Raw genomic sequence first — 161,538 nt, 5'->3', positions numbered from 1 at the left:
TGGCGGAGCGGACGGGACTCGAACCCGCGACCCCCGGCGTGACAGGCCGGTATTCTAACCAACTGAACTACCGCTCCAGCAAATACAGGTACAGCATCACTGTTACTGCGCTTGGTTTGACTGGTGGGCGCTGAGAGGCTCGAACTCCCGACCTAAGCCTTGTAAGGGCTCCGCTCTACCAACTGAGCTAAGCGCCCAATCAAACCGCTCCAGTGAGCCAGCGGCTCACCGAAGTCCGTTAGTTTACTGCATCCTTCAAAGCTTTGCCAGCTTTAAATTTAGGAACTTTGGCTGCTTCGATCACGATTTCTTCTTTCGTGCGCGGATTGCGGCCGGTGCGGGCAGCGCGTTCGCTCACGGAGAAAGTGCCAAAGCCGACCAGGGTGACGCTGTCGTTCTTGGCCAGAGTAGTAGTTACGCCATCGATCACCGCATCCAGTGCGCGCGCAGCAGCCGCTTTCGAGATGTCAGCGGAAGTGGCAATATGGTCGATCAATTCAGTCTTGTTCACAAGCTTCCCCGTCACAAAGGTTTATATCGTTTATACCGTTTTTACACGGCAGAGAAAATCTCAGGCCGTATTAAACAAGCCGTGCAACGTTGTGTCAAGGGAAACACAGTACAAAACCACAGCAAAAGTTAAAACAGGCGCTTAAAAAGCGCCTGTTTGTGGTTGAAGGGACAATTAATGCGAGCTGTCCCGGCGGATGGGCTTAGTGTTTGACCACTTCGCCTTGTCCGTCAACTTTGGCCGCCGCAGCCGCCACCGCCTCTACCGGCGGGGTTTCCACGATGGCTTGCGGCTGGCGCTCGAGTGCGATTTCCAGCACTTTGTCGATCCAGCGCACCGGCACGATTTCCAGCTTGTTTTTCACATTGTCCGGAATTTCGGCCAGGTCTTTCACGTTCTGCTCGGGGATCAGCACCGTCTTGATGCCGCCGCGATGCGCCGCCAGCAGCTTCTCTTTCAGGCCGCCGATCGGCAGCACTTCGCCGCGCAGCGTGATCTCGCCCGTCATCGCCACGTCTGCGCGCACCGGGATGCCGGTGAACACGGACACCAGCGCGGTCGTCATCGCGATGCCGGCCGAAGGACCGTCTTTCGGCGTGGCGCCTTCAGGAACGTGGATGTGGATATCGCTCTTTTCAAACACCTCGGATTTGATGCCGAGGCGGTTGGCGCGGCTGCGCACGACGGTGCGCGCCGCTTCGATCGATTCCTTCATCACGTCGCCCAGGGTGCCGGTGCGGATTACGCCGCCCTTGCCCGGCATGGTCACGGCTTCGATGGTCAGCAGATCGCCGCCCACTTCGGTCCATGCCAGACCGACCACCTGGCCCACCTGGTTTTCCTTCTCGGCCACACCGAAGTCGTAGCGGCGCACGCCCAGGAACTTGTCCAGGTTTTTCGGCGTCACGGCGACCTTTTTCTCGGTCTTCTTCAGCAGCAGCATCTTCACCACCTTGCGGCAGATCTTGGACACTTCGCGTTCCAGCGAACGCACGCCGGCTTCGCGGGTGTAGTAGCGGATGATGTCGCGCAGCGCGGCTTCCGATACCGAGATCTCTTCTTCCTTCAGACCGTTGTTCTTGATCTGCTTCGGCAGCAGGTAGCGCTGCGAGATATTGGTTTTCTCGTCTTCCGTGTAACCCGACAGGCGTATCACTTCCATGCGGTCCAGCAGGGCCGGCGGGATGTTGTACGAGTTCGAAGTCGCCACGAACATCACGTCGCTCAGGTCGAAGTCCACTTCGATGTAGTGGTCCGAGAAGGTGTGGTTCTGTTCAGGATCCAGCACCTCCAGCAGAGCCGACGACGGATCGCCGCGGAAGTCCGCGCCCATCTTGTCGATTTCGTCCAGCAGGAACAGCGGATTGCGCACGCCCACTTTCGCCAGCGACTGCAGCACCTTGCCCGGCATGGAGCCGATGTAGGTACGGCGGTGGCCACGGATCTCGGCTTCGTCGCGCACGCCGCCCAGGGCCATGCGCACGAACTTGCGGTTCGTGGCGCGGGCGATGGACTGGCCCAGCGAGGTCTTGCCGACGCCCGGAGGACCCACGAAGCACAGGATAGGCGCCTTCAGCTTGTCGACGCGCTGCTGCACCGCGAGGTATTCCAGGATGCGTTCCTTGACCTTGTCCAGGCCATAGTGGTCGCCCTCGAGCACTTTCTCGGCGTTCGCCAGGTCGTTGTTGACCTTGGATTTTTTCTTCCACGGCAGGCCGACCAGGGTGTCGATGTAGTTGCGCACCACGGTGGCTTCGGCCGACATCGGCGACATCAGCTTGAGCTTTTTCAGCTCGGCGTTGGCCTTGTCCAGCGCCTCTTTCGGCATCTTGGCGGCAGCCACTTTCTTTTCCAGCTCGTCCAGGTCCGCGCCGTCTTCGCCCTCGCCCAGTTCCTTCTGGATGGCCTTGACCTGCTCGTTCAGGTAGTACTCGCGCTGCGACTTCTCCATCTGGCGCTTGACGCGGCCACGGATGCGCTTTTCCACCTGCAGGATGTCGAGCTCGCCTTCCAGCTGGCCGAGCAGGTGCTCCAGGCGCTTGGCGACGTTGAAGATCTCCAGGATGACCTGCTTCTGCTCCAGCTTGAGCGGCAGATGGGCAGCCACGGTGTCGGCCAGGCGGCCGGCGTCGTCGATGCCGGACAGCGAAGCCAGGATTTCCGGTGGAATCTTTTTGTTCAGTTTGACGTACTGGTCGAACTGCTGGACGATGGCGCGGCGCATCGCTTCGATTTCCGAATCGTCGCCCACCTCGGAATCGAGCGGGGTCAGATCGGCCACGAAGTGCGTCGGCGCGTCGGTGATTTTGTTGATGCGGGCGCGCTGGGCGCCCTCGACCAGCACCTTGACGGTGCCGTCCGGCAGTTTCAGCATCTGCAGGATATTGGCCACGCAACCGATTTCATAGATGTCGGAGGCGGAAGGTTCGTCCTTGGCGGCAGCTTTCTGGGCGGCGAGCATGATGCTCTTGCCCTGCTCCATCGCGGCTTCCAGCGCCTTGATCGACTTGGGGCGACCTACAAACAGCGGTATCACCATATGCGGGAAAACTACAACATCCCGCAGCGGCAATAACGGCAGTTGAGTTTGCTCAGTTAATTTGGAAGTTGTCATGGCGTACCTTATGTGAAAGCGTGTTGCAGATATTGGCGCAAAGATGCCAAATCACAAGACCCGGCAGATAATAATTCTCTGAAATACTGTGTATTGCTTAACAGAGAGACTGCCGTGCTATAAAAATATGCAAACTCAAATAAAAAAGCCACGCGCGACGCAGGCATCGCGTGTGGCTTTCCGAATGAAGCCTGCATTCTCTTATTGATTTAAATTGTACCGCCTTGCCCCATGGATGCAAAACGAATTTTGCGCATGTGTGCAGTACTTATTTAATTTTCACCAGAGGCTTTTGGGGTTTCCTGATAAATGAGCAAGGGTTTCGCGCCGCTGGTGATGGTATTTTCATCAATCACCACTTTGCTCACATTCTGCTCATTTGGCAGTTCATACATCACGTCCAGCAATGCGTGTTCCAGGATGGAGCGCAGGCCGCGCGCGCCGGTCTTGCGGGCCAGCGCCTTCTTGGCGATGGCGTGCAATGCGGCCGGGCGGATCTCCAGCTCGGAGCCTTCCATGTCCAGCAGCTTGGCGTACTGCTTGACCAGGGCGTTCTTCGGTTCGACCAGGATCTGGATCAGCGCTTCCTCGGTCAGTTCGGCCAGGGTGGCGATCACCGGCAGACGGCCCACCAGTTCCGGGATCAGGCCGAACTTCACCAGGTCGTCCGGCTCCGCCTGCAGCAGCACGTCCGACAGCGCGCGCTGCTCCTTGCTCTTGACCGAGGCCGAGAAGCCGATGCCGCTCTTCTCCGAACGGTTGGAGATGATCTTGGCCAGCCCGTCGAAGGCGCCACCGCAGATGAACATGATGTTGGTGGTGTCGATCTGCACGAAGTCCTGATTCGGGTGCTTGCGGCCGCCCTGCGGCGGCACCGAGGCCATGGTGCCCTCGATCAGCTTGAGCAGCGCCTGCTGCACGCCCTCGCCCGACACGTCGCGCGTGATGGACGGGTTGTCGGACTTGCGCGAAATCTTGTCGATCTCGTCGATGTAGACGATGCCGCGCTGCGCCTTCTCCACATCGTAGTTGCAGCTTTGCAGCAGCTTCTGGATGATGTTCTCGACGTCTTCGCCCACGTAGCCGGCTTCGGTCAGGGTGGTGGCGTCGGCGATCACGAACGGCACGTTGAGCATGCGGGCCAGGGTCTGCGCCAGCAGGGTCTTGCCCGAGCCGGTGGGACCGACCAGCAAGATGTTGCTCTTGGCCAGTTCGATGTCATCCTTCTTGCCCAGGTGCTTCAGACGCTTGTAGTGGTTGTACACCGCAACCGACAGGATGCGCTTGGCGGTCTGCTGGCCGATGACGTACTGGTCCAGCAATTCCTTGATTTCGTGCGGGGTCGGCAGGTCGGACTTGGCGCCGGTGACCGACTCGATGCTGGACGTCTCGTCGCGGATGATGTCGTTGCACAAGTCGATGCATTCGTCGCAGATGAAGACGGACGGGCCGGCGATCAGCTTCTTGACCTCGTGCTGGCTCTTGCCGCAGAACGAGCAGTAGAGGAGTTTTTCGCCGCTGGAGGATTTTTTCTCGGACATGGGACTTGTTTAAGTAGTTGCAATATTGGTGCGGGTACACGCCGCGAAGCAAGCTGTGCGGCGGCGTACATAGCACATGCTACCTGAAATAAAAAAGAAACGCCCGGAACGTTGTAGCGTCCGGGCGTCTTTTTTGGTTCTCAGCGCTGAGGACGCATTAGCCGCGGCTGGTCAACACTTTGTCGATCAGGCCGTATTCGGTGGCCTCCTCGGCGGACAGGAATCGGTCGCGGTCGGTGTCCTTGGCGATCTGTTCCACCGTCTGGCCGGTACGTTCGGCCATGATCGAGTTCAGGCGATGGCGCAGGTAGAGGATTTCCTTGGCCTGGATTTCGATGTCCGAAGCCATGCCCTGCGAGCCGCCCGACGGCTGGTGAATCATGATGCGCGAGTTCGGCAGCGAGAAACGCTTGCCCTTCGCACCTGCCGCCAGCAGGAAGGCGCCCATCGACGCCGCCATGCCGGTGCACAGGGTGGACACGTCCGGCTTGATGAACTGCATCGTGTCGTAGATCGCCAGGCCGGCCGAAACCGAACCGCCAGGAGAGTTGATGTAGAGCGAGATATCCTTGTCCGGATTTTCGCTCTCCAGGAACAGCAGCTGGGCCACGATCAGATTGGCCATCTGGTCGTTGACTGGACCCACCATGAAAATCACACGCTCCTTCAACAGGCGCGAATAGATATCATAGGAGCGCTCGCCGCGGCCGCTTTGTTCAATCACCATCGGCACCAGGCCGAGCATTTCGGTGTCGAGTGCCGGATTACGGTTCATCATGCATTTTCCTTGTGATGCAGCTTCTTTAAGCTGGATTACGCTTGCGCGTTGCTTCCCATCAGCTCGTCGAAGGCTACCGCTTTCGACGTGGTTTTCGACAGGCCCAGAACGAAGTTAACGACGTTTTCTTCTAATACAAGGGCTTCGACTTCAGCCAGACGGCGGCGGTCGCTGTAGTAGTACTTCAGCACTTCGCGCGGATCTTCGTAGCTTTGGGCGAAATCTTCCACTTGCGCTTTGACTTGCTCAGGCAGCGCTTGCAGCTTGTTCTCGTTGACCAGCTGCGACAGGATCAGGCCCAGGCGCACGCGGCGCTCGGCCTTGTCGGCGAACAGTTCTGGCGGGAATGGCACGTCTTTGACGTTCATGCCGCGCTGAGCCATGTCCTGGCGGGTCATTTCGGCCAGGCGCTCGGTGTCCTGGGCGATCAGGGCTTGCGGCACGTCCAGGGTGGCGGACTTGACCAGCGCATCCATCACGGCTTCCTTGTTGCGTGCTTTCACACGGCCGGTCACTTCGCGTTCCAGGTTGACCTTGATGTCTTCGCGCATTTTGGCCAGGTCGCCGTCGGCTACGCCCAGCGATTTGGCGAATTCAGCATCGACTTCCGGCAGGTGCGCCCATTCCAGCTGTTTCAGGGTGATGGTGAACTGGGCGGTTTTGCCGGCCACGTCCTTGCCATGGTAGTCCTCTGGGAAAGCCAGATCGAAGGTCTTGGATTCGCCGACTTTCAGGCCCACGGTGGCGGCTTCGAATTCCGGCAGCATGCGGCCTTCGCCCAGCACGAACGGGTAGTCTTCAGCTTTGCCGCCTGGGAATTCCACGCCGTCGATCGAGCCGACGAAGTCCACGGTCACTTTGTCGCCATTGGCGGCGATAGGAGCACCGCCGTCGCCGTGTTCACCGGCTTCGCCCTTGGTGTGGAAGTGCACGCGCTGCTTGCGCAGGATTTCGATGGTCTTGTCGATTTCCGCGTCCGACACTTCGGCTTTCACGGTTTCGATTTCAACGGTGGACAGGTCGCCGATGACGACTTCCGGATACACTTCGAACGTAGCGTCGAAAGCCAGCTGGCCTTCAGGCGAATCGTTCTTCGGTTCGATGCGCGGGTAGCCTGCTACGCGCAGTTCCGCTGCGTTGGCGGCGTCGTTGAACGCGCGGCCGACCTTATCGTTCAGCACTTCGGTTTCGATCTGATAACCGAATTGTGCGGCGACCATTTTCATGGGCACTTTGCCAGGACGGAAGCCTGGTGCCTTAGCCGATTTGGCTTGCACTTTCAGGCGCTTCTCAACTTCCGTGCGGACTTCGCTCAGCGGGAAGGAGATCGTGATACGACGTTCGAGTTTGCCCAGGGTTTCGACTGCAGTTGCCATGTAAAAATCGTCCAAAAAATATAAAGAATACTGTGGTGCGAGGAGGGGGACTCGAACCCCCACACCATTGCTGGCGTCAGGACCTAAACCTGGTGCGTCTACCAATTTCGCCATCCTCGCGGCGTATTTGTACAAAAGCAAAGGGCGGGCCGTTTTCAATAAAGGTCCATTGAAAAGGGGCCGCCCCACCCCGCCTCAGCAGGGGCTTTCAACTTCAACGCGGTATTTTACTGTTTTTTTCCGAGTACGGAAGGGTTTTTTAACTCAAACACAACATTAAAAATGTAATGCCTTGATTCCTCTGCAATTTACCCTTGCGCCGCTCACGTTTGCACCGGTTTTTTGACGCGGAACCATGCCGCGTACAGCGCCGGCAGGAACAGCAGCGTGAGCGCCGTGGCCAGTATCAGCCCGCCCATGATGGCCACCGCCATCGGCCCCCAGAACACGGAACGCGACAGCGGTATCATGGCCAGCGCCGCCGCGGCCGCCGTCAGGATGATGGGGCGGCAGCGCCGCACCGCCGATTCCACGATGGCGTCCCACGGCGCCACGCCGGACTTGATGTCCTGCTCGATCTGGTCCACCAGGATCACAGAATTACGGATAATCATGCCGAACAGCGCAATAATGCCCAGATTCGCCACAAAGCCCAGCGGACGCCCCAGCAGCAGCAAGGCCGCCGCCGCGCCGGCCACGCCCAGCGGGCCGGTGAGGAACACCAGCAGCGCGCGCGAGAAACTGTGCAGCTGCAGCATCAGCAGCGTGAAGATGATAAAGATCGCCAGCGGCAGGTTGGCCGAAATCGACGCCTCCGCCTCGCTGCTGTCGGACGCCGCGCCCTTGACGTCGATGCGGTAGCCGGCCGGCAGGTTCTTGCGCAGCTCGGCCAGTTTGGGATCGATCTGCCCCGTCACGGTGGGGCCTTGTATGCCTTCCACCACATCGGACTGCACGGTAATCGCCCATTCGCGGCCTTCACGCCACACCACGCCCGGCTCCCACACGAAATGCACGCGCGCCAGCTGGCCTATGGTGACCGACTTGCCGCTAGGCGTAGGAATATTGGTGTCGTTCAAGATGGAGATGGTGCTGCGCTCCTCCAGCGGCTGGCGCACCTGGATGTCGATCAGCTTGATGCCGTCGCGGAACTGGCCCACCGTGGTGCCTGACAGGATGGTGTTCGCGGCCCGCATCACCGTTTGCGTGGTCACGCCCAGCGCGCGCATCTTGTCCTGGTCCAGGTCCATGCGCAGCACTTTCACGGACTCGTTCCAGTTGTCGTTCACGCCCAGCGTGTTCGGATTGGCGCGCATGATGTCCTTCACCTGGTCGGCGATGGCGCGCACCTTCTCCACCTCGCCGCCGGTCACGCGGAACTGCACCGGATACGGCACGGGCGGACCGTTCGGCAGCAGCTTCACACGGCCGCGCACTTCGGGGAAGTCCACCTTGAACAGATCGGTGATCTTCTGGCGCAGTGCTTCGCGCGCCTTCAGGTCCTTGGGCAGCACCACGAATTGCGACACGTTCGTCTGCGGGAAAATCTGGTCCAGCGGCAGGTAGAAGCGCGGGCTGCCGGTGCCGACGTAGCTGGTCACACTGACCACGCCTTCCTGCTTCTGGATATAGGCTTCGAATTTCTTGACCTGCTTTTCATTGGCGGCGAAGGAAGTCCCTTCCGGCATCCAGATTTCCACCATCAGTTCCGGGCGGCTGGAGTCCGGGAAGAACTGCTTCTCGATAAAGCCGAAGCCGTACACGCCGAGGAAGAAGACGGCCAGCGTGGCGGCGATGGTGGTCTTGCGCCATTCAACGCACCAGTTCACCACAGCGCGGAATTTGCGGTAGCCGGGGGTGTCGAACAGTTCGTGGTGCCCGTCGCCATGGGGCTGCACTTTCAGCAGCAGGTAGCCGATGTAGGGCGTGAAAATCACCGCCACGAACCACGAAATGATCAGCGCAAGCGCGTTCACCGAGAACAGCGTGAAGGTGTACTCGCCCGCCGCCGACTTGGCCAGGCCGATGGGCAGGAAGCCCGCCACGGTAATCAGCGTACCGGTCAGCATGGGCAGCGCGGTGGACGTGTAGGCGAAGGTGGCGGCGTCGAAGCGCGAGAAGCCCTCCTCCATTTTGCGCACCATCATTTCCACGGCGATGATGGCGTCATCCACTAGCAGGCCGAGGGCGATAATCAGCGCGCCCAGCGAAATCTTGTGCAGGTCGATGGAGAGCATGCGCATGAACAGGAAGGTCACGGCCAGCACCAGCGGGATGGTCAGCGCCACCACCAGGCCGGGACGCGCATCCAGGCGGAACTTGGGCTTGGTGTGCATGCCCAGCGAGACGAAGCTCACCGCCAGCACGATCAGCACCGCCTCGATCAGCGTGTGCACGAACTCGCCCACCGAGGCCTTGACGGCTTCAGGCTGGTCCGACACGCGCTGCAGCTCGATACCGACCGGCAGCTTGGCTTTCATCTCGGCCACGGTCTTCTCCATGCTCTGGCCCATCTTGATGATGTTGCCGCCCTTCTCCATCGACACGCCCAGGCCTATCACTTCCTTGCCGTTGAAGCGCATCTTCTCGGTCGGAGGATCTTCGTATTCGCGCTTGATGGTGGCGAAGTCGCCCAGGCGGAAAGTGGTGCCGTTGGCGCGCAGCTCCAGCTCCTCGAGCTCCTTGACGGACTTGAAGGCGCCGCTGACGCGCACTTGCAGGTTGTCGGTCGGCGTCACCAGCACGCCGGACGATTCCACCGTGTTCTGCGTGGCGATCTGGCTGACGATGGACTCGAACGGTATGCCCAGCTGGGCAAACTTCTTGTGCGAGAACTCGATATTGACCTTTTCGTCCTGCACGCCGAACAGCTCGACCTTGGACACCTGCGACACGCCCAGCAGCTGCTGGCGCACGAAGTCCGCGTAGTCCTTCATTTCGGCGTAGGTGAAGCCGTCGCCGGACAGCGCGAAGATGGAACCGTAGGTATCGCCGAATTCGTCGTTGAAGAACGGCCCCTGCACGCCTTGCGGCAGCGTGCCCTTGATGTCGCCTATCTTCTTGCGCACCTGGTACCAGGCCTCGGCCGTCTCGCTCGGCGGCGCGGACTCGCGCAGCTTGACCATGATCAGCGTTTCGCCGGGCTTGGAATAACTGCTGATTTCGTCGATGTGCGGCGTTTCCTGGAGCTTCTTCTCCAGCTTGTCGGTCACCTGCTGCGCCATCTGCAGGGAGGTGGCGCCCGGCCAGAAGGCGCGCACCACCATCACGCGGAAGGTGAACGGCGGGTCCTCGTCCTGGCCAAGATTGGCGTAGCTCAGCATGCCGCCGAGCAGCAGCACAGCCATCAGGTAGCGCGTCAGCGGGATATGCTCAAGCGCCCAGCGTGAGAGATTGAAGCCGTCCTTCATTTGGCGGCTCCGGCAACCGCCTTGGCCGCTGCGGGTTTATTCAGCTCCGGTTTGCTCAGTTCATCGCCCAGTATCCGGACCTTCTGGCCCGGCTTGAGCACGTTCACGCCAGCGGTCACCACGGTCTGGCCGGCCTTCACGCCGGAAGCCAGCACGATGTCATTGCCCGCCACGCCGGCAGGCACCACCGGCACCAGCTTCACCGCGCCGTTTTCAACCACCCACACCGAAGTGGTGGCTTTTTCATAATGCAGCGCCGTCAGCGGCACCTTGATCTGCGGCTGCGCGGTCTTGGAAGCGAATTGCACCACGGCCGTCATGCCCAGCTTGGCCTCGCCCAGGCTGGGCGGAATGGTGACCTTCACGGCATAGGTGCGCGTGGCCGGGTCGGCCGCAGGGGAAATCTCGCGGATTTTGCCGGGAACGGCGTGCTGCGGGCTGGCCCACAGGCGCACCTGCACGTCCGAAATGGTTTTCAGCGCATCGACCTTGTCTTCGGGGATGCCGATGACGATTTCCTTGTCGCCGGACTTGGCCACGCGCACCACCGGCGTACCGGCCGCCACCACCTGGCCGGCTTCCGCGTCCACCGCGGTCACCACGCCATCCACATCGGACACCAGCGCAGCGTAGCCGGCCTGGTTGGCCTGCGCGCGGTAGCCCGCCTGGGCCGCGTCCACATTGGCCTGGGCCGATTTATAGGCCGAGTCCTTGCCGTCCAAAATGGTCTGGGCGACGAAATTCTGCGCCTTCAGGTCCTGGTAGCGCTTCAGTTCCGCCTTGGCGAAGTCGCGCGAGGTTTCCGCCGCCCGCAGCGCGGCCAGCGCCTGCGCCTGCGACAGTTTCAGGTCCTGCGGGTCCAGCTGCATCAGCTGCTGGCCTTTTTTCACCACCGAGCCCACGTCCACGCTGCGCGACACGATTTTGCCCGGCACGCGGAAGCCCAGGCGCGACTCCACGCGCGCCCTCACCTCGCCCGAGAACTCGGCGTTCACATCGACGTCGCTGCTTTGCAGCACAATGGCGCGTACCGGGCGGATGTCTTCGGTCTTTTCGGCCGGCTTGCTGCAGCCCGCCAGCAGGACGGCGGCGGCGCAGATTGTCAGCCCGCCGATGGCGTGGGAAGGACGCAATTTTTTCAGGGAGTACACAATAATTCCTTTTGCTGTGGATTGCGGTGATAACACTTTGCCACTATGATGGTTCCGGCCAGAAAGTAAATGACTTTCCGTTAATTAAAAATTATAAGCTGTGACACAATCTTTGCAAATGACTTTTGCGTCATTTACTTGAATATCCCTATATGTCAGTAGACCATTACGAGAACTTCCCCGTTGCCTCCATCCTGCTGCCGCGCCGCCTGGCGCCGGCGGTGGAGGCGATTTACGCCTTCGCGCGCAGCGCCGACGACATCGCCGACGAAGGCGACGCCACGCCCGAACAGCGCCTGGCCGCGCTGGACGCCTATGAGCAGGCGTTGGACCGGATCGAGGCCGGGGAGCTCAATGCCGACCCGATATTCGTCCGCCTGGCCGCCACCATCGCGCAGCACGACCTGCCACTGCGGCCTTTCCGCGACCTGCTTTCCGCCTTCAAGCAGGACGTGAGCGTCACCCGCTATGCCACTTACGACAGCCTGCTGGACTACTGCGCCCGCTCGGCCAACCCGGTCGGGCTGCTGATGCTGTCGCTGTACGGCGAGGCGGACGAGGACAACGTGCGCGATTCGAACGCGATTTGTTCTGCATTACAGATTATCAACTTTTTGCAGGATGTGGCCATCGATCTGCATAAAGAGCGTATCTATTTGCCGATGGAGGACCTGGCCCGCTACGCGGTGTCGCCTGCGGCGCTGGACCACCCCGGCGGCACCGCCAAGTGGCGCGCCCTGATGAAGTTCGAAGTAACGCGCGCCCGCGCCCTGATGCTGTCCGGCGCGCCGCTGGCCGTGCGCCTGCGTGGACGGATAGGCCTGGAGCTGCGCATGGTGGTGCAAGGCGGCTTGCGCATCCTGGAGTCGATCGAGGAAGTGGACTACGACGTGTTCCGCCGCCGTCCCAAGCTCACCCGCAAGGACTGGATGAAGGTGATCTGGCGCGGCCTGAGGATGAAGGCGCGCATGAAAGCAGGCATGAAAAGCCCCCCGGCTGCGGCGCTTCCCTTAGAATAGCGGCTTCGATCGCCTCACCCTTGCTTTTTTGACCATGTCACCAGACGAATACTGCCAGCAAAAAGCCGCCGCCAGCGGGTCCAGTTTCTACTACAGCTTCCTGTTCCTGCCACAGGAACGGCGCCGCGCCATCATGGCGCTGTACGCCTTCTGCCGCGAAGTGGACGATACGGTGGACGAATGCACCGACGAATCCGTGGCGCGCGTGAAGCTGGCGTGGTGGCGCAAGGAGATCTCCGGCATGTACGAGGGCAAGCAGGCGCACCCTGTCACGCAGGCGCTGCAGCCGCACCTGGCCACCTACAATCTGAAACAGGAGCATCTGCAGGCCATTATCGACGGCATGGAAATGGACCTGAACCAGACCCGCTACCTCGATTACGTGGGCATGTCCAAGTACTGCTGGCACGTCGCCAGCGTGGTGGGCATCCTGTCGGCCAGCATCTTCGGCATGAGCAATCCGCAAACCTTGCAGTTCGCCGAGAAGCTGGGCCACGCCTTCCAGCTGACCAATATCATCCGCGACGTGGGCGAAGACGCGCGCAAGGGCCGCATCTACCTGCCCGTGAACGAGCTGCAGCAGTTCAACGTCACCGCCGCCGATCTGCTCAATGCGCGCCACAGCGAGAACTTCGAGAACCTGATGAAGTTCCAGATCGCCCGCGCGCAAAAGGCCTACGACGAGGCGTTCGCCCTGCTGCCGAAGGAAGACCGCCGCGCCCAGCGCCCCGGCCTGATGATGGCGGCCATCTACCGCACCCTGCTGACGGAGATCGAGAACGACGGCTACCACGTGCTGACCCAGCGCATTTCGCTGACGCCGCTGCGCAAGCTGTGGCTGGCCTGGAAAACCTACATCCGTGGGTAAAAAGTGAACGCGCGCAGGGTTGCCGTCGCCGGCGGCGGCTGGGCTGGATGCGCAGCGGCCGTGGAGCTGGCGCGCGCCGGCTGCGAGGTGACGCTGCTGGAGTCCGCCCGCACCCTGGGCGGCCGCGCGCGCCGCGTGGATCTCGATGGGCGGCAAGTGGACAACGGCCAGCACATCATGCTGGGCGCGTATTCCGAATCGCTGCGGGTGATGAAACTGGCGGGCGTGGACATCCAGTCCGCCATGCTGTCCTTGCCGCTGCAGATGCGCTACCCGCCGGGCGCCGGCGGCATGGACTTCCTGGCGCCGCGCCTGCCCGCCCCGCTGCATCTCCTTGGCGCCCTGCTGCGAGCAAGCGGCCTGGCGCGCGAGGACAAAATGGCGCTGGCGCGCTTTTCCACCACGGCGCGCTGGATGGACTGGCGCCTGGACACCGATTGCAGCGTGGACGAACTGCTGGCGCGCTTCGACCAGACGCCGCGCCTGATCCAGCTGATGTGGCGCCCGCTGTGCCTCGCCGCGCTGAACACCCCCACCGAACGCGCCTCGGCGCAGGTGTTCCTGAACGTGCTGCGCGACAGCCTGGGCGCGCGCCGCAAAGCGTCCGACATGCTGATACCCCGCGCCGACCTGAGCGCCCTGTTCCCCGACGCCGCCGCCGCCTACATTGGCCGCCACGGCGGCGCGGTGCACACCGGCGCCAAAGTCACCGGCCTGGCCCCCCTGCCCGGCCGGCGCTGGCAGCTCGCCGCCACCGGCAGCGCGCTAGGCGATGCGCCCTGGACCGCAGAATTCGACGCCGTCGTCCTGGCCCATGGCGCCCCGGCCACCGCTGCCCTGCTGCGCAGCTTGCAGCTGGACGTGCAGGGAGAGCAGCTGGCAACCCAGCTGGAAGCGTTCACCCCGGAAGCCATCACCACCTGCTACCTGCAGTACGGCGCCGATGTGCGGCTCGGCCTTCCTTTCCACGCCCTGCTGGACAATCCGGCCAGCGGCCACTGGGGCCAGTTCGTCTTTGACCGTGGCCAGCTGGACACCGCGCAGGCGGGCCTGCTGGCGGTCGTTATCAGCGCCTCCGGTGCGGCGGCGGAGCTGGGCCAGGCCGCACTGGTCGCCGCCATCGCCGCACAACTGGCCGCCGTGCTGCGCCGCCCGGAACTGGCGCAGCCGTCCTGGAGCCGCGTCATCACCGAAAAGCGCGCCACCTATGCCTGCCGCCCCGGCCTGGACCGCCCGGCCAACGCCCCGCCCGCCCAGGGCAGCCTGGATGGCCTGTGCCTGGCGGGCGACTACACCGCCGGCGACTACCCCGCCACGCTGGAGAGCGCCGTGCGCAGCGGTGTGGCGGCCGCAAAAACCTTGCTTTCCAGCAAACATGCCTGACTTGAAGCCAGTCCCCGGCTATCCCCGCATTGCGTCGTCTGCCCCGTCATTTATGCATCCTGTCGCACGCCAGTGGTCTGTACAAGTTCGTTTGCGTACAGTTGCATCATCGGTAGTGACTCAATATGGAGCAGGAAATGACAATCGGACTGACTTTGAAAACCCTGGCAATCGTGGCGCTGGTCGCCGCAAGCACGGTCGTCATCGTGCTGAACGAACATGCCGGCACGGCAATTTCCATCGCGCAACACGCAGCGTTTTAACTGCAGGAGTTTTTAATGGATAAGCAGGCATACCTGGACGCGCTGCACAAGGCCCTGGCGGGACTGCCGCCGGAGACGATCGCCAAGACGCTGGCCTACTACGAGCAGCGTTTTGTCGACGGCGTGATGAGCGGGCGCACCGAGCAGGAGATTGCCTCCGAGCTGGGCGAGCCGCGCAAAATCGCCATGACGCTGCGCGCCAACGTCCACATGTCCGCCTTCGAGCAAAAGAAAACCCCGGTCAATGCGGCGCGGATGGCCGTGTCGCTGGTCGGCCTGGCCATCTTCAACCTGTTCATGGTGGTGCCGGCCATGGTGTACGCCGCGCTGCTGGGCACCATCTACGTGTGCGCCTTCGCTTTCTACCTGAGCGGCATCGTAGTCACCGCCAGCGGCCTGTCGGGCACCAATGAACTGGTGCTGGACGGTCCGCTGCGCGAAATGATCCAGTTCGATAACGACGACCACGACGGCCAGCGGATGCAGACCAAGGTCGCCATCGGCCACGACGGCATCCAGGTCTACCAGGAGCCGCTGGATGGCTACAAGGCCGCGCCTGCAGCCGACAACGACGGCGAAGACCAGGACGGCGGCGACGGTTCCAGCAGCCGCTCCGGCAAGATTATCGAAAAGGCCGAGCGCATGGCCAGCAGCGCGGTGCATATCACCACGGAGCTGGACGGCGAGTCGCGCACCACGCAGTCGGTGCTGGGCATGACACTGGTTATCGTCGGCATCCTGCTAAGCCTGATCAGCCTGGTGGTCACCAAATACACCATCATGGGCATCAAGCGCTATGTCCAGATGAACTTTTCCCTGTTGCGGGGCCGCTAAGGCGGACGGGAGCGAAACATGAAAGCCTTGTTCAAAGTCGGTATCAGCATGTTCCTGATGGCGTGCGTGCTGATCGCCATTTCCTACAGCATGCTGCGGGCGCACGGCGCCACCAACCCCTCCAGCGCGCAAGGCCGCGCGCCGGCCAGCGAAACCCGCGACATCGGCAATGGCATCACGTCGGTGGAGCTGAGCGGGCCAATCGACCTGACCCTGCGCCAGGGCGACAAGCCCTCCCTCAAGGTGCGCGGCGAGCAGCGCCTGCTGGGCAACGTCGAGACCGAGCAGGATGGCGACACGCTGCACATCGGCACCAAGGGCATGCTGTTCCACCATCGCCGCCCTTTGCAGGTGGAACTGGTGCTGCCTTCGCTGTCCGGCATCGAGATACACGGCAGCGGCGACAGCACGGTGAATGGCTTTAGCGGCGAGAAGCTGTCGGTGCAGATCCACGGGCCGGGCAACCTGAACTTCAACGGCCGCTTCAAGAAAGTCGATGCCGGGGTGCACGGCAGCGGCGACCTGACCCTGAATACCGGCGCCAGCGAAATTGTGACGCTGGAGATGGTGGGCTCGGGCCAGATCCGGACCAGCGGCAGCTGCAAGACCCTGAACGCCGAGCTGTCCGGTTCGGGCGACCTGGATGCGCAGCATCTGGCGTCGGATCAGGTGGTGGTGAGTTTGCGCGGTTCGGGCACCACCAATGTGTTCGCCCGCAAATCGGCCGAGCTCACGCTGAACGGCAGCGGCGACATCCGCGTGTTCGGCAACCCGGACAGCCGCAACGTGAGCCGCACCGGATCAGGCGAAGTAAGCTGGGATCATTGAGGCGGCCGGGCGAGCCAGCGCAGCACGTCCTCGCCCGCTTCCTGCCCGCTCGCCAGGCAAGCCGTCAGCAAGTATCCGCCGGTGGGCGCCTCCCAGTCCACCATCTCCCCCGCCACAAAGACCCCCGGCTTCGCCGCCAGCATCATCCCCTGCATCGATTCAAACCGCACGCCGCCGCCGGTGCTGATCGCCTCGTCCACCGGCCTGGTTGCGCGCAAGCGCACCGGCAGCATCTTCAGCACCTCCGCCAGGCGCGCCGGGTCCGCATACTCCTCCGCACTCGCGCACTCGCGCAGCAATCCCGCCTTCACGCCCTTGATACCCAGACGGCTTTGCAAATGGCTGGCCATGGAGCGCGAGCCGCGCGGGCGGCTGATCTCGTCCAGCACCCGCTCGGCGCCCAGGTCCGGCAGCAGATCCAGATAAATCACTGCGCTGCCATCCGCCGCGATCTGGTCGCGCAAGGCCGCCGACAGCGCATAAATCAAGCTGCCCTCAACGCCACTCGCCGTCACCACGAACTGCCCCTGCTTGCGGAACGGCAGTCCGTCCGCGCCGGTGGAAGTAATGGCCACGGTAGTCAGCGGCTCGCCCGCATACTTCGCGCTGAAATGCGCGCTCCAGTCCACGTCGAATCCGCAATTGGCGGCCACCAGCGGCGCCACTTCCACGCCCTGCTTCTCCAGCACCGGCACCCAGGCGCCGTCCGAACCCAGGCGCGCCCAGCTGGCCCCGCCCAGCGCCAGGATGGTGGCGTCGGCCTGCACGGCCAGCTCGCCGTCAGGCGTGTCGAGCAGCAGCGCGCCGTCCGCCCGCCAGCCGGTCCAGCGGTGGCGCTGGTGGAACTGCACGCCCAGCTCGCGCAGGCGGTGCAGCCAGGCGCGCAGCAGCGGCGCAGCCTTCATTTCGGTCGGGAACACGCGGCCCGAGGTGCCGACAAAGGTTTCTATGCCCAGGCCATGCACCCAGTCGCGCACATGCTGCGGGCCGAACGCGTCCAGCATGGGCCGCAGCTCGGCGGCGCGCTTGCCGTAGCGCGTAACAAATGTCTCATACGCTTCGGCATGGGTAATGTTCATGCCGCCGCGCCCGGCCAGCAGGAATTTGCGGCCCACCGAAGGCATGGCGTCGTACACATCGACCTGTACGGTAGAGCCGGGGGCGGTGCGCTGGGCCAGCGTCTGCGCGGCCATCAGGCCGGCCGGTCCGCCGCCGATGACGGCGACGCGGAAGCTATTTTTATTCTGAGACTGCATGGGGAAATCCGGGTGAAATATTGAGGCAATCCGGCATTCTAGGGCATACTGGCACGCATAGACCAATTTGGGAGGCAGTCATGGGCGCAGCATTCTGGATCAAGCGGTATTTGCTGGCGGCGGTGCCGCTGTTCGCCATCCTGGCGATCGTGGAATACGTGAAGGGGTCGACCGCTGCGGCGGACTTTCTGAGCGCCGCCTTGTGGGCCGCGATTGCGGCCGGGATCTTTGTGTTTACGCAGTACCGGCGCTACCGTAAAGGCATGGAATGCGCGGCCTGCGATGCGGTGGGCAAAAGCACCAAGCAGCCCTGAGTCCTCAGCCGCCGGTCACCGGCGGAAAGAACGCCACTTCCGCGCCATCCTGCACCGCAGTCTCCGGCTGGCACATCACCTGATTGCAGGCCATGCGCAAGGCGCGGCCTTCGCCCAGCGCCTGCGCCCACGCGCCGCCGCGTGCGACCAGCAGCGCGCGTATCGCCGCCACCGTATCCACGCCTGCCGGCAGTTCCAGCACTTCGGTGGACGTGCCCACCGCTTCCCGCACACTGGCGAAGAATTTCAGCGTTACATTCATATCGTCAAACCAATTCGGAAAACGGAATAAAGCGCACGACGTCGCCAGCCTGGATGGCCTGGCCTGGCGGATTGTCTATCAGCCCGTCGCCCCAGACGGTGGACGTCAGCACGCCCGAACTCTGGTTGCTGAACAGCTCCAGCCCGCCCTGCTGGTTCAGGCGCGCGCGCAGGAATTCATTGCGGCGGTCGGCCTTCGGCCAGTTGAAGTCGGCGCGCAGCTGATAGGCCTTGGGCGCCAGCGCGGCCGGGTCGCTCACCCCTTGCAGGCGCAGGATAAACGGCCGCACAAACAGCAGGAAGGTGACGAAGCTCGACACCGGATTGCCCGGCAGCCCAAGGAAGAAGGCGTCCTTCACTTCGCCGAAGGCCAGCGGCTTGCCCGGCTTGACGGCGATCTGCCACATATTCAGCTTGCCCTCCGCTTCCACCGCAGGCTTGATATGGTCCTCCTCGCCAACGGACACGCCGCCGGAGGTGATGATCAGGTCATTGCCTTCAGCGGCCTGGCGCAGCACGGAACGGGTAGCCTCCAGCGAATCCGGCACGATGCCGAAGTCGCTGATTTCGCAGCCCAGGTTTTCCAGCAGCGCGCGTATCGTGAAACGGTTGGAGTTGTAGATGGCGCCCGGCGCCAGCGGCTCGCCCGGCATCGCCAGCTCGTCGCCGGTGAAAAACACCGCCACGCGCAGCCTGCGCCGCACCGGCAGTTCGGCCAGGCCGACCGACGCGGCCAGGCCCAGTTCCTGGCTGCGCAAGCGCGTGCCGGCCGGCAGGATCACGCTGCCGTTGGTAATGTCCTCGCCCGCGCGGCGTATCCACTCGCCCGGCTTGGGCGCGTGCCTGACGGTGACGACGGCGCCCACCAGTTCGCACTGCTCCTGCATCACCACCGCGTCCGCGCCCTCGGGGATCAGCGCGCCGGTGAAGATGCGCGCCGCCGTGCCGGGCAGCAGCGGCTGGCCGACATGGCCGGCCGGAATCCGCTGCGACACCGTCAGCGTGGCCGCGCCGCTGGCGCAGTCGGCCGCGCGCACTGCGTAACCGTCCATCTGGGTGTTGTCGTGCGTGGGCACGTTCATGCCGGACACCTGCGCCTGCGCCAGCACGCGGCCGTTGGCCGCCAGCGTGGACAGCGTTTCAACCTCCGCCACGGGGCGCGCGGCGGCCAGCATGAAGTCCAGCGCCTCGCGCACCGGCATGAGAGGTTTCATTGCTTACAGTCCCGTGTTGGTGGAGATGTAGTCCTTCATCTTCGCCACGTCGGCCGGCATGACGACGAAACGCTGCGGCAGCGCCTCAATGTTCTCGAAACCGGCCGGACGCTCGGCGTCCTCGCCCAGCGCTTCCAGGATGGTTTCGTTGAACTTGGCCGCCAGCGCGGTTTCCAGCACGATCATGGTCACGCCCGGCTCCAGGTTCTCGCGCGCCACCTTGATGCCGTCGGCGGTGTGGGTGTCGATCACGATGCCGTAATCGTCGGCCACGTCGCGGATGGTGTCGAGGCGGTCCTGGTGGGTGGACTTGCCGGACTTGAAGCCGTACTGCGCCACCTTGGTGAACTCGTCGCCGTCGCTGCCGGGGTAGCCGGACAGGTCGAAGCCGCCGTGGGTTTCCACCTTGGTGAACAGGGCGCGGGTGCGCTCGGCGTCGCGGCCCACCAGGTCGTAGATGAAGCGCTCGAAGTTGGAGGCCTTGGAGATGTCCATCGACGGGCTGCTGGTGTGGTAGGTCTCGGCGGACTTGCGCACGCGGTACACGCCGGTGCGGAAGAATTCGTCCAGCACGTCGTTTTCATTGGTGGCGGCCACCAGCTTGGCGATAGGCAGGCCCATCATGCGGGCGATATGGCCGGCGCAGATATTGCCGAAATTGCCGGACGGGACGGTGAACGACACTTTCTGGTCGTTGCTGGTGGTGGCGGCCAGGTAGCCGCGGAAGTAGTACACCACCTGCGCCACGACGCGCGCCCAGTTGATGGAGTTGACGGTGCCGATCTTCTGCTTGGCCTTGAACGGCAGGTCGTTGGAGACGGCTTTGACCATGTCCTGGCAGTCGTCGAACACGCCTTCGACGGCGATGTTGTAGATGTTCGGGTCCTGCAGGCTGAACATCTGAGCGCTCTGGAAGGCGCTCATCTTCTTGTGCGGCGACAGCATGAAGACGCGGATGCCCTTCTTGCCGCGCATGGCGTATTCGGCGGCGCTGCCGGTGTCGCCCGAGGTGGCGCCGAAGATGTTCAGCTCAGCGTCCTTCTTGGCCAGCGCGTATTCGAACAGGTTGCCCAGCAATTGCATGGCCATGTCCTTGAACGCCAGCGTGGGGCCGTTCGACAGCGCCTGCAGCACCAGCTTCTTGCCCTTGGATTCTTCCAGCACGCGCAGCGGCGTGATCTCGGCAGCGGCTTCGCCTTCGCGCGCGTTGCGGTACACATCGGCGGTGTAGGTCTTGGCGGTGAGCGCCTTCAGGTCTGCTTCCGGAATGTCGGTGGCGAACTTCTTCAGGATCTCGAAAGCCAGTTCTGCGTAGGACAGCTTGCGCCATGCGTCCAGCTCGGCGCCCGTCACTTGCGGGTATTCGGTGGGCAGATACAGGCCGCCGTCCGGGGCGAGGCCGCCCAGCAGGATATCGGAGAACTGTTGCGGAGACTGCGATGCGGCCGACGCTGCGGCGCGGGTAGACACATATTGCATAGATGAGAAAGTCCGGTTGGCGTGCGAAATCGAGCGTCTATTATAGTGCGGCTCGGGTATCGGTGTTATATCGCATTGTTTTATGTATATTTCGAATATGGCCGCCACGCCGCGCGCTTGGCAAAAAGACCATCTGCTATGATCGGCTTTTTGCAGCCGAATGCAGCGAAATCCCATGAACCAGCGCGCACCCCTGGCCACCTTCGCCGGAGATTTCCACCCCGCCGTGGCGGCGTGGTTCGGCGCGGCCTTCCCCGCCGCCACCGAGGCGCAGCTGCGCGCCTGGCCGCTGATACAGTCCGGCCGCCCGACGCTGGTGGCCGCGCCCACCGGCTCCGGCAAGACCCTGACAGCTTTCCTGGCCGCCATCGACGCGCTGGTTCGCGAAAGCAGCACGGCACCGCTGCCGGACGAGACCCGGGTGCTCTACGTGTCGCCGCTCAAGGCGCTGTCGAACGATATCCGCCTGAACCTGGAAGCGCCGCTGGAAGGCATAGGCGCGCAGCTGGAGGCGATGGGCATGCCGCCGCACGGCATCCGCGCGGCCGTGCGCACCGGCGACACCACGCAGGCCGAGCGCAACGCCATGCGCAGGCGGGCGCCGCATATCCTCGTTACCACGCCCGAGTCGCTATACGTGCTGCTGGGCTCCGACAGCGGGCGCGCCATGCTGGCCAGTGTGCGCACCGTGATCGTCGACGAGATCCACGCGGTGGCAGGCGGCAAGCGCGGCAGCCATCTCGCCCTCAGCCTGGAGCGGCTGGACGCCTTGTGCGCGCAGCGGCCGGTGCGGGTGGGCTTGTCGGCTACGCAGAAACCCTTGTCCGCCGTTGCGGATTTCCTGGTCGGGGCCGGCGGCGAGTGCGCGGTGGTGGACGTGGGCCATGTGCGGGCGCGCGACCTGGCCCTGGAACTGCCGCCCGTGCCGCTGGAAGCCGTGATGGCGAACGAGGTATGGGACCGTGTCTACGACCGCATGGCCGAACTGGTGGTGCTGCACAGGACCACCCTCATTTTCGTCAACACGCGGCGCCTGTCGGAGCGCATTGCGCGCCATCTGGGCGAGCGGCTCGGCGCCGAGCATGTGGCGGCGCACCACGGCAGCCTGGCCAAGGAGTACAGGCTGGCCGCCGAGCAGCGCCTCAAGAACGGCCAGCTTCGTGTGCTGATCGCCACCGCCTCGCTGGAACTGGGCATAGACATAGGCGACGTGGACCTGGTATGCCAGGTGGGCTCGCCGCGCAATATCGCGGCGCTGCTGCAGCGCGTAGGGCGCTCGGGCCACCACGTGGGCGGCGTACCCAAGGGCCGTTTGTTCCCCACCTCGCGCGACGACCTGATTGAATGCGCCGCCTTGCTCGACTGCGTGCGGCGCGGCGAGCTCGATGCGCTGCGTATACCGGTGGCGCCGCTTGACGTGCTGGCCCAGCAGATCGTGGCCGAAGTGGCGAGCCGGGAATGGGGCGAGGACGAGCTGTTCGAGCTGATTCGTCGTGCGCAGCCCTACTCGCAGCTGGAGCGCAGCCGCTACGATGAGGTGCTGCGCATGCTGGCCGAGGGCTATACCACGCGCAACGGGGTGCGCGGCTCGTATCTGCACCGCGACGCGGCCAGCCGCTCTTTGCGCGGGCGGCGCGGCGGCAAGCTGGCCGCCGTCACGTCGGGCGGGACGATACCGGACAACGCGGACTACACGGTGCTGCTGGAGCCGCAAGGCCAATCCGTGGGCACCGTGAATGAGGACTTCGCGGTCGAGAGCCTGGCGGGGGACGTTTTCCAGCTTGGAAACACCTCCTACCGCATTATCAGGATCGACGCGGGCAAGGTGCGCGTGGAGGACGCGCATGGCGCGGCGCCCAATATTCCGTTCTGGCTGGGCGAGGCGCCCGGCCGCAGCGACGAATTGTCCGCCGGCGTGGCGCGGCTGCGCGGCGAGATAGGCCGCCAGCTGGCAGGGCCGGCCACGGCGGTTGGCGCCCATGGCGATGCCGGCGGGACCGGGGCTGGCGCCGCCGCGCTGGACCGCGCCGTGGCCTGGCTCGAAGAGCATCTCGGCATGAACGACGCCGCCGCGCGCCAGATTGTGGACTACCTGGCCGTGGCGCGCGCCGCGCTGGGCGAGCTGCCGACGCAGGACACGCTGATAATGGAGCGCTTCTTCGACGAATCGGGCGGCATGCAGCTGGTCATCCACGCGCCCTACGGCAGCCGCGTGAACCGCGCCTGGGGCCTGGCGCTGCGCAAGCGCCTCTGCCGCACCTTCAATTTTGAGCTCCAGGCGGCAGCCACCGAAGACGCCATCATCCTCTCGCTCTCGACCAGCCACAGCTTCCCTCTGGACGAGGTATGGCGCTACCTGCGCTCGGCCACCGCCGAAGGCATACTGGTGCAAGCCTTGCTCGACGCGCCGCTGTTCAACGTGCGCTGGCGCTGGAACGCCACCACTGCGCTGGCCCTGCCGCGCTTCACCGGCGGACGCAAAGTCGCGCCGCAGCTGCAGCGCATGAAAAGCGACGACCTGCTGGCGTCCGTATTCCCTGACCAGGCGGCGTGCCTGGAAAATATTGTCGGCGAGCGTGAGCTGCCCAACCACCCGCTGGTGGACCAGACCCTGGACGACTGCCTGCACGAGGCCATGGACAGCGAAGGCTGGCTGGCGCTGCTGCGGCGCATGGAGGCCGGCGAAGTAAAGCTCATCGAGCGCGACCTGCCCGCGCCCTCCCCGCTTGCGATGGAGATCCTCAACGCGCGCCCCTACGCCTTCCTGGACGACGCGCCGCTGGAGGAACGCCGCACGCAGGCGGTGATGGCGCGCCGCTGGACCGACCCTGCCTCCGCCGGCGACCTGGGAGCGCTGGACGCGGACGCCATCGCCGGCGTGGCGGAGGAAGCCTGGCCGCTGGCGCGCAACGAGGACGAAATGCAGGAAGCGCTGGTCGCCCTGGCGTGCCTGAGCAACGACGAAGCGCTACGGCAGGACGGCTGGCCCGCCATGCTCGCCGCGCTGGCCAGGCAAGGCCGCGCCACCCGCTTGCGTGACGGGTGCGTCGACATCTGGGTTGCGCTGGAGCGCCTGGACTGCCTGCAAGCGGCCTACCCCGGCGCGACCGCATCCCCCGTCCTCGCTATCCCCGACAGCCATCGCGGCAACGGCTCCGAAGACTGGACGCGCGACACTGCGCTGACCGAACTGCTGCGCGCCCGCCTCACCGGCTTCGGCCCGCAACCACTGGCCGCCATAGCCCAACCGCTGGCGCTGCCCGAAAGCACCGCCGCCATCGCCCTGTCCCAGCTGGAGAGCGAAGGCTACGTCATGCGCGGCCACTTCACGCCCGGCGTGGCGGTCGAAGAATGGTGCGAACGCCACTTGCTGGCCCGCATCCACCGCTACACCATCAAACGCCTGCGGCGCGAAATCGAGCCCGTGGAGCAGCAAGACTTCATGCGCTTCCTGTTCGACTGGCAGCACCTCACGGAAGACACGCAGCTGCAAGGCCAGGACGCGCTGCCGCAAGTCCTGGCGCAGCTCGAAGGCTACGAGGCCGCCGCCGGAGCATGGGAAAGCGACCTGCTTGCGCTGCGGATGCGCGACTACTCCATCCTGTGGCTGGACGACCTGTGCCGCGCCGGCAAAACGGTATGGACCCGCATCGGCGCGCCACGCTCGGCGGCCAGCGGCCCTGTGCGCAGCACGCCCATCGTGCTGCTGCCGCGCAGGCAGACCGCGCTATGGCACGAGCTGGCCCCCGACGCGGGCGCACCCGAAATCTCCCCGCGCGCCACCGACGTGCTGGCGCTGCTGCAACGCCACGGCGCCATGTTCTTCGACGAATTGCAGCACGACGTGCGCATGCTGCCGGTGGAACTGGAGAACGCGCTGGGCGAGCTGGTGGCCACAGGACTGGTCAACGCGGACAGCTTCGCAGGCATGCGCGCCATGCTGCTGCCCGCGTCCAAGCGCGCCAGCAACGACAAGCGCCGCCGCCGGGGCGCAGGCCCCAGCATGGAGGAAGCTGGACGATGGGCGCTGGTGCGGCGCAGCGGTTCGGAAGTAGCCAGCACGCCCGCCCCCGCGCCCGCCCCAGGCAAACCAGCGCGCAAGCCGCGCACCGATCCCGCCACGCTGGAGCACGTGGCCATGACGCTGCTGCGCCGCTACGGGGTGATGTTCTGGCGTTTACTGGAGCGGGAAGCGGCATGGCTGCCGTCGTGGCGGGAACTGCTGCCGGTCTACCACCGGCTCGAAGCCCGGGGCGATATACGCGGCGGGCGCTTCGTGGCTGGCTATTCAGGCGAACAGTTCGCCCTGCCCGAAGCCATCCCGCTGCTGCGCGAGGTGCGGCGGCGGGCGCACGACGGAGGCCTGGTGTGCCTGTCCGGCGTGGACCCGCTCAACCTCAGCGGCACCCTGCTGCCGGGCGAGAAAGTCCCCGCACTGCCCGGCAACCGCATCCTGTTCCGTGACGGGCTGCCGGTGGCAACCGTCATTGCAGGGAAAATCGCCTACCTGTCACCGCCGGGTGCGGAACGCGAGCTGCTGCACGCGCATCTGGTTCGCCGGAGCTGAGATCAGCAGGCGGCGTGGTTGACGGTAACCACGTGGATGGCCAAGCCGCCCAGTGAAGTTTCCTTGTATTTGGCCTGCATGTCCGCGCCGGTCTGGCGCATGGTTTCGATCACCTCGTCCAGGCTGACGAAATGGGTGCCGTCGCCCTTCAGCGCCAGCGATGCGGCGGTAATGGCCTTGACCGCGCCCATGCCGTTGCGCTCGATGCACGGAATCTGCACCAGGCCGCCGATAGGATCGCAAGTCATGCCCAGGTGGTGCTCGATGCCGATTTCCGCCGCGTTCTCGATCTGCAGATTGCTGCCGCCCAGCGCAGCCACCAGGCCCGCCGCCGCCATGGCGCAGGCCACGCCCACTTCGCCCTGGCAGCCGATTTCAGCTCCCGAGATGGATGCGTTGCGCTTGCACAGCATGCCGATTGCGGCCGCCGTCAGCATGAACTCGCGCACGCCCTTCAACGGGTCGCTGGGATGGCAATCCTCGGCGTAGTAGCGCAGCACAGCGGGGATGATGCCCGCCGCGCCGTTGGTCGGCGCCGTCACCACGCGGCCGCCGGCGGCGTTTTCCTCATTGACCGCCATCGCATACAGGCTCACCTGGTGCAAGGCGTCGTGCGGCAATTCGTTGCTGCGGTCGCCGCCCTTGGCCTGGCGCCACAGGTCGGCCGCGCGGCGCTTAACTTTCAGGCCGCCCGGCAGCTGGCCCGACGTTTCAAGGCCATGGTTGATGCAGTCGCGCATGACCTGCCAGATGCGGTCCACGCCTTCGTTCAGCTCCTGCTCGGATACGCGCATCAGCTCATTTGCGCGCAGCATTTGCGGGATAGTGAGGCCGGTGCGCTTGCCGTGCTCCAGCAGCTGCGCCATCGTATCGAAAGGATACGGCAGTTCCACCGGCGTCTTGCCGGCGATGCCGCCGGTCTCGCCTTCTTCGCGGATAAAGCCGCCGCCGATGGAGTAATACACTTTGCTGAAGGTACTGCCGTCGGCGCGCTTGAGCGTAAAGCGCATGCCGTTCGGGTGCTCGGGCAGCGTTTCGCTTTTGAAGAACAGCAGATTGGCGGCGGCGGTGAACGGCACGGCGCGCTCGCCGAGCAGTTTCAGTTCCTTCTTGTCCTCGGCCGCAGCCAGCATGGCGTCCACCTGGGTGGGCGCCACATGCTGCGGCGTTTCGCCCATCAGGCCCAGGATCACCGCCTTGTCGGTGGCGTGGCCTACGCCGGTCAGCGCCAGCGAACCATACAGCGCGGCCTCCACGCCCACCACGTCATCCAGCGGACCGGCGTCGACCAGGAAACGGCGAGCCGCCACCATCGGTCCCACCGTGTGGGAACTGGATGGCCCTATGCCGATTTTAAACAGGTCGAAAACGCTCATGTCCATTGGATGTCTCTTTCTTTTTTATAGTGGCGCAGGCTTGTGGCCTGTTTATAGTGGCCTGCTCATTGGCAGCTTATGCTGCCTGGCCCAGACTGACGTCGATGTTCGCCAGCATGTCCTTGACCATTTCCTCGGTGCTGATGCGTGCACGCCAGCCCCAATCGGCCGTCGCGTGGCAGTCGTCCAGGCTGTGCGGCCAGGTGTCGGCAATCGCCTGGCGGCTGTCCGGCTTGTACTCAATTTTAAAGCCCGGTACGGCGCGCGCAATCGCTTCCGCCAGTTGCTCGGGGTTGAACGACACGCCCGCCACATTGTACGAGGAACGCACCTTGATCTGCGCCGCAGGCGCTTCCATCAGTTCCACGGTCGCGCGGATGGCGTCCGGCATGTAGATCATCGGCAGCGTGCTCTTCGGGCCGAGGAAGCATTGGTAGGTCTCGCCGCGCAGCGCAGCGTGGAAGATGGCGATGGCGTAGTCGGTGGTGCCGCCGCCCGGAGGCGACTTGTAGCTGATGATGCCGGGGTAGCGGATGCTGCGCACGTCCACGCCGTATTTCAGGAAGTAGTACTCGCACAGGCGCTCGCCGGCCAGCTTGCTGATGCCGTAGATGGTGGTCGGGTCCATGATGGTCAGCTGCGGCGTGTCGTGCGACGGCGTGTTGGGCCCGAAGGCAGCAATCGACGACGGCCAGAACACGCGCAGCGGCTTGCCTTCCTCGCCGCGCACGCGCGCCACTTCGAGAATGTTCAGCAGGCCGTCCATGTTCAGCGTCCAGGCTTTCAGCGGCGCCGCTTCGCCGGTGGCCGACAACATGGCGGCCAGCTGGTACACCTGGGTGATGTTTTCGGAAGCCACCAGGGTCTCCAGGGCTTCCTTGTCCAATACGTTGAGCACCTGGTAGCGTGCCGCGTTGTAGACGTTGTTGGCGCCGATGTCGGTGGCGATGACGTTCTGGGCGCCGTGTTTCTGCGCCAGCGCGTCCACCAGTTCACTGCCGATCTGGCCGTTGGCGCCGATTACTAAGATGCGTTCCATGCTGTTCTTTCTGTTCTTTGATTTAGTTCTTCAGCAAGCCGAGTTCACGGCCTGCCTGCTCGAATGCTGCGAGTACGGTGTCCAGCTGTTCGCGGGTATGGGCGGCGGAGAGCTGCACACGGACGCGGGCCTGGCCCATCGGTACTACCGGGTAGAAGAAGCCGCTGAGCAAAACGCCCAGCTCATACATTCGTGCAGCGAACTTCTGCGCCACGGGCGCTTCGAACAGCATGACCGGCACCACAGGGTGGGTGCCCGGCTTGATGGTGAAACCAATGCGCTCGATCTCCTTGCGGAAATGGGCGGTGTTTTCGTGCAGGCGGTCGCGCAGCTCGGTGGAGGCGGACAGGCGCTTGAGCACTTCCAGCGACGCGCCGGCAATCGACGGCGCCAGCGTGTTGGAGAACAGGTAAGGACGCGACTTCTGGCGCAGCGTGTCGATCACTTCCTTGCGGCCGGAGGTGAAGCCGCCCATGGCGCCGCCCAGGGCCTTGCCCAGCGTGCCGGTGATGATGTCGATCTTGCCCACCACGTTGTGATGCTCGTGCGTGCCGCGGCCGGTCTTGCCCATGAAGCCGGAGGCGTGGCATTCATCGATCATCACCAGCGCGCCGTACTGCTCGGCCAGCGCCACGATCTTGTCCAGCTGGGCGATGGTGCCGTCCATGGAAAACACGCCGTCGGTCACGATGATCTTGTTGCGCTTGCCGGATGCGTCCTGCAGCTGCTTTTCCAGGTCGGCCATGTCGTTGTGGGCGTAGCGGAAGCGCGCGGCCTTGCACAGGCGGATGCCGTCGATGATGGAGGCGTGGTTCAGCGCATCGGAAATGATGGCGTCGTTCTCGTCGAACAGCGGCTCGAACACGCCGCCGTTGGCGTCGAAGGCGGCCGCGTACAAGATTGTGTCTTCGGTGCCGAGGAAGGCGGAAATGGCCTGCTCCAGCTCCTTGTGCACCGTTTGCGTGCCGCAGATGAAACGCACCGAGGACAAGCCGTAGCCGTATTTTTCGGTCGCGTCGATGGAAGCCTGGGCCACCCACTCTTCGCCGGACAGGCCCAGATAATTGTTGGCGCACATATTAATCAGCGTGCGGCCGTCCTGCGCCACCACCTCGGCGCCCTGGCGGGAAGCAATCACGCGCTCCGGCTTGTACAGGCCCTGCTCGCGCAGGCTGTCCAGATTCTGCTGCAGGCCGGTGTAGAAAGCGTTTTTTGCTTGGTCGCTCATGATCTTCCTCTTTTGGTGGTGTGGGGTTATGCTGTGAGTGTCTTGGAGTTTACTCCACTTTTTTCACCGCACTCCTCGAATCCGCTATTTCGAACTCAAGTTCAATATATCGAATCCTACCGGACTCCATTGAACATTGCAACACTTTGCACTATATCGAAGAATGAAAAACGCATGAAAGCAGCCTCCACGAATAACGCCCCGCCGGAAGTCGGCGCCGCCCTGCAACGCCTGCGCCTGGCGCGCGGGCTGACACTGGAAGACCTGTCGCGCATAGCGGGCGTGTCCAAGTCCATGCTGTCGCAGATCGAGCGCGAAAAGGCCAATCCCACCATCGCCATCACCTGGCGCCTGGCCAATGCGCTGGGCGTGCCGATCGGCGAGCTATTGGACGAACCGGGGAAAATTGTCGAAACCATACGCGTGCTGGACGCGCACGAAACCCCCACCCTGCCCGGTGCGCACGCCGGCTACACGATGCGCATCCTGGGTCCGATGGAACTGGCGGGAAAATACGAGTGGTATGAACTGACGCTGGCGCCGGGCGGCGAGCTGGTGTCCCAAGCCCATGACCCCGGCACCACCGAGCATTTGACGGTGCTGCACGGCTCCATGGAGCTGGAAGTGGGCGGCACCAAGAAGAAGGTCAAGCTGGGCGGCACCGCCCGCTACCCCGGCGACCTCGATCATGCCATCCGCAACGCGGGCAAGACCGAGGCCAAGGCATTGCTGGTCGTGATCCACCGCTAAGTGGCAGCAAGGCTATGCGCTGGCGCGCATAGCCGCCGGAATCACCAGTTCGACTCGCGCTCCGGGGTGGAAGTGATGCGGTGCACCGACAGGTCGGCGCCCTGGAATTCCTGCTCGGGGTCCAGGCGCAGGCCCATGGTGGCTTTCAGCGCGCCGTAGATGGCGAAACCGGAGGCGCCGGCGATGGCCACGCCCAGCAAAGTGCCCAGCAGCTGCGGCACGAAGGCCACGCCGCCCATGCCGCCCAGCCCTTTCAGCCCGAAAATGCCCGCCGCGATTCCGCCCCAGGCGCCGCACAAGCCATGCAGGGGCCACACGCCGAGCACATCGTCGATCTTCCATTTATTCTGCGCCAGCGTGAACATCCACACGAAGATGGCGCCGGCGATGCCGCCGGTGACCAGCGCGCCCAGCGGATGCATCAGGTCGGAACCCGCGCACACCGCCACCAGGCCGGCCAGCGGGCCGTTGTAGGCGAAGCCGGGGTCGTTCTTGCCCATCAGCACGGCCACCAGGGTGCCGCCCACCATCGCCATCAGCGAGTTCACGGCCACCAGGCCGTTCATCTTGTCCAGCGCCTGCGCGCTCATCACGTTAAAGCCGAACCAGCCCACGGTCAGTATCCACGCGCCCAGCGCCAGGAAAGGGATCGACGAAGGCGGATGCGCCGCGATGGCGCCGTTCTTCATGTAGCGGCCACGGCGCGCGCCCAGCAGCAGCACGGCGGGCAGCGCAACCCAGCCGCCCATCGCGTGCACCACCACGGAACCGGCGAAGTCATGGAACTCGGCGCCAAAGCTGTGCAGCAGCCAGTCCTGGAAGCCGAAGCGGTGGTTCCACACCATGCCTTCAAAGAAGGGATAGACAAAGCCCACCAACAGCGCGGTGGCGATCAGCTGCGGATGGAAGCGCGCCCGTTCGGCGATGCCGCCGGAGATGATGGCGGGGATGGCGGCGGCGAACGTTAGCAGGAAGAAGAATTTCACCAGCTCGTAGCCGTTTCTGGCCGCCAGCACGTCCGCGCTGGAGAAAAAGTGCACGCCGTAAGCGATGCCGTAGCCGATAAAGAAATAGGCGATGGTGGACACCGCGAAGTCGACCAGGATTTTCACCAGCGCGTTGACCTGATTCTTCTTGCGCACCGTGCCTAGCTCGAGAAACGCAAACCCCGCATGCATCGCCAAAATCATGATGGCGCCAAGCAGGATAAACAGCGCGTCCGCACCAGAATTGTTACCAGCCATACAGCCACTCCCCAAAAAGATGCATGATTAAATAAAGACTATGCATTTAAGCAAAAGTCGTACCAATTTGGTGCGGATTGCTAAGCGTTTGATTTCAAGGGGTTTCCGGTTTGCACCAAGCGCCATGGAACGGTGCGGGCGCACCACGACAGGGCGCTTTCATGGTGCGCAATAGCTGGTGACGGCGCGGCAGAGACGGGGCATACTTGGCGCTCTGCAATGAAATGGAGCATCTCGCCGCCATGGGTCCTCTCGCTTACTCGCTGTGCCAGAAATCCGTCATCGGCGTCGGCATGTTTATCACCGGCCTATGCGCGTTCTCGCCGCTGATACCGGACACGCCGCTGCCCCTGTCCACGGCGGCGCCCACGGTCACGGTGCCATTTACGGTGCCGGTGGACAAAAGCTACGAGTTCGACCTGCGCTTCGTCCCGCAAGCGAAGGAAGACCTGCAGCGCATAGGCCAGGTGGCCGGTACCCGCTACGACGGCGACTATTGCGAGGGCAAAACCAGCTACGCGGACATACCGCTGGCGCGGCGCGAAGGGCTGGGCCAGCCCATACCGGTGCGTGTGGTGGTGCGGAGCCGGCCGGGCGGCGCGGTGGTGGTCGACCAGACCTTCGTCTCGCTATGCAAATTCGCCGCCGGCGGGGCGGACATGGCGGTGCTGCGGAGGATAGGCCGGATCGACCTGGTGCGCGGCGACTACAGCGCCGAGGTGTCCAGCCCCGGCGCGCTGCCGGAGCTGGCCGGCATCAAGACCTCATTCATGCTGGTGTCCGGGCACGCCAAATAATCAGATCGGCGCGCCGGGCGGAACCGCCGGCATGGCGCGCAGCTTCACGCTGCGGGGATCGGTCAGATAGGCGCGCACCAGTTCCATCGCCTGTTTGCGGCTGCTGGCCGTCGCGCCCTGGCCCGGGTTCTTTGCCAGCCAGGCGGCAAACTCGCCCGCCACGCCGCGCAGTTCGGCTTGCACGCCTGCGTGCAGCTTGCCGGCTTCGAGCAGATTCAGCATGCCGTCCAGCAGCACCCAGTTGGCGGCGATCTGCACCGTTTCGCCGCCAACGATAGCGGCAGGCACGGGCTCGCGCTTCCAGCTGCGCTGCAGCAGCAGGCCGACCGTCTCGGCCGCACCGGGTAGCTGCGCATCGCGCGCATGCTGCCAGGACAGGCGGTTCATGCGCGCCGCGTCCAGCAGGAAGCCAACGCTTTGCGCGGCGCCCGCCTCCGCTGCCGACAACGCGTCGAACACGCTGTCCATCCGGGTCTGGAAATATTCCCGGTTGCGTTCGAAGCCTTGCGCGGGCGGCGTGAGCAGGTCTAGCACGTTGGCCGGCAACGCCAGGTATTCGGCGCGCAGCGTGTCCGCCAGGCGGGACAAGGCCTGGCGCTGCGTGCCCGCGGGGACGACGCGCACGCCGCCTTTCGCCAGGCCGGATTTGATGTCGCCGCTGGTGGTGTATTCAAAATCGCCGCCGCCAAGCAGGCGCGCCAGCGCTTCGCCCTGGTAGCGCTGCAGCAGGTAGACCGGCACCAGCCGCGCTTCCAGCTCGCCGGCCTGGCGCTCATTGGGCAGCACGTCGAAGGAAAACTGCTCCAGCGCGCGGCGGCGCACGGCGCTCAATCCGTCCCAGGTCTTGATGGAATCCGGGCCGAAGTCCCACAGCAGGCCTTGCGGATGCACGGAACCGGCCGAGCGGGCGTCGCTGTCGCTGGTGTATTCGAGGCCTGCGGCCCGTGCTTCCGCTCGCAGCTTGGCCAGTGCAGCCTGTTCGTCGCCGGGGAACTGGCCGTAGATGTGCTTGACGATGTAGTCGTCCCAGGGGCCGACGCCGACACCGTAGGCATCCTGCAGGTCGATCCCGCCCTGGGCATCGAGCTTGAGGATGGGATGCGGATAGTCCATCACCGAGCCGTTGGCGTGGCGGCTGGCCGAGAAGTTGTGCGCGAAGCCCAGTGTGTGGCCCACTTCGTGCGCGGACAGTTGGCGCAGGCGCGCCAGGGCCATGGCTTCGGCCAGCTTCTGCTTGTCGGCGCCGCCGGTCTTTCCATAGGGCGCCAGCAGGCTTTCGGCGATGAGGATGTCCTGCCGCACGCGCTGCGAGCCGAGGTTGACCGCGCCCCGGATGATCTGGCCCGTGCGCGGATCGGCCAGCGCATTGCCGTAGGACCAGCCGCGCGTGGCGCGATGGGTCCAGGTGATGACGTTGTAGCGCACGTCCATCGCATCGGCACCCTCTGGCAGCAGTTCGACGCGGTAAGCGTCCTTGAAGCCGGCCTTCTCGAAGGCGCTGGCCCACCAGCGCGCGCCGTCCAGCAAAGCGCTGCGCACCGGCTCGGGCGCGCCCCGGTCCACGTAGTAGACGATGGGTTTTTTCACTGAGGAGGGCGCGCCGGCCGCCACTGCGGCGGGGTCGGACTTCTCCAGCCGGTGGCGCACTTGCCAGCGCACGTCCAGGCTCTTGGCCAGCGGCGTGGCAAAGTCGTAGTAGCCGGTGTCGAAGCCGCCGGAGGCCGGATGGTAGCTGCGCGGGCTGTAGGCGGCAGCGTCGGGCAGGCGCACCAGGCTGATGTGCTGGCGCAGGGACAGGCTGGCCGGATCGGCCGCCACCTGCTTGACGAAGTCGCCCTGGCCCGGTCCCTGGAAAGTGAGCAAGGCCTCCAGTTCGGTGTTGTCAGGGAAGCTCTTGGCCAGCGCGGGCAGCACGGCGCTACGCTTCGCATCCACGCCGTAGGCGCCCTGCTTCGCGCCAGCAAGGCGGCTGGCCACGCCGTGCTGGTCGGCCAGCAGGAAGCTGGAGAAATCCACCAGGTGCTTGCCGCCGTCGCTGGCAAGGATATCGCCAGCCCACAGTACGGCGCCGGCGAAGGACTCCGCGACGGCGGCGCGCTCATCGGCATCGCGCGAGTTGGCGACGAAGCGCGTGTTGTCCTGCACCAGGAACAAGCGGCTGCCGTGCTTCTGGAAGCGCACCATCTTCACCTCGCCGGGCTGGCCCCGGTCCAGGCCCACATCGTTCGAGCCCAGCGCGTATGGCAGCGAGCTCACCAGCAAAAAAGGCTGGTCCAGCGCGGCCACGGAGAGCAGCACCCTGCCCTTGTCGCCATCGCGCCAAACGTCGATAAATCCGGGCGCCGCCTGCAGGCCCCGGGTATGGTCCGCCAGCGTCCTCGGCGCCTCGGCGGCAAACGAAGGAGCGGCAATCAGCAATTGCGCAGAAAACAAGGAAACAAGCAGCGAAACGGGCAGCGAGGCAGGCTTGGTCATGAGCGTCATCCGTAGATAGTAAAACGCGCCCCGAAAGGCGCGGCTTGCTGCAAAGATAAACTAACCCTGACCCCTTTTTGCTTACAAGCAAAAAGGGGTCAGGGTTGGTATTGCCTTATTGCATGGCGCCGGCGACGGGGGCTGCGGGGGCGCCCATGTTCAGGGCGCGGGTCAGGAAGCCCCAGCGGTCGGCCACTTCTTCGATCTGTTTCGCAGTCGGCTTGCCGGCGCCGTGGCCGGCTTTGGTTTCGATGCGGATCAGGATGGGGTTGGCGCCCGCTTGCGCGGCTTGCGCTGCGGCGGCGAACTTGAAGCTGTGCGCCGGCACCACGCGGTCGTCATGGTCGGCGGTGGTGACCATGGTGGCCGGGTAGCAGCCGCCCGACTTCAGGTTGTGCAGCGGCGAGTACTTGACCAGGGCCTTGAACTCTTCCGCGTTGTCCGACGAGCCGTAGTCCGAGGTCCAGGCCCAGCCGATGGTGAACTTCTGGAAGCGCAGCATGTCCATCACGCCCACCGCCGGCAGGGCCGCCGCGAACAGGTCCGGACGCTGCGTCATCGCCGCACCCACAAGCAGGCCGCCGTTGCTGCCGCCGCCTATCGAGAGCTTGGCAGGCGAAGTGACTTTGTTGGCCACCAGCCATTCGGCCGCGCCGATGAAGTCGTCGAATACGTTCTGCTTCTGCAGCTTGGTGCCGGCCTTGTGCCAGGCTTCGCCGTATTCGCCGCCGCCGCGCAGATTGGCCATGACGTACACCCCGCCCATTTCCAGCCACGCCAGGTTGGCCACCGAGAACGCCGGCGTCATGGAGATGTTGAAACCGCCGTAGCCGTACAGATAGGTCGGGTTGCTGCCGTCCAGCTTGATGCCCTTCTTGGCCACGATGAACATCGGCACCTTGGTGCCGTCGCGGCTGGTGTAGAACTGCTGGCGCGTCTCATACGCGGCCGGGTCGAAGTCCACTTTCGGCTGGCGGTAGACGCTGCTCTTGCCGGACTTCATGTCATAGCGGTAGATGGTGGCCGGGGTGGTGAAACTGGTGTAGGAGTAGAAAGTCTCGGCGTCCTTGGCCTTGCCCAGGAAGCCGCTGGCCGAACCAATGCCCGGCAGGTCCAGCGTGCGCACCGGCTTGCCCTTCATGTCGAAAATCTTCACGGCGCTGTGCGCGTCGGTCAGGTAGTTCAACACCAGCTGCTTGTTGATGATGTTGGCGGACGTCAGCGTTTCCGCCGCTTCCGGCACCAGTTCCTTCCACTGCTCCTGCGCAGGCTTGCGGATGTCGATGGCGATCACGCGCGACTTGGGCGCGTTCTTGTCGGTGCGGAAGTAGAACACCGGGCCATCGTTGGCGATGAAGTCGTAGGCCGCGTCGAACTGCTCCAGCAGGCCGACCACCTTGGCGTCCTTGCTGGCCAGGTCCTTGACGAAAACGCGGTTCTTGCGCGCGGTGCCCTGGCTGCTGCTGATGATCAGGTAGCGGCCATCGTCGGTCACTTCAGCGCCGAAGCCCCATTCCTTCTGGTCGGGACGCTCGTACACCAGCGTGTCGGCGCTTTGCGGCGTACCGATCTTGTGGAAGTACAGCTTCTGGAAGTAGTTCACGCCGGCCAGCTTGGTCGCTTCGGTCGGCTCGTCGTAGCGGCTGTAGTAGAAGCCGCTGCCGTCGTGGTTCCAGGCGGTGCGGGAGAACTTCACCCACTTGATGTGATCTTCGGTGTCCGTGCCGCTGTCGATGCCGCGCACTTTGATTTCGTTCCAGTCCGAGCCGGAGGCGGCGGTGCTGTAGGCCAGCAGCTTGCCGTTCGGGCTGACGGCCGCGCCGGCCAGGGCCACGGTGCCGTCGGACGACAGGGTGTTCGGATCCAGCAGCACGCGCGGCGTGTCGCCCAGCGTCTTCATGGTGTACAGCACGGACTGGTTCTGCAGGCCGTCGTTGCGGCTGTAGAAGTAGCGGCCGCCTTCCTTGTAAGGCACGCCGTAGCGTTCGAAGTTCCACAGCTTGGTGAGGCGGGCCTTGATGGCCTCGCGCGCCGGGATCTGGCCCAGATAGCTTTGCGTCAGCTTGTTCTGCGCATCCACCCATTCCTTGGTTTCGGCGCTGTTGGCGTCTTCCAGCCAGCGGTAAGGATCGGCCACCGTGGTGCCGTGGTAGTTGTCCTGCTGGTCGACCTTTTTGCTGAGCGGGTAGCTCACTACCGCGCCATTGCCGGGGCAGGTTTGCGCCAGCGCGGCGCCGCTGAATGCGGCGGCCAGTGCGAAGATCAGGGAAGCACGTCGTAATTGCATAGATTCGTCTCGTCCGGTTATTTGGGAATGGCGCAGCCCAGCCGCGCTGCCGACGATCATAGCGTGGAATATGACAAATATGAAATGTTCTGAAGCGCGCGGCGTCGCTTTTTATTCGGCCAGCGTGCTCTCGGCCACCGCCATGGCGGCGCCCGGCGGCCGCCATTTCTCCAGCCAGCCGGCCAGCTGGTCGGCCGGCATGGGCCGGCTCATGAAGTAGCCCTGGCCCTGGTCGCAGCCCATGCGCGCCAGCAGCCGCCATACGGCTTCGCTTTCTATGCCCTCCGCCACCACGCGCAGGCCCATGTTGTGGCCCAGGTCTATGGTGGAGCGCACGATCTTGCTGTCGCCGATGTCGTTCTCCATGTTCAGCACGAAGGACTTGTCGATCTTCAGCTCGTCCACCGGCAGCCGCTTCAGATAGGCCAGCGAGGAGTAGCCGGTACCGAAGTCGTCGATGGACAGTTCCATGCCCATGCCGTGCAGGCGCTCCAGCGTGTTCTGGGCGCGCACCGGGTCGTCCATGATGGCGCTTTCGGTAATCTCCAGGCAGAAGGCGGACGGCTCGAGTTCATGCCGCGCCAGCAGCTCGGCGAATTTCACCGGCAGGTCCTGGTCCATCAGGTCGCGGGTGGACAGGTTGACGGAAATCTTCAGCTTGATGCCCTGCGCGGCCAGCTGGCGGCACAGCACAGCCGATTGTTCCATCACCCAGCGCGTGAGCACGCGGATAAAACCGGTCTGCTCGGCGAAGGGAATGAACTGGTCCGGGAAGACATTGCCGCGCTCGGGATGCACCCAGCGCACCAGCGCCTCGGCGCCCACCGCCTCGCCGCTGCCCAGCATGATCTTGGGCTGCACGAACAGGCGGAATTCGTTGCGCTCGACCGCGTTGCGCAACTCGGTCAGCAGCGACAGGCTTTGCTCGCTGCTCTTGTCGATGGCGGCGTCGTACACCACGGCGCCGTCGTTGCGCTGCTTGGCGGTGTACATGGCCACCTCGGCCGCGCTCAGCAGGGATTCGGCGTTATCGCCATGCATGGGGTAGCCTGCAATGCCCAGGCCGGCGCCGATGTCCACCATCTGCTCGTCCAGCGACAGCGGCGTTTCCAGCGCGGCCAGCACTTCGCGCGCGATCACCTGCGCCTGCTCCAGCGTGGTGTCCGGCAGCAGCACCACGAATTCGTCGCCGCCCAGCCGCGCCACCTGGGCCGAGGTGTTGCGCCGGTTGGCCAGCTGCACCTGCAAGCGCCCCGCCACCTGGCGCAGCAGCGCGTCGCCGAAGCTGTGGCCCATCACGTCGTTCACGTGCTTGAAGCGGTCCAGGTCCATCATCAGCACGAACACCGGCGTTTCGCGCTTGCGCGCTTCGGCGATGGAGTCGTTCAGGTGCAGCACGAACTGGGCGCGGTTGGGCAGGCCGGTCAGGGTGTCCCAATACGCCAGGCGGCGGATTTCCTGCTCGCGCTTGGCGATACCGTCGCGCATGCTGTCGAAGGCCTGCGCCAGCGCGCCGATCTCGTCCTCGCGCTTGAATTCGATCTGGCCCTTGTAGTCGCCGCGCTCCAGGCGCTTGGCGGTGTCGGCCAGCAGGGTCAGCGGCTGGGCGATGCGCTTGGCGGTAAACACGCTGGCGGCGGCCGAGATCAGGATGCCCGCAACGGCCAGGCCCAGCAGCCAGCGCTCCAGGCGCGCATATTCGGCGATGGCCTCGTCGATGGAGCGCACCAGCAGCACGCTCACGGCCTGGCCGGCGTCCTCGCCCAGCTGCAGTTGGCGCACGCTGTAGCGCGCGTCCTGCACCGACACATCGAAAGGCGCATCCAGCCGTGCCGGCATGGCTTCGATGCTGTGCGTCAGTGCGGCGATCACCGGCGCCGGCAACGTGGAGGCCACCGGCAGCAGGCCGCCCTGCCGGTCGCGCGTCAGGATGGATGTGTGCAGCCCGCTCACGCTCTGCATTTCGCCGGCCAGCTGGCTGTCGATCGGGAAGGTCATGACGATGTAGCCGATGACGATAGGCGCTTTCACCGGCATCACCACCACCTGGTAGGGGTAGCGGTCCACCAGGGCGATGCCGTTGGCGCCGTCCGAGGCTTCGGCCTGGTCCAGCATGCTCATGACCAGCTTTTCCAGGCCGGCCGACTGGCTTTCGCTGGTGGTGGCGGTGATCTTGCGCTCGGCCGACACCAGCATGGAGGCGGTGGCCTTGATGCGGCGGCCGCTGTTGGCCAGCGCGGATTCGATGGTGGCGCGGTCGGATTCGTCGTTGTTGCCGATAGCGGCCACGAAGGCGGTGTCGCGCGCCAGCAGGCGGGCGCCAAAGCGCAGGCTCTGCGCGTTCTGTTCGAGCAGGCGGCGGAACACCTTGGCGCCGTTGCCCAGCTCCACGCCGATGGAGGCACGCGCATTGCTGTCGATGCCGCGCTGGATCAGCAGCAGCCCGGCCACCTGCACGGCGATAATCAGCAGCAGGAACAACGTGACGATGCGGCTCTCCAGGCTGCGGAAATGGAAGCGCATGCGGGCTCCTACAGCGCGTCGCCGCTGACGGGCGGCTTCATGGGCAGGCGGAAGCTGGCCGTGCCGAGCGCGTCGCCGGCCTTGACCACCACCGCCTGCTCGGCGGGCTGCCCGCCGGCCATATTGAAATGCCAGACCTTGAGCACGTATTTGCCGGCCGGCGCGTCGATGCGGCCCACGCCGGCCGCGTCGCCCTTCACAAAGTAAGGCGTGTCGACGATGCGCACATAGGCCACCATCTTGTCGTGGATATTGCACCCCAGTACCACAATGCCGGGCTTGTCGAAGATCTGCGGCGTGGCCGTGGTGCCCGAATACAGCTTCTGGTCGAACTTGTGCGCCGGCGAGAAAGAGTAGATGTGGTGGCGCACCTTGTCGTTGTTCGGAAAATCGATGCGGGTGCCGGTCTGCACCACCGTCACCAGCGGCATGAATTTCAGGCCCTTCTGCTCGATCTCGGCCGCTTTCAAGGTCCCCTTGGACACGGCCTGCCCGGCCTCGGCCTCCAGCCAGGCCACGGCGTCGGCCAGCGGGGCACCGGCGCTGTCGGCCACCGCCACGGCGACACCGGACGCGCGGGCGCCAGCCGCCAGCAAACAGAGGGTAGCGGCGGCGGCCAGGCGGGCGAACGGTTTCGGCATCGGTGCGGGCATGAGTGCTGATAGAGGAAATCCTATTGTAGCGCCAGCGGCGATGAGCGTTAAGTAGTTTCCTGAATTCATCAACCTGTCACATTCCCTGCTTACCATCACACACTTGCTACTTCTTGCCTGCTTACCATGAACAATGTGGCCTACCTGCGCCCCGCCCCCGACGACGACGCCTTGCTGCGCATGCAACTGAACGACATCATCGAGCGCCGCCAGCTGAGCGCCCTGTTCCAGCCCATCGCGCGCATGCAGGACGGCGACATCATCGCCTACGAAGGGCTTATACGGGGGCCGTCCGACAGCCCCCTGCACTCGCCGCTGAACCTGTTCAAGGCGGCGCGCGTGTGCGGGCGCACGGTGGAGGTGGAGCATCTGTGCCGGCGCGTGGTGCTGGAGCGCTTCGCCGAACTCAAGCTGCCGGGCAAGCTCTTCCTCAACGTCAGCCCCGAATGCCTGTTGCTGCAGCCGGACGGCACGCGCGGCGAAACCTTGCAATACATACAACAGCTGGGCATCAATCCGGAGCGCGTGATTATCGAGCTGACCGAAAACCAGCCCACCTATGATTACGAACTGATGCGCGAAGCGGTGCTGCATTATCGCAACATGGGCTTCCAGATCGCCATCGACGACCTGGGCGAAGGCTTCTCCAGCCTGCGCCTGTGGTCGGAGCTGCGGCCCGAGTATGTCAAGATCGACATGCATTTCATCCAGGGCATCAACCACGATCCGGTGAAGCTGCAGTTCGTGCGCTCCATCCAGGAGATCGCCGACAAGTCCGACACGCTGGTCATCGCCGAGGGCATAGAAACCCAGGCCGAGCTGCTGGTGCTGCGCGATATCGGCGTGGCCTACGGCCAGGGCTACCACCTGGGCCGGCCGCACAACGCGCCGGCGCGCGCCCTGCCGGCCGAAGTGGCCAAGGCGCTGAGCCGCAACGGCGTGGCCGTGTATCCGCAGCGCGGCGCCGAGAAGCAGGCCGCCAGCATCGCCAAGCTGCTGCACGAGGTGGCGGCGGTGCCGCCGTCCATGAGCAACAACGAGGTGTACGAGATCTTCATGGCCGAACCCAAGCTGATGATTATCCCGGTGGTGGACGGCGGCGAGCCGCTCGGCCTGATCAGCCGCTTCGACATGATCGACCACTTTGCACGCCCCTACCAGCGCGAGCTGTACGGCAAAAAGTCCTGCAAGGTCTTCATGGACCCCAAGCCGCTGATCGCCGACAAGGATACCAGCCTGCAGGACCTGTCCTACCGCATGGTGGAGTCGGCCGCGCACCACCTGTTCAACGGCTTCATCATCACCGAGCACGGGCGCTACCTGGGCATGGGCACCGGCCACGACCTGATGCGCGAAATCACGCAGATGCAGATCCACGCGGCGCGCTACGCCAACCCGCTGACCCAGCTGCCGGGCAACGTGCCCATCAACGAGCATATCGACCGCCTGCTCGAAAGCGGCACGCGCTTCTGGGTCTGCTATTGCGACCTGGACCACTTCAAGCCCTTCAACGACGTGTACGGCTACCGCCGGGGCGACGACGTGATCCAGATGACGGCCCGCATCCTCAGCGGCCACTGCGACCCCGACCGCGACTTCATCGGCCATATCGGCGGCGACGACTTCATGCTGCTGTTCCAGAGCGAGGACTGGGAAACGCGCTGCCGCGCCATCCTGGCCGACTTCGAGAGCAGCGTGCTGGACTTCTACAGCCTGGAGGACCGCGACCGGGGCGGCTATATCAGCGAGGACAGGCAGGGCAAGAAAGTGTTCTATTCGCTGATGAGTCTATCGCTGGGCACGATACGGGTGGAGCCGCACCAGTACTATTCCCACCACCAGATCGCCACCCAGGCTTCGGACGCCAAGAAGCAGGCCAAGAAGATCCACGGCAACAGCCTGTTCGTAGACCGCCGCCAGCAGGTACAGCCAGCCTAGGCGCCCGCCTGCTGGCAGGCCGGCTGTTCGCCGCCGGCGGCGGGAAACTGCTCGGCCAGCGCGCACGCGGCGGCCAGCGCGCCGGCCAGCTCGGCCTCGCTCAGCTTGCCGCGCATCTGCTCGCGCTGCGCGGCCGCGCTGGCGTTGCCGCCGGCGGCCGACACGGCGATCCAGATATACGCCTGCACCGGATCGCGCGCCACGCCGCGCCCGCTGTGATACATGCCGCCCAGGTTGTACTGCGCCAGCACATGGCCCTTGCCCGCCGCCTGGCGGTAGCAGGCCACCGCCGCCTCGTCGTCGCGCGCCACGCCCTGGCCGTTGGCGTACATCACCCCCAGATTGTTCAGCGCGCTGGTGTCGCCCTGGGCGGCCGCCGCCTGGTACCAGGCCACGGCGCGCGCCTCGTCGCGCTCCACCCCATGGCCGTTGGCATACATGACGGCGGCGTTGAACTGGGCGCTGGCCACGCCTTGCTCGGCGGCCTGGCAATACCACTCCAGCGCGCGCGCCGCGTCGGCCGCCACGCCGCGCCCCTGCGCATACATGGCGGCCAGCCTGGATTGCGCCTGCGCGTGGCCGGACTCGGCGGCGCGGCGGTACCAGATCAGGGCCTCCGGCTCGTCGCGCTCCACGCCGTAGCCATTGGCCAACAGCACGGCCAGGCTGAACTGGGCCTCGACGTCGTCCTGCGCGGCGGCCCGGGCCAGCCAGCTGTAGGCGCGGCGCTGGTCGGGCGCCACCCCGCGCCCCTCGGCGTAGGCGATGCCGACCAGGCGCTGCGCCACGGCGTGGCCCTGGGCGGCGGCCTGCCGGAACCAGGCCAGCGCCGCCGCATCGCTGGGCGGCACGCCTTGGCCGCGCTGGTACATCCGGCCCAGGTTGAGCTGGGCGTCCGCATCGCCCTGCAGGGCCGCCTTGCGCAGCCAGGCCAGCGCCAGGGGATCGCTGCGCCGCGTGCCCAGGCCGAGCAGATAGGCTTCGCCCACCAGCGCCTGCGCGCTCGCCACGCCCTGCGCGGCGGCGCGGCTGAACCAGGCCAGCGCGGTTTCGTCGCAGCGGGCCACGCCGCGCCCCTTGCGGTACATCTGGCCCAGGTTCTGCTGGGCGGACGCTTCGCCCTGCTCGGCGGCCAGGCGGAACCAGAAGACGGCCTCGGCGTCGCGGCAGGCTGTGCCGCGTCCGTTGTAGTACATGGCGCCAAGGTGGTTTTGTGCGAACGCCAGGCCCTGCAGCGCGGCCAGGCGCATCCAGACGAAGGCCTTTTCCTCGTCGCGGCGCACGCCCTGGCCCTTCTTGTACAGCAGGGCCAGGTTGAACTGGGCATAGGGATTGCCGCGCGCGGCGGCGTCGCGGTACCACGAAAAGATGGTGCTATCGGCGGGGGAATAGCGATGGTCCATGATGACTCTTTGCGACGCGTGTGCACAAAGTTTAGTCAGTCAGGCCAGCATGCCTTTGATCACGCTCAATCGTGGTTGCGAATTGATAGCCAGGTGGAAATTTGCGCCTACTTGCCGGTTTGCTTGAGCAGATAGGCATGCACCTTGGCTGCCGCCAGCTTGTTTACCGACAGCAGCAGTTCCGGCTCAACCTGGGCCAGGCCGTAGGTGTCGCCCAGGTGGCGGGCGATGTGCAGCAGCACCTGCGCCGCCACTTCCGCGTCCGACTCGGCCCGGTGGGCCGCGCTCTTGAAGCGGATGCCGAGCTGGCCGGACAGCTGGCCCAGCTTGTAGCTGCCCAGCGCGGGAAACACGCGCCGCGCCAGTTTCAGCGAGCAGACCGTGCCCTGGTGCGCCGGCGCCAGGCCGAAACGGCCCGCTTCCGCGCGCAGAAACTTCTCGTCGAAACTGGCGTTGTGCGCGGCCAGCGCGTCCGAACCGATGAAGTCCAGCAGCGCAGGCACCACCTCGTCCACCGGCGGCGCGCTGTCCACCATCTGCTGGGTAATGCCGGTGAGCCCGGTGATAAAGCTGGGAATGCGCACGCCGCAATTAATCAGCGACACATAACGGTCGGTGATGCGGCCGTCCTCAATGCGCAGCGCCGCCACTTCGGTGATGCGGTCGCCCATGTCCGGCGACAGCCCCGTGGTCTCGAAGTCGATCATCACGATGGGCTTGCTGTACACCGCACCGCTGTGGGCCACCATTACGCGCCCCCGAACTTGCGCACCGCGTCCAGCGCCAGGCCGGCGCCGATGCTGCCGAACAGGTCGCCCTCCACCTTGCGCGCGGCAGGCAGCACCGCGCCGATGCGTTCGCGCAGCGACAGCACGCCGCTGGAGCCGCCGGTGAAGAACACCGTGTCCACCTGCTCCGGCTTGACACCCGCGTCCGCCAGCATCTTCTGCACGGTCTGCTCGACCGAGCCGACCAGGTGGCCGATGGCGCTGTCGAAGCTGCTGCGGCTCAGGTCCAGCGTGACGGCGGGCGACAGGCGGTCCAGCTCCAGCGCCACGTGTTCCGCGCCGGACAGGGCAATCTTGCCCTCCTCCACCTTCATCGCCAGCCAGTGGCCGGCGCGCTGGTCGATCAGCTTCTGCAGACGGGTCAGCTTGTCCTGCTCGCGCGCGTCGCGCACCAGTTCGGACAGCTGCGACCACATCTTCTTGGTGTAGGCCAGGTTGATGGTGTGCCAGGTGGCCAGATTGAAGAAATAGCTGGACGGCACTTCGCTATTGTTGTTCAGCTGCGTGCCGTAGCCCAGCAGCGGCATCACCGCCGACAGGCTCAGGTATTTATCGAAGTCCGTTCCGCCGATGTGCACGCCGCCGGTGGCCAGGATGTCATCGCGGCGCTCGGCCTTTTTGGCGCGCTCGGGCGACAGGCGCACCAGCGAGAAGTCGGACGTACCGCCGCCGATATCGGCGATCAGCACCAGTTCTTCCCGGTCGATCTGGGACTCGTAGTCGAACGCGGCGGCGATGGGCTCGAACTGGAAAGCGATGTCCTTGAAGCCGACCGAACGGGCGATCTCGGCCAGCGTATCCTCGGCCAACTGGTCGTTGGCGGCGCTGTCGTCGATAAAGTGCACCGGGCGCCCGAACACGGCCGACGTGAACTGGCGGCCGGAGGCCTGCTCGGCGCGCTTCTTGACTTCGCCGATGAAGTTGGCCAGCAGCATGCGGAACGGCAGCGCGCGCCCGCCCACTTCGGTCTGGCCGTCGATCAGGCTGGTGCCCAGCAGGCTTTTCAGCGAACGCATCAGCCGGCCCTCATAGCCGGCCAGGTATTCGCTCAGCGCGGCGCGGCCGAAGGTGACTTCCTCGTCTTCGGCGTTGTAGAACACCACCGAGGGCAAGGTGGTTTTGCCGTCCTCCAGGGCCAGCATGGTGCCGTGGCCGGGACGCACCCAGCCCACCGTGGAATTGGACGTGCCAAAATCGACTCCGCAAGCTATGGCCATGTCTATCTTCCAGTAAATTCTAAGGGGCGGTAGTTTAGCAGAAACGGCCCGCCCTGCGCCTATTTAACGACAGTTGCCGGCATTATTATCGCAGACTATTGCCATGCGGTAAGACAATAAGATATTCTTGGGAAATAACTATAAACATGCAATGCCTGGCCCAACAGAGATGAGACCTACGAAAAACGCGCCGGCACCCAACGCTGCGGAACACAAGGCAGCCATACTGCGCGACAACCGGCGCGTGACGTCCTACGACGTGGCGCTGGTGGCGGGCGTGTCGCAATCTGCCGTGTCGCGCTGCTTCAAGCCGGGCGCCAGCGTGTCCAAGGACACATTCAAGCGCGTGATGGAAGCGGCCAGCAGCCTGGAGTACATTCCCAATGCAGCGGCGCGCAGCCTGATTACGCGGCGCAGCAATATGGTGGCGGTCATCATCTCCAACGCGGCCAATCTCTACTATCCCGAAGCACTGTCCGAACTGAGCAAGCAAGTGGCGCGGCGCGGCAAGCGCGTGCTGCTGTTTACGCTGACCCGAGAAAGCGAGCTGGACGGAGTGATGAACGACGTCTGGCAATACCAGGTGGACGGCGTGATCGCCGCCGCCACGCTGAGCGAGGCGCAAGTGGCCGAATTCGAGCGCCGCCGGGTGCCGCTGGTGGTCTTCAACCGCAACCTGCGCGGCCAGGCCGCCAACACCGTGGCCTGCGACCAGTACGAAGCCGGCCGCGCGCTGGCTTCGCGGCTGGCTGCGGCCGGGCACCGCGTGTTCGGCATCATCGACGGCGCGCAGGACAACGCAGTGGCCAGCGAACGCCGGCGCGGCGTCTGCGAGCGGCTGGCCGAGCTGATGCTGCCTGAGCCGCTTATCGTGCGCGGCAATTTCGACTACACCAGCGGCAAGCTGGGCCTGCGCGAAATCATCGCGCGCAGCAACGGCCGGGTGCCGGACGCCGTCATCTGCGGCACCGACGTCATGGCCATCGGTTGCCTGGACTGCGCGCGCCACGAACTGGGGCTGAACGTGCCGGAACAGCTGTCTGTGGCCGGTTTTGACGCGGTCGAGGCGTCCGAGTGGCTCAGCTACAACCTGACCACCCTGCGCCACCCCATGCAGCAAATGGCGGCGGCGGCGGCCGACCTGCTGCACAACCTGATAGAGAACCCGGGCGGCGCCGCCGAAAAGCGCATGTTCGCCCCCCACTTCATCGAAGGCGCCACCGCCCGCCTCGCTCCGCTGGCATCCGTCTCACTCGCGGCTTGACCTTGAGCGCTCAGGCCTGGTTGACAGGGCCACTACCGCAGCGCCAGCCATCAATATCAGCGCATCCTCGATCAGTCCGCTGCGGGTCTGCCCCATCTGCGCCATAGCCCGCTTCCGGGCGGCGAGCGTTACATAGGCAAGAGGCACTGCAGTTGCCACCGCGACTGCCGCGCCGGCCGGTTCCCGGCCCTTAGGCGCCAAAGCCGCACCAGCAATCCCGGCGCTCAACACGCGCGCCAACAACCCAAGAAAGACGGTCCGGTCTGGCGCGGTCTTCATCTTGTCGCCGGCCAGCTCTCCGAGCCCCATAGCCAGCGCACCGTACTTGAACACAGGCCGGTCCAGCAGGACCAGCTCTCCGCTAGTGCGGCGCTGGGCGAGACGCGCCGCCGCGAGCGTGGCCATCGGCGTCATGGACCGCGCGCTAGCAACCGCGCCGATCAGAGCGGAGGAAATCAGGCTGCGAGTATTCATCTGTGTTACCCCTTATGCGAGTGGATGTTCCCTGGCCGCCAACCGAACCTGGCGAACGAGATGCCACCTTAGGGGAAATTTCGCATTCCATCTGTTAGATAGGGCATACAAGCCCTAGCCTAGCCCAGCTCAGCTCAGCCAGCCGGGCGCGGACAAGGTCCTTCACCAGGGCTTCATCGACAGGCCAGTCAACCGGGATTTGAAAGCAATTCTTAAAGACAACAAAATCACCAAGCCTTGGCTTGAAGGCCTCCATGACCGAGGCACTCCAAGGAGCAAATGTCAGATGGTTTTTGTAAGCGGCCAGGCCGGCCACATAACTGCCGTTCCGGTGGATATGCGGCACATTCCAGGCCATCTTCACCTCCAACTCAGGAAACTCGCTGAGAACAAAAGTAATGATGGCGCGTAGCGTCCTCGCCTTCACCGCCTGCACTGAGGCAAGATATTCATCTACCGATGCAAACTTTTGCGTACCCATTCTGCGTTTTCCGTCGTTTTATATACACGCTCGCTTGTCTTTGGGGAGATATAGTGAAATATGCAAAGTCCAATTTCGCCCCAAAGCGAACGGTCACTTGGAACTAGTACGAGTCTTTTGAAATCGCGGGGCCGCACGAATGACCCCACAGTAAACGAAGCATCAGCTCTCCGAAATTTTGCGGGCCTCGGTATAGTTGACCGTCAGGATCGGTAAATACATAAAAAGTCCCATTAGTGCCGACTGACAAAATCATGTGGTCATGATGAGCTGAGGCAAATGCAACAACCTCACCAATTTGTTCAGCCCAAGCTTGAAAAAGATCGCCGAACTCCGGGCGAAGACTTTCGTAAAAGCGCACATCGCTCGATGCCATTTCTGTTCCTACGCCACATGTCCCTACAGTCAACCCTCCGAACTCATCAACTATTCGATTGGCGATGGCAAAGGCGGACGTTGACATCTTGCCTGGCGGGGCGTTGCTCTTCGGCCCCTTCCAGCCTGCTTCTCTAAAGACGGGCTCTATTAGCTTCGGTATTTCCAACATAGTCAGTTTAAAAAGGGCGTCGATTAAATGGCTGTTCTGGGCTGTTAGACATCAAGACAAGTAATCGACCTCGGCGCCCAGTTCAGCGTACCCAAGAACTCGAAAGCCAGTTTCAGTGAACTCTCCTGGAACGTGGACCTTGGCCAGCTCAGTCAATACAGCCTGCCGTTGTGCGGAAGATTCGATAGCGATTTCCACCCATTTAATGAATTTATATCCGCCATTCCGGAAGTGGTAAAACCATTCTCTATCCCACTCTGAGAGGTATCCATTTTCTACGTCCAATGTACGCCATTTTGGTGAGAGCGGTCCAAGCTCATACATCGCCAGTCTCAACTCATCCCACTTTGTATCGTTCATCAATGATAACATATAGTTGTTATTTCCATATCACCAGCTCCGCTTTTAGCCGCCAGATGTTTAGCTAACTTAACTCTGTAACCACCTGCCTAAGCCAAATCCGGATTTCAACTGGCGAACCGGCCCAATAATCGCATCCGAGCTCTTGTATCAGCCGGCAACGCGTTTCATCAGGCGCCGAATCCGATAGGAGATGTTCTATTCCCGCCCAACCAGCGTCGATCGGTTGAATCCGCAACTGCATACGGCCTCAGGGAAATAATAGCAGCATCTTAGAGCTAGAATACTGCACCTTCACTTGAGCTAATTCCACAGACAGTTTTTGACGAAAAGTCAATCCTTCCGCGTCTAATTTGTCAACCTCGCCCAAACTTAATATGCCCCAAAATGTGTTAGTTCATATCGTTGCTGCCAGGATGAAATTGCATTGATCAGGTCTTCAGAAATGCCGATGGCGGATACGGTTAGATACCCGCCCTCAACCGCGTCCCTGATACCAGTTCCAGAGAGCCCCCCATCAACCACTAAATAGCGTGCTTGGTTGTACATATCTATGAAGCATTCGTGCACGTCTACAACTGGCCGTTAGTGTGCTGTGGCTGAAACGCCTCGGACTTGAAGAATCAACTGCGAAGCAATTTCCCAGTAGACATTCAGGTCGTTGACGGCTAAGTTCGCAACTTCGTCTTTCCCAGAAAGAAATAGCGGCCGCAAGTATCCTATGCATTGGCTGTATGATGGAGCTGGGCCTCCTTGAGATAGCCAGTTTTCATGAAACTCGGCTGCAAGCGCAGCATCGCGATATTCAATCAATTCTTGATCGTGAAAAGATGAGATATGACAAGGTATTTCAAGGGCTTCCCCCGTACCAGGTTCTAGCATCACAACTCCTGGCAGGCCACCAACGAGCCGTCCGGGGTCGAGTGCGAATATACGGCCTAACCAGTCATAAGCAAAGCAGGAGAGCCGGTTCCCAAAATCTGGAAAAGCTTTTGAGGCGGTCAAATCCCATTCATATTTTTCACTTTCAAGAATTATACGATATAGCCCTCGCGAAAATGATGAACCGCCAAGCAACTGAATGAGAGCCATGACGCTTGGTTCAACTGAAAATACCTGGTGGGTTCCAGCAGCTCCATCACGAATATAGTGTTTTGAAAAAACCTCTAACATCTGTTCCTCATATTTTATTTTCACCATACGCCGCTTTTGGCCGCCTACAGCCGGGCTTGTAGTTCATAAGGCCAACGCGAGCGATAATCAGCGCCGGCCAGCACCGTTTTAGCATGTACCTTGCGTTTTTCATGTGCCAGAATTGAGTGAGCAATTTCGTCTTGTATCATCAAGCATGTTTGGATAGCATTTTACGGTGTGTGTATGGCAGCTTCTGGCTGCGGACCTTCGCTCAGTCTGCCAATGAAGGATTTTTTTCATATTTACTTATCCAGAACAACGAGTGTTCAGTCAAATATCTTGGTTTCGTATTTATTTCTCAAGGCAATCGGCATCTCAAACCAAATCCATTGGTCGTGAATCGAAAGAGGCTTTTGATCAGCTCCAAGTACTTTTGTTCGCGTCAGGTATGCAGTTCTATTATGAATTCCCTCAAACCTTGGGGATTGCACCACCACTTCACCGTTCTTTGCTACCACATTCGTTATGACGAACGGTGACTCAGGTAGATTGGGGTTTTCAAATTCAACTCGAATTGTTGATCCATCAGGCAAAGGCTTTTTCGTTGCAAGAGTCAGTGCGAAAATAGCAGTCGACTCCTGACGTGCAACCAGAACCATCGCAAGCTGCGATGTAAAGAACTCGGACTGCGCCGGCTTGGAGGGACCGGATGGGCGTGTCTCTTGGGCAGATACCGTGGTGAAGATCGCCGCAATAAAAGTAGAGGCGAGTAATTTCTCAAATGATTTCATCGTTGCGTCTTTCTAATGTCCGCTGCTGGCAGGTCAAGGCCAACAAGTCCTTCATACTTTCATCTCGTCAACAGGACATTGAGCCAGTAACCGAGCGACCTCTACTGAGAACGCAGCTGAATCGAAACTCTTCGGCTTTCGCTTCATCTCAGATACGCGCCCAATTGCGCTCAACAAGATTTCAGCGAATCTTTGAAATTGTTCTTCCGCTGGAAGGTCTTTCACGTCAGGCCAATTGAGTTGCCCCACAGAGACCACCAACTTCATCTTTGGGCGGTAACTCGTGTAGCCGCTCATCGATGTGAAAAAATTGCCCCATCCCTCCAAATCTCCAATTTCAAAACCAAGGACGAACGTTTCAATCGACTCTCCAAAGGAGAAAATTTTCAAAGCCGCATGGAAGTAATCTTCAACTTTCGCTATGCTCAGCTTCCATATTCCAGTTTCCGGAGGCGGACCTCCGTAGTAAACCGGCCCGCTTTGAGATGCACCGGCCCATTTCACTTCGCCGCCACAAGTTACCTTTATTTTCAACTGCACTAACGAGCACTCCTAACTGAGCGAAAAGACACATCAATTCCCAAGGTCGGCTGTTGGCGGACACCGAGGTTAATGCTAGTAGAGGTGGAGCTCTGATAAACTGCTCCCCTCCCTCTTGAGAGGGGCTTCATTTATCGGAGAAAATGTAATAGTCCTCAAGCGCGGCCAACTAACACAGTCTGAAACGGCCTCGTCAAATATAAGTCTTTCGTCTCGCCATACTTTCGCAGTCGCAAAGGTGAGGCTTCCACATTCCCCGTTTAGATTCCAATTTGCGGGTTCGCCAGTAATCTTAATTCGGTAACGAACTCCACCGAGTTTGCATCCTCGCACAACGCTTAGCACCCTTACAACAGCATCACCACTTGCATTATTTTTCTTAAGGTCAAATGTGTCCCATAAATCCATATTTTTTTTAGGGACGTTGTATGCATCGAAAAAACCTAACTGAAGAATATTGTTTCGCTTATTGCATTCCAGCCCAACAATGAGCGTACCATCAGACTTCTGCGACTCCCTATTATATTGCACCACTTCGCCAGCAAAGCTTTCACTGCCAATAAATAGAGATAATGAAACTATAATGGCATAGTGCATCAGACAAACCTTTATTCCCATAAATATATGATCAACACTCAAAGTTTAACTTTCGCCGGATGCCGACCTTAGCTCAGCTGCACTGAGGTCGACATACTCAGCACTGCGGACACATATTTCATCTTTCGTGCCTTAATTTCTAAATTGCGATAAGTCTGCGAAGGTCCGGTTCTGGCCGAAGACGGCCGAGCCTCCGTGGGACCACCAGTGCGTTCATGGCTCGCCGGCTCGGTCTTTACGCTCACGAATCATTCCAGCGTTCGCCCATTCGGCAATGCTTGTATATATGGTTGTGATGTGCCAACGCCATCAGCAGCCTTCAAATTTAATGTACTCAACAGGCACCGAGTCAGTTAGCCAAACACCATTTTCAGACAAATAAAATGCGATGCCATCTCGACGCATTTGTTCAGCATTGATAAGCAATACTAGAGGCTTCCCATGACGCGCGCCTACAGTGGTGGCAACTTCAAACGAGGAAGATAGATGCACATATTGGCGAGAGCCTGGCCGCAGCCCTCCCTTACGAATGGACGCCTCAAAGCGCGTTGCCGTTCCATGGAACAGTTGAGATGGTGGCACCTGCGAGTTAAGCTTCAGGTCAACTGGAACCGAGTGCCCTTGGTTTGCACGAATTTTCGTACCGCTGTCGTTGAAGGCAAAGCGCTGCTTATCATTATTGGTAACAACCTCTATTAACAGCTCTAGTGAGAGATCATGGCCTTTAGCGTTGGCAGAGGAAATCAGTTCCTCTACTTCTGCCCAGCCTTCGTTGTCCAGTCTCAACCCAATGGCCTCTGGACTATGGCGGAGGACCAAGCTCAAAAACTTACTAGTTCGCTCAAAGTGTTTCGACATTAAAAAATCCTGCTGATATTGTTGATTCAAATAACGCCAGCTCTAGATTGATGTTCACGCCATCGTGACTGGATTTCCCGACTGACCGCAAATGGCCGCAAGTTAATTAACCGCTATTGTTTACAGCACCATTTAAGCCCGTCGGCTTGACCAGCGTTGCAACGTCCCGCATAGTTGCATAGTTAACAACCACAAGTTGACGCACGTTGAGATTCGGCAACAAATTCGCTCCACAAAGCATCGAGAGGCTTGCCGCAGACTTTTTCAAACGGTTGAGGTGTGAATTTCCCTTCCTCAAACGTAACACTGATTTCCCTGACGATGTGGCTGCCTTTGTGCTGTTCCAGCCAATATAAAAAAGTAGAGGCGACCGTATAACGGTTTTCATACCCTTGATGGCGCAGGTCAACTTTTTGTTGCTGCAAATCATATAAATATATATCTTTGGGCGCGTAGTTTACTAAGCGGCCATCGGCAGATAAGTTAAGAGCAGGCTGAATATCTTTTGCGAAGTGCTTATGCCTTAAATAATCGGCCACACCCTCAACTACCCAGCCATTCTCTCCTACACCTTTCCCGTGCTGATTGATGTGCGTAAGTTCATGAATTACCATACCTTCAAAATCTTCTTCCTCCTGCCCCTCAATATATTTAGCCCACAAATAGATGGTGTCGTCTTCAGTGTACGCAGGAACACCGGAATATTTTTGTACGTCTTCGACCTTTATACACGGCCGTGGGTAAGGCAGAGGGTGTCTTTAATCAAAAAGAAGAATATTGATTTTCGGATACCAATCATTTACCAAGCGTTGTGCCGTAGCAAGACGTTCTTGCTGAATGGAGGTGTAGGATGGTGGTTCAGTGAAATCCATAAGTTTTCTCTTTACAGCGGCCGCATCCGGCCGGTTATTGCCGAGCTGCACCTGGCCGTTAGTACGCCGCAATGTACAAGCGAATACTAGCTAACTCGCCGAACATACTTCCTCAACAGGAATAGCGCAGTTCCAAACAAGACTGAAAAGCAAACCGTGCGAACCAGATGGTAGTCATTGGGGTCGCCTATGGTATTGACGTAAACCGCATTTCCAACGAAACATCCCAACGCAGCTAAGGCGAAATCGGACAAAACTCTCTTCATATCTTCCTCTATTCTTGCTATCCCCGGAGGCATTCAGGATAACATCTTGCCCAAGGGGAAAAATCACCAATTGTCACGAGGGCCGCTGAATTAGCGCGGATATGCTGCGCAGCCGTTGATCTCTACGAGGAAACCTTCAGCAAGGTAGCGCGGGATCTTGTCGAATTCGCTGAGCACGCGGGCGCGGAATTCTTCGTGCTCGTGCCAGCGCTCGGCGGGCACGCCGAAATAGTTGACGGGGCTAAGGGACATGCTCAATCCGGGCCAGTGTTTTTGCAAGGTCATCAGATAGCGGCGGCTTGAGCATATTTTCCCGATGACGACGACACTTTGAATCGCGGCAGGGTCCATCACCTCAGCCACCCTGGCGCGGCCGAAGCGGACGTTTTCGCCGGTATTCGTGGCGGCGGTTTCCAGTATGAGAATGGATTCGGGTATGCCCAGCGCGATCAGCCGTTCTGCGATCACGTCCGCCTCCGCTATCGGCGATGATCCGGTGCAGCCCCCGGATATCAGCAAGCGCTTGAACATGCCTTTCTGCCACAACTCGTGCGCCGCTTCGCAGAACTCTGGCACACCGTGGCGGGTGCCGAAAAGGAATCCCAGGTCCGAAACCCGCACGGGGAATGACGGCATTACGTAGTCGGCAATGCGTTGCAGATCGTCTTGTGTCATGGGGAAGCCGTTCAAGCTGCCAGCGCAGCCAGGCGCTTGGGCTTGCTCAGGGCGGAGAGCGCTTTGTCGTAGGACCATTGCAGCAGTTCGGCCAGGTAGTCTGCAGGGAAGTGCTGGACGTTGACGATGGTGACCCAGTGGAAGCGGCCCATGTAGCGGGCGGGTTTGACGCCGGGGACGCCGGTCAGTTCCACAAAGCGATCGGGCGAGGCGCGGAAGCTGAAGCGCCAGCGCTCGGGCTCGCTGGTCTTGAAGTAGGCGAAGGTCTTGCCGCCTACCGCGTACACCAGGATGTTGCTGGGGGCACCGTGCATGGTCTCGGTGGCGCCGGGGAATTGGGCGCAGTGGGCCTTGAGCTGTTTGGTGTCCAATTGTTTGTTCTCCGACGGAGCTGGCGGGTTACGGGGTCCACAAAAAATAAAACCCGCAGTGTGCGGGTCTTATCGGGTGCTGCCAGACTTAGGCTTCGGCTACGCGTTTGGCGATGTGGGCCAGGGATTCTTCCACCTGGTCTACCAGCACCAAGCACAAATCTCCTGGCTGCAAGCGCGCCAGCGCTTTGTCGATGGCGATGAACTCGCCGTTGATTTCGTCGATGTGGCTGGTGCGCGGCGCGCCGGTCAGGCCTTGGCGCAGCAAGGCTACCACTTCGCCGTCGGCACGGCCGCGCTGGCACTGGTCCTGGTACAGCAGCACGTCGTCGAACGCTTTGCCGAGGATCTCGGTCTGCTGGCGGATGTCTTCGTCGCGGCGGTCGCCGGCGCCGGAAATCACCACCGAGCGGCGCTTGCCCGGCAGCGCGTCCACCGCCTGCACCAGCGCCAGCATGGCGTCCGGGTTGTGGCCGTAGTCGGCGATCACGGTGGCGCCTTTGTAGTTGAACATATTGAAGCGGCCCGGCGCGTTGTCGCTGTCGTTGGCGAAGGTGGCCAGGCCCTTGCGGATGGCTTCCCACGAAATGCCCGCGCCCCATGCTGCAGCCACGGCGGCCATCACGTTTTCGACCTGGAAGCCGATGGCGCCGTTGCGCGTGATCGGCACTTCGGACAGCGCCACCGCTTCGGCGTGCTTGCCTTCGGCGGCGATCAGCTGGCCGTCTTCGATGTAGACGGTGCGGCGGCCTTGCGCCAGGTGCGTGGCGATAACCGGATGCTCGCGGTCGGCGCCGAAGAAGGTGACCTTGCCTTTGCAGGACGCGGCCATGCCGGCCACGATAGGGTCCATGGCGTTCAGCACGGCCACGCCGTTCTTGTCCACGTTCTGCACGATGACGCGCTTGAGCACCGCCAGGTCTTCCACGGTGGTGATGTAGTTCAGGCCCAGGTGGTCGCCGGCGCCGATATTGGTCACCACCGCCACTTTGCAGCGGTCGAAGGCCAGGCCTTCGCGCAGCACGCCGCCGCGCGCGGTTTCAAACACGGCCGCGTCCACGTCCGGATGCTGCAGCACGTTGCGCGCGCTGCGCGGGCCGGAGCAGTCGCCGCTGTCGGTGCGGCGGCCGTTGATGTAGACGCCGTCGGTATTGGTCATGCCCACGCGCAGGCCGCTGGAGGCCATCAGGTGCGCGATCAGGCGCACGGTGGTGGTCTTTCCGTTGGTGCCGGTCACCGCCACCACGGGAATGCGGCCGTCGTCGCCTTCGGGGAACATGGCGGAGATGATGGCTTCGCCCACCGGACGGCCCTTGCCGTAGGATGGCGTCAAATGCATGCGCAGGCCGGGCGCGGCGTTCACTTCCACCACGCCGCCCGCCTGGGCTTCGATAGGCTGCAGCAGGCTGTCGCACACCACGTCCACGCCGCAGATGTCCAGACCGATCATCTGCGCCGCTTCCACCGCGCGCGCCGCCACTTCCGGGTGCACGTCGTCGGTCACGTCGGTGGCGCTGCCGCCGGTCGACAGGTTGGCGTTGTTGCGCAGGGTGACGCGCTGGCCTTTGGGCGGCACGGAGTCGGCCTCGTAGCCTTGCAGCGCCAGGCGGCCCAGTGCGATATCGTCAAAGCGGATCTTGGTCAGCGAGGTGGCGTGGCCGGAGCCGCGGCGCGGGTCGGCGTTCACCAGGTCCACCAGTTCGCGCACCGAGTGCACGCCGTCGCCAACCACGTGCGGCGGGTCGCGGCGCGCAGCGGCGATCAGCTTGTTGCCGATCACCAGCAGGCGGAAGTCGTGGCCGGGCAGGAAGCGTTCGACCAGGATGTCGTCGCGGAATTCGCGCGCGGCGTTGAAGGCCTTGGTCATCTGCTCCTGGGTGGTGACGTTGACCGTCACGCCTTTGCCCTGGTTGCCGTCCTTCGGCTTGACCACCACCGGCAGGCCCACTTCGTTGGCGGCGGCCCAGGCGTCGTCCGCGTCCACCACGGTGCGGCCGTGCGGCACCGGCACGCCGGCGGCGTCCAGCAGTTTCTTGGTCAGTTCCTTATCCTGCGCAATGGTCTCGGCGATGGCGCCGGTGGAGTCCATTTCGGCAGCCTGGATGCGGCGCTGGCGCGAGCCCCAGCCGAACATCACCATGGAACCTTTGGTCATGCGCTTGAACGGGATGTTGCGCACCACCGCCGCTTGCACGATGGCGCCGGTGCTTGGACCGAGGCGCACGTCTTCGTCCAGGTCGCGCAGCTGGGCCAGCGCGCCGGGCAGGTCGAACGGCGTGTCGTCCAGCGCGGACTTCAGCAGCTGCTCGGCCAGTTCCACCGCCAGGCGGCCCACTTCTTCTTCGGTGTATTCCACCACCATCTGGTAGATGCCGGTTTCCAGCGTTGCCGTGGTGCGGCTGAAGGTCACCGGGCAGCCGGCTTCGGCCTGCAGCGCCAGCGTTGCCACTTCCAGCACATGCGCCATCGGAATCGCGTCGTTGTGGCCGATGGGCTGCAGCGCCGCAATCCCCGGGAAGCGCGCACGCAGGCGCACTTCGAAGCCGGGCAGCTTGTCGATGTTTTCCTCGTCGGGCGTGCAGGAGACGATGGCTTCAACCGCCGTGTGGTGGCTCCAAAGATTGGGACCGCGCAGCGCGCGGATGCGTATAACTTCCATTACCTGTGTCCTGTATGGTGGTCTGCGTGGTACGTGTTGTTTTAGTTGGCCTTGAAGGTGCGCAGCGCGGCGGCGATCAGGCCAGGCTCGAGCTCAAGCGCCCAGCCTGCCGCGATCGCGGCCAATACTGCTTCTTCGTTGCCCGCCTGGCCGGCCGGCATGCAGGACAGCGGCAGCATCGCCACCTCGTTGGCGCCGGCCGCCAGCACAAAGCCGGTGGGCCGCAGGAACACTGCGCGCTCGCCGTCCTGGCGGTGCTCGACGATGGCGGGCAGCTGCTCGTCCAGGCCGTAGAAGATCACGGCGCCGTCGCACAGCTCGGCCATTTCCACCACTTGCGGCTCGGCCGCATTGAGCACGGCGGCGCCTTCCGGCAGCACCACGTCCACCTGGGTGCGCAGCACGCCGTACATGTCTTCTTCGTCGCGGATGTAGAACTCGCCCAGTTCGCCGTGGCCGCCGGTATCGGTGACGATGCCCACCGAGCACTTGTCGTAGGCCAGGCCTTCGCTCAGTATCATGCGGCTGCCGTTATGGAACACGGCCGCTTCCACGTTGCGGTTCAGCAGTAGGCGCTGGCCCGAGTCCCAGGCCGACAGCGGCCCGCGCGGCACCTTGCGGCCGTTCAGGTATATGCCTTCTTCGCAGCTCAGGCCGACCGACTTGCCGCTCACTTGCAGCAGCCAGGCGGTCAGATTGGCGATCAGCGCGCTGTGGCGCTCGCCCGCCACGCCCACCACCGGAATGCGGCCGGTGTCGTGCTCGGCGAACAACTGGTCCACGATGGCCGCGCCCACCGGGCGGGGCTGGCCGCCTTCGGCAGGCTTCAGGTGGGCCAGCAGGCCGGGGCTGGCGTTGACTTCAATGATGGCGCCGCCCTGCTCTTCCAGCGGGCGCGAAATATCCTGCGCCACCAGGTCGATGCCGGCGATGTCCAGGCCGATCACGCGCGCAGCCAGGGTGGCCATTTCGGCGGTATCCGGATGCACCAGGTCGGTCACGTCCACCGCCACGTTGCCGTTCGGCTGGATCAGCACCTTGTGGTTGGCCGCCGGCACGGATTCGTGCGTCATGTTCTGGCGCTTGAGCTCCAGGATGATCTCGGCCGCGACGTCCGGCTTGATCAGGCCCAGCGGGGAGCCTTCGGTTTCGCCGCGGCGCGGATCGATATTGATGTGCATATCGCACAGCTGCTTGATGGTGTGCTGGCCGTCGCCGGTAATCCACAGCGACTCGCCCTTGGCGGCGGCGATCAGCTTCTTGCCCACCACCAGCAGGCGGTGTTCGTCGCCGGCGATGAAGCGCTCGACGATGACGCTCTTGCTGCCGCCCTTGCGCGCGGCCAGCTCGTAGGCGGCGGCCACGTCGGCTTCGGTGGTCAGGTTCAGCGTCACGCCCCGGCCGTGGTTGCCGTCATAGGGCTTGACCACCACAGGGAGGCCGATGTCTTCGGCCGCTTCCCAGGCTTCTTCGGCGCTGCGCACCAGTTCGCCTTCCGGCACCGGCACGCCGGCCGAAGCCAGCAAGCTCTTGGTCAGGTCCTTGTCGCTGGCGATGCCTTCGGCGATGGCGCTGGTGGCGTCGGTCTCGGCAGTCCAGATGCGGCGCTGGCGCGAACCGTGGCCCAGCTGCACCAGGTTGCCGTCGGTCAGGCGGATGGAAGGAATCTTGCGGTCGGTGGCGGCGTCCACGATGTTGGCCGTGCTCGGTCCCAGGCACAGGGACTCGACCATGTCGGTCAGCTCGGCCACGGTGGCGGCGAGATCGTAGGGACGGTCCTCGATGGCGGCCATCAGCAGCTCGCGGCCGGCGGCCAGCGCTGCGCGGCCTACCTGCTCCTGGCGCGTGCGGAAGGCCATTTTGTAGGTCACGCCGTGGTCCGAGGTCTGGCGGGTTTTGCCGAAACCGGTGCGCATGCCGGCCAGGTTTTGCAGCTCCAGCACCACGTGCTCAAGGATATGGCCGGCATAGGTGCCGTCGCGCAGGCGCTCGTTGAAGCCGCCGCGCTCGCCCACGCCGCAGCGATGTTCGACCAGGTGCGGCAGCAGCGCGGTCAACCGTTCGTACAGGCCGGGGATTTTATCGGAGGGGAAATTTTCGAGCTCGCCAATATCCAGCCATGCCTCGATTACCGGGCGGTAGGTCCAGATATTAGGTCCGCGCAAGTGTGTTACACGGAGAAATTCAATGTCTTTCTTCTTTGTCATGTTTTTGCTCTTGTACCTCTTGCGGTATACTCCGCAAAAGCGAACCGCCGGCGGCGGTCACCCCTCTTTTATTTCGTCAAATGATGAATAACTGACAGAATACCGTAAATCGCCGCCAAGACGCGTTTCACGCTTGGCCTTGCTAACGACGATACTATCCGCTATTTTCCCACTGTTTCAATTTCCTTGCCACTTGGCAAAGCCCGCACTGGAGTATGTTGCACAATGATAACAAAACAGCTTTCTTCGGAACTCAGCCATACAGAACTACCAGAAGTATGGCGTGCCGAGGTGCAACAACAACTTTCCAACGGGGAAAACGTTTCAAGTGCGCTTGAGGTTGACCTCGACGCGCGCTTACATTTTTCCAAGGGCCTCGTGCTCGTCACCGAGCGCCGCATTATGGCACGCGCGCCGGGGGAAACGGTATGGCAATCTTGGCCTTACGGACAGGATTTAACGCTAAAACTGCACGACCATGCGGGCGTCGGCCACCTGGAGTTATTTAACCAACAAGGCCGCCTGGCCAACTGGCGCTTCACTCTGGGGCAGAACCTGCTGGCCATCCGTTTATCCGAGAAGTTCGCCGCGCTGCGCGAGAGCTTTGTGAGCGGCCAGCCGCTGGTGCAGGGCGAGGAGCACATCTGCCCCTCCTGCAAGGCGCCGCTGGAGCCGGACCAGGACGAATGCCCGATCTGCACCAAGGTGGTGTACACGCCGCCGTCCACCTGGACTCTGTTCCGCCTGTGGCGCTTTGCCGCGCCCTACAAATGGCCGCTGCTGGCCGGTTTCCTGCTGATGCTGGCCTCGACCGCCGCCCACATGATTCCGCCCTACCTGACCATCCCGCTGATGGACAATGTGCTGATTCCGTACCAGAACGGCGCGCCGGTCGACAGCGACAAGGTGACGCTGTACATGACCGGCCTGCTGGGTTCGGCCGTGCTGGCGTGGATACTGGGCTGGGGCAAGACATATGTGCTGGCCCTGGTGTCGGAGCGCATCGGCGCGGACTTGCGCACCACCACCTATGACCACCTGCTGCGCCTGTCGCTGGAATATTTCGGCGGCAAGCGCACCGGCGACCTGATGTCGCGCATCGGCAGCGAGTCGGACCGTATCTGCGTGTTCCTGTCGCTGCACCTGCTGGACTTCGCGTCCGACGTGCTGATGATTATCATGACCGGCGTCATCCTGGTCTCCATCGACCCGTGGCTGGCCGCCGCCACCCTGCTGCCGCTGCCGCTGATCGCCTGGCTGATCCATGTGGTGCGCGACCGCCTGCGCACCGGCTTCGAGAAGATCGACCGCGTGTGGGGCGAAGTGACCAATGTGCTGGCCGACACCATCCCCGGCATCCGCGTGGTGAAAGCCTTCGCCCAGGAGTCGCGCGAGGCGGGCCGCTTCCGCTTGGCCAACAAGCACAACCTGGCCGTGAACGACAAGCTGAACAAGGTGTGGTCGCTGTTCTCGCCCACCGTGTCCTTCCTCACCGAGCTGGGCCTGCTGGTGATCTGGGTGTTCGGCATCCACCAGGTATCGAAAAGCCACATCACGGTAGGCGTGCTGACCGCCTTCATCACCTATTCGAGCCGCTTCTACGGCCGCCTGGATTCGATGAGCCGCATCGTCTCGGTCACCCACAAGTCGGCCTCGGCCGCCAAGCGCATCTTCGACATCCTGGACCACGTGTCCAGCGTGCCCGAGCCGCAGAATCCGGTGAAAATCGGCAAGGTCAAAGGCGACATCACGCTGCGCGAAGTAGGCTTCCGCTACGGCAACCGCGCCGTCAACCGCGACATCTCGATCAACATCAAGGCCGGCGAAATGGTGGGCCTGGTGGGCCACTCCGGTTCCGGCAAGAGCACGCTGGTCAACCTGATCTGCCGCTTCTACGACGTGACCGAGGGCGCAATCATGCTGGACGGCGTGGACATCCGCGCGCTGGGCGTGTCGGACTACCGCCGCAACATCGGCCTGGTGCTGCAGGAGCCCTTCCTGTTCTTCGGCACCATCGCCGAGAACATCGCCTACGGCAAGCCGGACGCCACCCGCGAGCAGATCATCGCCGCCGCGCGCGCCGCGCATGCGCACGAATTCATCCTGCGCCTGGCGCAGGGCTACGACTCCATGGTGGGCGAACGCGGCCAGGGCCTGTCCGGCGGCGAGCGCCAGCGCATCTCGATTGCGCGCGCGCTGCTGATCGATCCGCCCATCCTGATACTGGACGAGGCCACCGCCTCGGTGGACTCGGAAACAGAGAAGGAAATCCAGAAAGCGCTGGACAACCTGGTGACCGGCCGCACCACCATCGCCATCGCGCACCGCCTGTCCACGCTGCAAAAGGCGGACCGCCTGGTGGTGCTGGACCGTGGCCGCGTGGTGGAAGAAGGCGGGCACGACGAACTGATGGCCGCCGAAGGCGCCTATTACCGCCTCTACATGGCGCAAGCGCGCAACGTCGATACCGACCTTGACGATTCTCCGGGAAAACGACATGACGACTAATCTCACCCTGAACACCAGCTTCACCCTGTCGCGCGACGCCTTCGGCCGCCTGAACCTGACCGACGCCGCCGGCGCGCTGCACGAAAACGTGTCGCCGGTGCGCGCCTTCCCCATCCAGGCGCCCGAACAGGGCATCTCGCTGGTGAGCACGGACGGCAAGGAAATCGCCTGGATAGAAAACCTGGACGAGCTGTCCGCCGCCAACGCGGCGCTGGTGCGCGAGGAACTGCAGGGACGCGAGTTCATGCCGGAAATCGCCCGCATCCTGTCCGTCACCAGCTATGCAACGCCCTGCACCTGGAGCGTGGACACCAACCGCGGCGCCACCGAGTTCGTGCTGCGCGGCGAGGAAGACATCCGCCGCATCGGCAGCGACACGCTGCTGGTGTCGGACAACCACGGCATCCACTTCCTGATCCGCAACCAGTACGAACTGGACAAGCACAGCAAGAAGATCCTGGACCGCTTCCTGTAATGAAGCAGAAATCGCTCTCGGCCGGCGCGGTGATCCTGCATGGCAGCGGCGCAAACCGCCGCTACCTGCTGATGCGCTGCTTCCAGTACTGGGACTTCCCGAAGGGGATGGTGGAGCCGGGCGAGTCGCCCTTCCTGGCCGCGCAGCGGGAGATCTACGAGGAAGCAACGCTGCAGGACCTGGCCTTCCCCTGGGGCGAGCAATTCACGGAAACCGCGCCCTACGGCGACGGCAAGGTGGCCCGCTACTACCTGGCCGTGAGCCCCACGCGCGACGTGGTGCTGGGCGTGAGCGAGGAGCTGGGCTTCCCCGAACACGACGAATTCCGCTGGGTGGACGTGGATGAAGCGCGCTCCCTGCTGGGCGCGCGGGTGCGCGCCGTGCTGGAGTGGGCGCACCAGCTCAGCTCTACTTCTCCTGCAGCCCCTTCCGCCTGAAAGCACGGCGAAAGTAGCCAAAAAGCAACATCCCTTGCGCGCTTGGGCAGCATTGGAAGCTGCTTTTTGTTTACATTGGTTTCCTGCGGGTCTAGCATCGTGAGCATAGGCAATTTCCCTTGCTTATGATGAAACCACGCCGGAGACCGCCATGAGCCGCACCCCACTTGTCCGCCAACTTAGCCTGCTGCTGGCAGCGGGCTGGCTGGCAGCGGTGGCGCCGCAAGCCTGGGCGAGCGACGCCACACTCCCGTCACTCCCGCCCTTGTCTGCCGCAGCCCTCGCCCAGCCCACCGCCGCGTCCACACTTAATGCGATCGAAGAGCCGGACCCGCTGTCGCTGTCGGCCGCCAACAGCTTTACCCACGTCTATCTGACGCCCGCCAGCTTCTCGCGCGTGCCCGCCAATGATAGCAACGTCAGCCGCCTGCATCTGCCACGCCAGGACCCGGACCTGGACGCCATCGATCCCTACGGCGGCTCGCGCTACACGGTCAGGCCGGACGACGAAATCAGCCCTACCGCGCTGTGGATTTCCGGACTGGGGCTGCTCACCGCCGCCATTTCTGGCATTCTGCTCTACGCGCGCAACCCCATTTCGCGCAAGCGCAAGTACCGCAACCGCCCCGGCGAGCCGCGCCGCAGGTAGTGGCACGCGCTCTTACATGCCTTTGAACCGGTGCTGGAAGCGCTGGCTCACCGGCAGCCTTGCCGCGTGGCCGCGCAGTGACAGCCACAGCGCCCCATCCCCATCCCTGACCGCCGCCGCGATGCGCTTGACCGCCACCACGTGGCTGCGGTGAACTTGCCAGTAGCCCGCCTCGTCCAGCATGCCGGCCAGCTCCTTGAGCGGCGTGCGGATGTGGGCTTCCAGCTTGTCCGTCACCACCCGCGTGTACTTTGCCTCCGCCGAAAAATAGACCACGTCCGCCAGGTCGATAAAATGGATGGTCTGGCCGACGGAAGCCTGCAGCCAGGATGGCGCGGGCGGTTTCGGCTGCAGTTGCGCCATCAAACGGGTCAAATCCGGCGGCGGCTGCTTCAGGCGCCCGCGCACGCGCTCGACGCAGCGCGCCAGCCGGGCCGGGTCGGCTGGCTTGAGCACATAGTCCACCGCCCCCTCGTCGAAGGCCGCCACGGCGTGTTCATGGAAGGCCGTCACGAACACCACATGCGTGCGCATGCCGAAGGTGCGCGCCAGTTCCAGCCCGCTAAGCCCCGGCATGCGGATATCGAGAAACGCCACGTCAGGCGCCAGTTCCTGCGCCATGCGCAGCGCCTGGTAGCCATCCTCAGCCTCGCCCACCAGCTCGGCCTCGGGCCACAGCTGGCGCAGCGCTTCGGCCAGTTCAGCCCGCAGCAAAGGCTCGTCGTCCGCTATCATCACACGCGGACGCGCCGTCAAAAAATCATTCATTCCGCCGTCTCCATCTGTCCCGCCGCCGCGCCGGCCCATGACAGGGGCAGCCGCAGCTCGGCTTCCGTCCTGCCCGTGCCGCCGGTCCGCAATTCAAATCCCGCGCTGCCGCCGAACTGCGCCGCCAGCCGCTCGCGCACATTGCGCAAGCCCACGCCGCTGCCGAACACCGTTTGCGCCAGCCCGGCGCCGCTGTCGGCCACCACCACATGCAATGCTCCGCCCACGAGCGCCGCGCCGACGCTCACGTGCACCTCTCCCGGCTTGCCCTCGACGCCGTGCCGCACCGCGTTTTCCACCAGCGACATCAGCATCAGCGGCGGCATGGCGGCCAGTTCCAGCCCGGCCGGGCAACTTACGTCAAACGACATCCTTTCGCCGAACCGTATCGCCATCAGCGCCAGATAGTGCTCGGCCAGCTCGCACTCGCGTCCCAGCGTGGACGAGGGCGTGCGCATATCGGGCAGCGCGGTGTGCAGATAGGCGATCAGGTGGTCCAGCATGCGCACAGCCTTTTCCGGCTCATGGCGCGCCAGATAGCGCGTGTTCGCAAGCGTGTTGTACAGGAAGTGCGGCTCGACCTGCGCCTGCAAGGACTTGAGCTCGGCCGCCAGCGCCGCCTGCCGCAAAGCAGCCAGGTGCAGCGCCCGCGACTGCCGCTGCATATGCATCAGCGGGATCGCCAGCAGCAAGGCCGCAAAAGCCAGCGCGCTCCCAAACACCTGCTTGCCGTTCAGGCCGCGCAGTCCCAGCGCGGATTCCAATGCGTCGTATGCCAGTACCGCACAGCCGGCGCCGGCCGCCAGCGCCACGCCCATGCCGGCCCAGGCGGCCAGCCAGCCGCGCTCCGGCCTGGATGATGCACCGGCGCTTGTACGCGCCAGCACGCGTGTCAACAGCAACAGCGCGGCTCCAGCGCCCACCGCCAGCAGCAAGGCGCAAAACAGCGCCAGCCACGCAAACGCGCGTAATTGCCACGCTGCCAGCGCCAGTCCCAGCGCGATGGCAAGGCCAAGCGCGCCCTGGCGGCGGCTGCAAGCGGCCACCCGCAGCAAAGCCTCGGATGGCCCCAGCATGGCTGCGTCCTTCGTCACAGGCGGGGCGCCGCTGGCAGTGCCAGGTCGCGCAGCATCACGTTCACGGGAACGTCGTCGCCCACCACTTCCACGTTCAGATCATCAATCCAGGTCTCGCCGCTTCCCGCGCTGATAACGCCCAGCGAGATGCGGGCGGCATCGGCCGGCACGTCCAGTACCACGCTGCGCCGCTCCCACACCTGCGTGCCCTTCATAGGCTGGTCGTAGCTGTTATAGAAGGCCGCATTGTGCTTGGCGTAAGTGTCCACGCTCATCCAGATCCCGGCCCATTTGCTCACGTCGTGCGTCATCACATTCGCCGTAAACCGCACGCGCTTGCCGCGATAAGCCTTGGCTGCGAATGACTGCATCAGCGTGGCCCAGCTATTGCCATCACCCTTTACCTGGCGCAGATACTTGGCGCCTTTGGTGCCACTGGCCACGCCGTCCTGGTCCACGCCCGCCTCATACATCCGGGGCGACTCACCCTTCATCTCCCAGGGCTCAGGCAAGGTCATCGCAGGCTGCGCCAGCGCCAGCAAAGAAAAGGCCGCAAGCGCGGCCGAGATAACAAAATGAGGTTTCATATGGCATTCTCCCATGGCATGACCGAATTGTCATGCCAGCCACTTTGCCAAAACAGGAAGGGTTTGGGGCCGCCGTGCGACAAGCGCGCCCCGGCGCGGACCAGCGCACGCAAAGCGCGACGAATGCGTTACATTAGTGTTTTTTCAATTAACTAAAAAGCCATGCCAACCATTCCAGCCGGACGCTCCCTGCTTGCCGCCTTACTTTGCCTGCCGCTGCTCGCGCGCGCAGCCTGCACCTCGCCCACGCAGCCCCTGAACGAGGAAGGCTACGTCAAGATAGGCGGCATCGAGCAATGGGTAACGATCAAGGGCAGCAGTTGCGCCAACCCGGTGGTGCTGATCGTGCACGGCGGCCCCGGCAACCCCATGAGCCCCTACTCCGCCAAGCTGTACGGCCCCTGGGAGAAGGACTACACCCTGGTGCAGTGGGACCAGCGCGGCGCAGGCCGCACCTACGCCAAGAGCCCGCCGGCGGAAGGCGAAACGCTGACGCTGGAACGCCTGGCCAGCGACGGCAACGAAGTGGCCGGCTACGTCTCCCGCCGCCTCGGCAAACAAAAGCTCATCCTCATGGGCAGCTCCTGGGGCTCCATCCTCAGCGTGCACATGCTCAAAGGGAGCCCGGCCCAATATGCGGCTTACGTCGGCACCGCCCAGGTGGTGAACGGCACCGGCACGCAGGTCAGCAGCTATGCCGCCACCATGGCGATAGCGCGCGCCACGCAAGACCAGGACGTGATTGGCAAGCTGGAAGCCCTGGGCGCCCCGCCCTGGACCAACCCGCGCAACTTCGGCGTGCTGCGCCGCGCGGTGCGGAAGTATGAAGGCCAGCGCACCGAGCCCGCGCCGAAAGAGTGGTGGCAGCCGGAACCGCAATACGCAACGCCCCAGGCCCTAGCGGACTACGAGGCGGGCGAAGACTACTCCTTCGTGCAGTTCGTCGGCATGAAAGGCGACGGCATGGCCTCCAAAGTGAACCTGCCCGCGCTGGGTGCAAGCTTCCCCATGCCGGTCTTTATGGTGCAGGGCGCCGACGACTTGCTGACGCTCCCGCACGACACGCGCCGCTATTTCGACAGCATCAATGCGCCGCAAAAGGAGTACATCACCGTTCCCCGCACCGGCCACGATCCCAACCGGCCCATGCTGGACGCGCAGTTCAAGCTGCTGCAGGAGCGCGTGCGCAAGCTGGCGCTGTAGGCCCGCTTACCAGTTGCGCTCCAGGCCCACCCGCAGCGTTGGCGATGCTGCGGTGCGGGTCAGCAGCCGCTGCACGCCTTCCGCCACAGCGGCGCTGTCCCAGCCCGTCATATCCCGCCGCAGCAAGTTCAGCGCGCCAACGCGCAGCCGCATTGCGCCGTCCAGCTGCCACACCGCGTACAGATCCAGCTTCCGCACACTACCCGCCGCCGACGCCTCCGTGGCCGACAACTGCGTGCGCGCGCCGCGCTCGTAGTTGAAGTCCGCGCCCATCTTCAGGGACGGCAAGGTCTGCCAGTCCGCGCCCGCGTTCAAGCTGAACGGCGCCTGCCGGTCCAGGCGATTGTCCGGCCCCGGCACGCCAGCCACGCGCGACCAGTTGCGCGCCAGGTTCCCCCGCAGCGACCACGCATCCGACAAAGCCGCCTTGGCCTCCAGCGCCACGCCGCGCGCATCCGCCCGCCCCGCATTCGACGGCATCCGTATCCAGCGCCCGCCTTCCCTGAACAGCAGCGGCAGGGTTACGCCGTCTATCCTGCGCGCGTAGGCACTGGCGCTGAACAGGCCGTCCTTGCCGAAGTAGTGGTCATAGCCCGCGTCCAGCCCCCAGGCCAGCTCCGGCCGCAGCCGGGGATTGCCTTGCGTGTCCGGGTTGGTGGCGCTGTTATTGTTGTCCGTTGTGTAGCGGCGCGGTATCAGTTCCGCCATCGTGGGCGCCTTGTAGGTGCGCGCCAGGCCAAGGCGGAACTGGCGCTGCGCTGACAGCTTGTAGAGCGATTGCAGCACAGGACTGAGCACCGGCGAACGCTGCACGACGGCGTCCGCAGGCTGCAGAGCGGACGCCGTCGCCACCGCCGTCTCCAGCGCCTCCCAGCGCACGCCGGCGGACAGCGACCAGCCGCGCCCCAGCTCCCAGTCGTCCTGCGCGTACAGCGCCACCCGCTTCACCACGCCGCGATGGCGCTCGTCGTAGGCCATCCCGCTTGTGTAGTCCTGCTCCTCGCGGGTTTGCGTGCGGCGCGTGCGCCCGCTGTCCCAGCCGGCAGCCAACGCGTGCCCGCCGCCCAGCGGCAACTGGTACTTGCCGCTGAAGGTCGCGGCCAGCTCGCCGATATCCGCGTGCACCACCTTCAATTCCGGCGAACGCACGCCGCCCGCCAGGGTATGGAACTCAAAGTCCGAACTGCGCGGGTTGACCGTGAAGCCCAGCTTCGCCTCCCAGCGCGCGCCCGATTCCAGCGCCCGCTGCCAGCTCAGATCCGTGCGCAGCAACGCGCCGCGCAGCACCACGAGGCGGCCGTTGTCCGGGAACTGGCTGGGTGGGCCAGCCAACACGGTTTCGTGGGCTTCCACGCCCATGCTGCGCTCGTACAGGTTCAAAAAGGATTGCACGCTGACCGTGTCATCGCCCTGCTTCCAGCTTACGCGCGGCGCTACGCTGGCCGCGCGCGACACGTTGCTGTCCCGCTGAGGACTGATGCGCGACAGCGCCAGCGCGCCATCGGGCGCCGTCAGGGTTTCGTATTCCACGCGCGACACGGGCGCCGCCGTGCGATTCGCCGTGGCCGCCACCGTGTAGCTGTAGCCGTCGCCTTTGTCCGCCGCCTGCCAGGACAGATTCGGCGACAGATTCGGATGCAGCCCGCCAGCCAGCGCGTCCAGCCCCAGCTTGCCCTCCTGCCGTGCGCGCGGCGCGCTCCTGCGCAGGATGATGTTGATGGTTCCCGCAATCGCCTGCGTTCCCAGTTCGGCGGACGCGCTGCGCAGTATCTCCACCTTTTCAATCAGCTCCGGCGCCAAGCTTTCCACGGCAAAGCCCTGCGGCGCGGCCACGCCGTTCAGCAGTATCTGCGTGTAGCCGTTGCCCAGCCCGCGCATGCGGATCTCGCTGCCCTTCCCGGCTCCAGCGCCGATGCTGATCCCGGCAACGCGCTGCAGCACATCGGCCAGCGTGCGGTCGCCCTGGCGCTGCAAGTCCTGCCCGGAAAGGACGATGCTGGCCGCAGTCTCCTCGCGGCGCTGGTCCACCTTTGCGCCGGTCACTTCTATCTTCTGCATCTCCTGCGCTGCTGCCGGAAAGGCAAATGCAGCGGAAATGGCAGTGGCTAGCGCATGGGCGCAAATGCGTGGTTTCATGGTTGTCCTTGAAAGCTGTGGGCGTGCGAAGTCCTGCCGCGCAGGCATGGACTTCGTACAAACTGTGGGAATCAGTTGGCCAGTGCGGCCGAACGGGCGCGTAGCGCCGAGGGGAAGGCCTTGGCGTCCAGATTGGCGATGAGCTGCGCCGGGTCGATATGCCCGCCGTCGCGCAGCACTTCCAGATGCAGATGCGGACCGCTCACGCGCCCGCTGGCGCCGGAAAGTCCAATCGCCTGGCCGGCCGCCACCTTGTCGCCAGCGCGCACGGAGCGCCGGTCCAAGTGCGCATACATGGAACGCAGGCCATTGCCATGATCGATCACGATCACCTGGCCGTACTTCGGCTGCCCGTCATACAGCCCGGTCGACTCCGCCACCGTCCCGGCCGCAGGCGCCAGGACCGCCGTGCCGCGCTTCGCCGCGAAATCTATGCCGCGATGGAAGCCGCTGCTCGAGGGCAGCGGCTTCTTGCGCGCGCCGTAGAAACTGCTTACCCGCGCCGATTCCAGCGGTGCGCGCCATTGCGGCAGGCCGGCATCGTCCAATTGCATCCGCGCGGGCGGCACATCCCCTGCCCGCCACGCGAATGCGGGCTGCAGCAACACGCTCGCGGCCAGCAGCGCCATCATGCCGGCGCCAAGCAAAGCCTTGCCCGCAACGCCCAGTGCGCCGGCCCCGCCATCCCGAATCAGCTTGATGCGGTCGCCCAGCCCCGCCATCCCCCTTCCGCCAAATGCCGGCGTTGCATAGCCACCGGCCACCATCGCCTGCTGCAATTTCAGCTGCGCCACCAGCGCTGCCGCGTAGCTCTGCCGCTGCTGCGCAGGACGTCCGGCCAGAACCTGCTGATCGCAAGCCAGCTCCAGCGCCCAGTTCATCTTGATGCGCATCGAGCGCATCACGGGATTGAACCAGAACAGGGTTTCCAGCAGCAGGCTTGCGTGCAGCCATACGTGGTCGCGGCGGCGCCAGTGCGTCAGCTCGTGCGCCACGATCAGCTGCTGTTGCTGCGCATCGAACTGCGCCAGATGGCTGGGCAGCAGCAGGCGCGGCGCCACCAGGCCAACCAGCATGGGCGACACCGGCGCCGGCGTCTCCAGGACCGGCGGCCCGCGATAAGGCGACGCCACGCCAAAGCCGTCAAACCCGGCATGCGCCCGCAAGGCCGCGCCGCTGATACGGTCCGCCGTGCGCAGCAAGGCTCGCAGCGCGCGCTGCGCACGGGCCCAGCGCAGCAGTGCATACAGCAAGCCCGCCGCGTAGCAAGCCAGCCAGGCCAGCGACACGAACAGCAGCCAGCGCGGCACAGCAGCCGCCTCCGCATGCGCGGCGTTCTCCGCAAGCCCGGCGCCAGCCGTGGCCTCCGCGCCGGTCACCACGGCCCCTGCGGGCCATGCTGCGGCCACTGCGCCTGCCTGCCCCGCTTCCTCCTGGGCGCCATACTCCGGCTCCGCCAGCACAATCGCCGGCAGCACGCTGGTCTGCTCGCTGCGCGGCAGCAGCGCCAGCAAGAACGACAGCGCGACGACCAGCTGCGCCAACAGCCAGACCGCGCGCTGCGCAGCGATCTCCGGCCACACCCGCTCCGCCAGCTTCAGCAGCATCCAGGCCAGCGCACCCGCCACCAGGCAGCTTGCACTCGCCAATAAAAACAGGGCAACAGCGGGCATGCTCACTCCTTCTCCGCAGGCCAGTCTTGCAGCAGCTGGTCCAGCGCGGCCAGCTCCTGCTGATCCACCAGCTTGCTGCCGGTGAACATATTGACCGGCAGCGGCGCATCCATCTCCATCACGCGCTTGCCGAAGTCATGAGCGAAAGCGGCCAGCGTGGCCACCTTCTCCAGCGCCGCCGTGTACACGTTCACGCCATGCACGGCCTGCTGCGCCACCATCTGCTTCTCCAGCATGCGGTCCAGCGTCTTGCGGGTGGACGAGTACGACCACTCCAGCTCGTCCACGACCCGCTCATGGATCTCGCGCGCGCTCAGCGGCTGCTCCTTCCACAAACACTTCAACAAACTCAATTCCGTTACCGATGGCGTAGACATGGCGTCCCCTCTGTGACTAGAGACGCCATCATACGACAACTGTCGCACACCCACAATGATTTTATGCGACAGCTGTCGCACGGTTCATGCGGATGCGGCAATTGGGTGAAGTGGCGCACCGAACCACGGCGCATGCTGCATCAAACTGGCCCTGCTTTAATTCACTCACCAGCCTGAGGAGGCCAGCATGCGTACCGATAAATCCCCATCCAAAGCCGTTGCCAAACGTATTCCCACCGAGTCCGGCCCCAGCGACGCCATCAGCCTGCTGGTGGAAGACCACGAGCACGTGAAAGACTTGTTTGAGCAGTTTGAAAGCATGACCGACCGCGCCGTGGTCAGCAAAAAGAAGCTGGCCGACGAGATCTGCGCCGAGCTGACCAAGCACGCCACCGTGGAGGAGGAAATCTTCTACCCGGCCGTGCGCGCCGCAGGCAAGGAGTTTGAGGACTTGATAGACGAGGCCGTTGTGGAACATGGCTCGGCCAAGCAGCTGATCGCCGACATCGAAGCGGCGGACCCGGGCGACGACCTGTATGACGCGAAGGTGAAAGTACTGTCCGAACTGATCGAACACCACGTCGAGGAAGAAGAAGGCGAGATGTTCCCCAAAGTGCGGAAAGCCAAGCTGGACCTGGTGGCGCTGGGCCAGCAAATGGCCGAGCGCAAGGCGGAACTTTAAGCTGTCGGCAGGCCGGGCGTGGCTTATGCGGCCGGCCGCGCCGTCGGCAGCCGCAGCAAATAGACGGTCACGCCGCAGGCGATCAGGAACAGCATCACCTTCAGCCCGATGTAGGGCACGCGGTACATCGAGTAAGCCATCGAAGGCCACATCATCCCCAGCGCCAGCACCTTGCCGCGCAAGGGTATCCCCCGGCCGTCCTCAAAATCCGACAGATAACGCCCCAGCGCGCCATGGTTGCGCAGCCAACGGTGCAGCCGGTCCGAGCTGCGCGCAAAGCACGCCGACGCCAGCAGCAGGAAGGGCGTGGTCGGCAACAAGGGCAAAAACACCCCCAGCACTGCGAGCGCAAGGAAGATGCAGCCTAGGGCAATAAGGATGAGTTTCATTGTGGACACAGTATAAACCGCGCCATCCGGAGCGGCGCCGTCGTATTTCATCCACTGTTACATTTGGCGATAATCCGGCCTGAATTTTGAGAGCAAAATGACAATTACTGTAAGAGTACTCCTGCGACATTAGGAAAAGGAGAAGGCGATGGCGATCTGTCCGTTTGCAATCTGGCGAGTGATTAGCGGCCCATCCGGCGCCCATATCGGCGGACCGTTCAAGATCGTCCACCACACCACGGAAGGCAGCAGCGCGGACGGCGCGTTCAGCGCCTTCAAGCAGAACCGCTCCGACCCGCACTTCACGGTCGACGCCAAAAACATCTACCAGCACATCGACACCAGCCAGGGCGCCCGCGCGCTGCGCAATGCGCCCGGCGGCACCGAAACCAACCGCGATTCCGCCGTCCAGATCGAACTGGTGGGTTTCGCGCAGCAGGCCAAGAATCCCAAGGCGCTGCAGAACCTGGCGCGCCTGTGCCGCTGGATAGAGTCGGTCCACGGCATTCCCAGGGTGTGGCCAGCCGGCCTGCCCAAGCCGGCCAAGAACGGCAAGGACCCGGGCGGCCATAACCGCGACTTCCACCTCTGGGATACCCAGTCCGGACACTATGGACACAGCCAGGTTCCCGAAAACACGCATTGGGACCCGGCCTATAGCGCCGCGGAGGCCAACTTCGTCCTGCAGGCGGAATTCGACGCCAATGGCAATCTGACCTCGGGCAGCCTGCCGGCGATGGCCGCCAAGCCGGACACGGCGAGCAAGAGCTTGAAGTCGGCCATGCCCGATCATCACCATGTCGAATCGGACCAGGATGCACCGGACAAGCCCATGCCGCCCAAGCCCCGCTCCGTGCAAGCGGCCACCGGCCGCAAATTCAAGACGCGCCGCGACACGCTGGATTTCCGCGACCGCATGTTTGTGCCCACGCTGGTGGAAGTGCCGTCAAATATTCCGCTGTCCGACTATCTGAAATTCAAGGTGCCGGTGCTGGACCAGGGCGTCGAAGGCAGCTGCACCGGCTTTGGGCTGGCCACCGTGGCCAACTACCTGCTGATGCGCCGCCAGCAGGTGCCCGACAGCACACAGGTCAGCGCGCGCATGTTCTACGAGCTGGCGCGGCGCTACGACGAATGGCCGGGCGAACAATATTCCGGTTCGAGCGCGCGCGGCGCCATGAAGGGCTGGCAGAAGCACGGCGTTTGCTCGCGGGAGGACTGGGAATACAACAGCAATGACGCCGTCACCTACGCCGACTTCACCCAGGCGCGCATGGAGGCGGCGCGGCAGCGTCCGCTGGGCGCTTATTTCAGGGTCAACCACAAAGACCTGATCGCCATGCATGCAGCCATCGCCGAGGTGGGCGTGCTGTACGCAACCGCCACCGTGCATGCAGGATGGCAGACCGTGGGCGAGAACGGCATCATCTATCCATCCGATGAAATTCTCGGCGGCCATGCTTTTGCGATTGTCGGCTATGACCGGTACGGCTTCTGGCTGCAGAATTCATGGGGCGAAGATTGGGGCCGGGGCGGCATGGCCAGGGTTTCCTACGACGACTGGCTAAGCAACGCCACCGACGTATGGGTCGCGCGCCTGGGCGCGCCGGTGGTCCTCAACGACCCGGCTTCCTATGCGGCGGCGCACGCCAGCACCTCCGGCCAGTCGGCCACCTATTCCTACATCGACATCCGGCCGCACCTCATCAGCGTCGGCAATGACGGCGTGCTCGATTCGGGCGGCGACTACGGAACCTCCGCCAGCGAGGTCGCAAACATCTTCGCCCAGGACATCCCGGCCTTCTTCGCCAGCTCGAAGCAGCCGCAGCGTGTGCTGCTGTACTTCCATGGCGGCCTGGTGGCCGCGGAGGCGGCAGTGCAGCGGGTGGCGGAATACCGGCCGGCTCTGGTTGCGGCCGGCATTTATCCGCTGGCCTTCATCTGGCATTCCGACTACTGGAGCACCATCACCAACATCCTGCAGGACGCGGTCCGGCGGCGCAGGCCGGAAGGGGTGCTCGACAAGGCGAAGGACTTCATGCTGGACCGCTTCGATGATGCGCTCGAGCCGCTGGCCCGCCAGCTGACCGGCAAGGCGAGCTGGGATGAGATGAAGGAAAACGCGCTGCGCGCCAGCGGCAAGGGCGGCGCGGCGCGCCTGGTGGTGGACCACCTCCAAAAATTGGCCAAAGCCTATCCCAGGCTGGAGGTGCACGTCGTCAACCACAGCGCGGGGTCTATCTTCTTCGCGCCCATGTTAGCCTTGCTGGGCAAGGCGGGCATTTCGGTCACCAGCTGCACCATGTGGGCGCCCGCCTGCACCGCCGCGCTATTCAAGCAAACCTATCTGCCCGCCATAGAGTCCGGGCAGATCAAGCGCTTTGCACTGTACTGCCTGACCGACAAGGCGGAACAGGACGACAACTGCGCCAGGATCTACAATAAGTCGCTGCTGTATCTGGTTTCCAATGCGTTCGAGGACAAAGCCCATATTCCAGGCTACCAAAATGGGATAGCCATCGTGGGGATGCAAAAGACGATAAAGGAAGATCCCGCGCTTAAGAAACTGTTCGGCAAAAAAAACGCCGAACTGGTGCTGTGCCCGAATAATGAGCCCGATGATTCCGCCAGCGCCTCCAAGGCGGAACACCATGGCGACTTCGACGACGATCACCTCACCGTCAAATCCACCTTCGCGCGCATCGCCGCCAAGGCCGAAGTGCCGTCGCTGACGTTCGCGCCATCCGCCAGTTCGCTCACGCGCAAGCGCATGGACATTGACTTGCAGACCAGGAAATAGGCGGTCAAGGGGATTATCTTAATATTCCGGTTTCCCTGAAAAGGTCCAGCGTGTCATTCCCCAGAAGGTCGCCGGTTTCGTCTTTGCAACGAACGGAAGCAATTTGCCGTCCGTCCTTTTCGACCAGAATCGAAGGCAAGCCGCGCATATCCGCAGCAATCGAATAATTGAAACCCGAATTCTTGAATTCGAGGCTGCCGCCGTGCGGCCCCATGTCGAAATTAAACCGTCCAAAAGGATGTTCGCGGGTGACGGGAAACGCAAACTCCAACTTACTCCGGCTTCCTACCCTGTATTGCATATAGCCTGCGTCCTTGGAGAGCCTGGATGATGAGCAGACCGAATAGGTCTTCTTCGCCGCGTGGCAGGACCAAACAAGCTTTTCCGCCGCTTCGCACAAGGTATCTTCCGCAGCCCACGAAGGTGTGGCCAGAATAAACAAGGAAAGCGCTGCCAGGCGAGTTTTTATCATGTCGAATGAATCTGTCTGTTTATCAATGGAATACCCTGCCCGACTATAACGAACTTTCGGGACCAGTGCCACCGCCGTCCCGTGCCAGGCGGTACACACTTTTTTATTCCGGCTACATGCCGCGGCTGCCATTGCAAAGCCTTCTATGCGATACTCGCCAGCGCTCCAGCAGGCAAACTTAACAACAAGTGCAAAACAATAATTTCACGGAATTCACATGAAGATAGCTTTCGAGTGCCCAGTTTGCCATTCTTGCAACTACAGTAAGAACTTCGGCTTCGTCAATCCCTTCATTGCTCACAAAGTACTCGACTACCCGGTTAGCAATATCACCTATTTTGGTGCGGAGTTTGCGCCCACGCTGTTCACCAATTCGATCCGCTGCAACGACTGCGAATTCATCTTCTCGCAGGTGCGCTACGATGATGAGGAAATGGGCCGCATCTATAAAGACTACCGCAGCGAGGCCTACAACCAGCTGCGCGACATCTACGAGCCGGGCTACGCCGCAACGGCCGCCTCCACCGGCACGCACTCCACCGAAATCGCCAACCGCAAACTGGCGCTGCAGGACTTCCTGCACGGCCTGGTGGACGTGGGCACCATCGATTCGGTGCTGGACTTCGGCGGCGACCGTGGCCAGAACATCCCCGAGTTCCTGGGCGCTTCCCGCAAGTACGTGTATGACGTTTCCGGCGCCGGCACGGCCGAAGGCGTGCAGCGCGTCCACGACGTGCGCACCGTGGGCAAAGTCGATTTCGTGATGAACGCCCACGTGCTGGAACATATCCCCTACCCGTCCTCCGTCATCGACCAGATGAAGCCGCTGTTCCACAAGGACAGCCTGCTGTTCGTGGACGTGCCTTCCGAGCTGACCGAGCACAATCCTTACCCCAACCACTTCCACGAGCACATCAACTTTTTCAACAAGAGCTCGATCCAGGCCCTGCTGCGCGCCAACGGCTTCGAGGTGCTGAAGGTGGAAGACCGGCTGCTCGACTTCGGCTGGGCCACGTCCGCCAGCATTTACGTGCTGGCGCGTCCGCTCTGGTTCAAATAAGGCACGCCATGCTCAAACGCCACCAACTGGCGCTGTGCGCCCTGCTGCTGCCGGCCCTGGCGGCCGCGCAGTCCTTTGATATCGCCATCACCGTGGACGACATGCCGGTGCACGGCCAGCTGCCGCGCGGCATGAGCTGGCTGGGCATTGCGCAAACCCATCTGCAAGTGTTCAAGGCCAACGGCGTGCCGGAGGCCTTCGGCTTCGTCAACGCCGCCAAGATCGCGGCCACGGCCGACGGCGATGCGGTGCTCGACGCCTGGCGCGCCGCCGGCTACCCACTGGGCAACCACACCTACAGCCACATGAACCTGTCGCGCGCGCCCACGCTGGACGCCTGGTATGCGGACGTGGTGGCCGGCGAACCGCCCGTCGCGGCGCGCATGGCGGGCGCGGACTGGCGCTATCTGCGCTTTCCCAACCTGAGCACGGGCGGCGAGCGCCAGCAGGAAGCGCTGGCCTATCTGCAGGCGCGCGGCTACAAGGTCGCCGACGTCAGCCTGGCCTTCAGCGACTGGGTCTACACGGACGCCTACGCCCGCTGCGTGGCCAGGGAAGACAGCGCCGCCATCGCGGCCATGAAGACGGAGTACCTGGCCAATGTGGACAGCGCCATAGTCCGCATGAAGGACCAGTCGCAGCGCGTGTACGGCCGCGTGATTCCGCAAGTGCTGCTGACGCACATGGGCGGCTGGAGCGCCGTCATGCTGCCGGACGTGATGTCCCGCCTGAATGCGGCGGGCGCCCGCTACGTCACGCTGGCGCAGGCCCAGTCCGACCCGGCCTACGGCTTGCCCGGCGGCGGTTCGCTCATTTCCCGCACCGCCAGCCAGAAGGGCATCCGCCTGCCGGACAGCAAACCGGCGACGCCGCCGCTGGAAGTCGACAAGCTGTGCCGCTAATGGGCGGTGCGCCCGCGCGGGTGAAATAGTCATCCGCGTGAGCAGACGGGGCGGTTTTCCCGCCCACCTGCCATGCTAATATTTCAGTGCCCCATTTTTCGGCCATTCCATGCTGACACTGAAATCCCTGCGGTACCCCTTGCTGACCTGCGCCATGCTGAGCACAGTGCTGGGCGCGCAGCCTTCCCATGCCGCGAGCGTGCGCCTGGCCGGGCCGGAGGGCGTGGCTGGCGTGCTGGCCGAGGACAGCACCACCATGACCCTGGCGGCCGACCTGCTGCGGCGGGACGTGCAGTCGGTCAGCGGCCAGGCGCCCCGGCGTGTGCTCACGCTGGATGAATGCCCGCGCGTGTGCGTGGTGATCGGGCGTCATGACAGCCCCCTGCTGCGCCAGCTCGCGCAGCGCGAACATCTGGACTTCTCCCCGCTGGCCGGCCAGTGGGAACGCTATATCCGCGTCAGCCAGCCGTCGCGCAGCAAGCCTGGCACACAGCTGCTGCTGATCGCCGGCTCGGACGCGCGCGGCGCGGTGTATGGCGCGGTGGACCTGTCGCGCGAAATCGGTGTATCGGCCTGGGAATGGTGGGCGGACGTCCGGCCAGCCACGCGCAGCGCCGTCGACGTGCGCGCCGAACGCATCGTCTCCGAACGGCCCTCGGTGCAGTACCGGGGCGTATTCCTGAACGACGAAGACTGGGGCTTGCAGCCCTGGGCCGCCAAGACCTACGACAGCAGCGGCGACATCGGCCCGGCCACGTATGCGCGCATCTTCGAACTATTGTGGCGGCTGAAGGCCAACCTGATCTGGCCCGCCATGCACGACTCCACCAAGCCCTTCTACCAGATGGCGGGCAACGCCCAGGTGGCGAACGACTACGCCATCGTAGTGGGCACCTCGCACGCCGAACCCATGATGCGCAACAACGTGCGCGAATGGAAAAAGAGCGACGGCGCCTTCAACTTCTTCAGCAACCGCGACGCGCTGGCCCGCTACTGGCAGCAGCGCGTGGATGAAGTCAAAGGATACGAGAACTTCTACTCCATGGGCATCCGTGGCGTGCACGACTCGGCCATGGAAGGCGCCTCCACGCTGGCCGAAGCGCGGGACGGCGTGTCCGCCGTGATCGCCATGCAGCGCGCCATGCTCGCCAAGGCGCAGGGCCAGCCCCTGCCCCGCATTCCGCAAGCGCTCACCGTCTACAAGGAAGTGCTGGACATCTACAACAGCGGCCTGCAGGTGCCGGACGACATCACGCTGATCTGGCCGGACGATAACTATGGCTATCTGCACCAGCTCAGCACCGCCAGCGAAGCGGGCCGCAGCGGCGGCGCGGGCCTGTACTACCACATCTCCTACTGGGGCCGCCCGCACGACTACCTGTGGCTGGGCACCACCCACCCCGGCCTGATACGGGACCAGCTGCAGCGCGCTGTCAGCACCGGCGCGGAGAAGGTCTGGGTGGTCAACGTGGGCGACATCAAGCCCGGCGAATACCTCACGCAGTACTTCCTCGACCTGGCTTTCGACCAGCGCCTGCTGGAGCGCGGCGCCGGCGAGCATCTGCAAGCCTGGCTGGCGGCGCAGTTCGGCGCCGCGCAGGCGCCCGCCATCGCAGCCGTCATGCAGGAGTACTACGGCCTGGCGTGGGAACGGCGGCCGGAATTCATGGGCTTCAGCCAGACCGAACCCACCACGCCCACGCGGCAGAGCGACTACATCCAGTCCGGCGGCGAAGAAGCCGAGCAGCGGCTGGCGCGCTATCAGGCGCTGGTGCTGCGCGCCCAGGCCCTGGGCGCCGCCCTTCCCGCCGCCAGCCAGGACGCTTATTTCCAGCTGGTGCTGTATCCGGTGCGCTCCAGCGCCAACCTGAATGCGCGCATCCTCAAGCTGGACCTGGCGGCGCAATATGCGCGCGCTGGCCGACCGTCGGCGCAGCTTTACGCGCAGCAGGCGCAAGCGGCGCAGGCCGCCATCGTGGCCGACACGGCGCGCTACAACGCGCTCGGCGGCGGAAAATGGCGCGGCATGATGGACGCAGCGCCGCGCCGCCTGCCGGTGTTCGCCGCGCCATCCTTCCCCACTTATGGCAGCGCGGGCCGCAGCGGCTGCGCGCTGGCGTATCCAACGCCGCTGTCGGCGCAAGGCGGCTCGCTGGCCTTCACGCGCGGCAGGCCGGAGACCAAAACCATCACCCTGGTCCAATACGGCGCACAGCAGCAGCCGTGGTCCGCCGCTTCCGTTCCGGCGGGCCTGCGCCTGTCTGCGGACAAGGGCGCGCTGAACGAGGCCAACGGCTACGAACAGCGCGTCGACGTGAGCTATGACGGCGGCAAGGACGGCGCCAAGGCCCCGCTGCGCTTCGCCTGTGGCGGCGAGCAGCTGCAAGCCAAATTGCAGATGGCGCCGGGCGCGGAGGACGGCGTGCCGACCGAGCATGAACGCATCATCACCATTTCCGCTGCGGCGGGCCAGACGGCCAACGCCGGCTGGTCCGTGGCCGACCTGGGCAGCCTCGGCGCCAGCATGCGCTCCAGCTTCTCCCTGCCCTCGCGCGACCCGGCGCAAGCGGCTGCCGCGCCGGCGCTGGACTACCGCTTCCATAGCCACAGCCCGGGCGTGGCGCAGTTGAAGATCATCGCCGTGCCGGTGCACCCGCTCACGTCCGCCAACAAGCTGCGCATCGCCGTCAGCCTGGATGGCCAGGCGCCAACCGCGCTGGATTTCGCCACGCAAGGCCGCAGCGACGAGTGGAAGAACAACGTCCTGACCAATACCGCCGTGCGCACCATACAGCTGGCCGAGCTGGCGCCCGGACCGCACACGCTGAAGGTCCACGCGCTGGACCCCGGCTTCATCCTGGACCGCATCGAGATTTCCTTCGACGGCGCGCCCAAATACTATTCCCGCCTTCCCCAATCAACAACAGGATCACGATGAACCTCCGCCTGATACCGCTTGCCCTGATCGCCGCCGGCCTGATGCAGCCGGCGCACGCCGAACGCCAGTCCTACAACTTCAACCCGAACTGGAAGCTGGCGGTGGCGGATCCGGCGGACGCCGCGCAGCGGGCCTTTGACGACAGCGCATGGAAAGCCGTCACGCTGCCGCGCGCCTGGAACGAGGACGACGCGTTCAGCAAGGACATCGTGGACCTCACCACCGGCGTGGCCTGGTACCGCAAGCACTTCACGCTGCCCGCCAGCGCTGCAGGCCAGAAGGTGTTCATTGAATTCGAGGGCGCACGCCAGGCGGCGGAGGTGTACGTCAACGGCAAGCGCATCGGCCTGCACGAGAACGGCATCAACGCCTTCGGCTACGACATCACCGCCGCGCTGCAGCCGGGCGACAACGTGGTGGCGGTCCGCACCGACAACAGCTGGGACTACCGCGAAAAAGCCACCAACCAGCGCTACCAGTGGTCCGACAAGAACTTCAACGCCAACTACGGCGGCCTGCCGAAGAACGTGCGTCTGCATGTGACGGACAAGCTGTACCAGACCTTGCCGCTGTATTCCACGCTGGGCACCACCGGCGTCTACGTCTACGCCCGCGAGTTCGACATTCCGGGCCGCCGCGCCACCATCGCCGCCGAATCCGAAGTGCGCAACGAATATCCGGAAGCGCGCACATTCACCTACGAGGTCCAGGTCAAGGACCGTGACGGCAAGCAGGTGGCGCAGTTCTCCTCGCCCGCGCAGACCGTGGCGGCGGGCGCCACGGCCGTGGTCAAGGCCAGCGCGCCGATGCAGGGGCTGAACTTCTGGAGCTGGGGCTACGGCTATCTGTACGACGTGGTCACCACGCTGAAGGTGGACGGCAAGGCGGTGGACAGCGTTACCACGCGCACCGGCTTCCGCAAGACCGAATTCGGCAGCGGCATGGTCAAGCTGAACGACCGCGTGATCCAGATGAAGGGCTACGCGCAGCGCACTTCCAACGAATGGCCCGCCGTGGGCATGTCGGTGCCGGCCTGGCTGAGCGACTACAGCAACGGCCTGGCCGTGGCCAGCAACGCCAACCTGGTGCGCTGGATGCACATCACGCCCTGGAAGCAGGACGTGGAATCGCTGGACCGCGTGGGCATGATGCAGGCCATGCCGGCCGGCGACTCGGAAGCCGACGTGACCGGCCGCCGCTGGGAACAGCGCATCGACGCCATGCGCGACGCCATCATCTACAACCGCAACAGCCCGTCCATCGTGTTCTACGAAAGCGGCAACCGCGGCGTGAGCGAAGCGCACATGCTGGAAATGAAGGCGCTGCGCGACCAGTTCGACCCGCACGGCGGACGCGCGTCCGGCAGCCGCGAAATGCTGAGCACCAAGCTGCAGCAGGTGGCCGAGTACGGCGGCGAAATGCTGTACATAAACAAGAGCGCGCGCATCCCGATGTGGGCCATGGAGTATTCGCGCGACGAAGGCGCCCGCATCTACTGGGACGAGTACACCGCGCCTTTCCACAAGAACGGCGACGGCCCGCCGCACAAGGGCCAACCCGCGCCCACCTACAACCACAACCAGGACTCGCACGCCATCGAGAACGTGAAGCGCTGGTATGACTACTGGGAACAGCGTCCGGGCACCGGCACGCGCGTGTCCAGCGGCGGCGTGAACATCATCTTCTCGGACTCGAACACCCACCATCGCGGCGCCAACAACTACCGCCGCAGCGGCGAGGTGGACGCCATGCGCATACCGAAGGACGGCTTCTACGCCCACCAGGTGATGTGGGACGGCTGGGTGGACGTGGAGCGGCCGCGCGCCCATATTATCGGCCACTGGAACTATGCGCCCGGCACGGTCAAGCCGGTGAGCGTGGTGTCCAGCGCGGAGCGCGTGGAGCTGTTCCTGAACGGGAAAAAGATAGGCCAGGGACTGCAGAGCGAGCGCTTCCTGTTCACCTTCGACGACGTCGCGTTCAAGCCGGGCGAGCTGAAAGCGGTGGGCTACGACGCCAAGGGCAAGGCTGTCTGCACTTCGGTGCTGGCCACCGCCGGCGCGCCGGCCAGGCTGCGCCTGACGTCCATCGCTTCGCCCAAGGGTTTGCAGGCCGACGGCGCCGACCTGGCGCTGGTGCAGGTGGAAGTGGTGGACGCCAAGGGCCGCCGCAATCCGGTGGCGCTGAACAAGGTGGAGTTCGAGCTGCAAGGGCCGGCCGAATGGCGCGGCGGGATTGCGCAGGGACCGGACAACCATGTGCTGTCGCGCGCGCTGCCGGTTGAAGGCGGCGTGAACCGGGTGCTGCTGCGCAGCGCCACGCAGGCCGGCAAGATCACCTTGCGCGCCAAATCGGAGGGACTGGCTTCGGCCGAGCTGACGCTGGTGTCCAAGCCGGTGGCGGTCAAGGACGGTTTGTCGGCGCAGTTCCCGGCGGACGGTTTGCCGCTGCATCTGGAGCGCGGCGCAACGCCGGCCACGCCGTCGTTCAAGGTGTCGCGCGTGGCGGTGCCGGTGGCTTCGGTTGAAGCGGCCAGCAACGCGGCGGATGCGGGCTTTACGGTGGATGACGATGAGACCACCAAGTGGTCCAGCAAGCCGGGCGAAGGGGTGATTACCTTTAAGCTGGCGCGCACCGCCAAGCTGAGTTCCGTGGTGCTGAAACTGGCGGGCTGGCGCGAGCGCAGCTATCCGCTGCAGATCCAGGTCGACGGCAAGCAGGTTTACGAGGGCATGACGCCGAAGGGGCTGGGCTATGTCACCTTGCCGCTGGCGGGGACCGCAGGGCAGACCGTGCGCATTGCGCTGAATGGCATGGCCGATGAGACCAATGCCATCAAGCTGACCGAGGTGGCCAACCAGGCTATCGCCGATACCGGTGCGAACCAGACGCCGAAAGGAGTGCTGTCGATCGTGGAGGCGGAGTTTTACGAATTGCCTTAAAGGGGCATGAAGGCCGGGTATTTGAGCTTGAGCTGGTCAAGCTCGGATAGCGTGCCGGAGAGGTGCTGGCGGACGCAGCCCTGCGCCGCCGCCGCGTCGCCTGCGCCGATGGCGCGGGCGATGGCGCTGTGCTCTTCCAGTATCGACTGCGCCTTGCCGTTGAGCGGCAGGTGCAGGCGCCGCAGGCGGTCCAGGTTGCCGCTGCCGCTGCGCATCACATGCCATAGCTGCTCGAGCTGCGCGGCCTGGTAGAGCTGCTGGTGAAAGGCCAGGTCGATCTGGGTGAAGTTCTTCAGGTCGCCCGCTTCGAGGCAGGCGCGCTGGCGCTCCACCAGCTGCAGCAGGGTCTGCGCCAGCGCGGGGTCCGGTTTCTGCGACAAGGTGCGCACAATTTCCAGTTCCACCGACAGACGCAGGAACTGCGCTTGCCGCGCGGACGCCAGGTCCACGCTGCGCACGCGCGTAACGTGCTGGGGGAAGATGTCCACCAGGCCTTCGTCGCCCAGGCGCGTCAAAGCGTCGCGGATAGGCGTGGCGGACAGGTTGAAGTAGCGCGTGAGCTCGTTACGCGGCAGTACGGCGCCCGGTTCGAGCGCCAGCGTGACGATCAGTTCGCGCAAATGCTCGAATACCTGCACCGTGGCGTTGCGGGACCGGTCCAGCTGGAAGGTCCCCGGGATAACTGCTGTTTCCATAGTGCCGCGCATGCTGATCTAAAGCTAACATATTAGCATGGCAGCGCATGGGTTTAGTAGCCTGCGCCTGGTCCAGGACCGGGGCCCTCGCCGCGCGGGCCGCCCGGTCCCTGGCCCGGACGCGGTCCCTGGAACTGCTCGCCCCTGCCCTCGCCCGCGCTCGACGCGCCGCCGATGCGGTAGGACAGGCCGATGTAGAACACGCGGCTGTCAAAGCGGCGCGACGTGGTTTCCTTCAGCAGCGGCGTGTCGATTACGGTCGACATTTTGGCCGAGGCCAGCACGTCGGTCATATTCATCACCAGGCTGAGCTGCGGCGTCAGCGCGTGGCGCATGCTGAGGTTGAGCATATGGCTGGGCTCGCGGTAGCCCTGGCCCGTCAGCGTCTTGCCCTGCATTTGCAGCATGGCTTGCAGCTGGGTGGCGCTGTCGTACTGGTAGTTCAGGCGCGCACGGCCGCTCAGCGAGCTGGCGTTGCGGGTGATGTCCGCGCCGCTCAGGTCGCGCGAGGTCAGTTCGCTGCGCGCCAGGTTGCCGCTGGTGTTCAGGGTCAGCGTCGGCGTCAGCTTGCCGCTCACGGTGAACTCCAGGCCGCTCGAGTGGCTGGCGCCACCGTTTTCGCGCGTGGTCAGCAGCACGTTGTTGCCGATATAGCTGCTGCGCTCGATGATGGTGTCCGATTCGTCGCGGAAGTAGGCGCGCAGATTGGTTTCCAGGCCGGCGATCTTGGTTTCGTAGCCCACTTCAAACGAATCGGTCTTGGCCGGCTTGAGCATGGGGTTGCCGGACGAGACGTTGAATTCGTCACGGTACACCACGTAGGGATTGAGGTCGTTCGGCATCGGACGGCGGATGCGGTGCGCGTAGCTGAAGCGCATATTCGCCGTCTCGTTCACTTTGTAGGTGGCGAAGAAGCTGGGGATGTAGCTGGTGTAGCTGTTCCTGGCCGAGATGTTGCTGGTGATCTGGTCCAGGTCCATTTCGGTGTGCTCGACCCGCATGCCGGCCAGCGCGCCCCAGTTGTCGTTCAGGCGCATCTGGTAGGAGCCGTACAGCGCCAGCGTGGTCTCGTCCAGGTTGAAGCGGTTGGTGCGCGCGGGGTTGATGGTTTCGGCCAGCGTGGCGGGGTTGATGTCGGCATACAGCACGTCGAAGCTGCTCTTGGTCTCGGCCGCCTTGTAGCCCAGCTTGGCCGAGCCGCCGCCGATATTGCGTTCGTAGTCGCCGGTGAAATCGACAATGCGGGTGCCGGTGTCGCTGGACTGGCGGCTGCGCTCGGCCAGCGCGTTGATTGGACGCACCGTGTACATATTGCTGTAGGCGCTATCGTTGTCGTTATCCGTGTGGGAAACGCGCAGGTCCGTCTTCATGCTCTCGCCCGGCGCCTCGCCCTTGTGGTCCCAGCGCGCGCCCCAGCTGTAGCTCCTGGTGTCGCCCTCGCGCTGCGTGGTGCGCAGGTAGTCGCTGATGGTGGCGGCGCCAGCTGCGGTCGCATAGTGCTCGCTGACCTTCTGGTCGTTGCCGCGCGCGGTGTAGTTGGCACTCGCGGTCAGCGTGTCCTTCGCGCCGAGGTTGTAGCTGACGGTGCCGTTCAGGCCCACCGAATCGTTCAGGCCGTGCTGCGCGCTGTCCTGGGTGCTGTGCTCGACCGCGCCGGTAAGGGGGTTGGTGCGGTCGCGCACGGTATCGCTGACCGAATTGCGGCCGTCGTGGCGCACATTGATGCCGCCCTGGTAGCCCCATGCACCTTCGTTGTAGCTGCCGGACACGGCACTGTTGTAGCGCCCGTCCTTGCCGGCATTGGCGTTGACGGTGGCGAAGCCGCCCGGTTTGCGGTTGCGGCGCATCACCAGGTTCAGGATGGGGCCGCCGCCGCCCTCGTTGCCGAACTGCGCGCCTGGATTGTTGATGACCTCCACCGATTCGATGTCCTCGGCCGCCATGGCGTTCAGCGTGGCGGCGCGGTTATCGCCCTGCATCATGGCGGACGGCTTGCCGTCGACCAGGATCTGCACATTGCTGCTGCCGCGCAAGGTGACGGCGCCGTCCGGATCCACCGCCACGGACGGCACGTTGTTCAGCGCGTCCGCCGCCGTGCCATTGGAGCTGCCGACGTCGGATTTCACGTCGTACACCTGGCGGTCGATGCGGTTGGTGGGGCGCTCGCCCGCCACCGTCACGGACGGCACCGGCACGCCGGTTTCGGTCGATTTTTCGACGGGCTTGGGCTCTTTCTTGAGCGCGGCGCCCTTCACCACCACTTCCGGCGCGGCGGCCTGGGTTTGCGCGAGGGCGGCGCCGTCGACGTACATGACGGCGGTGCTGGCAACGCAGCAGGTCAGCAGGATTTTTTGCATTGGACAAGGCCTTTATAGGATGGACGCATTCTATCCGCCAGCCGCTTGCAAGACTATTGTCATTACGCAATTTTACATAGGCTAAACTTTACAGAAACATTTGCCGTTAATGCAGCATGACTTCCATCTCCACACTCTCCAACTGGCAGCCGGTCACCCCGCGCGCGCCAGCCCCAAGCAGCCCCGCCGCCAAAGCCGCCACCCCGGCAGCGGACTGGGCCGCGCCCTCCACCGTCGTTAAACTGAGCCCGGCCGGCCTGGCCGCCGCCAGGCAGGGCGAAGCGGAGGAATCCGCCCTTCCGCCCACCACCGCCATGCGCTTCAAGGACCTGGGCGCCGCCATGCTGGGCCAGTTCAAAACCGGCGCCGCCATTCCGGTCGAGCAGGCCGCCCTGCCGGACGCGGTGGACAACAAGTTCAACCTCAGCATCACCACCCGCAGCGGCGTGAAGGTGGACCTCACGCTGGCCAGCCTGGACGACGGCATGGCCTTGCAGGTGAGCGCCAGCGGCGAGCTGAGCGACGACGAGCGCAATGCGCTGTCCGGGCTGGCGGCAGGCTTCCAGGCCGCCATCGACGGCATGGCGCTGGACGACCCGCAGATACGGCTGGGCGCGCTCGCCGGCTTCGACAGCAAGTATCTGCAATCGGTGGACTTCCACGCGACCGTCAAGCAGAGCACCCTGCCCCCGAGCACGCAGACGCTGGACTTCCATGCGGACGGCACGCAGCGCAAGGTGAGCATAGGCGGCGCGTCCGGCAAGGCCGAAGTCAGCATCGACACCAGCAAGCTGGAGAGCCTGGGCACGAAGGAGCAGCAGAACAAGGCCATCAGCAGCTATTTGAAGCAATTCGACCAGGCCACCGCGCGCGGCCATGGCGACGCCAAGCTGATGACCATGTTCAAGGACGCGTTCTCGGACATGAGCCGCACCTCCACCCGCGAGGCGGAGCAGGACCGTGGCCTGTCGCTGCCCGGCAAGTGGACGCTGGCGGCCGAGGACCATGCCGCGCTGACCGGCCTGGCCGACTTCAGCGCCTCGGTCACCCAGGCGCCGGCATGGAGCAATCCGCTGCGGCTGGGCGAGAAGGACAGCTTCAGCTACGAAGTGTCGCAGGACACCCGCACCGAAGGCGAACGCCGCGACGACCGCACCATCGCGCAGAGCCAGCAGTCGCACCTGAGCGCGCAGTTCCATGAGCCGCTGAAAAAAGGCGGCGCGCTGAAGCTGGACACCACGCCGCAGTCGCAGAACTACGAGTACCACGTGATCGACGACACGGCCAGCAGCAATGTCGAGTTGGGCTACAAGGACGGCAAGCTGGTCAAGGCCAGCCTGCTGCAGACCGCCAGCCAGTCCGAGCAGGTGCTGAAATTTATGATGGGCAAGCTCGCTTCGGACAAGACCACGCCGAGCAGCCACACGCTGGCGCGCGACCTGATGGACTCGCTGGCCCTGTACCAGTCCGGCGCTTCCACCCGCAGCGCGGACGAGACCAGCGAGGCGCGCGACGAGCGCCGCAAGCAAAGCCTGTCTGCGCTGAGCGGCAACATGTTCCTGCTCGCCACCCCCAGCGAACTGGCCGCCCGCGACCGCCTTTGACTGGCCTCAACAGCCAACCGGCGTGTGATTGACAGTGGCAAGCCGGAAGCCGATCATGCTTCCATGAGCGCTGCCACTGACAAAGACTATATCGACGCCAAGGTCCAGGCCGCCACGGCCAGGATGGAAAGTGGCGCTCAAAACACGAATGCCGAGCTGATTGCCACGCTAAAGGACTATCAGACGGAGTTCAGGCAGGCGAACGCAGCATCCAACGCCCGCATGGACATTATAGTTGCCCAATTCGAAGCCAATCTGCAGCGTGCACTGAGCGAAACGGTTAAATGGGTTGCCGGCACCGTCATTGCAGGCGTGGCGGTTTCGACCTCGGTGACGGCGTTCTTAATCAGTAACTCTGGGCAGAAGCCGGCGCCATTGCAGCCTATCGTTATCTACGCGGCCCCGGCCGCACCGGCGCCGCCTGCCATCAGCAGCGCGCCCAAGTAAGGCCCTACTCCTTCAGCACCATGTCGATGCACATCACCGCCGCCACGATCAGCAGGCGCACCGGGTCGTTGGCGGGAACGGCTGCGCCTATGCTCAGCATGTAGTTGTCGGCGGAGGTGAACAGCTCCTTGCCCAGGCCGGCCCACTTCTTGGAAACGGCCGCCATCTCGCGTTCGCCCTGCACAAAGCGGAAGTCCCATCCGGTCCACTTGCCTTGCAGCGTGCACAACTGGCGTTCCTGCGCGTCCATCACGTCGAACTTGCCGCCGATGGAGAAGAACCGTTGCCTGAACTTGCCGATCAGCTTGTCATGCTCGTCCAGCACTTCCACCTCGGATACAAAGAAGGACACGCCGCGCCTGACCGTCATCAGCTTGGCGCCTTCCGGCGTGCGCAGTTCCAGATGGAAGGGCGTCATGCGCTTGTAGTCGCTGAAGCGCAGTATCTTGGTGAACAGGCCCAGGTTCGGCTCCCGGCATTCGATGACGATTTGATTGCTCTCGGGATGGTAGATGTCGAAGTTGTTGGCGGCCTTGAAGATGCCGGTGTGTTCTTTGACGAAAAAGAGATTCTGGCTGAAAACTGCGTGCATGGACTTCCTTGTGCTGGTTGGAACACGCATTCTCGCCGATTTGCACCCTGGCAATGTTCACACAATGTCACACCACCAGCGTCTGGCGCGGCACGAGCCGGAACGACGCCACCAGCCGCGTCAGCACCTCGGCCTGGCCGCGCATATTCCCGGCGGCGCAAGCGGCCTGCTCAACCAGCGCGGCGTTCTGCTGCGTGGTCGCGTCGATCAGGCTGATGGCGTGGTTCAGCTGGTCGATGCCGGCGCGCTGCTCCTGGCTGGCGGTGCTGATGCCGGCCATCAAGGCGGTGGCCTGCTGCACCGAGTCCACCAGGGCAGACATGGTTTGCCCCGCGCCGTCCGCCAGGCGGTTGCCGGTGGCGGCCTGCTCGACCGCGCTGCCGATCAGCGCCTTGATTTCCCGCGCCGCCACCGCCGAGCGCTGCGCCAGTTGCCGCACCTCGGAGGCCACCACCGCGAAGCCGCGTCCCTGCTCCCCCGCCCGCGCCGCTTCCACCGCCGCATTGAGCGCCAGGATGTTGGTCTGGAAAGCGATGCCGTCGATCACGCTGATAATGTCCGCAATGCGCCGCGAACCCGCTTCAATGGCGGCCATGGTCGCCACCACTTCCTGCACGGCCTGGCCGCCTGCCTGCGCGGCGCCGGCCGCAGCGCCAACCAGGCGGTGCGCCTCGTGCGCGTTGTCCGCATTCCGGCGCACCGTGGCGGCCAGCTGGGACATGGACGAAGCGGTCTCGCCCAGCGCGCTGGCCTGCGCCTCGGTGCGCGCAGACAGGTCCGCGTTGCCGCTGGCAATCTCCGCCGCGCCGCTGTTGACCACGCCGGTCACTTCCTTGATCTGGCCGACCAGCAGCTTGATATTGGTCTGCAGCACGCGCAGCCCTTCCGGCACCGCCGCCACTTCGCCGCCGCCGCGCGCGTCGATGCGCGCGCTCAGGTCGCCTGCGCTCATGTGCGAGATCGCGTCCTGCATGGCGCCCAGCCGCTGCGCCAGCATCCGGTGCAGCAGCACGGCGCCCGCGCCGCCGACACCAGCCGACAGCGCGCCGAACAGCGTGCAGGCGGCCATGCTGCCGGCGTAGGCCGCGCCCACCGCCAGCGCCGTCAGCAGCGCGCTGGCGCCGGCCGTGGCTCCCAGGCGCGCGCCGAGCGGCAAGTCCAGCCGCCGCACCAGCGTAGCGAGCGCGCGCTGCGGCACCACGGCGCCGTCGCGCACCGCCAGCCCCACGCCGCCGGAGCGTATGGCGCAGTAGGCTGCGTCCGCCGCCTCTACCTTGGCGCGCGTGGGCTTTACCCGGATCGACGTGTAGCCCACCACCCGGCCGCCTTCGATCAACGGCGCGGCGTTCGCCTCCACCCAATAGAAATCGCCGTTCTTGCAGCGGTTCTTCACCAAGCCGGTCCACGCCTTGCCGGCGCGGATGGTGCGCCACAGATCCGCAAACGCTTCCTTCGGCATGTCCGGATGCCGCACGATGCTCTGCGGCGCGCCGAGCAGCTCCTCCTCAGCGAAGCCGCTGATCCTGCAGAAGTCCAGGTTCACATAGGTGATATTGCCACGCAGGTCGGTCTTGGAGACGATCGTTTCGTCATCGCGCAAAACGTACTCGCGGCTGCCGCCAGGCTGAAGGTCAGGCATACGATTCCTCATGAAAAGAAGCAACGAAATTATCTGGGCGACAATTTTGACTGTGAAGTATCAATTCGGGTTTATTTAACCTAAATCAAAAAATTGAGAAATTGTGTGGCGCGCAAAAAACAGAAGGGGAAAACGCTATACTCGGCGGGATGAACCGACGCCACCTCCTAGCCGCGCTTGCCCTCTCGCTGCCACTATGGACACCCGCCCTGGCGCTGGCAGCGGACGCCGCGCCGCCGCTCCCGCGCGTGATCGTCTCCACCGACATAGGCGGCACGGACTTCGACGATTTCCAGTCGCTGGTGCACCTGCTGCTCTACAGCGACCGCGTGGACCTGGAGGGCCTGATCGCCTCCCCCTGGGGCGAGGGCCGCAACCGAAAGCGTCATCTGCTGACCCTCATTTCCGTCTACGAGCAGGACTACGCAAAGCTGCGCGCCGCGTCGGCGCGCTATCCCACGCCGGAACGCCTGCGCAGCATTTCCAAGCAAGGCGGCACCGACCTGGCCAGCCCGCGCGGCTGGGACCAGCCCACCGAGGGCTCCAACTGGATCATCGCCAGCGCCCGGCGCGACGACCCGCGCCCGCTGTGGGTGCTGCTGTGGGGCGGCTTCGAAGACCTGGCCCAGGCGCTGCACGACGCGCCCGACATCAAGAGCAAGCTGCGCGTCTACATGATAGGCGGGCCAAACAAGAAGTGGTCGCTCGCGGCATACGACTACATCGCCCGCGAGCACCCGGACCTGTGGGTCATCGAAAACAACTCCACTTATCGCGGCTGGTTTGTCGGCGGCCAGCAGTCCGGGGATCTAGGCAACGCGGGCTTCGTCGAGCGCCACGTCAAGGGCGCGGGCGCGCTGGGCGCCTATTTCAACGGCATCGCCCCGCAGATCAAGATGGGCGACACGCCTTCGCTGACCTACGTGCTGGGCGCCAGCCCGGAACAGCCCGGCGCGGGCGGCTGGGGCGGACGCTTCGTGCGCGCCTGGGACCGGCCGCGCGCCACCTTCACCAAGCCCCCAACGGCGGCGGACGTGGTGGAGACCTTCGCCGTGATGGAGCTGGTCTACCACCCGGAAGGCGCGGCGCCGGCCAAGGCCGAAGCCAGCCTGCTGGTGGACAAGCAGGAGTTCCCCGGCCACCTGGGCAGCGACGGCGCCTGGCACTTCCTGTTCTCGCCCAAGGAAGCCAAGACCTGGAGCTACCGCATCCGCAGCAGCCATCCGGGCCTGGACGGCCAGAGCGGCGGCTTCACCTCGCGCATGCCCGCGCCGGAACTGGCCCGCCAGCCCTCCGCGCGCTACCCGAACTGGTGGACCGACGATCCCGATCCCCAGTGGAGAGAAGGTCCGCACCAGGGCGCAAAGAGCATCAGCCGCTGGCGCGGGGACTTTCTGCGCGACTTCGCGGCCCGGCTCGCGCCGCTGCGCGCAGACTAGCTGGGCTCTCCCTTTTGGTCGGCAGCACGTTTTTGTGTCCACCTATATCATAGGAAGACACAAACCAACACTTGCTTAAAAAATGACCGCACAACTTGCCGCCGCAGTGGCGCCGGAATACTCCATGAGGGAGCCCAATTCGGAACAGGAGCGCGTGGCCGCGCTCGAGCGCCTGGGCATACTGGACAGCCAGACCAATGAGTACTTCGACGGCGTAACGCGGCTGGCCATGACGATATTCGGCCTGCCTGGCGCCTTCATCTCCCTCATCGACCGCGACCGCCAGTGGCTCAAGGCCAGCACCGGCTTCTGCACCCCGGGCGACTCGCGCGAGCACTCCTTCTGCACCCACACCATCCAGGCCTCCGAGGTGCTGGTGATCGAAGACACGCACCAGGATCCGCGCTTCCGCGACAACCCCATGGTCACCGGGCCGGACCGGATCCGCTTCTACGCCGGCGCGCCCATGCTCACGCGAGACGGCTTCGCCATTGGCGCCTTTTGCATCATCGACCAAGAGCCGCGCCAGCTGGACCAGTCGCAGCGCCGCAAGCTGCAAGGGCTGGCCGCGCTGGTGATGTCGCACATCGAACTGCGGCGCGCCGTCGGCCACGTGGACGCGGTCAGCGGCATCGCCAACAAATTCCAGCTGGAGGTGGACCTGACCGAGCAATGCGGCGTGGCCGAAGGCGAACAACGGGTGCTGGTCTATATCGACATGCCGGATGCGGCCAAGGCCTTCGAAATCGCCAGCGTGCTAGGCATCGCCGTGTACGACGACGTGGTGCGCAGCGTCGCGGGCAGATTGTCCACCTTGTTCCGAGACCGCGCCACGCTGTACCACGTGACCGACACGCGCTTCGCCCTGCTCTCGAAAGACGGCGACACGGCGGCGTTCATCGCCTTCCTGGACAGCCTGGACGCGGCCCTGCAGGAGCCGCTGCTGGGCCTTAACCTGCCGCTCAACCTGGACAGTTTTGGCGGCATCGTCCAGTTCAAGCTCTGCCCGCAATCATCCACCGACGCGCCGCGCAAGGCCTCGGCGGCCGTGAACCAGGCGCTGATCGGCCGCCAGCGCTGGAGCGCCTACGATTCGCAGCTGGACGCCAGCCAGCAGCGCGCCTTCCGCCTGCTCAACAGCGTGCAGCAAAGCCTGGCCGACGACGCCTTCCACCTGGTCTACCAGCCCAAGCATGACGTGCGCACCGGCGCCTGCCACGCGGCCGAAGCGCTGCTGCGCTGGCAGCATCCGGAACTGGGCTTCGTGTCGCCGGCGGAGTTCATCCCCCTGATAGAAAAGACCGCGCTGATCGGCCCCCTCACGCGCTGGATCATGCGCACGGCAATCAAGCAAACGGCCGCTTGGCACCGGCAGGGCCACGCCATCAAGATCGCCATCAATCTGTCGGCCTACAATTTCGAGGAAGTGGACATCTGCGAGCGCCTGCTCGCCACCTGCCTGGAATTCGGGCTGGCGCCGCGCTATGTTGAAATCGAATGCACGGAAGGGACATGGATGGAAAGCCCGGCCATCCTGAAAGCCATGCACGACATCCGCACCAGCGGCATGAGCCTTGCGCTGGACGACTTCGGCACCGGCTACAGCAATTTCTCCTACCTGCAGAACGTGCCCGCCACCGTGGTCAAGGTGGACCAGTCGCTGATACGCAATGTGCACAACAGCGAACGCGACCAGCGCATCGTCCGCTCGCTGATCGCCCTCGCCGCCGAGCTCCAGTACGAGGTGGTGGCCGAAGGCGTGGAGACGGCGGAATCGCTGGCGCTGATACGGAGCTGGGGCTGCCAGGTGGCACAGGGCTACTACTTCGCCAAACCGCTGGCGGCGGACGCGTTTGTCGGGCATGTGGCGCAGCACGCCAATTGATGACAACTTCGTACAGCCGTCTTTTTTTTCAGAGTTTTCCACGATTTTTAAGCAGGCTGTTGCCGTACACTCGTCATATTGCAGTCATAAACATTCGCTAGCATCACGGTTTCCAATCACACCCGAGGAAATCCATGAACTACCGCTTGATGATGACTGCAGGACTGGCCTTGTGCGCCAGCCCGGCATTTGCCCTGAACATCGTGCTCACCAACGACGACGGCCTGACCAGCAACCTGAAGGCCCTGTACGACGAGCTGAAAGCGGCCGGGCATTCGGTCATTGTTTCGGTGCCCTGCTCCGGACAAAGCGGCCGCAGCTCGGCCATCGTCATGTACAGCACCACCACCATCGTGCCCGACAACGACAAGACGCAGATCGAAGCCGAAGGCGGCTGCCACAACGGCGCCGCGCCGCTGGGCGCGCCCGCAGTGGGTCCCTTCACCAAGACCGGCTACACCGGCGGCGACTTCAACTACGTGCACGGCACCCCGGTCATGTCCGCCATGTACGGCCTGGACGTGCTGGCCCCAGCGCGCTGGGGCAAGGCGCCGGACCTGGTGCTGTCCGGCCCCAACGAGGGCCAGAACGTGGGCAAACTGGTGATCAATTCGGGCACCATAGGCAACGCGCAGTTCGCAGCGGGCCGTGGCATTCCGGCCATCGCGCTGAGCGCGGGCGCCAACACCACCGATAACGCAACCTTGGCCAGCCCCATCTCCCGCACCGTGGCGCAGCTCACCACCAAGCTGATCTCCGCGCTGCAGGCCAAGGCCGGCGCGTCGCCGCTGCTGCCGGCAGGCGTTGCGCTGAACGTCAACTTCCCCGATGCGCCAAGCACCACCACACCGTGGGCCTTCTCGCGCCAGGGCACTTACGACACCTACAACCTGAAGTTCAGCAGCGCGGCGCCGTGGGGATTGAGCGGATCGGCTCCAGGCGCGGCGACCGCCGAGCAGGCCGAGGACGAAGCGCTGGTCTACAAGACCAAGGTCTCCGTCACCGCCATGCAGGTAGGCTACGAGCAGCGCCCGGCCGGCCAGCAGTGGCTGCGCCTGCGCCTGCGTGACCTGTTTGCACAATGAGGCGCGCTATGATGCACAAGACTTCCACCCGCGCCGCCTTCCTGCTGCCGCTGCTGCCACTGCTGCTGCCACTGACGCTGGCCGCCTGCAGCAGCGGCGGCGATGACGCGCCCATCGTGAAGGTGACCGAGCTGCCGGCCGGCGTGTACGCGGTCAGCGCCGGCGACGCCGCCAGCCCGGCTGCGGGCAAATACTACGCCGCTGCGGACGGCAGCCGCCTGCTGGTCCTGAATGCTGGCACACAGCTGGCAACGGCCATGTACCAGCGCGAGACGGACGGCAAATGGAAAATGACGCCGGCCGCCACCAGCGATACGGCGCTGGATCTGCTGAACAGCAGCGCCGTTCCGTCGACTGCGCTCAACGCCACGGCCATCGCGCGGAGCTACACGGTGCGCCTGGCGGCAGGCGGCGTTGCGGCGTTCTCGGTGAACGCCAGCGGCGATATCGTTGCGGGCGCCACCAGCTGCAAGCTGTCCGGCAAGCTCGCCGCCAGCACGCTGCCGCAAACGCTCAAGCTTACCCTCAGCACCGCCGGCTGCGGCGACCTGCCCGCGCAGTCCGAAGGCTTCCTGGTGGCCGACGGCGACTACGCGCCGGCGGCATTCCGCCTGCTTACTTCCGGCGCTGCGGCGCCGCTTGATCTGTGGGCCTACCCGGAATAGGCTGGCCTGCTCCGGCTTGCAGCCACTTCGCGGTGGCTGCAAAGGCCGAGGCGACCGATTGCTCGGACGCCTCGCCCGGCGGCTCCAGATTTGTCAAGCCGGTCAGCCCCATCGAGATCACCTGCGCGCACAAGCCGTCGATGCCGCGCGCGCCAGGCATGTACTGTTCAAACACCTTCACCAGGTTGTTGCCGCGCCGGCTGCGCAAGCTGGCCGTGTAGTCTTTCAGCTCGGGCATGCGCGCGGCGGCAATGGCCACCGCGAAGTTGGCGCGCGCCAGGTCCAGCTTCTTGCCGTCGCCCGCTATCCGCAAGCGCTGCAACTCCGTCAGGTTCCCTGCATCCACCGCCAGCAGGATGTGCGCGGCGATGGACTCCAGGCCCGCTGTCACCAGGTCGTACTGGGTGGGGAAGCGATAGCTCAGCGTCGTGTGCGGCACGCCGATTTCCGCCGCGATGGCGCGGTGCGTAAGCCCGCTGGCGCCCTGCTCGGCCAGCCGTATGCCGCAGGCGCGCGCGGCCCGCGCCATCCATTCCGGCGCATGGCCCGTGCCGGATTCGGCAGCCAGGCTATCCGCTCCCCGCTGCATCTGTTCGGCCAACAGCGCGAACAGCGTAGCGCCCGCATCGTCCGGCGCGGCAGCGCCGCCGCCTGCGAACAGCCGTTGCAGGCACACGCGCCTCAGCATGCGGTAGGACGAGACGGCGTTCAGCGCCACGCTGTAGGCCAGTTCCGCCACTACATAACCCTGCCACCACCCGCACTCCAGCAAAGCGCCAGCCAGCCCGGCCCTCTGTGCAAACTCGTGCCAGAACGCTCGCCGCTGCGCGGCCCAAGGCTCGAAAGCGGGAGCCAGCGCCGCGTCCCAGGTGCAGGCGTGCAGTGTTTCCAGGTAGAGCACGGAGATGGTGCGCTGTTCCGTGGCCAGGTCGTCGAGTATGGCTTCCGCCATGTCGGCGGCGATGGCAGGCTGCAGGCGGCCCAAGCCCGCCAGCAGCCTGCGCCAGTGGTCCAGGCGCTGCGCGTCATGCTCGCGCGCCGCTCGGCAAATTGCGGCGATAATGTCCGCACGCGCACCGTAATGATTGCTGAGCACCGTCACCGATACGCCCAGCGCTTCGGCCAGGGGCCGCAAGGTCAGGCCGGCCAGCCCTTCCGCAGCGACAATGCGGCAGGCCGCAGCCAGCAAGGCATCTGCCTGCGGCGCTTTTCTGGACCTTTTTTCAACGGCGGGGTCGGACAATGGGAGCTCGGGGTGGGATGAGGAAATCAGGCCGATTGTAAAACATTTGTCCTGAATCGTGGCAACTCAAACCGGTGGAGGCAGGCAATGGAAAACGTCCGGCTGAAAAGGAAGATGGCGCTGGCGGACGCGTTCAGCGCGCTGGGCCTGGGCTGCGTGGCGCAAATGGAAGCAAATATGGCCGGCGTGCAGGCCAGCGATGCAGAAAGCTTGCACCAGATGCGGCTTGGGCTGCGCCGCCTGCGCGCGCTGCTGAAGATGTTCGAACCGCTTGTCGCGGCGCCGCAAAATATCCGGAAGGACCTGGACTGGCTGGCCATGGAACTGGGGCCTGTGCGCGATTGGGATGTGCTGGCCGGCTCCACCCTCAAGCGGGTGCACGGCGCCGATACGTCCGCGCTCAGCGAAGCGGCCCACGCAAGAGCCGCCAAACTGCACCGCGCCATGCTGCGGGCGCTGAACTCACCCCGCTTCAAGAAGCTGATGCTGCGCCTGAACAGCTGGATACAGGAAAGACAGTGGCGGGACGACCTAAGCAAGGCTGGCCGCGCGGCCATGAAAAAACAGGCTGCGCACAGCGCCATGCCGCTGCTGAAAAAGGCGGAAAAGCGGCTGCGCAAACGCATCGCGGCCCTGCGGCCTCGCGAAGCGCCGGCGCTACACCGCGTGCGCATCGCTGCCAAAAAAGCGCGCTACGGCGCCGAGTTCTTCCGCGACCTCCTGGACAAGGAAAAAGCAACCCAATACATCGACAGCCTGTCTGCGCTGCAGGACAGGCTAGGCGCGTTGAACGACGCGGCGGTGGCCGCGCGGCTGCTGGCGGAACTGCGGCATGAACGCGCGCAGCTGGCGCAAGCGGCGACGTTTGCGCTCGGCTACCTGGCTGCGGAGGCCGAGGCCAATCTGGCGCAGTTGGGAAAGCCGCTCAAGGCCGCCGCGAAGCTACGCATGGCCTGATTCCAGCCTGAGCGCAAACGCATGCAAGTCGTCGTGGCAGGTGATGTATTTTCGCGGCAGGCGGAAGCGGTCCGCTTCGCCGGCAATGGCGCGGTCCCCGTCGGTGCTGTAGGCGTAGCGATAGCCGGCGCTCTCGGCCTGCCGCATTATGCTGGCGTCGTGCCGGCCGTGCGGGTAGGCGAATGCGGCGACGGCGCGGCCCAGAACATCCTCCAGCAGCGCTTTGCTGTCGCGCAGTTCGCGCGCCGCCTCCGTGTGCGGCAACTCCGTGAGCTTGCGGTGGCTTAGCGAATGGGAGCCCACATCTATGCCATGCGCGGCGAGCGATTGCAGCTGGCTGGCCGTCATCAGGGGAATGGCATTGCGCGGGTCTTTTACCCAGCCGGCGTTTGAACCAAGCTGCCCGGCCACCGCAAAGACCGTCGCCGGAAATCCAAACTCGGCGAGTATGGGCAAGGCGTGTTCCAGGAAGCCGGTGTCGCCATCGTCAAACGTCAGCACGGCGGCATTGGCGGCCAGGCGGCCGCCCTGAAGCAGCAGCTCGCATGCGCTGTCCGCAGGCAGGACGGGAATGTCCCGCTCCTTCAGATACAGCATCTGTTCGCGGAAGCGCTCGCGCGTGCAAAAGCAGTCGAGGTTGGACGTGGGCCTTGGCTGCGGGCCGATCTCGTGGTACAGCAGGACCGAAAGCTGCGCCGCTGGTTCAGGTATGGCTGTCATGCGGCTGCCCTAATATGGAATGCCGCCGCCTATCGTCACGCGTTTCAGCACGCGGCGGACGTCGGCATGGAAGGCGGGACGGTAATGCACCGTGGCCTGGTTGTCCCACATAACGAGGTCGCCGTTCTTCCAGGCGTGCTCGTAGCGCGGAGGCACAGCCGCGATATGCGCAAGCAGCACGTCGATCAGCGCCTTGCCTTCAGCGTAGCCCAGTCCCTCCAGTTCCATTTCATAGGCTGCGTGCAGGTACAGTATCCGCTCGCCGCTAGCCGGATGGGTGCGCACCAAAGGATGCGGATACACGCTGCCCGGCACCTGCTCATTGCGGCTGTCGACATAGCGCGCCTGCACGGAGCCAAAGGGACGGTGGAAGGGATTGTAGGTAATCAGCTTGAGATGCTGGATCCGCTGCTTCATTGCGTCGTCCAGCGAGGCATAGGCTGCGGCCATGTCTATCCACATGGTCGGCGACGATCCGGGCGCGATATCGATGGCGTACAGCAGCGATGCGGCGGACGGGCAGCGCAGCCATTGGTGGTCCGAATGCGGCAACACCTCCTGGTGCCCCAGGAAGGCCTGGTCGAATTCATCGGCGCGGTTCCCGACGACGACCACGCTGGACGCTTGCCCCGCTCCGCCCAGCACGGGGTTCTCCGACGGCGGCGCGAACGGCGGGCCAAAGCGGTGCACGAAGCCGCACAGTGCGGCGTCGTCCAGCACCTGGCCTTCGAAAATCACCAGCCGATATTGATGCAGCAGTTGCTGAACCTGGCGCGTTGCGACTGCCGTCATCGGCACGGCAAGATCAAGCCCGTGGATACGGACGCCGACGGAGCCGGGGTTGGGGGTGAATTGCAAAGTGCTCATGCGGCGCGGCGATACGAGGCGATGATGCGGCAGGCATTGGCCGCCCCGTCGAAATCAAATGCGGATGCGTCCACCGGCGGCTCGGCAAAGTGCGAGCGCATGGCTGGCGCGAGCGCGGCGGGCTCCAGCTCCTGCTGCTCTATGGTCCTGACCAGCCCCGATTGCGCAAAGAATCCGGCGCGCAAAGCCTGCTCGCGATTGGTGCCGAGGAACTGGCGTTTGTACACCAGCACCGGCAGCTTCATCGACAAGGACTCGATCACCGAGTTGTATCCGCCAAGGCAAATAACGCCCGAAGCGCGGGCCAGCGCCCGGCGGTAGGCGGTCCGGTCGAAGGGCTGGATTTGCAGGCCGGGCGCGCCGGCGGCGGCATCGGCTGCGCCACCGCCTCCCTCGAATGCGCCGCGGAACAGCAGCAGCTCATGCGGCCATTCCGGCGCCAGGCGGCGATGCGCGGCCACCAGTGCGGACAGCAGCTCCTGCCCTACCCGGCCGCCCCCTATCGATCCGACCAGCAGCGGCGGGCCGCTTTGCGGGCGGCGTGGTTCGGCCGGTTCCACAACATAGCCGGTGTAGACATGAGGCACCGTCACCAGATCGATCAAGGGGAAGCTGGCCCGCAACGGAATAACCCGCTCCACGCCGTGCACCAGAATGAGATCAAACCAGGCATTGAGCAGCGCGCAAGTGCGCTCGTCGCTGCCGCTGCCCTGCGCAGACTCGATCACATCCCGAACACTGCACACGAACATCGCTTCAGGCTTGGCCAGGCGCGCGCGGCGCAGCAGTTCCACCACTTCCTTCTCGAACAGCAGCCCGAATGGAAAGTGCTCCGTGACGACAACGTCCGGCGGACAGGCCTGCACGATCTGCGCCAGCATCTGCGCGCGCAGTGCCAGGCAGGCGTCGATATCCAGCGCCGGATCGGTGCTGACCAGGCGCCCGCTCGCCTCGTCCTTGTAGACGGGCGGCAGCTGGGTCACCCGGATACCGGCGGGAATCGCGAAGTTGGGAACGGGCTCGCCCCCGGTCACAAGGTGGACGTCGAACTCCTCGCGCAAGCTCCGCGCGAGTTCAATCGCACGGACGAAATGGCCAATGCCGTACACATACTGGCAATGGATTAACAGGGAGCGATTTTTCTTCATCGTGCTAAAACGCGGAACTGGTTATTGGGCGCACTCATGGCGCCCGGGATGGCTCATGCCGCCGGACAGGGGAAGCGGCGCGGCGCCGAAAGGCATCCTGACCACGCAGTCTATCCCGCGCTGCCTCAGCACATGCGAGCGATAGAGCGCGCTCATGATCTGCACCGGCGTGCGGTGGTCTTCTATCTGCGACGGCAGCGCGGCCTTGGGCGTGGCGCCGGCCAGGTAGCTGACAAACTGCGCGGTGATCTCGTGCTTGGCCGCCTCGCTGGCCAGCAGCGTGCTGTGGGACTGCGCCATCTCCGCCAGCACATCGGCCCACTTGTAGATTTGCAGCGCAGGCCGGCCCGCCGCCACCATGGGGTTGCGGTAGACGTGCACGTCGAAATGGTTGTTGCCGCCCGTTTCATGCTGCTCCGCGCCGGTGTCGTGATGCTTGTCGCTGGCCTGGTATGAATGAATCTGGATATTCTGGAACGGCCCCTGCTGAATGTTGTGCTGCTCATGCTTCACGCGGCCGTTGCCTTTGTACAGATCGTCCCCGGGCATGAGCCATGTGCGCTGGGCATAGCCGTTGTGCAGCAAGTTCACGCTAAGGTTGGCGATGGCAACGTCCTGATGCTTCAGCGTGACGACGCCCGAGACATCGATTTCGCCATAGTCCGGGTACAGCGCCTGCAACTCCTGGTCGCTCCAGCGCCTGGTGCTGTCGTATTCCGGTCCAAACAGGGCCTGGTAGTCGGCCTCGGTGAGCTGCTTGATAAAGCCCGCCGGCTGCACGAAGGAGCTGACGACCTCCATCGCATCCGGACGCTTGGCGCTGACGCCGCTCGCCATGAACAGGCGGTACATCATGTCGAAAATATGATAGCCGCTGTGCGAGGCCTTGCCGTAGCCCTGGCAATACGGATGATAGGTCTGCGTGACGATCTCGCCCGGCAGCCGCCACTGGCCGTCGCAATGATAGGACTGCAGCGACGTGACCGGGCAATTGGTCTGCCGCCCCACCTCCGCAAGCAGCTTCTCGGCGAACAGGAAGCCCGCATGTACGCGGCGCTGGGCGTTGACCATGAAGACCTTCTCCCCGTGCTGCTGGCGGCGCAAATGCATGCGCAGCAAATCGTCGAAGTCTTCCAGGATGCCGTCCGCGCTGGCCAGGCTGGAGACGGCGTCGGCACGCGCCGTCACCGGCTTGTCGATCAGGATATGCAGGCCGCATTCCATGGCCCACTCGGCATACGCCTTATGCACCAGCGGCTCGGTGGCGATGATCACGCCCTGTATGCCTTTGCGCGCGGCGATTTCCGCCAGCTGCCTGCCGAGCTGCTCCGGCAAGGCCCCGCTGAACGGCTCAAGCAGCACGGTCTCCGGCGCAAAGCCTGTTCCGGCCAGCGCCGCCGCCACCGCGCCGCGCTCCGACGCCAGTTCGACGACCAGCTCCAGCTCGATGCGATGGCGGCTGCACAAGGCCCGCAACGCTGGCAGATAGATGCGGCGCGCGTGCGGACCGCAACCGATGAGGGCGAGTTTTACGCTGTTCATGTCAATGCGGCCGATCGCCTGGCGTGCGGCGCAGCGGCAAGCCGAAAGGCATAGCGCCGTCCGCGCCGTCGCCGCCCTGCCCGCTGCTGCCGGCCCACGCCCGCTCCGCAATAGCGCAGAAGTGCCGCGCCCGCGCCGCCTGCCCCGCCCGATGGGCGCGCGCAGCCTTGTGCGCCGCGATCAGCACGGCATACAGGCAGAGCATCTGCAGATCGGCGCTGCCGTAGCGGCGCAGCACCAGCTCGAACTGGTCCCCGGACAGGTAGCTGCCCAAATACGCCAGATCGTATTCCGCAGGACCGGCAAACGCCTCGCCGGCGTCAATCACGCCGGTAACGCGGCCCTGGCTGGCGTAGATGTGGTCCGGCCCGAAGTCGCCGTGGTTCAGCACCGCGGAGTGCTGGTGCGCCGCTATCCTTCCGCCGAGCTGTGCGGCGGCGGCATCGCCCAGGCCACGCAGCAGGCCGTGGGTGCGCAGGTAGGCGATGGAGCCTGGATGATCGTGGCAGGCGGTAATGAAAGCGGCCCAGCTGGCGTATGCCGCGCCGCTATGCGCCGGCAGAAACGCACCGAGGCCGTAACGCGCGCCGGGCAGCGGAACCGAATGGATACGGCGCAGCAGCTCGCCAACCTCGCCATACAACTGGACCGTTGCGGCTTCGTCCAGCTGCTGGCGATACAGCGGCTCTCCGCCGATTTTGGACAGGACCAGGCAAGGTATTCCCAATTGCGGCAACCGCGCGCGGTAGTACAGCACTTCCGGCGCAGGCACGCCCTGCTCGCGCAACGCGCGATAAACCCACGCCTCCACCGGATAACTGTTACGCGCAGCCGCCAGCTTGATGATAAGCGGACCGGCGTTCGCCTGGTCCGCCTGATAGACCATGCTGCGCCGCCCCTGCTGCCCGGCCAGCGTGGGCAAAGCCAGCCTTGCGCGCAGCGCCCGCGTCAGCACCTGCCGCAGGATGGCCGGCAGCCGGCGGTTATGTCCGCGCACCGGCAAATCAGGCTTTCTGCACAATGGGGATGCGCTTGAGCACACGGTCGCGCGGGTGGGCCTCGATAGGGTAAGTCGCGATGTCGCTCTTGCTGGTCTTGTAGCAGGAGTCCGCGCAGTAGGTCTGCAAGAACGCCTTCGGCAAGGTGGTGCGCCAGTTGCGCAAGGTCTCTTTCAGGTCCGGGTTGTGCACCGTCCATCCAGCCTGGATGAGCTCGTTCATCATGGTTTCCGAGTTCAGCGAATTCATCAGCGCCCAGGTATTGCAGCACGGCAGAACCACGGGCGGCAGCAGCGTCAGCGTCGCCAGCAGATGGTCGCAGGCCAGCGCCTCCTCGATGGTGCCCTGGCCGTGATGGACCACGGCGCGCAGGTCGCGGTGCTCCAGCGTCTGCTCGGGAATCAGGGTGCCGTGAAAATGCCGGTCCAGATACTCGCGGCTGGCGTCAATCGCCTCCTGGTTCACGCCATGCGAGTTCAGGAAGATACGGTCCAGCAGGCCCAGTTTCTCCGGGCTGATGCCGCGCACGTTGTAGCCGTTGGTGCGCATGCCGATTTTGCGGCCATAACGCTGAAGCACGTCGATATAGCCGTTGATCGTAGAAATGGGCAAGGCCGTGATTTCGCCGCCGGTCAGCAGGTGCGGCTCGTCTTCCCCCACGCCCGCCATTAATTCGCAGAACCGCTCGATATCCGCCGCCTCGGCCACCAGCGCCTTGCTGCGGTAAATCAGCTCGCCATGGCGCGCAATCGGCAGGTGCGCATCATTGTCGCAATGGGTGCAGTGGATATTGCAGATATTCGTTGCGTTGATGCGCACGGTGACATTGTGCTGGATGCCAAAAAACTCGCGGAACGACAAGCTGGACATGGAGAATGGAATCCGTTGTTTCTGTAATACAATTATCGTTTTATTTACAAGTGCTGTCAATTGACGGCCCGGACAGCAATGAACGACTGCCATACACCTGCGCTGCCGCAGGAGCCGCACCTGGAACCCGAGGCGCTGACCGTGTTCGACCAGCATGTGGGCGGCGCCGCCTGCTACCTGGAATACGGCTCGGGCGGCAGCACGGTGCGCGCGGCGCAAATCGGCGCGCAGCACATTATCGCGGTGGACTCGTGCAGCGACTGGATAGCTGCGGTCCGCGCCGGGACTGGCGCGGACCGCAATGTCCACCTGCTTTACTGCGATATCGGTGCAGTGGGCGCATGGGGCCGGCCGGTGGATACGCAGGGCATCCATGCTTATCACCGTTATATGGCCATGCCCTGGGAACTGGCGCGGCAGAACTCGCTGGACCCGGCCGTGATTCTGATCGACGGCCGGTTCCGGGTGGCCTGCTTTCTATTCAGCCTGCTGAACGCGTCCGAAGGCAGCGTTATCCTGTTCGACGATTATGTCAACCGCGAGCATTACCACGTGGTCGAAGCGTTTTGCCGGCCAAGCGCCCGGCACGGCAGAATGGCCGTATTCGAAGTCCATAAGCAGTTTTCACTGCCGGACATCGTGGCGCGGATCGCTGAATATTCCATTATTCCGGACTAGAACACCACCGACAGCTAGTTAGCAGCCAATGCGCTAGAATACCCGGTGCCCTCAACGACGTAAAACCGATGAACGATGAAAATGCTGACGCTCGTCGTCCTATAGCCGACAGCGCGATATGGGCACATCGCCCTACCAGGCTGGCTGCGGCGTCGCTGCTGCTGCTGGTGTTGAATGCCGGGGCTGCGTTTGCGGAAGTAGCAAAGCCACCGGAAGCGCCGTCCTCAGCGGCCATGGACGCCACGGATGCCAGGCCAGACACCGTCACGGTGCAGCGCGGCGACCTGCTGCAGACAGTCGACGCCATCGGGAAATTGCAGCTCCATCGTTATTCTGACGTCAATGTCCAGGTCGCGGGGCAACTGAAGGCCGTGCTGTTTTCCGTCGGGGACGTGGTGCAGGAAGGCGCCGTGGTGATGGAGATGTCGCCGGCGGTCCAGGCCATCCAGGTGGAAAGCAACCGTGCACAAATGGCGCGGCTGCAGGCCGAACTGGCTGACCAGCAGGCCCAGGCCGACTTCGCCGAGCTGCAGTTCAAGCGCCAGACCCAGCTCAAGGCGCAAAATGCCACCCGAGAGGAAAGCGTCGAGTCGAGCCGCATGAATCTGTCCTCGGCCCGCGCGCGGATGGACTCCATCAAAGCGCAGATCCAGCAGCTCCAGGCAACGCTCAAATTCGACGAAGAAAGCCGCCAGCATACGCAGATAGTGGCGCCGATCTCCGGCACCGTCGTGGCGGTGAATGCGCGCCCCGGACAAGCAGTCAGCATAGGCCAGGCGGGCTTGCCATTGCTGCGCATTGCGGACCTGTCGCAAATGACGGTCCAGGCGCGCGTTGCGGAAGCCGATGTAACGCGGCTGCGGCGCGGCATGGCGGCCAATTTTAGTACACCAGGTTATCCCGGCCGCACTTGGTCGGGCAAGCTGCGCCAGGTGATTCCCTTGCCTGCGGAAGGGACCGGCGAACAGGGCAAGCCGACTTTTTACAACGTCCTGTTCGAGGTCGACAATCCGGAACAGGAGCTGATGAGCGGCATGACGGCCCAGGTGCAGTTCATCGTCGCGCAGGCCAAGGATGCGGTGCTGCTGCCGGTCCACTTGCTGGGCAAGCGCGATGCGGCGGGGATGTATGAGGTCCGCGTTGTGAACGCCAACCGGCAGATCGTGGCGCGCACACTGAAAATCGGCGTGCGCAATCAGCAGCAGGCACAGGTGCTGTCCGGCCTGGACGCAGGCGAGCAAGTGCTGGCCGGCCCCGTGCCGCCTGCGGCGCCCCGGCCAAAGCAGACTGCGCGGGCGGGAATGCCATGAAGCCACCCTTTCGGCTCTTCGGGTTAACTCCGGCCGGCCTGCAGCGCACGCGCGTGCCGGCTCTGTGCCTCGCCGGTGCGCTGCTGACGGGCTGCGCGCAAACGATCCCGGTTGCGGAGCCATTGCCGACGGTCGAGCTGCCCGCCGGCTGGTCGCAGGCCGGGAAGCCGGGTGCCCAGGAATGGCCGGACACCAACTGGTGGCAGCGCTTTGGCAGCGCCGAGCTGAGCCAGCTGGTGCGCGAGGGGCAAGAGAACAACCTGGAACTGGCCGGCGCGCTGTCGCGGCTGCGCCAGGCGGAATCCCAGGCGCGCATTGCCGGCGTCGCCCTGCTGCCTTCCGTAGACGCGGTGGCGGGCGCCAGCCGGGATTTACCGCTCGGAGGAAGTCACGGCGCCAGTATTTCATCGAGCGGACTGCTGCAGGTGTCCTACGAAGTCGATTTCTGGGGCAAGAACAAGGCCGGTGTCGCCGCTGCCGAAGCGTCGCTCAGGGCGAATGCGTATGACCGGCAGACCGTCGCCCTTACCGTGACGAGCGGCATCGTGGCGACTTATCTGCGCGTGCTGTCGCTGCGCGACCGTCTCGACGTAGCGCGCGAGAACGCGAAGAACGCCGAGCATGTGCTGTCGCTGGTCGAAGCCCAGAGCAGCGTCGGCGCCGCCACGCCGGTCGATCTGGCGCGCCAGCGCTCCGCTGTCGCCAGCCAGCACGCCGCCGTCCCCGATTTGCAGCAACAGGAACGCGAGGCGCAATCGGCATTGGCCATTTTGCTCGGCCGCTCGCCGCAGACCTTCCGTATCCACGATAGCGGACTCAATACCATCCAGCTGCCCGAGGTAACGCCCGGCATGCCGTCCGAACTGCTGTCGCGGCGGCCCGACATTCGCCGTTCGGAAGCGATCCTGGCGGCCGCCAGCGCCAACGTCGAAGCGGCGCGCGCGGCGTTGTTTCCCAGCATACGCCTGACCGGAACGACGGGCACGCAAAGCAGCGCCTTGCTGTCGCTGCTCAATGGCCAAAATTTGTTCGCCAACGTCGGCGCCTCGCTGGTGGCGCCTATCTTCGATGGCGGGCGTCTGCGGACACAGCGCGACCTGGCCATCGAACAGAAACAGGAACTGGTGCAGGCATACCGCTCGACGGTACTCGCGGCGTTGGCGGAAGTGGACACCGTGCTGGGCCAGATCAAAAGTCTTGACGAACAGCGCCGGCTAAAAATGGTCGAGCTGGAACAGACGCGTTTGGCATTCAATTTATCGGAGATCCGCTACAAGGCCGGGGCAGAAGACTTGATGACCGTGCTCGATACCCAGCGCAGCCTGTCCGACGTGCAAAATGAGTTGGGGATACTGAAACTCAAACGGCTGCAGGCCACAGTATCACTGTACAAAGCGCTCGGTGGTGGGTGGCAGGCCGGCTGACCGAAGTTTTAAGCACGGTTGCTTGCAAAGCCCTGCTGGGTGGCGGTAACCCTGTGCGGCGTATATAGTTCCTGGCGGTAAATTTTAGTGATATGCTAACGGAAAACTAAACCTCCCGGAGAGCCGATGTGGCTGGAATCGCTGGTCTGATCGCACGCCATCCCCGCCGCGCCTGGGCAGCGGTTGCCGCCTGCACGCTGGCCGCAGCCCTGGCGGCGGCCGCCATCAGCCATACGGCCCAGCAGCGGGAACGCCAGGACCTGCTGGACATAAACATCGCCGGCACCGCGATCGAGGCCATGTCGCTCACGCTGGACAGCAAACTGATGGGCGCGGTGTCGCTGATGGGCCTGGCCGATCCGACCGTCAAGCTGGAAAGCCGCTTGCAGGCCGCGCCCAATAGTCCCGCTCTGCTGGCCCTGATCAGCACGGTCGCCCCTTCGTTCGACGCGCAAGGCCTGTTCATTGTGGGACAGGACGGCAAGGTCAAGACCTCCTGGGACGACACCGGCATTTCCGCCACCGGCACCGAGGTCGGCTTCCGGCCCTATTTCAAGCGCGCCATGCAAGGCCGCGACAGCGTTTACGCGGCCGTTAGCCTGTCGCGCAAAGAGCGCGCGCTGTATTTCGGCGCCCCCGTTTATGCCAGCGCGGCGCCGGACAGCCATCCGATAGGCGCGGTGGTGGCGCGCACCGGGCTGGACAAGCTGGACAAACTGCTCGCCGGCGCCGGCCACGCCGCCATGCTGTTGTCGCCGGACGGCGTGGTGTTTGCCAGCAGCCGCCCGGCCTGGCTGGGCCGGCTGGCGGCCGACGCCGCGCCGGAGCGCGCGGCCGCGCTGGAGGCGCAGCGCCAGTTCCCCGGCATGTTCGATGCCGCCCACCCGCGCCGCCTGCCCTTCTCCGCCGCGTCCGGCATCACCACGCTGGATGGGCAGCCGCACGCGGTGGCCGTGGCCGGCGTGGACTGGAACGATCCGGCCGGCGACTGGCGCCTGGTCGTGCTGGAGGACTTGTCGCGCACCGTGGCGTGGTCCGCCGCGCTGCCGGCCGCGCTGACCGCCGCCTTCGCCACGCTGCTGGTGGGCGCCCTGCTGCTGCGGCTGGCCGGCAGCCAGGCCGCGCAGCGCGCGGCGGGGGCCGAAGTGGCGCGCATGGCGGCCGACGCGGCGCAACGCGCCGAGCGCAAGATGGAGTTGGCGCAGATGGCGCTGCGCATGCAGCAGGCCGGCGGCCGCGACGCCATCATCCAGTCCTTCCTGAGCGACTGCCACCGCCTGCTGGGCGCCTTGCAGGGCGTGGTCTACGTGGATGCGCCGGACGGCACGCTGCGCCTGGCCGGCAGCTTTGCCTGCAGCGAACCGCCCGCGCGCATCGCCGCTGGCGACGGCCTGCTGGGCCAATGCGCCAGCGAGCGCAAGCCGCGCTTGATCACGGCCGGCCAGCACGGCGCCGCCTGGACCATCAGCTCGGCGCTGGGCGCGATGGCGCCGGCCGCGCTGCTGCTGGCGCCGTTGCTGCTGCAGGACCGCCTGCTCGGCGTGGCTGAGCTGGCGCTGCCGCAGCGGCCTGGCACGCCAGACTACGAACAATTCCTGGCCGCCGTTGATCTGCTGGCCATCAACCTGGAAACCGCCCGCCGCCACACAGGCGCGCCGGCCGAGGAGTACCCGTGTTCCGAACCATGCTGACCCTGGAAAGACTGAATCTGAGCGTGAAGCTGGCCCTGGGGTTCGGCGGCAGCCTGCTGATCACGCTGTGCTTCGCGCTGCACTATATCCACACCCAGGCGGCACTGAGCGACACCATGCTGGCGGTGTACCGCAACGACCTGCTCGGCATCTCGCGCAGCAAGGACGCGCTGGTGGCCATGTCGCAGCGCGGGCGCGCCGTGCGCGCCGCCATCCTGGCGCCGGACCGCGCCAGCCGCACGGTCGCGATCAAGCTGGTGGCCGACGGCGAGGCGGCGCTCACCGCCGCCATGGCGGAACTGCGGCCGCGCATCCTTAAAAGCGAGAACGTGAAGAACCTGGCGGACTTCGACGAAGCCTATGCGCTGTACAAGGGGCAGCTGGAACAGGCCCTGCTGGCGCTGCGCGAAGGCGATGTGGAGTTGGCCCGCACCATCGTGGCCGACCCCGGCTTTCAGGCGAACGGCTTGCGAGCCACCGACGCGCTGCGCGCGGTAGCGGCCATCAAGGAGGACAGCGCACGCCGCCAGACCGAGGAGATCCAGGCCCAGGCCCAAGCCGAAAACCGGCTGGCCTACGCCATCCTGGCCTTCAGCCTGGGCATGGGCATCCTGTTCAGCCTGCTGATCGCACGCTCGGTGCGCATGCCGGCCGAGCGCCTGCGGCGCGCGGTGGTGCAGCTGGCCGAGGGCGACCTCACGCACGCCTTGCCGCTGACCGACTACCCGAACGAGATCGGCCAGCTGGCGCGCTCGGTGCAGGTGCTGCAGCAGGAGGCACTGAAGGTGGACGCGCGGCGCTGGCTGAAGACCAACCTGGCCGCGATTTCCAACGAACTGCAGTCGGCCAACGGCATGGAAGCGCTGGCCGAGCGCACCCTGGTGCTGCTGGCGCCGCTGCTCGGCCTGGGCCGCGCGGCCTTCTACCGCCACGACGCGGCCGCGCTGCGCCTGGAGTTCCTGGCCGGCTACGCCTACCAGCCCGAAGACGGCCAGCGCCACATCGAGCTCGGTTCCGGCCTGCTGGGCCAGTGCGCGCGCGAACGGCAGCCCATCATCCTGCGCCAGGCGCCGTCGGGCTACCTGCGCATCGCTTCCGCGCTGGGCGCGGCCGAACCGGCCAGCGTGGCCATCCTGCCGGTGCTGCGCAACGCCCGCCTGCTGGGCGTGATCGAGCTGGCCACCATGGAGCCCTTCGGCGAACGCGCGCAGCAGCTGATGGACGGCGCCATGGTGGTGATCGCGCTCAATATGGAGATCATCGAGCGCAACCTGCGCACCGCCGCCCTGCTGGACGCGCTGACGGCGGCCGAGGAGCGCAGCCGCCTGGTGCTGGCCTCGGTCAGCGACGGCATCATCGGCATGGACCTGGACGGCCTGGTCACCTTCGTCAACCCGGCCGCGCCCGCCATGCTGGGCTATACCGACCAGGAACTGGTGGGCAGCGACCTGCACGCCGCCGTGCACCACCGCGCGCCCGACGGCAGCCCCTACGCGGACGGCGCCGGGCGCATGCACCTGACCACGGTGGACGGCCAGGCGCGCGCGGCCGACAACGAGGTGCTGTGGCGGCGCGACGGCAGCAGCTTCCCGGTCGAATACACCACCACGCCCATGTACAAGGACGGCGACCTGATCGGCTCGGTGGTGGTGTTCCGCGACATCAGCGCGCGCCAGCGCATGGAACAGGAGCTCAAGCGCACCGGCTTCCTGACCGACATTGCGCTCGAGCTCACCGGCAGCGGGTACTGGATGGTGGACTACAGCGACCCGGACTACTACTTCCAGTCCGAGCGCGCGGCGCGCCTGCTGGGCGAAGCGCCCAAGCCGGACGGCCGCTACCACCTGCAGACCGAGTGGTTCGACCGCCTGCTGGAGGCGAACCCGGAGACCGCCGCCGCCACCAGCGAGCGCTACCAGGGCGCGCTGGACGGCCGCTACGACCGCTACGAATCGGTGTACGCCTACCGCCGCCCGGAAGACGGCCGCGTGGTCTGGGTGCACGCCATCGGCAAGGTGGTGCGCGACGAGCACTCCCATGAGGTGCGCTATATGTACGGCGCCTACCGCGACATCACCGCCCAGCGCGCGGCCGAGGACGAGCTGCGCGTGGCCAAGGAACAGGCGCTGGCCGCCACCCGCGCCAAGAGCGACTTCCTGGCCAATATGAGCCACGAAATCCGCACCCCGATGAACGCCATCATCGGCATGAGCCATCTGGCGCTGCAGACGGGCCTCGACAAGCGGCAGCGCAACTACATCGAAAAAGTGCAGCGCGCCGGCGAGAACCTGCTGGGCATCATCAACGACATCCTGGACTTCTCCAAGATCGAGGCGGGCAAGCTGACGCTGGAGCGCGCCGAGTTCGACCTGGGCGACGTGCTCGACAACCTGGCCAATCTGATCGGCTTCAAGTCCGAGGGCAAGGGACTGGAGCTGCTGTTCGAGATTGCGCCCGAGGTGCCGACCGACCTGGTGGGCGACCCGCTGCGGCTGGGCCAGATCCTGGTCAACCTGGGCAACAACGCCGTGAAATTCACCGAACGGGGCGAGATCATCGTCGGCGTCGAGCTGGCGGAGCTGCGCGAGGACGGCGTGGAACTGCATTTCTGGGTGCGCGACTCCGGCATCGGCATGAGCGAGGAACAGCGCGACAAGCTGTTCCAGTCCTTCAGCCAGGCCGACGCCTCCACCACCCGCAAATACGGCGGCAGCGGCCTGGGACTGGTGATCTGCAAAAACCTGCTGGCGCTGATGCAGGGCCGCATCTGGGTCGACAGCACGCCGGGCCAGGGTTCCACCTTCCACTTCCGCGCCTGCTTCGGTGTGTCGCAGGCGGTGCGGCCGCGCCGCATGTTCCGCGCCGACGAGCTGACCGGCCTGCGCGTGCTGGTGGTGGACGACAACGCCGCCGCGCGCGAGATCCTGTCCGGCATGGCGCGCACCTTCGGCCTGGAGGTGGACCTGGCCTGGGACGGCCGCCAGGCGCTCGGCATGGTGGCGCGCGCCCCGCTGCCCTACGACGTCATCCTGATGGACTGGAAAATGCCCGGCCTGGACGGCCTGGAAACCGTGCAGCAGCTGCAGGCCGAGCAGGAGCAACTGGCGCAGCCCCTGCCCGCCATCATCATGGTGACCGCCTACGGCCGCGACGAGGTGCTGGCCAGCGCGGCCGGCATGGGCGTGCAGCTGACCTCCATCCTGAACAAGCCGGTCACGCCGTCCACCCTGCTGGAGGCGGTGGGCCGCGCGCTGCACAAGGGCGAGCTGGTGGAGACCCCGCGCGCCGAGGAAAAGTCCATGCAGTACCAGGATGCCATGGCCGCGCTGAACGGCGCCCGCCTGCTGCTGGTGGAGGACAACGAGATGAACCAGGAGCTGGCCACCGAATTGCTGCAGCGCGCCGGCATCGAAGTGGTGCTGGCCGAGCATGGCCAGCAGGCGCTCGACGTGCTGGCGCGCGACCGCCGCTTCGACGGCGTGCTGATGGACTGCCAGATGCCGGTGATGGACGGCTACGCCGCCACTCGCGCGCTGCGCACCGACAGCGAATACGACACGCTGCCTGTGATCGCCATGACCGCCAACGCCATGATGGGCGACCGCGAGAAGGTGCTGGCCGCCGGCATGCAGGACCATATCGCCAAACCCATCAACGTGGCCGAGATGTTCCAGACGCTGGCGCGCTGGATCCGTCCCGCCGTCCCCGGCGCGGCGGCTGCGGCGGCGCAGGTGCCGGTGATGGAGGCGGGACCGCTGCCGCCGCTGCCGGGCATCGACACGGCCGCCGGCATGGCCACCGCCATGGGCAACGGCGCGCTGTACCGGCGCCTGCTGCTGCGCTTCCGCGACAGCCAGGGAGATTTTGCCAGCGCCTTCGCCGCCGCGCGCGCGGACGCCGACGCCACGGCCGCCACACGCTCCGCGCACACGCTCAAGGGCATGGCGGGCAATATCGGCGCGCGCGTCCTGGCGGCGGCGACGCAGGAACTGGAATCGGCCTGCGCCGGCGGCGCGCCGCCCGACCGCATCGACCTGCTGCTGGCGGACGTGGCCCTGCAGCTGGCGCCGGTGCTGGCCGGACTGAGGCAGCTGGACGGCGGCGTGCCGCCCATTCCTGCGCCCGGCGCGCCCGGCACGGTGGCCGCCCAACCTGCGCTCGACCGGCAGCATCTGCAGCAGCGGAGCGCCGAGTTGAAGGAGCTGCTCAGCGACAGCGACTCGGAAGCGGTCGACCTGTGGCAGCGCCAGGCCGACCTGTTCAAGGCCGGCTACCCGCGCCACTGGCGCCGCATCGAAGCCGGCCTGTCCGACCTCGACCTGGACGGCGCGCTGGCGGCGCTGGAAGAAGCCATGCAGGCCTGAACCACCCTACCCCACATCTCAACTGGAGCCACCATGGCCAGCAACGACAACCCGGCACCGCTACTGACCCGCAAAACCGTCCTGCTGGTGGACGACGCGCCCGACAACCTGGTGCTGGTCAACGACCTGCTGAAGGACTATTACAAGATCAAGATCGCCAACAGCGGCGAGCGCGCGCTGCGCATTGCGCAGACCGTGCCCGGCCCGGACCTGATCCTGCTCGACATCATGATGCCGGAGATGGACGGCTACGAAGTGTGCCGCCGCCTGAAGGCCAATCCGGCCACGCGCCACATCCCCATCATCTTCCTGACCGCCAAGACCGACGCGGACGCCGAGCGCCAGGGCCTGGACCTGGGCGCGGTGGACTACATCACCAAGCCGATCAGCCCCGCCATCGCGATGGCGCGGGTACGCAACCACCTGCTGCTCAAGGACAGCGCGGACTTCCTGCGCGACCAGAACGAATTCCTGGAGCGGGAAATCGCCAGCCGCACGCAGGAGGTGATGGCCATCCAGGACGTGACCATCCTGGCCATGGCCTCGATGGCGGAAACGCGCGACTCCGAGACCGGCAACCATATCCGCCGCACGCAGCACTACGTGAAGGCGCTGGCGCAGCGGCTGCAGGACCATCCTCGCTTCGCCGCCACGCTGACCGACCAGTTCATCGGCCTGCTGTACAAATCGGCGCCGCTGCACGACATCGGCAAGGTGGGCATCCCGGACCGCATCCTGCTCAAGCCGGGCCGCTTCGAGCCGCACGAGATGGAAATCATGAAGACCCACACCACGCTGGGACGCGACGCCATCGAGCACGCCGAGCGCGCGCTGGGCATGACCATGCCCTTCCTCTCGCTGGCCAAGGAAATCGCCTATTCGCACCAGGAGAAGTGGGACGGCTCGGGCTATCCGCTGGGCCTGGCGGGCGAAGCGATTCCCGTCTCGGCGCGCCTGATGGCGGTGGCCGACGTGTACGACGCGCTGATCAGCCGCCGCGTGTACAAGGAGGGCATGCCGCACGAGCAGGCGGTGCAGATCATCCTGGACGGCAAAGGCAAGCACTTCGATCCGGACATGGTGGACGCCTTCGCCGGCCTGCTGGACGAGTTCCGCGCCATCGCCGCGCGCTTCCACGACAGCGACGCCGACATGGCGGAGAAGAAGGAGCAGACCGAGCGCTTGCTGGGAAGCCAGCCATGAGCAACCCCATCAGCATTTTTTCCAAGCCAGCTGGCCGCGCTGCGGCCAGTGCCGCGCAGCTGCGCATCCTGGTGGTGGACGATTTCGAGCCGATGCGCAAAGTGACCGCCAACCAGCTGCGCCAGTTCAACATCGCCGACACCGTGACGCAGGCCGACAACGGCCAGGCCGCGCTGCGCCTGATGGAGAACCAGCAGTTCGACATGATACTGTCGGACTGGAACATGCCGGTGCTGGACGGCCTGCAGTTCCTGCAGCGCGTGCGCGCCGACCCGCGCTGGAGCCACCTGCCCTTCGTCATGATCACGGCCGAGGCGGAGCGCGAGCGCGTGCAGCTGGCGGTGGAGGCCGGCGTCAGCGACATGCTGCTCAAGCCCTACACGGCGGACCGGCTGCTGGAGCGGGTGCAGCGGGCGCTCCGGTGGAAGCCCGTGCGGCCCGCCGCTTCCGAGCCGGAGCCAGAGCCTGAGGCGGCGCCCCCCGAGGCCAATGCGGCGGCGCCCGCGGACGCCGCGCCGCCGGTCCCGCCCGCCGCGCCAGGTGCAGCGCCGGCCACGGCGCCGCTTGCAGCGCTTCCCGCCAAGCCGCGTTCGGCCATGCCCACCGTGCTGGTGGTGGACGACACGCCCGACAACCTGCAGCTGATCTCCCAACTGTTCAAGGACAAGTACCGCGTCAGGCTGGCCCACAACGGCGCGCGCGCCATCGCCATGTGCCAGTCCGACAACCCGCCCGACCTGGTGCTGCTCGACGTCATGATGCCGGACATGGACGGATTCCAGGTGGCGGCCACCCTGCGCGAGCACCCCGCGTCGGAAACCATCCCCATCATCTTCGTCACCGCGCTGACCGACGCCGCCAGCCGCCAGCGCGGCATGGGGCTGGGCGCGGTGGACTTCGTCACCAAGCCGATCGACCCGCCCATGCTGCAGGTGAAGGTCGAGAACTTCATGCGCTACGTGCAGCTGCACAAAAACCTGCAGGACGACTACGACCTGATGGTGTCCAACGCCCGCCTGCGCGAGCAGGTGGAGCAGATCACGCGACACGACTTGAAAGGGCCGCTGGCGGGCATTTTGGGCCTGCTGCACGCCATGCCGGACGCCTCGCCGGCCGACCGCTCCGAGCAGCTGCGCATGATAGAGGAGACCACGCTGCACCTGCTCGACATGGTCAACCTGTCGGCCGAGCTGTACAAGATCGAGACCGGGCGCTTCGCGCTGCACCAGCAGCCGCTGGACATCGCCACCATCCTCGGCCGCGTGGTCGCGCTGACCGGCAAGGCCTTCGCCGCCAAGGGCCTGGACCTGGTGCTGCAGGACCCCGGCCCGCCGCAGGGCGAAGTTGCCGCGCTGGGCGACGCCACGCTGTGCCATTCGCTGTTCCAGAACCTGGTCAAGAACGCCTGCGAAGCATCGCCCGAATGGTGCCGCGTCGATATCGAGCTGGTGTACGACACCGAACTGCTGGTGCGCATCACCAATCGGGGCGCCGTGCCGCAGGCGCTGCGCGAGCGCTTCTGGGAAAAATTCGCCACCCAGGGCAAAGCCCACGGCACCGGCCTTGGCACCTATTCCGCGCGCCTGCTGGCCGAGGCCCAGCACGGCCACGTCGAGATGCGCACCGACGACGTGCAGAACCGCACCAGCATCGAGGTCTGGCTGCCGCGCGCGCCGCAGCAGCCGGGGGATTGATATGCAGGCCAGCATCGGCATACTGGCCGCGCCACCGCCTAAGTTTAGTGTCGGCCACATAAGGGCAGCTCTAAAAACCCCGCCATCAGCAACGCTGGTTCGGTGAAATTCTGACATCGAACCAGCCCAGCGTGTATCGCCATGATGAAACCCCGGATCAGCCTGTTTGCCGAACAAGAGCGCGAAGATAAGCGCGCCAAACTGGGCGATCCGTTGGTGGGCCTGGCCAAACATGTCGATTTCGACGCGCTGGCGGCCAGTATCGATGCCGCCGCACCTCGTCCGTCCCGAGTTAAAGGCGGCCGTCCACCGTTCCCAACGGTCCTGATGGTCAAAATCCTGGTGCTGCAGCAGCTCTACAACTTGGCCGACGACGCGCTGGAATATCAATTGCTCGACCGCCGCAGCTTCTTGCGCTTCCTGGACCTGACTGAAAGCAGCAATATCCCCGATGCCAAGACGATCTGGCTGTTCCGCGACCGCCTTGCCCAAGTTGGCGTTGGCCATCAAGTATTCGAACAGCTCCAGCAGCAACTGCTCTCGCAAGGCTATCTGGCGCGCTGCGGCCAGATCGTCGATGCCTCGCTGGTGCAGGCGCCAATCCAGCGCAACAAGCGCGAGGAAGCAGAAATGGGGAAACCGACACCACGGTCTTCGAGCAATTGCTCGACCCCGGCAACACCTACCCGCCGGAAATCCGCAAGGTGATTTACACCACGAACGCAATTGAATCGATTAATATGAAGACCGGGTGCCGCAGGCTTAAACGACAACCCGTTTACACAGAATCCAGTACACCCCCGCCAGCGCGGCTGTCTGCCGTCATCAACTGACAGGGAGACCCGACCTCCCAACGATCACAGTTCGTGTACCACTGCCGGGGACGCTATCTTCTTCGGTCAATATCTGGCCGATGCATTGCTCTTTGCTGCGTGATTGCGGAATAGGATGCAGGCCAATATTCCTTTCCAACTGCTCGATCAACACGCACCGATAGTCTCATTGGCGTTTTAAGAACAATGTCCGCACTATTTGCTTTAGGAAGATGCTGCACTATTTCTCATCCACGCCAACAAAATCGAGCGCATGGCCGAGAACAACGACCTCATCTTCGACATCGAGGCCGCTGTGGGCGACCTCTTGGATCACTTGCAAGCATCCGACCTGCCGCAGCGCCCATTGGAGCGCTCTAGAACGATCTCGGCTTGGCGAGATGCTTCTGCACCTCGAGTCGCTCCTCGACGATGTCGAGCACTCGATCCCGAATCACGGGGTTGATCGTTTCAGATCCAAATGAACGAGCCTTCGTGTGAATGCCAACGTTGATCATGACTACCACGCCCACATCGATGCCGACACTCACGGCCACGTTGGCAACCGGTCCGAGTGGATCGAATTTTTGCAATTCCGAAATCGTACGGCTTTCGACTTGCCTGGCGATGTCATCGCGAAGGTCAAATCCGGACTCTGTCAGCACCTGAAGCGGCAATCGTTCCATTCGCTCGCTGAAGTCCTTGTCAGTAATGACGCGCTCGAGCATTTTGGCGAATCGCTTGCGATCGAATTCGTAGGGGGGGCTCGGATTTGATGGGTCAGAGTGACTGGGTTCGCAGTTCATGAAATCCTCCGTTTTCGAGTTAACGCTGTGGGATGCCGACAGGAACAGACGGGCGAGACAATTCCCTTAGTCGAATAATGCCGGTGTCAGGCTCAGGCTTTGGAATCGTTGCCCGTGGAAAGAACTCTGAAATCGGCGATGGGAATCCGTTCTCAATCATGCTTCGCTCGGGGACGGCGAGCGAAGCCAGCCATTGAAGTCGAAGGATACGGTCCTCGATGTCCCAGATTTCCTTCGGAGTGAGCTGTACGCCAGATCGGAACAGATACAGATTCCGGAAGAAGCCGAAGTCGTTGTACAGCGCCTCACCGACTACGCCCTTGGACCGATCCGCTTCCCACAGTCGCGAACCAGGGATTTGGCAATACCACTGGAGCAAGACACGCACGCCGTATTCTCCGAACAGGCGAGCCGCGAAAGCGACCGTCTTTTGAACATCCGCGGCAGTTTCCCAAGGAAGTCCGAGGACAAACGAGAAGTCGGCCCGCGTGCTGATACCGTGCCGAAAAAGGGTCTTTGCGGCGCTCTCAAGCTTTTCGCAGGTCGTGCCTTTCCCGATCTTGAGCAGCCCCTCGTCGTAGCCGCATTCGGCACCGACAAGGAATTGATGAGTTAGGTCGGCAATATTCTCGACGAAACCTGGATACAACAAATCGTTGGCGCGCGAGTCGTAGACCAGCCGTGGGTTGAGATTGCGCAATCGGATCTCCTCTGCGATTGCAATGGCTCGCTTCGGATTCATCGAGAATTCGTCGTCGATGATATGCGTCGTACCGATGACGCCCTTATGCGTGTACTGCTGGAGCGACTCCAGCCTGTCGACAAATCTGGCAGACTCCATTCCCCGCCATGATTTTCGGTATGAGGTGCTGCAGAAGGAGCAGTCGAATGCGCATCCTCGGGATGATTCCAGTGAAATTCCCTTGTATACGCCCGCCGGGAGTGCCTCGTAGTCCGGAAGCGGATAGTCGGACAACTGCTCCTCTCTGATCTTCGGCCCCGCAGGATTGCGAACTACTGAACCGTGCCTATCCTTCCAGGAAAGATTGGGCACCTTTGACAGATCCAGTCGTCCCTCGATTGCGCGGCAGAGGGCCGGCAGCGCCTCCTCCCCTTCGCCGCGCACAACATAGTCCACAGGGAATTCCGACAGAAGGTATGCGTCAAACATCGACGCATGGATGCCGCCAAGTACGATCGGCACCTCCGCGCTTTGTGATCGAATCTGACGGATCACCGTCAGAGCCGCCGGCCAACTCAGCGACGTTGTTCCGATGCCGACAAGGTCAGCATCAGCAATCTTGTCGCGAAATCCCGCCATGTCGTTTGTTTGCTCGGCGATGAGATCAATGACAAGGCATTCATAGCTGGCGTGCTTCAAGACGTTGCTGAGCAGATAGATGCCATAGGGTGGCGACTCTCGACTTTCATCTTGGGCGATGGGGACCAGAGTTCGATTTCGGAAGTCCATCACCGGGGGAGAAATCAAAACTACACGCATTGCGACACCTTCCTTTCATTGCAGTGGCCAAGGGCACGCGCAGGCAGGTCGCCTCGGGACAATCGCTACTCGATCTTCTTTCTCATCCGCTGCACATGATTGTCGAGGAGGTCTGCTGCTTCAGTTTGAAACCGGCGAGTGAAATTTGCGTCGCTCAGTCCAGCTGTCAGCTGGGCGATGGTGAGGGCAACGAGAACATCTCGTATTGCAGTCTCGCCTGACACTCCAGGTTGAGCCGCGCTCATGAACCCTACGGCGCCGAGCGTGCCCAGAATGGTGTTTCCGATGAATAGGTCCTGATCGGTGAGGTAGGGTTCAGGGCCATCGCCTCCCTTCGGCCTTGGCCCTTTCCCCATGTAATACGCGACGAGGGCCGCTTCGAGTTTTGCCGCCTCAAGTCGAAGCTGGGCATAAGATTTCCCCAGCAGGCTTGCGGCATCGTCGTCCAGTGACGGGACTACTATGTTCGCCATAAGTCACTCCCTACGGATTATCGGTATCGAGGCAAAGACTTGATCTACGTTCAAGGCAAGTTGCCGCGTAACGCAGGATCAAGGCATGGTGCCGCCATGGCCGGCTAGGACAGTTTAGAACAGCAGGTCAAAGATAATAGTTTAATCATATTGATATAGATCAAAGGGTTTGTTTGGCGATGCTAACCTATACAGGCTGTTCAGCGGGGGATGGAGTCTGGAAATGGCAGCAGCGTATCGAGCTGGCTGTTGGGGCACGTCGGGAGACGTTCCAGCACCTTGGACAGCTAGCACAGCGGATCGAGTCCGTTCAGCTTGGCGGTGGCGAACAAGCTTTGGATAGCGGCGGCGCGGCGACCGGCCCGTTCCGAACCGGTGAACAGCCAGTTCTTCTTGCCGATGGCAATCGGGCGGATGGTGTTCTCGACCGGATTATTGTCGATCGGCAGACTGCCCGAGTCGGCATAGCGGATCAGCGCCGGCCAGCGCTTGAGCGCGTGGTCGATGGCCTTCGCCGTGCTGCTGCCGGCGGCGACGGTACGTTGAGTCGCCAGCAACCAGGCGTGCAGCTCGCCCAGCGAAGGCACGGCCAGGCGCTGGCGCAACGCCAGCCGTTGCGGCGGATCGAGTCCGGCGCCTTGCTGCTCAATCGCGTACAGCGCCGCGATGCGGCGCAGCGCCTCCTCGACATAGTCGTCCACCATCAGGTGGCCGTGCCAGCCATGCAGGAAGGCGCGCGCGTGCGCGCCGGCCCAGCTGGTCTGGTAGTCGAACACGACGATGGGCGGGCCGGCGTCGTGCACGCCGAAGCGGTAGGCCCACAGGTAGGCGTGCCGGGTCTTGCCGCTGCCGGGGTCGAGTTGGCGCAACGGTGTCTCGTCGGCATGCAGGCACGCCTGTTGCCGCAGCAGCTCGGCGAGCAGGTCGGCCAGCGGCTGCAGCGCCACGCCGATGCGGCCGATCCACTCGGCCGGGATCGGCGCTGCCGTCACCGTCTCGCAGGGATGGCAGGCATATTGGGGACGGATGTGGCGATGCACGAAAAAGCGCGCCGGTTCCACGTCCAGTTGTTCGCTGACGTCCTCGCCGATCTTGACCAGGCCGGCGCCGCACCGGCCGCACCGGCACGATGCGGGCTCATGGCGGTGCTCGATGCGCGCCAGCTCAGGCGCAACGGCTGCCGGCCAGCGCGCTTGCGCTGCCGCTTGGCCGGCGCTCGCCCCTCGAGCTCCTCCTCGATGGCCGCCAAGTCCATGTCGACCGTTTCCTCGAACAACAAGCGCTGCTCGCCGACGAGCGCCTCGCTGGCCTTGCCGAAGCGGATACGCCGGTAGTAGGCCAGTTCGTGCGTCAGCGCGGTGATCTTGAACTCCCTCTCGGCCAGCAGGGCATCGCGCCGTGCCAGGGCATTGGGAAGGTGATCTGCTGTTTGGCAGCCACAACAGCCAGATTGCTACGCTGGTCGAGCGTCAGACGCGTTATGTCATGCTCGTAAAAGTCGCCGGCAAGGACACTGAGACAGTGGTCAACGCACTGATCGACAATGCCCGCAGGTTACCGCACGAGCTTTACAAATCGCTGACCTGGGATCGAGGGAAAGAGATGGCCGGGCACAAGCGTTTCACCTTGGCCACAGATGTCCAGGTCTACTTTTGCGATCCGCAGAACCCGTGGCAGCGAGGCTCGAATGAAAATACAAACGGGCTATTACGCCAGTATTTTCCGAAGGGTCTGGACCTTTCCACCTACTCGCAGGACAATCTCGATGAGGTGGCTAGAAGGCTGAACGAACGTCCCAGGAAGACGCTACACTACCGAACGCCGGCTCAACAATTTGAAAGGTGTGTTGCGACCACCGATTGAATCCGCAAGCGAAAGCAGCCAGAGTTGCTGCTGGTGCCGCCAGCAGCTTAATCGGTGGCATCGCTCAAATGGCAAAGGAATCGATGAATGACCGTATCACGAACACGGTCGGCGGCAGGCTCGCGAGTACCATTCTCGCTAGCATCGACGGGGACAAAGCTGACGGCGGTGGGAACTCTCTCTCGGCTGGCAAGCAAAGCAAATTCGATCCGCAAGCGGAAGTCGCTGCGTTCCGCGACCGTGACAAGAAAGATGGCGACGATTCTGAACCGCCGAGAATGTAGGCACCGAACCAAGGCGAAGCCATGACTCCCGCCGACTTTCCAGCACAGCTTCACGACAGCGTGTCCTGCAGCATAGCGGCGGCCGCCCGCTACGGCATTCCCGCCAGTTGAATCTCCACGATTCTCCTAGACACCCGCGAGCCGTTCAAAATACGTGCGTGGCACGGGTGGTTATAAAAAAACTAGAGTCGATGCCTCGTGCTTTTCGTTTCAGACCGCATTTTTCACTGGCGTGACAATTGGTGAGTTTCCTTGGAGAAAAATACTTTAAAATTGCCCTACGGAAATTTCCGCACGCATTTTAGGTATCTACATGTATATCCCAGATTTTCGCGCAGTATGCAAGACTTTTCATACAGCCTGCTTTCTCGCTGCTCTCGCTGCCGTCACTACCTTTACGGCCCAGTCGGCAGAAATGCCAATACGGGAATATGTCAAGCCGCAAAAACTCTACCACGACACTCAAAATTCTGAGCCAGGAAATTCCCTGCATCTCCCACAATCAGCCGAACTTACCGCACGAATTTGTCTGAGGCTCGGCGCCAAGTGCTCAGTCATTTATGGTGAAGAATTCTATCAAATAGCAGATGCTACATGGAAATATCGTTTCATCCGTTCGCATTGGGTCAAACCTCAGGATCAACCAGAGTATGAAATTGTTGTCAGTTCAACTGGCCCCATCTATTTCAATTGCCCCAGTGGCAATGGATGGCGAATCAACATCGCTACGCCCATATGCTATCGAGACAACGAATCTGAGCCCGATTGCGAGGAATGCAAAGCTAACCGCCCGCCTCCTGCCCAAGCACCAAAAATAGGAAACCCCATTTTTCCTTCCAATTTAACAAAACAGGAAGTTCGTACCGACTATCAAAACACAAAGGGATCGCTCCGCTTTGTCTGGACTTATCGAAGCGATCTTAGCAAGTGGGCGCACAATTATGAGATATCGGTTTCCGATATGAATGCGCCCAACTACGGGAATGGCCCCGAAGGCGCCTGCTTTCTAGAGCCAAAGCGCTACTATGGCCAAACATCTCCCATCAAGCCATATTGCTATCCATATGCTGCAAATGGTACGAGCAAGGACATCGCCCTTCGAAGAGGGAATGGCCGCGTGCACTATTTTAGTTCGGGGCAAAACTTTGCAGGCGCTCCCGATGTCAAAGATCAGCTGGCCCCCATCTCGGATGGGTCCGGTACCAAGATCGGCTGGCAAGTAAAGAATGGAAAGACCAATGCCACTGAAACCTACGACGCTTCTGGCCGGTTAATTATTTCCAAAGAGCTAAATGGACAGGAAACCACTTTTAGCTATAGCGACAGCACCACGCCGCCCGAGGTGGCGCCGCGTGTTGGTCTGCTTATACGTGTTGCAGACTCGTTTGGAGCCGCGCTGACCTTCAGCTACGACCTGGACGGCAGACTGGCGACCATGCGCGATCCCGCCAATGAACAGTACATCTATTCCTACGACGCCAAAGGCAATTTGGCATCGGTAACCTATCCCGACAACAAAAAAATCAGCTACTTGTACAACGAGACGGGCAAAGTCACCATCGCCGCCGAGAGCCAGCTCACTGGCATTGTCGATGAAAATAATTCCCGCTACGCCACTTACACTTATTCCGAGTACAAGGCCACGGCCACCGAACACGCAGGCGGCGTCAACAAATATATGCTGAAGGAATCTGCCTCCAATTGGACTACCGTGACCGATCCCCTGGGAACGGCGCGTGACTACACCTATTACACCATCATCAGCGGCATCAAACAATTCACCGGCATCTATCAACCAGCCCCTGGCGGTTCGGGCGTCAACAACACCTATGTTTACTACGATGCGAATGGCAATGTCACGTCTTTCTTGGATTTCAATGGCAAAAAGACGGTCTACACATACGACCTCACCCGCAATCTTGAAACCAGGCGCGTGGAAGCAAGCGGTACTGCGTTGGCAACGACAATTTCGACAGAGTGGCACGCCACTTTAGACCTACCGACCCGGATCGTCGAACCCAAGCGTCTGACCACCAACACCTACGACAACAACGGCAATCTGTTAACGCAAACCGTACAAGCCACAACGGACACGACCGGCGCCACTGGCTTTGGCGCTGTAGTGACAGGCCTACCGCAAACACGCACTTATACATACAACGCGCTGGGCCAGCGCCTTACCGCCAAAGGCCCACGTACCGATGTGAACGATGAGACTACCTACGTCTACGACAACGCAGGCAACCTGACCAGCATCACCAACGCAGCGGGCCATGTCACCACGCTCTCGAACTATGACGCCCACGGCCGCGCTGGCCGTATCACCGCCCCCAACGGTCTACATACCGATTTCAGCTATACCGTACGCGGCTGGCTGTCAGCCGTCTCCAAAGGCAGCGAAACCACCAGCTATGAGTATGACGGTATCGGCCAGTTGACCAAAGCCACGCTGCCGGATGACTCCAGCATCAGCTACACATATGACGCCGCACACCGCCTTACCGGCATCGCCGACAACGCCGGGAATTCGGTCGCCTATACATTGGACAGTATTGGCAACCGCACCGGCGAGCAGGTCAAAGATGCCAATGGCGTACTCGTCCGCAAAATCAGCCGCACCTACGACGCACTCAACCGCCTTAAGCAAATCACCGGAGCTCTGTAATGAGGTTAGGAATGAACGAGTTAGGATTGAAATTGGAAAAACTGCTTTTCACCGCATTATGCCAGCTTTTGCTTGTGACCTTAGGGTGCCTTTCGGTAATCCAGATGGCATCAGCACAGACCTACTGGGAATACGTTAAGGCCAAGAAGTACTGGAACCCTGGCTATCAAAACTACCAGCCCGCTTCAGCAGAGTTAAAATCCGCGTTGATCGATAATTGCATGAGAAGCGGTGGAACAATTAGTTGCACAATTGAATTTGGCAATGAAACATGGGTCGAGAGTGACAATGTGTGGGATAAGTGGCATTTCTCATTTACTCAAACTCGTGTCGCTACTAGCGGTCCGGGGTACCCTCCTTATACCACGGTCACCGCTGGGGGCGGGTATGTCATGCATTATTGCCCTGCGGACGGCGGCTGGACGTTAGGTCCCAAAGAGGAGCTTTGTTATCGAATGGCATCCGTCAATCCGGATTGTGAAGAATGTAAAGCTAACATACCGAAAATTGCCTTGCCTCCGCACGTCGGCAATCCAATTTTCCCTTCTACTTTAAGCAAACAGGAAGTTCGGACAGATTATGAAAATGCCCAAGGTACGCTTCGTTTCATTCGCACATATAGAAGCGATCTTAACCGATGGTCGCACAATTATGAGTTGTCGGTGATCGATTTGAACGCAAAGAATGATGATCTGCCATACGAGGCTTGCTATTTGGAAGCTGAAAAGCAGATGCTGGACCGTCGCTGCTACCCGTACGCGGCGAACGGCAAGACCAGAGATATAGCAGTTAGGCGAGGAAGTGGCCGAATTTTATATTTTGGCTCAGGGATTGCCTATGCAGGCGCCGTGGACGTAAAGGATAGTCTTATTCCAGTTTTTGGTAACGACGGAATTAGAACTGGATGGCAAGTTAAAAATGGTCAAACGCAAGCTAAAGAAACATACGATGTCACAGGTCGCATCTTGGTGTCACAGGAATTGAACGGCCAAGAAACCAGGTTCACATATAGCGATGCAACCACTTTGCCTGAGGTAGCTCCTCGCCGTGGTTTTTTGATTGGCGTTACAGACGCCTTTGGTGCATCGCTGAATTTTACTTATGACTCAACAGGCAGGCTATCGTCCATGCAAGACCCCGCTGGTGGTACATATACATATTCGTACGATCAAAATAGTAATTTATCCTCAGTTACATACCCGGACAGTAGACAAATAAGTTATTTATACAATGAGACGGGACGGACAAACATTTCACGCGCAACGCTTCTTACTGGAATTATTGACGAGAATTCCAATCGCTATGCAACGTTTACATATAAAGACTACAAAGCGGTATCGACCGAACATGCTGGGTCCGTACAGAAATACTCAGTTGTGGCAAATAATGACACCCTGAGTTCCGTGACCGATCCACTCGGAACTCAGCGCTTATACGAATACAGCACCTTAGTGAACGGGATTAAAAAGATTACCCGTATTAGCCAGCCAATTTTAGGTAGTACCGCCATCAACAACAGAACTATCGCCTATGACTCTAAGGGCAATGTTGCTTCGACCAGTGATTTCGACGGTCAACAGACTGTCTATACCTACGATTTGGCTCGCAACCTGCCTACTAAGCGCGTGGAGGGCAGCGGTACGAACCTGGCGCGCACCATCTCGACCGAATGGCACGCCACTTTAGACCTACCGACCCGGATCGCCGAACCCAAGCGTCTGACCACCAACACCTACGACAACAACGGCAATCTGTTAACGCAAACCGTACAAGCCACAACGGACACGACCGGCGCCACTGGCTTTGGCGCTGTAGTGACAGGCCTACCGCAAACACGCACTTATACATACAACGCGCTGGGCCAGCGCCTTACCGCCAAAGGCCCACGTACCGATGTGAACGATCAGACTACTTACGTCTACGACAACGCAGGCAACCTGACCAGCATCACCAACGCAGCGGGCCATGTCACCACGCTCTCGAACTATGACGCCCACGGCCGCGCTGGCCGTATCACCGACCCCAACGGTCTACATACCGATTTCAGCTATACCGTACGTGGCTGGCTGTCAGCCGTCTCCAAAGGCAGCGAAACCACCAGCTATGAATATGACGGTATCGGCCAGTTGACCAAAGCCACGCTGCCGGATGACTCCAGCATCAGCTACACCTACGACACCGCACATCGCCTTACCGGCATCGCCGACACCTCCGGGAATTCAGTCGCCTATTCCTTGGACAATATGGGCAACCGCACCGGCGAGCAGGTCAAGGATGCCGATGGCGCACTCGTCCGCAAAATCAGCCGCGCCTACGACGCACTCAACCGCCTCAAGCAAATTACCGGAGCCCTGCAATGACGCGCCCTCTTCCAACATGCATCGCCGCCGCCTTCGCCGTTTTGGCTGCGAGCGCAAACGCGCAAACGCAAAACACCACCACCAGCTACGTCTATGATGCCATCGGCAACCTGACCCAGATCACAGACCCGCTAAACCGCATCACCAAGCAGGAGTACGACATCCTGCGCCGCCGCACGAAAGTCACCGACGCCAAGAATGGCGTCACTCAGTTCATCTACGATGGCCAGGACCAGTTGACCCAAGTAACCGACGCGCGCAACCTGGCTACCGTCTACACCATTGATGGATTGGGCAACCTCACAAAGACCGCCTCACCGGACACTGGCGCGACCACCAGTACCTACGACGAAGCCGGCAATCTAAAAACCCGCACCGACGCCAAGGGCCAGCTGACCAGCTACACTTACGACGTGCTGAACCGTGTTACCGCCGTCAGCTACAGCGACGGCACCAGTGCTGCTTACGTCTACGACACGGGCGACAACGCGATTGGCCGGCTCAGCAAAGTGACCGACGTCAGCGGCACCACCGAGTACAGTTACGACCTGCACGGCCGCGTACTAACTGAAACACGCACCATCGGCGGCACCGCCTATGCAACCTCCTACCGCTACAGCTCAGGACTTTTGTCAGGGCTGACCTACCCCAGTGGCCGCACCGTCGACTATCTGCGCGACAGCACCGGGCGCATCAGCAGCATCAGCAGTACCAAGGACGGCAGCACGGCCACACTGGTGAGCGATGCCACCTACCAGCCGTTCGGCGCCTTGAAGTCGCTCACGTTCGGCAACGGCCAACTGTACACGCGCACCTACGATCTGGACGGGCGCATGACCAGCTACACGCTGAACGGCCAAGTGCAATCCCTCAGTTATGACGCCGCCAGCCGCATCACCGGCGTCACTGACGCGGGCAACGCGGCCAATACGCGCACCTATGGCTACGATCAGCTGGACCGCATCACCAGCGAGCAGAAAGGCAGCAGCAGCCTGGGCTACAGCTACGACGCGGTCGGCAACCGCACCCAGTACACCAATGGCGCGGCCATCACCAACTACACCTATGCCACGGCCAGTAATCGCCTGACGCAAGTGGCTGGCGGACAGACCAACACCATTGCCACAGACCTGAACGGCAGCACGACCAACAACGGCAACAGCCAGTTCAACTACGACGCGCGCGGACGCATGATGTCGGCCACCACGGCCATCGGCTTGGTGAGCTACAAGATTAACGTGCTTGGCCAGCGTGTGCAAAAGGTCACGCCGCAGGCCACAACGGTGTTCCATTACGACGCCAACGGCAAGCTGATCGCCGAGACGACTGGCGATGCCACTACCGAATATGTCTACCTGGACGATGTGCCGGTAGCTGTGCTCAAGTAAGGGAATGCAGATGAAGAACCACAACAAAGGAACCAGCGTGTTCAAGAACTTCCTCATTACCGCCTGGCTGGCGTTCGCGTCACTTGCAGCGACCAATGCATCGGCGGCGACTTCGATCACCGCCTTGGCCACGCCATCCACCGCAACGGTGCCTGCCAGCGTGATCTTGTCTATCTCCGTCAACGCGGATCCGGACCCGGTGATAATTACCAAGGTCGAATACTTCAATGGCATATCACCACTTGGTGAATCGACCACCGCACCTTTCAGCCTGGCACTCGGCAATGTCGCGGCAGGCACCTACAACATCGTAGCGAAGGCAACCGTAGCCAACCCGGAGAATCCGGTTCTCCTCTCCAATCCAGCCGCACTGGTGGTAGCCAGCGGATCGACAGGTGGCTCGAACGTGTACTATGTCCAGACGGATCAACTGAACACGCCGAGAGCGATTACCGATCAGAGCAACGCCCTGGTTTGGAAATGGGACAGCGATCCGTACGGATCAACACCCCCAAACGAGAAGCCTGGCTCAGCGGCAAGTTTCACCTACAATCAGCGGTTTCCGGGGCAGTTCTTTGATAAGGAGACAAATTTTCATTACAACTACTTTAGGGACTACGATCCGCAAACCGGGCGGTACGTACAGAGCGATCCGATTGGGCTTGCTGGTGGCATCAACACGTACAGCTACTCGCTCGGCAATCCAGTCAAATACACAGATCCAACGGGTCAGTTTGTCCCGCTCGTAATTGCAGTATGCGCAGCGGGTGGCTGTGAGGCTATCTTTACAGCCGCGGTGGCAGGAGCTGTGTGGTGGGGTATTAGTCACCAGCCGATGGCCAATTCAAGTTCATCAGACCGTGGACTGCAACAAGCCATCGAGAAGGAAGCGAATCGCCGCGAATACAAGAGCTATTGTGATGACCCTCCGCCACCCGGAGGAAATGCTTGTGATAACGCGCAAAATGATTTGCGCAATGCGCAGCGCTGCAAGGCTGCTCGCGATGAAAATACGAAAAAGTGGTGGCAAGGTCAGGATAGTCAGCACGATTCCAGAATGATGACGGATTTAAATAACCGCATTTCAAATGCCGAGAAAGCTGTGAAACGTAGCTGTCCTTCAACGTGCCAATAAGAGTGCTGATTAACATGGAAAAAGCTTCATTGCTAAGCGAAATAGAGAGCGTTTTTTCTTTCATAGAAATGCCGTCCCGGTGCGATATGGTTCCCGCATCACCGCGCACCATCGAGTCTCAAGAGATCCAGGAAGACATGGAGGAATTTCGGGGAAAACCAATATCGGGAGACGCAATCCGCACGATTCAACGTTATTTCCCTGTGTTGTCGGAAAAAGCGACGCGCTGGATCCTGCCACATTTTCTGCGCTATTGCTTGGCCCCTGACACAGTCTTTGATCGGCGGCGCCAAATCGAATCGCTCATTTATGCGCTTTCTCCAGAAACAGAATTTTCTTTCGATTCAATGAAGAAGTTCTCCCTGTTGAGCAGCTCGCAAATCTTGTGTCTCGTACATTTCCTTCAGTGGTGTCTTGAAGATCCATATTGGATGCAAGCCTATTCAGAACGTATCCATAGTGGTATTGCATTTCTTGGGACACTTCCGCGTGGGCAGGGGGGCGGGTGCGTCAGTGCCGACAAAGTTACACGAACAGAGCAGTAGAGCGCGGGCATGAGTGGGCAGTGCCGAACATACACGAATGGGGCAGGCGGGCGATAATTGGCCACGTAGAAGGCAGTTGACATCGGACGTATCCCGTTCGTATCTGGTCCGTATCCTGTCGTAGCCTATCCGTAGTTGCTGAACACGTAGGCGGTGCCGTCGCAGGGCGCGCGGCCCAGCGCCTGCTGCACGCACAGCGACAAGCGGTCGATCCCGGCACGGATATCGACCGGCTGGGTCGCCAGCCAGATCACCCCAGCGCCCAGTTGCATCACAGGCTGCGCAGCAGGTTCGCCAGCCACTCGCCCGGCGTGCCTGCGGCCAGCTCCAGCGACAAGCCCTGCGGGCCGCGCAACACCAGCGACGGCGCCGCAGTCGGCTTGATTACCACCGGCACCAGCGCTGCTACTTGCCGAGGCGCGGCAGAAAGGCGCCGCACCCAGTAGCCCATTTGGCACACCGGGTGGCCGTGCTTCAGCGCGTAGGCCCGCTGTGACAAGCCGCTTTCACGCCAGTGCGCAATGCGCTCCTTCCAGATTTCTTCTCTTGCTTGGTTCTCCGTCGTGTCCTCCGGAATGAAAACCGGAGTGTGCAGAATCGTGCACCGCGTTCACAGGTGGGACGGCCGGACGCTTACCGCCTTTTTACTTCGGCGTTCAGTCGCACCAGCGGATTGGTGCTGTGGATCTGGAGTCGGTGAGTATTCTCATCAAGCTGGACACTGATTCTCCTCTCAAAGAGGACACCGATTCTCTCCTCAAACTGGACACCGAGTGGTGAATCTATGTAATGACCCAGCAGAATCTGCTCAGGTTACGCGGCTAATGCAAAAACAGCCGCAGGGGTTTTCATCTGAAGCGCCTGGTGTGGGCGCTTGTTGTTGTAAAACTGAATCCAATCGCCAATCACACGACTGGCGTGCTGCAAGGACTCGAATCGTTGCCGGTGTGTGCATTGCTCCTTCAAAGTACGTATGACACGCTCGACCATGCCGTTCTGCTGCGGACAGTGCGGCGTGATGAATTCCTGGCGCAGGCCATAGCCGCGCACCAGTGCCGTGAAGCTACGGCTGGTGAACACCAAGCCATTGTCGCTGCGCAGCAGGAATGGTGCCGGCACGCGTCCCAGCGTGCCAAAGCGGGCAATCAGGGCATGCTCCAAGGCGCTCGATGCTGTACAGGCTTTGCCGCTGCGCGACAGGTGCCAGCCCAGCAGTTCACGAGTGTGGCAATCGATCACCAAAGCCAAGGTCGCCCAGCCGTCCTTGCCAGCCCATATCCTGCACATGTCTGTGGACCAGCGTTCATTGGGCGCCTGCGCCACCGAGGGCAAGGCTTGGATGCGCGGCCGGAAGCCGATGGCCCGCTTGCGCACCTGCCAACCCTTAAGCTGGAAAATGCGCTGCACGGTGTTCTTGTTCATGCCCAGCAGGTGCGCCACCGTGCGATAGCCGAAGGACGGTGATTCTTCGATCATGGCCTTGATCGGGGCGGCCAGCTCGGGCTTGACCTTGGAGGCCGCCTTGGTCGGCTTGTAATAGGCAGTGCGGCGCGGCACCTCCAGCCACTTGCACAGCTTACTCATCGGGACGACCAATCCATCTTCCTTGAGTCCCTGGCGGATCGTCTCGATCACTTCTCGTCCTCGCCCAACAGGGACTGCAGCTTTTTTCGTACGCGCAACTCCAGCATCGCTTCGCCGTAGGCCTCCTGCAATTCTTTGATCTGCCGCTCGTACTGCTCGCGCACATCGAGCGGGTTGGCACGCAGCGCGTTCTCCATACCGCGCTTGCCGTCATCGACCCAGGCCTCGACCTCAGACGGCGCCAAGTCGTAGGCACGGCTCGCTTCTGCAACTGTCGTCTTGCCCTGGATGATTTCCAGCACCAGTGCGCTCTTGCGCTTGGCCGTCCAGCGTTTCACTTCTTCGTCCATCTTCGTACTCACTGATAATTTCCTCAATTATGACGTGAGCAGGAATTCAGTGGGTCGTTACATCTATCCGGACACATATTGGACTGCCGGACAGTGGTTCTGCTACCTGGACAGGTATCGCTCACCGTCCGGACTGCTCCGTAGTAGGATGCTCATCGCGAATCGGACTGCAATGTGAACTTTCTAGCAGCGGCCGTCACTAAGTTTTGTCCGGTGGCTTCAGGTATTGGTCGTTGGCGTCGTCTAGCATCTTGCCCAAGTTCAGGCCTATACCCATAATATTCGGTTCGAGCTTAACGTAACGAGTAAGGCGGAGGAGCAGGCCCGAAAGCAGGTTCCGCAGCTGCAGGCAATCCTCAAGATGAAGCAGACGCTGCCTTGTCCTGCATTTGCTAAGCGTCGTGTCGGCACCGTCTTGAGCGGATCGTCAGGAAACGAGATGATGCTTGGCAGACCGCTGGAAGCGGCGTTTAGCCGGCCACCGATGGCAGCGCATGCCTGCCAATGCCGCTGACCTCGCGGTCATCAGCCAGCCTGGCGCGGACGCCGGCCGGCAGTGTCAGGCTGCCCTTGCCTTTCGACCACTCAATCTCGATTAGTCCGTGCGGGGTCGGCACCGCCCCGTGGCCGGAGGCGATGCCCGCAGTGGCCGGAGTCACCTGACACAACGAGAAGCCCGGCGCCAGCGGTTCCACGCCCAGCACCCCGCGCGACAGGAGCATCACCGGCGCGGCGCCCGCCCAAGCATGGCACAGGCTGTTGCCATACCTGCGCGAGTACATGGAAAGTTGCGCCACCTCTCCCTGCTCCGGACGGATGTCTTCGAAGAAGCGGCGGTAGCCCCGTTCGATCAGCGGCAACCACACGGCCTTCAGCCGCGCGATGCCATCGGCCGTACGGCCCGCCTTGGCATAGGCCGTGAGTTCCACCACCTGCGTGAGGCTCCAGCGTCGGGCGCGGTTGTTCGGGTCGTTCAGCCACGCGAACAGGCGATTGTGCTCGCCCGGCGCTGCCACGTCGTAGGCGACTGCGAAGGCCTGGGCGAACGGCGTGAAGCGGCCGTCGCGCTGGCCGACGCTGTCGATGCCGTTGACGTACAGGCCGGAGCGCTGGTCGAGGAACTGGCGCCGGATGGTGGTGCGCAGCCGTGCCGCCGCCTCGCTCCAGCGTGCCTGCAGCTTTTTGTCACCCCAGGCCTGCGCCAGCCGCGCGCCGGACGAGAAGGCGGCGGCCAGCAGCATCTGGCCATAGGCCGGCGCGCCCTTCGCATCGGGACCCTGCGCCTTGACGGCGGACCAATCAGGGAAAAAGCCGTACGGCTTGACCTGCCGAGCATCAAGCAGGCCGGCGCCGTCCTGCAGCGAGGTGTAGAGCTGCAGGCTGTCCTCGATGCGGTCGCGGAACATGCGGGAAAAGCGTTCGTCGCCGCGCATCATGTATTCGCGCTCGAAGCCGATCACGTCGTACATCTGCGAGTCGATGATGCCGAAGTCGCGCACCGACGGCTGCTCGGGCAATGTCTGCACCACCAGCGTCTGACGTGACATGTCGGTATCGAAGAACACGCGCTCGAACGCTTCCAGCGCCTGCGTCCCGTCATGCCATACCAGCCCATCGCGGCGAATGCCGTCCAGGTAGAAATCGTGCATGTTCGAGCGCAGCGTGGCCACCGCCGTGTTCCAGATGGCGTTCAGGGCCGGGTCGCTGGTCTCGAAGCGGCCCAGCGCAGGCGCCGGGTGCACCTTGGCGTCGAAGCGGATGTCGGTCAGTTGCACGTTTCCCCTGACCTCCAGCCGTGCATAGCGCAGCGCACGCTCGGGCAGCCGCCTCTCAAATTTGAGTCCGTCATGGGCCTTCCTTCATATTCTAATGGGCATCGCCCGGAATCACAGGTACCGCAGTACCCGACACGATCTGCATCAATTCCCTTTGTTGCTGTCGCGTGACGTCCAGTTCGCGTTCTGCACGGGAATGCGGCCGTCAGAGTATGTGGCATTGCAGTGGGCGCATATCCGAGAGGAACGGCATCAGGTGGCGGTTGAGCAGGTCTTTGTTGATGGTCAAACGAAAGACAGGGCTAAAACGGAAGCGGGCCTGCGCAGCATCGACTTGCGGCTTGGCGCCAGAACGGCGCTACAGGCCCAGAAGGCATTTACCGCAGAGGGAGGAGGATTGGTGTTCGTCAATCCGCAGACACGCCAGCAGTGGAACGGGGACAAGCCCATCTATAAACGGTGGAAGCAGATTCTAAAACAGGCGGGCGTCCGCTTCCGCAATCCCTACCAAACTCGGCATACGTTCGCCTCGAGCCTGCTGATGCTTGGCGCCATCCCGCTGTACGTTGCGGGGCAGATGGGACACGCAGACACCACCATGATCACGCGCACTTACGGGAAGTGGATCAACAGCGGGCTGGACGATGGCCGCCGCCAGAAACTGTTGAAGCTGTATGCACAGACCAACCCCAAGCGTGAGGATGAGTTTCCTTGGCACGGGTAAGGTTCATTCAGACGAAAAAAAACCGGCTTAGGCCGGTTTTTCATGAGCTGGGCATAGCTTCCATTGCCCCAAATTTGCCCCAAATTTCTGACACTCAACATCAATACTCAGCAACAATTTCTAAGTATCTGATTTTGCTACGAATTCTTGGTGGGAAGTGCAAGTTTCGAACTTGCGACCCCTGCAGTGTGAATGCAGTGCTCTACCCCTGAGCTAACCTCCCGTTGAGTGCGAGCATTATAGCGCACCGATTACATTTGTAAAAGGGCTGGCTCGAAAAATCTTATGCAGCCGGCAGAGCCAGCGCCGCGCGCCAGATGCAGCTGCCTTTCACCGCCTTGTCCAGGCCGTTGAGCGTGTCCTCGTGCGCGGCCAGTTCGTCGTCGCTGGCGCACAGCACGATGATGTCGGCCAGCGGCACCGGCTCCAGCAGCACGCCGCCTACTTGCACTTCCTCCTCAACGTCCATGCCCAGGCTGTTCTGGCCGCGCGTCATCGACAGGTAGACGTCCGCCAGCAGCTCGGCATCCAGCAGCGCGCCGTGCAGCTTGCGGTGGGCGTTGGAGATACCGAAGAAGTCGCACAGCGCGTCCAGCGAGTTGCGCTTGCCTGGACGCATTTCCTTGGCCACCGCCAGCGTGTCGATCACACCGCTGATGTGGCCCTCGAGCGGCGGCATGTTCAGCAGCCGGTACTCGTGGTTCAGGAAGCCCATGTCGAAGGGCGCGTTGTGGATCACCAGTTCGGCGCCCTGGATGTAGTCGTGGAAGCGCTGCGCAATCTCGCGGAATTTCGGCTTGTCGCTCAGGAACTCCGTGGTCAGGCCGTGCACGTTCAGTGCGCCCTCTTCCGAGTCCCGCTCCGGGTTGATGTAGACGTGGAAGTTATTCCCGGTCAGCATGCGGTTGACCAGCTCGACGCAGCCGATTTCAATAACGCGGTTGCCCAGTTTGGGATTGATGCCGGTGGTTTCAGTATCGAGTACGATTTGACGCATGGATTTCTTCAGGAAAGACTAAGAGCAAGCCGGGCAGTATAGCAAAGCCCGGCCACAGGGTCCGCGTTTGCCCGGCCCTTATTTGCGGACCGAGTCCACGCCCTTGTTGGCCAGCTGGTCGGCCCGCTCGTTGCCCGGATGGCCGTTGTGGCCGCGCACCCAGCGCCAGTCCACCTTGTGCACGGACTGCGCCTGGTCCAGCGCCTGCCACAGGTCGGCGTTCTTGACCGGCTCCTTGGCCGAGGTCATCCAGTTGCGCTTTTTCCAGCCGTGTATCCACTCGCTGATGCCTTTTTGCACGTACTGGCTGTCGGTGTGCAGCACCACGTCGCACGGGCGCTTGAGCGCGTTAAGCGATTCGATCACGGCGCGCAATTCCATGCGGTTATTGGTCGTATTCAGTTCGCCGCCAAACATTTCCTTCTCGGCGCCGTCGGCGCGCAGCCACGCACCCCAGCCACCTGTGCCGGGATTGCCCTTGCATGCGCCGTCGGTAAAAATCTCAACCTTATCCATCCTGCTGTTCCCGCCTTTTGTTCGTTGCCGGCACGCCCGCCGGGGCGGTGGCCGTTTTTTTGGTCCATGCCGGACCGATCAGGTGCATGCCTTTGACGCGCTTGACCGCCTGCACCATGTACACCGCGCCCAGATACGGCCACGAGCGCGATCCCACCTTGTCCATGAAGGCGTAGCGCTGCAGCCATTTTTCGGTGCGGCAAGCGGGCGCGTAGCAGCCGAAATGGCTTTGCGTGGCGCCCAGATTCAATAATTTTAACCAGTCTTTCAGGCGCAGCATAGAGATGAATTCGCCATCGCGCGGCAGGAAATGGTTGCCGGTGATGCGCGCCGTCACTTGCCGCAAGCCCCACAAGCTGGCCGGATTGAAGCCGCAGATGATGAGCTGGCCCTCCGGCCGCAGCACCCGCTCCACTTCGCGCAGCACCTGGTGCGGCTCGGCGGCAAACTCCAGCACGTGCGGCAGCACCACCAGGTCCAGGCTTTGCGAGGCGAACGGCAGTTCCGCGTAGTCCAGCGTGACGGCCACTTGCCGCAGCTCGCTGCCGTCGGCCAGGCGCAGCGGACGCGGGCGGGTGTCGGCCAGCCATTTGCGCGGCATGCGGTTGGCCGACAGGGCGTCGATTTGCGGCAGGCCGATCTGCACGGCGTTGAAGCCGAAGATGTCGGCGGTGAGCTCATCCAGGCGCGCCTGTTCCCAGGCGCGCACGTAGGCGCCCGGCGGCGTCTGCAGCCAGCCGTCCAGCGCTATAATGGATTTTTCGGATGCCGCGCTATCCATGCCGCTCTTTCCCTATGACTACTGCCCGCAAGCTTGCCGTCCTCACCGTTCCCGCCTTCAATGACAATTATCTGTGGTTAATCCATGACGGCGTCCACGCCGCCGTGATGGACCCCGGCGACGCGCAACCCATCCTGGCCGCGCTCAAGGCGCACGGACTGGCGCTTACCGCCATTCTACTCACCCATCACCATGCTGACCACACGGGCGGCGTCCCAGCATTATTGCAGCATTACGCCGTGCCCGTGTACGGTCCGCGCAATGACGGCATCGCCGCCGTGACCAGGCCGCTGGCCGAGGGCGACACGGTGGCCGTGCCGGGGCTGGATTTGCAGCTGTCGGTACTGGAGGTGCCGGGGCACACGCTGGGCCATATCGCCTACGTGCGCCGCGGTGGCGAAGGCGGCGAGCCCTGGCTGTTCTGCGGCGACACCTTGTTCGCGGGCGGCTGCGGCCGCCTGTTCGAAGGCACACCGGCCCAGATGGTGGACTCGCTGAACAAGCTGGCCGCCCTGCCCGCCGACACCAAGGTGTTTTGCGCGCACGAATATACCCTGTCGAACCTGCGCTTCGCCAGCGCGGTGGAGCCGGGCAACGCGGCGCTGCAGGCGCGCGTGGAGGCGGACACGGCCAAGCGCTCGCAAGGCGTGCCGACCGTGCCCAGCACCGTGGGCATGGAACGCAGCACCAATCCCTTCCTGCGGTATGCCGAACCGCAGATCGCCGCGCAGCTGGTGGCGGCGGGCAAATTGCAAGGCGGCGAAGCGCCGGTGGCCGTGTTCGCGGCCCTGCGGCAATGGAAAAACTCTTTCTAAGCGAGGCAGGATGAAGCACGTCACATGCTATTTCGACCCCATCAGCCCGTTCGCGTGGCTGGCCACCAAGGAAATCGGCCGCATTGAAGCGGCGGGCTGCACGGTGGAGTTCGTGCCGGTGCTGTTTGCGGCCATGCTCAATGCGCACGGGCAGAAAGGTCCGGCCGAGATTCCAGCCAAGCGCGTGCACACTTTCCGCGATGTGATGCGGCTGGCGGCGGCGAAGGGCCTGCCTTTCGTGGGGCCGCCGGGGCATCCCTTCAATCCGCTGCCGGCCTTGCGCATCAGTACCGCGATAGCCGATGCGGCGGCGCGCAAGCGCTTTGTGGTGGCCATGTATGCGGCGTGCTGGGAGCGCGGCGCGGATGTGTCGGATATGGCGGTGCTGGCCGGGCTGGCCGACCAGTGCGGCCTGGATGGGGGCGCGCTGGCGCAGGCTGCGGTGTCGCCGGGGGTGAAGCAGGCGCTGGCGGCTGCGACCGAACAGGCCATTGCGGCAGGCGTGTTTGGCGTGCCGACGTTTGCGTTTGAAGGGGAGTTTTTCTGGGGCGCGGACCGGATTGATTCGCTGCTGTGGCGCCTGGCGGGCAACGGCATCGACGAGGCCGCGCTGCAGGCGTTCCTGGACCGGCCGGCACTGGCGCAGCGCAAGGCGGCTTGACTCTGGGGCGGCACACATTGGCGGGTTAGCGGCGCAGCCGCGTAACCCGCCAACCCGCTTAGATTTCTTCGTACAGCGGCAAGGTCAGGAACTCGGCAAACGCGCTGGAGGTCGACATTTCCTCGAAGATCTCGGCGGCGCGTTCGTAGTTCATGCTGCTGCCGTCCGGCGCGGAGGCTTTCACCTTCGGCAGTTCCTCGGTAATCATCGCGCGCACCATCTCGGCGGTCACTTTGCGGCCATCTTCCAGGATGCCCTTGGTCGAACGGATCCACTGCCACACTTGCGAACGGCTGATCTCGGCGGTGGCCGCATCTTCCATCAGGTTATGGATGGGCACGCAGCCATTGCCGCCCAGCCAGCTGCCCAGGTAGTGGATGCCCACGTTGATGTTGTAGCGCAGGCCCGCTTCGGTGATCGGCGCTTCCGGCTGGAAGTTCAGCAGATCGGCGGCAGTCACTTCCACATCGGGACGCAGCTTGCCGATCTGGTTCGGCGCGTCGCCCAGCACTTTCTTGAACTCGCCCATGGCCAGCTCCACCAGGCCAGGGTGCGCCACCCAGCCGCCGTCGTAGCCGTCGGTCGCGTCGCGCGCCTTGTCGTTGCGCACGCCGCCCATGGCCACTTCGTTCTTTTCCGGATCGTTCTTGATCGGTATCAGCGCGGCCATGCCGCCGATGGCGGGCGCGTTGCGCTTGTGGCAGGTCTTCAGCAGCAGCAGCGCGTAGGAGCGCATGAACGGCGCCGTCATGGTCACTTTGGCGCGGTCGGCCAGGCAGAAGTCCTTGTCCAGCTTGAATTTCTTGATGCAGGAGAAGATGTAGTCCCAGCGGCCGGCGTTCAGGCCCGAGCTGTGCTCGCGCAGTTCGTACAGGATCTCGTCCATCTCAAACGCGGCCAGGATGGTCTCGATCAGCACCGTGGCTTTGATGGTGCCTTGCGGCAGGCCCAATTCGTTCTGCGTCATCACGAAGATGTCGTTCCACAGGCGCGCTTCCAGGTGCGATTCCATTTTCGGCAGGTAGAAGTACGGGCCGGCGCCGCGCGCCAGCTGCTCCTTGGCGTTGTGGATCATGAACAGGGCGAAGTCGAAAATGCCGCCCGAAATACGCTTGCCGTCCACCAGCACGTGCTTCTCGTCCAGGTGCCAGCCGCGCGGACGCACCACCAGCGTGGCGGTCTTGTCGTTCAGCTTGTACGACTTGCCGTTCTGCTCCAGCGAGATAGTCTGGCGCACCGCGTCCATCATGTTGACCTGGCCGCTGATCTGGTTGTCCCAGTTCGGCGTGTTCGAGTCTTCGAAGTCGGTCATATAGCTGTCGGCGCCGGAGTTCAGCGCGTTGATGACCATCTTGCGCTCGACCGGGCCGGTGATTTCCACGCGGCGGCATTCCAGCGCTTTCGGAATCGGCGCGATGGTCCAGTCGCCGGCGCGGATGTGCGCGGTTTCCTTCAGGAAGTCCGGACGCTCGCCCTCGTCCAGGCGCTTGGCGCGCGCCACGCGGATCGCCAGCAGTTCCTGGCGGCGCGGCTCGAACTCGCGCGACAGCTTGGCCACCAGGGCCAGCGCATCGGGAGTCAGTACGGTTTCGTAGCCGGGCTTGATGGCGCCGGTAATTTCCATGCCTGCTGGCAGAGTGAGGGTGGCTTGCGTCATGAGATCTCCGATGGTGGTAGGTGTGAATGCCTCAGTATAGGCGCTAGGCGTCTTGCTGTTTTTTCCAGTATATTCACTAAATAGTTATGCAAACAAGACTAAAAATCACTTCATCTGTGCGTTTTTTGCACAAGTGAAGAAAAACAGGGGTGTACACATCGATGGGACAATTCAGACAGATCTCCACTTTTGTGGATGTGGTGGCCAAGGGCAGCCTGTCGGCCGCGGCCCGCGCGGAAGGCATAGCGCCCGCCGTTATTGGGCGCAGGCTGGATGCGCTGGAACAAAGGCTGGGTGTAAAACTGCTGCAGCGCACCACCCGCAAGCTGGCCCTGACCAACGAAGGCGCGGCGTTCTTGGAGGATTGCCAGCGCATCCTGACCGAGCTGGAAGATGCCGAAGCGGCGGTGGCGGAACGCAGCGCGCGCGCAACAGGTCACTTGCTGGTGTCGGCGCCGGCCGGCTTCGGACGGCAGCACGTGGCGCCGCTGCTGCCCTCCTTCCTGTCCGAACACCGCGACGTGCGCGCCACGCTGAACCTGAATGACAGGGTGGTGGACATCATAGGTGAAGGCGTCGATGTGGCGATACGCATCGCCTCGCTGTCGGATTCCAGCCTGGTGGGGGTGAAGCTGGCCGACAACCAGCGCGTGCTGGTGGCCACGCCGACCTACCTGAAACGGCACGGCACGCCGCGCTCGCTGGACGATCTTGGCAAGCACAACTGCCTGGCCATCAGCAGCGACGGTTCGCAGCGCGGCTGGACGTTCCGGCAGGAGGGCAAGATCGTCACGCTCAAGGTCAGCGGCAATATGGGCTGCAACGACGGCGCGGTGCTGCACGACTGGGTGCTGGCAGGCAGAGGGCTGGCGTGGCGTTCGATGTGGGAGGTGGGCGGCGATATCGAGGCTGGGCGGCTGCGCACCGTGCTCGACGAGTATGCGGCGCCGGGCAATGATATTTATGCGGTGTTCGCGCAGCGCAACCACCTGCCGCTGCGGATCAGGGCGTTCGTGGACTTCTTGCGGCGCACGTATGCGCAGCCGGGGTACTGGCGCAAGGAGAAGGTGGCGGCGTGAGCGGAGCTGGCGGCGCCTCGTCCGGGCAGGCGTCGCCAAACGTACAGACGAAAAAAAATCCTCGGAAACCGAGGATTTCTTCATCTCGTAAGATTCAGCGTATTACAGTGGCTGAATGTTCGAAGCTTGCTTGCCCTTAGGGCCGGCGGTTACTTCAAACGAAACGCGCTGGTTCTCTTGCAGCGATTTGAAGCCAGCCGATTGGATAGCCGAGAAGTGAGCGAACAGATCTTCGCCGCCTTCGTCAGGGGTAATGAAGCCAAAACCCTTCGAATCATTGAACCATTTTACGATACCAGTTGCCATTACAATTCCTATTTCAGTTAAGTTGGGCTTGCGCCCGTGATATCGTTTGAAGCAAGTAAGAAATGACAGACAAACTGCACTACTCTTGAATCTAACGATCCCGCATTATACCGAATAAAACGAAAAAATCTCGCTTTCACGAAAATAAATGCAAGGATGTGACTTCGGTGGTGTAGCCATCTAGCCAGATCTCCCCGAGCACAAATTCGCGCGGCATAAGTGTCACTATAGACAAGATCCGGAGATCGCGCTTGAGGAAAATCAAACGAGCGCGAAGAAACTTCGGTTTCAGGCCCCGGAAACCGGCGCTTTCGGGTCCTGTGCGGCCCAGGCAAGGTAGCGCTCGACTTGCGCCGCCAGCGCGTCCCAGCTGGCCAGCTCGGCGGGACGTTTCCCCAGCAACGGCAAGAGTTCCTGCTCCAGACGGCGCGCTTCGGCGCCAAACACGGCATAGCCGAATGTTGCCGCCGAGCCCGCCACGCCGTGCAGCAAAGCGTGCAGTTTTTCCAGCGCGGCGGCGTCCGCATCGGCGTTGCGGCAATGAGACAGGGCTGCAGTAATCGCTTGCAGCGTGGCGGGTATGCCCGCCGCGTACTTGTCGCCCAGCGCGGCCAGGCGCGCACGGAAGTTCGGATCAACCAGGGTCGCCACGCTCTGCCCTCTTCTTATTACTTGGTGCCGAAGATGCGGTCGCCCGCGTCGCCCAGGCCCGGCACGATGTAGGCGTGCTCGTTCAGGTGGCTGTCCAGCGAGGCGCAGTAGATCTTCACGCCGGGGTGGGCCTTCTGGAACACTTCAACGCCTTCCGGCGCGGCCACCAGGGCCAGGAAGATGATCTGCTCGTCCGACACGCCGCGCTTCTTCAGCACGTCCACCGCGTGCACCGCGGAATTGCCGGTGGCAACCATGGGATCGCACAGGATGAAAGTACGCTCGACCAGGTCCGGCAGGCGCACCAGGTATTCCACCGGCTGGTGGGTGTCCGGGTCGCGGAACACGCCGATGTGGCCGACGCGGGCCGACGGGACCAGGCTCAGCAGGCCGTCGCTCATGCCGATGCCGGCGCGCAGGATGGGGACGATGGCCAGCTTGCGGCCGGCGATAACGGGCGCGGCTATGGTCATCAGCGGGGTCTCGATCTCGCGGGTGCCCAGCGGCAGGTCGCGGGTGATCTCATAGCCCATCAGCAGGGTGATCTCTTTCAGCAGCTCGCGGAAGGTGCGGGTGGAGGTCGCCTTGTCGCGCATATGGCTCAGCTTGTGCTGGATCAGCGGGTGGTCGGTGATGAACAAATTCGGGAAGCGCGGGTCTTGTTTCATGGGGTGCTCATATCTAATCGGTTATAGCCCGCATTATCCCAGCCATCCGCCCCCGGTGGAAAGCTTTTGGGGAAAATATTCCAGGCCCGCCGGGTGCCCGTTTTTGCGGCAACTTTGCCCATCTGCTACTCTGTAGAAGGGCTTTTTGCAGCCGCCTCAGGGCTTTTTTGCAAAACATGCATAGATGTTGTCATTTTTCATGTTTTTCGCGCGCCAACAGTGATACATTTCGTTTTGGTTTTGCAACAATAGTTCTGAAAGATAGACTGACACAATGCTATCCAGTGCCCCATCATTGCCCCTGCGCGCCAGCCACAACGAGATGGACAGCCTCATAGAGGAGGCTGGCGATGTCGTTTTCCGGCTCAATTTGCAAGGCGTGGTGCTGTTTGCCAGCCAGCGCGCACAAACGCTGGCGGGCCTGGAGCTGGACGGCAAAACCCTGGCCTCCCTCACCAGCGAAACAGACCAGCCGGCGCTGAAGGCGGCGCTGGCCGAACTGGTCCAGTCGGCCACGGCCACCTGCGTCGAAGTACGGCTGAGCGGCGAGCAAAGCGAAGTCTGGTTTGAACTGCGCCTGTCCGTGTACGGCCAGGGCGGCCCCGCACCCGGCATCCTGGTGGTGGGCCGCGACCTCACCGCCCAGCAAGCCACCGAAGAACGCCTGCGCCACATGGCCACCCATGACGCGCTGACCGAACTGCCCAACCGCCTGCTGCTGTCCGACCGCATCCGCATGACCATAGCCCAGGCGCGCCGTTCCGGCCAGGGCTTCTCGGTGGCGACGGTGGGCATAGACGGCTTCAAGAAAGTCAACGACGGCCTCGGCCACCCGGTGGGCGACGCCGTGCTGCGCATGGCCGCCGCGCGCCTGCGCAAGACGCTGCGCGACTCGGACACCCTGGCCCGCGTGGGCGGCGACGAGTTCGTGGCCGTGCTGCCCGGCACCGCCACCGAAGCCCAGATCAAGCTGGTCACGGGCCGCCTGCTGGCCACGCTGCAGGCGCCGTTTGAAATCGACAGCCACACCATCTACCTCGGCGCCTCGGTCGGCGTGTCGGTCTATCCGCAGCACGCCGAAGACGAAGTGCGGCTGGTGGCCCTGGCCGACGCCGCCATGTCGCGCGCCAAGGAAACCGGCAAGGCGCGCTGCGTGGTCTACAGCGCCCGCCTGAGCGGCCCGCCCGAGCACGACATTTCGCTGGAAGCGGCCATGTTCCAGGCCGTGCGCGAAGGCGAGTTCATGCTGTACTACCAGCCCATCGTGGACGCGCGCACGCGCGAGATCGAAGGCTTCGAAACGCTGATGCGCTGGAAGCACCCTACCCTGGGCATGGTGCCGCCGGTGCGCTTTATTCCGATTGCGGAAACCAACGGCCTCATCAACCTGCTCGGCGCCTGGGCGCTGAAGGCCGCCTGCGTGCAGCTCAGGCAGTTCGAGGAGGTTGCCAAGCGGCCATTGTATATTTCTGTTAACATTAGCCCTAGGCAATTCCGCAACGATAAATTCCTCGACGTACTGGACGACGCCATGGCGTTCTCCGGCCTCCCAGGTGAGCAATTGGTACTAGAAATTACAGAAGGCACGCTGATGATCGATCCGGCCCACGCCGAAACGATCCTGACCCGGATGGCGGAGCGCAAGGCGCGCATCGCCATCGACGACTTTGGCACCGGCTATTCCTCGCTGGCCTACCTGAAGCGCTTCCCCATCTCCGTGCTGAAAATCGACCGCGCCTTCATCCGCGACCTGCCCGGTTCGCAGAAGGACGGCGCCATCTGCAACGCCGTGCTGGACCTGGCCAAGCACCTGGACCTGTCCGTGGTGGCCGAAGGCGTGGAGACCGAAGAGCAGCTGGCCCATTTGCAGGAGCGCGGCTGCCAGTACATCCAGGGCTACCTCACCGGCAAGCCCATGGCCGCCCATGTGGCCATGGCGGCCCTGCGCGAGCGCACTTACGCCAATCTCGTGCCGCAGGAGACCAGGCTGGACGCGAGACCGGACACGAGGCAGGTGCAGGCATGAACCAGGCGCAGACAGCCGACGGCGCCAAGACCCTGTCCCTGCTGTGGGACCGCACCCGCATGCAGGGCGACATGCCCGGCTTCGCCAAGGCGATTTCCGCCATCCTGGGCGCCATGCGCGGCGAGGACGAGAGCGATTTCAACATGACGCAGACGGTGCTGTCGGACCCTGTCCTGACACAGAAAGTACTGCGCCTGGCCAACAGCGGCATGTATTCGGCCTTCGGCCAGCACGTCAACACCGTCAGCAAGGCGGTGCTGGTGCTGGGCACGGAAGCCATCGGCCACCTGGCCCTGGGCCTCAAGCTGATTGAAGAACTGTCCGCCACCTCGACCGATTCGGTGGCCGGTTCCTCCTGCGCCCATATCGAAATGGAAAAGGCCGTGCTGGCCGGCATGGTGGCGCAGCAGGTGGCCACCAGCGCCAACAGCCGCCACGCCGAAGAAGCCGTGGTGTGCTCGCTGCTGCACACGCTGGGCCGCATGATGATCACCTTCTACATGCCCGAGCGCTGGAGCGAAATGCAGAAGCTGGCCGGCATCGACAAGGAAAACGACGCCGCCATGCAGGTGCTGGGCCTGAGCATGGAAGAAGTGGGCAGCGCAGCCGCCGCCCACTGGGGCCTGCCGAAGAACCTGATCAGCGGCATGCGCAGCGTGGCGCCGGCCACCGGGGGCGAGGAAGTCAGCCACGCGGACTGGATAGCCGGCCTGTCCACCATGTCGGCCCGCTGCGCGGACGCGCTGTGGCACGACGACGAAGCCGGCGCCGAGGAAGTCAAGCGCATCACTGAAAGCTACTCCGGCATGCTGGGCGTGGACGCCGAAAAAATGGGCGAGGCCATAGAACGGGCCAAGGAAGTGGCGGCCAACGACTTGTCCATCGCGCCACTGTCCAAGCCAGCCGAACGCCGCGCCAAGGCGCTGGCCAAGACGCGCCAGCGCGCCGCCGGCAACAACATCCTGCTCAGCGGCCTGTCCGATATGCGCGACCTGGTCGACTCAGCCAGCCCGGGCCAGATGGTGTCCATCGCGCTCGAGACGGTGTACAAGGGACTGGACTTCTCGCGCGCCGTGGCCTTTGTGCGCAACCACCGCGAGGGCCGCTACGCCGCCAAGATGTGCTTTGGCGAAGGCGTCAAGGACAAGCTGGGCGAAATGGTGTTCAACGAAGCCTATGAGCCCAACGTCTTCCACGCCGCGCTCAATAGCGACCGCGTGATCTTCATTGAAAATGCGCGCGACCCGAAATTCGCCACCAAGCTGCCGGGCTGGTGGAAGTCCACCCTGTCCGAAGCGCGCAGCTTCGTCATCCTGCCGCTGCAGTCGAACTCGCAGCCGGCCGGCTTTATCTACGGCGACTGGGACGAATCCTTCCCGCCCATCCAGCTCAGCCAGACCGAATTCAGCCTGCTCAACGACATGCGCGCCCTGGTGGTGAAAGCCGTCGAGCGCCGCCTGCACCTGGAAACCGTCGGCAACCGCGTGGCCTGAGCCACGCCGGTGGAGCTGGGGGCGCTAGCGGCGCTGCCAGCGGAACGATAGCGCCGCCGCACCGGCGGCGCCCGCAGCCAGGGCTGACGCCACGTAGTAGACCGATTCCGCCCCCAGCCTTTCCCAGCACTGCGACAGTCCCAGGCCGCCCAGCGTGCCGCCCGCCCCATACGAAATGCTGATGTACAGCGCCTGCCCGCGCGCCTGCAGCGGCCCGGCGAACCAGCGCTGCATGGCCAGCACGGACGAGGAATGGTGCAGCGCGAAGGTGGCCGCGTGCAGCAGCTGGGCCAGGACCAGCAGCGCCAGCCAGTGCGCGCCCGCGCCTATCATGATGAAGCGCAGCACCGCCGCCGCGAACGCCAGCATCAGCATGCGCTGCGCGCCCCAGCGCTTGAGCAGCGGCGCCTGGAAATAGAACAGCAGCACTTCCGCCACCACGCCCGTCGACCACATGGCGCCGATCACCGTCTTGCTGTAGCCCGCGCGCTCGAGATAGAGCGAATAGAAGGTGTACAGCGAGGTGTGGGCGGACACCATCAGCGCGGTGGAGGCGAAGAAGGCCAGCACCTCGCGCTGGCGCAGCACGGCCAGCAGCGCCGGGCGCGGTCCGGCGTGCTGCACGCGCGGCACCTCGTGCATGCGGAAGGCCGCACCGATCACGCACACCAGCAGCGCGCCCGCAGCCCACGGCAAGGCGCGCGTGCCCCAGTAGTCCAGGGCGTAGGCGGTCAGCATGGTGGCGATGATGAAGCCGACCGATCCCCACAGGCGGATGCGGCCGTAGTGCGTCAGGTCGCCGCGCATCTCGGACAGCATCAGCGCCTCGCAGATCGGGCCTTGCGCGCTGGTGAACAGGTTGAGCAGCACCATGGCCGCGAAGAAGTGGGCGAAGGTGGTGCCGATGAAGAAGCCGGAGAAGGCCGTCAGCGCGGCCAGGCCGGTCATGCGCAGCACCACCACGCGGCGCTCGGTATGGTCGGCCACCCAGCCCCACAGGTTGGGGCCGAATATGCGCAGCACCTGGATCAGCGACATCAGCACGCCGATCTGCGCCACCGTCATGCCCTTGTCCGCGAAGAACAGGCTGGCGTAGGTGGAGAAAGTGCCCGCGTGGGCGTAATAGAAAAACAGGAAGGAGCCGAAGCTGAAGAACTGGGTAGGCATGGTGCAGGTCCTCCCCGCTTGCGCGGGAAAGGCCGGGTGATGTTTATTGGCCGCGCGCGATATCGGGCGTGGCCACGCGCACGTCGCCGCACTGGGCGCGGTGCATCAGGGCGTGGTCCATCAGCACCAGCGCCAGCATGGCTTCGGCGATCGGCGTGGCGCGGATGCCCACGCAGGGATCGTGGCGGCCGAAGGTCTCCACCATGACCGGATTGCCTTCCTTGTCGATGGAGCGGCGCGGCGTGCGGATCGACGACGTGGGCTTGATGGCGATCGACACGGTGATGTCCTGCCCGGTCGAAATGCCGCCCAGTACGCCGCCGGCGTTATTGCCGACAAAGCCCTGCGGCGTCAGCTCGTCGCCGTGCTCGGTGCCTTTTTGCGCCACCGATTTGAAGCCCGCGCCTATCTCCACGCCCTTCACGGCGTTGATGCCCATCATGGCGTAGGCGATGTCGGCGTCCAGCTTGTCGTAAATCGGCTGGCCCAGGCCCACCGGCACGTTCTGCGCCACCACGTCGATACGCGCGCCGATGGAGTCGCCGTCCTTGCGCAGCGCATCCATTGCGTCTTCCATGCGCGCGATCAGCGCGGCGTCGCCGCTGGCGGCGAAGAAGGGATTGTTCGGCACATGCTCCCAGCCCTCGAACGGCACCGGAATGTCGCCCAGCTGGCTCATGCAGCCCTTGAACACCGTGCCGTACTGCTGCTGCAGCCATTTCTTGGCCACCGCCGCCGCGCCCACGATGGGCGCCGTCAGCCGCGCCGACGAGCGGCCGCCGCCGCGCGGGTCGCGCACGCCGTATTTGTGCCAGTAGGTGTAGTCCGCATGGCCGGGACGGAAGCTTTCGGTGATGTTGCCGTAGTCCTTGCTGCGCTGGTCTTCATTGCGGATCAGCAGCGCGATCGGCGTGCCGGTGGTCACGCCCTGGTACACGCCGGACAGGATCTCCACGCGGTCCGGCTCCTGGCGCTGCGTTACGTGGCGCGAGGTGCCCGGCTTGCGGCGGTCCAGTTCGGGCTGGATATCGGCCTCGCTCAGCGCCAAGCCCGGAGGGCAGCCGTCAATTACGCAACCGATCGCAATACCATGCGATTCGCCGAAAGTGCTTACAGAAAACAGCTTGCCAAAGGAGTTGCCGGACATAGGTAGAAGTATGAGTGGACTGAGGGAATCCTTCAATTCTACCAGTCCCCCGCCCTGCCCGTGGCAATCATGCCAAAACAGTACGTACAAGTACTAAAACTTGCAATATATAAATCCAAATTTAACAATGCGCTTGCCATAACGATAAAATGTCGTTATTGGTACTGGGAAAGCGCTGAAATGATCGTTCTCTTTAACAATTCGCTATATACTTGAACCAAGAACACCGAGATATCTGGAGAAGCGACACATGCCCGCACCGATCACGCCCCTTGACCAAAACAAGGACGATCAAGACGATCTGGTATTCTTAGAAGAACATCCGGCCGAGCCGGCGGCGCACGCCAACCGCGAGGTCTGGCGCGTGATGATTATTGACGACGACGAAGACGTCCACTCGACCACCACCTTCGCGCTCGGCAACCTGGACATGCAGCAGCGGCCGCTGGAATTCGTGCACGCCTACTCCGCCAGCCAGGCCCGCGAAATGCTCAAGCATGAGCAAGACATCGCCGTCATCCTGCTCGACGTGGTGATGGAACAGGACGACGCCGGCCTGCACCTGGTGCGCTACATCCGCGAAACGTTGAAACTGGCCGACGTGCGCATCATCCTGCGCACCGGCCAGCCCGGCTACGCGCCGGAAATCGACGCCATCCGCGACTACGACATCAACGACTACAAGACCAAGTCCGAGCTGACCCGCATCAAGCTGTTCACCACCGTCACGGCGGCGATACGCTCCTACGAACAAATCCGCAAGATCAGCAACAGCCGGCGCGGCCTGGACCAGATCGTCCACGCCAGCACCGAGCTGATGTCGCTGCACGGCGTGCACAACTTCGCCGCCGGCGTGCTGGCGCAAATCGCCTCGCTGCTGCGCCAGCCGGCGCACGGCGTGCTGTGCGTGCAGGAATGTCCGGACGGCGGCTGCCATGAGCTGATGGCCATGGCCGCCGCCGGCAGCTTTGCCCACCTGGACGGTCTGCAGGTCACCAGCGGCAACGACCAGCGCGTGGCCGAAGCCATGGAACGCACGCTGGACGAGCGCCGCAACCACTACGGCAACGGCGCCATCACGCTGTACTTCGCAGGCAAGGCCAGCCGCGCCTTCGTGGCGTACCTGCTGGTGGACCGGCCCATCAGCGAGATCGAGGAAAGGCTGCTGGAAGTCTTCTGCAGCAACGTGGCGGTGGGCCTGGACAATGTGGAGCTGGTGTCCCACCTGCACAACGCGGCCTTTTACGACCAGCTCTCCAAGCTGCCCAACCGCACCCGCCTGGTGGAAATCCTGGACGCGGCGCTGGCCGGCCCGGCCAAGCAGGACGCCAGCCTGGCGCTGGTGGACCTGGACCATTTCGCCGAAACCAACGACGCCCTCGGCCACCAGTTCGGCGACATGCTGCTGCTGGCCGTGTCCGAACGCCTGCAGACCAACCTGGGCCAGCAGCTCACGGTGGCGCGCATCGGCGGCGACATCTTCTGCGTGCTGGGCGACGCCGCGCAAGTCAATCCGGCCATGATACTGGCGCTGTTCCAGATTCCGTTCAGCATAGACGGCCAGGACGTGCAGCTGTCCGCCACGCTGGGCCTGGTGCGCCTGGGCGAGCATGACGGCACCGGCGCCGACGCGCTGAAGGACGCCGACATCGCCCTGAAGCGCGCCAAGACCCAGCAGCGCGCCGGCCACTTCTACTTCTCGCGCAGCATGGGCGTGGAGATCCGCGAGCGGGTGCGCATGATGCATGCGCTGCGCACCGGCTTCAGCCAGAACCAGCTGTTCGTGGTGTACCAGCCGCAGATCGACCTGGTCACGCGCCGCCCGGTCGGCGCCGAGGCGCTGCTGCGCTGGCAGACGCCGGACGGCAAATTCATCTCGCCGGACCGCTTCATTCCGATTGCCGAGTATTCCGGCCTGATTATCGACCTGGGCGAGTGGGTCATGCGCACCGCCTGCCGCGAACTGGTGACCTTGCGCGCCGCCGGCCACGACAACTTCACCATGTCGATCAACGTATCGCAGGTGCAGTTCCGCCATCCCTACTTCCTTGAAATGCTGCGCCGCGCGCTGGCCGACACCGGCGCGCCGCCGGAGTTCGTGGAGCTGGAGATTACCGAATCCATGGCGATGGAAGAGCCGGACCTGCTGATCAAGATGCTGGGCCAGATCAAGCAGACCGGCGTCAGCATCGCGATAGACGATTTCGGCACCGGCTTCTCGTCGCTGTCCTATCTGCAGCGGCTGCAGATCGACCGGCTGAAGATAGACCGCGCCTTCGTCACCGAAATCACCGGCTCGGCGCGCGGCAGCAGCATCGCCGAGATGGTGATACAGCTGGGCCGCAACCTCGGCCTGGCGGTGATTGCGGAAGGCGTGGAAGACGAGCGCCAGGCGCAGATCCTGCAAGCGCTGGGCTGCCCGCTGGCGCAAGGCTTCCTGTTCGCCCGCCCGATGACGGCGGACGCCCTCAACGGATGGCTCAGCAACGACGCGCTCGAAGGCGTCGCATAAAACAAAAACGCTATCCGGAGATAGCGTTTTTTATTTGGGGAGCCGGTTTTAGTCCGCCGGCTGTTCTTCCTCGGCCGGCCAATCGCGGATATACGCTTTCAGCATGCGGTTCTCGAAGCTCTGCTGCTCCAGCACCGCGCGCGCCACGTCGTAGAACGAGATCACACCCAGCAGCGTTTTCGCATTCATCACCGGCAGATAGCGCGCGTGCTTTTCCAGCATGATGCGGCGCACTTCGTTCACTTCGGTATCCGGCGTCACGGTGATCGGATGGTCTTCCATGTGCTTGCGCACCGTGCCGCCGCCCACCGAGCCTTTGTTCTCATGCAGCGCCTTGAGCACTTCACGGAAGGTCAGCATGCCGACCAGATCGCCGAACTCCATCACCACCAGCGAACCGATATCCTTCTCCGCCATCGTCGTGGCGGCGTCGGCCAGCGGCTGATCAGGCGTGATGGTGTAGAGGATATTGCCTTTGACTTGCAGAATTTCGGAGACTTTCATTTTGGGCCGTCCTGTCCGTGTGAATGGGGTTTTGTAGTTATTGTAAGCCTTACTGCGAATGTAGCGTATGCCCGGCAAAAAATCCAGTATTGCGCAATATCAAATATTGCACGCTGTTGCTGCCAGCCGAATCGCGGTAGGATCTTGCCACCTCAATAACCATAACGAGACATCCATGAGCGGTCCCCACTACCCTGGCTTCGATACGCTTGCCCTGCACGCAGGCGCCGCGCCCGACCCGGCCACCGGCGCACGTGCAACCCCCATCCACTTCACCTCCTCCTTCGCCTTCCGCGATTCCGACCACGCCGCGGCGCTGTTCAATATGGAGCGCGCCGGCCATGTTTATTCGCGCATCTCCAACCCCACCAACGCCGTGCTCGAGGAACGCATCGCCGCACTGGAAGGCGGCGTGGCGGGCATCGCCACCGCCAGCGGGCAGGCCGCCATGCACCTGGGCCTGGCCACCATCGCAGGCGCCGGCTCGCACATCGTGGCCTCGCGCGCGCTGTACGGCGGCTCGCACAACCTGCTGGGCTACACGCTGAAACGCTTCGGCATCGAAACCACTTTCGTCGATCCGCGCGACATCGACGCCTGGCGCGCCGCCATCCGTCCCGAAACCAAGGTGCTGTTCGCTGAAACGCTGGGCAATCCGGGCCTGGACGTGCTGAACGTGCCCGCCGTGGCCGCGCTGGCGCATGAACACCATCTGCCGCTGATGCTGGACTCCACCTTCACCACGCCGTATCTGCTCAAGCCCTTCGACCACGGCGCCGACCTGGTGTTCCACTCCGCCACCAAGTTCCTGTGCGGGCACGGCACCGCCATCGGCGGCCTGCTGGTGGACGGCGGCACCTTCGACTGGCAGGCCGCCTACGACCAGACCGGCCGCTTTGCCGAGCTGTGCGAGCCGTATGACGGCTTTCACGGCATGGTGTTCGCCGAAGAGTCCACCGTGGCGCCGTTTGCGCTGCGCGCGCGCCGCGAAGGCCTGCGCGACTTTGGCGCCGTCATGAGTCCGCACAACGCCTTCGCCGTTCTGCAAGGCATAGAGACGCTGGGTTTGCGCATGGAGCGCCACGTCGCCAACACGCGCAAGGTGGTGGAGTTCCTGCTGGCCCATCCGGCGGTCGAGTCGGTGTCTTATCCCGAACTGGAGTCGCATCCGGACTACGAACTGGCCAAGACCCTGCTGCCCAAGGGCTGCGGCGCCGTGTTCACCTTCACCATCAAGGGCGACCGCGCCGCCGGCCGGCGCTTTGCCGACAGCCTGGGCGTGTTCTCGCACCTGGCCAATGTGGGCGACGCCAAGTCGCTGGTGATACATCCGGCGTCCACCACGCACTTCCGCGTGCCCGCCGATCAGCTGGCGGCATCCGGCATCGCGGAAGGCACCATGCGTCTGTCCGTCGGCCTGGAGGACGCGGACGACCTGCTCGAAGACCTGGCGCGCGGTCTCAAGCTGTCGCAGAAGGGAGGCTGAGATGCAGTTCGAAATTGATGGCGCGGCAGCGTACTGCTACACCGGCGGAAAAACCTTCGATCCCGTCCTCCCTACGGTGGTCTTCATCCACGGCGCGCAGAACGACCATTCGGTATGGGCGCTGCAAAGCCGCTACCTGGCGCACCACGGCTATGGCGTGCTGGCGGTCGACCTGCCCGGCCACGGCCGCAGCAAGGGCGCGGCAAAGCGCAGCGTGGAGGAGATGGCGGACTGGCTGCTGGCGGTGCTGGACGCGGCCGGCGTGGCGCAGGCCGCGCTGGCGGGCCACAGCATGGGCTCCCTGATCGCGCTGGAACTGTCGCAGCGCGCGCCCGGGCGGGTGGCCAAGCTGGCCCTGCTGGGAACGGCCTATCCGATGAAGGTATCCGACGCGCTGCTGAACACCTCGCGCGACAACGAGCAGGCGGCCATCGACATGGTCAACATCTACTCGCATTCCGGCATGGCGCAGAAGCCGTCCTGTCCCGGCCCGGGCTTTTCCGTCATGGGCGGCGCGCAGCGGCTGATGCAGCGCATGTCGGCACTGAATCCGGCGCAGCTGTTCTATACGGACTTCTACGCCTGCAACGCCTACGCCAACGGCGAAGCGGCAGCGCAGGCGGTGCGCTGCCCCACCCTGTTCATACTGGGCGCCAAGGACATGATGACGCCGCCGAAGGCCACCAGACTGCTGACCGCCGCCATCCCGCATGGCCGGGTGGTGCAGGTCGACGCGGGCCATTCCATGATGGCAGAGCAGCCGGACGCCGTGCTGGACGCGCTGGTGGCCTTCCTGCGCTAGCCGCGCCGGGGACGCCTCAGCGGCAAGCCCGCTGGGGCAGTCCCTGGATGAAGTCTATGGCCGCGCCGCTCACGGCCGGCGCCAGCGGCAGGACCGGGTTGGAGTAGGAGGCCATCTGCTGGGCTGTATCGGCCGGCACCTGCTTGAGCAAATGGTTGGCGCCATCCACCATCAGCAAACGGCTTGCCGGATTCGCCTTGTGCAGCAGCGCGGCCTGTTCGGCGCCAACCTGGATATCGGTCGTGCCCTGCACGATCAGCGCCGGCATGCGCAGCCTGGCAAACTCTTGGGACGGAATGTATTTGAACCACGAAACCATATAGGGCTGCACGCTCGGGCGGTAGATGGCCTGTAGCTCAGGCGGCAGCGCGGCCGGGCGCTTGCCGCTTTCCAGCACCGACAGAATCCTGTCGTTGGCTAGCGCCAGCTCTGCCGGCAGCTTGGAGTCGAGCTGCCGGCGCAGCAGCTGCGAGGCACGCTCCGCCGGGCCCGCCAGCGAAATAAACCCGTCCGCCTTCGCCGCGCGCGCAGCCAGCATGCCGATCAGCGAACCTTCGCTGTGGCCTATCACCGTGACCGACGAATAGCGGCCTTCCCGCTGTAGCTGGTGCACCCAGCCTGCTGCATCCTGGCTGTAGGTCTCGAAGCGCAGCTGCGCTTCGCTTGCGCCGGCGCGCGCGCTGGCGCCGATGCCGCGCTTGTCATAGCGCACACTGGCAATGCCCGCTTGCGCCAGCGCCTGGGCCAGCATCTTCAGGCCGTTGTTCGCGCCGGGCAGCAGCTTGCTGTTGCCGTCGCGGTCGGTCGGCCCGGAGCCGGAGATGATGAGCGCAACCGGCTTGCAGCCCAGCGGCAGCGGCACCAGCAGCGTGCCTTGCACGTCGCCGCTGGGCGTGGACAGCGTGACGGCGCGCGGCAAGGCCGCATATTCCGCCGCCGCGCAAGCCGAGGCCAGGCTGAGCGCAACGCAGGCCAGGAGTATGGATTTGCGCTTCATGGCCGCGACAAGTCTATGCCGTACAGCGCCAGCCCTTTGCCTGCGCCGTCGTCCGCCTGCAGCTGCGTGATATTCTCCAGCCCCGCAGCACGCGCCAGCTCTAGCTTGCCCGGCGCCGAGTGGAACACCACCGGCCCCTTGGTGCGCACGGGGGCAAAGCGCCAGCTGCGCGCCGCGCCGTGGGTGGCGCGCAGCAGCGTCTTGGTGCGCTGGATGTAGGCGATCAGAACGTCCCGGTTGGCGTCCGGCGCCGAAAAAATGGTGCTGCGCGCGTCCACGCCGGGGAAGGAGCCGCCGCCGGAGGCGCGGTAGTTATTGGTCGCCACCAGGAACTCCTGGCCCGGCTGCACCGGCTTGCCCTGGAAGCTCAGGCTTTGTATGCGGCTGCCTTGCGGACGCGTCACGTCGATGCGGTAGCTCACGTCCGGGCTGCTCAGCATGTCGAAGTTGTAGCCCGCGAAGCCGGGATTCACCAGCTCCTGCGGCGCGGCCTTGTCCGGGTCTATCGTGTTGAAACGGCTGGCGGCTTTCTCCAGCCAGGCTTTCAGCCCCGCGCCGTCCACTTTGACGCCGGACAGCGTGTTCGGATACAGGTACAAATCGGCCGCGTTGTTCAGGGCGATGGCGCCCAGCTTCACGTCGGTGTAGTCGCCCGGCCCGGCCGCGCCGGACTTGAACGGCGCCGAGACCGACAGCACCGGCAACTGCGCATACTGCGGCAGGTTGGCGCGCACATAGGCAGCCAGGTAGGCCGCCTGCGCTTCGTTCACCGCCTGCACGGCGCTCACATCGCCCACGTCCGCAAAGTAGGAGGTCATGGGGAAGTCGGTCGTGCCCAGCGGCGTTTGCACATAGCGGATGGTGGCCGCATGCTCGGCCGCCACCAGCGGGGCGATGGCCGGATCGGCCTCCACGTAGCGCTTCGCGCCGGCAGCGCCCGTGCCGGCCGTGCTGACGGTGCTGCGGGCCTCCACCGTGGTGCGGTCCTTGTCCACCACCCAGCGCCGGCCCTCGCGCTGCAGGTGCAGGCCGATCACGCCGAGATGCTTGCCCCACAGGCTGGCCATCACGGCCGGCACGCCGTGCACCGTGCCCCTGGCCTTGTCCACGCCGGGCAGGTTGAACGGGGCGGACGTGCTGGCCGCATTCGGGAAGGCCTCGTGCGCGTGGCCCAGCAGCATGGCGTCTATGCCCGGCACCTGGGCCAGGTACAGGCCCGCATTCTCCATCTGCGGCGTGTACGGCGCGCCGTCCAGGCCGCCGTGCAGGATGGCCACCACGATGTCGGCGCCCTGCGCGCGCATCTGCGGCACGTACTTGAGGGCCGACTCGCGCACGCCTTCCGCGTACACGCGCCCTTCCAGCCAACGCTTGTCCCAGCCCAGTATGCCCGGCGGCGTGAAGCCGATCAGGCCCACCTTGAGCACCGCCTGCACCGGCTTGCCGTCGGCGCCGTTAGCGGTGATGCGCTTGTCGATGATGGTGTAGGGCTGGAACAGCGGCTGCCTGGTCCTGGTGCTGTAGATATTGGCCAGCACCAGCGGGAAAGCCGCACCGGCGCAGCGCGGCGCGGCCGGGTCCAGCCCGTCCACGTCGAAACGCGCGCCGGTCACCTGGCTCAGATAGGGCAGGCCGTAGTTGAAGTCATGGTTGCCCAGGCCGCCGCCCTCCACGCCCAGCAAATTCAGGGCTTTGTAGACCGCCAGCGTTTCGCTGCAAGGCAGCGGCGCGGCCAGCGCCTGGTAGTCCGCCAGCGCCGTGCCCTGGATGGTGTCGCCGTTATCGAGCAGCATGCTGTTGGGGAACTCCGCGCGCGCCTGCCGGATCAGCGTCGCAGTGCGTTCCAGGCCCAGCGAGGCGTCGGGCGCCAGCTTGTAGTAGTCGTAGCTCAGCACATTGGCGTGCAGGTCCGAGGTCTCCAGCAAGGCCAGCGTGGCGCGCGCGCCGTCCGGCACCTGGGCCTGGGGCGCCAGGGAACCGCAGGCAGCCAATGGCAGAAAAACGAGGCAAGGCAGAAGTCGGCGCATGGCGGCGTGCATCAAAAGCAACTGTTTCAGAAGCGACCGATCATACGCGCCGCCCAGTCCGCTCGCAATAGTTCCGCAGTTCTTCGCGCTGTTCGGCATGAATCAAGCGATCCGCACTTGTGCGCAAAACCGGCCGCGCGGTGTGCCAAACTGACATCATGAGGTGCACAAAAAGGGGCTGTCATGAGCCTGATAACGCTAGCCAACCGGGTCTTAGTCGAGCCCGTCAAAGAGCACATGGTGCTGGGCATCGTGCTTGCGGGGGCATTCGCTTATGTGCTGGGCGAGTCCAGGGTGAGCTGGCTGGCGCCGGAATACGCCAGCCACGCGGCCAAGGCCGGCGCGACCTTTTTCGGCGCGGGGATCTGTGCCGCCATCCTGCGTTCGAAGCAATTCCTGGAAAGAAGGAATTCCAGGACAAATGGGAAGCGCTGACCAGGCTACTGCTGTCGCGCCTGCTGACCGATCAGAGCGCAGCGGCCACCGCCGCCCTCGTCGAATCCCTGATGGAGAAGCGGCACAGCTACTATCTGGACGATTTCAAGATCAGCTACCACATGGAGACCGACGGCAGTTCCGTCATGGTCACCAACACCATGTGCGCGGATGTGCATCTGGCGCCGGACTGCAGCAATTACTTGTTCGTCCAGACCATAGAGTCCGACGCTGCAGCGGAACTGCTGTCATTTACGCTGGATGGCGACAGGGTGGAGCCGGTGCTGGAGCTGAGCGGCCGCCGCAGTGCGCAGGGCGAACAGCTGACCGTCAGCGTCAACCTCAAGGACTACCTGAAACCCGGCCAGCACACGATACGCCTTGAGCGCACCTACGTGACGGTGCAGGACATGCATGCCGAACCTTTTATTTCGGCCACCATCAGCCGCTTTATCAAGGGCGCGGTGATCGAGACGGAGATCTCGCCCGGCTACCGGGTGCGCCTGATCGCCAACGGCATGGAGAAATGCAATCCCAAGCCGGTACCCGGCGGCGGCCGGAAAGTGCGCTGGGAGTTGGCGCAGCATAACGTGCTCCTGCTGCCGGGCCAAGGGTATACACTAATTTTAATTGCCAACTAGACAAGGAGCGTATCATGCAAATGCGAACCAAAGAAACCATCTGATGCCATTCGCGCTTCGGCACGGCGGCAAGGCCCCGTGCCTGCGAATTGGCGCTGTAAGGGCATGCGTCCTCTAGGGTATAATCCAAGGTTTGATTACACCACTAAAAGACTAGAAGATCATGGAAGCCGAACGCATCAACGCCCTCTCCGCCCTGCTCGCCGATCTGACGACCCGCGAAGCCGAACTTCGGAGGTATCTTTGACTTCACTGTCAAAGAAGAGAAGCTCGAACAAGTAAACGAAGAACTGGAAGACCCCACCGTCTGGAATGACCCGAAACGCGCCCAGGACCTGGGCCGCGAGAAGAAGTCGCTGGAAGCCATCGTCCATACGCTGACCAAGGCCGACGCCGACCTGAAGGACATGGCCGACCTGTTCGCCATGGCCAAGGAAGAAGGCGACGACGACACGCTGGAAGCGGTCATCGCCGACACCGAGGAAATCAAGACCGTCATCGAAGGCATGGAATTCCGCCGGATGTTCAACAATCCGATGGACCCGAACAACTGCTTCATCGACATCCAGGCCGGCGCCGGCGGCACCGAGGCCCAGGACTGGGCCTCCATGCTGCTGCGCCAGTACCTGCGCTATTGCGAACGCAAGGGCTTCAAGGTCGAGGTGATGGAACAGTCCGACGGCGAGGTGGCCGGCATCAAGACCGCCACCCTGAAGGTCGAGGGCGACCACGCCTACGGCTATCTGCGCACGGAAACCGGCGTGCACCGCCTGGTGCGCAAGTCGCCGTTCGACTCGGCCAACGGCCGCCATACCTCGTTCACGTCGCTGTTCGTGTACCCGGAAGTGGACGATTCGATCGACATCGAGATCAACCCGGCCGACCTGCGCATCGACACCTACCGCGCGTCCGGCGCCGGCGGCCAGCACATCAACAAGACCGACTCCGCAGTGCGCCTGACGCACGGCCCGTCCGGGATTGTGGTGCAGTGCCAGAACGACCGTTCGCAGCACCGCAACAAGGCCGAGGCGATGGACATGCTGAAGGCCAAGCTGTACGAGCTGGAACTGCGCAAGCGCATGAGCGAGCAGCAGAAGCTGGAAGACTCCAAGACCGACGTCGGCTGGGGCCACCAGATCCGCTCCTACGTGCTGGACCAGTCCCGCATCAAGGACTTGCGCACCGGTTTCGAGACGGGCAACACCAAGGGCGTGCTGGACGGCGACCTGGACGAGTTCATTTCCGCATCCCTCAAGCAAGGCGTCTAAATGAGCAAGGCATCGCGCGCGTTCATCTTCGACATGGACGGCACCATCGTGGACAACATGGCCTTCCACACCAAGTCGTGGCTGGCCTTTTTCGAACGGCGCGGCCGCGCGCTGGACGCGGACGCCTTCTTCCGCGACACCGCAGGCCGCCAGGGCCACGAGATCATGCGCCTGTACATGGGCGACCATCTGACCAGGGAAGCCAGCGCCGAGCTGGACGCCGAGAAGGAAGCGCTGTACCGCGAGCTGTACGGTCCGCACCTGGAAACGGTGCCCGGCTTCGACCAGCTGATCGCCACCGCCCAGGCGGACGGCGTGGCGCTGGCCGTGGCCACCGCCGCGCCGAACGACAACATCGTCTTCACGCTGGACGGCCTGGACCTGCGCAAGCACTTCCATGCCGTGGTGGGCGCGGCCGACGTGGCGCGCGGCAAGCCGAATCCGGACGTGTTCCTGCTGGCCGCCGAGCGCTGCGGCGTAGCGCCCGAGCACTGCATCGTGTTCGAGGACGCGCCGCTGGGCGTGGAAGCGGCCCGCCGCGCCGGCATGCGCGCGGTGGTCCTGACAACCACCCTGCCGGCCAGCGCGTTTGCAGAATTCGACAACGTGATCTGCGTGGCGCGCGACTTCAGCGAGCTGAATATCGCCGAGCTGTTTGCAGCCGAAATTAATTAATCTACCAAATAAAAATCATGACTACGGATATCCAAGAACAAGCAGCCGCCCCGCAAGACGAGAACAAAATCATCGCCGAGCGCCGCGCCAAGCTGGCCGCCATCCGCGAGCAGGGCGTCGCCTTCCCGAACGACTTCAAGCCGCAGCACAAGGCCGCCGACCTGCACATCCAGTACGGCGAAAAGAGCCGCGAAGAACTGGAAACCGATCCGGTGACCGTGGTGCTGGCCGGCCGCATGATGCTGAAGCGCGAAGCCGGCAAGAAGGCCGCCTTCGCCACGCTGCAGGACGCCTCCGGCGCCAAGGCCGACGGCCGCATCCAGATCTACGCCACGCTGGACCTGACCGGCGAAGCGGCCATGGCCGCCCTGCACCACTACGACCTGGGCGATATCCTGGGCGTGACCGGCACGCTGTTCAAGACCAAGACCGACGAGCTGACCATCAAGGTCACCGAACTGCGCCTGATCACCAAGTCGCTGCGCCCGCTGCCGGACAAGTTCCACGGCCTGGCCGACCAGGAAACCAAGTACCGCCAGCGCTACGTGGACCTGATCATGAGCGAAGAGACGCGCCGCACCTTCAAGGCCCGCACCGCCGCCATGTCGTCCATCCGCCGCTTCATGGAGAAGAACGACTTCATGGAAGTGGAAACGCCGATGCTGCACACCATTCCAGGCGGCGCCGCGGCCAAGCCTTTCATCACGCACCACAACGCGCTGGACATGCAGATGTACCTGCGCATCGCGCCCGAGCTGTACCTGAAGCGCCTGGTGGTGGGCGGCTTCGACCGCGTGTTCGAGATCAACCGCAACTTCCGCAACGAAGGCGTGTCGATCCGTCACAACCCTGAATTCACGATGATGGAGTTCTACGCGGCCTACACCGACTACAAATGGCTGATGGACTTCACCGAAGCCGTGATCCGCCAGGCCGCCGTCGACGCGCACGGCACCGCCACCCTAACCTACGGCGGCCGCGAGCTGGATCTGGCCAAGCCTTTCCACCGCCTGACCATCGTGGAAGCGATCAACAAGTACGCGCCGGGCTACACCGACGCGCAGCTGAACGACGCGGAATTCATCAAGGCGGAACTGAAGAAGTTCGGCGTGAAGCCGCACGCGCACTCGGGCCTGGGCGCGCTGCAACTGGCGCTGTTCGAAGAAACCGCCGAGTCGCAGCTGTGGGAACCGACCTACATCATCGACTACCCGGTTGAAGTGTCGCCGCTGGCGCGCGCTTCGGACACCCGCGAAGGCATCACCGAGCGCTTCGAGCTGTTCATGGTGG

General features: G+C 63.6%; 132 protein-coding genes, 4 tRNA genes and 3 pseudogenes (1 of these 139 cut by a window edge). 59 read left to right on the top strand and 80 right to left on the bottom strand.

The genetic code is table 11. From position 1 onward, the window contains the following. The 10 genes from AC07S4_RS21680 to AC07S4_RS21635 form a co-directional block, all read right to left on the bottom strand. A tRNA-Asp gene (locus tag AC07S4_RS21680) sits at positions 1–77 on the bottom strand. A gap of 44 nt (positions 78–121) precedes the next feature. Beyond that, positions 122–197 (bottom strand) — tRNA-Val (locus AC07S4_RS21675). Between the two features lie 41 nt (positions 198–238). Beyond that, on the bottom strand, positions 239–526 hold the full coding sequence (locus tag AC07S4_RS21670) for an HU family DNA-binding protein (RefSeq protein WP_321170254.1): 288 nt from the start codon (positions 524–526) through the stop codon (positions 239–241). A 187-nt stretch (positions 527–713) separates the two neighbouring features. After that, positions 714–3,125: an endopeptidase La gene (gene lon, locus AC07S4_RS21665; protein ID WP_228892480.1), complete on the bottom strand. Its 2,412-nt coding sequence runs from the start codon at positions 3,123–3,125 to the stop codon at positions 714–716. Between the two features lie 272 nt (positions 3,126–3,397). Then, entirely contained in the window at positions 3,398–4,666 is a 1,269-nt protein-coding gene (gene clpX / locus AC07S4_RS21660; protein ID WP_494988617.1) for an ATP-dependent Clp protease ATP-binding subunit ClpX, read from the bottom strand. Positions 4,667–4,823: 157 nt separating this feature from the next. Further along, positions 4,824–5,441: an ATP-dependent Clp endopeptidase proteolytic subunit ClpP gene (clpP, locus tag AC07S4_RS21655; RefSeq protein WP_161073499.1), complete on the bottom strand. Its 618-nt coding sequence runs from the start codon at positions 5,439–5,441 to the stop codon at positions 4,824–4,826. Positions 5,442–5,479: 38 nt separating this feature from the next. Beyond that, the gene (gene tig, locus AC07S4_RS21650) at positions 5,480–6,820 is read right to left on the bottom strand and encodes a trigger factor (RefSeq protein ID WP_161073449.1); all 1,341 of its coding nucleotides are present in this window, start codon (positions 6,818–6,820) and stop codon (positions 5,480–5,482) included. A 33-nt stretch (positions 6,821–6,853) separates the two neighbouring features. Next, positions 6,854–6,940, bottom strand: a tRNA-Leu gene (locus tag AC07S4_RS21645). A 203-nt stretch (positions 6,941–7,143) separates the two neighbouring features. Then, positions 7,144–10,230 carry an efflux RND transporter permease subunit gene (locus AC07S4_RS21640; protein ID WP_494988616.1) on the bottom strand — a complete coding sequence of 1,029 codons (3,087 nt, stop codon included), beginning with the start codon at positions 10,228–10,230 and terminating at the stop codon, positions 7,144–7,146. Next, positions 10,227–11,381: an efflux RND transporter periplasmic adaptor subunit gene (locus tag AC07S4_RS21635; protein ID WP_494988615.1), complete on the bottom strand. Its 1,155-nt coding sequence runs from the start codon at positions 11,379–11,381 to the stop codon at positions 10,227–10,229. Before AC07S4_RS21635 ends, AC07S4_RS21640 begins: the two co-directional genes overlap by 4 nt. 152 nt (positions 11,382–11,533) lie before the next feature. Here AC07S4_RS21635 and hpnC point away from each other — a divergent pair, with 152 nt between their 5' ends. From hpnC to AC07S4_RS21605, 6 genes are all read left to right on the top strand, one after another. Beyond that, complete coding sequence (gene hpnC / locus AC07S4_RS21630; RefSeq protein WP_494988614.1) at positions 11,534–12,400, top strand: squalene synthase HpnC; 867 nt, start codon at positions 11,534–11,536, stop codon at positions 12,398–12,400. Between the two features lie 34 nt (positions 12,401–12,434). Next, positions 12,435–13,268 (top strand): presqualene diphosphate synthase HpnD, encoded by an 834-nt coding sequence (hpnD, locus tag AC07S4_RS21625; protein ID WP_161073446.1) that lies wholly within the window; start codon positions 12,435–12,437, stop codon positions 13,266–13,268. A 3-nt stretch (positions 13,269–13,271) separates the two neighbouring features. Next, entirely contained in the window at positions 13,272–14,651 is a 1,380-nt protein-coding gene (gene hpnE, locus AC07S4_RS21620) for a hydroxysqualene dehydroxylase HpnE (RefSeq protein ID WP_494988613.1), read from the top strand. A 137-nt stretch (positions 14,652–14,788) separates the two neighbouring features. Beyond that, positions 14,789–14,914, top strand: a complete 126-nt coding sequence (locus tag AC07S4_RS21615) for a hypothetical protein (protein WP_494988612.1) — start codon at positions 14,789–14,791, stop codon at positions 14,912–14,914. A gap of 15 nt (positions 14,915–14,929) precedes the next feature. Beyond that, positions 14,930–15,748 carry a DUF1700 domain-containing protein gene (locus AC07S4_RS21610; protein ID WP_494988611.1) on the top strand — a complete coding sequence of 273 codons (819 nt, stop codon included), beginning with the start codon at positions 14,930–14,932 and terminating at the stop codon, positions 15,746–15,748. 18 nt (positions 15,749–15,766) lie between these two features. Beyond that, the gene (locus AC07S4_RS21605; RefSeq protein WP_494988610.1) at positions 15,767–16,576 is read left to right on the top strand and encodes a head GIN domain-containing protein; all 810 of its coding nucleotides are present in this window, start codon (positions 15,767–15,769) and stop codon (positions 16,574–16,576) included. Here the strand turns inward: AC07S4_RS21605 and AC07S4_RS21600 are convergent. After that, a complete protein-coding gene (locus AC07S4_RS21600; protein WP_494988609.1) occupies positions 16,570–17,832 on the bottom strand; it encodes a TIGR03862 family flavoprotein in 1,263 nt (420 codons plus the stop codon). The genes AC07S4_RS21605 and AC07S4_RS21600 overlap by 7 nt on opposite strands. 80 nt (positions 17,833–17,912) lie before the next feature. Between AC07S4_RS21600 and AC07S4_RS21595 the strand changes: the two genes are divergently transcribed. Next, positions 17,913–18,146, top strand: a complete 234-nt coding sequence (locus AC07S4_RS21595; RefSeq protein ID WP_494988608.1) for a hypothetical protein — start codon at positions 17,913–17,915, stop codon at positions 18,144–18,146. A gap of 4 nt (positions 18,147–18,150) precedes the next feature. On the opposite strand, the gene moaD is transcribed toward AC07S4_RS21595, so the two are convergent. The 3 genes from moaD to thrC are packed head-to-tail and all read right to left on the bottom strand — an operon-like array spanning position 18,151 to position 21,100. Then, the gene (gene moaD, locus AC07S4_RS21590) at positions 18,151–18,408 is read right to left on the bottom strand and encodes a molybdopterin converting factor subunit 1 (protein WP_494988607.1); all 258 of its coding nucleotides are present in this window, start codon (positions 18,406–18,408) and stop codon (positions 18,151–18,153) included. A gap of 4 nt (positions 18,409–18,412) precedes the next feature. After that, on the bottom strand, positions 18,413–19,621 hold the full coding sequence (locus AC07S4_RS21585) for a molybdopterin molybdotransferase MoeA (RefSeq protein WP_494988606.1): 1,209 nt from the start codon (positions 19,619–19,621) through the stop codon (positions 18,413–18,415). 3 nt (positions 19,622–19,624) lie between these two features. Then, a complete protein-coding gene (gene thrC / locus AC07S4_RS21580; protein WP_494988605.1) occupies positions 19,625–21,100 on the bottom strand; it encodes a threonine synthase in 1,476 nt (491 codons plus the stop codon). Between the two features lie 175 nt (positions 21,101–21,275). Here thrC and AC07S4_RS21575 point away from each other — a divergent pair, with 175 nt between their 5' ends. Next, positions 21,276–25,667 carry a DEAD/DEAH box helicase gene (locus AC07S4_RS21575; RefSeq protein WP_494988604.1) on the top strand — a complete coding sequence of 1,464 codons (4,392 nt, stop codon included), beginning with the start codon at positions 21,276–21,278 and terminating at the stop codon, positions 25,665–25,667. A 2-nt stretch (positions 25,668–25,669) separates the two neighbouring features. On the opposite strand, the gene AC07S4_RS21570 is transcribed toward AC07S4_RS21575, so the two are convergent. From AC07S4_RS21570 to kbl, 3 genes are all read right to left on the bottom strand, one after another. Continuing rightward, positions 25,670–27,049, bottom strand: a complete 1,380-nt coding sequence (locus AC07S4_RS21570; protein ID WP_494988603.1) for an L-serine ammonia-lyase — start codon at positions 27,047–27,049, stop codon at positions 25,670–25,672. Positions 27,050–27,119: 70 nt separating this feature from the next. Beyond that, the gene (locus tag AC07S4_RS21565) at positions 27,120–28,082 is read right to left on the bottom strand and encodes an NAD-dependent epimerase/dehydratase family protein (protein ID WP_494988602.1); all 963 of its coding nucleotides are present in this window, start codon (positions 28,080–28,082) and stop codon (positions 27,120–27,122) included. 22 nt (positions 28,083–28,104) lie between these two features. After that, a complete protein-coding gene (gene kbl, locus AC07S4_RS21560) occupies positions 28,105–29,310 on the bottom strand; it encodes a glycine C-acetyltransferase (RefSeq protein WP_494988601.1) in 1,206 nt (401 codons plus the stop codon). A 174-nt stretch (positions 29,311–29,484) separates the two neighbouring features. On the opposite strand from kbl, the gene AC07S4_RS21555 reads away from it, so the two are divergent. Then, positions 29,485–30,060 carry a helix-turn-helix domain-containing protein gene (locus tag AC07S4_RS21555; protein ID WP_494988600.1) on the top strand — a complete coding sequence of 192 codons (576 nt, stop codon included), beginning with the start codon at positions 29,485–29,487 and terminating at the stop codon, positions 30,058–30,060. 41 nt (positions 30,061–30,101) lie between these two features. On the opposite strand, the gene AC07S4_RS21550 is transcribed toward AC07S4_RS21555, so the two are convergent. Then, on the bottom strand, positions 30,102–31,304 hold the full coding sequence (locus AC07S4_RS21550) for an ammonium transporter (protein ID WP_494988599.1): 1,203 nt from the start codon (positions 31,302–31,304) through the stop codon (positions 30,102–30,104). A 242-nt stretch (positions 31,305–31,546) separates the two neighbouring features. Here AC07S4_RS21550 and AC07S4_RS21545 point away from each other — a divergent pair, with 242 nt between their 5' ends. Then, a complete protein-coding gene (locus AC07S4_RS21545; RefSeq protein WP_494988598.1) occupies positions 31,547–32,101 on the top strand; it encodes a DUF5625 family protein in 555 nt (184 codons plus the stop codon). Here the strand turns inward: AC07S4_RS21545 and AC07S4_RS21540 are convergent, their stop codons facing one another. The 4 genes from AC07S4_RS21540 to AC07S4_RS21525 form a co-directional block, all read right to left on the bottom strand. Continuing rightward, positions 32,102–34,576, bottom strand: a complete 2,475-nt coding sequence (locus tag AC07S4_RS21540; protein WP_494988597.1) for a zinc-dependent metalloprotease — start codon at positions 34,574–34,576, stop codon at positions 32,102–32,104. A gap of 115 nt (positions 34,577–34,691) precedes the next feature. Further along, positions 34,692–36,863, bottom strand: a complete 2,172-nt coding sequence (locus AC07S4_RS21535) for a prolyl oligopeptidase family serine peptidase (protein WP_494988596.1) — start codon at positions 36,861–36,863, stop codon at positions 34,692–34,694. Between the two features lie 111 nt (positions 36,864–36,974). Continuing rightward, positions 36,975–39,386, bottom strand: coding sequence for a putative bifunctional diguanylate cyclase/phosphodiesterase (locus tag AC07S4_RS21530; protein WP_494988595.1), 2,412 nt, complete (start codon positions 39,384–39,386; stop codon positions 36,975–36,977). A gap of 8 nt (positions 39,387–39,394) precedes the next feature. Beyond that, positions 39,395–40,039, bottom strand: coding sequence for a methylamine utilization protein (locus AC07S4_RS21525; protein ID WP_494988594.1), 645 nt, complete (start codon positions 40,037–40,039; stop codon positions 39,395–39,397). Between the two features lie 126 nt (positions 40,040–40,165). Here AC07S4_RS21525 and AC07S4_RS21520 point away from each other — a divergent pair, with 126 nt between their 5' ends. Further along, positions 40,166–41,977, top strand: a complete 1,812-nt coding sequence (locus tag AC07S4_RS21520; protein ID WP_494988593.1) for a GGDEF domain-containing protein — start codon at positions 40,166–40,168, stop codon at positions 41,975–41,977. Here AC07S4_RS21520 and AC07S4_RS21515 read toward each other — a convergent pair. The 3 genes from AC07S4_RS21515 to AC07S4_RS21505 form a co-directional block, all read right to left on the bottom strand. After that, positions 41,974–43,380, bottom strand: coding sequence for an SEL1-like repeat protein (locus AC07S4_RS21515; RefSeq protein ID WP_494988592.1), 1,407 nt, complete (start codon positions 43,378–43,380; stop codon positions 41,974–41,976). The two genes, AC07S4_RS21520 and AC07S4_RS21515, sit on opposite strands and share 4 nt — an antisense overlap. 107 nt (positions 43,381–43,487) lie before the next feature. Continuing rightward, a complete protein-coding gene (locus tag AC07S4_RS21510) occupies positions 43,488–44,129 on the bottom strand; it encodes a 3'-5' exonuclease (RefSeq protein WP_494988591.1) in 642 nt (213 codons plus the stop codon). Further along, on the bottom strand, positions 44,129–45,385 hold the full coding sequence (locus tag AC07S4_RS21505) for an Hsp70 family protein (protein ID WP_494988590.1): 1,257 nt from the start codon (positions 45,383–45,385) through the stop codon (positions 44,129–44,131). The genes AC07S4_RS21510 and AC07S4_RS21505 overlap by 1 nt, the downstream gene beginning before the upstream one ends. Positions 45,386–45,554: 169 nt before the next feature. On the opposite strand from AC07S4_RS21505, the gene AC07S4_RS21500 reads away from it, so the two are divergent. Continuing rightward, positions 45,555–46,649, top strand: coding sequence for a LacI family DNA-binding transcriptional regulator (locus AC07S4_RS21500; protein ID WP_494988589.1), 1,095 nt, complete (start codon positions 45,555–45,557; stop codon positions 46,647–46,649). Here AC07S4_RS21500 and AC07S4_RS21495 read toward each other — a convergent pair. The 14 genes from AC07S4_RS21495 to AC07S4_RS21430 all read right to left on the bottom strand — a co-directional run bounded on the left by AC07S4_RS21495 (position 46,635) and on the right by AC07S4_RS21430 (position 59,481). Continuing rightward, the gene (locus AC07S4_RS21495; RefSeq protein ID WP_494988588.1) at positions 46,635–47,123 is read right to left on the bottom strand and encodes a hypothetical protein; all 489 of its coding nucleotides are present in this window, start codon (positions 47,121–47,123) and stop codon (positions 46,635–46,637) included. The genes AC07S4_RS21500 and AC07S4_RS21495 overlap by 15 nt on opposite strands. A 94-nt stretch (positions 47,124–47,217) precedes the next feature. Then, entirely contained in the window at positions 47,218–47,604 is a 387-nt protein-coding gene (locus tag AC07S4_RS21490; RefSeq protein ID WP_494988587.1) for an iron chaperone, read from the bottom strand. A gap of 103 nt (positions 47,605–47,707) precedes the next feature. Further along, positions 47,708–47,980, bottom strand: coding sequence for a hypothetical protein (locus AC07S4_RS21485; RefSeq protein WP_494988586.1), 273 nt, complete (start codon positions 47,978–47,980; stop codon positions 47,708–47,710). A gap of 222 nt (positions 47,981–48,202) precedes the next feature. Then, positions 48,203–48,523 carry a DUF6678 family protein gene (locus AC07S4_RS21480; RefSeq protein ID WP_494988585.1) on the bottom strand — a complete coding sequence of 107 codons (321 nt, stop codon included), beginning with the start codon at positions 48,521–48,523 and terminating at the stop codon, positions 48,203–48,205. Positions 48,524–49,096: 573 nt separating this feature from the next. Next, entirely contained in the window at positions 49,097–49,711 is a 615-nt protein-coding gene (locus AC07S4_RS21475) for a T6SS immunity protein Tdi1 domain-containing protein (protein WP_494988584.1), read from the bottom strand. Positions 49,712–49,971: 260 nt separating this feature from the next. Next, positions 49,972–50,436, bottom strand: coding sequence for a hypothetical protein (locus AC07S4_RS21470; RefSeq protein ID WP_494988583.1), 465 nt, complete (start codon positions 50,434–50,436; stop codon positions 49,972–49,974). A 51-nt stretch (positions 50,437–50,487) separates the two neighbouring features. Then, the gene (locus AC07S4_RS21465; protein ID WP_494988582.1) at positions 50,488–50,976 is read right to left on the bottom strand and encodes a hypothetical protein; all 489 of its coding nucleotides are present in this window, start codon (positions 50,974–50,976) and stop codon (positions 50,488–50,490) included. Positions 50,977–51,051: 75 nt separating this feature from the next. After that, positions 51,052–51,573 carry a hypothetical protein gene (locus AC07S4_RS21460; protein WP_494988581.1) on the bottom strand — a complete coding sequence of 174 codons (522 nt, stop codon included), beginning with the start codon at positions 51,571–51,573 and terminating at the stop codon, positions 51,052–51,054. Between the two features lie 309 nt (positions 51,574–51,882). Next, the gene (locus AC07S4_RS21455; RefSeq protein WP_494988580.1) at positions 51,883–52,461 is read right to left on the bottom strand and encodes an RNA 2'-phosphotransferase; all 579 of its coding nucleotides are present in this window, start codon (positions 52,459–52,461) and stop codon (positions 51,883–51,885) included. Between the two features lie 152 nt (positions 52,462–52,613). After that, entirely contained in the window at positions 52,614–53,159 is a 546-nt protein-coding gene (locus AC07S4_RS21450; RefSeq protein WP_494988623.1) for a basic secretory protein-like protein, read from the bottom strand. Between the two features lie 500 nt (positions 53,160–53,659). Continuing rightward, entirely contained in the window at positions 53,660–54,244 is a 585-nt protein-coding gene (locus AC07S4_RS21445; RefSeq protein ID WP_494988579.1) for a YdcF family protein, read from the bottom strand. Between the two features lie 11 nt (positions 54,245–54,255). Next, positions 54,256–54,615, bottom strand: a complete 360-nt coding sequence (locus AC07S4_RS21440) for an MmcQ/YjbR family DNA-binding protein (RefSeq protein ID WP_494988578.1) — start codon at positions 54,613–54,615, stop codon at positions 54,256–54,258. Positions 54,616–54,703: 88 nt separating this feature from the next. Continuing rightward, a complete protein-coding gene (cphA, locus tag AC07S4_RS21435) occupies positions 54,704–57,274 on the bottom strand; it encodes a cyanophycin synthetase (protein ID WP_494988577.1) in 2,571 nt (856 codons plus the stop codon). Positions 57,275–57,315: 41 nt separating this feature from the next. Further along, positions 57,316–59,481, bottom strand: a complete 2,166-nt coding sequence (locus tag AC07S4_RS21430; protein WP_494988576.1) for a cyanophycin synthetase — start codon at positions 59,479–59,481, stop codon at positions 57,316–57,318. A gap of 225 nt (positions 59,482–59,706) precedes the next feature. On the opposite strand from AC07S4_RS21430, the gene AC07S4_RS21425 reads away from it, so the two are divergent. The 4 genes from AC07S4_RS21425 to AC07S4_RS21410 all read left to right on the top strand — a co-directional run bounded on the left by AC07S4_RS21425 (position 59,707) and on the right by AC07S4_RS21410 (position 63,550). Next, positions 59,707–61,989 (top strand): cyanophycin metabolism-associated ABC transporter, encoded by a 2,283-nt coding sequence (locus AC07S4_RS21425; protein WP_494988575.1) that lies wholly within the window; start codon positions 59,707–59,709, stop codon positions 61,987–61,989. Beyond that, positions 61,979–62,464, top strand: coding sequence for a cyanophycin metabolism-associated DUF1854 family protein (locus tag AC07S4_RS21420; RefSeq protein ID WP_494988574.1), 486 nt, complete (start codon positions 61,979–61,981; stop codon positions 62,462–62,464). The genes AC07S4_RS21425 and AC07S4_RS21420 overlap by 11 nt, the downstream gene beginning before the upstream one ends. Next, a complete protein-coding gene (locus AC07S4_RS21415; protein WP_494988573.1) occupies positions 62,464–62,901 on the top strand; it encodes an NUDIX domain-containing protein in 438 nt (145 codons plus the stop codon). Before AC07S4_RS21420 ends, AC07S4_RS21415 begins: the two co-directional genes overlap by 1 nt. A 151-nt stretch (positions 62,902–63,052) precedes the next feature. Beyond that, positions 63,053–63,550, top strand: coding sequence for a hypothetical protein (locus tag AC07S4_RS21410; protein ID WP_494988572.1), 498 nt, complete (start codon positions 63,053–63,055; stop codon positions 63,548–63,550). 12 nt (positions 63,551–63,562) lie between these two features. Here the strand turns inward: AC07S4_RS21410 and AC07S4_RS21405 are convergent, their stop codons facing one another. Genes AC07S4_RS21405 through AC07S4_RS21395 form a run of 3 tightly spaced genes read right to left on the bottom strand, consistent with a single transcriptional unit; the run spans position 63,563 to position 65,981 of the window. After that, complete coding sequence (locus tag AC07S4_RS21405) at positions 63,563–64,318, bottom strand: LytR/AlgR family response regulator transcription factor (protein ID WP_494988571.1); 756 nt, start codon at positions 64,316–64,318, stop codon at positions 63,563–63,565. After that, complete coding sequence (locus AC07S4_RS21400; protein ID WP_494988570.1) at positions 64,315–65,412, bottom strand: sensor histidine kinase; 1,098 nt, start codon at positions 65,410–65,412, stop codon at positions 64,315–64,317. Before AC07S4_RS21400 ends, AC07S4_RS21405 begins: the two co-directional genes overlap by 4 nt. Continuing rightward, complete coding sequence (locus AC07S4_RS21395; protein ID WP_494988569.1) at positions 65,409–65,981, bottom strand: transcriptional regulator; 573 nt, start codon at positions 65,979–65,981, stop codon at positions 65,409–65,411. The genes AC07S4_RS21400 and AC07S4_RS21395 overlap by 4 nt, the downstream gene beginning before the upstream one ends. A 162-nt stretch (positions 65,982–66,143) precedes the next feature. Here AC07S4_RS21395 and AC07S4_RS21390 point away from each other — a divergent pair, with 162 nt between their 5' ends. Then, positions 66,144–67,184 (top strand): alpha/beta fold hydrolase, encoded by a 1,041-nt coding sequence (locus AC07S4_RS21390; RefSeq protein ID WP_494988568.1) that lies wholly within the window; start codon positions 66,144–66,146, stop codon positions 67,182–67,184. Between the two features lie 6 nt (positions 67,185–67,190). Here AC07S4_RS21390 and AC07S4_RS21385 read toward each other — a convergent pair whose 3' ends face one another. The 3 genes from AC07S4_RS21385 to AC07S4_RS21375 form a co-directional block, all read right to left on the bottom strand. After that, complete coding sequence (locus tag AC07S4_RS21385; RefSeq protein ID WP_494988567.1) at positions 67,191–69,242, bottom strand: TonB-dependent receptor plug domain-containing protein; 2,052 nt, start codon at positions 69,240–69,242, stop codon at positions 67,191–67,193. Positions 69,243–69,391: 149 nt separating this feature from the next. After that, positions 69,392–70,993 (bottom strand): peptidoglycan DD-metalloendopeptidase family protein, encoded by a 1,602-nt coding sequence (locus tag AC07S4_RS21380; protein WP_494988566.1) that lies wholly within the window; start codon positions 70,991–70,993, stop codon positions 69,392–69,394. Between the two features lie 2 nt (positions 70,994–70,995). Further along, complete coding sequence (locus tag AC07S4_RS21375) at positions 70,996–71,370, bottom strand: BlaI/MecI/CopY family transcriptional regulator (RefSeq protein WP_494988565.1); 375 nt, start codon at positions 71,368–71,370, stop codon at positions 70,996–70,998. A gap of 187 nt (positions 71,371–71,557) precedes the next feature. Here AC07S4_RS21375 and AC07S4_RS21370 point away from each other — a divergent pair, with 187 nt between their 5' ends. Beyond that, the gene (locus AC07S4_RS21370) at positions 71,558–72,052 is read left to right on the top strand and encodes a hemerythrin domain-containing protein (protein WP_494988564.1); all 495 of its coding nucleotides are present in this window, start codon (positions 71,558–71,560) and stop codon (positions 72,050–72,052) included. A 23-nt stretch (positions 72,053–72,075) separates the two neighbouring features. Here the strand turns inward: AC07S4_RS21370 and AC07S4_RS21365 are convergent, their stop codons facing one another. Next, on the bottom strand, positions 72,076–72,492 hold the full coding sequence (locus AC07S4_RS21365; protein WP_494988563.1) for a YbaN family protein: 417 nt from the start codon (positions 72,490–72,492) through the stop codon (positions 72,076–72,078). A gap of 127 nt (positions 72,493–72,619) precedes the next feature. On the opposite strand from AC07S4_RS21365, the gene AC07S4_RS21360 reads away from it, so the two are divergent. Beyond that, positions 72,620–75,241 (top strand): C1 family peptidase, encoded by a 2,622-nt coding sequence (locus tag AC07S4_RS21360; protein ID WP_494988562.1) that lies wholly within the window; start codon positions 72,620–72,622, stop codon positions 75,239–75,241. A gap of 13 nt (positions 75,242–75,254) precedes the next feature. On the opposite strand, the gene AC07S4_RS21355 is transcribed toward AC07S4_RS21360, so the two are convergent. Next, a complete protein-coding gene (locus AC07S4_RS21355) occupies positions 75,255–75,845 on the bottom strand; it encodes a hypothetical protein (protein WP_494988561.1) in 591 nt (196 codons plus the stop codon). Positions 75,846–75,930: 85 nt separating this feature from the next. Between AC07S4_RS21355 and AC07S4_RS21350 the strand changes: the two genes are divergently transcribed. The 4 genes from AC07S4_RS21350 (at position 75,931) to AC07S4_RS21335 (ending at position 83,555) form a co-directional block, all read left to right on the top strand. After that, positions 75,931–76,773 carry a class I SAM-dependent methyltransferase gene (locus tag AC07S4_RS21350; protein ID WP_494988560.1) on the top strand — a complete coding sequence of 281 codons (843 nt, stop codon included), beginning with the start codon at positions 75,931–75,933 and terminating at the stop codon, positions 76,771–76,773. 8 nt (positions 76,774–76,781) lie between these two features. After that, positions 76,782–77,675, top strand: a complete 894-nt coding sequence (locus AC07S4_RS21345; RefSeq protein WP_494988559.1) for a polysaccharide deacetylase family protein — start codon at positions 76,782–76,784, stop codon at positions 77,673–77,675. 109 nt (positions 77,676–77,784) lie between these two features. Then, a complete protein-coding gene (locus AC07S4_RS21340; protein WP_494988558.1) occupies positions 77,785–80,613 on the top strand; it encodes a glycosyl hydrolase 115 family protein in 2,829 nt (942 codons plus the stop codon). Continuing rightward, positions 80,610–83,555 (top strand): glycoside hydrolase family 2 protein, encoded by a 2,946-nt coding sequence (locus AC07S4_RS21335; RefSeq protein WP_494988557.1) that lies wholly within the window; start codon positions 80,610–80,612, stop codon positions 83,553–83,555. Before AC07S4_RS21340 ends, AC07S4_RS21335 begins: the two co-directional genes overlap by 4 nt. Here the strand turns inward: AC07S4_RS21335 and AC07S4_RS21330 are convergent. Both AC07S4_RS21330 and AC07S4_RS21325 read right to left on the bottom strand, forming a co-directional pair. After that, a complete protein-coding gene (locus AC07S4_RS21330; RefSeq protein WP_494988556.1) occupies positions 83,552–84,250 on the bottom strand; it encodes a GntR family transcriptional regulator in 699 nt (232 codons plus the stop codon). The genes AC07S4_RS21335 and AC07S4_RS21330 overlap by 4 nt on opposite strands. A 53-nt stretch (positions 84,251–84,303) precedes the next feature. Beyond that, a complete protein-coding gene (locus AC07S4_RS21325; protein ID WP_494988555.1) occupies positions 84,304–86,607 on the bottom strand; it encodes a TonB-dependent receptor domain-containing protein in 2,304 nt (767 codons plus the stop codon). Between the two features lie 116 nt (positions 86,608–86,723). Between AC07S4_RS21325 and AC07S4_RS21320 the strand changes: the two genes are divergently transcribed. Together AC07S4_RS21320 and AC07S4_RS21315 are read left to right on the top strand one after the other, a co-directional pair. After that, the gene (locus AC07S4_RS21320; RefSeq protein ID WP_494988554.1) at positions 86,724–88,211 is read left to right on the top strand and encodes a hypothetical protein; all 1,488 of its coding nucleotides are present in this window, start codon (positions 86,724–86,726) and stop codon (positions 88,209–88,211) included. Between the two features lie 63 nt (positions 88,212–88,274). Next, a complete protein-coding gene (locus AC07S4_RS21315; protein WP_494988553.1) occupies positions 88,275–88,658 on the top strand; it encodes a hypothetical protein in 384 nt (127 codons plus the stop codon). Between the two features lie 4 nt (positions 88,659–88,662). Here the strand turns inward: AC07S4_RS21315 and AC07S4_RS21310 are convergent, their stop codons facing one another. Then, positions 88,663–89,250, bottom strand: coding sequence for an LURP-one-related family protein (locus AC07S4_RS21310; RefSeq protein ID WP_494988552.1), 588 nt, complete (start codon positions 89,248–89,250; stop codon positions 88,663–88,665). Positions 89,251–89,317: 67 nt separating this feature from the next. After that, the gene (locus AC07S4_RS21305; protein WP_494988551.1) at positions 89,318–90,889 is read right to left on the bottom strand and encodes a methyl-accepting chemotaxis protein; all 1,572 of its coding nucleotides are present in this window, start codon (positions 90,887–90,889) and stop codon (positions 89,318–89,320) included. A gap of 149 nt (positions 90,890–91,038) precedes the next feature. Between AC07S4_RS21305 and AC07S4_RS21300 the strand changes: the two genes are divergently transcribed. The 4 genes from AC07S4_RS21300 to AC07S4_RS21285 all read left to right on the top strand — a co-directional run bounded on the left by AC07S4_RS21300 (position 91,039) and on the right by AC07S4_RS21285 (position 95,963). After that, positions 91,039–92,328 (top strand): nucleoside hydrolase-like domain-containing protein, encoded by a 1,290-nt coding sequence (locus AC07S4_RS21300; protein ID WP_494988550.1) that lies wholly within the window; start codon positions 91,039–91,041, stop codon positions 92,326–92,328. An 82-nt stretch (positions 92,329–92,410) separates the two neighbouring features. Continuing rightward, a complete protein-coding gene (locus AC07S4_RS21295; protein WP_494988549.1) occupies positions 92,411–94,213 on the top strand; it encodes a putative bifunctional diguanylate cyclase/phosphodiesterase in 1,803 nt (600 codons plus the stop codon). Between the two features lie 134 nt (positions 94,214–94,347). Then, positions 94,348–95,298: a 5'/3'-nucleotidase SurE gene (surE, locus tag AC07S4_RS21290; RefSeq protein WP_494988548.1), complete on the top strand. Its 951-nt coding sequence runs from the start codon at positions 94,348–94,350 to the stop codon at positions 95,296–95,298. Between the two features lie 8 nt (positions 95,299–95,306). After that, the gene (locus AC07S4_RS21285) at positions 95,307–95,963 is read left to right on the top strand and encodes a hypothetical protein (RefSeq protein WP_494988547.1); all 657 of its coding nucleotides are present in this window, start codon (positions 95,307–95,309) and stop codon (positions 95,961–95,963) included. Here AC07S4_RS21285 and AC07S4_RS21280 read toward each other — a convergent pair. Beyond that, complete coding sequence (locus AC07S4_RS21280; protein WP_494988546.1) at positions 95,914–97,152, bottom strand: TetR/AcrR family transcriptional regulator; 1,239 nt, start codon at positions 97,150–97,152, stop codon at positions 95,914–95,916. The genes AC07S4_RS21285 and AC07S4_RS21280 overlap by 50 nt on opposite strands. Positions 97,153–97,293: 141 nt before the next feature. Between AC07S4_RS21280 and AC07S4_RS21275 the strand changes: the two genes are divergently transcribed. Further along, positions 97,294–98,163, top strand: coding sequence for a CHAD domain-containing protein (locus AC07S4_RS21275; protein WP_494988545.1), 870 nt, complete (start codon positions 97,294–97,296; stop codon positions 98,161–98,163). Here the strand turns inward: AC07S4_RS21275 and AC07S4_RS21270 are convergent. From AC07S4_RS21270 to AC07S4_RS21245, 6 genes are read right to left on the bottom strand one after another with little or no spacing between them, the layout of a single operon-like run. Further along, positions 98,149–98,883 carry a polysaccharide deacetylase family protein gene (locus AC07S4_RS21270; RefSeq protein WP_494988544.1) on the bottom strand — a complete coding sequence of 245 codons (735 nt, stop codon included), beginning with the start codon at positions 98,881–98,883 and terminating at the stop codon, positions 98,149–98,151. The two genes, AC07S4_RS21275 and AC07S4_RS21270, sit on opposite strands and share 15 nt — an antisense overlap. Before the next feature lie 9 nt (positions 98,884–98,892). Next, entirely contained in the window at positions 98,893–99,750 is an 858-nt protein-coding gene (locus AC07S4_RS21265) for a TauD/TfdA dioxygenase family protein (protein ID WP_494988543.1), read from the bottom strand. Beyond that, entirely contained in the window at positions 99,747–100,898 is a 1,152-nt protein-coding gene (locus tag AC07S4_RS21260) for a glycosyltransferase family protein (protein WP_494988542.1), read from the bottom strand. The genes AC07S4_RS21265 and AC07S4_RS21260 overlap by 4 nt, the downstream gene beginning before the upstream one ends. Before the next feature lie 21 nt (positions 100,899–100,919). Next, entirely contained in the window at positions 100,920–102,440 is a 1,521-nt protein-coding gene (locus tag AC07S4_RS21255; RefSeq protein WP_494988541.1) for a Gfo/Idh/MocA family oxidoreductase, read from the bottom strand. Between the two features lies 1 nt (position 102,441). Further along, entirely contained in the window at positions 102,442–103,437 is a 996-nt protein-coding gene (locus tag AC07S4_RS21250) for a phosphotransferase family protein (protein ID WP_494988622.1), read from the bottom strand. Positions 103,438–103,444: 7 nt separating this feature from the next. Then, the gene (locus AC07S4_RS21245) at positions 103,445–104,308 is read right to left on the bottom strand and encodes a radical SAM protein (protein WP_494988540.1); all 864 of its coding nucleotides are present in this window, start codon (positions 104,306–104,308) and stop codon (positions 103,445–103,447) included. 78 nt (positions 104,309–104,386) lie between these two features. On the opposite strand from AC07S4_RS21245, the gene AC07S4_RS21240 reads away from it, so the two are divergent. The 8 genes and pseudogenes from AC07S4_RS21240 to AC07S4_RS21205 form a co-directional block, all read left to right on the top strand. Beyond that, positions 104,387–104,986 carry a hypothetical protein gene (locus AC07S4_RS21240; RefSeq protein WP_494988539.1) on the top strand — a complete coding sequence of 200 codons (600 nt, stop codon included), beginning with the start codon at positions 104,387–104,389 and terminating at the stop codon, positions 104,984–104,986. 68 nt (positions 104,987–105,054) lie between these two features. Next, positions 105,055–106,296 carry an efflux RND transporter periplasmic adaptor subunit gene (locus AC07S4_RS21235; RefSeq protein ID WP_494988538.1) on the top strand — a complete coding sequence of 414 codons (1,242 nt, stop codon included), beginning with the start codon at positions 105,055–105,057 and terminating at the stop codon, positions 106,294–106,296. Beyond that, positions 106,293–107,720: an efflux transporter outer membrane subunit gene (locus AC07S4_RS21230; RefSeq protein WP_494988537.1), complete on the top strand. Its 1,428-nt coding sequence runs from the start codon at positions 106,293–106,295 to the stop codon at positions 107,718–107,720. Before AC07S4_RS21235 ends, AC07S4_RS21230 begins: the two co-directional genes overlap by 4 nt. Positions 107,721–107,848: 128 nt before the next feature. Beyond that, positions 107,849–109,411 (top strand): cache domain-containing protein, encoded by a 1,563-nt coding sequence (locus AC07S4_RS21225; RefSeq protein ID WP_494988536.1) that lies wholly within the window; start codon positions 107,849–107,851, stop codon positions 109,409–109,411. Then, positions 109,393–113,775, top strand: coding sequence for a response regulator (locus tag AC07S4_RS21220; RefSeq protein WP_494988535.1), 4,383 nt, complete (start codon positions 109,393–109,395; stop codon positions 113,773–113,775). The genes AC07S4_RS21225 and AC07S4_RS21220 overlap by 19 nt, the downstream gene beginning before the upstream one ends. A gap of 33 nt (positions 113,776–113,808) precedes the next feature. Beyond that, entirely contained in the window at positions 113,809–114,978 is a 1,170-nt protein-coding gene (locus tag AC07S4_RS21215; protein ID WP_494988534.1) for a response regulator, read from the top strand. After that, positions 114,975–116,672, top strand: coding sequence for an ATP-binding response regulator (locus tag AC07S4_RS21210; RefSeq protein ID WP_494988533.1), 1,698 nt, complete (start codon positions 114,975–114,977; stop codon positions 116,670–116,672). The genes AC07S4_RS21215 and AC07S4_RS21210 overlap by 4 nt, the downstream gene beginning before the upstream one ends. Before the next feature lie 141 nt (positions 116,673–116,813). Continuing rightward, positions 116,814–117,143: pseudogene (locus AC07S4_RS21205) on the top strand (transposase); the annotation flags it as partial. Between the two features lie 718 nt (positions 117,144–117,861). On the opposite strand, the gene AC07S4_RS21200 reads toward AC07S4_RS21205, so the two are convergent. The 4 genes and pseudogenes from AC07S4_RS21200 to AC07S4_RS21185 form a co-directional block, all read right to left on the bottom strand. Beyond that, entirely contained in the window at positions 117,862–118,290 is a 429-nt protein-coding gene (locus AC07S4_RS21200; RefSeq protein ID WP_494988532.1) for a hypothetical protein, read from the bottom strand. Positions 118,291–118,309: 19 nt separating this feature from the next. Further along, a complete protein-coding gene (locus AC07S4_RS21195) occupies positions 118,310–119,791 on the bottom strand; it encodes a B12-binding domain-containing radical SAM protein (protein WP_494988531.1) in 1,482 nt (493 codons plus the stop codon). A 65-nt stretch (positions 119,792–119,856) separates the two neighbouring features. Beyond that, positions 119,857–120,264, bottom strand: coding sequence for a hypothetical protein (locus AC07S4_RS21190; protein WP_494988530.1), 408 nt, complete (start codon positions 120,262–120,264; stop codon positions 119,857–119,859). 200 nt (positions 120,265–120,464) lie between these two features. Then, positions 120,465–121,648: pseudogene (locus AC07S4_RS21185) on the bottom strand (IS66 family transposase); the annotation flags it as partial. A gap of 8 nt (positions 121,649–121,656) precedes the next feature. On the opposite strand from AC07S4_RS21185, the pseudogene AC07S4_RS21180 reads away from it, so the two are divergent. The 7 genes and pseudogenes from AC07S4_RS21180 to AC07S4_RS21150 all read left to right on the top strand — a co-directional run. Further along, positions 121,657–122,127, top strand: a pseudogene (locus AC07S4_RS21180) (IS30 family transposase); the annotation flags it as partial. Next, positions 122,124–122,411: a hypothetical protein gene (locus AC07S4_RS21175; RefSeq protein ID WP_494988529.1), complete on the top strand. Its 288-nt coding sequence runs from the start codon at positions 122,124–122,126 to the stop codon at positions 122,409–122,411. The pseudogene AC07S4_RS21180 and the gene AC07S4_RS21175, both read left to right, overlap by 4 nt. A 313-nt stretch (positions 122,412–122,724) precedes the next feature. Further along, the gene (locus AC07S4_RS21170; protein ID WP_494988528.1) at positions 122,725–125,076 is read left to right on the top strand and encodes a hypothetical protein; all 2,352 of its coding nucleotides are present in this window, start codon (positions 122,725–122,727) and stop codon (positions 125,074–125,076) included. A gap of 11 nt (positions 125,077–125,087) precedes the next feature. Beyond that, positions 125,088–127,436 (top strand): hypothetical protein, encoded by a 2,349-nt coding sequence (locus tag AC07S4_RS21165; RefSeq protein WP_494988527.1) that lies wholly within the window; start codon positions 125,088–125,090, stop codon positions 127,434–127,436. Then, entirely contained in the window at positions 127,433–128,824 is a 1,392-nt protein-coding gene (locus AC07S4_RS21160; RefSeq protein ID WP_494988526.1) for an RHS repeat domain-containing protein, read from the top strand. Before AC07S4_RS21165 ends, AC07S4_RS21160 begins: the two co-directional genes overlap by 4 nt. 10 nt (positions 128,825–128,834) lie before the next feature. After that, positions 128,835–129,959: an RHS repeat-associated core domain-containing protein gene (locus tag AC07S4_RS21155; protein WP_494988525.1), complete on the top strand. Its 1,125-nt coding sequence runs from the start codon at positions 128,835–128,837 to the stop codon at positions 129,957–129,959. 14 nt (positions 129,960–129,973) lie between these two features. Beyond that, entirely contained in the window at positions 129,974–130,504 is a 531-nt protein-coding gene (locus AC07S4_RS21150) for a hypothetical protein (RefSeq protein WP_494988524.1), read from the top strand. Between the two features lie 125 nt (positions 130,505–130,629). Here the strand turns inward: AC07S4_RS21150 and tnpB are convergent, their stop codons facing one another. From tnpB to AC07S4_RS21125, 5 genes are all read right to left on the bottom strand, one after another. After that, positions 130,630–130,776, bottom strand: a complete 147-nt coding sequence (gene tnpB, locus AC07S4_RS21145) for an IS66 family insertion sequence element accessory protein TnpB (RefSeq protein WP_494988523.1) — start codon at positions 130,774–130,776, stop codon at positions 130,630–130,632. After that, on the bottom strand, positions 130,776–131,042 hold the full coding sequence (tnpA, locus tag AC07S4_RS21140) for an IS66 family insertion sequence element accessory protein TnpA (protein ID WP_494988621.1): 267 nt from the start codon (positions 131,040–131,042) through the stop codon (positions 130,776–130,778). Before tnpA ends, tnpB begins: the two co-directional genes overlap by 1 nt. A 275-nt stretch (positions 131,043–131,317) precedes the next feature. Then, positions 131,318–132,139 carry an IS3 family transposase gene (locus tag AC07S4_RS21135; protein ID WP_494988522.1) on the bottom strand — a complete coding sequence of 274 codons (822 nt, stop codon included), beginning with the start codon at positions 132,137–132,139 and terminating at the stop codon, positions 131,318–131,320. Next, entirely contained in the window at positions 132,136–132,450 is a 315-nt protein-coding gene (locus tag AC07S4_RS21130; RefSeq protein WP_057156241.1) for a DUF1153 domain-containing protein, read from the bottom strand. Before AC07S4_RS21130 ends, AC07S4_RS21135 begins: the two co-directional genes overlap by 4 nt. A gap of 458 nt (positions 132,451–132,908) precedes the next feature. Beyond that, positions 132,909–134,213 (bottom strand): alpha-L-rhamnosidase-related protein, encoded by a 1,305-nt coding sequence (locus tag AC07S4_RS21125; RefSeq protein ID WP_494988521.1) that lies wholly within the window; start codon positions 134,211–134,213, stop codon positions 132,909–132,911. Between the two features lie 94 nt (positions 134,214–134,307). On the opposite strand from AC07S4_RS21125, the gene AC07S4_RS21120 reads away from it, so the two are divergent. Next, positions 134,308–134,937 carry a site-specific integrase gene (locus AC07S4_RS21120; protein ID WP_494988520.1) on the top strand — a complete coding sequence of 210 codons (630 nt, stop codon included), beginning with the start codon at positions 134,308–134,310 and terminating at the stop codon, positions 134,935–134,937. 148 nt (positions 134,938–135,085) lie between these two features. Here AC07S4_RS21120 and AC07S4_RS21115 read toward each other — a convergent pair. From AC07S4_RS21115 to AC07S4_RS21100, 4 genes are all read right to left on the bottom strand, one after another. Further along, positions 135,086–135,160: transfer RNA gene (locus tag AC07S4_RS21115), tRNA-Val, on the bottom strand. A gap of 60 nt (positions 135,161–135,220) precedes the next feature. Next, the gene (gene dnaQ, locus AC07S4_RS21110) at positions 135,221–135,934 is read right to left on the bottom strand and encodes a DNA polymerase III subunit epsilon (protein WP_494988519.1); all 714 of its coding nucleotides are present in this window, start codon (positions 135,932–135,934) and stop codon (positions 135,221–135,223) included. Between the two features lie 78 nt (positions 135,935–136,012). Further along, positions 136,013–136,450: a ribonuclease HI gene (gene rnhA, locus AC07S4_RS21105; protein ID WP_161074789.1), complete on the bottom strand. Its 438-nt coding sequence runs from the start codon at positions 136,448–136,450 to the stop codon at positions 136,013–136,015. Further along, positions 136,443–137,231: a class I SAM-dependent methyltransferase gene (locus AC07S4_RS21100; protein WP_494988518.1), complete on the bottom strand. Its 789-nt coding sequence runs from the start codon at positions 137,229–137,231 to the stop codon at positions 136,443–136,445. Before AC07S4_RS21100 ends, rnhA begins: the two co-directional genes overlap by 8 nt. Before the next feature lie 14 nt (positions 137,232–137,245). Between AC07S4_RS21100 and gloB the strand changes: the two genes are divergently transcribed. Both gloB and AC07S4_RS21090 read left to right on the top strand, forming a co-directional pair. Beyond that, positions 137,246–138,046 carry a hydroxyacylglutathione hydrolase gene (gene gloB / locus AC07S4_RS21095; RefSeq protein ID WP_494988517.1) on the top strand — a complete coding sequence of 267 codons (801 nt, stop codon included), beginning with the start codon at positions 137,246–137,248 and terminating at the stop codon, positions 138,044–138,046. Positions 138,047–138,056: 10 nt separating this feature from the next. Then, a complete protein-coding gene (locus tag AC07S4_RS21090; RefSeq protein ID WP_494988516.1) occupies positions 138,057–138,707 on the top strand; it encodes a 2-hydroxychromene-2-carboxylate isomerase in 651 nt (216 codons plus the stop codon). Positions 138,708–138,765: 58 nt separating this feature from the next. Here AC07S4_RS21090 and aceB read toward each other — a convergent pair whose 3' ends face one another. Next, positions 138,766–140,364: a malate synthase A gene (gene aceB, locus AC07S4_RS21085; protein WP_494988515.1), complete on the bottom strand. Its 1,599-nt coding sequence runs from the start codon at positions 140,362–140,364 to the stop codon at positions 138,766–138,768. 161 nt (positions 140,365–140,525) lie between these two features. Between aceB and AC07S4_RS21080 the strand changes: the two genes are divergently transcribed. Beyond that, positions 140,526–141,443, top strand: a complete 918-nt coding sequence (locus AC07S4_RS21080; RefSeq protein WP_494988514.1) for a LysR family transcriptional regulator — start codon at positions 140,526–140,528, stop codon at positions 141,441–141,443. A 102-nt stretch (positions 141,444–141,545) separates the two neighbouring features. Here the strand turns inward: AC07S4_RS21080 and AC07S4_RS21075 are convergent, their stop codons facing one another. The 3 genes from AC07S4_RS21075 to upp all read right to left on the bottom strand — a co-directional run bounded on the left by AC07S4_RS21075 (position 141,546) and on the right by upp (position 143,068). After that, complete coding sequence (locus AC07S4_RS21075) at positions 141,546–141,749, bottom strand: cold-shock protein (protein ID WP_008448165.1); 204 nt, start codon at positions 141,747–141,749, stop codon at positions 141,546–141,548. 288 nt (positions 141,750–142,037) lie between these two features. Continuing rightward, complete coding sequence (locus AC07S4_RS21070) at positions 142,038–142,400, bottom strand: Hpt domain-containing protein (protein ID WP_494988513.1); 363 nt, start codon at positions 142,398–142,400, stop codon at positions 142,038–142,040. A 17-nt stretch (positions 142,401–142,417) separates the two neighbouring features. Beyond that, a complete protein-coding gene (upp, locus tag AC07S4_RS21065; RefSeq protein WP_161074796.1) occupies positions 142,418–143,068 on the bottom strand; it encodes a uracil phosphoribosyltransferase in 651 nt (216 codons plus the stop codon). A 322-nt stretch (positions 143,069–143,390) separates the two neighbouring features. Here upp and AC07S4_RS21060 point away from each other — a divergent pair, with 322 nt between their 5' ends. After that, entirely contained in the window at positions 143,391–145,094 is a 1,704-nt protein-coding gene (locus AC07S4_RS21060) for a putative bifunctional diguanylate cyclase/phosphodiesterase (protein WP_494988512.1), read from the top strand. Beyond that, the gene (locus tag AC07S4_RS21055; protein ID WP_494988511.1) at positions 145,091–146,587 is read left to right on the top strand and encodes an HDOD domain-containing protein; all 1,497 of its coding nucleotides are present in this window, start codon (positions 145,091–145,093) and stop codon (positions 146,585–146,587) included. Before AC07S4_RS21060 ends, AC07S4_RS21055 begins: the two co-directional genes overlap by 4 nt. Before the next feature lie 24 nt (positions 146,588–146,611). On the opposite strand, the gene AC07S4_RS21050 is transcribed toward AC07S4_RS21055, so the two are convergent. Next, a complete protein-coding gene (locus AC07S4_RS21050) occupies positions 146,612–147,754 on the bottom strand; it encodes an MFS transporter (RefSeq protein WP_494988510.1) in 1,143 nt (380 codons plus the stop codon). Between the two features lie 43 nt (positions 147,755–147,797). Beyond that, positions 147,798–148,901, bottom strand: coding sequence for a chorismate synthase (gene aroC, locus AC07S4_RS21045; protein WP_494988509.1), 1,104 nt, complete (start codon positions 148,899–148,901; stop codon positions 147,798–147,800). Between the two features lie 250 nt (positions 148,902–149,151). Here aroC and AC07S4_RS21040 point away from each other — a divergent pair, with 250 nt between their 5' ends. Continuing rightward, complete coding sequence (locus tag AC07S4_RS21040) at positions 149,152–151,413, top strand: GGDEF/EAL domain-containing response regulator (protein ID WP_494988508.1); 2,262 nt, start codon at positions 149,152–149,154, stop codon at positions 151,411–151,413. A gap of 48 nt (positions 151,414–151,461) precedes the next feature. On the opposite strand, the gene AC07S4_RS21035 is transcribed toward AC07S4_RS21040, so the two are convergent. Beyond that, positions 151,462–151,917, bottom strand: coding sequence for a CBS domain-containing protein (locus AC07S4_RS21035; RefSeq protein ID WP_161074802.1), 456 nt, complete (start codon positions 151,915–151,917; stop codon positions 151,462–151,464). 175 nt (positions 151,918–152,092) lie between these two features. On the opposite strand from AC07S4_RS21035, the gene AC07S4_RS21030 reads away from it, so the two are divergent. Together AC07S4_RS21030 and AC07S4_RS21025 are read left to right on the top strand one after the other, a co-directional pair. Then, positions 152,093–153,403 (top strand): O-acetylhomoserine aminocarboxypropyltransferase, encoded by a 1,311-nt coding sequence (locus AC07S4_RS21030; RefSeq protein WP_494988507.1) that lies wholly within the window; start codon positions 152,093–152,095, stop codon positions 153,401–153,403. A 1-nt stretch (position 153,404) separates the two neighbouring features. Further along, positions 153,405–154,205 carry an alpha/beta fold hydrolase gene (locus tag AC07S4_RS21025; RefSeq protein ID WP_494988506.1) on the top strand — a complete coding sequence of 267 codons (801 nt, stop codon included), beginning with the start codon at positions 153,405–153,407 and terminating at the stop codon, positions 154,203–154,205. Between the two features lie 16 nt (positions 154,206–154,221). Here AC07S4_RS21025 and AC07S4_RS21020 read toward each other — a convergent pair whose 3' ends face one another. Together AC07S4_RS21020 and AC07S4_RS21015 are read right to left on the bottom strand one after the other, a co-directional pair. After that, complete coding sequence (locus AC07S4_RS21020) at positions 154,222–155,202, bottom strand: alpha/beta hydrolase (protein WP_494988505.1); 981 nt, start codon at positions 155,200–155,202, stop codon at positions 154,222–154,224. After that, on the bottom strand, positions 155,199–157,229 hold the full coding sequence (locus tag AC07S4_RS21015) for a bifunctional 2',3'-cyclic-nucleotide 2'-phosphodiesterase/3'-nucleotidase (protein ID WP_494988504.1): 2,031 nt from the start codon (positions 157,227–157,229) through the stop codon (positions 155,199–155,201). The genes AC07S4_RS21020 and AC07S4_RS21015 overlap by 4 nt, the downstream gene beginning before the upstream one ends. A gap of 183 nt (positions 157,230–157,412) precedes the next feature. On the opposite strand from AC07S4_RS21015, the gene AC07S4_RS21010 reads away from it, so the two are divergent. The 5 genes from AC07S4_RS21010 to lysS form a co-directional block, all read left to right on the top strand. Next, positions 157,413–157,664 (top strand): hypothetical protein, encoded by a 252-nt coding sequence (locus AC07S4_RS21010; RefSeq protein ID WP_494988503.1) that lies wholly within the window; start codon positions 157,413–157,415, stop codon positions 157,662–157,664. A gap of 71 nt (positions 157,665–157,735) precedes the next feature. Then, the gene (locus tag AC07S4_RS21005) at positions 157,736–158,305 is read left to right on the top strand and encodes a hypothetical protein (RefSeq protein ID WP_494988502.1); all 570 of its coding nucleotides are present in this window, start codon (positions 157,736–157,738) and stop codon (positions 158,303–158,305) included. Between the two features lie 163 nt (positions 158,306–158,468). Continuing rightward, positions 158,469–159,573, top strand: a protein-coding gene (gene prfB, locus AC07S4_RS21000; RefSeq protein WP_494988501.1) for a peptide chain release factor 2 whose coding sequence is annotated in 2 segments (ribosomal slippage) — positions 158,469–158,549 and positions 158,551–159,573 — 1,104 coding nt in all. Because the reading frame shifts where the segments join, the coding sequence is not laid out codon by codon here. Next, positions 159,574–160,248, top strand: coding sequence for an HAD family hydrolase (locus tag AC07S4_RS20995; RefSeq protein WP_494988500.1), 675 nt, complete (start codon positions 159,574–159,576; stop codon positions 160,246–160,248). Positions 160,249–160,265: 17 nt separating this feature from the next. Beyond that, on the top strand, positions 160,266–161,538 hold the 5' portion of the coding sequence (gene lysS, locus AC07S4_RS20990) for a lysine--tRNA ligase (protein ID WP_494988499.1). It continues 260 nt past the right edge of the window; only the first 1,273 of its 1,533 coding nucleotides appear in the window; the start codon lies at positions 160,266–160,268; its stop codon lies off the right edge, out of view.

The organism is Pseudoduganella sp. GW821-FHT05F09, assembly GCF_059419605.1.
This window is presented reverse-complemented; position numbering and strand designations above follow the sequence as displayed.

Excerpts from the sequence above, each read along its gene's own strand:
- lon (WP_228892480.1), bottom strand. The coding sequence starts at position 3,125 with ATGACAACTTCCAAATTAACTGAGCAAACTCAACTGCCGTTATTGCCG.
- clpX (WP_494988617.1), bottom strand. The coding sequence starts at position 4,666 with ATGTCCGAGAAAAAATCCTCCAGCGGCGAAAAACTCCTCTACTGCTCG.
- clpP (WP_161073499.1), bottom strand. The coding sequence starts at position 5,441 with ATGAACCGTAATCCGGCACTCGACACCGAAATGCTCGGCCTGGTGCCG.
- tig (WP_161073449.1), bottom strand. The coding sequence starts at position 6,820 with ATGGCAACTGCAGTCGAAACCCTGGGCAAACTCGAACGTCGTATCACG.
- AC07S4_RS21640 (WP_494988616.1), bottom strand. The coding sequence starts at position 10,230 with ATGAAGGACGGCTTCAATCTCTCACGCTGGGCGCTTGAGCATATCCCG.
- hpnC (WP_494988614.1), top strand. The coding sequence starts at position 11,534 with ATGTCAGTAGACCATTACGAGAACTTCCCCGTTGCCTCCATCCTGCTG.
- hpnD (WP_161073446.1), top strand. The coding sequence starts at position 12,435 with ATGTCACCAGACGAATACTGCCAGCAAAAAGCCGCCGCCAGCGGGTCC.
- AC07S4_RS21615 (WP_494988612.1), top strand. The coding sequence starts at position 14,789 with ATGACAATCGGACTGACTTTGAAAACCCTGGCAATCGTGGCGCTGGTC.
- AC07S4_RS21610 (WP_494988611.1), top strand. The coding sequence starts at position 14,930 with ATGGATAAGCAGGCATACCTGGACGCGCTGCACAAGGCCCTGGCGGGA.
- AC07S4_RS21605 (WP_494988610.1), top strand. The coding sequence starts at position 15,767 with ATGAAAGCCTTGTTCAAAGTCGGTATCAGCATGTTCCTGATGGCGTGC.
- AC07S4_RS21600 (WP_494988609.1), bottom strand. The coding sequence starts at position 17,832 with ATGCAGTCTCAGAATAAAAATAGCTTCCGCGTCGCCGTCATCGGCGGC.
- AC07S4_RS21595 (WP_494988608.1), top strand. The coding sequence starts at position 17,913 with ATGGGCGCAGCATTCTGGATCAAGCGGTATTTGCTGGCGGCGGTGCCG.
- moaD (WP_494988607.1), bottom strand. The coding sequence starts at position 18,408 with ATGAATGTAACGCTGAAATTCTTCGCCAGTGTGCGGGAAGCGGTGGGC.
- AC07S4_RS21585 (WP_494988606.1), bottom strand. The coding sequence starts at position 19,621 with ATGAAACCTCTCATGCCGGTGCGCGAGGCGCTGGACTTCATGCTGGCC.
- thrC (WP_494988605.1), bottom strand. The coding sequence starts at position 21,100 with ATGCAATATGTGTCTACCCGCGCCGCAGCGTCGGCCGCATCGCAGTCT.
- AC07S4_RS21575 (WP_494988604.1), top strand. The coding sequence starts at position 21,276 with ATGAACCAGCGCGCACCCCTGGCCACCTTCGCCGGAGATTTCCACCCC.
- AC07S4_RS21570 (WP_494988603.1), bottom strand. The coding sequence starts at position 27,049 with ATGGACATGAGCGTTTTCGACCTGTTTAAAATCGGCATAGGGCCATCC.
- AC07S4_RS21565 (WP_494988602.1), bottom strand. The coding sequence starts at position 28,082 with ATGGAACGCATCTTAGTAATCGGCGCCAACGGCCAGATCGGCAGTGAA.
- kbl (WP_494988601.1), bottom strand. The coding sequence starts at position 29,310 with ATGAGCGACCAAGCAAAAAACGCTTTCTACACCGGCCTGCAGCAGAAT.
- AC07S4_RS21555 (WP_494988600.1), top strand. The coding sequence starts at position 29,485 with ATGAAAGCAGCCTCCACGAATAACGCCCCGCCGGAAGTCGGCGCCGCC.
- AC07S4_RS21550 (WP_494988599.1), bottom strand. The coding sequence starts at position 31,304 with ATGGCTGGTAACAATTCTGGTGCGGACGCGCTGTTTATCCTGCTTGGC.
- AC07S4_RS21545 (WP_494988598.1), top strand. The coding sequence starts at position 31,547 with ATGGGTCCTCTCGCTTACTCGCTGTGCCAGAAATCCGTCATCGGCGTC.
- AC07S4_RS21540 (WP_494988597.1), bottom strand. The coding sequence starts at position 34,576 with ATGACCAAGCCTGCCTCGCTGCCCGTTTCGCTGCTTGTTTCCTTGTTT.
- AC07S4_RS21535 (WP_494988596.1), bottom strand. The coding sequence starts at position 36,863 with ATGCAATTACGACGTGCTTCCCTGATCTTCGCACTGGCCGCCGCATTC.
- AC07S4_RS21530 (WP_494988595.1), bottom strand. The coding sequence starts at position 39,386 with ATGCGCTTCCATTTCCGCAGCCTGGAGAGCCGCATCGTCACGTTGTTC.
- AC07S4_RS21525 (WP_494988594.1), bottom strand. The coding sequence starts at position 40,039 with ATGCCCGCACCGATGCCGAAACCGTTCGCCCGCCTGGCCGCCGCCGCT.
- AC07S4_RS21520 (WP_494988593.1), top strand. The coding sequence starts at position 40,166 with ATGAACAATGTGGCCTACCTGCGCCCCGCCCCCGACGACGACGCCTTG.
- AC07S4_RS21515 (WP_494988592.1), bottom strand. The coding sequence starts at position 43,380 with ATGGACCATCGCTATTCCCCCGCCGATAGCACCATCTTTTCGTGGTAC.
- AC07S4_RS21510 (WP_494988591.1), bottom strand. The coding sequence starts at position 44,129 with ATGGTGGCCCACAGCGGTGCGGTGTACAGCAAGCCCATCGTGATGATC.
- AC07S4_RS21505 (WP_494988590.1), bottom strand. The coding sequence starts at position 45,385 with ATGGCCATAGCTTGCGGAGTCGATTTTGGCACGTCCAATTCCACGGTG.
- AC07S4_RS21500 (WP_494988589.1), top strand. The coding sequence starts at position 45,555 with ATGAGACCTACGAAAAACGCGCCGGCACCCAACGCTGCGGAACACAAG.
- AC07S4_RS21495 (WP_494988588.1), bottom strand. The coding sequence starts at position 47,123 with ATGAATACTCGCAGCCTGATTTCCTCCGCTCTGATCGGCGCGGTTGCT.
- AC07S4_RS21490 (WP_494988587.1), bottom strand. The coding sequence starts at position 47,604 with ATGGGTACGCAAAAGTTTGCATCGGTAGATGAATATCTTGCCTCAGTG.
- AC07S4_RS21485 (WP_494988586.1), bottom strand. The coding sequence starts at position 47,980 with ATGGCATCGAGCGATGTGCGCTTTTACGAAAGTCTTCGCCCGGAGTTC.
- AC07S4_RS21480 (WP_494988585.1), bottom strand. The coding sequence starts at position 48,523 with ATGTTATCATTGATGAACGATACAAAGTGGGATGAGTTGAGACTGGCG.
- AC07S4_RS21475 (WP_494988584.1), bottom strand. The coding sequence starts at position 49,711 with ATGGTGAAAATAAAATATGAGGAACAGATGTTAGAGGTTTTTTCAAAA.
- AC07S4_RS21470 (WP_494988583.1), bottom strand. The coding sequence starts at position 50,436 with ATGAAATCATTTGAGAAATTACTCGCCTCTACTTTTATTGCGGCGATC.
- AC07S4_RS21460 (WP_494988581.1), bottom strand. The coding sequence starts at position 51,573 with ATGCACTATGCCATTATAGTTTCATTATCTCTATTTATTGGCAGTGAA.
- AC07S4_RS21445 (WP_494988579.1), bottom strand. The coding sequence starts at position 54,244 with ATGACACAAGACGATCTGCAACGCATTGCCGACTACGTAATGCCGTCA.
- cphA (WP_494988577.1), bottom strand. The coding sequence starts at position 57,274 with ATGGAAGTTATACGCATCCGCGCGCTGCGCGGTCCCAATCTTTGGAGC.
- AC07S4_RS21430 (WP_494988576.1), bottom strand. The coding sequence starts at position 59,481 with ATGACAAAGAAGAAAGACATTGAATTTCTCCGTGTAACACACTTGCGC.
- AC07S4_RS21425 (WP_494988575.1), top strand. The coding sequence starts at position 59,707 with ATGATAACAAAACAGCTTTCTTCGGAACTCAGCCATACAGAACTACCA.
- AC07S4_RS21420 (WP_494988574.1), top strand. The coding sequence starts at position 61,979 with ATGACGACTAATCTCACCCTGAACACCAGCTTCACCCTGTCGCGCGAC.
- AC07S4_RS21415 (WP_494988573.1), top strand. The coding sequence starts at position 62,464 with ATGAAGCAGAAATCGCTCTCGGCCGGCGCGGTGATCCTGCATGGCAGC.
- AC07S4_RS21410 (WP_494988572.1), top strand. The coding sequence starts at position 63,053 with ATGAGCCGCACCCCACTTGTCCGCCAACTTAGCCTGCTGCTGGCAGCG.
- AC07S4_RS21405 (WP_494988571.1), bottom strand. The coding sequence starts at position 64,318 with ATGAATGATTTTTTGACGGCGCGTCCGCGTGTGATGATAGCGGACGAC.
- AC07S4_RS21395 (WP_494988569.1), bottom strand. The coding sequence starts at position 65,981 with ATGAAACCTCATTTTGTTATCTCGGCCGCGCTTGCGGCCTTTTCTTTG.
- AC07S4_RS21390 (WP_494988568.1), top strand. The coding sequence starts at position 66,144 with ATGCCAACCATTCCAGCCGGACGCTCCCTGCTTGCCGCCTTACTTTGC.
- AC07S4_RS21385 (WP_494988567.1), bottom strand. The coding sequence starts at position 69,242 with ATGCAGAAGATAGAAGTGACCGGCGCAAAGGTGGACCAGCGCCGCGAG.
- AC07S4_RS21380 (WP_494988566.1), bottom strand. The coding sequence starts at position 70,993 with ATGCCCGCTGTTGCCCTGTTTTTATTGGCGAGTGCAAGCTGCCTGGTG.
- AC07S4_RS21375 (WP_494988565.1), bottom strand. The coding sequence starts at position 71,370 with ATGTCTACGCCATCGGTAACGGAATTGAGTTTGTTGAAGTGTTTGTGG.
- AC07S4_RS21370 (WP_494988564.1), top strand. The coding sequence starts at position 71,558 with ATGCGTACCGATAAATCCCCATCCAAAGCCGTTGCCAAACGTATTCCC.
- AC07S4_RS21365 (WP_494988563.1), bottom strand. The coding sequence starts at position 72,492 with ATGAAATACGACGGCGCCGCTCCGGATGGCGCGGTTTATACTGTGTCC.
- AC07S4_RS21355 (WP_494988561.1), bottom strand. The coding sequence starts at position 75,845 with ATGGCAGCCGCGGCATGTAGCCGGAATAAAAAAGTGTGTACCGCCTGG.
- AC07S4_RS21350 (WP_494988560.1), top strand. The coding sequence starts at position 75,931 with ATGAAGATAGCTTTCGAGTGCCCAGTTTGCCATTCTTGCAACTACAGT.
- AC07S4_RS21345 (WP_494988559.1), top strand. The coding sequence starts at position 76,782 with ATGCTCAAACGCCACCAACTGGCGCTGTGCGCCCTGCTGCTGCCGGCC.
- AC07S4_RS21340 (WP_494988558.1), top strand. The coding sequence starts at position 77,785 with ATGCTGACACTGAAATCCCTGCGGTACCCCTTGCTGACCTGCGCCATG.
- AC07S4_RS21335 (WP_494988557.1), top strand. The coding sequence starts at position 80,610 with ATGAACCTCCGCCTGATACCGCTTGCCCTGATCGCCGCCGGCCTGATG.
- AC07S4_RS21330 (WP_494988556.1), bottom strand. The coding sequence starts at position 84,250 with ATGGAAACAGCAGTTATCCCGGGGACCTTCCAGCTGGACCGGTCCCGC.
- AC07S4_RS21325 (WP_494988555.1), bottom strand. The coding sequence starts at position 86,607 with ATGCAAAAAATCCTGCTGACCTGCTGCGTTGCCAGCACCGCCGTCATG.
- AC07S4_RS21320 (WP_494988554.1), top strand. The coding sequence starts at position 86,724 with ATGACTTCCATCTCCACACTCTCCAACTGGCAGCCGGTCACCCCGCGC.
- AC07S4_RS21315 (WP_494988553.1), top strand. The coding sequence starts at position 88,275 with ATGAGCGCTGCCACTGACAAAGACTATATCGACGCCAAGGTCCAGGCC.
- AC07S4_RS21310 (WP_494988552.1), bottom strand. The coding sequence starts at position 89,250 with ATGCACGCAGTTTTCAGCCAGAATCTCTTTTTCGTCAAAGAACACACC.
- AC07S4_RS21305 (WP_494988551.1), bottom strand. The coding sequence starts at position 90,889 with ATGCCTGACCTTCAGCCTGGCGGCAGCCGCGAGTACGTTTTGCGCGAT.
- AC07S4_RS21300 (WP_494988550.1), top strand. The coding sequence starts at position 91,039 with ATGAACCGACGCCACCTCCTAGCCGCGCTTGCCCTCTCGCTGCCACTA.
- AC07S4_RS21295 (WP_494988549.1), top strand. The coding sequence starts at position 92,411 with ATGACCGCACAACTTGCCGCCGCAGTGGCGCCGGAATACTCCATGAGG.
- surE (WP_494988548.1), top strand. The coding sequence starts at position 94,348 with ATGAACTACCGCTTGATGATGACTGCAGGACTGGCCTTGTGCGCCAGC.
- AC07S4_RS21285 (WP_494988547.1), top strand. The coding sequence starts at position 95,307 with ATGATGCACAAGACTTCCACCCGCGCCGCCTTCCTGCTGCCGCTGCTG.
- AC07S4_RS21275 (WP_494988545.1), top strand. The coding sequence starts at position 97,294 with ATGGAAAACGTCCGGCTGAAAAGGAAGATGGCGCTGGCGGACGCGTTC.
- AC07S4_RS21270 (WP_494988544.1), bottom strand. The coding sequence starts at position 98,883 with ATGACAGCCATACCTGAACCAGCGGCGCAGCTTTCGGTCCTGCTGTAC.
- AC07S4_RS21265 (WP_494988543.1), bottom strand. The coding sequence starts at position 99,750 with ATGAGCACTTTGCAATTCACCCCCAACCCCGGCTCCGTCGGCGTCCGT.
- AC07S4_RS21260 (WP_494988542.1), bottom strand. The coding sequence starts at position 100,898 with ATGAAGAAAAATCGCTCCCTGTTAATCCATTGCCAGTATGTGTACGGC.
- AC07S4_RS21255 (WP_494988541.1), bottom strand. The coding sequence starts at position 102,440 with ATGAACAGCGTAAAACTCGCCCTCATCGGTTGCGGTCCGCACGCGCGC.
- AC07S4_RS21245 (WP_494988540.1), bottom strand. The coding sequence starts at position 104,308 with ATGTCCAGCTTGTCGTTCCGCGAGTTTTTTGGCATCCAGCACAATGTC.
- AC07S4_RS21240 (WP_494988539.1), top strand. The coding sequence starts at position 104,387 with ATGAACGACTGCCATACACCTGCGCTGCCGCAGGAGCCGCACCTGGAA.
- AC07S4_RS21235 (WP_494988538.1), top strand. The coding sequence starts at position 105,055 with ATGAACGATGAAAATGCTGACGCTCGTCGTCCTATAGCCGACAGCGCG.
- AC07S4_RS21230 (WP_494988537.1), top strand. The coding sequence starts at position 106,293 with ATGAAGCCACCCTTTCGGCTCTTCGGGTTAACTCCGGCCGGCCTGCAG.
- AC07S4_RS21215 (WP_494988534.1), top strand. The coding sequence starts at position 113,809 with ATGGCCAGCAACGACAACCCGGCACCGCTACTGACCCGCAAAACCGTC.
- AC07S4_RS21210 (WP_494988533.1), top strand. The coding sequence starts at position 114,975 with ATGAGCAACCCCATCAGCATTTTTTCCAAGCCAGCTGGCCGCGCTGCG.
- AC07S4_RS21200 (WP_494988532.1), bottom strand. The coding sequence starts at position 118,290 with ATGAACTGCGAACCCAGTCACTCTGACCCATCAAATCCGAGCCCCCCC.
- AC07S4_RS21195 (WP_494988531.1), bottom strand. The coding sequence starts at position 119,791 with ATGCGTGTAGTTTTGATTTCTCCCCCGGTGATGGACTTCCGAAATCGA.
- AC07S4_RS21190 (WP_494988530.1), bottom strand. The coding sequence starts at position 120,264 with ATGGCGAACATAGTAGTCCCGTCACTGGACGACGATGCCGCAAGCCTG.
- AC07S4_RS21170 (WP_494988528.1), top strand. The coding sequence starts at position 122,725 with ATGTATATCCCAGATTTTCGCGCAGTATGCAAGACTTTTCATACAGCC.
- AC07S4_RS21165 (WP_494988527.1), top strand. The coding sequence starts at position 125,088 with ATGAACGAGTTAGGATTGAAATTGGAAAAACTGCTTTTCACCGCATTA.
- AC07S4_RS21160 (WP_494988526.1), top strand. The coding sequence starts at position 127,433 with ATGACGCGCCCTCTTCCAACATGCATCGCCGCCGCCTTCGCCGTTTTG.
- AC07S4_RS21155 (WP_494988525.1), top strand. The coding sequence starts at position 128,835 with ATGAAGAACCACAACAAAGGAACCAGCGTGTTCAAGAACTTCCTCATT.
- AC07S4_RS21150 (WP_494988524.1), top strand. The coding sequence starts at position 129,974 with ATGGAAAAAGCTTCATTGCTAAGCGAAATAGAGAGCGTTTTTTCTTTC.
- tnpB (WP_494988523.1), bottom strand. The coding sequence starts at position 130,776 with ATGCAACTGGGCGCTGGGGTGATCTGGCTGGCGACCCAGCCGGTCGAT.
- AC07S4_RS21120 (WP_494988520.1), top strand. The coding sequence starts at position 134,308 with ATGGGCATCGCCCGGAATCACAGGTACCGCAGTACCCGACACGATCTG.
- dnaQ (WP_494988519.1), bottom strand. The coding sequence starts at position 135,934 with ATGCGTCAAATCGTACTCGATACTGAAACCACCGGCATCAATCCCAAA.
- rnhA (WP_161074789.1), bottom strand. The coding sequence starts at position 136,450 with ATGGATAAGGTTGAGATTTTTACCGACGGCGCATGCAAGGGCAATCCC.
- AC07S4_RS21100 (WP_494988518.1), bottom strand. The coding sequence starts at position 137,231 with ATGGATAGCGCGGCATCCGAAAAATCCATTATAGCGCTGGACGGCTGG.
- gloB (WP_494988517.1), top strand. The coding sequence starts at position 137,246 with ATGACTACTGCCCGCAAGCTTGCCGTCCTCACCGTTCCCGCCTTCAAT.
- AC07S4_RS21090 (WP_494988516.1), top strand. The coding sequence starts at position 138,057 with ATGAAGCACGTCACATGCTATTTCGACCCCATCAGCCCGTTCGCGTGG.
- aceB (WP_494988515.1), bottom strand. The coding sequence starts at position 140,364 with ATGACGCAAGCCACCCTCACTCTGCCAGCAGGCATGGAAATTACCGGC.
- AC07S4_RS21080 (WP_494988514.1), top strand. The coding sequence starts at position 140,526 with ATGGGACAATTCAGACAGATCTCCACTTTTGTGGATGTGGTGGCCAAG.
- AC07S4_RS21075 (WP_008448165.1), bottom strand. The coding sequence starts at position 141,749 with ATGGCAACTGGTATCGTAAAATGGTTCAATGATTCGAAGGGTTTTGGC.
- upp (WP_161074796.1), bottom strand. The coding sequence starts at position 143,068 with ATGAAACAAGACCCGCGCTTCCCGAATTTGTTCATCACCGACCACCCG.
- AC07S4_RS21060 (WP_494988512.1), top strand. The coding sequence starts at position 143,391 with ATGGACAGCCTCATAGAGGAGGCTGGCGATGTCGTTTTCCGGCTCAAT.
- AC07S4_RS21055 (WP_494988511.1), top strand. The coding sequence starts at position 145,091 with ATGAACCAGGCGCAGACAGCCGACGGCGCCAAGACCCTGTCCCTGCTG.
- AC07S4_RS21050 (WP_494988510.1), bottom strand. The coding sequence starts at position 147,754 with ATGCCTACCCAGTTCTTCAGCTTCGGCTCCTTCCTGTTTTTCTATTAC.
- aroC (WP_494988509.1), bottom strand. The coding sequence starts at position 148,901 with ATGTCCGGCAACTCCTTTGGCAAGCTGTTTTCTGTAAGCACTTTCGGC.
- AC07S4_RS21040 (WP_494988508.1), top strand. The coding sequence starts at position 149,152 with ATGCCCGCACCGATCACGCCCCTTGACCAAAACAAGGACGATCAAGAC.
- AC07S4_RS21035 (WP_161074802.1), bottom strand. The coding sequence starts at position 151,917 with ATGAAAGTCTCCGAAATTCTGCAAGTCAAAGGCAATATCCTCTACACC.
- AC07S4_RS21030 (WP_494988507.1), top strand. The coding sequence starts at position 152,093 with ATGAGCGGTCCCCACTACCCTGGCTTCGATACGCTTGCCCTGCACGCA.
- AC07S4_RS21025 (WP_494988506.1), top strand. The coding sequence starts at position 153,405 with ATGCAGTTCGAAATTGATGGCGCGGCAGCGTACTGCTACACCGGCGGA.
- AC07S4_RS21020 (WP_494988505.1), bottom strand. The coding sequence starts at position 155,202 with ATGAAGCGCAAATCCATACTCCTGGCCTGCGTTGCGCTCAGCCTGGCC.
- AC07S4_RS21015 (WP_494988504.1), bottom strand. The coding sequence starts at position 157,229 with ATGCGCCGACTTCTGCCTTGCCTCGTTTTTCTGCCATTGGCTGCCTGC.
- AC07S4_RS21010 (WP_494988503.1), top strand. The coding sequence starts at position 157,413 with ATGAGCCTGATAACGCTAGCCAACCGGGTCTTAGTCGAGCCCGTCAAA.
- AC07S4_RS21005 (WP_494988502.1), top strand. The coding sequence starts at position 157,736 with ATGGAGAAGCGGCACAGCTACTATCTGGACGATTTCAAGATCAGCTAC.
- AC07S4_RS20995 (WP_494988500.1), top strand. The coding sequence starts at position 159,574 with ATGAGCAAGGCATCGCGCGCGTTCATCTTCGACATGGACGGCACCATC.